The organism is uncultured Litoreibacter sp., from assembly GCF_947487515.1.
Taxonomy (GTDB): domain Bacteria; phylum Pseudomonadota; class Alphaproteobacteria; order Rhodobacterales; family Rhodobacteraceae; genus Litoreibacter.
Genome location: NZ_CANKWO010000004.1, coordinates 162,757 through 393,442 on the forward strand (window position 1 = coordinate 162,757; position 230,686 = coordinate 393,442).

Annotated in this window: 202 protein-coding genes, 2 tRNA genes and 1 pseudogene (2 of these 205 running past the window's edge); 102 read left to right on the forward strand and 103 right to left on the reverse strand. The window is 57.2% G+C overall.

Going from position 1 to position 230,686, the window contains the following annotated elements; translation table 11 throughout:
* The 8 genes from Q0746_RS14780 to Q0746_RS14815 all read left to right on the forward strand — a co-directional run.
* Positions 1 to 930, forward strand: partial view of a deoxyguanosinetriphosphate triphosphohydrolase gene (locus tag Q0746_RS14780; RefSeq protein ID WP_298261624.1) — the 3' portion only. Its footprint begins 243 nt before the window's first position; 930 of the gene's 1,173 nt are visible here — the last part of the coding sequence; the start codon falls outside the window, past its left edge; its stop codon occupies positions 928 to 930.
* Positions 931 to 1,054: 124 nt separating this feature from the next.
* Positions 1,055 to 2,797 (forward strand): arginine--tRNA ligase, encoded by a 1,743-nt coding sequence (gene argS, locus Q0746_RS14785; RefSeq protein WP_298261626.1) that lies wholly within the window; start codon positions 1,055 to 1,057, stop codon positions 2,795 to 2,797.
* 87 nt (positions 2,798 to 2,884) lie between these two features.
* On the forward strand, positions 2,885 to 3,832 hold the full coding sequence (locus tag Q0746_RS14790; protein WP_298261628.1) for an SPOR domain-containing protein: 948 nt from the start codon (positions 2,885 to 2,887) through the stop codon (positions 3,830 to 3,832).
* Positions 3,833 to 3,893: 61 nt separating this feature from the next.
* Complete coding sequence (gene nagZ, locus Q0746_RS14795; RefSeq protein WP_298261630.1) at positions 3,894 to 4,886, forward strand: beta-N-acetylhexosaminidase; 993 nt, start codon at positions 3,894 to 3,896, stop codon at positions 4,884 to 4,886.
* Positions 4,887 to 4,889: 3 nt separating this feature from the next.
* A complete protein-coding gene (locus Q0746_RS14800) occupies positions 4,890 to 5,684 on the forward strand; it encodes a ScpA family protein (RefSeq protein WP_298261633.1) in 795 nt (264 codons plus the stop codon).
* Positions 5,685 to 6,326, forward strand: a complete 642-nt coding sequence (gene scpB / locus Q0746_RS14805; RefSeq protein ID WP_298261635.1) for an SMC-Scp complex subunit ScpB — start codon at positions 5,685 to 5,687, stop codon at positions 6,324 to 6,326.
* Positions 6,327 to 6,361: 35 nt separating this feature from the next.
* Positions 6,362 to 6,562 (forward strand): hypothetical protein, encoded by a 201-nt coding sequence (locus tag Q0746_RS14810; RefSeq protein ID WP_298261637.1) that lies wholly within the window; start codon positions 6,362 to 6,364, stop codon positions 6,560 to 6,562.
* A gap of 192 nt (positions 6,563 to 6,754) precedes the next feature.
* Positions 6,755 to 7,525, forward strand: a complete 771-nt coding sequence (locus tag Q0746_RS14815) for a hypothetical protein (RefSeq protein ID WP_298261638.1) — start codon at positions 6,755 to 6,757, stop codon at positions 7,523 to 7,525.
* 82 nt (positions 7,526 to 7,607) lie between these two features.
* On the opposite strand, the gene Q0746_RS14820 is transcribed toward Q0746_RS14815, so the two are convergent.
* The 8 genes from Q0746_RS14820 to Q0746_RS14855 form a co-directional block, all read right to left on the reverse strand.
* Positions 7,608 to 8,699 (reverse strand): 2'-deoxycytidine 5'-triphosphate deaminase, encoded by a 1,092-nt coding sequence (locus tag Q0746_RS14820; RefSeq protein ID WP_298261640.1) that lies wholly within the window; start codon positions 8,697 to 8,699, stop codon positions 7,608 to 7,610.
* 58 nt (positions 8,700 to 8,757) lie between these two features.
* A tRNA-Pro gene (locus Q0746_RS14825) sits at positions 8,758 to 8,834 on the reverse strand.
* Between the two features lie 95 nt (positions 8,835 to 8,929).
* Positions 8,930 to 10,186, reverse strand: coding sequence for a MerR family transcriptional regulator (locus tag Q0746_RS14830; RefSeq protein WP_298261642.1), 1,257 nt, complete (start codon positions 10,184 to 10,186; stop codon positions 8,930 to 8,932).
* A gap of 28 nt (positions 10,187 to 10,214) precedes the next feature.
* Positions 10,215 to 10,517, reverse strand: coding sequence for an integration host factor subunit alpha (gene ihfA, locus Q0746_RS14835; protein ID WP_090215710.1), 303 nt, complete (start codon positions 10,515 to 10,517; stop codon positions 10,215 to 10,217).
* Positions 10,518 to 10,630: 113 nt separating this feature from the next.
* Entirely contained in the window at positions 10,631 to 11,608 is a 978-nt protein-coding gene (locus Q0746_RS14840) for a beta-ketoacyl-ACP synthase III (protein ID WP_298261647.1), read from the reverse strand.
* Positions 11,605 to 12,696 carry a phosphate acyltransferase PlsX gene (gene plsX, locus Q0746_RS14845; protein WP_298261649.1) on the reverse strand — a complete coding sequence of 364 codons (1,092 nt, stop codon included), beginning with the start codon at positions 12,694 to 12,696 and terminating at the stop codon, positions 11,605 to 11,607. Before plsX ends, Q0746_RS14840 begins: the two co-directional genes overlap by 4 nt.
* A gap of 50 nt (positions 12,697 to 12,746) precedes the next feature.
* Entirely contained in the window at positions 12,747 to 12,953 is a 207-nt protein-coding gene (gene rpmF / locus Q0746_RS14850) for a 50S ribosomal protein L32 (RefSeq protein WP_298261651.1), read from the reverse strand.
* A 191-nt stretch (positions 12,954 to 13,144) separates the two neighbouring features.
* On the reverse strand, positions 13,145 to 13,687 hold the full coding sequence (locus Q0746_RS14855) for a DUF177 domain-containing protein (protein ID WP_298261653.1): 543 nt from the start codon (positions 13,685 to 13,687) through the stop codon (positions 13,145 to 13,147).
* A gap of 104 nt (positions 13,688 to 13,791) precedes the next feature.
* Here Q0746_RS14855 and bamE point away from each other — a divergent pair, with 104 nt between their 5' ends.
* The 4 genes from bamE (at position 13,792) to Q0746_RS14875 (ending at position 17,946) form a co-directional block, all read left to right on the forward strand.
* Positions 13,792 to 14,265, forward strand: coding sequence for an outer membrane protein assembly factor BamE (bamE, locus tag Q0746_RS14860; RefSeq protein ID WP_298261655.1), 474 nt, complete (start codon positions 13,792 to 13,794; stop codon positions 14,263 to 14,265).
* Positions 14,266 to 14,372: 107 nt separating this feature from the next.
* On the forward strand, positions 14,373 to 15,110 hold the full coding sequence (locus tag Q0746_RS14865; RefSeq protein ID WP_298261657.1) for a GNAT family N-acyltransferase: 738 nt from the start codon (positions 14,373 to 14,375) through the stop codon (positions 15,108 to 15,110).
* 40 nt (positions 15,111 to 15,150) lie between these two features.
* Positions 15,151 to 16,968, forward strand: a complete 1,818-nt coding sequence (locus Q0746_RS14870; RefSeq protein WP_298261658.1) for an ATP-binding cassette domain-containing protein — start codon at positions 15,151 to 15,153, stop codon at positions 16,966 to 16,968.
* A gap of 3 nt (positions 16,969 to 16,971) precedes the next feature.
* The gene (locus Q0746_RS14875) at positions 16,972 to 17,946 is read left to right on the forward strand and encodes an Ldh family oxidoreductase (protein WP_298261660.1); all 975 of its coding nucleotides are present in this window, start codon (positions 16,972 to 16,974) and stop codon (positions 17,944 to 17,946) included.
* Here the strand turns inward: Q0746_RS14875 and Q0746_RS14880 are convergent.
* Positions 17,943 to 18,392 (reverse strand): DMT family transporter, encoded by a 450-nt coding sequence (locus Q0746_RS14880; protein ID WP_298261662.1) that lies wholly within the window; start codon positions 18,390 to 18,392, stop codon positions 17,943 to 17,945. The genes Q0746_RS14875 and Q0746_RS14880 overlap by 4 nt on opposite strands.
* Before the next feature lie 107 nt (positions 18,393 to 18,499).
* Between Q0746_RS14880 and Q0746_RS14885 the strand changes: the two genes are divergently transcribed.
* A complete protein-coding gene (locus tag Q0746_RS14885; RefSeq protein WP_298261665.1) occupies positions 18,500 to 19,105 on the forward strand; it encodes a pyridoxamine 5'-phosphate oxidase family protein in 606 nt (201 codons plus the stop codon).
* A gap of 408 nt (positions 19,106 to 19,513) precedes the next feature.
* On the opposite strand, the gene Q0746_RS14890 is transcribed toward Q0746_RS14885, so the two are convergent.
* Positions 19,514 to 20,233 carry an SDR family NAD(P)-dependent oxidoreductase gene (locus Q0746_RS14890; protein ID WP_298261667.1) on the reverse strand — a complete coding sequence of 240 codons (720 nt, stop codon included), beginning with the start codon at positions 20,231 to 20,233 and terminating at the stop codon, positions 19,514 to 19,516.
* A gap of 18 nt (positions 20,234 to 20,251) precedes the next feature.
* A complete protein-coding gene (locus Q0746_RS14895) occupies positions 20,252 to 20,935 on the reverse strand; it encodes a hypothetical protein (RefSeq protein WP_298261669.1) in 684 nt (227 codons plus the stop codon).
* 107 nt (positions 20,936 to 21,042) lie between these two features.
* Between Q0746_RS14895 and Q0746_RS14900 the strand changes: the two genes are divergently transcribed.
* Positions 21,043 to 21,432: a c-type cytochrome gene (locus Q0746_RS14900; protein WP_298261671.1), complete on the forward strand. Its 390-nt coding sequence runs from the start codon at positions 21,043 to 21,045 to the stop codon at positions 21,430 to 21,432.
* Between the two features lie 324 nt (positions 21,433 to 21,756).
* Here the strand turns inward: Q0746_RS14900 and Q0746_RS14905 are convergent, their stop codons facing one another.
* The 3 genes from Q0746_RS14905 to Q0746_RS14915 all read right to left on the reverse strand — a co-directional run bounded on the left by Q0746_RS14905 (position 21,757) and on the right by Q0746_RS14915 (position 25,305).
* Positions 21,757 to 22,710 carry a DUF3578 domain-containing protein gene (locus tag Q0746_RS14905; protein WP_298261673.1) on the reverse strand — a complete coding sequence of 318 codons (954 nt, stop codon included), beginning with the start codon at positions 22,708 to 22,710 and terminating at the stop codon, positions 21,757 to 21,759.
* Between the two features lie 29 nt (positions 22,711 to 22,739).
* Positions 22,740 to 24,692, reverse strand: a complete 1,953-nt coding sequence (parE, locus tag Q0746_RS14910) for a DNA topoisomerase IV subunit B (protein WP_298261675.1) — start codon at positions 24,690 to 24,692, stop codon at positions 22,740 to 22,742.
* 337 nt (positions 24,693 to 25,029) lie between these two features.
* Positions 25,030 to 25,305, reverse strand: coding sequence for a hypothetical protein (locus Q0746_RS14915; RefSeq protein WP_298261677.1), 276 nt, complete (start codon positions 25,303 to 25,305; stop codon positions 25,030 to 25,032).
* A gap of 173 nt (positions 25,306 to 25,478) precedes the next feature.
* Between Q0746_RS14915 and Q0746_RS14920 the strand changes: the two genes are divergently transcribed.
* Positions 25,479 to 26,828, forward strand: coding sequence for an MATE family efflux transporter (locus Q0746_RS14920; RefSeq protein ID WP_298261679.1), 1,350 nt, complete (start codon positions 25,479 to 25,481; stop codon positions 26,826 to 26,828).
* Here Q0746_RS14920 and Q0746_RS14925 read toward each other — a convergent pair.
* From Q0746_RS14925 to Q0746_RS14940, 4 genes are all read right to left on the reverse strand, one after another.
* Positions 26,825 to 27,817 carry a hypothetical protein gene (locus tag Q0746_RS14925; protein WP_298261681.1) on the reverse strand — a complete coding sequence of 331 codons (993 nt, stop codon included), beginning with the start codon at positions 27,815 to 27,817 and terminating at the stop codon, positions 26,825 to 26,827. The two genes, Q0746_RS14920 and Q0746_RS14925, sit on opposite strands and share 4 nt — an antisense overlap.
* Complete coding sequence (locus Q0746_RS14930) at positions 27,814 to 28,221, reverse strand: hypothetical protein (RefSeq protein ID WP_298261683.1); 408 nt, start codon at positions 28,219 to 28,221, stop codon at positions 27,814 to 27,816. The genes Q0746_RS14925 and Q0746_RS14930 overlap by 4 nt, the downstream gene beginning before the upstream one ends.
* A gap of 132 nt (positions 28,222 to 28,353) precedes the next feature.
* Entirely contained in the window at positions 28,354 to 29,766 is a 1,413-nt protein-coding gene (locus Q0746_RS14935; RefSeq protein ID WP_298261685.1) for a tetratricopeptide repeat-containing sulfotransferase family protein, read from the reverse strand.
* Between the two features lie 313 nt (positions 29,767 to 30,079).
* Positions 30,080 to 31,282 carry a pyridoxal phosphate-dependent aminotransferase gene (locus Q0746_RS14940; RefSeq protein WP_298261687.1) on the reverse strand — a complete coding sequence of 401 codons (1,203 nt, stop codon included), beginning with the start codon at positions 31,280 to 31,282 and terminating at the stop codon, positions 30,080 to 30,082.
* 94 nt (positions 31,283 to 31,376) lie between these two features.
* Here Q0746_RS14940 and Q0746_RS14945 point away from each other — a divergent pair, with 94 nt between their 5' ends.
* From Q0746_RS14945 to Q0746_RS14955, 3 genes are all read left to right on the forward strand, one after another.
* Complete coding sequence (locus Q0746_RS14945) at positions 31,377 to 31,769, forward strand: helix-turn-helix domain-containing protein (protein WP_298261689.1); 393 nt, start codon at positions 31,377 to 31,379, stop codon at positions 31,767 to 31,769.
* Entirely contained in the window at positions 31,766 to 32,044 is a 279-nt protein-coding gene (locus Q0746_RS14950; protein ID WP_298261691.1) for a succinate dehydrogenase assembly factor 2, read from the forward strand. The genes Q0746_RS14945 and Q0746_RS14950 overlap by 4 nt, the downstream gene beginning before the upstream one ends.
* Before the next feature lie 94 nt (positions 32,045 to 32,138).
* Positions 32,139 to 32,636 (forward strand): winged helix DNA-binding protein, encoded by a 498-nt coding sequence (locus Q0746_RS14955; RefSeq protein ID WP_298261693.1) that lies wholly within the window; start codon positions 32,139 to 32,141, stop codon positions 32,634 to 32,636.
* 6 nt (positions 32,637 to 32,642) lie between these two features.
* Here the strand turns inward: Q0746_RS14955 and ccmD are convergent, their stop codons facing one another.
* The 4 genes from ccmD to ccmA form a co-directional block, all read right to left on the reverse strand.
* Positions 32,643 to 32,807: a heme exporter protein CcmD gene (gene ccmD / locus Q0746_RS14960; protein ID WP_298261695.1), complete on the reverse strand. Its 165-nt coding sequence runs from the start codon at positions 32,805 to 32,807 to the stop codon at positions 32,643 to 32,645.
* A 28-nt stretch (positions 32,808 to 32,835) separates the two neighbouring features.
* A complete protein-coding gene (locus Q0746_RS14965) occupies positions 32,836 to 33,564 on the reverse strand; it encodes a heme ABC transporter permease (protein ID WP_298261697.1) in 729 nt (242 codons plus the stop codon).
* Positions 33,565 to 33,644: 80 nt separating this feature from the next.
* Complete coding sequence (gene ccmB / locus Q0746_RS14970; RefSeq protein WP_298261699.1) at positions 33,645 to 34,301, reverse strand: heme exporter protein CcmB; 657 nt, start codon at positions 34,299 to 34,301, stop codon at positions 33,645 to 33,647.
* Positions 34,298 to 34,927: a heme ABC exporter ATP-binding protein CcmA gene (ccmA, locus tag Q0746_RS14975; RefSeq protein ID WP_298261701.1), complete on the reverse strand. Its 630-nt coding sequence runs from the start codon at positions 34,925 to 34,927 to the stop codon at positions 34,298 to 34,300. Before ccmA ends, ccmB begins: the two co-directional genes overlap by 4 nt.
* Positions 34,928 to 35,092: 165 nt before the next feature.
* Between ccmA and acnA the strand changes: the two genes are divergently transcribed.
* Both acnA and Q0746_RS14985 read left to right on the forward strand, forming a co-directional pair.
* Positions 35,093 to 37,780: an aconitate hydratase AcnA gene (gene acnA, locus Q0746_RS14980; protein WP_298261703.1), complete on the forward strand. Its 2,688-nt coding sequence runs from the start codon at positions 35,093 to 35,095 to the stop codon at positions 37,778 to 37,780.
* Positions 37,781 to 37,936: 156 nt separating this feature from the next.
* A complete protein-coding gene (locus Q0746_RS14985; RefSeq protein WP_298261705.1) occupies positions 37,937 to 38,641 on the forward strand; it encodes a DUF1223 domain-containing protein in 705 nt (234 codons plus the stop codon).
* On the opposite strand, the gene Q0746_RS14990 is transcribed toward Q0746_RS14985, so the two are convergent.
* Genes Q0746_RS14990 through Q0746_RS15025 form a run of 8 tightly spaced genes read right to left on the reverse strand, consistent with a single transcriptional unit; the run spans position 38,593 to position 44,020 of the window.
* Positions 38,593 to 39,483, reverse strand: a complete 891-nt coding sequence (locus Q0746_RS14990) for a lysophospholipid acyltransferase family protein (protein ID WP_298262150.1) — start codon at positions 39,481 to 39,483, stop codon at positions 38,593 to 38,595. The two genes, Q0746_RS14985 and Q0746_RS14990, sit on opposite strands and share 49 nt — an antisense overlap.
* A gap of 60 nt (positions 39,484 to 39,543) precedes the next feature.
* Positions 39,544 to 40,407: a DMT family transporter gene (locus tag Q0746_RS14995; RefSeq protein ID WP_298261707.1), complete on the reverse strand. Its 864-nt coding sequence runs from the start codon at positions 40,405 to 40,407 to the stop codon at positions 39,544 to 39,546.
* A complete protein-coding gene (gene nthA / locus Q0746_RS15000) occupies positions 40,407 to 41,048 on the reverse strand; it encodes a nitrile hydratase subunit alpha (protein ID WP_298261709.1) in 642 nt (213 codons plus the stop codon). The genes Q0746_RS14995 and nthA overlap by 1 nt, the downstream gene beginning before the upstream one ends.
* Positions 41,038 to 41,316 carry an SH3-like domain-containing protein gene (locus Q0746_RS15005; protein ID WP_298261711.1) on the reverse strand — a complete coding sequence of 93 codons (279 nt, stop codon included), beginning with the start codon at positions 41,314 to 41,316 and terminating at the stop codon, positions 41,038 to 41,040. The genes nthA and Q0746_RS15005 overlap by 11 nt, the downstream gene beginning before the upstream one ends.
* Complete coding sequence (locus Q0746_RS15010; protein WP_298261713.1) at positions 41,313 to 41,645, reverse strand: SH3-like domain-containing protein; 333 nt, start codon at positions 41,643 to 41,645, stop codon at positions 41,313 to 41,315. The genes Q0746_RS15005 and Q0746_RS15010 overlap by 4 nt, the downstream gene beginning before the upstream one ends.
* 3 nt (positions 41,646 to 41,648) lie before the next feature.
* A complete protein-coding gene (locus Q0746_RS15015; protein WP_298261715.1) occupies positions 41,649 to 42,059 on the reverse strand; it encodes a TIGR01244 family sulfur transferase in 411 nt (136 codons plus the stop codon).
* Positions 42,060 to 42,091: 32 nt separating this feature from the next.
* Positions 42,092 to 42,799, reverse strand: coding sequence for a dienelactone hydrolase family protein (locus Q0746_RS15020; RefSeq protein WP_298261717.1), 708 nt, complete (start codon positions 42,797 to 42,799; stop codon positions 42,092 to 42,094).
* Entirely contained in the window at positions 42,800 to 44,020 is a 1,221-nt protein-coding gene (locus Q0746_RS15025) for an acyl-CoA dehydrogenase family protein (RefSeq protein ID WP_298261719.1), read from the reverse strand.
* Positions 44,021 to 44,122: 102 nt separating this feature from the next.
* Here Q0746_RS15025 and Q0746_RS15030 point away from each other — a divergent pair, with 102 nt between their 5' ends.
* A complete protein-coding gene (locus Q0746_RS15030; protein ID WP_298261721.1) occupies positions 44,123 to 45,151 on the forward strand; it encodes a phosphotransferase in 1,029 nt (342 codons plus the stop codon).
* Positions 45,148 to 47,256: a 3-hydroxyacyl-CoA dehydrogenase NAD-binding domain-containing protein gene (locus Q0746_RS15035; protein ID WP_298261723.1), complete on the forward strand. Its 2,109-nt coding sequence runs from the start codon at positions 45,148 to 45,150 to the stop codon at positions 47,254 to 47,256. Before Q0746_RS15030 ends, Q0746_RS15035 begins: the two co-directional genes overlap by 4 nt.
* Positions 47,257 to 47,274: 18 nt before the next feature.
* On the opposite strand, the gene Q0746_RS15040 is transcribed toward Q0746_RS15035, so the two are convergent.
* A complete protein-coding gene (locus Q0746_RS15040) occupies positions 47,275 to 47,490 on the reverse strand; it encodes a hypothetical protein (RefSeq protein WP_298261725.1) in 216 nt (71 codons plus the stop codon).
* 136 nt (positions 47,491 to 47,626) lie between these two features.
* On the opposite strand from Q0746_RS15040, the gene Q0746_RS15045 reads away from it, so the two are divergent.
* Entirely contained in the window at positions 47,627 to 47,887 is a 261-nt protein-coding gene (locus Q0746_RS15045; RefSeq protein WP_298261727.1) for a DUF2312 domain-containing protein, read from the forward strand.
* Positions 47,888 to 47,892: 5 nt separating this feature from the next.
* Here Q0746_RS15045 and Q0746_RS15050 read toward each other — a convergent pair whose 3' ends face one another.
* Positions 47,893 to 48,765 carry a hypothetical protein gene (locus tag Q0746_RS15050; RefSeq protein ID WP_298261729.1) on the reverse strand — a complete coding sequence of 291 codons (873 nt, stop codon included), beginning with the start codon at positions 48,763 to 48,765 and terminating at the stop codon, positions 47,893 to 47,895.
* Positions 48,766 to 48,913: 148 nt separating this feature from the next.
* Between Q0746_RS15050 and Q0746_RS15055 the strand changes: the two genes are divergently transcribed.
* A tRNA-Thr gene (locus Q0746_RS15055) sits at positions 48,914 to 48,989 on the forward strand.
* 347 nt (positions 48,990 to 49,336) lie between these two features.
* Here the strand turns inward: Q0746_RS15055 and Q0746_RS15060 are convergent.
* Entirely contained in the window at positions 49,337 to 50,209 is an 873-nt protein-coding gene (locus Q0746_RS15060) for an MBL fold metallo-hydrolase (protein WP_298261731.1), read from the reverse strand.
* Positions 50,210 to 50,212: 3 nt separating this feature from the next.
* On the reverse strand, positions 50,213 to 51,325 hold the full coding sequence (locus Q0746_RS15065) for an S-(hydroxymethyl)glutathione dehydrogenase/class III alcohol dehydrogenase (RefSeq protein WP_298261733.1): 1,113 nt from the start codon (positions 51,323 to 51,325) through the stop codon (positions 50,213 to 50,215).
* Positions 51,326 to 51,602: 277 nt separating this feature from the next.
* On the opposite strand from Q0746_RS15065, the gene Q0746_RS15070 reads away from it, so the two are divergent.
* Positions 51,603 to 52,367, forward strand: a complete 765-nt coding sequence (locus Q0746_RS15070; protein WP_298261735.1) for an SDR family oxidoreductase — start codon at positions 51,603 to 51,605, stop codon at positions 52,365 to 52,367.
* Positions 52,368 to 52,427: 60 nt separating this feature from the next.
* Here the strand turns inward: Q0746_RS15070 and Q0746_RS15075 are convergent, their stop codons facing one another.
* The 4 genes from Q0746_RS15075 to Q0746_RS15090 all read right to left on the reverse strand — a co-directional run bounded on the left by Q0746_RS15075 (position 52,428) and on the right by Q0746_RS15090 (position 59,723).
* A complete protein-coding gene (locus Q0746_RS15075) occupies positions 52,428 to 53,768 on the reverse strand; it encodes an HlyD family type I secretion periplasmic adaptor subunit (RefSeq protein WP_298261737.1) in 1,341 nt (446 codons plus the stop codon).
* Positions 53,761 to 55,815 (reverse strand): type I secretion system permease/ATPase, encoded by a 2,055-nt coding sequence (locus tag Q0746_RS15080; protein ID WP_298261739.1) that lies wholly within the window; start codon positions 55,813 to 55,815, stop codon positions 53,761 to 53,763. Before Q0746_RS15080 ends, Q0746_RS15075 begins: the two co-directional genes overlap by 8 nt.
* Before the next feature lie 14 nt (positions 55,816 to 55,829).
* Entirely contained in the window at positions 55,830 to 57,824 is a 1,995-nt protein-coding gene (locus Q0746_RS15085) for a type I secretion protein ATPase (RefSeq protein ID WP_298261741.1), read from the reverse strand.
* 174 nt (positions 57,825 to 57,998) lie between these two features.
* Positions 57,999 to 59,723: a hypothetical protein gene (locus Q0746_RS15090; protein ID WP_298261743.1), complete on the reverse strand. Its 1,725-nt coding sequence runs from the start codon at positions 59,721 to 59,723 to the stop codon at positions 57,999 to 58,001.
* A gap of 812 nt (positions 59,724 to 60,535) precedes the next feature.
* Between Q0746_RS15090 and Q0746_RS15095 the strand changes: the two genes are divergently transcribed.
* The 6 genes from Q0746_RS15095 to Q0746_RS15120 all read left to right on the forward strand — a co-directional run bounded on the left by Q0746_RS15095 (position 60,536) and on the right by Q0746_RS15120 (position 66,685).
* Positions 60,536 to 61,258: a response regulator transcription factor gene (locus tag Q0746_RS15095; protein WP_298261744.1), complete on the forward strand. Its 723-nt coding sequence runs from the start codon at positions 60,536 to 60,538 to the stop codon at positions 61,256 to 61,258.
* 10 nt (positions 61,259 to 61,268) lie between these two features.
* Positions 61,269 to 61,769 (forward strand): hypothetical protein, encoded by a 501-nt coding sequence (locus Q0746_RS15100; protein WP_298261746.1) that lies wholly within the window; start codon positions 61,269 to 61,271, stop codon positions 61,767 to 61,769.
* Positions 61,770 to 61,971: 202 nt separating this feature from the next.
* A complete protein-coding gene (locus Q0746_RS15105) occupies positions 61,972 to 62,964 on the forward strand; it encodes a UDP-glucuronic acid decarboxylase family protein (protein WP_298261748.1) in 993 nt (330 codons plus the stop codon).
* Positions 62,961 to 63,962, forward strand: coding sequence for a UDP-glucose 4-epimerase GalE (galE, locus tag Q0746_RS15110; protein ID WP_298261750.1), 1,002 nt, complete (start codon positions 62,961 to 62,963; stop codon positions 63,960 to 63,962). The genes Q0746_RS15105 and galE overlap by 4 nt, the downstream gene beginning before the upstream one ends.
* Positions 63,946 to 65,799 (forward strand): glycosyltransferase, encoded by a 1,854-nt coding sequence (locus tag Q0746_RS15115; protein ID WP_298261752.1) that lies wholly within the window; start codon positions 63,946 to 63,948, stop codon positions 65,797 to 65,799. Before galE ends, Q0746_RS15115 begins: the two co-directional genes overlap by 17 nt.
* A complete protein-coding gene (locus Q0746_RS15120; protein WP_298262151.1) occupies positions 65,795 to 66,685 on the forward strand; it encodes a glycosyl hydrolase in 891 nt (296 codons plus the stop codon). Before Q0746_RS15115 ends, Q0746_RS15120 begins: the two co-directional genes overlap by 5 nt.
* Before the next feature lie 52 nt (positions 66,686 to 66,737).
* Here Q0746_RS15120 and Q0746_RS15125 read toward each other — a convergent pair whose 3' ends face one another.
* Together Q0746_RS15125 and Q0746_RS15130 are read right to left on the reverse strand one after the other, a co-directional pair.
* On the reverse strand, positions 66,738 to 67,040 hold the full coding sequence (locus Q0746_RS15125) for a hypothetical protein (RefSeq protein ID WP_298261754.1): 303 nt from the start codon (positions 67,038 to 67,040) through the stop codon (positions 66,738 to 66,740).
* Between the two features lie 141 nt (positions 67,041 to 67,181).
* Positions 67,182 to 68,594, reverse strand: coding sequence for an efflux transporter outer membrane subunit (locus Q0746_RS15130; RefSeq protein WP_298261756.1), 1,413 nt, complete (start codon positions 68,592 to 68,594; stop codon positions 67,182 to 67,184).
* A gap of 133 nt (positions 68,595 to 68,727) precedes the next feature.
* Here Q0746_RS15130 and Q0746_RS15135 point away from each other — a divergent pair, with 133 nt between their 5' ends.
* Positions 68,728 to 68,898, forward strand: coding sequence for a hypothetical protein (locus Q0746_RS15135; protein WP_298261757.1), 171 nt, complete (start codon positions 68,728 to 68,730; stop codon positions 68,896 to 68,898).
* On the opposite strand, the gene Q0746_RS15140 is transcribed toward Q0746_RS15135, so the two are convergent.
* Genes Q0746_RS15140 through Q0746_RS15150 form a run of 3 tightly spaced genes read right to left on the reverse strand, consistent with a single transcriptional unit; the run spans position 68,877 to position 73,001 of the window.
* Positions 68,877 to 71,069: a PAS-domain containing protein gene (locus Q0746_RS15140; protein ID WP_298261759.1), complete on the reverse strand. Its 2,193-nt coding sequence runs from the start codon at positions 71,067 to 71,069 to the stop codon at positions 68,877 to 68,879. The two genes, Q0746_RS15135 and Q0746_RS15140, sit on opposite strands and share 22 nt — an antisense overlap.
* A 6-nt stretch (positions 71,070 to 71,075) precedes the next feature.
* Complete coding sequence (locus Q0746_RS15145) at positions 71,076 to 72,263, reverse strand: FIST N-terminal domain-containing protein (protein ID WP_298261760.1); 1,188 nt, start codon at positions 72,261 to 72,263, stop codon at positions 71,076 to 71,078.
* A gap of 36 nt (positions 72,264 to 72,299) precedes the next feature.
* The gene (locus Q0746_RS15150) at positions 72,300 to 73,001 is read right to left on the reverse strand and encodes a response regulator transcription factor (RefSeq protein WP_298261762.1); all 702 of its coding nucleotides are present in this window, start codon (positions 72,999 to 73,001) and stop codon (positions 72,300 to 72,302) included.
* 248 nt (positions 73,002 to 73,249) lie between these two features.
* Here Q0746_RS15150 and Q0746_RS15155 point away from each other — a divergent pair, with 248 nt between their 5' ends.
* Genes Q0746_RS15155 through Q0746_RS15170 form a run of 4 tightly spaced genes read left to right on the forward strand, consistent with a single transcriptional unit; the run spans position 73,250 to position 77,488 of the window.
* Positions 73,250 to 73,771, forward strand: coding sequence for a carbon monoxide dehydrogenase subunit G (locus Q0746_RS15155; RefSeq protein WP_298261764.1), 522 nt, complete (start codon positions 73,250 to 73,252; stop codon positions 73,769 to 73,771).
* A gap of 43 nt (positions 73,772 to 73,814) precedes the next feature.
* The gene (locus tag Q0746_RS15160; protein ID WP_298261766.1) at positions 73,815 to 74,300 is read left to right on the forward strand and encodes a (2Fe-2S)-binding protein; all 486 of its coding nucleotides are present in this window, start codon (positions 73,815 to 73,817) and stop codon (positions 74,298 to 74,300) included.
* A 22-nt stretch (positions 74,301 to 74,322) separates the two neighbouring features.
* Complete coding sequence (locus tag Q0746_RS15165; protein ID WP_298261768.1) at positions 74,323 to 76,692, forward strand: xanthine dehydrogenase family protein molybdopterin-binding subunit; 2,370 nt, start codon at positions 74,323 to 74,325, stop codon at positions 76,690 to 76,692.
* A gap of 13 nt (positions 76,693 to 76,705) precedes the next feature.
* Entirely contained in the window at positions 76,706 to 77,488 is a 783-nt protein-coding gene (locus tag Q0746_RS15170) for a xanthine dehydrogenase family protein subunit M (RefSeq protein WP_298261769.1), read from the forward strand.
* A 94-nt stretch (positions 77,489 to 77,582) separates the two neighbouring features.
* Here Q0746_RS15170 and Q0746_RS15175 read toward each other — a convergent pair whose 3' ends face one another.
* From Q0746_RS15175 to Q0746_RS15185, 3 genes are read right to left on the reverse strand one after another with little or no spacing between them, the layout of a single operon-like run.
* Positions 77,583 to 78,242 carry a GntR family transcriptional regulator gene (locus Q0746_RS15175; protein WP_298261771.1) on the reverse strand — a complete coding sequence of 220 codons (660 nt, stop codon included), beginning with the start codon at positions 78,240 to 78,242 and terminating at the stop codon, positions 77,583 to 77,585.
* Between the two features lie 3 nt (positions 78,243 to 78,245).
* Complete coding sequence (locus tag Q0746_RS15180) at positions 78,246 to 79,250, reverse strand: Gfo/Idh/MocA family oxidoreductase (RefSeq protein WP_298261773.1); 1,005 nt, start codon at positions 79,248 to 79,250, stop codon at positions 78,246 to 78,248.
* Entirely contained in the window at positions 79,247 to 80,335 is a 1,089-nt protein-coding gene (locus Q0746_RS15185; RefSeq protein ID WP_298261775.1) for an isocitrate/isopropylmalate family dehydrogenase, read from the reverse strand. The genes Q0746_RS15180 and Q0746_RS15185 overlap by 4 nt, the downstream gene beginning before the upstream one ends.
* A gap of 85 nt (positions 80,336 to 80,420) precedes the next feature.
* On the opposite strand from Q0746_RS15185, the gene Q0746_RS15190 reads away from it, so the two are divergent.
* The 4 genes from Q0746_RS15190 to preA all read left to right on the forward strand — a co-directional run bounded on the left by Q0746_RS15190 (position 80,421) and on the right by preA (position 84,241).
* Positions 80,421 to 80,711: a putative quinol monooxygenase gene (locus Q0746_RS15190; RefSeq protein ID WP_298261777.1), complete on the forward strand. Its 291-nt coding sequence runs from the start codon at positions 80,421 to 80,423 to the stop codon at positions 80,709 to 80,711.
* Positions 80,708 to 81,505, forward strand: coding sequence for an N-acyl homoserine lactonase family protein (locus Q0746_RS15195; protein ID WP_298261779.1), 798 nt, complete (start codon positions 80,708 to 80,710; stop codon positions 81,503 to 81,505). Before Q0746_RS15190 ends, Q0746_RS15195 begins: the two co-directional genes overlap by 4 nt.
* 86 nt (positions 81,506 to 81,591) lie before the next feature.
* Positions 81,592 to 82,935 carry an NAD(P)-dependent oxidoreductase gene (locus Q0746_RS15200; RefSeq protein ID WP_298261781.1) on the forward strand — a complete coding sequence of 448 codons (1,344 nt, stop codon included), beginning with the start codon at positions 81,592 to 81,594 and terminating at the stop codon, positions 82,933 to 82,935.
* A gap of 1 nt (position 82,936) precedes the next feature.
* Positions 82,937 to 84,241: an NAD-dependent dihydropyrimidine dehydrogenase subunit PreA gene (gene preA, locus Q0746_RS15205; protein ID WP_298261783.1), complete on the forward strand. Its 1,305-nt coding sequence runs from the start codon at positions 82,937 to 82,939 to the stop codon at positions 84,239 to 84,241.
* A gap of 3 nt (positions 84,242 to 84,244) precedes the next feature.
* Here the strand turns inward: preA and Q0746_RS15210 are convergent, their stop codons facing one another.
* A complete protein-coding gene (locus Q0746_RS15210) occupies positions 84,245 to 84,865 on the reverse strand; it encodes a TetR family transcriptional regulator C-terminal domain-containing protein (RefSeq protein ID WP_298261785.1) in 621 nt (206 codons plus the stop codon).
* Positions 84,866 to 84,991: 126 nt separating this feature from the next.
* Here Q0746_RS15210 and Q0746_RS15215 point away from each other — a divergent pair, with 126 nt between their 5' ends.
* The 8 genes from Q0746_RS15215 (at position 84,992) to Q0746_RS15250 (ending at position 92,850) form a co-directional block, all read left to right on the forward strand.
* The gene (locus tag Q0746_RS15215) at positions 84,992 to 86,242 is read left to right on the forward strand and encodes a Zn-dependent hydrolase (RefSeq protein WP_298261787.1); all 1,251 of its coding nucleotides are present in this window, start codon (positions 84,992 to 84,994) and stop codon (positions 86,240 to 86,242) included.
* The gene (locus tag Q0746_RS15220; protein ID WP_298261789.1) at positions 86,239 to 86,931 is read left to right on the forward strand and encodes a hypothetical protein; all 693 of its coding nucleotides are present in this window, start codon (positions 86,239 to 86,241) and stop codon (positions 86,929 to 86,931) included. The genes Q0746_RS15215 and Q0746_RS15220 overlap by 4 nt, the downstream gene beginning before the upstream one ends.
* A gap of 287 nt (positions 86,932 to 87,218) precedes the next feature.
* The gene (hydA, locus tag Q0746_RS15225) at positions 87,219 to 88,682 is read left to right on the forward strand and encodes a dihydropyrimidinase (protein ID WP_298261791.1); all 1,464 of its coding nucleotides are present in this window, start codon (positions 87,219 to 87,221) and stop codon (positions 88,680 to 88,682) included.
* Between the two features lie 111 nt (positions 88,683 to 88,793).
* Positions 88,794 to 89,000 (forward strand): hypothetical protein, encoded by a 207-nt coding sequence (locus Q0746_RS15230; protein WP_298261793.1) that lies wholly within the window; start codon positions 88,794 to 88,796, stop codon positions 88,998 to 89,000.
* A gap of 23 nt (positions 89,001 to 89,023) precedes the next feature.
* Positions 89,024 to 89,815, forward strand: coding sequence for an ABC transporter ATP-binding protein (locus tag Q0746_RS15235; protein ID WP_298261795.1), 792 nt, complete (start codon positions 89,024 to 89,026; stop codon positions 89,813 to 89,815).
* Between the two features lie 257 nt (positions 89,816 to 90,072).
* Positions 90,073 to 90,987, forward strand: a complete 915-nt coding sequence (locus Q0746_RS15240) for an ABC transporter permease subunit (RefSeq protein ID WP_298261796.1) — start codon at positions 90,073 to 90,075, stop codon at positions 90,985 to 90,987.
* Positions 90,984 to 91,829, forward strand: coding sequence for an ABC transporter permease (locus Q0746_RS15245; protein WP_298261798.1), 846 nt, complete (start codon positions 90,984 to 90,986; stop codon positions 91,827 to 91,829). The genes Q0746_RS15240 and Q0746_RS15245 overlap by 4 nt, the downstream gene beginning before the upstream one ends.
* A gap of 40 nt (positions 91,830 to 91,869) precedes the next feature.
* The gene (locus tag Q0746_RS15250) at positions 91,870 to 92,850 is read left to right on the forward strand and encodes an ABC transporter substrate-binding protein (RefSeq protein ID WP_298261800.1); all 981 of its coding nucleotides are present in this window, start codon (positions 91,870 to 91,872) and stop codon (positions 92,848 to 92,850) included.
* 44 nt (positions 92,851 to 92,894) lie between these two features.
* Here Q0746_RS15250 and ppk2 read toward each other — a convergent pair whose 3' ends face one another.
* Entirely contained in the window at positions 92,895 to 93,779 is an 885-nt protein-coding gene (ppk2, locus tag Q0746_RS15255) for a polyphosphate kinase 2 (RefSeq protein ID WP_298261802.1), read from the reverse strand.
* A gap of 174 nt (positions 93,780 to 93,953) precedes the next feature.
* Here ppk2 and Q0746_RS15260 point away from each other — a divergent pair, with 174 nt between their 5' ends.
* From Q0746_RS15260 to ccmI, 5 genes are all read left to right on the forward strand, one after another.
* Positions 93,954 to 94,799, forward strand: a complete 846-nt coding sequence (locus Q0746_RS15260) for a DMT family transporter (protein WP_298261804.1) — start codon at positions 93,954 to 93,956, stop codon at positions 94,797 to 94,799.
* A 116-nt stretch (positions 94,800 to 94,915) separates the two neighbouring features.
* Positions 94,916 to 96,901: a heme lyase CcmF/NrfE family subunit gene (locus Q0746_RS15265; RefSeq protein ID WP_298261806.1), complete on the forward strand. Its 1,986-nt coding sequence runs from the start codon at positions 94,916 to 94,918 to the stop codon at positions 96,899 to 96,901.
* A 5-nt stretch (positions 96,902 to 96,906) separates the two neighbouring features.
* The gene (locus Q0746_RS15270; protein WP_298261808.1) at positions 96,907 to 97,449 is read left to right on the forward strand and encodes a DsbE family thiol:disulfide interchange protein; all 543 of its coding nucleotides are present in this window, start codon (positions 96,907 to 96,909) and stop codon (positions 97,447 to 97,449) included.
* Positions 97,450 to 97,463: 14 nt separating this feature from the next.
* Positions 97,464 to 97,913, forward strand: coding sequence for a cytochrome c-type biogenesis protein (locus Q0746_RS15275; RefSeq protein ID WP_298262152.1), 450 nt, complete (start codon positions 97,464 to 97,466; stop codon positions 97,911 to 97,913).
* Positions 97,910 to 99,061 (forward strand): c-type cytochrome biogenesis protein CcmI, encoded by a 1,152-nt coding sequence (ccmI, locus tag Q0746_RS15280; protein WP_298261810.1) that lies wholly within the window; start codon positions 97,910 to 97,912, stop codon positions 99,059 to 99,061. The genes Q0746_RS15275 and ccmI overlap by 4 nt, the downstream gene beginning before the upstream one ends.
* Positions 99,062 to 99,071: 10 nt before the next feature.
* Here the strand turns inward: ccmI and Q0746_RS15285 are convergent, their stop codons facing one another.
* Positions 99,072 to 101,129: a protein-disulfide reductase DsbD domain-containing protein gene (locus tag Q0746_RS15285; protein WP_298261812.1), complete on the reverse strand. Its 2,058-nt coding sequence runs from the start codon at positions 101,127 to 101,129 to the stop codon at positions 99,072 to 99,074.
* A gap of 142 nt (positions 101,130 to 101,271) precedes the next feature.
* On the opposite strand from Q0746_RS15285, the gene Q0746_RS15290 reads away from it, so the two are divergent.
* From Q0746_RS15290 to Q0746_RS15300, 3 genes are all read left to right on the forward strand, one after another.
* Positions 101,272 to 101,997 carry a DsbA family protein gene (locus Q0746_RS15290; RefSeq protein WP_298261814.1) on the forward strand — a complete coding sequence of 242 codons (726 nt, stop codon included), beginning with the start codon at positions 101,272 to 101,274 and terminating at the stop codon, positions 101,995 to 101,997.
* A gap of 38 nt (positions 101,998 to 102,035) precedes the next feature.
* Positions 102,036 to 103,022, forward strand: a complete 987-nt coding sequence (locus tag Q0746_RS15295) for a glyceraldehyde 3-phosphate dehydrogenase NAD-binding domain-containing protein (protein WP_298261816.1) — start codon at positions 102,036 to 102,038, stop codon at positions 103,020 to 103,022.
* 69 nt (positions 103,023 to 103,091) lie between these two features.
* The gene (locus Q0746_RS15300; RefSeq protein WP_298261818.1) at positions 103,092 to 103,685 is read left to right on the forward strand and encodes a L,D-transpeptidase; all 594 of its coding nucleotides are present in this window, start codon (positions 103,092 to 103,094) and stop codon (positions 103,683 to 103,685) included.
* A gap of 57 nt (positions 103,686 to 103,742) precedes the next feature.
* Here the strand turns inward: Q0746_RS15300 and Q0746_RS15305 are convergent, their stop codons facing one another.
* Positions 103,743 to 105,101: a phosphomannomutase gene (locus Q0746_RS15305; RefSeq protein WP_298261821.1), complete on the reverse strand. Its 1,359-nt coding sequence runs from the start codon at positions 105,099 to 105,101 to the stop codon at positions 103,743 to 103,745.
* A gap of 407 nt (positions 105,102 to 105,508) precedes the next feature.
* Here Q0746_RS15305 and Q0746_RS15310 point away from each other — a divergent pair, with 407 nt between their 5' ends.
* The 6 genes from Q0746_RS15310 to Q0746_RS15335 are packed head-to-tail and all read left to right on the forward strand — an operon-like array spanning position 105,509 to position 109,158.
* Entirely contained in the window at positions 105,509 to 106,207 is a 699-nt protein-coding gene (locus tag Q0746_RS15310; protein WP_298261823.1) for a contractile injection system protein, VgrG/Pvc8 family, read from the forward strand.
* Positions 106,162 to 106,455 (forward strand): contractile injection system protein, VgrG/Pvc8 family, encoded by a 294-nt coding sequence (locus Q0746_RS15315; RefSeq protein WP_298262153.1) that lies wholly within the window; start codon positions 106,162 to 106,164, stop codon positions 106,453 to 106,455. Before Q0746_RS15310 ends, Q0746_RS15315 begins: the two co-directional genes overlap by 46 nt.
* The gene (tssI, locus tag Q0746_RS15320) at positions 106,370 to 107,647 is read left to right on the forward strand and encodes a type VI secretion system tip protein TssI/VgrG (protein WP_298262154.1); all 1,278 of its coding nucleotides are present in this window, start codon (positions 106,370 to 106,372) and stop codon (positions 107,645 to 107,647) included. The genes Q0746_RS15315 and tssI overlap by 86 nt, the downstream gene beginning before the upstream one ends.
* Before the next feature lie 8 nt (positions 107,648 to 107,655).
* Positions 107,656 to 108,579 (forward strand): hypothetical protein, encoded by a 924-nt coding sequence (locus Q0746_RS15325; protein ID WP_298261824.1) that lies wholly within the window; start codon positions 107,656 to 107,658, stop codon positions 108,577 to 108,579.
* Entirely contained in the window at positions 108,579 to 108,815 is a 237-nt protein-coding gene (locus Q0746_RS15330) for a hypothetical protein (protein ID WP_298261826.1), read from the forward strand. The genes Q0746_RS15325 and Q0746_RS15330 overlap by 1 nt, the downstream gene beginning before the upstream one ends.
* A 43-nt stretch (positions 108,816 to 108,858) precedes the next feature.
* Positions 108,859 to 109,158 (forward strand): PAAR domain-containing protein, encoded by a 300-nt coding sequence (locus Q0746_RS15335; protein WP_298261828.1) that lies wholly within the window; start codon positions 108,859 to 108,861, stop codon positions 109,156 to 109,158.
* Positions 109,159 to 109,404: 246 nt separating this feature from the next.
* On the opposite strand, the gene Q0746_RS15340 is transcribed toward Q0746_RS15335, so the two are convergent.
* The 4 genes from Q0746_RS15340 to puuE form a co-directional block, all read right to left on the reverse strand.
* Positions 109,405 to 110,724, reverse strand: coding sequence for a nucleobase:cation symporter-2 family protein (locus tag Q0746_RS15340; protein WP_298261831.1), 1,320 nt, complete (start codon positions 110,722 to 110,724; stop codon positions 109,405 to 109,407).
* Positions 110,725 to 110,790: 66 nt separating this feature from the next.
* Entirely contained in the window at positions 110,791 to 111,273 is a 483-nt protein-coding gene (locus tag Q0746_RS15345; protein ID WP_298261833.1) for an ureidoglycolate lyase, read from the reverse strand.
* Entirely contained in the window at positions 111,267 to 112,082 is an 816-nt protein-coding gene (locus Q0746_RS15350) for a bifunctional allantoicase/(S)-ureidoglycine aminohydrolase (RefSeq protein WP_298261835.1), read from the reverse strand. Before Q0746_RS15350 ends, Q0746_RS15345 begins: the two co-directional genes overlap by 7 nt.
* On the reverse strand, positions 112,079 to 113,488 hold the full coding sequence (gene puuE / locus Q0746_RS15355) for an allantoinase PuuE (protein WP_298261837.1): 1,410 nt from the start codon (positions 113,486 to 113,488) through the stop codon (positions 112,079 to 112,081). The genes Q0746_RS15350 and puuE overlap by 4 nt, the downstream gene beginning before the upstream one ends.
* A 169-nt stretch (positions 113,489 to 113,657) precedes the next feature.
* Between puuE and Q0746_RS15360 the strand changes: the two genes are divergently transcribed.
* Complete coding sequence (locus Q0746_RS15360) at positions 113,658 to 114,437, forward strand: DUF2189 domain-containing protein (protein ID WP_298261839.1); 780 nt, start codon at positions 113,658 to 113,660, stop codon at positions 114,435 to 114,437.
* Here the strand turns inward: Q0746_RS15360 and Q0746_RS15365 are convergent.
* The 7 genes from Q0746_RS15365 to Q0746_RS15395 form a co-directional block, all read right to left on the reverse strand.
* Positions 114,424 to 115,035, reverse strand: coding sequence for a TetR/AcrR family transcriptional regulator (locus Q0746_RS15365; RefSeq protein WP_298261841.1), 612 nt, complete (start codon positions 115,033 to 115,035; stop codon positions 114,424 to 114,426). The two genes, Q0746_RS15360 and Q0746_RS15365, sit on opposite strands and share 14 nt — an antisense overlap.
* An 88-nt stretch (positions 115,036 to 115,123) precedes the next feature.
* Complete coding sequence (locus Q0746_RS15370; protein WP_298261842.1) at positions 115,124 to 115,978, reverse strand: metal ABC transporter permease; 855 nt, start codon at positions 115,976 to 115,978, stop codon at positions 115,124 to 115,126.
* Complete coding sequence (locus Q0746_RS15375; RefSeq protein ID WP_298261844.1) at positions 115,978 to 116,826, reverse strand: metal ABC transporter permease; 849 nt, start codon at positions 116,824 to 116,826, stop codon at positions 115,978 to 115,980. The genes Q0746_RS15370 and Q0746_RS15375 overlap by 1 nt, the downstream gene beginning before the upstream one ends.
* Positions 116,823 to 117,707, reverse strand: coding sequence for a manganese/iron ABC transporter ATP-binding protein (locus Q0746_RS15380; protein ID WP_298261846.1), 885 nt, complete (start codon positions 117,705 to 117,707; stop codon positions 116,823 to 116,825). The genes Q0746_RS15375 and Q0746_RS15380 overlap by 4 nt, the downstream gene beginning before the upstream one ends.
* The gene (locus tag Q0746_RS15385; protein WP_298261848.1) at positions 117,704 to 118,585 is read right to left on the reverse strand and encodes a metal ABC transporter substrate-binding protein; all 882 of its coding nucleotides are present in this window, start codon (positions 118,583 to 118,585) and stop codon (positions 117,704 to 117,706) included. Before Q0746_RS15385 ends, Q0746_RS15380 begins: the two co-directional genes overlap by 4 nt.
* A 125-nt stretch (positions 118,586 to 118,710) precedes the next feature.
* A complete protein-coding gene (locus Q0746_RS15390) occupies positions 118,711 to 119,043 on the reverse strand; it encodes a hypothetical protein (protein WP_298261850.1) in 333 nt (110 codons plus the stop codon).
* A 19-nt stretch (positions 119,044 to 119,062) separates the two neighbouring features.
* The gene (locus Q0746_RS15395) at positions 119,063 to 119,611 is read right to left on the reverse strand and encodes a DUF4329 domain-containing protein (RefSeq protein WP_298261851.1); all 549 of its coding nucleotides are present in this window, start codon (positions 119,609 to 119,611) and stop codon (positions 119,063 to 119,065) included.
* A 95-nt stretch (positions 119,612 to 119,706) separates the two neighbouring features.
* Between Q0746_RS15395 and Q0746_RS15400 the strand changes: the two genes are divergently transcribed.
* On the forward strand, positions 119,707 to 120,393 hold the full coding sequence (locus tag Q0746_RS15400; RefSeq protein WP_298261853.1) for a fumarylacetoacetate hydrolase family protein: 687 nt from the start codon (positions 119,707 to 119,709) through the stop codon (positions 120,391 to 120,393).
* A 94-nt stretch (positions 120,394 to 120,487) separates the two neighbouring features.
* On the opposite strand, the gene Q0746_RS15405 is transcribed toward Q0746_RS15400, so the two are convergent.
* Positions 120,488 to 121,135 carry a ZinT/AdcA family metal-binding protein gene (locus tag Q0746_RS15405; protein ID WP_298261855.1) on the reverse strand — a complete coding sequence of 216 codons (648 nt, stop codon included), beginning with the start codon at positions 121,133 to 121,135 and terminating at the stop codon, positions 120,488 to 120,490.
* Between the two features lie 216 nt (positions 121,136 to 121,351).
* Between Q0746_RS15405 and Q0746_RS15410 the strand changes: the two genes are divergently transcribed.
* Positions 121,352 to 122,269, forward strand: coding sequence for an MYG1 family protein (locus Q0746_RS15410; protein ID WP_298261857.1), 918 nt, complete (start codon positions 121,352 to 121,354; stop codon positions 122,267 to 122,269).
* Between the two features lie 113 nt (positions 122,270 to 122,382).
* Positions 122,383 to 123,402 carry a tRNA dihydrouridine(20/20a) synthase DusA gene (gene dusA / locus Q0746_RS15415; RefSeq protein ID WP_298261859.1) on the forward strand — a complete coding sequence of 340 codons (1,020 nt, stop codon included), beginning with the start codon at positions 122,383 to 122,385 and terminating at the stop codon, positions 123,400 to 123,402.
* A 96-nt stretch (positions 123,403 to 123,498) separates the two neighbouring features.
* Here the strand turns inward: dusA and Q0746_RS15420 are convergent, their stop codons facing one another.
* The 3 genes from Q0746_RS15420 to ruvX are packed head-to-tail and all read right to left on the reverse strand — an operon-like array spanning position 123,499 to position 125,345.
* On the reverse strand, positions 123,499 to 124,605 hold the full coding sequence (locus tag Q0746_RS15420) for a class I SAM-dependent RNA methyltransferase (protein WP_298261861.1): 1,107 nt from the start codon (positions 124,603 to 124,605) through the stop codon (positions 123,499 to 123,501).
* A gap of 33 nt (positions 124,606 to 124,638) precedes the next feature.
* The gene (locus Q0746_RS15425) at positions 124,639 to 124,866 is read right to left on the reverse strand and encodes a DUF1289 domain-containing protein (protein ID WP_298261863.1); all 228 of its coding nucleotides are present in this window, start codon (positions 124,864 to 124,866) and stop codon (positions 124,639 to 124,641) included.
* Entirely contained in the window at positions 124,863 to 125,345 is a 483-nt protein-coding gene (ruvX, locus tag Q0746_RS15430; RefSeq protein WP_298261865.1) for a Holliday junction resolvase RuvX, read from the reverse strand. Before ruvX ends, Q0746_RS15425 begins: the two co-directional genes overlap by 4 nt.
* A gap of 191 nt (positions 125,346 to 125,536) precedes the next feature.
* On the opposite strand from ruvX, the gene Q0746_RS15435 reads away from it, so the two are divergent.
* From Q0746_RS15435 to mdoH, 13 genes are all read left to right on the forward strand, one after another.
* The gene (locus tag Q0746_RS15435) at positions 125,537 to 126,781 is read left to right on the forward strand and encodes a sarcosine oxidase subunit beta family protein (RefSeq protein ID WP_298261867.1); all 1,245 of its coding nucleotides are present in this window, start codon (positions 125,537 to 125,539) and stop codon (positions 126,779 to 126,781) included.
* 42 nt (positions 126,782 to 126,823) lie between these two features.
* Complete coding sequence (locus Q0746_RS15440; RefSeq protein WP_298261868.1) at positions 126,824 to 127,162, forward strand: sarcosine oxidase subunit delta; 339 nt, start codon at positions 126,824 to 126,826, stop codon at positions 127,160 to 127,162.
* Between the two features lie 33 nt (positions 127,163 to 127,195).
* Positions 127,196 to 130,222: a sarcosine oxidase subunit alpha family protein gene (locus Q0746_RS15445; RefSeq protein WP_298261870.1), complete on the forward strand. Its 3,027-nt coding sequence runs from the start codon at positions 127,196 to 127,198 to the stop codon at positions 130,220 to 130,222.
* Complete coding sequence (locus Q0746_RS15450) at positions 130,215 to 130,787, forward strand: sarcosine oxidase subunit gamma family protein (protein WP_298261872.1); 573 nt, start codon at positions 130,215 to 130,217, stop codon at positions 130,785 to 130,787. The genes Q0746_RS15445 and Q0746_RS15450 overlap by 8 nt, the downstream gene beginning before the upstream one ends.
* An 89-nt stretch (positions 130,788 to 130,876) precedes the next feature.
* Complete coding sequence (locus tag Q0746_RS15455) at positions 130,877 to 131,749, forward strand: hypothetical protein (protein WP_298261874.1); 873 nt, start codon at positions 130,877 to 130,879, stop codon at positions 131,747 to 131,749.
* Between the two features lie 107 nt (positions 131,750 to 131,856).
* Entirely contained in the window at positions 131,857 to 132,456 is a 600-nt protein-coding gene (locus Q0746_RS15460) for a superoxide dismutase (protein ID WP_298261876.1), read from the forward strand.
* 182 nt (positions 132,457 to 132,638) lie between these two features.
* Positions 132,639 to 133,100 carry a DUF302 domain-containing protein gene (locus Q0746_RS15465; RefSeq protein ID WP_298261878.1) on the forward strand — a complete coding sequence of 154 codons (462 nt, stop codon included), beginning with the start codon at positions 132,639 to 132,641 and terminating at the stop codon, positions 133,098 to 133,100.
* Between the two features lie 32 nt (positions 133,101 to 133,132).
* The gene (locus tag Q0746_RS15470; RefSeq protein ID WP_298261880.1) at positions 133,133 to 134,746 is read left to right on the forward strand and encodes a thiamine pyrophosphate-binding protein; all 1,614 of its coding nucleotides are present in this window, start codon (positions 133,133 to 133,135) and stop codon (positions 134,744 to 134,746) included.
* 67 nt (positions 134,747 to 134,813) lie between these two features.
* On the forward strand, positions 134,814 to 136,007 hold the full coding sequence (locus Q0746_RS15475; RefSeq protein WP_298261884.1) for a CoA transferase: 1,194 nt from the start codon (positions 134,814 to 134,816) through the stop codon (positions 136,005 to 136,007).
* Positions 136,008 to 136,431: 424 nt separating this feature from the next.
* Complete coding sequence (locus Q0746_RS15480; RefSeq protein WP_298261886.1) at positions 136,432 to 137,805, forward strand: tetratricopeptide repeat protein; 1,374 nt, start codon at positions 136,432 to 136,434, stop codon at positions 137,803 to 137,805.
* Between the two features lie 27 nt (positions 137,806 to 137,832).
* Complete coding sequence (locus Q0746_RS15485; RefSeq protein WP_298261887.1) at positions 137,833 to 139,149, forward strand: OpgC domain-containing protein; 1,317 nt, start codon at positions 137,833 to 137,835, stop codon at positions 139,147 to 139,149.
* Positions 139,146 to 140,681: a glucan biosynthesis protein G gene (locus Q0746_RS15490; protein ID WP_298261889.1), complete on the forward strand. Its 1,536-nt coding sequence runs from the start codon at positions 139,146 to 139,148 to the stop codon at positions 140,679 to 140,681. The genes Q0746_RS15485 and Q0746_RS15490 overlap by 4 nt, the downstream gene beginning before the upstream one ends.
* Positions 140,669 to 142,567: a glucans biosynthesis glucosyltransferase MdoH gene (gene mdoH, locus Q0746_RS15495; protein WP_298261890.1), complete on the forward strand. Its 1,899-nt coding sequence runs from the start codon at positions 140,669 to 140,671 to the stop codon at positions 142,565 to 142,567. The genes Q0746_RS15490 and mdoH overlap by 13 nt, the downstream gene beginning before the upstream one ends.
* Here mdoH and Q0746_RS15500 read toward each other — a convergent pair whose 3' ends face one another.
* The 6 genes from Q0746_RS15500 to Q0746_RS15525 form a co-directional block, all read right to left on the reverse strand.
* On the reverse strand, positions 142,568 to 143,377 hold the full coding sequence (locus Q0746_RS15500) for an alpha/beta fold hydrolase (RefSeq protein WP_298261892.1): 810 nt from the start codon (positions 143,375 to 143,377) through the stop codon (positions 142,568 to 142,570).
* Positions 143,374 to 143,838 carry a rhodanese-like domain-containing protein gene (locus Q0746_RS15505; RefSeq protein WP_298261894.1) on the reverse strand — a complete coding sequence of 155 codons (465 nt, stop codon included), beginning with the start codon at positions 143,836 to 143,838 and terminating at the stop codon, positions 143,374 to 143,376. Before Q0746_RS15505 ends, Q0746_RS15500 begins: the two co-directional genes overlap by 4 nt.
* Positions 143,838 to 144,410: an SCO family protein gene (locus Q0746_RS15510; RefSeq protein WP_298262155.1), complete on the reverse strand. Its 573-nt coding sequence runs from the start codon at positions 144,408 to 144,410 to the stop codon at positions 143,838 to 143,840. The genes Q0746_RS15505 and Q0746_RS15510 overlap by 1 nt, the downstream gene beginning before the upstream one ends.
* Positions 144,410 to 144,979 carry a hypothetical protein gene (locus Q0746_RS15515; RefSeq protein WP_298261897.1) on the reverse strand — a complete coding sequence of 190 codons (570 nt, stop codon included), beginning with the start codon at positions 144,977 to 144,979 and terminating at the stop codon, positions 144,410 to 144,412. Before Q0746_RS15515 ends, Q0746_RS15510 begins: the two co-directional genes overlap by 1 nt.
* Before the next feature lie 11 nt (positions 144,980 to 144,990).
* Positions 144,991 to 145,449 (reverse strand): hypothetical protein, encoded by a 459-nt coding sequence (locus tag Q0746_RS15520; RefSeq protein ID WP_298261899.1) that lies wholly within the window; start codon positions 145,447 to 145,449, stop codon positions 144,991 to 144,993.
* 133 nt (positions 145,450 to 145,582) lie between these two features.
* The gene (locus Q0746_RS15525) at positions 145,583 to 146,137 is read right to left on the reverse strand and encodes a TIGR00730 family Rossman fold protein (protein ID WP_298261901.1); all 555 of its coding nucleotides are present in this window, start codon (positions 146,135 to 146,137) and stop codon (positions 145,583 to 145,585) included.
* A gap of 108 nt (positions 146,138 to 146,245) precedes the next feature.
* Here Q0746_RS15525 and Q0746_RS15530 point away from each other — a divergent pair, with 108 nt between their 5' ends.
* Positions 146,246 to 147,400 (forward strand): LysM peptidoglycan-binding domain-containing protein, encoded by a 1,155-nt coding sequence (locus Q0746_RS15530; RefSeq protein ID WP_298261903.1) that lies wholly within the window; start codon positions 146,246 to 146,248, stop codon positions 147,398 to 147,400.
* A 194-nt stretch (positions 147,401 to 147,594) separates the two neighbouring features.
* On the forward strand, positions 147,595 to 149,421 hold the full coding sequence (locus tag Q0746_RS15535; RefSeq protein ID WP_298261905.1) for an ABC transporter ATP-binding protein/permease: 1,827 nt from the start codon (positions 147,595 to 147,597) through the stop codon (positions 149,419 to 149,421).
* 31 nt (positions 149,422 to 149,452) lie between these two features.
* Here Q0746_RS15535 and Q0746_RS15540 read toward each other — a convergent pair whose 3' ends face one another.
* From Q0746_RS15540 to purF, 6 genes are all read right to left on the reverse strand, one after another.
* Positions 149,453 to 149,743: a PAAR domain-containing protein gene (locus tag Q0746_RS15540; protein ID WP_298261907.1), complete on the reverse strand. Its 291-nt coding sequence runs from the start codon at positions 149,741 to 149,743 to the stop codon at positions 149,453 to 149,455.
* Between the two features lie 12 nt (positions 149,744 to 149,755).
* Positions 149,756 to 150,196: a hypothetical protein gene (locus Q0746_RS15545; RefSeq protein WP_298261909.1), complete on the reverse strand. Its 441-nt coding sequence runs from the start codon at positions 150,194 to 150,196 to the stop codon at positions 149,756 to 149,758.
* Positions 150,197 to 150,308: 112 nt separating this feature from the next.
* Entirely contained in the window at positions 150,309 to 151,031 is a 723-nt protein-coding gene (locus Q0746_RS15550) for an amino acid racemase (RefSeq protein WP_298261911.1), read from the reverse strand.
* 166 nt (positions 151,032 to 151,197) lie between these two features.
* Positions 151,198 to 152,016, reverse strand: a complete 819-nt coding sequence (locus tag Q0746_RS15555) for a trypsin-like serine protease (RefSeq protein ID WP_298261913.1) — start codon at positions 152,014 to 152,016, stop codon at positions 151,198 to 151,200.
* Positions 152,017 to 152,058: 42 nt separating this feature from the next.
* Entirely contained in the window at positions 152,059 to 152,721 is a 663-nt protein-coding gene (locus tag Q0746_RS15560; protein WP_298261916.1) for an SDR family oxidoreductase, read from the reverse strand.
* A gap of 206 nt (positions 152,722 to 152,927) precedes the next feature.
* Positions 152,928 to 154,415, reverse strand: a complete 1,488-nt coding sequence (gene purF / locus Q0746_RS15565; RefSeq protein WP_298261918.1) for an amidophosphoribosyltransferase — start codon at positions 154,413 to 154,415, stop codon at positions 152,928 to 152,930.
* 116 nt (positions 154,416 to 154,531) lie between these two features.
* On the opposite strand from purF, the gene Q0746_RS15570 reads away from it, so the two are divergent.
* The gene (locus Q0746_RS15570; protein ID WP_298261920.1) at positions 154,532 to 155,068 is read left to right on the forward strand and encodes an rRNA large subunit pseudouridine synthase E; all 537 of its coding nucleotides are present in this window, start codon (positions 154,532 to 154,534) and stop codon (positions 155,066 to 155,068) included.
* A gap of 44 nt (positions 155,069 to 155,112) precedes the next feature.
* Here Q0746_RS15570 and Q0746_RS15575 read toward each other — a convergent pair whose 3' ends face one another.
* The 13 genes from Q0746_RS15575 to Q0746_RS15635 all read right to left on the reverse strand — a co-directional run bounded on the left by Q0746_RS15575 (position 155,113) and on the right by Q0746_RS15635 (position 168,534).
* Positions 155,113 to 156,165 carry a fatty acid desaturase gene (locus Q0746_RS15575; RefSeq protein ID WP_298261922.1) on the reverse strand — a complete coding sequence of 351 codons (1,053 nt, stop codon included), beginning with the start codon at positions 156,163 to 156,165 and terminating at the stop codon, positions 155,113 to 155,115.
* Between the two features lie 88 nt (positions 156,166 to 156,253).
* A complete protein-coding gene (locus Q0746_RS15580; protein WP_298261924.1) occupies positions 156,254 to 156,826 on the reverse strand; it encodes a CvpA family protein in 573 nt (190 codons plus the stop codon).
* Positions 156,827 to 156,838: 12 nt separating this feature from the next.
* On the reverse strand, positions 156,839 to 158,212 hold the full coding sequence (gene radA / locus Q0746_RS15585) for a DNA repair protein RadA (protein WP_298261926.1): 1,374 nt from the start codon (positions 158,210 to 158,212) through the stop codon (positions 156,839 to 156,841).
* A gap of 15 nt (positions 158,213 to 158,227) precedes the next feature.
* A complete protein-coding gene (locus Q0746_RS15590) occupies positions 158,228 to 158,557 on the reverse strand; it encodes a hypothetical protein (protein WP_298261928.1) in 330 nt (109 codons plus the stop codon).
* A complete protein-coding gene (locus Q0746_RS15595; RefSeq protein WP_298261930.1) occupies positions 158,554 to 158,982 on the reverse strand; it encodes a paraquat-inducible protein A in 429 nt (142 codons plus the stop codon). The genes Q0746_RS15590 and Q0746_RS15595 overlap by 4 nt, the downstream gene beginning before the upstream one ends.
* A 48-nt stretch (positions 158,983 to 159,030) precedes the next feature.
* Positions 159,031 to 159,810, reverse strand: coding sequence for a DNA repair protein (locus Q0746_RS15600; RefSeq protein WP_298261932.1), 780 nt, complete (start codon positions 159,808 to 159,810; stop codon positions 159,031 to 159,033).
* 202 nt (positions 159,811 to 160,012) lie between these two features.
* Complete coding sequence (locus tag Q0746_RS15605; RefSeq protein ID WP_298261934.1) at positions 160,013 to 160,492, reverse strand: hypothetical protein; 480 nt, start codon at positions 160,490 to 160,492, stop codon at positions 160,013 to 160,015.
* Complete coding sequence (locus Q0746_RS15610) at positions 160,471 to 160,839, reverse strand: T6SS effector amidase Tae4 family protein (protein ID WP_298261936.1); 369 nt, start codon at positions 160,837 to 160,839, stop codon at positions 160,471 to 160,473. The genes Q0746_RS15605 and Q0746_RS15610 overlap by 22 nt, the downstream gene beginning before the upstream one ends.
* 177 nt (positions 160,840 to 161,016) lie before the next feature.
* On the reverse strand, positions 161,017 to 161,763 hold the full coding sequence (locus Q0746_RS15615; RefSeq protein ID WP_298261938.1) for an ATP-binding cassette domain-containing protein: 747 nt from the start codon (positions 161,761 to 161,763) through the stop codon (positions 161,017 to 161,019).
* On the reverse strand, positions 161,760 to 162,545 hold the full coding sequence (locus Q0746_RS15620) for an ABC transporter permease (protein ID WP_298261940.1): 786 nt from the start codon (positions 162,543 to 162,545) through the stop codon (positions 161,760 to 161,762). The genes Q0746_RS15615 and Q0746_RS15620 overlap by 4 nt, the downstream gene beginning before the upstream one ends.
* Complete coding sequence (alr, locus tag Q0746_RS15625; RefSeq protein ID WP_298261943.1) at positions 162,542 to 163,561, reverse strand: alanine racemase; 1,020 nt, start codon at positions 163,559 to 163,561, stop codon at positions 162,542 to 162,544. The genes Q0746_RS15620 and alr overlap by 4 nt, the downstream gene beginning before the upstream one ends.
* 66 nt (positions 163,562 to 163,627) lie before the next feature.
* Positions 163,628 to 167,290 (reverse strand): efflux RND transporter permease subunit, encoded by a 3,663-nt coding sequence (locus tag Q0746_RS15630; RefSeq protein ID WP_298261945.1) that lies wholly within the window; start codon positions 167,288 to 167,290, stop codon positions 163,628 to 163,630.
* A complete protein-coding gene (locus tag Q0746_RS15635; protein WP_298261947.1) occupies positions 167,287 to 168,534 on the reverse strand; it encodes an efflux RND transporter periplasmic adaptor subunit in 1,248 nt (415 codons plus the stop codon). The genes Q0746_RS15630 and Q0746_RS15635 overlap by 4 nt, the downstream gene beginning before the upstream one ends.
* Before the next feature lie 260 nt (positions 168,535 to 168,794).
* Between Q0746_RS15635 and Q0746_RS15640 the strand changes: the two genes are divergently transcribed.
* The 7 genes from Q0746_RS15640 (at position 168,795) to Q0746_RS15670 (ending at position 202,317) form a co-directional block, all read left to right on the forward strand.
* Positions 168,795 to 169,445: a hypothetical protein gene (locus Q0746_RS15640; RefSeq protein ID WP_298261949.1), complete on the forward strand. Its 651-nt coding sequence runs from the start codon at positions 168,795 to 168,797 to the stop codon at positions 169,443 to 169,445.
* 102 nt (positions 169,446 to 169,547) lie between these two features.
* A complete protein-coding gene (locus Q0746_RS15645) occupies positions 169,548 to 170,885 on the forward strand; it encodes a PQQ-like beta-propeller repeat protein (protein WP_298261951.1) in 1,338 nt (445 codons plus the stop codon).
* 50 nt (positions 170,886 to 170,935) lie between these two features.
* Complete coding sequence (gene der, locus Q0746_RS15650) at positions 170,936 to 172,408, forward strand: ribosome biogenesis GTPase Der (protein ID WP_298261953.1); 1,473 nt, start codon at positions 170,936 to 170,938, stop codon at positions 172,406 to 172,408.
* A gap of 653 nt (positions 172,409 to 173,061) precedes the next feature.
* The gene (locus Q0746_RS15655; protein ID WP_298261955.1) at positions 173,062 to 174,972 is read left to right on the forward strand and encodes an HlyD family efflux transporter periplasmic adaptor subunit; all 1,911 of its coding nucleotides are present in this window, start codon (positions 173,062 to 173,064) and stop codon (positions 174,970 to 174,972) included.
* Positions 174,969 to 177,122, forward strand: coding sequence for an HlyD family efflux transporter periplasmic adaptor subunit (locus Q0746_RS15660; RefSeq protein ID WP_298261957.1), 2,154 nt, complete (start codon positions 174,969 to 174,971; stop codon positions 177,120 to 177,122). The genes Q0746_RS15655 and Q0746_RS15660 overlap by 4 nt, the downstream gene beginning before the upstream one ends.
* A gap of 2 nt (positions 177,123 to 177,124) precedes the next feature.
* Complete coding sequence (locus Q0746_RS15665) at positions 177,125 to 178,714, forward strand: hypothetical protein (RefSeq protein ID WP_298261959.1); 1,590 nt, start codon at positions 177,125 to 177,127, stop codon at positions 178,712 to 178,714.
* 98 nt (positions 178,715 to 178,812) lie between these two features.
* Positions 178,813 to 202,317 carry an LEPR-XLL domain-containing protein gene (locus Q0746_RS15670; RefSeq protein ID WP_298261961.1) on the forward strand — a complete coding sequence of 7,835 codons (23,505 nt, stop codon included), beginning with the start codon at positions 178,813 to 178,815 and terminating at the stop codon, positions 202,315 to 202,317.
* 74 nt (positions 202,318 to 202,391) lie between these two features.
* Here Q0746_RS15670 and Q0746_RS15675 read toward each other — a convergent pair whose 3' ends face one another.
* Positions 202,392 to 203,222 (reverse strand): efflux RND transporter periplasmic adaptor subunit, encoded by an 831-nt coding sequence (locus tag Q0746_RS15675; protein WP_298261963.1) that lies wholly within the window; start codon positions 203,220 to 203,222, stop codon positions 202,392 to 202,394.
* A gap of 105 nt (positions 203,223 to 203,327) precedes the next feature.
* Between Q0746_RS15675 and Q0746_RS15680 the strand changes: the two genes are divergently transcribed.
* Positions 203,328 to 204,119, forward strand: coding sequence for a SapC family protein (locus Q0746_RS15680; RefSeq protein WP_298261965.1), 792 nt, complete (start codon positions 203,328 to 203,330; stop codon positions 204,117 to 204,119).
* A gap of 618 nt (positions 204,120 to 204,737) precedes the next feature.
* Here the strand turns inward: Q0746_RS15680 and Q0746_RS15685 are convergent.
* Positions 204,738 to 205,046, reverse strand: a pseudogene (locus Q0746_RS15685) (DnaB-like helicase C-terminal domain-containing protein); the annotation flags it as partial.
* 39 nt (positions 205,047 to 205,085) lie between these two features.
* Here Q0746_RS15685 and Q0746_RS15690 point away from each other — a divergent pair.
* The gene (locus tag Q0746_RS15690) at positions 205,086 to 205,388 is read left to right on the forward strand and encodes a hypothetical protein (protein WP_298261967.1); all 303 of its coding nucleotides are present in this window, start codon (positions 205,086 to 205,088) and stop codon (positions 205,386 to 205,388) included.
* A gap of 672 nt (positions 205,389 to 206,060) precedes the next feature.
* On the opposite strand, the gene Q0746_RS15695 is transcribed toward Q0746_RS15690, so the two are convergent.
* On the reverse strand, positions 206,061 to 206,420 hold the full coding sequence (locus tag Q0746_RS15695; RefSeq protein WP_298261969.1) for a VOC family protein: 360 nt from the start codon (positions 206,418 to 206,420) through the stop codon (positions 206,061 to 206,063).
* Between the two features lie 99 nt (positions 206,421 to 206,519).
* Here Q0746_RS15695 and Q0746_RS15700 point away from each other — a divergent pair, with 99 nt between their 5' ends.
* Complete coding sequence (locus Q0746_RS15700; protein ID WP_298261971.1) at positions 206,520 to 207,407, forward strand: LysR family transcriptional regulator; 888 nt, start codon at positions 206,520 to 206,522, stop codon at positions 207,405 to 207,407.
* Between the two features lie 91 nt (positions 207,408 to 207,498).
* Positions 207,499 to 208,155 carry a class I SAM-dependent methyltransferase gene (locus tag Q0746_RS15705; RefSeq protein WP_298261973.1) on the forward strand — a complete coding sequence of 219 codons (657 nt, stop codon included), beginning with the start codon at positions 207,499 to 207,501 and terminating at the stop codon, positions 208,153 to 208,155.
* A 302-nt stretch (positions 208,156 to 208,457) separates the two neighbouring features.
* On the opposite strand, the gene Q0746_RS15710 is transcribed toward Q0746_RS15705, so the two are convergent.
* Entirely contained in the window at positions 208,458 to 209,462 is a 1,005-nt protein-coding gene (locus Q0746_RS15710; protein ID WP_298261975.1) for an NAD(P)-dependent alcohol dehydrogenase, read from the reverse strand.
* 109 nt (positions 209,463 to 209,571) lie between these two features.
* On the opposite strand from Q0746_RS15710, the gene Q0746_RS15715 reads away from it, so the two are divergent.
* From Q0746_RS15715 to Q0746_RS15725, 3 genes are all read left to right on the forward strand, one after another.
* Positions 209,572 to 210,225, forward strand: coding sequence for a TetR/AcrR family transcriptional regulator (locus Q0746_RS15715; RefSeq protein WP_298261977.1), 654 nt, complete (start codon positions 209,572 to 209,574; stop codon positions 210,223 to 210,225).
* A 405-nt stretch (positions 210,226 to 210,630) separates the two neighbouring features.
* Positions 210,631 to 210,888 (forward strand): hypothetical protein, encoded by a 258-nt coding sequence (locus Q0746_RS16755; RefSeq protein WP_363322778.1) that lies wholly within the window; start codon positions 210,631 to 210,633, stop codon positions 210,886 to 210,888.
* Between the two features lie 52 nt (positions 210,889 to 210,940).
* Positions 210,941 to 212,734, forward strand: a complete 1,794-nt coding sequence (locus tag Q0746_RS15725; RefSeq protein WP_298261979.1) for an ankyrin repeat domain-containing protein — start codon at positions 210,941 to 210,943, stop codon at positions 212,732 to 212,734.
* A 148-nt stretch (positions 212,735 to 212,882) separates the two neighbouring features.
* Here the strand turns inward: Q0746_RS15725 and Q0746_RS15730 are convergent, their stop codons facing one another.
* From Q0746_RS15730 to pyrC, 3 genes are all read right to left on the reverse strand, one after another.
* Positions 212,883 to 214,421 carry a replicative DNA helicase gene (locus Q0746_RS15730; protein WP_298261981.1) on the reverse strand — a complete coding sequence of 513 codons (1,539 nt, stop codon included), beginning with the start codon at positions 214,419 to 214,421 and terminating at the stop codon, positions 212,883 to 212,885.
* A gap of 256 nt (positions 214,422 to 214,677) precedes the next feature.
* Complete coding sequence (locus Q0746_RS15735; RefSeq protein WP_298261983.1) at positions 214,678 to 215,352, reverse strand: orotate phosphoribosyltransferase; 675 nt, start codon at positions 215,350 to 215,352, stop codon at positions 214,678 to 214,680.
* 38 nt (positions 215,353 to 215,390) lie between these two features.
* Positions 215,391 to 216,425 (reverse strand): dihydroorotase, encoded by a 1,035-nt coding sequence (gene pyrC / locus Q0746_RS15740; RefSeq protein WP_298261984.1) that lies wholly within the window; start codon positions 216,423 to 216,425, stop codon positions 215,391 to 215,393.
* Between the two features lie 208 nt (positions 216,426 to 216,633).
* Between pyrC and Q0746_RS15745 the strand changes: the two genes are divergently transcribed.
* Together Q0746_RS15745 and Q0746_RS15750 are read left to right on the forward strand one after the other, a co-directional pair.
* Positions 216,634 to 216,924 carry a hypothetical protein gene (locus Q0746_RS15745; RefSeq protein WP_298261985.1) on the forward strand — a complete coding sequence of 97 codons (291 nt, stop codon included), beginning with the start codon at positions 216,634 to 216,636 and terminating at the stop codon, positions 216,922 to 216,924.
* A 138-nt stretch (positions 216,925 to 217,062) separates the two neighbouring features.
* Positions 217,063 to 217,281 (forward strand): DUF1127 domain-containing protein, encoded by a 219-nt coding sequence (locus tag Q0746_RS15750; protein WP_298261987.1) that lies wholly within the window; start codon positions 217,063 to 217,065, stop codon positions 217,279 to 217,281.
* A 93-nt stretch (positions 217,282 to 217,374) separates the two neighbouring features.
* Here Q0746_RS15750 and Q0746_RS15755 read toward each other — a convergent pair whose 3' ends face one another.
* Genes Q0746_RS15755 through Q0746_RS15770 form a run of 4 tightly spaced genes read right to left on the reverse strand, consistent with a single transcriptional unit; the run spans position 217,375 to position 222,796 of the window.
* On the reverse strand, positions 217,375 to 219,267 hold the full coding sequence (locus tag Q0746_RS15755; RefSeq protein ID WP_298261989.1) for a hypothetical protein: 1,893 nt from the start codon (positions 219,265 to 219,267) through the stop codon (positions 217,375 to 217,377).
* A gap of 27 nt (positions 219,268 to 219,294) precedes the next feature.
* Entirely contained in the window at positions 219,295 to 220,257 is a 963-nt protein-coding gene (locus Q0746_RS15760; protein ID WP_298261991.1) for a phosphoadenosine phosphosulfate reductase, read from the reverse strand.
* Complete coding sequence (locus Q0746_RS15765) at positions 220,254 to 221,264, reverse strand: glycosyltransferase family 2 protein (RefSeq protein WP_298261993.1); 1,011 nt, start codon at positions 221,262 to 221,264, stop codon at positions 220,254 to 220,256. Before Q0746_RS15765 ends, Q0746_RS15760 begins: the two co-directional genes overlap by 4 nt.
* The gene (locus Q0746_RS15770; RefSeq protein WP_298261996.1) at positions 221,261 to 222,796 is read right to left on the reverse strand and encodes a hypothetical protein; all 1,536 of its coding nucleotides are present in this window, start codon (positions 222,794 to 222,796) and stop codon (positions 221,261 to 221,263) included. The genes Q0746_RS15765 and Q0746_RS15770 overlap by 4 nt, the downstream gene beginning before the upstream one ends.
* Before the next feature lie 138 nt (positions 222,797 to 222,934).
* On the opposite strand from Q0746_RS15770, the gene Q0746_RS15775 reads away from it, so the two are divergent.
* The 4 genes from Q0746_RS15775 to Q0746_RS15790 all read left to right on the forward strand — a co-directional run bounded on the left by Q0746_RS15775 (position 222,935) and on the right by Q0746_RS15790 (position 229,213).
* Positions 222,935 to 223,966 carry a glycosyltransferase family 2 protein gene (locus tag Q0746_RS15775; RefSeq protein WP_298261997.1) on the forward strand — a complete coding sequence of 344 codons (1,032 nt, stop codon included), beginning with the start codon at positions 222,935 to 222,937 and terminating at the stop codon, positions 223,964 to 223,966.
* On the forward strand, positions 223,953 to 226,226 hold the full coding sequence (locus tag Q0746_RS15780; protein WP_298261999.1) for a glycosyltransferase family 2 protein: 2,274 nt from the start codon (positions 223,953 to 223,955) through the stop codon (positions 226,224 to 226,226). The genes Q0746_RS15775 and Q0746_RS15780 overlap by 14 nt, the downstream gene beginning before the upstream one ends.
* 63 nt (positions 226,227 to 226,289) lie before the next feature.
* Positions 226,290 to 227,936 carry an iron ABC transporter permease gene (locus Q0746_RS15785; protein ID WP_298262001.1) on the forward strand — a complete coding sequence of 549 codons (1,647 nt, stop codon included), beginning with the start codon at positions 226,290 to 226,292 and terminating at the stop codon, positions 227,934 to 227,936.
* 149 nt (positions 227,937 to 228,085) lie between these two features.
* The gene (locus Q0746_RS15790; RefSeq protein WP_298262003.1) at positions 228,086 to 229,213 is read left to right on the forward strand and encodes a Hint domain-containing protein; all 1,128 of its coding nucleotides are present in this window, start codon (positions 228,086 to 228,088) and stop codon (positions 229,211 to 229,213) included.
* A gap of 80 nt (positions 229,214 to 229,293) precedes the next feature.
* On the opposite strand, the gene Q0746_RS15795 is transcribed toward Q0746_RS15790, so the two are convergent.
* Together Q0746_RS15795 and Q0746_RS15800 are read right to left on the reverse strand one after the other, a co-directional pair.
* Positions 229,294 to 230,316, reverse strand: a complete 1,023-nt coding sequence (locus Q0746_RS15795) for a Fe(3+) ABC transporter substrate-binding protein (protein WP_298262005.1) — start codon at positions 230,314 to 230,316, stop codon at positions 229,294 to 229,296.
* 168 nt (positions 230,317 to 230,484) lie between these two features.
* Positions 230,485 to 230,686, reverse strand: partial view of an acyl-CoA dehydrogenase gene (locus tag Q0746_RS15800; RefSeq protein WP_298262007.1) — the 3' portion only. It continues 1,019 nt past the right edge of the window; only the last 202 of its 1,221 coding nucleotides appear in the window; the start codon falls outside the window, past its right edge; the stop codon is at positions 230,485 to 230,487.

Genomic DNA, 230,686 nt, shown 5'->3' on the forward strand with positions numbered 1-230,686 from the left:
TTGAATGAAGAGCTGACGGAAGCTGTCGCCTTGGCGCATGACCTTGGGCACACCCCCTTTGGGCACACCGGCGAAGAGGCGTTGGATGCGTTGATGGCCCCCTATGGCGGCTTTGATCACAACGCGCAGGCGTTGAAAATTGTCACGTCGCTGGAACGCCACTATGCGGAATGGGACGGGCTGAACCTGACTTGGGAAACCCTTGAAGGGATCGCCAAGCACAACGGGCCGGTGACCGGACGGCTTCCGTTTGCGTTGACAGAGTATTCTGCGCGCCATGATCTGGAATTGGAAACCTACGCCAGCGCAGAGGCCCAAGTGGCGGCCTTGGCCGACGATATTGCCTATAACAACCACGACTTGCATGACGGCTTGCGGGCGGAGTTGTTCTCTACCGATGAGCTGGCGGAGCTGCCGCTTGTGGGCCCGTGTTTCGCGCGTGTGGATACACTATATCCGGGCCTGAACTATTATCGCCGCCGACATGAGGCCTTGCGCCGGTTCTTTGGTGTCTTGGTTGAAGATGTGATTGAAGTTGCCCAGGCGCGGTTGAGGGAGTTGAACCCGCAATCGGTTGCCGACATTCGCGGGGCGGGGCGGCCCATGGTGCAATTCTCGCCAGAGGTTTGGGCGCAACTCAAGGTGATCCGAAAGTTCCTCTTTACGCGGATGTACCGCGCCCCCGCCGTGGTGGAGATGCGGGTGCAGGTGACCCAAGTCGTGGACGAGCTGTTTCCATTGTTCATGTCGCAAACGGATCTGTTGCCCAAGCAGTGGCGCAAGGATGTCGAGGAAGTTGAGGATGAGACCGGACTGGCGCGGATTGTGTCCGATTATATTGCGGGCATGACCGACCGCTTTGCGCTGCAAGAGCATGAGCGGCTGATTGGCGGGGTCGCCGCGGACAGCTATGTGGTTGAACGCGGATAGGTTTGGGGATGCTTTCGCGCTATGGGGGCGCTGCCCCCAAACCCCCGAGGTATTTTTGAAGCAATGATGGGGTGGACCGCGCATCTGGGCGTGGTAAACCGCGCGCAACTTATGAGGTAAGACGATGAACCTGTTTTCTGACATTCGCGCAGTTGTAATCACTTCGCTTGAAGCAATGGTATCCGATGGCACCCTGCCTGCGGGCTTGGATTTTGCCAATGTGGCCGTTGAGCCGCCGCGGGACACCGCGCATGGCGACATGGCGACCAACGCTGCGATGGTTCTGGCGAAACCCGCCAAGATGAAGCCCCGCGACATTGCGGATGCTTTGGCGGGCAAGTTGATGGCAGATGACCGTGTGGCCTTAGCCGAAGTGGCGGGGCCGGGCTTTTTGAATCTGCGCTTGGAGACCGGCGTTTGGTCGGGGGTGGTTCACGCGGCATTGGTGAGTGGCACGGCGTTCGGGCGTTCCGACATGGGGGCGGGCCGGAAGGTGAATGTCGAATATGTCTCTGCCAACCCGACGGGACCTTTGCATGTGGGCCACACGCGCGGCGCCGTGTTTGGCGACGCTTTGGCGTCCTTGCTGGATTACGCGGGCTACAATGTGACCCGCGAATATTACATTAACGACGGTGGTGCGCAGGTCGATGTTTTGGCGCGCTCTGTCTATTTGCGCTACCTTGAGGCGCATGGCCAAGAGGTTGCGTTTGAGGATGGCACCTATCCGGGCGACTATCTGGTTGCGGTTGGTGAGGCATTGAAAGCCAAGGTTGGCGACGCCTATGTGGGGAAGGGCGAGGATGTCTGGTTGGCGGATATTCGTCTGTTCTCTACCGATGCGATGATGGAGCTGATCCGAGAGGATTTGGCAGCCTTGGGTGTTGAAATGGATGTGTTTTATTCCGAGAAGTCCTTGTATGGCACCGGCCAGATTGAGGCGGCGATTGAAGACTTGAAGGGCAAGGACCTGATTTACCGCGGCACATTGGAGCCCCCCAAAGGCAAAGTGCCTGAGGATTGGGAGCCGCGCGAGCAATTGCTGTTTCGCTCCACCAGACATGGCGATGACGTGGACCGCCCGATCCAGAAATCCGACGGGGCGTGGACCTATTTTGCCCCTGACATTGCCTATCATTTTGACAAGGTTCAACGCGGCTTTGACGAATTGATCGACGTCTTCGGTGCGGACCATGGCGGCTATGTCAAACGGATGAAGGCTGCCGTATCGGCGCTGTCGGACGAGCAAGTGTCGCTGGACGTCAAATTGACCCAGCTGGTGCGTCTGTTCAAAAACGGCGAGCCGTTCAAGATGTCCAAGCGCGCGGGGACATTTGTCACTTTGCGCGACGTGGTCGACCTTGTTGGGGCCGATGTCACACGCTTTGTGATGTTGACGCGAAAGCAGGATGCACCTTTGGACTTTGACTTCGCCAAAGTGCTGGAGCAATCCAAGGACAACCCCGTCTTCTATGTGCAATATGCCCATGCGCGGGTGTGCTCGGTGCTGCGCAAGGCGCAGGCGGAAGGGTGGGATGTGTCCGACCCTGCCTTGGCCAAAGCGGATTTGTCCGGCAACACCCATGAGGCGGAATTGGCGCTGGCCAGCAAGCTGGCGGAGTGGCCGCGTTTGGTCGAAATTGCGGGGCGCACCAACGAGCCGCACCGCATTGCGTTCTACCTTTATGAGCTTGCAGGAGAGCTACATGCGCTGTGGAACCGCGGCAATGACGTGACGGATTTGCGCTTTATGCAGGACGAGGAAGGCGCAAGTTTGCCAAAAATTGCCCTCGCACGTGCTACAGCGATTGTTATTTCCGCAGGTCTTGGTATTCTAGGAGTAGCTCCTGCCGAAGAGATGCGCTGACGTTTAATGATCTGCGCCCGGTCTGGGAGCTGCGAGCAGGCTTAAAGACAGACCACCCGAAACCAATTCGGGGGCAGAGAGGCGAGTATGGCAGATCTGGAATTCGGCGCATTTGAAGCGCCTGCGGCCCCGCAGCAGGGCCGCTTTTCGCGTATGATGAACTTTGTCGGCGCCGGCAGCTCCGTAGTGTTGGTGCTGGGTTTGGCCGTCTGGGGGTATCAGTTGACCGTGCGCGATGTGACCGACGTCCCAGTGATCCGCGCGCTTGAAGGCCCCGCACGTGTTCAGCCCGCTGACCCGGGTGGTCAATTGGCGCAACACACTGGTTTGGCAGTGAATTCCGTGCAATCCGAAGGCGAGGCCGAGGGGCCGGCAGGGCAGGTGATCTTAGCGCCCGCCCCGATTGACTTGACCCGAGAGGACGCCATCGCATCCCCGCCAAGCGAAGTTGAGGTCGACGCGGAAGGCGTGGTGGCAGAAGCCGTCGGAACTTTGGTGTCGCTGGATAGTGACGTAAACTCTGCCGACGAAACGGCGCAAGAATTGGCGAACCGGCTGGCGGCGGGCGTGGCTCCTTTGGACACGGTGGCCCCCGCACAAGACATCACCGCGCGCCCGATCCTCGACCCCAAAGTGCCCGGGGTGAACCGTTCTCCGGTTCCAGGGCGCAAGCCGCAAGTTGATTTGGCCGCTTTGCAGGCGCAAGCCGCAGTGGCCTCCGCTGTCAGCGCCGTGGGCGGCGGCACACTCGCCACGCCAGAAATTGATGCGGCCAGTATCGCGTCAGGCACGCGACTGGTGCAACTCGGTGCCTTTGATGACGCAGAAGCCGCGCGTCAGGAGTGGGACAAAATCGCGGCACGTTTCGAGGATTACATCGACGGCAAGACGCGGGTTATCCAAGAAGCAACGTCCGGTGGCCGCAAGTTCTACCGTCTGCGGGCAGTTGGTTTTGCTGACTTGAACGCCTCGCGCCGGTTTTGTGCTGTCCTTGTGGCAGGAAAAGCAGCCTGTATTCCGGTTTTGGCCCGCTAAAGCGGCAAATGTTGGCTTTGTGCAAGGCATGAAGCAGGTTCTAGTTTAAGAGGTCGGCCCAATGCCCTCAGGCGCATATATTTTTGGCTGCGAGGGAGTGAAGCTCTCTGAGGCCGAACGTCGCTTTTTCACAAGTGCTAACCCTTGGGGTTTCATCCTTTTTGCCCGAAATATTGAGGATCGTGCTCAATTATCGGCGCTGACGGCTGAATTGCGCGCCAGCGTCGGCTGGAACGCCCCGATCCTGATTGATCAAGAAGGTGGCCGCGTTCAACGGATGCGGGCGCCCGAGTGGCGCGAGTATCCGCCCGCCTTGGATCAGATGGCTATGGCCGGTGACACTGCCGCGCGCGCCATGTATTTGCGCAACCGGCTGATCGCGGCGGAGCTGCATGAGGTTGGCATCGACGTAAACTGCGCCCCCTTGGCTGATGTGATCTGGCCCGAAAGCCACCCCGTTCTGCGCAACCGCTGCTATGGCGCGGATGTGGAGACCGTCGTTGCGATGTGCCTTGCCGCAGAGCAGGGGTTGCAAGATGGCGGCGTTCTACCGGTCCTAAAGCATATTCCAGGATATGGCCGCGCAGTGGTGGATGGTCACAAGGATCTGCCGACCGTTGACGTGCCCCGCGCTGAATTGGACGCATTGGACTTTGCCCCCTTCAAACAGCTGACACATATGGCGATGGGAATGACCGCGCATATTGTCTTCCCCTGCATTGACGCCCTTCCTGCCACAACATCGCCCAAGGCGATGAAGATGATCCGTCGCGACATCGGCTTCGACAATCTGATCATGACGGACGACATTTCTATGGAGGCTTTGTCGGGCACAGTGCCTGAACGGGCGCGCGCGTCACTGGATGCGGGCTGCGATATCGCGCTGCATTGCAACGGCGATATGACCGAGATGGAAGGCGTGGCACAGGTTTGTGGCACGATGACCGACAGCATGATTGCACGGGCGGATCGGGCGCTAAGTCACCGTAAAACCCCAACAGATGTTGACATTTCTGCGCTTGAGGCTGAGTTTCGCACCCTAGTTGCAGGGTAGCGCATGAGCGAGAACGAACAGACGGAAATCAACTGGGACGAGGGCACCGTCGAGGCGCGCTTGGCCGCAGAAGCATTGATTGTCGATGTGGACGGCTTTGAAGGCCCGCTTGATTTGTTGCTCACGCTGTCGCGCACCCAAAAGGTGGATTTGCGCAAAGTCTCGATCCTGCAACTGGCCGAACAATATCTGATCTTCATTGAGCGCGCCAAAGAGCTGCGTTTGGAACTGGCGGCAGACTATCTGGTGATGGCGGCGTGGTTGGCCTTCTTGAAATCCCGCCTGCTATTGCCCCCTGATCCGACCGAAGAAGGCCCCAGTGGTGAAGAACTCGCCGCCCATTTGGCCTTCCAGCTGGAGCGCCTGAGCGCGATGCGCGAAGCCTCGGCCAAGCTGATGGCACGTGACCAATTGGGGCGCGACTTCTTTGCCCGTGGCTTGCCAGAGGACGTCACCCGCGTGCGCAAGGTGACCTATACCGCAACCTTGCTGGACCTGATGCAAGGCTATGCACGGATCAAAACCAAGGATGAATTCCGCCCCTTCGTCATGGACCGCGAAAAGGTCTACACGATGGAGCAGGCCTTGGACCGGATGCGCAGCCTCATCGGCTTTGCAGGCGACTGGTCGGACCTGACGACATGGCTACCAGAGGGCTGGGAAATGGACCCTGTAAAGCGCCGCTCTGCCACAGCCGCGACCTTCGCGGCATCCTTGGAAATGGTGAAGCAGGGGCAAATTGAGCTGCGCCAAGGCGACGTCTTCGCCCCAATACAAATTCGCAAAAAGGACAGCTAAATGTCTGAAGAACAAGAAGAGTCTCTGTTTGAAGCCCCTCCGATTGCGGAGCAGGAGCGCATGGTAGAAGCGATCCTATTTGCCTCCGTTGAGGCCGTGACGGTCAAGGAGCTTGCAGCCCGCATGCCGCACGGATCGGACCCCGCAGAAGCCTTGGTCTACCTCAAGAAACGCTACGAAGGACGGGGCGTTCATTTGGTCAAAGTAGGGGACGCTTGGGCGATGCGCACAGCAGGCGACCTTGGGTTTTTGATGCAAAAAGAGACGGTTGAGACCCGCAAACTGTCACGCGCGGCGATCGAGACCTTGGCAATTGTGGCCTACCATCAACCGGTAACCCGCGCCGAGATCGAAGAAATTCGCGGAGTATCGGTCTCGCGCGGCACAATTGATCAGTTGATCGAGATGGAATGGATCCGCTTTGGCCGGCGCCGCATGACACCCGGGCGGCCTGTGACCTTCGTGGTAACACAAGAGTTTCTTGATCATTTCGGGTTAGAGAACGCACGCGACCTACCCGGATTGAAAGAGCTGCGCTCTGCCGGATTGCTCGACAATCGTCCCCCGCCAGGTGGGGAAGTCGCCAACGACGATGACGAAGACGAAAGCCCAGAAGGCCAGAACGAGCTTTTTGAGGATTAATCCACTATATTGAGCGCAGGCTTAGGAGAGATGACATGAACCAGATTATTAACATGGTGATCCGTATGGTTATGCGCCGCGTGATCAATATGGGGATCAACAAAGGCATCGACGTCGCCGCCAAACGCGGCCAACGCGGCGAGGATTTGACACCTGAGCAACGCCAAAAGGCGGGGGAGCATTCGAAACGAGCCAAGCAAGCGGTGCGGATGAGCAGGCGGATCGGGCGGTTTTAGGGGAAGGAACGTCTGCTTTGAGCCCAGAGTTACGGATGCTGCGGCTTGAACGAATGTCGGCTATCTCTGTAGCTGTTTTGGTCCAATATCACTTTTGGTACATGGCAACACTTCAACCGCCTAACATTTGCTGTATTTGCCCGCTACTGTCTGCTTATGAATGAGAGAACTCGGCTAGCTATTGAAAGGTTGTTGAGAGGCATTTCGACGGATCATGTTGAAACCGTTCGGGATGCATGGAGAGAGATTTTGCAAGGCGGCGAAAGTTCAATCCGCGAAGTCCAAAGCAAGCTAGAATCATCCGCATGGTCTGAGAACCCACGAGGACCCTTAGCAAAATACCTTGGTGTTTTGCTTTCTATACTCGACGAGTTAGACAAACCTACATTTGAGAAGGAGGTCGAGAGGCTTCGAAAAAGCAATTTGCACCCCCTTCATTCTCGGACCTTGGATATTCTTTCGCGGCGCATTCTCGAAGATCCTGCAACACATGTGGCCGACAAAATACCTGTATTTGTTGCTTCTGATATCTACGATCGCTCGGCGGTTGCCAGAAATATTGAAACCTGGAGCAAAACAAAGGGCCTGTCACTCGACAATGTGACCCGTATAGATGTCATCGCAAGTCGCCCTGAACTCGATTACCTAGGACGGTACAATCTGTTCTTCTCAGGAATTATTTTGACATGGCCTACGGAAACTTCCCGAGGTGTAAAGCTATGGTGGCAGCATCTGAACGCGGAGTTCACGTTCTATCATGAAGTTGGGCATCACGTATCCGGTCACATCGAGGGTGGACAAGTGGCTGAACAGGAAAAAGAAGCAGATGAGTACGCCCGTTCAATGATGCGTAATTCGAGGCCGGTTCTCACGATGATTGGCAGAATGCTTCTATGGCCGCTCCGGCCTCTGCTGAAGCGCGCAATCGCATCATCACGTGGCTACAGAGACGATGCTACCTAGCTAAGCCCCGGTAGCAGCCATTGGCGCAACCGCAGCGAATTGGCGCTTTGTCCCGCGATGCAGACCATGATCGCGCGAAAATTTAGCTAGCCGCCTTGAAATGTTTCGACAGTTTCAACCCTTGCCCTTGGTAGTTGGACTTGATGTCCACACCGTAGAGCTGCGTCGGGATTTCGGACATGTGCTCATAGACCAAGCGGCCGACGGTTTGGCCGTGTTCCAACACAAACGGGGCCTCGTGGCAGCGGACTTCCAAAACCCCGCGCGAGCCGGTGCCGCCAGCGCCGGAATATCCGAAACCTGGGTCAAAGAAGCCCGCGTAATGGACGCGGAATTCACCGACCATGGCCAGATAGGGGGCCATCTCGGCGGCGCAATGGGGCGGGATAACAATGCTTTGTTGGCTCACAAGGATATAGAACGCGCCGGGATCAAGGATCAGACGACCTTCGGTTGTGCGCAATTCCTCCCAATATTCGGACGGGTCGTAATGGGCGAGTTTACCCAAATCGATAACGCCCGTATGAGGTTTAGCGCGGTAACCAACCAGATCGCCGCTCTCGGGCTTCAGATCGACCGAGAAGCCAAGACCGTCAGAGATCACAGGATCACCCGACACAATAGGGCTGTCCGCATGCAACGCGCGCAAAGCGTCGTCGTCCATCACGGTTTTCCCACTGCGGAAGATGATCTGGTTCAACATTTGCCCCGTGCGCGCGAGAACTGAGAAGGACCGCGGACATATCTCGGCATAGAGCGGCCCGACGTAGCCCGCAGGCACGCGGTCGAACTCGACGCCGTAATCCGTGATTACCCGTGTCAGCAAATCCAGCCGCCCGATAGATGATTTAGCGGAAGCCGCGGCACTCATGTCATCGGGCAGGGCGAGGTGTTCAAGCAAGGGGACCACATAAACGCAGCCCTTCTCCAGCACGGCGCCCTTGGTCAGGTCGACTTTATGCATGGTGAAATCTTGCAAACGGCGCTCTACCGGATGGTCTCGACCCGTCAGAAAAGAGGCCCGTACGCGGTAGGCATGCGTGCCAAGGCGCAGGTCAAGGGAAGCGGGTTGGATTTGGCCCTCTGCGATGGGCTCTTCGGCGGTAATCGCCCCACTGTCGAGCATTGCCTGCATTTGGTGATCGGCCAGAACGCCGGATTTGAAATCAGCCATCATCTTCCCCCTAGATACACGAAACGCCCGGCGCGAAAGCACACGGGCGTTTTGTTATTGGTCGGGCTAGCAGGACTCGAACCTGCGACCTTCCGTCCCCCAGACGGACGCGCTACCAGGCTGCGCCATAGCCCGACTAATGGCGTCAGTTCATAGCCAAATTCCAAGCGGTGGCAAGGGGGTTGACCAGAATATTGCGCGGCCAAAGAAATCATCTAGCCACAAACGCCTTATTGCTCGTGATTGCCAGCCAAGCGGTCACGCAACGCCTGAAGGCGGGCAACAATCGGGGCGATCTCATCCGCAGGCAACGCAGCGGCATCGCTACCGCGCAGCCTTCGCTTCACGTTTTGAGAGACAACTTGTGCATCCGACAATTGCCATGTTTGCGCGGTTGGCTCGACAGTTGCAGGCACCTCCACTGGGGCAGCTTGCGCTTCGGCTTCGGGCTCCGGCTCGGCTTGCGCTTCGGGCTCCGGCTCGGCTTGCGCTTCGGGCTCCGGCGCGGCTTGCGCTTCGGGCTCCGGCTCGGCTTGTGCTTCGGGCTCCGGCGCGGCTTGCGCTTCGGGCTCCGGCTCGGCTTGCGCTTCGGGCTCCGGCTCGGCTTGCGCTTCGGGCTCCGGCTCGGCTGGTGCTTCGGGCTCCGGCGCGGCTTGGGCTTCGGGCTCCGGCTCGGCTGGTGTTTCGGGCTCCGGTGCGGCTTGCGCTTCGGGCTCCGGCTCGGCTTGTGGCTCGGGCTCCGGTGCGGCTTGCGCTTCGGGCTCCGGTGCGATTTCAGGCTCAGGCGCGGCTTCAGGCTCTGAACTGGAAGCGGGTTCTTGACGTCTGTTCAGCTCGACGACGTTGTCGCCCCCCAGTTGCGGTTCTTCTTCCTCGACATCGATGAAAGGGGCCTCGGGGACGTCTTCTTGTTCTTGTTGGGGCGCGTCTTCGGCGGTGTCCTCTTCAACCGGCGCAGCAGCGGGCGCATCTTCAGCATGGCTGAACAAATCCGGTGAGGCTGTGATATCCAAAGACGTGTGTTTGGGGGCCGCTGGGGTGCCCTTGCTTTCGGTCTTGGCGTCGGCGTTCCACGCGTCTACGGCTTCTTGCTCATCATGTTGAACTGGGTCGCTGCCTGTATCGTCTTCGATGGAATCATCAACGGCGGCTTCAAGAACCTCATTTTTGCGACGCAGGGTGCGTGGGGATGAAGCCTCCTCAACGCCATCCAAAGGCGGAGACATTGCGCTGACGGCCTTCACGCCGTCTTCTTTCAACATCTTCTGCACACCGCGGATGGTCATGCCGTCGTCATGCAGCAGCTTCTTGATGCCGCCGATCAATTCCATATCAATTGGACGATAATAGCGGCGGCCACCGGCGCGCTTCACGGGCTTGATCTGGGTGAACTTGCTTTCCCAAAAGCGCAGCACATGTGCGGGCACATCTAGCCAGTCGGCCACTTCGGAAATGGTGCGGAACGCATCACGCGCTTTGGTTGCCATATATCAGACCTCCCTTAAGTCAGGCGGGTCAGGATTTATTGCCGGACGCGACGCGGTCCTTCATTAGATGAGAGGGACGGAAGGTCAACACGCGGCGCGGATGAATTGGGACTTCTTCGCCGGTTTTCGGGTTGCGGCCGACACGCGCAGATTTTTCACGCACGGAAAATGTACCGAAGGACGAAATCTTGACTTGCTGGCCGGAGACCAATGCGTCCGACATGTGCTTGAGGACGCTTTCAACCAAGTCTGCGCTTTCATTTCGCGACAGGCCGACCTCTCGGAATACGGCTTCGCTTAAATCCATGCGGGTCAATGTTTTGGCAGTCATGTGGTCCCCCTTATTTAAATATTTTTACGACGATAGGCTTGGGGGAATTTCCGAGTCAATATCAAGGGCTTGGATTGCGCACTTTATGCGCGGATTGAGGTGGTTTTCCCCGCTCAAAGCCGCAAAACGACCGAGCCCCATGCCAATCCGCCGCCAATTGCCTCCATCACAAGCAGCTGACCGGGGGCAAATTTGCCCTCGGACTTGGCCACCGACAGGGCAAGGGGAATCGATGCGGCAGAGGTATTCCCGTGATCTTGCACCGTCACAACCACCCGATCCATCGAGATATTCATCTTTGTGGCCGTCGCTTTGATGATCCGCAAATTGGCCTGATGCGGCACCACCCAATCGACGTCGTCATCGCCCAATCCGGCCTTCTCGAGGGCGGCCTCGGCGGTCTTGGCCAGCTTCTCGACCGCGTGGCGAAACACCTCTTTGCCCTGCATGACCAACACACCGGTTGTCTGGGTCTTAGAGACGCCACCGTCGACATAGAGCAGGTCGCGATAGCTGCCGTCGGAGTTCAAATCAGTCGCCAGAATACCGGCATCCTGAGGGGTGCCAGCACCTTCGGCGGCCTCAAGGACCACGGCACCCGCGCCATCACCGAACAACACGCAAGTGGTGCGATCTTCCCAGTTCATGATCCGCGAAAATGTCTCCGCGCCGATCACCAGAACGCGTTTGGCCTGACCGGATTTGATCAACGCATCTGCGTTGGACATGGCAAAGACAAAGCCCGCGCAGACGGCCTGCACGTCAAATGCAAAACTGTTCTTCATGCCAAGATTGCCTTGGACCATGGTGGCGACCGAGGGGAAGGTTGTATCGGGTGTCGACGTGGCCACAACGATTGCGTCAATGTCCGAGGCATCCATCTTGGCATCTGCCAATGCGGCCCGCGCCGCGTCTGTGGCTAGATCAGAGGTGGTTTGCCCGTCGGCCGCGAAGTGGCGGCGCTCAATTCCAGAGCGGGATTTGATCCAAGCATCTGTGGTGTCCACAATTGTTTCAAGCTCGGCGTTTTCTACCACACGCTCGGGCAGGGCGTGGCCCATACCACGTAGAACGGAACGGATCATTGTCATGTGCTGGATTTGTCCTTTGGCGCATCTGGCGTCTTTGAGGCAGGTTCACCAATTTGGCCCGCTTCGTTAACGGATGCAACCCGCGCGGCGAGTTTCTCACCGAAACCTGATTGATCCAACTGAACGGCCAGCTTGATTGCGGCGGATACACCGGTGGCATCCGCAGAGCCGTGGGACTTTACGACCGTCCCGTTCAACCCCAAGAAGACCCCGCCATTCACTTGGCGCGGATCGATACGTTTCTTTAGGCGACGCAGTGACGGGTAGGCCAACAAGGCAGCGACCCGCGAGAGGGGGGTGTATTTGAAAGCTTCGCGCAGTCGCTCCGAGATGAAGCTGGCGGTGCCCTCGGCAGTCTTCAGCGCGACATTTCCGGTGAACCCATCCGTGACAATGACGTCAACGCGGTCGGAGGGAATGTCTCCGCCCTCCACAAAGCCCACAAAGTCGAAGTCATTGTCGGCAGCGGCGGCTTCGATCATCTCATGGGCGACCTTCAGCTCGGCGCGCCCTTTGTGTTCCTCAGTGCCGACATTCAGCAACCCGATGCGCGGCCGTTTCAACCCGAAGCCGTTGCGCGCATAGCTGAGGCCCATCAGGGCGTATTGCAGCAAATCATCTTGGTCCGCACGGATATCCGCGCCGACATCCAGCATGACATTGAAGCCGGACGGGTTGCGCGAAGGCCATAGGCAGGCGATGGCAGGGCGGTTGACGCCCGGCACCTTGCGCAGACGGATCATCGACACCGCCATAAGGGCGCCGGTGTTCCCACAGCTAACGCAGACAGAGGCATCGCCATTGCGCACCGCCTCGATGGCGGACCACATGGAGGTGCCTTTGCCGTGTCGCATCACATGCGAGGGCTTTTCGTGCATTGTGACCACATCATCGGTGTGGCGTACTTCGCAGCGGTCCGCGATGCGGCGCTTGGCGATATGCTTATCTAGCTCGGCTTTGTCGCCGTGCACGATAAAACGCAGCTCGGGATTTATAGCTGCGGATTTTGCCATACCCGCAACGACAGCGGCGGGGCCCAAGTCCCCGCCCATAGCGTCAATTGATATGACTGTGTCAGTTGAACTCACCTGAAAGCCTGCCTGTGTTTTCGCATTATTGATTGCGAGGCAGCCTATGCTTATGCGGCGTCTTCGTCCAGATCGACTTCATTTGCCTGAGCAACAACTTCGCGCTCTGCGTAGTGGCCGCAAGATGGGCAAACGTGGTGTGGGCGTTTCAATTCGCCACAGTTGCTGCATTCGTCAGGATTCGCAGCCACCAGCGCGTCGTGAGCACGGCGATTGTTGCGGCGTGACTTGGAAACTTTATTCTGCTGGACGGCCATGTCTCAACCTTTGGTGTTTAAGGGGCCTGTAAAGAAAGGCCCGTGTGTCAGTGTAAGCGTCTGAATGACGGTGTTCTGTGCGCGTCTAACGCCTCGCTCACCGCCCGTCCAGAGCCATAATCTCAAGAAGCGCGGAAAATAGCTATTCCGCGGCGTTTGGCAAGACGATTCGCACCATTCACCGCCCGCGGCTAGGTGTCTTCGGGGTTTTCCAACTTGGCTTTCAGCGCGGCAAGCCCAGCAAATGGCTTCACATCCTCGTCAGTCATGGCCTCTTGCCCGGGTTCGGTGACGTTGATTTCCCCCAGTTTCGCACCTTCCGCGCGCGGGTAGCGGGGCACCGACAGAGCCAAGGCTTCGGCAACCACCTCGGTCAGATCAATCGCCTCGGGCAGGGGCTCGGAGATATCGTCGCCATCCATTTCGGCCTCGGCGTCGCTGGGGGTTTCCCAATTGGCGATGTAGCGGCGCTCGACACTCTCTTCAATGCGTGTGGACACGGGGTCCAGCGTCACGACGCAAGGCTGCACCACTGTTGCGCCAAAGCGGGCATCCAATTGCCAGTCTCGGTTTCCCAGAGGCTTTAGCGTCCCCTCGAGCCGCAGCTTGCGCAAGGCGGAGAGGTCCATCTCCGAGGCGAGTTGTTTGAGGACCTCTGCATCAGGTGTGTAGTTAATGTGGGTGGGTTTGCGGTTGGGCAGGTCTGCCAGTCGCAGCACGGTTGTCTTAGCCATAGGGGAGCTATCTTTCTTGATCACTTGCGCGTCCTTCTGTAAGTCCTTCTGTAAGCCTTTGGGCCCGAGTAGAGCAAGACACGAACAATAAACGGGGGTCGCGCATGCGGCACGGTAAGAACAAACAGGCGTCGCGGTTGGTCCGGTTGGGTGCAGCGGTTGCGTTGATGGTCGTGGCTGGCTGTGCGGAAATTATCCGAAATCACGGTTATATCCCCGTCGAGGAAGACCTGCAGTCGTTGACCGTGGGCGTGGATACCCGCGGGTCTGTAGAAGATCTGGTCGGCAAGCCGTCGTCTTCGGGGGTCTTGCGCGGGGGGGATTGGTACTACGTGGGCAGCAAAATACGCCACTTCGCCTACAAGAAGCCCAAAGAGATTGACCGCGAGGTGCTGGTTTTGCGCTTCAGCGAAGACGAAGTGTTGCAAAATGTGGAGCGCTTCGGGTTGCAAGACGGGCGCGTCATCACCTTGTCGCGCCGTGTGACCGAGAGCACCGTTCGCGACGTCACATTTATCCGCCAGATCATTCGCAACTTCGGCCGGATCGACCTAGGCGAAGCGGTTGGCGACAGCTAATACGACGATTGCACCTCGACATGCTTGCAGAATGCCTAGGATGACACTTAGGTAATCTACACGATGTGGCCCCATGGTCGGGGGGTCGCACATTGGAGGACGCACGCATGCCGCTGTTGAGCAAAGGCCGATATGACGTTCGTTTGGCGACGAGCAGATGCGATGTAGAGGCCGCGCAACGGCTGCGGGCCCTTGCCTTTCGGGGGCAGGGGGCGACCGTTGACACGGATGAGTTCGACGCGCGCTGCGAACATATGTTGGTAGAAGACGCGGCCAGTGGCGAATTGGTTTGCTGTTTTCGGTTAATGTTGTTCAAGAACGGCCAAGACATCGACCAAAGCTACTCGGCGCAGCACTACGGGCTATCCCCTTTGATTGAATACCAAGGGCCGATGGTCGAGTTGGGGCGGTTTTGCGTCCACCCCGATCACGCCGACCCAGATATCCTGCGCGTCGCTTGGGGCGCGCTTACGGCTTATATCGATGACACCGGTGTGAAGATGCTGTTTGGGTGCTCCTCCTTCAAGGGCACCTCCGAAGAGACCTATCTGGACAGTTTTTCCTTGCTGAAAGATCGCCATTTGGCGCCCAAACGCTGGCTGCCTCGGGTGAAGGCACCGGCGATCTTCCCCTTTGCGCGCAAGCTGCGGTTGCGCCGACCCGACCTGCAAGTCGCGATGAAAAACATGCCCCCTTTGCTGCGCAGCTACCTGCTGATGGGGGGCTGGGTGAGTGACCATGCGGTGATTGACGCAGAGCTCAACACGCTCCATGTCTTCACCGGACTGGAAATCGGGACGATTCCGCCCAAACGAAAGCAGCTTTTGCGCGCTGTCGCCGGCTGATGAGTTGACGCCGTAGCGCGGACCCCGTAGCGGGTGGTTCATGGCACGTACACCGCATTTACAACTGACCGACATCTCGCTGAACTTTGGCGGCGATCCCTTGTTTTCCGATCTTGGACTTGTGGTCCAACCCGGCGACCGCGTGGCCCTTGTGGGGCGCAACGGATCGGGCAAATCGACCTTGATGAAAGTCATGGGCGGCTTGATTGAGCCAGACACCGGCCAACGCTTCTTGGCCCCCGGTGTGACCACCGGCTACATGCACCAAGAGCCCGATTTGACGGGGTTCGACACGCTTGGGGAATTCGCGCTGAGCGATATGGACCCCAGCGAGGAATACAAGCTGTTGAGTGCGGCCGAGGGGCTGAAGTTGAACCTTGAGGCCAAGGTTGACGCGGCCTCCGGCGGGGAGCGGCGCCGCGCGGCTTTGGCAAAACTGTTGGCCGAAGCACCTGAATTGATGCTTCTGGACGAGCCAACCAACCACTTGGACATTGAGGCCATCGCATGGCTGGAGGGGCATTTGTCCTCGACCCGCGCAGCCTACATTCTGATTTCACACGACAGGGCGTTCTTGCGTGCATTGACCCGCGCCACTCTTTGGGTCGACCGCGGCCAAGTGCGGCGGCAAGAGCAGGGCTTCGACCGCTTTGAAGAATGGCGTGACAAGATGTGGGAAGAAGAAGACCAGCAACGCCACAAATTGAACCGCAAGATCAAGGCCGAAGCCCGTTGGGCGGTAGAGGGCATCTCCGCGCGCCGCAAACGCAACCAAGGGCGCGTGCGTGCCTTGCAGGATCTGCGGGCGGAAAAAGCCAGCCAAATCAAACGCCAAGGGGCCGCCGCGATGGCGCTGGATGCGGGGCCGAAGTCGGGCAAGCAGGTGTTTGTGATGGACGATGTGTCACTGGCGTTCGGTGACAAGACCATTGTTAAGAACTTCTCATTGAAGGTGAACCGCGGCGACCGCATCGCCCTTGTCGGACCCAATGGCGCGGGGAAAACCACGCTGTTGAAATTAATGACCGCAGAGGTCGCCCCCGACAGTGGCACCGTGAAAATTGGCACCAATCTGGAGATGGCGGTTTTTGATCAGAACCGCGCTGCGCTGAACCCCGAAGACACCTTGTGGTCTGCAATGACCGAAGACCCCGCCACCCGCGTACGCGGGCAAGGTGACCATGTTATGGTGCGGGGGAACCCCAAACATGTGGTCGGATACCTTAAGGAGTTCTTGTTTGACGAAGGGCAGGCGCGCGCGCCGGTTAAGTCCTTGTCGGGCGGTGAGAAGGCGCGGCTATTGCTGGCGCGGATCATGGCGCGAAGCAGCAACCTGCTGATCCTTGATGAACCGACAAACGACTTGGACATCGAAACGCTGGACCTGATGCAGGAACTCATCTCGGACTATGACGGCACGGTGATCCTTGTCAGCCACGACCGTGATTTTCTGGACCGTGTGGCTTCGACCACAGTGGCGCTGAAGGACGGCAATGCGACGGTCTATGCCGGCGGTTGGTCCGACTATAAAACGCAGGCCGCCGAAGCCGGAGACGCGACGGTTCTGTCCGAGAAACCGGTGAAGTCGCGCCGTGAAAAAGGGCGCGAAGCGGCGGAGGAAAAGAACACGGACGGCGGATTGTCCTTCACCGAGAAGCACCGCCTAGAAGCACTGCCCGCTGAAATGGAGCGCTTGGAAGCAGAGATTGCCAAATTGGTTGAGTTCCTGTCTGATCCAAATCTATTCACCGATCATCCGGCCAAATTCCAAAAGGCCACAGATGCGCTGGTGGAGCGGCAAGCCGTCTTGGACGCTGCCGAGGAAGAATGGATGCATCTCGAGGAAAAGGCGGGCTAACGCATGGCGACAGTGACACTTGAAGAGATTGAAACCTTAAGTGTCGCGGCCTTGACCCGCCATGGCGCAGCCCCTTGGGTGACTGCCGAAGTCGCCCGCGCAATTCGCCGCGCAGAGGAAACGGGCAACGTTATTTGCGGTTTGTATTACCTTGAAAGCTATTGTTTGCAGCTGACATCTGGGCGGGTAAACGGCGTTGTGGAGCCAGAGGTGACACGCCCGCGCCCTGGGGCGGTGAAGGCGGATGCGAAATTCGGCTTTGCCCAAGCAGCCTTTGCGCGCGCCTTGCCCGAAGCCGTCGCAGCGGCCACAGAAAACGGCACCGCATCCTTGGCCGTGGCACATGCGCATACCTGCACCTCGCTTGGGTTCTTCACCGAGCAGATCGCAGCTGCTGGGTTGATCGGCATCGGGTTTACCAATGCCTCTCCGGTGGTGGCCCCGCCAAATGGGAACGCAGCGGTGATCGGCACCAACCCGATTGCCATGACCGTGCCAGGACAAGACGCGCCAGCGATGCATTTCGACTTCTCAACCTCTGCCGTGGCTTTGGGCAAAATCACCATGGCCAAATCCGCAGGCGAGAAAATCCCCCTTGGCTGGGCCGTGGATGCGCAGGGGCAACCAACCACCGACCCCGAAGCTGCCCTGCAAGGGGCATTGGTTTCTGCCGGAGGCTACAAAGGTTGGGGCTTCGGGCTGATGGGGGAGGTCTTGGCCGCAGGGATGACGGGATCGGTCAACTCGCTTGACGTCGGGGGGCTGAAGTTGGCTGATGGGCCTCCGCACGGGCTGGGCCAGTTCTATATGCTGATGGACCCGGGCACCTACACAGATGCCTTTGACGCACGAATTGCCCGCGTTGTGGACGCCGTCGCACAACAGCCGGATGCGCGCATCCCCGGAGCAGCACGTGACCTTAAGGCACAGGTGCAAGTTGCTGATAGTTTATGGGAAAAGCTGCTGGGTTTGACCTAAGGCTTGCCGGTGATCTGGGTCAGGAATACGCCGCCTGCCATCACCGCGATCCCCGCTGCGCGCAGCGCCGTAATGGAGGTCTGCGTGGCCCCGAACAGCCCGAAGTGATCGATCATCGCCGCAGAGATCAACTGCCCCAAAAGCACGAAGAACACGGCATTCCCGACGCCAAAATGTGGGGCGATATAGGTGATGGTCAGCACATAGAAGGCGATCAACACCCCTGCGAACAACAAGTGCTTCGGCGCATCCGCAACTTTGGCGATGGCTGCTGGTCCTGTGACAAGTGCCACCAGCAACGCACTTAGGAAGGCCACGGCAAACAACACCACCGAGGCCGCCGCGGGCGCGCCAATCGTGCGCCCCAGACTGGCGTTCAACGCTGCAAGGACGGGTATTCCAATTCCAGCTGCAAGCATGATGAGGGCATATGTCGTGTTGCTCATGGCGGGGTATCGCTTGATTTTGGGGCGTTCGCTCGGAAGTGATGCATAGAGTGGTGGCAAAGCGCAAGCAGGCAGTTAAGCTGCACGGACGATATTGGAGCAAGCCCATGCCAAATGCCTATCACGAGATCGCCTTCACGCCCGCCGTCAAAGCCCTGCAAGAGGCTGAAGGCAGCCGCAAGCTATATGAGAAATACGAAGCCTCCCCCAAACGCATGAAGACGCAACTCACGCCGCCCGAGCTTACCTATATCGCGGCCCGTGATAGCTTTTACATGTCGTCTGTCGGGGAGACGGGCTGGCCCTATATGCAGCACCGCGGCGGTCCTGCGGGGTTCATCAAACCCCTCAATGCACAGGAATTCGGCTGGGCAGAATATGTCGGCAACCGTCAATACATCAGCACCGGAAACATCGCACAGAATGACCGCGTGGCTTTGTTTTTTATCGATTACGCCAGTAAAACGCGGCTCAAGCTCTTTGGGCACGCCCGCGTCATCGCAAAGGACGACCCGTTGATGGTGCAGCTTGGCGCTGGGGCCGACGACCGGCAGGTGGAGCGCGGTATGGTCGTGCGCGTGGCCAGCTATGAGTGGAACTGCCCCAAATACATAACCGAGCGCTACACGCGCGACGAGATTCAACACGCGATGACGCAAATGGGCGCGCGGATTGCCGAACTTGAAGCGCTGCTGGCGGCAAAGGATAGCTAGGCCGCAGGCAACTCTACCGCCGGACCCAAATACCAGTCATCAAATCGAGACACGCTTTCAAAGACACGACGGTAGCCCTGCGCGGTCAAAAGCGAGCGGATTTGTTCCCGTTGGAGCGCGTAATTATGCTCTACCGTGATGACATTGAAGCTGTGTTTGGAAAAATCGAAAGCCTGCAGAATTTCAAACTCCGCGCGGGGCTTGAGTGAGCTCCAGTGTATCGCCAGTCGCTTTCCAAACGCAGTCTGTTTCGATCGCGCAATTGGGCAGGGCAGGACTCTAAGGCGTCCAAGCAGCTCAGACGCAAACCACGCGGCATCGCTTTCACAAATGTCCCCCGCATTTTTTGCTTTAGCGGGGGGGATATTATCCCGTCGCGCAAGGGTTTTGGCGCGGCAGGCCTTTGGGTCAGTAGGTGGCCCGCCCACCGGATAGGTCGAAGACGGCGCCGGTGGTAAAGGAATTTTCTGCGGATACGATCCATGCGACCATATTGGCCACCTCTTCGACCTCCAAGAAGCGGTCTCGCGGGATTTTGGACAGCATGTAGCCGATGTGCTCCTCGCTCATCTGATCAAAGATCGGCGTGCGGGCAGCGGCGGGGGTGATGCAGTTCACGGCGATATTCTGCCCCGCGTTCTCTTTGCCGGCGGATTTGGTGAAGCCGATGACGCCCGCCTTTGAGGCGGAATAGGCGCAGGCGTTCGGGTTGCCCTCTTTGCCCGCAATGGAGGCAATGTTCAGGATGCGGCCATAATTGCGCGCCTGCATGCTGGGTAGAACGGCCTTAATGGTGTTATAGGTCCCTGTCAGGTTGATCGCGATGATCTGCGCCCAAGCGTCATCGTCATATTCAGTAACCGGGGCGTTTGGCCCCGCAACCCCCGCAGAGTTCACCAAAATATCCACCGGACCAAGGGCCGCGACCGATGCGGCGAGCGCCTCTGTGACCGACGCCATATCCGCGATGTCGCATTTGGTGTTGAAATCACCTGATGTGGCGTCCTGCATATCCCACACCGCGACCTTTGCGCCGGAGGCTTGCAAGCGCTGGGTCACGGCCAGCCCAATGCCCTGTGCGCCCCCCGTCACCACCGCCACACGGCCAGTCATATCGTACGTATTCATTCTGGGTCCTCCCGATGCTCAGTCACAAATTCCTTTCAACTCGACGTCGCGCCAAGGCAGCACCATCTTGGTGCGGTCAAGGCGGCCGGTCATGGCGGCGAGGTCGAAATACGGGCTCAGCAGGGCCTCAAGGCGCGAGGTGCGCGGGGCTTTCGGGGCAAGGGTCGCGCAGCAGACATATTCCTCAACGATGGCGCCTTGTTGCTCGTAGCCGAACTCCAGATAATCGGGGTTGGTGGTCAACTCGAACAGATATGGATCGGGCTGGGTCTGATGCTCTTTTGCGGCCTTGAGCGGGTGGTACCCCGTCAGCTCGTGGTTTTGCCATTGCCACACATGAACAAACTCATGCGCCAAAAACATCGCGGCCAAAATATGCGCGGCATCTGGATAGGCGGGCATGTAGTCACGGGCGATAAAATCTGGGTTCACGTTGATTGTATTGAACAAAACCGTGGCCCCCGGGGATCCGGTGATCGTTGGTTCGGTGTTCGGGGGGAATAGCTTTTGGGCGCAGGTGGTGCGTGGCGGCGTGGGATAGGTGGCACGATAGAGCTTAAGCGCCGGCGCGCGGCGAATGCGTATTTTGCGGGCGTCTAACGTGGGCCCGTGGAACTCGGTCGCGAAGCGCAATTCGGCCTCGGACAAGGGGCGCCCGCAGGCGGTCAGGGCAACGAAAGCAAGGAAAATCAGCAGGCGCATGGCGGCACAGTGGCAAGAGTTCGCGGGCAGGGCAAGGGGTTTGACATGGCGCAAAGCGGGGAGGGTGCAGAGTGCTAAGATTGCGTTAACTGATCGTGGAGGCACATATGAAACTCATCTATTTACTGGCGCTCGGAGCAGTGGCGGCCTGCGCCAGCCCAGAGCCCCCAACCGGCGCGCAGCTATATGCGGAAAACTGCACCGCCTGTCACGGCGCGGATGGCACGGGATCAGGCTGGGTCGGGGCCGGATTGCAACGCAAACCCGCGAACCTGACAACGCTAAGCGCCCGTAACGGCGGCGTTTTTCCGATGGTGCGGGTGCTGAGCACAATCGACGGCTTCCACCGCAACCCGTCATTCGAGACGGCCATGCCGGAGTTTGGCAGCTGGTTTGGCGGGCCTATGGACCAGATCGAATTGGACGGGGTGATGACGCCCGTGCCGCAGCCGTTATTGGCGGTGGCGGAGTATTTGGAAAGTATTCAGGTGGAGTGATTTTGGCGGTCTGCAAACTGTCGGACTTATGTCGGGCAGAACATCCAGCGTGGAATCAAGGCCGCAGGCCGCCACCTCTCGTCGTTTTCTTGGAAACGACTGCCGGCAACACATTGCAAGCAATGTGTGAGAGGCATCGCCGTCCATTGCCGGCAACACATCGAAGATGTGTGAGAGGGCGCCCCGTTTTGCCGAAGGCAAACCTGCGGTATGACGGGGCGGCGATTTGGCTGGTGTTGCGACAGGTCAGTTTGGGGGGGAGGAGTTTGGCTATGGTGTCGTGGAAGTCCCAGCGTAGTCATTCAAGGTATGCATTTCCCGAATTCATTTGTGCAAAAACTGGAGCGTTTCCTTTAGAGCTTGAAGATCTGCGGTGTTGTTTTGCTTATGAATCATGCGATGGCAAGTTGGGCACAATACCATAAAGTCGTCGGGTACCTGGTATCTTCTTGTTTCACCTTCGGATAGGCCACTGATCGGTTTCGAGTGGTGAACGTCTAAGGGGGTGTTTTGAAGCTTTCCACTGTAATTGTAATGAATCGCTGGGTCGAGATTACATCCTTGGCAGATTGGCGGGAGCGCCTTCAGGACTTCCTTTCGAACGCTTTCTGAACGCTCTATCCTTCTTGACAGAATATACCGTCTAGTCTCTTCAATATCTTTGGAACCAGCTTCCTCTTGCATGACATCAGATGGTGTCGAGCCACCTCGATCAATTAGAGTTTCATATGCATAGATCATTTGTTGCAGATCTTCATAAAAAGAACCCTCATCAATTGAGGCGGCATTGTATTTTCTGCCAAACGAGTGACCAGCCACGTACCCGGTAGGCAACGATGCCGTGGAGCCTAAGTTTATTTCGCTCGTGTTAAAGTGCTTGGAAAACTCTGGAACTCGCAGTGCCATATCTTGGGCTCTTCTTTTGAGAACTTCGCGGCCCTTGCTTTCTCCAAACTCTTGATAAACTTGCGTTGTCCCTTGGTTCAGTGAAAGAAAAATGTCCTGAGTATGAGGGTTGATTAGGTAGACAACGTAGAAACCTGTTGTGGCGCTCTTAGTAATTAACGGATCAAAGAACCCTAACCACGGCACCGAGGCCCATACTCCTGCGCCAACGCTTGCCTTAACATTCAACGCGAAAGGTAGGAAGATCAGCTGCTTTTTCGCTTCAATTGCAATGTCGTGGCGTACAAAGTTTCCGAACTCACTTTCTGCAAATGGTTTAACTCTTGCGTGGGCATATTCTCGGGCAAGGCGCGCAAGCATTTGGTGAAGCATATGCTAGTTCCTCTTCAATCCGTCATCATTCATACATCCACATCCTCAACAAACTTCGCGTTCTGCTGGATATACTCATACCGCATTTCCGGCTTTTTCCCCATCAGGCGTTCGACCAGATCACCGGTCTCGCCCGGCTCGTCCTCTTGCACGGTGACACGGATGAGGACGCGCGACGTTGGGTCCATCGTGGTCTCTTTGAGGTCCTTCGCGTCCATCTCGCCCAGACCCTTGAAGCGCTGCACGTCGATTTTTCCTTTGCCGCCCAAGCCTTTCTCCAGCGCGGCGTCTTTGGCCGCATCGTCCGGCACATAGAGGCGCTTGGGGCCTTGGGTCAGGCGATAGAGCGGCGGGCAGGCCAGATAGAGGTGGCCTTGGTCAATCAGCGGGCGCATCTGCACGAAGAAGAACGTCATCAGCAGCGACGCGATATGCGCGCCGTCGACATCCGCATCGGTCATGATGATGATCTTGTCGTAGCGCAGGTCCTCGACGTTGAATTTCGTCCCCATGCCTACGCCCAAAGCCTCGCAAAGATCGTTGATCTCGGAGTTAGAATGCAGCTTGCTTGACGCCGCGCCCAATACGTTGAGGATTTTCCCCTTCAAGGGCAAAAGCGCTTGGTTCACGCGGTTGCGCGCGCCCTTGGCGGAGCCACCGGCCGAGTCGCCCTCCACGATGAACAGCTCGGTTCCTTCGCGATTTTTGGAGGTGCAATCCGTCAGTTTTCCAGGCAAGCGCAACTTTTTGGTCGCGGATTTGCGGGAGGTCTCTTTTTCTTGCTTGCGGCGCAGACGTTCCTCGGCGCGCAACACAAGGAAATCGAGGATGGCGCCTGCGGATTTCGTATCCGCCGCCAGCCAGTTATCGAAGTGGTCGCGCACAGCGCCTTCGGTCATTTTTGCGGCCGCTTCGGTAGAGAGGCGGTCCTTGGTTTGCCCGACGAAAGCGGGCTCGGCGATAAAGCAAGAGACCAGCGCACAGCCGCCCGACATCAGGTCGTCACGGGTGATTTGGCCCGCCTTTTTGTTGTTGGTCAGCTCGCCATACGCCTTGATACCCTTCAGGATCGCGGCCCAGAAGCCGGTGACATGGGTGCCGCCCTCAGGCGTGGGGACGGTGTTACAATAGCTTTGGATGAAGCCGTCGCGCGCGGGCGTCCAGTTGATGGCCCATTCGACCTTGCCGGGTGCGCCGAATTTCTCATTGAAATCCACGGTTCCTGCGAAGGCTGCATCGGCGTAGGTGGTTGATTTGCCCAAGGTTTCGGACAGGTAATCGGCCAAGCCACCCGGAAAGTGGAAAGTCGCGGTGGCGGGGGTTTCGCCGTCGTCTATTTCGGTTTTCCAGCGAATTTCCACGCCCGAGAACAGATAGGCCTTGGAGCGGATGGATTTGAACAGGCGGGCGGGCTTGAAGCGGTGCTTGCCGAAGATTTCATCGTCAGCGTGGAAGGTGACCGTGGTGCCGCGACGGTTTTGAGTTTGTCCGACCTTTTCCACGGGGCCCAAGGGGATGCCGCGCGAAAAACGTTGCTCGAACAGCTCTTTGTTGCGGGCGACTTGCACGACCATGCTGTCGCTGAGCGCGTTGACCACCGAGGCCCCAACCCCGTGCAGACCGCCGGACGTCTGGTAGGCCTTACCAGAGAATTTACCACCCGCGTGCAAGGTACATAGAATGACCTCCAGCGCAGATTTGTCAGGGAACTTGGGGTGCGGATCAATCGGAATACCGCGCCCGTTGTCAGAGATGGTGATGGAGTAATCGGCGTTCAGCGTCACCTCGATGCGATTGGCGTGACCGGCGACGGCCTCGTCCATAGAGTTATCCAGAACCTCGGCCACCAAATGGTGCAGCGCGCGCTCGTCCGTGCCGCCGATATACATGCCGGGGCGTTTGCGTACGGGCTCCAGCCCTTCGAGAACCTCAATGGAGGAGGCGTTGTAGTCGTCTTGGCCCTGACTAAGAAGGTCGCTCATACCGCTGCTCATTTTTGTTGCTTGAAGGCGATTATGGCAGACGGCGCGAGGAGGGGGAAGGGGCGACGGCGCATCAGGTGAAGAGAGATACCCCCGCTTGACGCAACCGGCATCATCACCCCGCGGGACGCCTGATCAGATAGGGAGGGACACATTTGAAAATAGGACCCAAAGAGCAAGCGAAAGCCACGCGTTGCTTGTGCGATCCTTGTTGTGACAAAGGGGCAGGGCGCTGGCAAGCGCCTCACCCCGCGGTAACGAGACCGAACACCCCACCGCCGCAAGCGATGCCGTTTCGGCCGCAGGTCAAGGTTACGGGAAAACGCGCTTTAAGGGCCTAGATGGCCGCGCATTGGGCCTTCATGGTTTCCAAACGTTGAGAGTGAGACCCACCACCACTATCGGACCAAGCCGCGCTTTGGATGTCCAAGCAAGCGTCGATGTCCTCGGACGCATTCCCGACACCAGGTCTGACGGCTGCGGTGACTGCAATGCCGATACCGGCGATAGCGGCTGTCAGGACCACCCAGTCAACCGTGACGGCACCTGATGTGTCGCGAAGAAAGCGGGCAAAGGTGGCGCGCGCTGTGATGCGGAGTTTAGCGTTGCTCATTTCTACATGTCTCTCGTTACTTACATTGGTTCGGGGGATTGTAGCGCTACAATTGAAGCCGTGGCTGGGCGCAATAGGGGCAGGGTTGTGACATTTCATCCATCGCTATTTGTTTTGTTCACCCCCACGCAAAATGGTTTGCCCAAGCTGGGGCTTCCTCCTAAGGCTGGAGGATGAACTTTGCCCAACATATTCGCGCCGTGCTTGTCCTAGGCCTGCCCTTGGTTGGGTCGCATTTGGCGCAGTTTTCTGTGCATGTGATCGATACGGTCATGTTGGGGTGGTATGACGTCACCGCCCTTGCCGCGAGTGTGTTGGCGACGTCGTTCTTCTTCGTCGTTTTCATCATGGGGGCGGGGTTTTCCTTTGCTGTGATGCCGATGGTGGCGGAGGCGGCGGCCTCTGACGACGGCACCCGTATTCGCAGGGTGACCCGCATGGGGTTATGGCTGTCGGTGCTGTATTCCTTGGTGTTTTTGCCGCTTTTGGTTTGGTCTGCACCGGTTTTGCGGGCCTTGGGGCAAGATCCGGCCCTTGCGTTGATGGCGCAGGACTATTTGGCGATCGTGGGGGTGGGGTTGGTCCCGTCCTTGTTGGTGATGGTGATCAAAAGCTACTTGGCGGCGTTGGAGCGCACGGCAGTGGTTCTTTGGGTGACACTTTTGGCGCTGGTGGTGAATTCTGGACTGAACTACGCGCTTATCTTTGGGAACTTTGGCGCACCTGAAATGGGGCTGCGCGGGGCCGCCATTGCATCAGTGGTCGCGCAAACCCTGACGCTTTTGGTTTTGGCTCTCTATGTCGCGAAAAGCGCCGAGACACGTCAGCATGCCCTTTTTACCCGCATTTGGCGCCCCGACCCCGAAGCCTTTCGCGAGGTCTTCCGATTGGGGTGGCCAATCGGGCTGACCAATCTGGCGGAAAGCGGCATGTTTTCGGCCTCGGCATTGATTATCGGGCTGATCGGCACCTTGCCACTGGCCGCGCATGGCATTGCGCTGCAGATCACCGCCGCGACCTTTATGATCCATGTCGGCCTGAGCCAAGCTGCAACCGTGCGCGCGGGGCGGGCATTAGGGCGGCGCGACTGGGCAGGGCTGGCGCTTGGCGCAAAGGCGATCATGGTGCTGTCCATGGGAGTGGTCCTTGTGACAACGGCAATGTTCCTCTCTATCCCAGAGGTGTTGATGACAGGCTTCTTGGGGCCAGATGACCCCGATCGCGGCGCGATTTTGGCAATTGGGGCCAGTTTGCTGGCAGTTGCGGCCTTGTTCCAGCTGGTGGATGCGGGGCAGGTAATGGCCTTGGGCCTGTTGCGCGGGATGCAAGACACCCGTTGGCCGATGGTTGCGACCGCGCTCAGCTACTGGGGGCTTGGCATCCCCGCGAGCTATGTATTGGGCGTGACCTTGGGCTTTGGTGGCGTTGGGGTCTGGGTCGGGCTGGTGATTGGCTTGGTCTTTGCAAGTGCTGCGTTGTGGTGGCGCTACATGCGGGTGCTGAACAGCTTGCGCGCGGCCTAGTCGTTTGGCTGGGTGGTTGTTTTCAACGGAACCCCCAGCTTCGAAGCCAGATCGGCCGCACAACGATCCAGCCCATCTATCGCGCCATCGATTGACGCAATCACCTGAGGATGATCCACGATGCCGTCACGGCAGGTCTTCGCGGTGTTGGCCGCCAGCTGCGCCTGCGCCCCGCCCCGTGCGGGGGTAAGCCGATCAAGCGTCAGAGACGTGATCTGACCCGCCAAAAAGACGTCAACAACGCCACTTGCGCGAACCATCAGCACATCGTTTTGTGGCGTAACTGCAATTCCTTGCGACAGGGGAGGCCGCGCCAAAGGCCAGTCGCGACTGTGTTTGGTTAGGGCTACGGCGGCGGGCGGCCTTTGGGATGCGTCGGGCAATGCCCAGAGGTTCACGGCCTGCGCGCAGATATCGGCCTCCCTTTGGCTCAATGAGGGGCGCCAGCCGGTCTCGATAGTGATAGAGGCCTCTTCCACCGTGTTTGGGAAACGCTCGTGGCGTTCATTGGGGCCAATGTTGAGCCCTTTGTCCGGTGGAAAGACCGTGCAGCGAAGCCGCGCCAACCCGAAGCGCCACTCGCGCGCGACAGTATTGGAAACGCTGACTTCTGCGCCCTTGCCAAAAAGTCGGGATAACTCGGAGATGGATCGGGCGTAGTTCAGGCGATGATCGCCCAGTTTTTGCACGGCGCCACATAGGTAGAGAGGCGGGGCCTCCATATCGGATTGCGCTAAAACCTGTGCATGAAGCGCCACATCAAGGCTTGGGATGAAGGGACGGGTGGCGTTGGGGACGCATTGGTCCAACCCGTCGCACCAGCCGGACGCAGTGAGGTGCAGATTGGATACCCAGTCGCCAAGTGGATCGCGAAAGGGGATGCCACAGGCGTCAAGCTGGCTCCAAAGCGGGGCCTCTGGGGGCGCTGTGACTTCGGCAGGCTGGGGGGCGGCAGGCTGGGGGGCAGCAGACCTGAATGGCCAGATCACCCTCGGCCTTTCATCAACCTATCCGCCTTCTTGCGCACCAATACGGAGCGCAGGTCGTGCATCGCAAGCAGCAGTGCGTCAGTGACCTCGTCCAGCTGGTCCTCCTCGGCGCGGGTTTGGGCCCAATGGGTGGTCAGGTTCAGGTAATCAATCGCGCGGTAGATGTCGTCAATGTCGCGGGTGGCCATTACGGCGACGCGCTCTTCCATCCAGTCCTGAATGACCTCAAGCTCTTCGGCGCTAAGCTCATGATCCCCATGCGGCTTGATTTGCCCATTGCGGATGTTGGCCATCGCGATTTCGTTCATCTCGATGCGGCGCTGGCGATTTTCTGTATCCACCCGAAACACGGTGGCCCCGTTTTCACGGACTCTGAAGTAAAACTCTGGAAGCTCGGCTGACATTTGCTCGGTTTAACCCGTTATTATTTGTATGTCATGGGACGCTATCACAGCAAACTCGGGTTCGGAATAATGTTTTTTCCTACCCTCTGGAAGGCCTCTGCTCGCTAGAATGGAGTGATTAAGCCGGAAATCCTATGAGGCCAATTGCGCCGCATAGCGTTGCCACTTATGCGCAGCCGTCGAGGAGACGGGTTTGCGCACGGCAACGGCACTTAACGTTTGAACCGAGCGGGTGTTCTTTTCGGGATGCAAGCAAGCCGCATCCCAAGTTAACCCTGCTTTGTCTAAAAGGGCACGTGTGTTTGGCTCTGGTGCCTCGGTGAGTTGGTCAAAGTCCACGACATGAACCCGATCGGCGAGGCGTTCTTGCCAGAAGGACACGATATCGTCGAAACCCTGCTGATAATGGCGAATATCATCCAGATTGTAGCTAAAGCTCTGCACTCCGGGTTGAAACACCTGACGCAACAAAGACAAAGCGTTCCCGTTTGGATTGCGGCGCACAACGATGAACTGCGCATTTGGAAGAGCCGCCGCCACCGCCCCCATATAGGACGCAGTTTGGATAGACTTATCCGTGACGCGCAGAGACTTTGGGTGTTTGGCGCTTACGGATGTGCAATAGGCGTGGCCCAGCTTTGACATCTGTTTGGCGGATGCCGTCAGCCCGGCAGATCCCGCCGGATCGCCCATGATCTTGCGCATCAACGGGCCAAAGAGCGCCATTTCGCCGCCGCCTGTGACGTCGGGGTGGGTGGAAAGGATCTGCTCCACCAATGTGGTCCCCGAACGGGGCAGGCCGGTGACGAAGATCGGCGCGGCACGCTGTGCGGTGGTGATCGGCGCGGCGGGAAGATCGCCGAGGGTTTGCTTGTAGCGCTCAAGCTGCTGCGTTCGTGCCTCTGGGTCATAGGGGGTCATCGCACGCATGGCGGCGTTGGCCCTGAGCAGGACCTCAAAGGAAGCAATAACGTCCCCGATGTCATCGAGTGCCTTAGAGATCGCGAAATCCATATGTGCCGCGGGAAAGCTTCCCTCTGGCATCGTTTGGCGCAAGTGCTGCATTTGATCCAACAAAGGATCACCATCCGAGAACCGGTGGAGCCCGCTGAGCAATCGATACAGCTCCCCGTCTGCCGGCGTAAGGCTGATTGCCTCTTGCAGGTCACGCGTGGCGCCTTTGAAGTCGCCTAACGACTGAAGCATAACCGCACGTCGGGCGCGCAAAGGCGCAGGTGTTTCGCTTTTGGGGATGGCGTAAGACAGCGCGTCAACGGCCACGGCGCACTCCCCCGCAGCTTCGGCCACATCCGCATGAAACAGAGCCAGCTGCAGTGTGCCGGGGCTGTTCTTCAGCGCGGCCAAATCTGACATCGCCTCGTGATGACGACCCAAGGCGTGAAACAGCCGCGCGCGAAACAACCTGAGGTTTTCATCGCGAGGATTTCCGACCATTGCATGGGTGGTTGATTTGACGGCTCCGGCAAGATTTCCAGCGGCAGCCTGTTTGCGTGCCTGAAGGATATGTTGGTCAATGCGCCCCATGTGGTCAGTCCAATACCTTACAGATGACCTGCGCCGAACAGCACAGGACGTTCACGCAACTCATTGAAGTTGCGTAGCTTTTAAAAATTATGTTTGGGCCCGCGCCAATAAAAGGGCGGGTCAAGCTGAACAAATTGTACTAATCTGTTCAGTTCAACATTGACGAGAAATATGGAGAATGTCTTGCTCGTTTTTTGCACATCTGGTGTGCAGAAAATGCATAGCTACCCCATCCCCTTAAAAATAAGGAAGGTTGGGGTAATGTCCGAAATCCGTGAGGTTTTGGTGGGCGAATTACCGCCCACCAAAAGGGTTAGCTCAACGCCGCACAGAAGGTTTGGATGCGGCGGCAGGCCTCTTTGAGGTTTTCATCAGAGGTCGCGTAGCTGACGCGGAAATTCGGGCTTAGCCCAAAGGCTGCCCCGAAAACCACCGCTACACCCGTTTCCTCCAACAGCGCCGTGGCAAAGGTTTCGTCATCGGAAATCGTCGTGCCTGCTTGAGTGGTCTTGCCAATGCAGCCCGCGATGGACGGATAGACATAGAACGCACCTTCTGGGGTCGGGCAGGAGATCCCTTCGGCGGCATTCAACATCTCGACCACCATGTTGCGGCGGCGCACGAATGTCTCATTGTTCGTCGCAAGGAAGTCTTGCGTCCCGTTCAAGGCCTCGACTGCCGCCCATTGGCTGATCGTGCAGGGGTTGGACGTGGATTGCGATTGAATCTTGCGCATGGCTGCGATCAGGTTTTCCGGCCCAGCCGCGTATCCAATCCGCCAACCCGTCATCGAATAGGCTTTGGATACGCCATTACAGGTCAGGGTGCGCTCGTATAATGCGGGTTCAACCTCGGCGGGGGTGCAAAATTCGAAATCATCATAGGCGAGGTGTTCGTACATATCATCCGTCATCACCCAAACATGCGGGTGACGCAGCAAGACGTCGGTCAGCTCTTTGAGCTCTTCGCGTGTGTAGCCCGCGCCCGTGGGGTTGGAGGGGGAGTTGAATATAAACCACTTGGTTTTCGGGGTGATCGCGGCCTCTAGCTGGTCGGCGGTCAACTTGAAGTTGGTTTGCAAGGAGGCCTCTGCAATGACCGGAGTCCCCCCCGCCAGCAGCACCATATCAGGGTAGGACACCCAGTAGGGGGCAGGGATCACCACCTCATCACCTTCGTTCATAGTCGCCATCAACGCATTATAGAGGATCTGCTTGCCCCCTGTGCCAACGGACACTTGGCTTGGCGTGTACTCCAGCCCGTTTTCGCGTTTCAGTTTCGCGCAGATTGCTTCCTTCAGCTCGGGAATACCATCTGGGGCGGTGTATTTGGTTTTGCCCGCAGCGATAGCAGCCACGGCGGCGTCCTTGATGTTCTGCGGCGTGTCAAAATCCGGCTCACCGGCGCCAAGGCCAATGACATCCTTACCTGCGCGTTTCAACTCCGTCGCCTTTTGGGTGACGGCAATGGTCGGAGAAGGTTTTACGCGGGAGAGAGTCTTGGAGAGGAAGGACATGTGACGCCTCGTCAGGTTGAATAATGGACATGAGGGTCTTACGGATAGGCTGGCACGCAATCAAGCGATAACGCCCCCGAGGCAGGAGTTCACAATGAACGACGAAGATAGCTACTTTAGCAACGACAACGCAACTTTCGGAGACCGCGTCGCAGCGGCGCGCGATGCACAGGGGTTAAAACAAGAAGAACTGGCCAAAAAGCTGGGTGTGAAACTGAAAACTATCCGCGGTTGGGAAGACGATGTTGACGAACCACGCGCCAACAAATTGTCGATGATATCAGGGATATTGAACGTCTCCATGCGTTGGTTGCTGACGGGCGAGGGCGAAGGCCTTGGGGCTCCGGAAGGGGAGCTGGAGCTGACAGGCGACGTGAAAGACATTTTGCTGGAATTGCGCCGCACAAAGGCTGAATTTGGCCGGATGACCGACCATTTGGGGCGGCTGGAAAAGCGGCTTGGAAAATTGCTAAGGACACCGGAATGAATGAGGTTGGCCCACAGAACGAGCCTCGTGAAACCAAGCTACGGCGGCTGAAAATGCGTTCAATGCGACGCGGAATCAAGGAAATGGATATTATCCTTGGCGGTTTTGCCAAACATAAGCTGGACGAGCTGTCAGATGAGGATCTGGCGCTCTATGACGAGATGCTAAGCGAAAGCGATCATGACATGTATCAATGGGCGTCCGGCCAGTCGGAAGCGCCTGCAAAATTCTCGGGCTTGATGGCGCGCGCTGTCGCAGGGGCCAAAACCGTTTGAAACTGGTTTGTTGAAAACTTCGCCTCATTTAACCGTTTCTTGGTGATTCTCTCGTTATTTCCATTCTGCGAGCATTTGCAGACGGAGAAAATGAATGAGCATGCACAACCCAGTCGCCAGCCCTCAGGCGCGTGTTTTTATGGCGGGTTATCTTGAAAGCCTCGCGTTGGTCGAACGGCTTCACCGGCTGTTATTGGATGTGATCAAGGACGAATTCGAACGCTTGGGCATTTTGGATATCAACTCTGTGCAGGCTTTGCTGCTCTTCAATATCGGGGAGCATGAAGTGACGGCGGGAGAGTTGAAATCACGCGGTTACTATCAAGGGTCGAATGTCTCGTACAATCTTAAGAAACTGGTTGAGATGGGGTATATGCACCACCAGCGTTGCGAGATTGATCGCCGTTCCGTGCGCGTTCGATTGACAGAACGCGGCCGCGAAGTCCGTAACCACGTATCGGTGCTATTTGAACGCCACGCTGTCGGCTTGGAAGAAAAAGGTATTTTGGGCAATGAAGGGATTGATACGATCAACCATTCCTTGCACCGAATGGAGCGATACTGGTCCGATCAAATCCGGTACATCTACTAGATGGCGTCATCCAGCTTTCGCAGCATTGCGGCGTGCCTCAACCTCGGCGAGGCGGGCGCGGGCTTTGCGCGATTGCCAGACGGACAGCACCACAAGCCCGATAAGGAGTGTGATGGAGGCCACATAGGCGGACAAGACTGTGTCGGCGTATTTTCCAAGATCAGGCATCAAAAATCCTTTGGTCGCGACGGGGAGCAGGTCAACTTAACCGCTCACGAGAAATGAGAGCATTGGTTCGGCGGCTGCGAATTTCGGTACTGGTGCGCAGCAACACAAGTGCCACAAACAACAAAACGAAACCGGCGATACAGACAAGAAGCGGTAGATAGAACACATCCGCGACATTTTCTTCCTTATCCAGCGACAGCGAAGCGCCCTGATGAAGGCCTTGGTTCCAGAAGTTCACCGCATAGCGTGAGAGAAGAGCAAAGACGGATCCAACGAGGCATAAAACCGACGTGAGATCGGCAGCCGTATCTGGATTCTCGATCGCAGCCCAAAGTGCCATATAACCAAGGTAGAAGAGGAACAGGATCAAAAACGATGTCAGGCGCGGGTCCCACGCCCAATAGGTGCCCCACATGGGTTGCCCCCAAATAGCACCGGTGATCAGTGCGATAAGTGTCATCGTGATCCCAATCGGTGCGGCGGCCTTAGCGGCAAGGGCCGACACATGGTGACGGCGCACGAGCCAGATCAGGGAGGTCACCAGCATCATCAGCCATGCATTGATGGCCATAAGCGCGCTGGGCACATGAAGATAGATGATCTTCACCGTGGAGCCTTGGCGATAATCGTCAGGCGTAAAGAAAAACCCCCAAACCAGCCCGATCAACAGGCAGGCAAGGGACAAAACAGACACCACCGGCAACACCTTGCCGGACGTCTGCATAAAGCGGGTTGGATTTGCGTATTCCCAGAGTGACATGCGCTACTGTTATTGTATGGCCCAGCATGGGGCAATGGGATTTGCGGCGGGTCACGCCTCACGTCTGCGTGCGAAGCCTGTTAGCGCAGGTTCATGCGTAGGGCTGCCGCTGATGCGAAGGGCAGCAGGGCTGTGCATCCCGCGGTGATTGCCGCCAGGAATAGCAAGGCGGATGACGTAGGTAGCCCCTCCGCACCGCGCCGCACAGCTTCGGCTCCGAAAATCAATGTGGGCATATAAAGGGGAAGGACCAACAAAGAGACCAATAAGCCGCCACGTTTTAACCCGACAGTCAAAGCGGCCCCAAATGTGCCAAGCATCGAAAGCGCAGGGGTTCCCAAAGCAAGGGAAATCACAAGCCAAAGGGTGGCTTCGCTCGGCATGCTGAGCAGGACCCCCAAAAAGGGGGCGGCGACGGTCAGCGGCAAACCCGTGGTCAGCCAATGGGACAGAGCTTTCAGAGAGGCCGCGGCTTCTAGGGGAAGTGGCGCGGTCGCCAAAAGGTCAAGGGTTCCGTCCTCATAGTCGAGTTGGAAAATGCGGTCCAAAGACAGCAGGCAAGACAGCAATGCGCCGACCCATAAGATGCCAGGAGCGATCCGCGCCAAGATATCAGAGTTGGGGCCGACACCAAATGGCACAAGGACAACAAGGATTAGGAAGAAGGCAAGGCCAAGCCCAAAACCACCCCCCGCGCGGATCGCCAGCTTTATGTCACGGCGCAACAGGGCGATCATTGCAACGCCTCGTCCAAGAAAGGGTCATCGGAGGGTGTGTCTTGCAAAATGGCGCGAAACGGAGAAATGTCGAGCGTGCGCGCGGACGGCAACCCAAGATCAATATGAGTAGCCATGATCGCAGATCCACCCTGTGCCAAATGCCCGATCACCGCCGCAGAGAACCGGGCAACGTTCTCGGCGTCGAGGGACACGGTCGGCTCGTCCAAAGCCCAGATCATCCGACCGGTGAGCATCAGGCGCGACAAGGACAGACGCCGTTTTTGCCCCGCGGAAAGATCTTGCGCGCGGCGGGTCAACAAATCGGCCAGCTCAAAGGCAACAACGGCGGGCATGATGTCGCGCGTGCCAAAAATATCCGCCCAAAACTGGAGGTTCTCTTCAACGCTGAGTTGGGATTTCAGCCCATCGGCATGTGCCGCATAGGCGACGTCATCGGTCGAGAATTTCACCCTTCCCGATACCGGCGGCGTCAGACCGGCCAAGCAGCGCAGCAATGTGGTCTTGCCAGCCCCGTTTGGGGCGCGAAGGATCAAGGCCTCTCCAGCCGCGACGTCGAAGGACACGCCAGTGAGTACCGTCACATCGCCCCGTCGGCACGAAAGATTTTCAACACCAAATTTCATCAATTTACGCCTATCGCATCACTTCCACCGCGAAAACAGGTAAAAATGTATGCAATAGTATACAAAAGTCGTGAGAAGGGTGTTTTGCCCCCTTGATCGCCCGTAAAACTTGGGGCATGACCGCCCCAGATACCACTTTCCATGATAACCTCGGGAGTCCCAGCTATGCCTATCGTCGTCGGACAAGACACCGCCAAGACCCGCCGCACCCTAAGTGCCGGTGGCAAAACCTTCGCCTATTACTCGATCAAGGCAGCTGAAGAAGCCGGTTTGGGCGATTTCTCCAAACTGCCAGCCGCATTGAAAGTGGTCTTGGAAAACATGTTGCGCTTTGAAGACGGCAAAACTGTCCACGTCGAAGACATCAAAGCCTTCTCCGAGTGGGCCACAAAAGGCGGCAAGAACCCGAAAGAAATCGCATACCGTCCTGCGCGTATCCTGCTGCAAGACTTCACCGGCGTTCCAGCCGTGGTTGACTTGGCCGCGATGCGGGACGGGTTGAAGAACCTTGGGGGCGATCCTGAAAAGATTAACCCGCTGAACCCAGTTGATCTGGTCATTGACCACTCTGTTATGATCGACGAATTCGGCAACCCGCGCGCGTTCCAGATGAACGTCGACCGCGAATACGAGCGCAACCTAGAGCGCTACACCTTCCTGAAGTGGGGCCAATCGGCGTTTAACAACTTCCGCGTAGTTCCACCCGGCACTGGTATCTGCCACCAAGTGAACCTTGAGTATCTGTCCAAGACCGTATGGTCTGACACAGACCAAGGCGGCGAAATGGTAGCCTATCCTGACACGCTTGTTGGGACGGACAGCCACACCACCATGGTGAACGGCGCGGCCGTTTTGGGTTGGGGTGTTGGCGGCATCGAGGCCGAAGCTGCGATGCTGGGCCAGCCGATTTCCATGCTGATCCCTGAGGTTATCGGCTTTGAGCTGACCGGCTCCATGGTGGAAGGCACCACGGGGACCGACCTTGTGTTGAAAGTGGTCGAGATGCTGCGCGCCAAAGGCGTTGTTGGCAAGTTCGTAGAGTTCTACGGCGAAGGTTTGGACCGTTTGCCGCTGGCTGACCGTGCAACAATCGCGAACATGGCACCTGAGTATGGTGCGACCTGCGGGTTCTTCCCGATCGACAATGAAACACTGCGCTACCTCAACAACACGGGCCGCGAAGAAGAGACCATCGCACTGGTGGAAGCCTACGCCAAAGAGAACGGCTTCTGGCGCGACGCAGACTATGCACCGATCTACACCGACACGCTGGCGCTTGATATGGGCACCATCGTTCCTGCGATCTCCGGCCCGAAACGCCCACAAGACTACGTGGCGCTGACAGACGGCCAAACGGCTTTCCGCAAAGAGATGGAAGAGACCTTCAAGCGCCCAATGGGCAAAGAAGTGGCCGTTGCAGGCGAAGACTACACGATGGAATCGGGCAAGGTTGTGATCGCGTCGATCACGTCGTGCACCAACACATCTAACCCTTACGTGATGATCGGCGCGGGCCTTGTGGCGCGCAAAGCACGCGAATTGGGCCTGAACCGCAAGCCATGGGTTAAGACATCTTTGGCCCCTGGTTCCCAAGTGGTTTCGGCCTATCTGGAAGCCGCCGAGCTGCAAGACGATCTGGACGCCATCGGCTTCAACTTGGTCGGCTACGGTTGCACAACCTGTATCGGCAACTCCGGCCCGATCCAAAAAGAGCTGTCCGAAGCGATTGCCGAGGGTGACTTGGTTGCGACTTCTGTTCTATCGGGGAACCGCAACTTCGAAGGGCGCATCAGCCCCGACGTGCGTGCGAACTACCTCGCGTCGCCTCCACTGGTTGTGGCATATGCCTTGGCTGGCACGTTGGACATCAACCTTGCAACTGACGTCATCGGTCAGGACAAAGACGGCAATGACGTCTACCTGAAAGACATCTGGCCAACGACGCAAGAAGTTGCAGACATGGTCGAGAAAACCGTGACACGCGCCGCGTTCCAAGAGAAATACGCAGATGTGTTCAAAGGCGACGACAAATGGCAGGGCGTTGAGACAACCGACAGCTTGACATATGACTGGCCTGCGACCTCCACCTATGTGCAAAACCCACCTTACTTCCAAGGTATGGGGGCTGAGCCGGGCGTTATCTCTGATGTTAAGGATGCCAAAGTTCTGGCGGTTCTGGGCGACATGATCACAACAGACCACATCTCTCCGGCGGGCACCTTTGCGGAAACAAGCCCAGCGGGTAAGTATTTGACCGACCGTCAAGTGGCCCCGCGCGAGTTCAACTCTTACGGCTCGCGTCGTGGTAACCACGAGATCATGATGCGCGGCACATTCGCCAATATCCGCATCAAGAACGAGATGCTGGACGGCGTTGAAGGCGGCTACACCAAAGGTCCAAACGGTGAGCAGGCGGCGATCTTTGACGCGGCGATGGCCTACCAAGAAGCTGGCACTCCGCTGGTGATCTTTGGGGGCGAGCAATACGGCGCGGGCTCTTCGCGTGACTGGGCCGCCAAAGGCACCGCACTTCTAGGGGTGAAAGCCGTGATCGCAGAAAGCTTTGAGCGTATCCACCGTTCAAACCTTGTTGGAATGGGCGTTATCCCGTTCGAATTTACCGCAGGCGACAGCCGTAAGTCACTTGGCCTGACCGGTGACGAGACTGTGAACATCATGGGCCTTGAGGGCGACCTTCAGCCGTTGTCCGATGTTCCATGCGAGATCACAATGGCCGATGGCACAGTGAAAAACATCTCTCTGAAATGCCGCATCGATACCGCAATCGAGAAAGAATACATCGAACACGGTGGCGTTCTGCACTACGTTTTGCGCGACTTGGCTGCGTCCTAAATCTGACGCATAAACGCTTTGGCCCACCGCGACAGGATCGCGGTGGGCTTTTTATTTGGAAGATGAGTTAACGGAATGCTCGCGAAGGGGTGATTGGCGCATTGCGTCGCAACCGCTTAGGAGTAGACTAACGCATCAGCAAATTCCGAGTGACACATGATTAAACGCCTGACCACTGCCGCTATCACCGCCTTTTCAATGGCTTCGGCGCTTCCAGTCTTTGCCGGCGGTCCTGTGGTGGTAGAGTTGTTTACCTCTCAAGGGTGTTCATCTTGTCCGCCCGCAGATGCCCTGCTGGGAGAGCTGGCAAACCGCGACGATGTGATCGCCCTTAGCCTGCATGTGGATTATTGGGATTATCTTGGTTGGGTTGACGAATTTGGAAGCCCTGAACACACTCAACGTCAACGCGGTTATGCGCGACGTTCGCAAAGCACCATGATCTATACCCCGCAAATGATGGTGGGCGGGACGGACGGCATTGTCGGGACCAAGGCAATGCAATTGGCCAAACAAATTGATGTGCATAAACACAAGCCCGACGTCGTGTCCTTGCAGCTCAAGAGAACGGCATCCGGCCAGCTTCAAATCGCCGCGAAACGCACTGGGGATGTGCCGCCAAAGATGTTGGTGCAAGTGATCCGATATGCGCCGGAGCGGGTGGTAAACATCCGCGCTGGTGAAAATGCAGGGCGCTCGATTACATACCACAATGTCGTGGAAAGCCTTGTTTCCATTGGGGATTGGACCGGAGACTCAGATCTGAGCATTCGTGCGGATGCCCCTGGGGATCATCCTGCGGTTGTCATTATTCAGGACGGATCAACCGGCCCCATCTTGGCGGCTGCACGGGTCGACTGACGAAGCTCCGCCTGCTCGGGCTTCCAGCGGCGGTGAATCCAGAACCATTGATCCATATGCCTGCGGGCCAAAGCCTCAAGTGAGTTGTTGAGCGCCTGCGTCATGTCTTTGGCGTTTGAGTGCGGGATAGGAGCCTCGCAAACCACTTCAAAATCCAACCCGTTTGGCTGTCGTATGCCGTAGGTTGGTACAACCAAGGCGTTGTACTTTAATGCCAATTCTGCCGCCGATAGGGCCGTGGGTGCGGGTTTTCCGAAGAATGTCAAATCCTCCCCATCCCACATATATTGATCCACCAAGAAGCCCGCCATGCCGCCGCCACGCAAGAATTTGATCAATCCCGCCAAACCTTGCCGACCGCGTGGAAACACCGGCGTGCCGACCTTGCTGATCGCGGCCACGTAATGCGGGTTAAAGAACCCATTGTTCATTTCGCGGTAGAGGGCGCCGACGTTGAAACCGGCCGCAATCAAGGCCGCGCGTGGCGCATCGTAATTTCCAAAGTGACCTGTAACCAAAACAACGGGGCGACCTTCGGCGTGAGCTTGATGAAGTGCGTCGACACCCTCGCCTGTAAGGGGAGCGTGTTTAAAGCGATCAGTAAAACCCTTGCCGGAATAGATTTCGATCAATGTGCGGCCCGCATTGTCAGGCACGGCGCGGGTCAGTCGATCAATTTCAGCCTGTGGCAGATCGGGGCAGACATAGGCAAGATTGTCGCGCACACGTTTGGTATATCCGGCCAAAGGGGCGATCACCCTCGACACAACCCAGCCCGCCAAAGGCACGCGCCACTTGTAAGGAATGGCCAACGCCACCCCGATAATGCCACGAATGGCCATGTAGGACGCGAATTCCGCGATCCCGCGTCGCCCCTGAGCTGTACTGCCTAATGCCATGTGTTAACTGGTTTTGACCTGTGTTTCCCTGTGCCAGACATAAAGCCCAGCCCCCACGATAACAAGCGCCCCTATGTAGACGGGGCCGTCGGGGAAGTTGTTGAAGAACACCACCCCCCACACGCTGGAAAATATGAGGGCCACATAGGTAAACGGGGCCAGCACCGACGCGGGCGCCAGTGACAACGCGCGGATCAGCAGCAATTGTCCGGCTGTGCCCATCAATCCCACACCCAACATATAAGGAAGGTCGCCCAACTCCAGCGGTTGCCAGAAGAAAGGAACCATCGCGCATAGCAACAAGGTTGCGACAGTGCCGGTGTAGAATAGGGAGGTCCAAATGTCCTCGCCACGGCCCGCATATCTGGTTGCCAAGGCATAGACCGAGTAGCAAATCGTGCCACCAAGCGTGAACAACGCATAAGGATTGAAACCAGCCGTCCCAGGGCGCAGAATGATCATCGCACCGACCAGCGCCACGCCCGCAGCGACCGCACGTCTGAGGCCAAAGGTCTCGCCCAAGAAGATCGCGGCACCGATCATGATAAAGATCGGGCTGATCTGCATCAGGGACGTGGTCTCGATCAGCGACATCTTGGTGAAGCCCACAAAGAAAAACCCAGTCGTGGCCAGCAGGGCAAAGGCGCGAAAGATTTGCAACCCAAGGCGTTGGGTCTTCACCGTCGACCGCAGGCGTGGCGAGATGATCAAAGTCACCACCACCATTTGAACCGTGTAGCGCGCCCAGAGGGTTTGCACCGTGTCCACGCGGGTGGAAAGTGCCTTGGCGCAGACATCCATCAGCGTGAACATCAAAGTGGCCGCGATCATCAACGCAATCCCGCGCGCGACATTATTTTGTGGCATCAGGCGCCCTTAGGCAGCCCCGTGCCGATCATGCTGTCGCGGGTCACCAGTTTGGCCAAAGCAGTTGCATCCAGATTTTCTGTACCCGCCGGACGGGCAGGCAGAACGATGTAGCGCATATCGGCGGTGCTATCGTGAACGCGCAGGGTCACATCCGCGGGCAGATCGACACCAAACTCGCGCAACACCGCACGCGGTTCGCGCACGGCGCGTGACCGGTATTCACGGGTTTTGTACCAATCTGGCGGCAGCCCCAACAGGTTGCGCGGATAGCAAGAACACAGCGTGCAGACGATCAGATTATGCGTGTCTTCGGTGTTCTCGACCGCCACAAGATGCATCGGGCCAATGTCAAAGCCCATTTCGCGCGCTGCGTCAGAGCCATTTGCCAAGAGCCGCGCCTTAAATTCCGGATCAGTCCACGCGCGCGCCACAACTGCGGCCCCATTCGCAGGGGAGCGTGCATCCATCGCGTCAATTTGCGCTTGGATTTGGGCAGGGGTGAGTTCGCCTTTCTCGACCATCAGCTCGCGAATGGCGACTTCCATTGTTTGCCAATAGCTGAGCGCCCCGTCGTTATCCTTGCGGTAGGGGTGACCAGACGGGGACAGGTGGTCATGGTCGTGATGATCATGGGGCATCTTGGTCAATCCAATGCTCGTAAATTTCGGCGTCTAGCGTATCTTGGGGGGCTTCGGCATCGGGCCAGATGTGCCCCATTTCAAAACGCACACGGTAAAGCGTGCGCGGAGTGGCGGGAACCATATAGGCCAGCTGCTCTGGGTTGTTGAAAGGGCCCAACACGCGTTCCACCACGCCGGTTTTGCCCCGAAGATATTTTGGTGTGCGGATGTGGCCCAGCGGGGACATCGTCTTGATGCGAACGGAGGCGCCGACCGGCAGGGTCATGATTGCACCGCGCCGTAGGTGTCACCGCGCGCCTTGACCTCTTCCATCTTGGCGCCGAGTTCTTCTAGGGAGTAAACCCCTGCCTCGATCAGGTTTTGGTTTAGCGAGGCGACCCAACGCTCATAATATGTCATCTCGTTGAAGGCCGCTTCGCCCATGTCTTCCAAAGCGCGGCGCAGCCCGTCAACGGTGAAATGCCCGCGTTGCTGTCCAAGGATCACCAGCGCATCGACGCGCTTTTCCCAGATTGCGAAGTCATGACCATCCATAGGGACGGGGCCTGCGGCGTCGCCGCCCATATCGTGCCAACGGTGTTCTGGGTCATCCATGCGTTATCCTTTCGCGAGTGCGTCGACCTGTGGCCCTAGCTGCGGCATCGGGAAGCCAGCGGCGTCCAGAGTGGCCAGAATGTCTTTGGTGGGCTGCGTGCCTGCAACCGCCAAGGCCCAGACAATGGCCGAGCGCGTGCCGGATGCGCAATAGGCCAGAATTTTGCCTTCGACCCTTTGGGCGGTGACATTGTCCATGCTGAGTTGCCCCATGACGACGGGGTTGTTGGAGAAGCCCAAGCCTGCTGCCTTGGCTGCGGCCTCGATGTCGGCGGGCTTATCACCAGGCATGCTTTCTGCTTCTGGCCGGTTGCACAGAATATGGGTGAAACCCTCGGCCTTGATGGCCTCCATGTCGGATGCGTGAATCTGTGGTGTTACGGCGAAGTCGGGGGAGAGTGTGCGAATATCCATATCTACCAAATACTGCGTGGAAGGAGGGGCGTCTAGCTTTGTGCGAAACGCTCCTTGAGAAAGGCGCGCATGGCGGCAAATGCGCGGTCATTGGCGCGTTTACTATAGGCGTTGCCCGCCTCAGGGTCTTGGGCCGCAGGGTTGGTGAAGGAATGGGCGGTGTTGCCGAAAGCCAAAATCTGCCAATCATCGCAATGGGCCGTAAGCTCGGCCGCGATGTCGACAGTTTGGGCGGGTGTGGCAAGCGGGTCATCCCAGCCATGCAACACCAAGACAGAGGTGTTCATTTTCTCGCAACCTTCGGGCGGCGCGTCGAACACGGCATGAAAGCCGACAACTCCCGACAATGTGGCGCCTGAGCGCGCGAGGTCTAGAACCGCCTTGCCGCCCATGCAAAACCCGATTGCCGCGATGCGTGTTGTATCTGCGTTGGGCAAAGTGCGAGCAGCCTCAAGTGCTGCGACCATGCGGGTGCGCAGGGTGGGGCGGTCGGCGTTCAGCACCTGCATCATCGCCATGGCCTCGTCGGAATTGCGCCCAAGGCGACCGTTGCCATAGTAATCCACCGCAAAGCCGATGTAGCCAAGGGTCGCCAGCCAATCGGCTTTTCCTTTCACAAAGTCACCCAAGCCCGCATAGGCGGGGGCAATCATAACAACAGGGTGCGGGCCGTCGCCTTTAGGGTGGGCCACATAGCCGATACATTCGGTGTCACCAGCGGTATAACGGTGCTCTGTCATTTAGACTTTCTCCTGCGTGTATTTGCGAAGCTCTGCGCGAGCGACTTGGCGGCGGTGCACCGCATCGGGCCCATCGGCCAGTCGCAATGTGCGCAGATGTGCCCATTGGCGGGCGAGGGGGGTGTCTTGGGATATTCCTTGTGCGCCAAACATTTGCACGGCCTGATCGGTGATCTCTAATGCGATGCGCGGGGCCTCGACCTTGATCTGGCTGATCCACGGGGCCGCAGCGCGGGCATCGCCTTGATCCATCATCCACGCGGCCTTGAGGCACAACAAACGGGCTTGCTCAATCTGCATGCGGGCGTTGGCGATATAGTCGAAGTTGCCCCCCAATTGCGCCAGCGGTTTGCCGAAGGCCTCGCGGGACAAGGCGCGGCGGGTCATCAGCTCCAGCGCTTTCTCAGCCATGCCTATCGCGCGCATGCAGTGGTGAATACGGCCCGGTCCCAAGCGGCCTTGGGAAATCTCGAACCCGCGCCCGACGCCAAGTAGCATGTTTTCGGCGGGCACACGTACGTCGGTAAAGCGGATATGCATATGGCCGTGCGGAGCCTCGTCATCGCCGTAAACTTCCATCGCGCGCAGCTTTTCAATACCGATGGTGTTTGAGGGCACCACAATCATGGAATGCTGCTGGTGCTTCGGCCCGTCGTTTGGGGTGTGAACCATCACGATATAGACCGCACAGCGCGGGTCACCTGCACCCGTGGCCCACCATTTTTCACCGTTCAGCACATAGTCGCCGCCGTCGCGTACACAAGACAACGCGATGTTTGTGGCGTCGGATGAGGCGACCTCCGGCTCTGTCATCAGATAGGCTGATCGGATTTCTCCGGCGAGCAGGGGGGCAAGCCACTGCTCTTTCATGGCGTCCGTGCCGTATGTCTTGAACACGTCCATGTTGCCCGTATCGGGGGCGTTGCAGTTGAAGGTTTCAGGGGCGAGATGCGCCTTGCCCATTTCCTCGGCCAAATAGGCGTATTCAACCGTCGATAACTGGTGACCGGTCGCAGAGGACCACAGGTTCCAAAGACCGGCAGCTTTGGCCTTTGCCTTTAGGCCTTCGACAATTTCGTGTTGTGTGGGGGTGAAACTCCAGCGGTCGCCTTTCTCTACCTGTTCAAAATACTCGGCATCCAGCGGAGCGATGTCATCGCGGACCATTGTAGCGACGGCCTCTAGGATGGGCTGTAATCTTGGGCTGATCCCTAAGTCCATGAAGAGCCTCCTTTTGCTTGAGCGGCAGGGTTGACCTAGTCGCGGCGCTTGTCAATCGCGCAGGGCTGGGTAAGTTGGGATATGGGCGGGACCGCAGATTTAATGATTGCCAGCTTAACCCCCTACCTCGCAGAGCATGTGCCGCAGGTGGGCCTGATCCGGCGTCTTGAAAAATTTGGGGCGGGGCAGTCGAACCCGACCTACAAAATGATCACTGACACCGGCGTTTTCGTGCTGCGGACCAAACCAGTCGGGGTTTTGCTGAGGTCCGCGCATTTGGTGGAGCGGGAATTCGAAGTGATGTCGCGCTTGTCCAACACGGCTGTGCCCGTCCCTAAAATGGTTCATCTCGCGTCGGACAAGGTTTCACCCTTGGGGCGCGCCTTCTTTGTGATGGAATATCTGGACGGGCGCATATTTTGGGACCCAAGCCTGCCGGATTTGGCGGCGCGTGAAGACCGCCGCGCGATCTATGACGCCATGGCGGATAGGCTTGCTGATTTGCATGACGTCAACATTGAGGCTGCGGGGCTCGCTGAATTTGGCAAGGCCGGGAATTACTTTGCCCGTCAGACAGATCGCTGGTCACGGCAATATCTGGCCTCGGTGGATGAGCCAGACCGCGCCATGACAGGGCTGATGGATTGGTTGGGCCTGCATATGCCCGATGACGATGGGCAAATGGGGCTGGTACATGGGGACTACCGACTTGATAACATGGTTTTCGCACCCGACCGCCCCGAGGTGATCGGCTTGCTGGATTGGGAGCTTGCCACATTGGGACACCCCTTGGCGGATCTGGCCTATCAATCGATGCAGTTGCGATTGCCCAGCAATGGCGCAATGCGCGGACTTGGGGGGGCAGATCGCGCCGCCTTGGGACTGCCCAGCGAGCGCGACTACATCGCCCGCTATTGCGCTAGGCGAAACATCCCGCTTCCGGACAATTGGGCATTCTACCTTGTGTTCAGCACCTTCCGGCTTGCGGCAATTTTGCAAGGGGTTGTCGCTAGGGCACGCGAGGGGAATGCTTCGAACCCCGAGGTGGCTCAAAAATACGCGGCAACGATTCCGCTGTTGATTAAACAGGCGGTAGACATCGCCCATGATCCAAGCGAAAAAGTCATATGACACAGGCCCCCAAACACCCCGTCCGACTGGAACGTCAAGGAAACATAGCACTGATCGTGGTCGAAAACCCGCCGGTGAACGCCTTGGGTGTGGCTGTTCGGCGCGGGATTGCCGCCGCCCTGAGTGCCGCGATGGCGCAGGAGAAAACACAAGCGATTGTCATTGTCGCCAATGGGCGTGGTTTTCTTGCGGGTGCCGACATCCGCGAGTTGGATCAACCTGCGCAAGAGCCCTCATTATCGCAGCTATCTACTTGGATCGAATCCGCTGCAAAGCCGGTGGTCGCAGCCTTGCACGGGCCTGTTTTGGGCGGTGGGCTAGAGCTTGCTACGGCCGCGCATTACCGGATTGCGACGGGCGACGCACGCATGGGCTTGCCGGACATCCAGCTTGGCCTACTGCCCGCAGCAGGGGGCACACAACGCTTGCCGCGCCTGATCGGGGCCGAGCTGTCATTGGATATTATCCTCAGCGGCAACCAAATAGGATCGGAAATCGCCCTTGAGATCGGGTTGCTGGACGAGATCGCAGATGGCGATCTGCGAACGGCAGCCGTGACCTATGCGCGATCCTTGACTGAGCCGCGTCCAACCGCGCAGATACGCAAACATTTGACCGATGGCGCAGCCTATATGGCCTCGGTGGCCACACGCCGAGCAGCCGTGGCCCAAGAGTATGGCGCAAACGCAGGGGCGCGGCAGAAGTCTGTGGACTGCGTGGAAGCGGCGCTATTGTTGCCGATGGATGCGGGTTTGGAGATGGAGCGCTCGGCGTTTGAGGATTGCTTTGCTTCGCGCGAAAGCGAAGGTTTGCGTCACGCCTTTCTTGCTGAACACATGGCTGCCAGATTTCCGGAACTGGCAGAGGCCAAACCTGCCAAAATTGACCGTATCGCCATTGTCGGAGGCGGGTCGTTAGGCTCGGGCATCGCCATTGCGGCGTTGCAAGGCGGGTTTGCGGTGACTTTGGTGGAGCAGGGAGAAAGCGGCGTGAATTCGGCGCTTGAGCAGATCGGGGCTTACTACGAGCGCTCGATCGCCAAGGGGCGCTTGTCGGAGGCGCAGGGTGCCGCCGCGTTGACCCATCTGCAACTTACCAACAAGCTGGACAGCTTGGGCGAGGCCGATCTGATCGTTGAGGCCCTCGGCGATGATATAGCGGTGAAGTCCACATTGCTGGCAGAAATCGGCGCGATGGCCAAGCCGGATGCCGTGATTGCGACGAATACATCTTGCTTGGACCTCACCGTCTTGGCGCAAGCCACGGGGCGCCCTTCGGATACCATCGGATTGAATTTTGGCGCGCCCGCGCAGGGCAACAAATTGGTAGAGATCGGGGTGCATGACGCAGCCTCCGCCCAAACTGTTGTGACAGGGTTAGGCTTTGCGAAACGAATGGGGAAAACGCCGGTGCGTGCCCATGTCCAAAACGGCATGGGTCACGGGTATATCAGCGGCGCAATTCTAGACGCCTATCATCTGGCGGCAGATATCATGCTGGAAGACGGCGCCACCCCTGCGCAAATCGACGGGGCCATGCGGTCATTCGGTTTTCCGCTGGGGCCGTATCAAGCGGCAGATATGGCAGGGTTGGACATCGGCTACGCCCGCCGCCAGTCAACACCGCGAGACGCCGATGCCCGATACGTCGAAATTGCGGACAAGATGGTCGAGCAGAACTGGCTTGGGCAAAAAAACGGTCGCGGATATTACATCTACATCGAAGGGGAATCGCAGGGCGTGCCAAACGGCGACGTGCTGAAGCTGATTGCCGAACACCGAGCAGACAAAGGCATCACCGCGCGAAAATTCTCTGACAGGGACATTCGGGATCGTATCTTGTTGGCCATTGTGAACGCGGGCGCGCGGCTGCTGGGGCAGGGGGTTGCGGCGCGCCCCAGCGATATCGACTTGGTTATGGTGCAGGGGTTTGGATATCCGCGCAGCAGGGGAGGCCCGATGATGGATGCGGATATAACGACGCCGTCGATTATCGCGTCACGTCTATCGATCTTGTCCCCAGAGGAGCCTTCGCTTTGGCAGGCCGCGCCGGTTTTGGTCATGCTCGCGCAAGAGCGTCAAAGGTTCGCCAGCCTGAACGCCTAAACGCTTTGATTGGCGACTTTACCCGAGGATGATCCCGATCACGACCATCATCAACCCGATGGCAGACAGCAGCAACGCACCGAGGTTCAAGCCAACGGTGGTCTGCATAACAGCGCGCAGGTCCTCGTCACTCAGACCCTGCTTTCGCGCCCGCGTTACTTTGACAATGCACCAAACAAGACCCAAAAGTCCCATCACGGTAATCACGGCCCCAAGAGGGATAAGATTGGACATGTCGTGCTCTCCTAATACGTCTTTGGCGGTGGCCTAGCCCAGTCCGAGGTCTGTCGCAACCGTTTGGACCTTGTAGGTCGCGGCGGGGCTTAGTATCTCGGGGGCTCTGATCTACATAAGCGCAAGGAACCATGCCATGTCTGACACCTCCGTCGTTGATAGCACTTACCGTGTCACTGCAGATGAACTGCGCCAATTTGTAGAGCGTCTGGAACGCCTTGATCAGGAAAAAAAGGACATCGCGGAAGCCGCCAAGGAAGTCATGTCAGAGGCCAAAGGCCGCGGGTATGACACCAAAGTTCTGCGCAAGGTCATGGCGTTGCGCAAACGCGATCCACAAGACATCTCCGAAGAAGAAGCCGTACTTGAAATGTACAAAGAAGCCTTGGGAATGTAATCCTGCTACGGCGTCATGAAGGTGACGCCGGGCATTGCATCCAGCAACTCTAGGTCGCGTTCGTACAATTCTGTCAGCTGGTTGACGTAAGCGTCGGTCCAGCCCGGAAGGTCGATTTCCTGCTCCATGGCCTCTGCGCCAAATTTGTCCAAGAAGGCGGCCACAATGCGTTGCCGCTGATCTTCGGACTGCGGCGGGTGTGCTTCCAGATAGCTTTGCAGGCGGTTCAGCCCGCCGCGCCCCATGATGGTGCCCAAAAACTCGTTCACCGTTTCAAATTTGAAATCGTCAGCTGTGTTGGCGATGGCTTGGAGGATATGCGGCCAAAGCAGGGGCGTGTCTTCGTTGCACCAGACGGTAATTGGCGCATCTGGCACATTGGTGCGCATGCGTGAAATAAGTTCAGACCAGCGCATCGCCATGGGATCGGCACCGTCAAGGAAGGCCTCAAAATTGGGATTCTGCGCCCGCGCAAACACAGCAGGCAAGAACGTCGCAGGATTCCTAAGCCCGATACAAAACCGAACCTCCTCACGCGAAAACAAGTTGCGCAGCCGTGCAGCCTTGAGATTCACGGTAGGGTAGAGCTGCCCTTGCTGGACACTGCGCCCAGGGACGCAGAAGAAGCTTTCATGACCCAGAATCAAACGCTCGGCGTGATCCTCATCCATAATGCTATCCAGCAAGGCTTCTTGCGTCTCAATCGGAGCGACATCGCCAACCAAAGCTTGCATGGTTTCGCGAATAGCGGGGCGGTAGCGAGAGGGAGTCGGCACAACAATGCCGCGCTTGGACAGCGCCTCTTTGTTTTTGTATAGGCATTTCAGAAGGTTGTCTTCATCTGTGCTATGTGCGCCCACGTGCAAAACGATTTCCATCAGGGTGAAGCCTTGCGTCTATCTAAGGAATTCCACCTATGTATCGGGGCCGGATGCCGCAATCAAACGTGAAAAATAACGGATGTGAAAAATGTTGCATTTACGGTCTTGCGAAGCCGCTCAATCTCGCATTATAAGCCCGCCTAGTGCCCCTATAGCTCAGCTGGTAGAGCAACTGATTTGTAATCAGTAGGTCCGCGGTTCGAGTCCGTGTGGGGGCACCATTTTACATTGTATTATATGGCACTTACAGGCGTTGATGCTTGTGGCTTCTTTGGGCGCATCGCTTAGATCGCGCCCTAAGCATTGGTGGCGAATGGGGCATCTCAGAGGCGTAGAGGCATGTTGTTAGGTCTTGATCGGGGCGTTTTGGTCTAGGGTTGGCTGCCGCCATGTGGATGGCGATTGCGCAGGCTGACTGAAAAGGCCACTGTTTGTTTTCAGCGCGATTTCTTACCAGAAAGAGAACGGATAGTTCCCTTATGCACAGATGTCTGGCGGGTTGGAACCAAGCCTGCCGGAGTTTGCGAATGAGTCGATGTTGAGAGCACAAGAGCCTGCGCGCGACATCTCAAAGCTTGTTGATAGGCACCTTCAAATAGACATCGCCATCGTCATCCGCAGGGGGCATTTTTCCGGCATTCATGTTGACTTGTATGGACGGGATGATCAGTTTCGGCATGGCCAATTGCGCATCGCGCTCCGTCCTGAATGCAACGTATTCTTCTTCTGATTTGCCGCCCCCGACATGGATATTGGCAGCTTTTTGCTCGGCAACAGTGGTTTGCCAGCAAAATGTGTCGCGGTCCTTGGTTTTATAGTCGTGGCAAAGAAACAGCCGCGTGTGGTCGGGCAATGCAAGAATGCGTTGAATAGAAGTGTATAACTCAGTCGCCGAGCCACCTGGGAAATCGGCACGGGCGGTGCCGAAATCGGGCATAAACAATGTATCCCCGATAAAGGCCGCATCCCCGATGACATAGGTGACGCAAGCAGGGGTGTGACCCGGGGTATGCATCACCTCGACGTCGAGACCGCCGATCGAAAAGACATCCCCTTCGTTGAAAAGCTGGTCGAATTGACTGCCATCCATTTCGAATTCGGTGCCCGCGTTGAAAATTTTGCCGAACACCTGTTGTACTGCCGCGATATTGGCCCCGATCGCGATTTTGCCGCCCAGTTTCTCGGCAAGATATGGCGCGGCCGACAAGTGGTCCGCGTGAACATGCGTCTCCAAGATCCACGCGACTTGCCAGCCGTTGCGGTTGATTTCATGGATAAGCATGTCGGCATGATTGGTGTGGGTCCGTCCGGCCGCTGCGTCAAAGTCCAAAATGGAATCGATAATCGCCACGGCATTAGAGGCCGGATCCTTTACGATATGGCAGGCAGCATTGGTGGTCTCGTCAAAGTAGGTGTGAACTTCTGGGACGGACGGCTCCATGGCTTAGAACTCCACGACTGCGCGGATCGACTTGCCTTCGTGCATCAGGTCAAAGCCGTGGTTGATATCTTCCAGCTTCAGCTTATGCGTGATCATCGGGTCGATCTCGATTTTGCCGTCCATATACCAGTCAACGATCTTTGGGACATCCGTGCGGCCGGAGGCACCCCCAAATGCGGTGCCACGCCATGATCGACCGGTGACCAATTGGAAGGGGCGGGTGGAAATCTCTGCGCCGGCAGGGGCCACGCCGATGATGATGCTTTCGCCCCAACCCTTATGCGCCGCCTCTAGGGCTGTTCTCATCACCTCAACATTGCCGGTCGCATCGAAGGTGTAATCTGCGCCTCCGCCCGTCAGCTCTACCAAATGCGCGACAAGATCGCCTGACACATTCGACGGGTTCACAAAGTCGGTCATGCCAAATTTTTTGCCCATGTCGACCTTGCTGTCATTCAGGTCAACGCCGACGATCTGGTCAGCGCCAGCAAGGCGAAGCCCTTGGATAACGTTCAGGCCGATGCCCCCCAAGCCGAAGACAATGGCGGTGGAGCCGATCTCGACCTTGGCGGTATTGATCACGGCCCCGATGCCGGTGGTGACCCCGCAGCCGATGTAGCAAATTTTGTCGAATGGCGCGTCTTGGCGCACCTTTGCAAGCGCGATTTCCGGCACCACTGTGTGGTTGGCGAAGGTTGAGCACCCCATATAGTGATGAATTGGCGTGCCATCGAGCATGGAAAAACGGGTCGAGCCGTCGGGAAGCAATCCTGCCCCCTGTGTCGCGCGGATGGACTGGCACAGGTTGGTTTTCGGGTTCAGGCAGTATTCGCACTCGCGACATTCCGGAGTGTAAAGCGGGATAACGTGATCCCCCACTTCCAGACTGGTGACCCCTTCACCCACTTCGATAACCACGCCCGCACCTTCATGCCCTAGAATGGCTGGAAAAATGCCCTCGGGATCATCGCCGGAGCGGGTGAATTCATCGGTATGACACAGACCAGTGGCCTTGATTTCTACCAGAACTTCACCAGCCCGTGGGCCTTCCAAGTTCACTTCCATAACCTCTAGTGGTTTCCCAGCCTCAAGGGCAACGGCCGCGCGTGTTCGCATTTCATACTCTCCAAAATACGTCTTGATCTTTTAATTGATTGCCATTCACTGTGTGAGTTCACGTGTCGGATTACAAGAGTGTAGTTTCAATATGGCTCTCAAATTGCTTCACATTTTGTACGAAGTGAACGCCTCGGTAGGGCGCGCCGCCGCTGGATGCGGAAGGTGCACAAACTGGGAAGGCCTGAAGACCCATCTTCCGACATTTGTCCCGTCGCGGCAGCGCATATGAACAGATGTGCCGCCTAGGGGCATGACAGCAAAAGGATGCAGTAAAATGACCCTTCCATCGACCCCCAGCTTCAAGCTCTCGGGCAAACGCGCCCTTGTCACAGGCGCGTCCTCTGGCATCGGGCTGGCCTGCGCCGTGGCCCTCGCCGAAGCGGGGGCGGAGGTCACCTTGGCAGCAAGATCCGCGGATAAACTGAAGGCGATCGCCCAAACGCTTGGCGACACGGGGTTCAAAGCAGACGTGCTGCCACTGGACGTGTCGGACATCCCCGCCATGCAAGCCGCCGTGGCGCAGGCTGGCCCCTTCGATGTTTTGGTGAACTCGGCGGGTTTGGCCATCCATTCACCTGCGGTGGACACCTTGGAGGGTGATTTTGACCGCGTGTCGGACCTGAATTTTAAAGGTGCGTATTTCCTGACCACCGCCGTCGCCCAAGGCTTGATCAAGGTCGGGAAGTCGGGATCGCTTATCAACATCACCAGCCAAATGGCCCATGTCGGCGGGATAGATCGCGCCGTCTATTGTGGCACCAAACATGCGGTCGAAGGGTTCACCAAGGCCATGGCCATCGAATGGGGCCCACATGGTATTCGGGTCAACACGATCTGCCCGACCTTCATCCGCACCGCCTTGACTGAGGTAACTTTTGACAATCCCGAGCGGGTCAAATGGATCGAAGAGAAGATCAAGCTGGGGCGCGTGGGCGAAGTCACCGATATCATGGGGCCGGTGGTCTATCTGGCCTCTGAGGCATCGGCGTTGATGACTGGCACGCATCTGTTGATCGACGGCGGTTGGACCGCTGACTGACGCCTCAGCAATGCTGACCCCCATGGTGTTGAATTGGCCCGAGGCGCAAGCCGTGACGGCTTACTGCTCGCGAAAGGCGCGGTTCATGCTGTCGGTGATCGGCTTCACCAGATATTGGAAAAATGTGCGGGCTTCCGTGCGGATCATGATTTCAGCGGGCATGCCGGGGGCAGGGGTGAAACCACGCACGCGGTCCAATTGCGCCGGAGAGATCGACACGCGCGCAAGATAAACCTCTTGCGGCATTTCCTGACGGCGATCCAAAATGGCATCCGCAGAGACATAAAAAACCTTGCCTTCCAATATCGGAGTGGTGCGGGCGTTCAAGCCGGTCAGACGGACAGTCGCTATTTGTCCTTGGTGGACCACATCAACCTCGGTCCGTGGGATGCTGACTTCGATAATCAGTGGCTCCCCCGTGGGCAGGATTTCTGCAATGGCTTTGCCGGTTTCCACGACGCCGCCTGCCGTGTGATAATGCAAGCTGACGACCGTGCCAGACACTGGTGCGGTGACTTCCGAGCGTTTGAGGACGTTTTCCGCCCGTCGCACTTGTTCGCGCACACTCTCTAGTTCTGATTGGACCAATTGTAACTCGTCCAAGGCGGCGCTTTGGCGCTCGCTTATGGTTTGGTCAATTTGTGCGCCGTAGCGTTGGGTGACTTCCGTGATCTCGTCGACCTCGGCGCTTAGTCGGCCCATTTGACCTTCGGCCTCCGCTATTGCGCGCCTGAGTGTGTTTACTTCGGTACGCCGGATTAAACCGCGCTCTAGCAATTCGGTCTTGCTGGCCAGATCTTCGCGCAAGATTTCCAGCTGGGTGTGCGTGGCGTCCAATTGATGCCCATACCCAGAGGCACGGACGCTCAGGGCTTCGATACTTTGCTCCAAAAGGGCGATATCGTTGCGCAATTGGCGACGTGCGGCGTCAAAGGTGATGGTCTGGCCATCCAACATTGAGGCCACGCCAAAATCTGCCCGTAGTTTTTCGATGTGATCGGGGAAAATCAGGCGATCCTTGTCCGAGTACTCGGCCAAAATGCGTGTCTCCATGGCCTCTAGGCGAACTTGGCGCAAAAACAATTCGCGTTCGGTGGCGAGGGCCGCTGTTTCATCCAGCAGCAAGATCGGTTGGCCTTTTTCCACGGTGTCACCCTCACCGACGAGTATTTCACTTATGATGCCGCCCTCAAGATGTTGCACGATTTTGTTGCTGCCGGTGGCCACGAAAGTCCCAGGCGCGATGACGGCGGCGGCCAGAGGGGCCTTAAGCGCCCAATAGCCAAAGCCCCCGAAAGTCACGACCAATAAGAACAGGCCAAAGACGATGTGCCGCGACACCGAGCGGGGGACCTCCGCGTACCATTCTAAGGGGGCGGGCTGGGCGACTAGGTTAGGCATTTGGCAGCCCTCCTTGACCGGTTTGATTGGGGGGCAGGGCGCCGCCGGATCTGCTTCGCTCTGCCAATTGGGCAAGGACCTGTTGCCGGTGCCCAAATAGGCCGATATTGCCGTCCGCCATCATCATGATCTTGTCGACGACGCTGAGCAGGGATGGTTTTTGCGTGATCACCACGACGGTGATCCCGTTTTGGCCCGCGTGTCTGATGGCGTTGGCCAAGGCACGGTCGCCTGCCGTATCAAGGTTCGAATTCGGTTCGTCCAGCACCAGCAAACGCGGGTTACCGAAGAAGGCGCGGGCCAAGGCGATGCGTTGCTTTTGCCCGCCAGACAGCGGAGAGCCATCAGCCTGCACCATCGTCTCGTAGCCGTGAGGCAGCATCGCGATCATGTCGTGCACATCGGCCAGCATGGCGGCGCGGTGGACGTCTTCGTCACTGGCGCCCGCCCGCATGCGTGCGATATTGGCCTTAATGGAGCCGGGGAAAAGCTGCACATCCTGAGGCAAATACCCAATGTTTTCCCCCAATTGCCGCGTATCCCAATTGCGCAGGTCCATCAGATCAAGGCGCACGTTGCCCGATGTGGGCAGGATCGAGCCCACCAACATCTTGCCCAATGTGGTTTTTCCAGCGCCAGAGTTGCCGATCACGCCAAGCGACTCCCCGGGGTTCAGGCTGAAGGTCAGGCCGTTTAAGATGACATGCTTGGTGCCGGTGGGGACGAATAGCAGCCGCTCTACATTCAGGCGGCCTTCGGGATTGGGCAAAACCAGCTTTTCGAACTGTTCGACCGAATTGTGCATAAGCGTGCGCACGCGGACATAGGCCGAGCGCGACAGGCTGTACCCGTTCCACCCCTCAATGGAGCCCTCGATCGGGGCCAAAGCACGCCCCGCAATGATCGAAGCCGCAATCACCATGCCGCCCGTTATTTCGCCTTGGATGGCCAAATAGGCCCCCCAACCCAACATGGCAATTTGCGTCAACAAGCGCGCCGCGCGCGAAACCGCCGCCCAAGCGATATTGCGATCTTGGGCTTTGACCTGCGAGCCGAGGCTGTCAGCGGTGTCTTTGCCCCAAAGGGCCACAGCTTCTGGCACCATCGCAAGGGCGTTGATGATTTGGCTGTTGCGGGTCATGGAATCCAAATGCATGTTCGCCTTGCTTTGGGCCATGTTGGCTTGGGCAAAGGGCTTGGCGGTGACCTTTTGGTTTATAATCGCGATCACCATCAAGATCAGCGCGGTGGTAACCACGATCATCCCAAGATGCGGATGAACCAGAAAGATCGCGAAGATAAAGAACGGGGCAAAAGGGACATCCAGAAAAGAGATCAGCGTGCCGGAGGTCAAGAACCCGCGCAGTTGCTGCAAATCCCCCAAGGTTTGATACTGGCGCCCGTTGTCATGAAGCGACGCATGGGCCGCGGCGCTTAACACAGGCGCCCCCAGCCGCACCGCAACTTCGACGGCCGTTCGCATCAAGATAAACCTGCGCACGGCATCAAAGATGGCCTGCAACACCACCGCCCCCACGATAACCGTTGTCAGCATGATAAGCGTATCCATCGACCGGCTGGTCAATACGCGGTCCGAAATTTGAAACAAGTAGATGGGGATCGCCAGCACCAGAAGATTGGTGGCGCAGGTCAGCAGCATAACGAAGGCGAGATTGCGTTTAACGACCCGCGTACCGGCGTTGAGCTGTTGCACGAACTGGTCGGGGGCGGCGCGTTTATGAAAGCTGGACGAACCACCGCCACCACCACCGCCGCCGCCCTTGCCGCCGTTGGGCGGTGTCGGGGGCGTGCCGCCGGCCGTTGGTTTCAAAATCGGGCCAGTGTCGCCCTCTATCACTGTGTCACCTAAAGGGTTGGCCGCTGCGGCCCCTGACTTTTTGCGCTTGCTCAAAAACTCAGGGGCGGCGTCGGGGGTAATACGTTGTTCCACCTTCAAAATCAGGGGAGGAAGGGGGGGCTTCTTAGGTTTTTCGGGGTGCGCCTTACGCAGCGCGTCGTTGAAACTTTTTACTTCGGTCACAGTCATTTATTCTTATCCAATCAAGCCAGCATCGATTGCATTACGTCGGAAGACGCGGTGCTTTCGGATGCGGTTGCAACTATGGCGCCGTCCTCTGGAGCGCTTTCCGGCCCCATCATGTCCTCAGCCAAGAAAGCCACCGCTTCGTTTGCCAAAGCAGGCATATCGACCCCCAATGGATCGGCGTCTGTATCAATAAGTTCGGCTTGGTAGAGCAGCGCGTCGTCATAGACCTCGCCCTGAACGGACACCACAGAGTCGACGCCAAACTCATTGATGGTCGCGAGGTTCAGCGTGGCATTTGACCCCGTCGTCACGGTGGCGGAGAGCCCCGTGGACCCCTCCAAGTTCTCCATCGCGAGGTGCACCTGATCAGAGTCGCCCAAGATATTGGTCTGCTCCACCCAGTTGATGGTGGTCAGGTCACCCTCAATGTAGAGAACGCGCAGAATTTCGATGCCCTCAAAGACACTGTCATGCGCCACAGAGGTGTTGATGGTCTGCGCACCATCGGCGAATTGGTCGCTAGCGGCGGCAAAATTATCTTGCATATCGGTATATGTGTCGACACCGGTTGAGGTGATTTCTGCGTTGTTAAACAACAGGTTGTCACCACCACTTAAGCTGGCGGAGATCGCGCCGCTCATGGTCACCGCATCATTGTCGATCAACACATTGATCTGGCTGACCCAATTGAGCGATATCATATCGCCGCCCACCATGATCAGGTCATAGCCAAAGCCCAACTCCGACAGATCGGTAAGATTGAGGACAGAGTTATCCCCCATCCCGATGTATGTATTGGCGCTGCCAAAGCTGATCTCAGCGCTGTCGTAATCAGTGACAAAGCTGAATTGGGTAATCTGGTTCACGGCGATCAAATCGCCATCAATCCGCGTCACCGCCCAATTGGAAGGCAAGCCACCGGTCACTTCGGCCTCGGCGTCAGGGGCGGGGGTGGTGGAAATGGCCAGAAGGGAGGCGGCATTTATCGCGACAGAGGCCGCATTTTCGCTCGGCATGCCACTGTCGCGGTCCATCAGCATATTCACCTGCGAGATCACGTCCAATGTGATGACATCCCCCATGACGGACATGACGGGGGCGTCCAGCCAAGCGGAGTTTATCACGACCTCATTCACCAGAAGATTGGCACCTGTCACAACTGCGTGGCCGTCCTCAATGTCGATGAGGCTTGTGTCGCTGTATCCGGCGTCCAGCCCCTCAAATGGGTCGATGGGGGCGGGGTCTTGGAGGGTGGTTTCGGCCGGATCGTCATCTTGTGTCTTGAAGGCTGGCAGCAGCTCTTCCAAGACCGGTGCGACTTCGGACAAATCGCCGTTGATATGTAACCCGCTGGCGTCATGGCCGTGGATCATCTCCGAAGTGACACCTGACACTGTGCTGGCTTGGGCGCTGGCGAGCGTGTCATGCAACCCGATCGCGTCGCGACCGGCTGTGTCACCAGGTGTAATCATTGACGAAGCCACAGGCGCTGCAATCGACAAAGCGATGCTTTGGGCGTTCTGAAGCTGTTCAAGGAAGACATTTGGATCTGTGAAAACGGTGTCCCCATTGCCAAGAATGATCAGGTCGTTGTCGGTCAAATAGGCATGCTGGGCGGTGATCACTGCGACACTGGCAGGGGGCTCAAGGGACAGTGTTGCGCGGCCCGGTCCCGAAACAGGGCTCCCATAGGTCGCCTGTCCCACAGGGCCTGCGGCAATGGCGGCAGCGATGCTGCTATCTGGGAAATACCCGTCTGCGAAGAAAGGGTAGCCGACATCGCTTGCGGGCAGAAACGAAGGGCCGTCAGAGTAGCGCAGGCTCGGGGTAAACCCTTCCAGAGCATATTTCGCGGTAAAGGTGATCCCCGCTGTACCCAGAGGATCATTCTCGGGATTGGCTGCGATCAATGCCTTGAACTTGTCATAGGCTTCCCGCATCCGTTCTTCTTCCAAGGTCGTTTGAAAAATGCCGACCATATGCGCGACCATTTCGGTCATTTTGTCCATTAACATAGCAGCCCCTCATTACGTTTAATTGGGTGCCCGCCTTGGATAACCGTCTTTTGTGCTGTGGTATCCGCAGCTGAGTATTGAAAGTCTTGAAATGGAATTACTTTGAAATTGCTTTGAAATTGGGTCTGAGCCCGAAAGGATCGGGCTCAGATAGGTTTGTGTTAAAGTCTAGGTGCCATCGCCATCGTCGCCGATGTAGCTGGAGCTGAACGAGCCGCCAACAACTGTCATATCAACAGTGTTTCCTAGCACGTTTGCACCTTGAACGATGGTCTGGTTGAACGCAGACGTATCGATCTGGGATGCCGCGGAAGCAAAGCTTTCACCGGTGACATATCCGTCATCACCATTGTTCGAGCCCCACATGCCGGCGTTTCCGCCGTTTCCGCCGCCGCCAGCATAGGCATCGCCGCTTGCACCGCCGGTACCACCACCAGCGTTGACGCCGCCAACCTGTGCTTGACCGCCATAGCCGTCACCCGTGGCACCGCCCCAAGCGTGACCGCCGTAGCCGTCACCACCTTGGCCGCCATTGGCCCCATTCGAGCCGCCGTAGCCTGCAGTGCTGTTGAAGGCACCGGATGCAGCTCCTGCGCCGCCGCCTTCACCACCGGTTGCATTGCCTGCATCAGCAAGACCCGCACCAGCACCAAGAGCACCCGACAACGCACCGGCGTCTCCGCCTTCACCGCTTTGTCCTACGCCAGCCCCGAAGCCCGCACCCAATGCATCTGCATCAGAGGCCCCAGTGCTTCCACCGGCTGCGCCACCAAGGCCAAGCCCCAGCAATCCAAGGCCAACACCAAGTGCGCCCGCGTCGCCAGCATCGCTGCTGTCTGCTCCGGCACCCGCAGCACCAAGGCCTACGCCTGCGCCGCCTGCATTGCCGGAATCGCCGCCATCAGCATTTGCGTCTGACACACCTGCGCCGACACCCAGACCGGCCGCGACAGACGTTGCTCCGCCGCCGTTTCCGCCGTCTGCATCAGCATCCGAGGACGCGCCGCCAAGGCCGACACCAAGACCCACAGCCGTACCGGCCGCACCAGCACCGCCGGTTCCGCCAGCTGAGGCCGCGTTGCCGCCGTTGCCACTTGCGCCACCGGTTGCACCCGCAGCACCCCCGATACCAAGCCCGCCAAGCGCAGACCCGCCATCAGAGTAAGCGTGACCTTTGCCGTCGCCGCCCGCTGCACCAGCGTCAATGCCGTCGTCAGCTTTCGCGTGACCACCGGAAGAGTTGTTGGTTTGGCTCAGGCTGCCGCTGTTGGACACGTGATCCAGGCTGTCGTTGTCTGTCAGCTTGTTGGACTGTGTGTTGACTGTGGCGGAATCATTGCCCGCGCCATTCAAGGCATCGTTCAAAATGTCCTCGATGTTCATGTCGTCGCCTGGGCTGTAATTCATATCCCCTTTGGCCATGACGATGTCACCAGTGGCGGAATGGTCCAGATCAATATCCGCGAAATCGTCATCGGTTGGCACCCAGCCTTCCATGTCGATATCCACCAATACGTCTACATTTGACGAATTATGGTTGGCGTTGATGTTGCCATTCAGGTTGCCATTCACGCTGCCGTTCAGGTTGGCGTTGGAGCTGGCGTTCGAGTTCCCGTTCAGGTTGCCGTTTCCATTTCCGTTCAGGTTGCCGTTCCCGTTCAGGTTCCCGTTGCCGTTGAGGTTCCCATTCCCGTTCCCGTTCAGGTTGCCGTTTCCATTGCCGTTGGTATTCCCGTTGTCGTTATCATTGTCGCTGGCGGAATACTGGGCTTGACCTTGCAGCTGGGCCTGAAGTGCGGCCTGAGCTTGCGCTTGCAGCTGATCTTGGTCCTGTTCTTGGTCCTGATTGCCATGACCCCCGATGGGGAAAATAAAGTTGTTCTTATTGGACATTTGGATTTCTCCGTAAAAATCATCTACGGGATCGCCATTCTATGTAAAACGATCAACGTGTAGGTGATGTGTTGTTTTGAATTTTGGTCTGAGAACGCCGGATGATGACTCGATCCGAGGTTCTTTGTGTCGGGTTGGTTCAATATCTCGTTCGCAGCACCCCCATGCAATTTTCGCTAGAGCAGAAACGCCGCAGTGATTCGGGCTAAAGGCCCCGCGCCGTTTCCCGAAAACCAAGGTCAAAAGGGACTTTGGCTGTTACGGATAATTCGCAACCTCCTAAGCTTCTGCGCAAAAGGGGGGCGCTCGTAAGCTAGACATAGGGTTAGGATTGTCAGGGATTTTAGTTGTTTGTTTTTGAACGATAAAACGCCAAGTTACATCAAGGGATGTAGCTGGCGGTTTAGATATTCTTAGCCTGAAAGATGTGCGGATTTAGGCCGGTGAAACGCTCTGCGTGATCCACTGTACAGCGAAATAGGCGGACAATTGCCGTAATTTATGATAGTTAACAATTGGTTTAACAGCCTGTGGATAAGATTTTCAGCACTCTTCCACGGCTGGAAACTGATCTTGGGTCTCTGTGAGTTTTGGCAGGGCACATGAAGCTTCGGTGGGGGGATTTACCCCGAATTGCAGAAACTTCTTTAACCACGCACGCGTGGCAAGTGACGGTTTCAGACCATGATACACGCGTTGGTTCTTCGTACTTTGCCAAAGAACCAGTGAGCCGCGGCCGCTAGGGAAAGCGACAAGTCTTTGAGTATAGAGTTCTATTGTAATGTGTAGGAGGCCCGTTTTAGGGGGGTGACATGGAAGTTAGCGAGTTTAACAAAGTACAAAAGTCAGTTGGATGCGTTTTTGTCGGCAATCCGCTTAATTTTTCTGATACAGCCCTTCGGCTGGTCGAGGCAGAATTGCCGTTCTTTTCATGCATGCGAACGGCTGCAGTGAATGACCTGCTGTTGATGGAAAAAATCCGCGCCGATGATGTGCGCTTGATTGTCGTTGATGAAGCGATGTCCGAGGACTTAATCAAAGTCATTCCTCAGCTGCGCGCAGTATTCCCCTTGGCGGGAATAGTTCTGGGCTACCGAACGCCTCAAATTGCACATGCCGTGATGGGGCAGGCAAATGTCAATCCGGCTTGGGGCGACATTAGCTATTTGCCCATGGATGTGAGCGTAGATTGCTGGTTGTCCGTTGTGCGGCTGCTGTCCTCTGGGGCACATTACATCCCATCACAGCTGTTCCACGCAGAGGGGCACCCGCCCGAGGCTTTACCGCAGACGGCCCCCAAAGAAACCTGCACAGCGCCGTCTTGCACGACCGATACGGATTTCCACCTGACCGTCCGCGAAGAGCAGGTTTTGAAATACGCAGCCGAGGGCAAGCAAAACAAGATAATTGCGGATGAATTGAACCTGTCCCAGCACACGGTGAAATTGCACATGCACCACATTATCGCAAAGCTTGGGGTTCATAACCGCACCGAAGCGGCGAACTGGTATCATGGCCGCGCTCAGCGAAACTAGGGAGCAGGCCATGTCAGCGCAGAGCACGTCAATTGACTTCGATGCGTTCCTGTTGCTGATTGGCAAGCTTAACTATTCTTGGACCAACACCGAGAGCCTGTTGATCCATTTGATCGCGGGCCTTTCGGGGATGGACAAGGAAATCGCGACAGTTGTGTTTTTAACTTTAAATACAACGCGCGCGCGCATCGATATGGTTGAACGCCTGTCAAAACTGCCCCGCGTGGCCGACGCAGAGCGTGCGCATATACTGGCGTTGACCGGACGGATACAGCGGCAGTCAGCTTTGCGAAACAGGTACAACCATTGTATCTATGCATTTGATAGCGAAGGGGAAAATCCAAAGTCTATTTTGATGCGCATCGCGGATCGCAAGGATAAACTGATGATGGGACAGATTAACGACCTTGATGCTGCTGCAGCCGAAGCCGTTGAAACGGCCATCTCGGAGTTGCAGTCGATCAATAAAGACATCTGGGCGGCGGTGCGCATTTATAGCTACCCCGACTAACCCAATTGTTAGCTTACCACCTTCGGCCTAGTCCCCTAGAATTTATGTATATTTTAATTCGACTTGGGGCTGCTTATTAATCTGTTTCCTGCGAGGGGCCTACAACGGGCCTACATGAATTTCACCAACCGGCACACATCCTGCAGGCCACACTTAAAGCAACAGCTGTCTCCCATAGTCGATTGGTTCGGGGGTCACTGTTATGTCTGTATTTGCACCAAGTTTTCAACTGAAACGGCGCCGCATTCTTGTTGCGGGCGGGGCCGGATTTCTGGGCGGGCATCTTTGCGAAAAATTGCTAGGTGACGGGCATCTTGTGACCTGTTTGGACAATTTTCAAACCGGACGACTAGAAAATATCGAACATTTACTCTGCAATCCTAGATTTACTTTGATACGACATGACATCGTCAATCCGCTGCCTGGAATTGGGGATGCGGACCAAGTGTACAACCTTGCCTGTGCGGCCTCTCCTCCCAAATATCAGCAAGACCCAATTCACACATTCAAGACCAATATTTTCGGCGCGATACATCTTTTGGAGTACGCCAAAGAGCAAAATGCGACGATCCTGCAATCCTCCACATCTGAGGTTTATGGCGATCCGAAAATCAGCCCTCAGCCAGAAACCTATCTTGGCAATGTGAACACTGTCGGCCCGCGGTCTTGCTATGATGAAGGGAAGCGTGCGGTTGAAACCTTGTTCTACGAATATCGGACGCAACATGGCCTCAACACGCGCATCGCGCGGATTTTCAACACCTACGGGCCGCGAATGTCCCCAAGTGACGGGCGTGTGGTTTCTAACTTTGTGGTGCAAGCCTTGGCTGGGAAGGACGTCACGGTTTACGGGGATGGCAGCCAAACGCGATCGTTTTGCTATATCAGTGACATGATTGAGGGCTTGATGGCGCTTATGGCGGCCCCCAGCGGTCAGGGCCAGCCGGTCAACTTGGGCAATCCGACCGAGTTTACGATACTGGAGCTGGCCCAAACGGTGATTGCGCAGCTCAACTCAACGTCCAAGTTGAAGTTCGTCGCGCTGCCGGTGGATGATCCGATGCAGCGCAAGCCTGATATCTCGCGGGCGCGCGATTTATTGGAATGGGCGCCTCAGGTTGCTTTGGCAGAGGGCTTGGCAGAAACGATACCCTACTTCGCAGCACATGCAGCGCATAAGTTGGTCGCGGAATGACATCGCAGCGGTCCATATGTTTGACCGGCGGGGCGGGCTATATTGGAAGCCACGCCTGTCTGGCCTTGGCGGCGCGCGGCGTCAGCCCTTTGACCGTCGACGATCTGTCAACCGGATCTGAGGATGCGGTCAACTGGGGGCCTTTGGTGGGGTTGGACATTCGTGAAACCGACAGGCTCGCGACCGTTTTGAAGAAGCACTCCGTTGACACGGTTTTGCATTTCGCGGCGTCGGCCTATGTCGGGGAATCCGTGGAAAACCCGCAAAAATACTATGACAACAACGTGGGCGGCATGTTGTCACTGTTGAACGCTTGCAAGGCCGCAAATGTGAAAACCTTTGTTCTTTCAAGCAGCTGCGCGACATACGGCGTGCCCGAAAGAGTTCCTGTCACCGAAAGCAGCCTGCAAAACCCGATCAACCCCTATGGCAGAACCAAACTGATCTGCGAGCAGATGCTGCACGACTACGCTAGCCAATCCGACATGGCCTACAGCATCTTGCGCTACTTCAACGTGGCAGGGGCAGACCCCAGCGGCGCCTTGACCGAGCGGCATGATCCCGAAACCCATCTTATCCCACTGACCTTGTTTGCAGCTGCAGGCAGGATCCCCAAGCTGACCCTGTTTGGGGGCGATTATGATACCTCTGACGGAAGCTGTGTGCGCGACTATGTGCATGTGTCAGACTTGGTTCACGGCCACATGCTTGCGCTGGAGTATCTGGAAGACTTTGGCGGCTCCTTAATCGCCAATCTGGGCAGCGGACAGGGCGTGTCGAACTTTGAAATTATCGATATGGTCGAGCGCTTAACGGGTCGCCAAGTTCCCGTTGAGATTGCCCCGCGTCGCCTTGGTGACCCTCCGGAGTTAATTGCGGATATATCCCATGCGCGCCAGCGATTGGGGTTTCAGCCGCAAAGGTCTGATCTGGGAACCATCGTTGCTGATGCTGCACATAGTTTTGGGGTGGAGGCTGTGCATGCGATCTCTGCCTAACCCCCATGTTGCCTACCGAGAGGCCATTTTGACGGGCCGCACTCGTGTGAAATACTGGGCCATTGCGGCCGCTTGGGTCGCGGCGGCCGGCTTCTTTTGGATATGGTGGTTGCAGCCGGAACATAACGTCGGTTGGGGGCGGTATGTGATTGTAAGTAGCTGCCTATTTTGGATTTACTTCCTTCAGGGTTACTTTGTTGCGATGTTTCTGCGCGCGCAACGGATCGCGGCGCATGTCGGCGTGCCCAAACCGGCACGCGTCGCCATGGTGGTGACGAAAGCCCCGAATGAACCCTTTGCCATTTTGCGCGAAACTCTGGGGGCAATGCTGGCACAAGATGTCCCGCATGACACTTGGTTGGCGGACGAAGACCCGCAAGCAGAGACCATTGAGTGGTGTGCTGCCCATGGGGTGAAGATTTCAACGCGACAGGGGGTTGCTGAATATCACCAACCGGTTTGGCCCCGACGCACGCGTTGCAAAGAGGGAAATCTGGCCTATTTCTATGACCACTACGGCTACAGTCAGTATGATTTTGTGGCTCAACTTGACGCTGACCACGTGCCTCAATCGGGGTATCTTCGCGAAGTGCTTCGACCGTTTTCCGACCCGTCTATCGGCTATGTCAGCGCCCCGAGCATCTGCGCGCAAAATGCACGCACAAGCTGGGCCGCACGCACTCGGCTCCATGCAGAAGCAATGTTTCATGGTGTGTTGCAAGCAGGGTATTCGAACGGCTGGGCCCCGATGTGCATCGGGTCGCATTACGCAGTCCGCACTGCGGCGTTGCGCCAAATAGGGGGCTTGGGGCCGGAGTTGGCGGAAGATCACTCCACTTCTCTGCTGATGAACGCCGCCGGTTGGCGAGGCATGCATGCAATGGATGCCATTGCGATCGGGCAGGGGCCGGCGAACCTCAGTGATCTGGTCACGCAAGAGTTTCAATGGTCGCGCAGCTTGCTGACCTTGTTGCTGGCGCATACGCCTCGCTACGTCCGGTCATTGCCTGCACGGCAAAAGTTCCAGTTCGTTTTCTCGCAACTTTGGTATCCGTTGTTTGCGGTCTTTATGGCTGTCATGTTTGCCCTGCCGGCGTTTGCGTTGCTGCTCGACACGCGGTTTGTCGATGTGACCTATCCGGCGTTTCTGCTGCATGTGTTTCCAACCATTGTGGTCTTGGTCGGGCTTGCCTTTGTGATCCGAAGGGACGGGTTTTTCCGCCCGCTGAATGCCAAGGTTCTGGGCTGGGAGAAGGCGCTGTTTGCGGCGCTGCAATGGCCGTGGGTTCTTTGGGGCTGCACGATGGCGGTTTGGGATAGGCTCTCGGGGAAATTCGTTGATTTCCGCGTGACGCCCAAAGGAGAGGCCGCGTCTGCCAGCGTGCCTTGGCGGGTTCTGGCACCGTATTTTGCGCTGGCGTCGGCCTCATTGGCGCCAGTGATCTTTGCCACGAATGTTGCCAATGCCGCTGGCTTCTACATTTTTGCACTGGTCAATGCGGCCATATACACCAGCCTGTTTGCCATCATTGTGACCAATCATCTGCGGGAAACCGGACAGCTTCGCCGGTGGATCGGCGCAGATGCCGCCTTGCAGTTTTCCTGTGTTGCGGCCCTTGGGGTGGCAATCTGTTACGGCGCGATGGCGCAGGGCCGAGAGGCTGCAATCGCCTTGGCGACAACGCGCGGTCAGGTGCAACTTTTGCACTCTGGCTTTGTGGTGGCTGGGGCTGGGCAGGGGGCACAGGGTCAACTGCATGTGGCCTACAACCCAAGCTGGGTATCGGATTTGTTAAAGGTTTACTTTTCTGGAGGGGAAGACATTGTTTCGCATTAAATACATCAGTTCAGTCGGGGCAGGCCTAGCGTTGTCGGCTAGCCTTTTCGCCTCATCTGCTTCGGCGCAATCCCTGCCGCCAGGGGAAATCCCCTTCGGCGTGTTTGATCCAGGTGGAGAATTCAGTGACGTCTCCGGAGTGGCCATAGAGCATTTGTTCTTGCCGTGGGAGGATGTGTTTCTTCCCAGTCTGGCAGAAGCCGAAAGCTACACCCGCGCCCGTGATCGTGCCTTGCTTGTTACCATCGAGCCTTGGACATGGTCGCGCGACGAACGCAACTCTCCGTCGGTTTTGCGCAATGGAATTGCCTCGGGCGCCTATGATCAGACGATGGGGACCGTCTGTGGGGCATTGGGGGCGCTGGAGCGTCCTCTTACGATCCGGTGGGCGCAAGAGATGGACGATGAAAGTGGCCAATTCATCTGGGCGGGCTGGAACCCACAAGACTACATTGATGCCTATCAGCGGATGATCGACGTCTGCCGCGTCGCGGCGCCCGAAGCGTCCTTCATGTGGTCGCCGCTTGGGTTTGAGAACATGGGCGATTTCTATCCAGGTGACGACTATGTCGATGTGGTGGGCCTGTCGGTGTTCAGTCTTGGTCCTTGGGAAAAACAAGTGTTGGGACAAGAACAAAGCTTCGATGAGATATTCGCGCCGCGATATGAGCGGGCCATGGCGTTCGGCAAGCCGATCATGGTGGCAGAATTGGGCTTCGTCGGGGATGCGGATCATATCGCGGCTTGGGACGCTGACGTGCGCAGCAAGTCGCAGCAGTATCCGGAACTTCAGGCGGTTGTGTATTTCAACCAGCAAGAGGTCTACCCGTGGCCCAACGACTTTGGCTTGCCAGATTGGCGGCGCACGGAACACCAGCTGAACTGACGCTATTGATGAGCGGTATATCGCCACCAAAACTGGGGCGGATATTGGGGCATTAGGTCGTTGAGATATCTCGATTCTGTGGTGACAAGCTGTCCGCCGCCTGTCTCTTTACAGACTCAGGCGGGGGCATAAAATCTAGGCTGACTTGACCGTTTACTGAAATAAAGGCATTTCCTTCAATACTGATGAGGATCGCGGCCTCAATTGCGATCCCAATATTGAGAGGAATACAGGTGAGCAATTGGATCAGACGGCGACCACGCCGCGCATTGGCCATTGGGTTGGCCTTTCTAACAATCACATCACTCGCAAGCGTGCCGTTTGGAGCATCGGCGCAGGCCGTGAGTTCGGTCACGACCACGGGGACGGGCACCTATGTTTGCACGCCCGCCGGTTTTGGCAGCAAGTCGCGCTGCTACATTCGGTAAGAAAAGGCCTGCCTCAGCGACGGCAGGCCATTCTTATGGCGCGATGGGCCCTCGCTAATGGGCTCACGCTAGTTTGCAGCGAGCACCACATCGTGGAGCCCCAAAGGATCCGCTTCAAGGGCAGGGGGCTGTTGCTCTAGTGGGGATGAGGCGCCATTCGCCATCCAGCCGCGCCCAGTCGCCACCTGCAACCGCATCCAGCTTAACCCGTAGTTGCGCATCGCATCCGCAAGGGCCAACCGGTTATTGGCATTTATGCGCTCTGCATCCAACACATCAGTGAGGGTGGTTTCGCCCAATTGGTAAGACTGACGCGACAAGGTCAGTACAGTCCGCGACGCCGCCGCCGCTTGGCGCAGATGTTGAATCTGCAAATTCCAGTTCCGGCACAGCGTTAAGGCGACCTGCACCTCTTCCACCGCATTCAAAACAGTTTCGCGCCACGCAAGCTCTGCCTCGCGGGCATTGGAGGCGGCAACCTGCATACGGCTGCGCAATATCCCTCGGTTAAACACGGGGACAGTCACGAAGGGGCCAAAGGACCAGAAATCCACGGTGCCCGCCCCCATGGTTCCGGACAATTGGAGCGATGGGTAGAGTTGCGCTTCCGCCACACCTATTTGTGCTGTGGCCGCTGCAAAACTACGTTCGGCGGCCCGTATATCAGGGCGGCTGCGCAGTAAATCGGCTGGCAAGCCGGTCATGGTCACCCCTGAAGGGCGCGGCTGGCGGGCCCCTGATTGCATAGTGGTAAGCAGGGGGGCCGCAGGTTCCGCCAGCAATGTGGCGATGCGGAATACATTGATCTCGAAGTTGGCGACCATGATCGGCAATGGGGCTTGCGCTGACGCCAAAAGTGACATGGCTTGCTGCACTTCCAACTCCGTTGCCTCGTTGACCGCGCGCCTTTGGTTCACAATCGCCAATGTCCGGCGACGGCTGGCGATGGCCTGACGTGTTATCGCGGCCGCTTCTTGATAGTAGCGGGCCTGCATATAGCTGTTGGTTAAATCGGCAAGATAGGCAAGCCGGACCGTCCCCGCGTCAAATTGCGCTGCGTGGTAATTTGCGACAGACCGCTCTTGGCCGCGGGAAAACCCGCCAAATATATCAATAACATAGGCCGCATTGATGCTTGCGCTCTTTGAGCTTTGGGTTTGGACCTCATTGCCTTGCCGTTGCACATTCGACGAAAGCGCCCCTGTTGTTTGCGCGTTGACGCCAGTTTGCCCCAATGCGGCATCGGCCGCCACGATGTGTTCCAATGCGGCGCGCACACTTAAGTTTTGAACCACGCCGCGCAAGACAAATTCATCTAATAGAGGGTCGTTGAGACGCTGCCACCATGGGTCAATCGGGGCCTCCGCCAAGGGGGTTGTCCCCCCAAGCACAAACTCTGGCGCCAGATTGATACTGGGTATTTCAAAGTCTGGACCTACGATTGAGCAACCTGCCAATGTGATGGCGCTACTCAGTGTCATGAACGCTTTTATCATCTGCTCTGCCTGCTAGAAATTGAGATTTCCTTATATTATTGAGGTATTTTGCAAATCGAATTGTGGCGAATTTGGGGCGAGGAAAAACATTGCCTAAGTTCTGATGGGGGCAGTGGGCATGAAAACAGCCGCTCTTGAGGTGAAATTGAGTGCCAAAACAAGCGATGCATCGAAAGCTGCCCTCAAAGAATTTTGGGCAGATTATCCGTCGGTTCTCACCGCATCGCAGTTTGCCCGAAGCCCCAAGCGCACCATTGAGATCAGCGCCTATGAGGCTGTCGGAACCTGAGACAGAAAACTGCGCAGCCGGTCTGGGTTGATCGGCTTTTCCAGCAGACAAAGGGACATTCGTCTGCAGGCGTCTTTCAGGTCCTTGCTGCGGTTGGCCGAGACAATCGCAGTAGGCACCTGTGCGTGCGTCTTTGACATTTCGGCGTAGAATTCGATCCCCGTTTGTCCGGTTCCTAGGTGGTAATCCAGCAGCATCGCATCTGGCACCAACTCGATTTCTGCCAAAAGATCGCGGGCGTCTTCGGCAGTTGCTGCGTGAATGACGGATGCACCAAGACCTTCGATCATTATCGTCATTGCACTGGCCAACTGCGGGTCGTTCTCAACCAGCATCAAGAACAACCCACTGAGATCCGATTGCTCTATCTGCGTCGCGTCAACGCGGGGCTGGGGGGCACTATCTACAAGCGCAACAGTCACGGAAAAACAGCTTCCAACATTGGGCTGCGACCAGAGGTTTAGGTCATGCCCCAGCCCTTTGCAGGCGCGCTCGACAATCGCTAGCCCCAATCCTAAGCCCGCGTCGCTGCCGCTGGCCTCGATGCGGTGGAACTCTTGAAAGATTGCCGGTTGATCCGCCTCGCTGATGCCGCGGCCTGTATCCCACACCTCGATTTTGGCAAAGTCACCGATGCGGCGCACCCCAACCAGCACGCGCCCCGTTGAGGTGTAGCGGATGGCGTTCGAGACGAGGTTCTGGATAATGCGGCGAAGGTAGCCCGGATCGCTGTTAACCATCAAGGAGCTATCAACGATCCTCAACTCCACGCCTTTCGCCAGTGCGTAGGGTGTCAGCTCGTCTCGAAGGGGGGCGAATATCTGGGCCAACCCGATGGGATGCACGTTGAAAACCGCCTTGCCAGCATCAAGTTTGGAGATATCCAACAGGGCCTCGATGATCTGTTCGGCCCCCACGAGGGCGGTTTCGGTTTTGGCAATCACTTGCAAGGCGTCCGCGCTGCCCACCTTGTCGGGCAAAGACGAGACGAACAGCTTCGCCGCCGACAATGGTTGCAACAGATCGTGACTGGCGGCAGCGATGAAGCGGCTTTTGGAGGCATTGGCGCGCTCGGCCTCTTGCAGCGCAACCCCCAGTTCACGGGTGCGGTCCTGAACGCGGCGCTCGAGTTGTTCGTTCATTTCGTATAGGGCGCGCGCGGTTTCGCGCTCTGCAGCGACATCGGTGAAGCTGATCACAAAGCCGCCGTCGGGCATGTCTTGCGCAAATACATTGAAGAACTGGCGGCCCTCGCGGCTGACTTCAAAGGTCAACGGGTGGCGCCGGATTGTGTGATCCGCCCATTTTTTCAAGTGCTCTGCATCAATCCCTTCGTGGAACTGCAGCCCGTCGCGCAGCCGGTCCAACAGCATTGCGAACCCCATGCCAATTGCCGCGCGGTGCCCCCGTGGGGCCAGCATCCCGTCCATCTTTTTGTTCCAGCCGACGAGGATTTGGTTGTGATCGAAGATACAGACACCTTGATTAAGGTGATCCAGTGTTGCTTGCAGCATGGTGGCCTGCTGGTCGCGCATCTTGTCACGTTCTTGGCGCTCCATGCGAATGATTTCGGTGACATCGGTTTGCAGAATGACCGTGCCGCCCTGCGCGGTGCGGTGTTCGCTGACCTGCAACCAGCGGTTCCAGAGCAGCTTAACATTGAAAACCACATGCGCGTCGCCGTGACGCTGCATACGTTGTGCCGCCCAGCCGTCGGGCCGCGTGCCGTCAGGCAGCGCCAGATACTGGCTGCCAGAGATCAGGGTGACGTAATCTTTAAAGTGTAGCCCTGCCACTAGATGCGCGTCGATATCGACCAAGTCACGGCAAAAACGGCTGTTGAACAGGACGAGTAAATCATCCTTGTCAAACAGCGCAAAGCCCTCGTTGATGGTCTCTATCGCCTCCGTCAGATTGGAGCGCGCGGTTTCTGTTTCGACGTTTGCGACCTCGAGGCGGGCGTTGGAATCTTGCAGCAGGTCCAGCGTCCGCTCCAATTCCCGTGTGCGTTCTCGAACCTGTGTTTCCAACAGGGCGGCGCGTTCGAACTGTTGATAGGCGAGGCCGGATTGTTCGCTTTTTTGCTCGACGCGGCGCATCAAGGATTGCGCGATCTGGAGCAGCTTTTCGTTCTGGCGCTCGACTGAATCGGCTGGATTTATCAAGGACATAACGAGTTAATCTTGGGTGTCGGATGACGCATAGAAGGCCACACCGCTCATGGTGTGGTTCACATGCAGCGGGCCGATCTGTTCCCCATAGGTCGAGAAACCTGTTACGCGGTGCTTGGACAAGATGTCGGATACATCGCGGCTCATTTGGGTTTGCTCGGCCTCAATGCGGCGCAGCAGGCAGTCACATCCGATGATATTGGCGGGCGGGCCGTCGCAGGAAAGCTCTTCCAGCTTGCGACTTAGATGGGTGGCCATGTTGTCGGGCTTGGCTACGGTCAGCACCATGCCTTCGTCGATCGCGGAAAAGAACACCAGTTCACCGTCGTCATTGACCTGCTGGATCGCGCGAACATGATGCGAGTTTCCAATGCGGACAACGACAGGATGCGACGCAAAGGTGAAGCGGTCCAGCTGCTCAGGGTCCTTGCCGACAATTCGGGCGTATTCACGGGCTGCGGGCTCCGCGTTGATCGATTTGACCACGCGGCGCATAGGATCAGCGGCGGTGACAACCATCTTTTGGTCCGTTGGGACAAGGTGATCCAAGCTGAACACATGGGCGCGGTGGGTGCTGCGCATTAAGGTCAGCACCGCCGCATTACTGGCAATCACGCCGTTTAGCGCCACAAGCGTGTTGCCAAAATCGACCCCGTCACCTGCCGAGCCGCCAAAAATGGGCATATCGCGCAAAGCAGGGGAGATCGTGGCGGCCAAAGTGTCCTCGCTTAGCGACAGGCCATCGACAATCAGGAAAGCGAACCCGTGCTCCATCGCCTGATTGCGGTCGTGCAAAGTAACACGCTCCAGCGCGATGGTGTCGATTAACGGCTGCGCTTGCAGGTTTTTAATGCCTTCAATCAAGATTGGTTTGGTTGCAAAACCTGCCTTGGGGAAGCCGATGGCAACGATGAGCCCGTCGTCATACCCGCTGGCCCCAATTTCGCCGGCGGTGGTACACGCCACAACATCGGTGTCGGGAAAGCAGACCTGCGCTTGCGCCACAACATCGCTGAAATCAGCTTGAGGGGTCACAAAAAGGGTGACCAGATCAAGGGGGGCGGACCCCAGATCAAGTTTCAACTGCCGCAGGGCTGAGGGCGCTGTCCAAGGGGTCTGTGCCGTGCACAAAATACCCGCTTGGCTGTTCGCGCTAAGCGCGGCCTTTGAATAGGATCCACCTTCAGGCAACATTGATCGCGATACTCCCTAGGCCAAAAGATAGGGCGTTCAACTTGAACTTGGCAAGACACTTGCGAATTTGGCATTCTGCGCCACCAAAACCGCCTGCGTTCTGCTTTGCACCCCGAGTTTGCGCATGATCGCAGTGACATGCGCTTTCACGGTGGTTTCGGCAATCGACAGGTCAAAGGCGATTTGTTTGTTCAGCTTGCCCTCACAGATCAGTTCGAGAATGCGGGCTTGCTGATTGGTGAGCGAAGACAGGCGCGATATGGTTTCTCCGGTTTGCTCCGAGGCGGGGCTGTCCACAAAACCCGCGGGCTTGAACACCTGACCGGCGGCAATCTGCTCGAGCGCATTTTTAAATACCGAACGGCGGCTGTGTTTGGGAACAAACCCCGACGCCCCCGCTTTGATCGCCCCGTTTATGATGGCGTTATCCGTCATTGATGAGACGATGACGATTGGCGATTTCTCCACCTGCCGCTTCAGGCGCATCAACCCGTCAAGGCCACTGACATCCGGCAGATTGAGGTCAAGCAAGATGATAGCGGGCGGGGCTCGCTTCTCCAGTTGGGCCAAGGCCACATCTAGGCATTCAGCGGTCACAACCTCTTCAAAATGTGCCACTGATTTCAACGTCAATTCCAACGCATCGCAAAACAAAGGGTGATCATCGATGACCATCGCCCAGCCGCGGGGCAACTGCGGTGTGGTGGCGTGTGAGGAAGGCGGGAAATGCGATGTCATGGCACCACTCTAGCGTGTCAAACCGGCCTTGGTCACCTGCCAAATAGTCTTAGTCCCATACCGCATTTGACGCTTGTCATATGGGGCCGACAGCGCCAACACTATGGGCCACACCAAACAGAAGCTCGGCTGGGCTCACCCACGCCGCCTGAATGTTTCAATGTTGCAGGTGCATCTACACCCTAAGTCTCATAGGCGGGGGCGAATTGGCTTCGTAGACTAACCACAAACGAGGAATAGAACCGACAATGAATTTGAGTGACAGCCGCGAAATCAACGCTGATGTGGCAACAGTTTGGGCCGCTTTGTTGGACCCGGAGGTGCTGAAGGCCTGTGTGCCAGGCTGCAAGGAAATGGCGGGATCCGCCACTGAAGGGTATGAGGCGACGGTGGTCCAGAAAGTTGGCCCCGTAAAGGCGACCTTCAAGGGGGCCGTCCATATGAGCGACATGATCGAGCCGCTCAGCATGACGATTTCCGGCGAAGGCAAAGGTGGTGCGGCTGGCTTTGCGAAGGGCGGTGCCGACGTGCGGCTAGAGGCCCAAGGCGACATCACCGTATTGCACTATGACGTTGAGGCAAAGGTCGGCGGCAAGCTGGCGCAGCTCGGGTCTCGTATCATTGACGGGTTTGCCAAAAAGATGGCCGATCAGTTTTTCAACAATTTCCAAGACGCCGTCGGCGCACCAGAGGCCGATGATGAAGATACGGTCGCCGGAGGCAATGACGACACAAAGAAAAAGGGCTGGTTCAAACGGCTGGTAAGCTGACGACCCGCACCCAGACGACAAAGATATCCACGGGAGGATAGGAATGACCAAAGTTTCGATGACCATCAACGGGAAGCAGGTATCGGGCGACGTGGAAGGGCGCACATTGCTGGCGTCTTTCTTGCGCGAGGACCAACGTTTGACCGGAACGCACATCGGGTGCGACACCTCACAATGCGGGGCTTGCGTCGTGCATGTGGATGGCAAGGCGGTGAAATCTTGCACAATGTTTGCCATTGAAGCCGACGGCGCACAGGTTGCAACGATTGAAGGCCAAGCCGCCGAAGACGGAACGCTGAACGCTATCCAAGCCGCATTTCAAGAGCACCACGGACTGCAATGCGGGTTCTGTACACCAGGGATGGTGATGTCAGCGGCAGCCTTGCTCAAGGAAAACCCCAAGCCGTCGGCCTCTGAGGTGCGTGAATACCTTGAGGGCAACATTTGCCGCTGCACGGGATACCACAATATCGTCAAGTCAATCATGGCCGCCTCTGGTCAAGACGTCAGCGCCATCGCTGCCGAGTAATCGAATTCTGGGAGGAAATTCTATGCCTAAAGATGGTGGAATTGGTGCGCCAACGCGCCGCCGCGAGGACGTCCGCTTTTTGACCGGTACCGGTCAGTATAGCGACGACATGAATGTATATGGCCAAACGGTCGCGGTCTTTGCCCGCTCGACGGTGGCCAATGGGGTGATCAAAAGCATCGACACGTCCGCCGCCGCGGCCATGCCGGGGGTGTTGGCCGTGTTCACTGGCGAAGATTTCGTCGACGTGGGGGGGAACCCTGCGGGATGGTTGATTAACTCGCGCGATGGCGAACCGATGAAAGAGCCCAAGCGCCCTGTGCTGGCCCACGGCAAGGTGCGCCACGTGGGCGACGCCTATGCGGCCGTTATCGCAGAAACCACAGAACAAGCCAAAGACGCGGTGGAGGCCATCGAGGTTGACATCGAAGAGCTGCCGGCCGTTGTAAACATGAAGGACGCATTGTCGTCGACCAACTATGTGCATGATGAAATCGGCACCAATCAGTGCTTCGACTGGGGGTGGATCGAAGACAACCGCGCCGCCACAGATGCTGCCATCAAGGGCGCGCATCACGTCACAACGCTGGAGCTGGTCAACAACCGTCTGGTGCCAAACGCGATGGAGCCACGCTGCTCCATGGCGCAATACAACCGCGCCAATGACGAATACACACTGCACACAACCTCGCAAAACCCGCATCTCACTCGGTTGCTGATTTCTGCCTTTGTGCTGGGGATTCCTGAAAACAAGCTGACCGTGATTGCGCCTGACGTAGGCGGCGGCTTCGGCTCCAAGATCTATCACTACGGCGAAGAGGCCTTGGTGCTGGCGGCGGCCAAGAAAATCGGGCGGCCCGTGAAATGGACTTCGGATCGCACCGAGGCCTTCCTGACCGATGCGCATGGTCGTGACCATGTGACCACGATTGAGCTGGCCTTGGACGCCGAGGGCAAGTTCCTCGCCTTCCGCACCGAAACCATGGCCAATGTTGGCGCCTATCTGTCGAACTTCTCGACCGCGACGCCGACTTTCCTGCACGGCACATTGATGGCGGGCAACTACACGGTTCCCAATGTCTATGTGAATGTGAAGGCGGTCTTCACCAATACGGCACCTGTTGACGCATATCGTGGCGCTGGGCGTCCGGAGGCGACGTTCTCGTTGGAGCGGGTCATCGACAAAGCGGCCCGCGAAATCGGCATGGACCCGATTGAGCTACGCCGCAAAAACTTCATCAAGCCGGATCAATACCCCTTCGCCAGCGCGGCAGGTCTGGAATACGACAGCGGCAACTACGACGCGCTGATGGACCAGATGGAGAAAGTCGCGGATGTGGCGGGCTTTGAGGCGCGCCGCAAAGCGTCCGAGAAAAACGGCAAGCTGCGCGGCTTTGGTGTCAACGCCTACATCGAGGCTTGCGGCATCGCGCCATCGAACCTTGTGGGGGTCCTTGGCTCCCGCGTGGGGCTGTATGATGCGGCAACCGTTCGGGTGAATGCCACGGGCAATCTGTCGGTCATGGTAGGGGCGCATTCCCACGGCCAAGGCCACGAGACCGCATTCCCGCAAGTCGTGGCTGAAATGCTGGGCATCGATCCGCAAAGCATTGATATCGTGCATGGTGATACGTCCAAAATTCCGTTCGGGATGGGGACATATGGCTCTCGCTCTTTGGCGGTTTGTGGCTCTGCAGTGGTGCGCGCGACCGAGAAGATCATCAACAAGGCCAAGAAAATCGCGGCCCATATGTTGGAAGCCTCCGATGGCGACATCGAGCTGACTGACGGTGTGTTCTCGGTGGCGGGTACGGATAAATCCGTCACCTTTGGCGAGGTGGCTTTGAAGGCCTACATCCCGCATGAGTTCCCCCTTGAGGACATCGAGCCGGGCTTGGAGGAAACCGCATTCTACGATCCGGCCAACTTCACATACCCATCGGGCGCCTATTGCTGCGAGGTCGAAGTTGACCCTGATACTGGCAAAGTATCCGTCGAGCGGATGACCGCCGTGGATGATTTCGGCAATGTTATCAACCCGATGATCGTGACAGGGCAGGTGCATGGGGGCTTGGGGCAAGGCATCGGTCAGGCGTTGTTGGAAAACACCACCTACGACGAGAACGGCCAATTGCTAAGCGCGTCCTACATGGATTACGTGATGCCGCGGGCGGATGATCTGCCATTCTACACCGTTGATCATTCTCAAGGGAATGCCTGTACGCATAATCCATTGGGCGTGAAAGGCTGCGGCGAGGCGGGGGCGATTGGCTCCCCTCCAACAGTCGTCAACGCTGTGATCGACGCATTGCAATCGGGCGGCAAAAACGTCACCCATATCGACATGCCAATGACCCCACACCGCGTGTGGTCGGCCATGCAGAACGCTTGAAGGAGGAAAGCACATGTATGCATTTGACATAGAGCGCCCTGCAACTGTGGCCGAAGCGGCAGCAGCCCTCGGCAACGAAGATGCGCAAGCACTGGGGGGCGGGCAAACCCTGATCCCCACGCTGAAGCAACGTCTGGCCAGCCCAGAAAAACTGGTCTCGCTTACCGGCGTGGCCGAGATGCAAGGCATCACCTCAAACGGCGGCACATTGACCATCGGGGGGGCAGTCACCCACGCTGACGTCGCAGGCGACGGTAGCTACAAGGCTTTGTCGGAACTGGCGTCGAACATTGGTGACCCTGCGGTGCGCAACCGTGGCACCATTGGCGGGTCTTTGGCCAACAATGACCCCTCGGCTTGCTATCCGGCGGCGGCGTTGGCTTCGGGTGCGACCATCGTCACCAACACGCGCGAGATCGCAGCGGACGACTACTTTGTCGGCCTGTTCGAAACCGCGTTGGACGAGGGCGAGATCATCACCGCCGTGAAGTTCCCGATCCCCCAGAAAGCGAACTACCAAAAGTTCCTGCAGCCAGCATCGCGCTTTGCGCTGGTGGGTGTGTTTGTCGCGGTAACTGCAGACGGGGTGCGCGTGGCCGTTACGGGGGCGTCGAACGAAGGGGTGCACCGCTGGACGGCGGCCGAAGACGCGCTGAGTGCCAACTTCTCTGCGGATGCATTGGATGGCCTTAGCGTAAGTGCAGATGATCTGATCGCAGATTTGCACGGCTCTGCCGAGTACCGCGCGCATCTGGTCGCGGTGATGACCAAACGGGCGGTTGCAGCGGCGTCCTGAGCGGCGATTACACTAAACAGAGGGCCTCGCCAATTTGGCGGGGCCTTTTCAGTGTTAGGGCCGGCAGGATTGGGGCAGGGCGCAAAAACCTCCCCTAAAGACGCCGAAGCCCGAACTCCCGAATGAGATTGGTCAACAGGGTGCGGGCCTCCACACGGTGCGCGCGGTGGACGTCTTTGGCCTGCTGGGCATCCCCGCGCTCTATCGCGCAAAGCACCGCGCGGTGGTCTTCATTGGATTTAACCGGCAAGGGGCGCAAGGGCAGCGTCATCATACGGGCGCGACGCACTTGATCGCTGTAGCGGGCCACCACTTCCACCACGCGCTTGTTCCCCCCCAAGCGCACCAATTCGGTATGAAACCGGTCGTCGGCTTTGGCCCATAGGTTGCGGTCCTGTTTCGACAAAGCTGCGTCCATCTCGTCTATGCAGTCTTGGGCGACTTGGAGGTCCTCTTTGGCGTATCCGATCTCTGCGGCCCGTTGCGCCGCGAGGCTTTCAAGCTCGCATAAGACGTCATAGATATCCGCCATGTCTTCTGACGAAATCGGCAAGATACGCACCCCGCGACGGGGTTGAACTTCGACCAAACCCTGCGCCTGCATGGTCAAGGCCGCCTCGCGAACTGGGGTGCGGGACATGCCCAGTTGATCAGCCAAATCGGCTTCGTAGTGGTTCGAGTCCGGTGGAAGATCGCCGCTAAATACCATTTCTCGCAGGCGTTCTAGGGCCTGTCCGGTTTGCGATTTTCCCACGTTCTAGACCTCCACGCGCATTCTGCTTTGTGAGGAACGGTAAATTGCGTCCTCTACCTCCCGAACGAACAAATAGTCAGACGCTTCATTTTCGAAGGGTCTTCCGTCCATCAAACCTTCAAAAACGTGTAGTTGCAACGAAAAGACGCAGTCTCCGGCAAAACCTAGCCAAGCCATTTCGGGCAGCACGACCTTGCTGTCGGTCTCGCCAAAGCGGCGTAGATGCAAGGCCCCGTTACCCGTCAAAGTCAGGGTTCCCTCGGTCCCTTCAAAGAGGCCTTCGCCCAAGGTGAGGCGGTGGTTTTTTGCTGCGTGATCCAAGTGACGGTTGCCATCAAACAAGGCGCGCTTCCCGTCCGCATATTCAAAAAGCACATGGCCCGCATCTTCGCCGGCAATGGCGGGGTTCAGGCGACGAAGATCCGCATAGACTGCTGTGGGGCGCCCGAACAGGTAGCGAAACGTATCAATCCAATGGACCGCTGTTTCATGGATCAATAGACGCGGCATTGTTTGGAAGTAGGGTTGGCGGTCCAGATAAGCGTCGGGGCCTTGGCCGTCGCCCGTGCGCAGCCGGAAACTTAGCTGCATTGGGGTGCCGATTTCCCCTTGGTCGATCATCATTTTTGCTGCCCGATACCAAGGTTGGAAGCGAAAGTTTTCGTGAATGATCAAAGGGATATCTGCGGATTTTGCCAGCTCGGTGACCTCTTTGGCTTCCTCCAGTGATGTGCAAAAGGGCTTTTGGCAAATGATGGCTTTTACGCCCGCAGCGATACCGGCTTTGATGGCCGTTGCATGGGTTGGCGGCGGGGTGATGATGTCCAAGATATCCGGCTGCGTTGCAGACAACATATGATCTAGATCGGCAAACGCCGTGGCTCCTGTAGCCTCGGCTTTGTCTAGGTCTTGATCACAGGCCCCAACCAGATCGACCTCCTTCATACGGCGCCACGCCCCGTAGTGAAAGCGCGCGAAGTAACCTGCGCCGAGGCAGGCGACCTTCATGTCAAACGCGCAGCAATCGCAGCTGCGGCCTCCGTGGTGCTGGCAGTGCCGCCCAAATCGCGTGTTACACCGTCCCGATCGGCAATGGCGGCCTCGACGGCCTCTCTCAGGCGGACGCCGTCCGCAGCCATCTCGGGGTTCGAATGGGTGGCCCCCAGCCAGTCGAGCATCATGGCCGCGGATAAGATCATCGCAAACGGGTTGGCGATACTTTGTCCTGCAATGTCGGGCGCGGAGCCGTGGCAGGGTTGGAACACGGCGTGATCGTCCCCAATATCGGCCGATGGGGCAAGGCCCAATCCCCCCATAAGCCCTGCGCCGAGGTCGGACAGGATGTCGCCAAACATATTTTCGGTCACCATGACGTCGAATATCCACGGCTTCTCGACCATCCACAATGCGGTTGCGTCGACATAGGCGTAATCGGCGGCGATCTCGGGGTGGGTTGCGGCTTCTTCGTCGAACATTTTGCGAAAGAAGGCGAAGGCGGCAAAAACATTGGCCTTGTCAACGCATGTTACCCGCCCGCTGCCGCGGCCGGCGTCTTTGCGTGATTGCGCCAAGTTGAAGGCGAATTTGAACAGTTTTTCCGAGGTGTCTCGCGTGATTTTGAGGGTCTCATAGGCTTCTTTGTCGTCGCGAACATCATGCGTCCCTTGAGAGTGGAACAACCCCTCGGTGCTCTCGCGGATGAGCACAAAATCCACGGGTTGGCCGCCGCTTAGCGCCAAAGGCGTGGGCTGGCCCGGTACAATTCGCACGGGGCGCACGCCGGCATAGAGCTTCAGTTCCTTGCGGATTTCGATCTGAGGCGAAATCTCAGTGCCATCAGGGTAGCGAACCGAAGGGAGACCCATGGCCGACAACAAGATCGCATCAGAGGCACGCGCTGCGGCCAAGGACGGCGAAGGCAGGCTTTCACCGTGTTTTGCATAATGGGCGGCTCCGGCGGGGACATTGTCGAATGCGAAGTCATAGCTGCCCGATTTGGCAGCCATTGACCTTAGCAATTCCACGGTCGGCTGCATGATTTCGGGGCCAATGCCGTCACCGTCGAACACGGCAATATTGAAAGTCTTTGTCATGGTAGAAAATTTCCGTCTTTATGAGTGGACGCCTAGCTTAACAATAACGTATACATTAACGTATGCAATAGAAAAGGACCGCAATATGTTTGCCGTCACCGTGACATTCCAAGTTGACCCTTCCCAAATCACCCCTTTCAAGGCGGCGATGCGGATAAACGCCCAGTCTACATTGACGCAAGAAGAGGGCTGCAGACAGTTTGATGTATGCACCACCCCAGAGCGCCCGAGCGAAGTGTTCTTATATGAAATTTATGACAACGAAGCGGCGTTCAAATCGCATATGACCACTTCACATTTCGAGGCCTTTGGGCAGGCCACCAAAGGCATGGTGATTTCCAAGGATGTGAAACTGTTCAGCGAGGTGCAGCGATGAACAATTGGCACGTTCACGCCTTAAAATACGCTGAACGCAATAGCCGAACACGCGCCGACAGTTTCATTTTCGACGACAACCATGATGCCCCTCATGCGATGGACTACTTTATCTGGGTCTTGCGCCGCGAGGGGGAGGTGATCCTTGTGGATACCGGTTATGACACAGAGGAAGCCAGCGCACGCGATCGTCCAATTCTGCGTGACCCGCGCGCGGCGCTGGCGCAAATCGGGGTGCAGGCCGAGGATATAACGCAGCTGATTGTTACGCATTTGCACTACGATCACGCCGGCGGGATTCACCTGTTTCCCAACGCAACGATTCACCTTCAAACGGCGGAAATGGCCTTCGCAACGGGGCCTTGCATGTGCCACGGCACCCTAAATGCGCCGTATAGCGCTGATCATATCTGCGAGGCGGTGAAGCGTGTGTATCAGGGGCGATGCGTTTTCTATGACGGTGATGGCGAGGTGTCGGACGGCGTCACGGTGCATTGTTTGGGGGGGCATTCCCGCGGCTTGCAAGCGGTGCGTGTGCGCACCGATGCGGGGTGGCTCTGTCTGGCCTCAGACGCCACGCATTACTACGAAAATGTGTTTGAAAATAAGCCGTTCCCCATCGTTGTTGATCTTCAAAACATGCTGGATGGCTTTGCCCGTCTACATCAGTTGGCCTCAAATCGCTCTTTGATTGTTCCGGGTCATGATCCGATGGTGACAAAGCTGTTTCCCCAAGATGGGCCGGAGTATTGTTGGCGCTTGGATCAAGGGGTGGCGAAGGCGTTTCCATATTAGAAGTTTGGCTTCTCAATATTTTACCAGTTGATAAAATTTTTAAATATGGCAATCTTTCACCGAAAGCTACGCAGCCCGGAGAGACCATGCCCGACGCCACGCCCCTTACATCCGGTATCGCACCGGGCCGATTGAGTGCTGAAACTCTGTCAGACAATTTTGATGATTTACATGCGGCCTATGCCCCCCATGAAGCGGCGGTTGCGGCGGATCGCTGTTACTTTTGCCATGACGCACCTTGCATGACGGCCTGTCCCACGGACATCGACATACCGCTTTTCATCCGGCAAATTCAGACAGGCACCCCAGAGGCGGCGGCGAAAACCATCCTCGGTCAGAACATTCTGGGCGGTATGTGCGCTCGGGTCTGTCCAACCGAAACTCTTTGCGAAGAAGTCTGCGTGCGCGAGGTCGCGGAAGGGAAGCCGGTGGAGATTGGCCGCCTGCAGCGCTTTGCCACTGACGCGTTGATGGCTGCAAAGAAACACCCGTTCTCCCGCGCGCCATCTACTGGCAAACATGTGGCTGTCGTGGGGGCAGGGCCTGCGGGGCTGTCTTGCGCACACCGATTGGCCATGCATGGCCATGACGTAACACTGCTTGATGCGCGGCCAAAGGCCGGAGGGCTCAATGAATTCGGGATCGCGGCCTATAAATCGACAGATGATTTCGCCGCGCAAGAAATCGACTGGCTGCTGAAAATAGGCGGTATCACCGTGGAAACGGGGCAGCGCCTCGGCGCGGAGCGAAATCTAGCCGATCTGCAAAATGAATTTGACGCCGTGTTTCTTGGCATCGGGTTGGCAGGGGTGAATGCCCTGCGCGCCGAGGGCGAAGATCAGGACGGCGTAAGCGACGCGGTCTCCTTCATCGCGGATCTACGTCAGGCAAGCGACCTGACGAAGCTACCGGTTGGGCGAAATGTCGTGGTGATCGGCGGGGGCATGACGGCGGTTGATGCTGCGGTTCAATCCAAACTGCTGGGCGCGCAGAATGTGAGCATCGTTTACCGGCGCGGTTTGGATCAAATGGGGGCCTCGACGTTTGAGCAGGACCTCGCAACCTCCAAAGGGGTTCGGATTATTCCAAATGCCCAGCCTGTGGCCCTTCATGGGAACGGGGCTGTGTCAGAGGCCGAGTTCGAATATACCACCAGCGACGGCGGCACGCTGAAAGGCACCGGCGAAACCTTCCGCTTAGAGGCCGACCAAGTATTCAAAGCCATAGGTCAATCCCTGGGAGGCGCCCCGGATACGCTGGATTTTGAGGGTAGCAAGATTGCAGTATCTGACACTGGCGCAACCTCGCTGAAAGGGGTTTGGGCCGGAGGCGACTGCGCCTCGGGCGGCGATGACCTAACGGTAACCGCCGTGGCCGAAGGCCGCGACGCCGCAGAAGACATTCACGCCACATTGACGGGAGGCAAGTAACATGGCCGATCTGACAACAGACTTCCTAGGTATCAAATCCCCAAACCCGTTCTGGCTGGCCTCTGCGCCGCCTACAGATAAGGAATACAACGTGCGCCGCGCCTTTGAGGCCGGGTGGGGCGGTGTGGTCTGGAAAACTCTGGGGGCGGAAGGGCCGCCCGTGGTAAACGTCAATGGCCCGCGATATGGCGCAATCTACGGGGCGGACCGCCGCCTCTTGGGGTTGAACAACATCGAGCTGATCACTGACCGGCCGCTGCAAACCAACCTAGACGAAATCACCCGTGTCAAAGCCGACTATCCCGACCGCGCAATCATCGTGTCCTTGATGGTGCCTTGCGAGGAGCAGGCGTGGAAAGACATTTTACCACTGGTCGAGGCCACAGGGGCAGACGGAATTGAGCTGAACTTTGGCTGCCCGCACGGCATGTCGGAGCGCGGCATGGGGGCGGCCGTGGGCCAAGTTCCCGAATACATCGAGATGGTGACACGCTGGTGTAAGCAATATTACTCCAAGCCGGTCATCGTGAAGCTTACCCCAAACATCACCGATGTGCGCAAACCGGCAGAAGCCGCGATGCGGGGCGGGGCGGATGCTGTGTCCTTGATCAATACGATCAACTCCATCACTTCGGTCAATCTCGATAGCATGAGTCCTGAGCCGTCGATTGACGGAAAGGGCTCTCATGGTGGCTATTGTGGTCCGGCGGTCAAGCCGATTGCCATGTCGATGGTGTCTGAAATTGCCCGCAACCCCGAAACCAATGGCTTGCCGATCTCTGGCATCGGTGGCGTGACAACATGGCGTGACGCGGCAGAATTCATGGCCCTTGGCTGTGGGAATGTGCAGGTCTGCACCGCCGCGATGACATATGGCTTCAAGGTTGTTGAGGAAATGATTTCTGGGCTGTCCGAATGGATGGACGAGAAGGGGTACTCCTCCACCAGCGATTTTGTTGGCATGGCTGTTCCCAATGTTACCGACTGGCAGTTCTTGAACCTGAATTACGTCGCGAAAGCCGAAATCGACCAAGATGCCTGCATCAAATGTGGTCGTTGCTTCGCGGCATGTGAGGACACTTCGCATCAAGCGATTTCAATGTCCGAGGAGCGCGTATTTGAGGTGATCGACGCGGAATGCGTGGCCTGCAACCTTTGCGTAGATGTCTGCCCGATTGAGGATTGTATCACGATGGTGCAAATGGAACCGGGCGAGATTGATCCACGCACCGGAAAGGTGGTTGAGGAAGAATACGCCAATTGGACCACGCACCCCAACAACCCCGGAGCCTGCGCGGCCGAGTGAAATCTAAGGCGTTAGTATCTTCAGGAAAATACCTTTCAGATAGGCTGGGGCTTCTTGAAACGGCTCCTCTTGCCCCAGCACCGCACGGACTTGCACGTCGAAATCGGCGTAGTGCTGGGTCAGTGACCAGATCGAAAACAACAGATGATAGGGGTGGACATGGGCGATTTGGCCTGTGTCCATCCATCCGCGAATGACGACGACCTTTTCGTCAACCAAATGCTTCAAATCCCCTTGCAGCGCGCTCAATATACGTGGCGCACCTTGCACAATTTCATTGGCAAACAACCGGCTTTCACGCGGATAGAGGCGGCTCATTTCCAGCTTGCGCTCGACATAGGCCAGAAGTTCGGGGATCGGATCGCCATGCGCGTCAAGGTCACGCAATGGGTCCAGCCACGTGTCCATCAAGCCGGATAGAAGCTCTGTGTGGATGGCGTCTTTGGAGGGGAAATAATACAGCAAATTTGGCTTGGAGAGCCCTGCCTGAGTGGCGATTTCATCAAGGGTCGATCCGCGAAACCCGTTGAGAGAAAACACGTCCAAAGCAGCGCCAAGTATCAAATCCCGATTGCGTTGTTGTATGCGGGTGCGCGGACGTCCGGTGTTTGTTCCGTCTGGCATGAAAAATGCCTCTTTCTTTAGCAATTACCGCGAGATGCGATAGATTTTACTCGGGAAATCCTTGACAGGTCTCTAACCAATGTTAGCCTTCCTTTGACCGGCTGGTCAAATACTGGGGATTACATAATGACAGCACCTGGCGAAAACTTGAAGATCGATGGGGCTCGCCTGTGGGACAGCCTGATGGAAATGGCCAAGGTGGGCCCCGGAATTGCGGGGGGCAACAATCGCCAGACACTGACCGACGAGGATGGCGAGGGGCGCGCATTGTTTCAAAGCTGGTGTGAGGCCGCAGGCTGCACCATGGGGTTGGACCAAATGGGCAATATGTTTGCCCGTCGCGAAGGCACGGACCCAGAGGCATTGCCGGTCTACATCGGCTCCCATCTTGATACACAACCCACCGGTGGCAAATACGATGGCGTGCTGGGCGTTTTGAGTGGTTTGGAAGTTGTTCGCACGCTTAATGATTTGAACATAAAGACAAAACACCCGATTGTCGTGACGAACTTCACCAATGAAGAGGGCACGCGCTATGCGCCAGCCATGCTGTCCTCAGGGGTTTTTGCAGGCATTCACACCCAAGACTGGGCCTATGCGCGTGAGGATGCGGACGGGAAGCTATTTGGCGACGAACTAAAGCGCATTGGCTGGCGCGGAGACGAAGAAGTCGGCGCGCGAAAAATGCACGCTTTCTTCGAGCTGCATATCGAGCAAGGCCCGATACTGGAGGCTGAAGGCAAGGAAATCGGGGTCGTGACCCATGGCCAAGGCCTCAGTTGGACGCAATTGACCATCACCGGCAAGGACAGCCACACCGGATCAACGCCGATGCCGATGCGCAAGAACGCGGGTCTTGGGATGGCGAAGGTTCTGGAGTTGGTGGATGAAATCGCGTGGTCCCATGCGCCTCATGCTGTGGGGGCGGCGGGGCATATCGATGTCTATCCGAATTCGCGCAATGTGATCCCTGGTAAAGTGGTCTTCACCGTCGATCTGCGATCCCCAGATATCGCGGTGATAGAGGACATGGAGCAGCGTCTCGCTGCTGGCGCGAAGGCGATTTGTGACGAGATGGGCTTGGGCTTGGAGTTGGAAAAAACCGGTGGCTTTGACCCCGTGACCTTTGATGAAGGCTGCGTCACTGCGGTGCGTGCAGCGGCGGATAGGTTGGGGTATTCCCACATCAATCTGATCTCGGGCGCGGGGCATGACGCCTGCTGGATCAACCGTGTGGCCCCGACGGCAATGATCATGTGCCCTTGTGTTGACGGTCTTAGCCACAATGAGGCCGAAGAGATTAGCCCCGAATGGGCCGAGGCAGGGACCAATGTGCTGTTCCATGCAGTCGTCGAGACTGCGGAGATCATTGGGTGATAAATCTCAAAACCATAGCTCTGCTGTGCATGGCGACATTGGCAGGATGCGCGACCCCATACGACCCCGTTCAAGTTCGATCGGGGATTGGCGCCGATGTGGATCTGGACGCGCTGCGACCGCCGTCCGGCGTGACGTATAACTACGTTTTGGAAAGCGAAGGTGTGCCTGTCCCCGTGACAATGTCCCTAAAATCACGCCGGTTGGGCAGGACAAATTACACCTATGATGGTCAAATGACTATGGTTTTGCCGGAAGCCGAAAATCTTGAAGAAATTGCCAAGGTTCTGTCAGGCGTGTTGGGGCAAACCGATATTCGCGTGCGCGGCAATCGGTTGATGATACCGGTGGGCATAAAGTCTGATAACCGCTTTAGATCGGCCAGCTCCAACATCATCGGAGACGTCACCCGATATACGCCGCATGACTGTTTCGCGGTGCTTGGGGAGTGCCGCTATACCTCCACCGACCGAAACGGGCGCAGCATCAATCTGCTGAGCACAACAACTGAAGACAAGGGCGTTTGGCGGTCAAAGACAATACTTGATCCCAAGGCCAAAAATCCGAAAATCCCCAACGAAACAAGAAGTTCGGTCTATTCAATAGATAAGAACGCTGTGCTGATCGACATGTATATATTCCGCAAGTCAGGGGCCAACCGGACTGTCTTTGCGATAAAGAGGAGATAGCGATGGAGGCTCGCATTGATCGCTGTGTGCAGATGGGGCCCGTCGGGATAAATGCTGACAAATTTGATGCGCAACCGGTGCATTAAATATGGGTTTTGGGAAAGATCCACGCCGTATTGCAGGCCGACATGAATGCCTTGGAGGTCGAATGTACCACTGCCGCCTTGGCGCGGATGGGCATTTGCGCAAAGCCCTTGGGGGCGCGGGGCCATTTGCGGCTCAAAGATACCGGGGGTGTGGCGCGCAGCTAGACCTGCACGGATTGACAGATTTGAAGGGAAACGCACATGAGTAAAGTCATCAAAGGTGGAACAATCGTCACCGCGGACCGTAGCTGGAGCGCAGACGTTCTGATTGAAGGTGAGAAGATTGTCGAGATCGGTGAGAACCTGAAAGGTGACGAGGTTATCGACGCCGAAGGGGCCTATGTGATCCCCGGCGGTATCGACCCGCACACCCATCTGGAGATGCCTTTCATGGGCACCACCGCCACAGAAACCTTCGAGAGCGGCACCTTCGCGGCCGCCGCAGGTGGTACAACCATGCTGGTGGATTTCTGCCTTCCAGGGGAGGACGGATCGCTTCTGAATGCGATTGATGATTGGGACCGCAAGTCGCGTGACCAAATCTGCACAGATATTTCCTATCACATGGCCATCACAGGCTGGAATGAGAATATTTTCAACGAGATGGAAGCCGTCGTTAAAGAACGCGGCATCAACACCTTCAAGCATTTCATGGCCTATAAGGGGGCGTTGATGGTTGAGGACGACGAGATGTTTGCCTCGTTCAAGCGCTGTGGCGAGTTGGGGGCCTTGCCATTGGTACACGCAGAGAACGGCGACATTGTTCAGGAGCTGCAGCAAAAATATTTGGCCGAGGGCATCACAGGTCCAGAAGGCCACGCCTATTCGCGCCCACCAGAGGTGGAAGGTGAGGCGGCAAACCGCGCGATTATGATCGCTGACGCCGCAGGCACACCGCTCTATATTGTTCATGTGTCGTGTGAACAGGCCCATGAAGCCATTCGCCGCGCCCGCCAAAAGGGGATGCGGGTATTTGGAGAGCCGCTGATCCAGCACCTCACCTTGGATGAGACCGAATATTTCAACAAAGACTGGCAATATGCGGCCCGCCGTGTGATGTCGCCGCCGTTCCGCTCCAAAGATCATCAGGATTCCCTTTGGGCGGGCCTCTCTGCAGGATCATTGCAGGTTGTCGCCACCGATCACGCGGCGTTTTCGGACAAGCAAAAGCAGATGGGCCTCGAAAACTTCACCATGATCCCCAACGGAACGGGCGGCCTTGAAGAACGTATGGCCATGCTTTGGACCACCGGTGTTGAAACAGGCCGATTGACGCCCGAAGAGTTCGTGGCTGCGACCTCTACCAACATTGCGAAAATACTGAACATCTACCCAATGAAGGGGGGGCTCGCCGTTGGGGGGGATGCTGACATCGTTGTGTGGGATCCCAAGATCAGCCGGAAAATTGCCGTCAGCACCCAAAAGTCTATCATTGATTACAATGTGTTCGAGGGTATGACAGTCACGGCTCAGGCGCGCTACACATTGTCCCGTGGGGATGTGGTCTGGGCGTATGGCCAAAACTCGCAACCACAACCCGGGCGCGGGAAATTCATTCGCCGTCCGGCCTTCGCCAGTGCGTCACGTGCCTTGAGCAAGTGGAAGTCTCTCAACACCCCGCGCAAGATCGAGCGCAACCCGCTCAACATTCCGTCGGGGGTGTGAGGAGTTAATAAATGGTTAATCAAGATGGAAGTGCCCAGTTTGTGTCACACAATAGCCGGATTGGGCTGAAAAACCTCTGCCTAGAAACGGGACAGGCAAAGGGGTTTTTTTATGCAAGTTCTCTTAACAAAGGTACTTTTGGTGGTGGCACTTGGGCTGCTGGCCATTGGGACTTGGGTCAACGACATAGCCATCGCCGACGCGATGTTCATCTTTGCAGCATTTGCAATCGGTGGAGTTTGGGCCAAATACAGCGCCGCGGCCGAAGCGAAAAAAGACAGCGAAGAGGCACAGAACATCGAGATGTCAGCGGCGTAACACGCCTGGCGGGGCTGCTCTAAATGGCCCCGACTGCAACAAAGACGGTCATCAGCGCTGAGGCGCTGGATTTGACCTTTCAGACGCCAGATGCGCCGGTTCATGCGTTGAAGGACGTCTCGCTGAATATTCAGCAAGGCGACTTTGTCAGCTTTATCGGGCCCTCTGGCTGCGGCAAAACCACGTTTTTGCGGTGTATTGCAGGGCTGGAGACGCCCACAGGCGGCAAGTTGACCGTCAACGGCATGACCGCCGATGAAGCGCGCCGCGCGCGCGCATATGGGTATGTTTTCCAAGCCGCGGGGCTTTACCCTTGGCGCACAATCTCTGGCAATATCAAGCTTCCACTCGAAATTATGGGCTATTCGAAGTCGGATCAAAACGAACGCGTTGCGCGGGTTTTGGACTTGGTCGAGCTGTCCGATTTTGGCGCAAAATTTCCGTGGCAACTGTCAGGCGGCATGCAGCAACGGGCCTCGATCGCGCGGGCTTTGGCCTTTGATGCCGACATCTTGCTGATGGATGAACCCTTCGGGGCCTTGGATGAAATCGTGCGCGACCACCTCAATGAGCAACTTTTGGCTCTCTGGGCACGGACGAATAAAACAATCGGCTTCGTGACCCATTCGATCCCCGAGGCGGTATACCTCTCAACCAAGATCGTCGTCATGAGTCCGCGTCCGGGCCGAATAACCGATGTGATCGAAAGCCCGCTGCCGAAAGAGCGCCCGCTTGATATTCGTGACTCGCCTGAGTTCATCGACATCGCCCACCGCGTTCGTGAAGGGCTAAGGGCAGGGCATTCGAATGATTGATGCGGCGAAATATACGCCCCGACCAGTGAGGTCGAGGCGCTGGAGAGACGATACTGCTGTATCTCATCACCGCTTACGGCCATCGGCTCCTCAGCCTGTTCCGCATCACGACATTACGGTGAAAATTGTAAACAAATCTTTAGCATCACTGCTTCATAAATACCTAAATCCCATCCCCTCACCCTTCGGTAAGGTTGATCCTTCTGGACGCTCCGCGGGAGGTATTTTTGAAGCAATGATGAGAGGGGGGGCACTTTATGTCTAGGTTTGCCCCTGTTTTGACGATCGTCGTCGCGATTTTTGCCTTTTGGTATGCCGCTGTTCCTTTCATGAATGTGAAGGAAACTTTGACCAGCTTGGAGCGGGCAGGAGCAGTGGTTACCCCGAGCAATGCAGTTGAGCGGCGAGACGCCTCCCATATCGCCTTGGTGATGAAGAACAGTTTCGCCATTTCCGCGACCTATGCCCAAGACCGCCCGCGCTTGCCTGCTCCGCATCAAGTGGCGCAAGATCTTTGGAAGACGGTGGTGATGAAGAAAGTCACCTCCAAGCGATCATTGGTCTATCACGGCTGGATTACCTTGAGCGCCACTTTGCTGGGCTTTGCCATCGGGACCGGAGCAGGGATATTGCTTGCAGTTGGCATTGTGCACAGCCGCGCCATGGACATGAGCGTCATGCCATGGGCGATCGCGTCACAAACCATCCCGATCCTCGCGATTGCGCCGATGATTATCGTGGTCTTGAATTCCATCGGTGTTCAAGGGTTGATCCCAAAGGCGATTATTTCCGCCTACCTAAGCTTTTTCCCTGTGGTTGTTGGTATGGTCAAAGGGCTTCGTGCGCCGGATGCCATGCAGATGGATCTTTTGAGAACATACAGCGCCTCGCAAGGTCAGGGCTTTTGGAAGCTTCGTCTTCCGGCCTCAATGCCGTATTTGTTTGCGTCCTTGAAAATTGGTGTGGCGGCTGCACTTGTCGGAGCCATTGTCGCCGAGCTTCCTGCGGGTGGTGCGCGCGGGTTAGGGGGGCGGATGCTCACCGGCAGCTACTACGGCCAGATGGTGCAAATATGGTCCGCACTGGTGTTTGCCGCGGTTTTGGCCGCTGCGTTGGTTCTCTTGATCGGGTTGGTTCAAAGACGCACGCTTAAACGAATGGGGCTGGCATGAGCATGGTGATAGCGGCCTTGGGTTTCTGGATCGCCATGTGGGCGTTGAATCGGCGTTTGGCCAACGGGGCAGGGGCAAACACGCGCTTCATCCAGCTACTGGTGCCTGCCATTTTCGGCCTTACGATCCTTGTGGTTTGGGAATTGCTGGTGCGCGGGCTTGAGGTGCCTTTGGTTATTCTTCCCGCCCCTAGTCAGGTCATGGCCAAATTCTTTAGCGAGATTCCGACCCTGTGGCTGGACTTTCAGCAGACCTTTTTGAAGGGCGCGCTAAGCGGATATGTCATGGGCTGCGGCGCGGCGTTTTTGATGGCCGTATTGGTGGACCGCTACGACTTTTTAAAGCGGGGCCTTTTGCCGGTGGGCAACTTTGTCGCCGCCCTGCCGATCGTAGGCACGGCGCCGATCCTAGTGATGTGGTTCGGGTTTGATTGGCAATCCAAGGCGGCCGTCGTGGTTGTGATGGTCTTCTTTCCCATGTTGGTGAACACGGTCGCAGGGTTGCAAGAAACCACGTCAATGCAACGGGACCTCATGCGCACCTATGGCGCGGGCTACTGGCCCAGCTTGACCAAACTGCGCCTGCCTGCGGCCATGCCCTTTATTTTCAATGGGCTTAAAATTTCAACAACGCTCGCCCTGATTGGCGCTATTGTGGCCGAGTTCTTTGGCTCTCCGACAATGGGGATGGGGTTTCGCATTTCCACCTCGGTCGGGCAACTGGCGCTCGATATGGTCTGGGCGGAAATCGTGGTCGCGGCCCTTGCGGGCTCCGCCTTTTACGGGGTGGTGGCCATGGCCGAAAAACGACTGACGTTCTGGCACCCGTCGCAACGAAAATAACAACAACACCCAATTCAAATTCAACCTGGAGGACGACAAAATGAAAAAGCTACTTTTAAGCGCCGCAGCACTTGCGATGGCCACGGCAGCCAACGCCGCTGACGAGGTGAAGCTGCAGCTGCAATGGGTCACGCAAGCGCAATTCGCTGGCTACTATGTGGCCAAGGACAAAGGGTTCTACGCCGAGGAAGACCTTGACGTGACGGTCCTGTCCGGCGGCCCAGACATTGCCCCGCCGCAGGTGTTGGCAGGGGGCGGCGCTGACGTCATGTTGAACTGGATGCCATCGGCCTTGGCGGCACGCGAAAAGGGTCTGCCGGTGGTGAATATCGCCCAGCCCTTCAAAACATCCGGTCTGATGCTGACCTGCTGGAAAGACACTGGCATCACCAGCCCGCAAGACTTCAAAGGCAAGACCATCGGGGTTTGGTTCTTCGGCAATGAATACCCGTTCCTCAGCTGGATGTCCCAAGAGGGTATCTCCACCGACGGCGGGGAAGATGGTGTGACCGTTTTGAAGCAAGGCTTCAACGTGGATCCGCTGTTGCAGCGCCAAGCCGACTGTATCTCCACCATGACATATAACGAATACGGCCAAGTGCTGGATGCGGGCGTGTCTGAAGATGAATTGGTGACCTTCAAATACGAAGACCAAGGTGTCGCGACACTGGAAGATGGCATCTACGCGCTGGAAGACAATCTAAAGGACCCCGCTTTCAAAGACAAAATGGTGCGCTTCGTGCGTGCGTCGATGAAAGGGTGGAAATACGCAGAGGAGCACCCTGATGAGGCGGCTGAAATCGTGCTGGAGAACGACGAATCCGGTGCGCAGACCGAAGCACATCAAAAACGCATGATGGGCGAGATTGCAAAACTCACAGCCGGTTCCAACGGCGCCCTTGAAGAGGCTGACTTCAAGCGCACTGTCGCGACACTGCTGGCAGGCGGCTCCGATCCGGTGATCTCCAAAGAGCCGGTAGGCGCTTGGACGTCCGAGATCACTGACGCGGCTTTGAAGTAGATCTTTTGACGACAGGATGGGCGCATTGGTGCCCATCCTATACCCTATACCCCCTTGCGGTTGGCCGGATGCAACGAAGAGGCCAAAATATGGTCCGACCCATGCACCACAGCCTCGGCTTGGTGAAAGATTTTCGGGTCGGGGGGCGTGGCAACGCTTTCGTCTTTGTCGGGATAGTCCAGCTGCCACAAGAAATGCTTGATGCAAGCCAATCGCGCGCGCTTCTTGTCGTTAGATCGTATCACTGTCCAAGGGGCATCGGCGGTGTCCGTATAGAAGAACATCGCTTCTTTCGCCTCTGTGTAGTCATCCCATTTGTCCAAACTTGCGCGATCGATTGGCGACAGTTTCCAGCGCTTCAAAGGATCAGTTTCGCGGGCTGCAAACCGTTTCTTTTGCTCGTCTTGGGTGACGGAAAACCAGTATTTGAACAGCTTTATTCCGCTGCGGGTCAACATGCGTTCGAATTCTGGCGTTTGGCGCATGAACTCCAGATATTCAGTGGGTTTGCAGAACTCCATGACCCGTTCCACTCCGGCGCGATTATACCAAGACCGATCATATAGAACCATTTCACCGGCCGTTGGCAGGTGTTTGATATAGCGCTGGAAAAACCATTGCCCGCGCTCTTCGTCGGTGGGTTTGTTCAGCGCCACGACGCGGGCCTCACGAGGGTTCAGATGCTCGGTGAACCGCTTGATCGTCCCACCTTTACCTGCCGCATCGCGTCCTTCGAACAGCAAAACGAACTTTTGCCCCGTTTGCGTGACCCAATGCTGCACCTTCAAAAGCTCAACCTGCAGGGCCGCCTTTTCCGCCTCATAGTCTGCCCGATTGATTTTCTCGGCATAGGGGTAGTCGCCTTGCTCAAAGCCGGTGATGGAGGCTGGTGGGGCAGGGGCATCGGTTTTGGCGGGGCGTGCAGACATATGGCAGTCCTATGGTTAACTTGGTGTCATAGCGTGAGTATCGACGAGATATTAACGAAAGCTGACGCATCGGCATTGACTTGGATCAACACGGCACCGCTGAACGGGGTGGCACGGAGCTGCGCGGAGGCAAAGGCGCTTGCTGAACCCACAGCAGGGGCTTAGCGTGCTGTGATGTCTCTTCTCGTCTTTTTTGCCGTCATTTCCGCCGCCGTGCTGCATGCGATCTGGAACGCCTTGGTCAGGGGTGGCGCGGATAAGCGGTTGAATATGGCGGGTGTGGTGATCGGTCATTTGCCTTTGGGGATCGTTGCGCTGCTTTTGGCACCGTCCCCAGAGCCGGCATCCTATCCCTATTTATTCGCCGGAATTGCCCTGCATTTCGGCTATCAGTGGTTTTTGCTTGGCTCCTACAAAATCGGAGAGCTGACACAGGTCTACCCCATCGCGCGTGGGATAGCGCCGCTGTTGGTGGCCGCCGTGTCCCTTCTTTTCCTTGGGGTAGACCTGAGCGGGCTGGAGATGCTGGCCATCGCCACAATTGCCGCGGGAATTCTAAGCATATCCTTGGTGCGCGGGACAGATGGGTTGCGACACGGCAAGGCCACGGGAATGGCGCTGGTCACCGGCTGTTTCATCGCCAGCTATTCCTTGGTGGATGGGATGGGGGCACGGCTGTCGGGCTCCCCGATTGGTTACTACGCTTGGCTGGGGATCGCCAATGCGGTGATCTTTGCAGGGTTCATGGCGGCCACAACTCCGCAGGTGCTACGTGATCTGCCCACCAAAGGGATGAAGGTGTTCTTGGTTGGGGGGAGCGCTTCATTTGTCGCCTATAGTCTTGTGATCTGGGCGTTCACCCAATCCTCAATCGCCTTGGTGACGGCCCTGCGCGAAACATCGATCATATTTGCCTTGTTGATTGGGGTGATGTGGATGGGCGAGCGCCTGAGCCTTGGTAAGGTTCTTTCCACGATGATCACAGTGGTCGGGGTGATTTTGCTGCGGGCCTCACGGTAACAGCGGGTTTTCTCGCCGGATCGTGAACGGGCGGGGCAACGGGTCGCGGGGGGATGCCTTGACCTTCGTGCACGCTTGGCCCCATCTAAGCGGATATATCTCAACAGGTTGCCGCCATGATCCCTGAACTCGGACAATTCGCACTTTCCCTCGCCTTGATTGCGGCCTTGGTGCAAAGCGTATTGCCTATGTGGGGCGCCGCGCGCGGCAATGTGTTGTGGATGCGGTCGTCGCAGGCCAGCGCCTTGGCGCAGTTCCTGCTTATCGCATTCGCATTTGCGGCCCTGATGCGCAGCTACATCGTGTCAGATTTCACCGTTGAAAATGTCATCAATAATTCTCATTCCTTGCAGCCGATGATCTACAAAATCGCGGGCACATGGGGCAACCATGAGGGGTCGTTGCTTTTGTGGGTGTTTATCCTTGCAGGCTTTGGCGCGGCGGTGGCGTTCTTCGGGCGCAACATCCCGCAGGCCCTGAAGGCGCGCACCCTGTCTGTTCAGGCGTGGATATCCGTGGGCTTCATCAGCTTTATGCTGTTCACCTCGAACCCGTTTACCCGCGTGTTCCCCCCGCCATTGGATGGCACGGACTTGAACCCCTTGCTGCAAGACTTGGGGTTGGCGATCCATCCCCCCCTTTTATACGTGGGCTATGTGGGGTTCTCTATTGTGTTTTCCTTTGCCGTGGCTGCGCTGATTGAGGGGCGCGTTGACCCTGCTTGGGCCCGTTGGGTGCGCCCTTGGACTTTGGCGGCTTGGACGTCGCTATCGGCGGGCTTGGGGCTGGGGTCATGGTGGGCCTATTACGAGCTGGGCTGGGGCGGCTGGTGGTTCTGGGATCCGGTGGAAAACGTGGCCTTCATGCCTTGGCTTTTGGGGACTGCATTGCTGCATTCGGCCATTGTCACCGAAAAGCGGGATACCTTCAAAAGCTGGACGATCTTGCTGTCGATCCTGACGTTTTCACTTTCGTTGTTGGGCACATTCATCGTGCGCTCGGGGTTGCTGACTTCGGTACATGCCTTTGCCGTCGACCCAGAGCGCGGCGTCTACATCTTGGGGCTGTTGTTTGTGTCGATTGGCGGGTCACTGGCGCTTTTTGCGTGGCGGGCCCCAGCGATGGAGGGGGGCGGGTTGTTCGCCCCGATTTCGCGCGAGGCGGGCTTGTTGATTAACAACCTCTTGCTGGCCACGGCCACTGCGACCGTTCTGTTTGGCACGCTCTATCCATTGTTCTTGGAAGCCGTTACCGGCGACAAAATCTCGGTCGGGCCACCCTTCTTCAATGCAAGTTTCGTCCCGATCATGATGCCGCTGTTGTTGGTCATGGGCGTGGGGCCGTTTTTGTCATGGAAGCGCGCAGATCTGGCGGGTGTTTTATCCCGCTTGAAGCTTGCCTTCGCCTTGGCTGCCCTTGTGTCTTTGGGGGTCTGGTATGCGACCACAGGCGGGCCGGTCTTGGCAATCATCGCCATGGGGGTCGGGGTTTGGTTGTTGATCGCAACTGCGCAAGAATGGGCAACCCGAGTGAAGCTGTTCAAGCCCGACGCATGGGCGCGCATTCGCCGTCAGCCGCGGGCATCTCATGGCATGACATTGGCCCATTTGGGAGTGGCCTTCTTGGTGCTGGGGGCCACAGGCTCATCGGCTTGGAAGGAAGATATCGTAGCCTTCGCCGACCCAGGAACGGTGATCAAGATCGCAGGCTTTGAGCTGACCTTTGAGAGCGTAGAGCGCCAGCAGGGCCCCAATTACATTGCCGATGTGGCCACCTTAAGCGTCACCCGCGAAGGCGAATTCGTCACCAATTTATACCCTGAGCGCCGCTTTTACCCTGCGGCAGGGTCGACGACGACGGAAAGCTCCATCCGGCAAACGCTGGCGGGGGACCTCTATGCCTCCCTCGCGGAACCGGCGGCAGAAGGGGCCAAAAACAACTGGGTTTTACGTGTGCTCTATGAGCCATTGGTGAACTTCTTGTGGATCGGGACGGCCTTCCTTGTGTTAGGCGGTGGCTTGTCACTGTCGGACCGCAGATTGCGCATTGGCGCGCCGCGAAAATCCAAACCCGCGCCCCTAAGCGCCACCCCAGCGGAGTAACCGGTATGAAACGTCTGCTTTTTGCGCTGCCCTTGGTTGTCGCCATCATAATTGGAGGGTTTGCCATTTGGGGGCTGTCGGGGGGGCGTGATCCTTCTGCGCTGCCTTCTGTGTTCATCTCACAGCCGGTTCCGCAGCTCAGTCTGGGCCCCATCGAGGGCGTGAACAGCCCGGGCCTGACGACCGATGACATCAAGGCCATGCAGGGGATCAAGCTGCTCAATATATTTGCGTCTTGGTGCGGGCCATGCCGCGCGGAGCATCCCAACTTGGAACGCTTGGCACGCGAAGAAGGCGTGACACTGGTTGGGGTGAACTACAAAGACAAGCCGGAGGCCGCTGCCAAATGGCTGGCTGAACTGGGCAATCCCTATGCGGCCATCGGTTCGGATTACAGCGGGCGCGCGGGCATTGATTTGGGCATATCCGGCGTTCCAGAGACCTTTATCATCGACGCGGACGGCATAATCAGGCACCGCTTTGCGGGCCCGTTGGTGGGTGACGGTTTGCGTCGGTTCATGGAGACATTGAACGAGGTGCGCAAGTGATCCGCATATGGATCATGACGCTGGTGCTGCTCGCCTCTCCGGCGGCGGCGGTGGAGCCGGACGAAGTGCTGTCCGACCCAATCCTCGAAGAGCGCGCCCGCGCCATTTCCAGCAAAGTGCGATGCGTGGTTTGCCAGAATGAACCGATCGACAATTCAAACGCTGGTGTGGCGCGCGATCTGCGTTTGCTGATCCGCGAGCGGTTGGTCGCGGGGGATAGTGATCAAGAAATCTTTGACTTCTTGGTGCTTCGATATGGGGATTTTGTGCTGTTCAAGCCGCCCTTCAAACCGTCGACTTACGCTTTGTGGCTTGGCCCCTTTGTGATCCTGCTGATCGGGGGAGGGGCGGTCGTGGTCTCTTTGGCGCGGCGTCCCAAAGGACCTGCGGCATCGGCGGCGGATCTGAGCGTTGAAGAAGAGACAGAGCTGGCCAAGCTCATGCAAAAGGACACGCCCCAATGACGTTCTGGCTTTCGGCTTCCGGCCTTGCTTTGCTAACAACCGCTGCTTTTTTGTGGCCGTTGATGCGGCGGAATGCCGATACCTTGGGGCGCGCGGACGGGGCAATCGAGATATTCCGCGACCAGTTGGGCGAAGTAGACCGTGATGCGGAACGCGGCATCATCTCCGGTGCTGAGGCCGATTCAGCGCGTATTGAAATCAAGCGCCGCATGATCGCCGCGGATAAGTCTCGCGAGACCTTCGGGGGCAAATCCCACGATGGGCGGAACCTGTTGGTGGCTTTGGCCTTGGCGACACCACTTGCAGGGGCCGCGCTCTATGCCCAATTGGGCGCGCCGACTATTCCCTCCGTTCCCTTTGCCGAGCGCAAATCAGAACAGACCGAAGCCCAAAACCTGCAAAAACTGACGGCCCAGCTGCGCAGCAGGCTCGAGAGTGAACCAAATGGCGGCGAGACCCGCGGCTGGGAATTGCTGGCGACGACCTACACCAATATGGGGCGCTACAAAGATGCCGCCGCGGCCTATGAACGCATCGTGGAGCGCGAGGGGGCGACCTCTGCCACTTGGTCGCAATATGCCGAGGTCTTGATTTCCGCCGAGAACGGCATCGTCACGAAACCCGCTGAAGACGCGATCAACCGCGCGGTGGAATTGGATCCGCTGAACCCCGCTGGAGCCTATTACAAAGCCGCCGCATTGTCGCAATCAGGAAAGGTGAAGGAGGCGCGCCAATCGCTTCTGGATCGCGTGGCTCAGGAGCAGGGACCGGCTCCTTGGATGCCGTTCTTTCTACAAGAGGTGAACCGTCTGGGCGCAGAGCTGGGGCTTGAACCTGTCGGCTTGCCGGACTTTCCCGATGCCCCTCGCGGGCCTTCGCAAACCGATGTTCAGGCGGCGGCCGAGATGACAGAGCAAGAGCGTCGGGAGTTCGTGCGCTCGATGGTTGATACTTTGGCCGAGCGGATGAAGGATGAGCCGGAAAACCTGCAAGGATGGCTGCAACTTGCCCGCGCCTATAGCGTGCTGGGGGAAGGTGACAATGCCCGCGCAGCATATCTCAGCGCAAAGGAATTGACCGACGCGCTGCCCGAAGATGACCCGCGGCGTCTCGCGGTGGATCAGGGGCTGGAGGCGCTGGAAAACTAAGGTTCAGGCGCTAAGACTTGGCCGCGTCCAAAGCCGTGAGAACCAGCTCCTTAGTCAAGAACTCGGGCAAGGCAATGCCATCTGGGGCGTTGGGGCCATAGACGATATTGAACGGAATGCCGAAGCGCCCATTGCTTTTGAGGAAGCTTAGGATTGCAGGGTCAGGCTGGGTCCAATCTGCGCGCATGGCGGTAACACCATCTGCGCGCAGGCGATCGCTGACGGGCGCGCGATCCAACACCCGAGCCTTATTGGCCTTACATGTCAGGCACCAAGAGGCGGTGACATCCACGAATACCACATCTCCTTGAGCGACGGCCTCACGAATGGCGGTCTCTTGGAACACAGCCCAATCTGCACTGGCCACCACAGCTTGGGGGGATGGACGCAACACGGCTGGCATCAAAAGCGCCACCGCAACCAAAGCCGCAGGAGCGGCCCAACGCAGGCTGGACCCGACTGGCAGCTTTAGCGCTACAAGTGCGGCCAGAAGAAACGCCCAAAAGGCCAAGATCACCTGCCAGCCCGCCACGGTCAACAAAACCGACGAAAGCCACAGCGCGGTCAAGGCTAGCAGCCCTGCCATCACCCATTTCACCCAGACCATCCAGGGCCCAGGCTTGGGGAGGGCCTGCACCCATGAGGGGCGCAAGGCGATCAACAGGTAAGGCGCCGCAAGACCCACCCCAAGGGCTGTGAAGGTCGCGACTGCCTCCATCGCGCTGCCAGCCAGCGCAAAGGTCACAGCTGTGCCCAAAAACGGAGCAGAGCAGGGCGTGGCCAACACGGCGGCCAATGCCCCCGTGCAGAAGTCACCCCACAGGCCCGTGCCCCCTTCAATCCGGCTCATCGAGGTGTTCAGGCGTTGCGGAAGGCGAAATTCGAACAGCCCCGCCAGATTGGCCGCAAACAGCATGATCAAGGCCACCATTACCCCAAGGAACACCGGGTTTTGGAATTGCACCCCCCATCCAATTTGCCCGCCACCTGCGCGAATGCTCAACAACACGGCGACTAAGGCCCACATGAAGGTCAAAACTCCAAGTGCAGAGACCAAAAATCCCGTGCGAATACGTGCGGGGCTTTGATCGCTGGATTTCAGCGCAGAGGCGAATTTGATGGTCAGCACCGGTAGGACGCAGGGCATAATGTTCAAGATCAACCCGCCAAGAAGGGCGATGAGCACAATTCCCCAAAGGCTGGATTCTGCGGCTTGGGACGTGAGCGGGGTCGCAGCCGGATCGCCCGCGGTGAACAGTGCGGCGCGCGAACCATCGCGAAAGACCACATCGAATGATGTGATGCTCTGCGGCGCTGACAGGACCGGCAGGGTTGCTACAACGGATGTGCGGTCGGCGGAATAGGTGAATGCGGGGGCTCCGAAGGTGGCGTCAGGCCCCATGTCTGGAAACACCTGCAGCGCATCTGAAAAACCGGCGTCGCTGACCAAAGATATCTGCAATTCGGTTTTATCTGCCGACATCCAGTGTTTTGGATCCCGCATTCCGGCCTCACCGACAGGTGTGGGCACCTGTGCTGCAGCCTCGGCGATTGCGCTGGCGGAGGTGACATCTACCCCGGCCTCTCCGGCCAGTAGGGTGACATTGAGGTCGAATAATTCGGGGATGCATAATTCGTGACAGACAAGCAGATTGGCCGACAGGTTCAAGACCGTTGTCTCACCGACCTTGTCCAATGTCAGCTGGATCGGGAATGTCACCTCATCGGCATAGCCGTAGTTTTCAATCTCGAAGGCTTCGAAACGGGTCGGCGCGGGGTATAGGATGGTGCTATTGGCAACATTCGACGATGCCCCCCAGTCAAGGTCTGGGGCGTAGCCTACCGACCCCGGGGCTTTCCAATAGGTTTTCCACCCCTTTGCCAAAGTGACCTGAAGGGCCGCAGATAAGGTGCCCGCATTAGGGGTTACCGCATTTTCAGCGGTAATCAGGCGCGCCGTCATGCGGTCGCTTTGATAGGCCAGTGACGAGGCCGCATAAGCGGGGGGCAGGGCAAAAAACAAGGCTGCGCACAGCAATGTCGCGATCAGGGGCGTCAAAACTCTCATGAGACCCTTGGTCCACTGCACGCCCTACAAAGGCAAGAGATTTTGCACCTGTGTCACCGCCTCGTGAACGCCAAGTGTTTGACAATCTGATCGCACAAGATCACGGTCCCGTTAACACCTCTGTCCCAAGGAACCTTACGTTATGATCCGTCTTGCTATGACCACTGCAATTGCCCTTGCCTTAACGTCTGGGGCGGTGACCGCCGAAGACCTGAGCAAGAAACAGATGCAAGAGCTGGTGCTGCAAACCATTCGCGACAACCCAGAAATCATCATGGAAGCCATCCAAACGCTGCAAGAGCGCGAAGAATTGGCCAAAGCCGATCAAGCGCAGGCAGTGCTGAGCGCCAACCGTCAGGCTTTGGAGCAAGATCCAAACGCGCCGGTTATCGGCAATCCAGACGGTGATGTTACCGTGGTCGAGTTCTTTGACTACAATTGCGGCTATTGCCGGCGCACTTTTGACGATGTGCATGAATTGATCGGGGATGACAGCAATCTGCGCGTGGTGATGCGGGAATGGCCGATCCTTGGCGAAGAAAGCGTCTATGCGGCGCGGGCGGCTTTGGCCTCTCGGGCGCAGGGCAAATATGAAGAGTTTCACAACGCGTTGATGAGTTTCGAAGGCCGCGCCAACGAGACCAGCGTCGGTATCATCGCGGTGGAGCTTGGCATTGATATCGATCAGCTGAAGCGAGACATGAACGCCCCAGAAGTCGCGGCGCATATTCAAACCAGCATGCAATTGACACAGGCCTTGAACCTGAACGGCACTCCGGCCTTCATCTTCGGGGATCAACTGGTTCCCGGCGCGATCGAGTTGGAGCAAATGCAGGCCCTTGTAGCGCAAATTCGCGACGCGGGCTGACGTCAGCGGGCAGGTTAGGCAAAAGGCGGGCTCTATCCATGGCAAAAATAGCCATCAATGGTTTGGGACGCATCGGGCGTTCCATTTTGCGGCTGTTAACCACCACACCTTTGGGGAACGGCTTCGAAATCGTGGCGTTGAATGACATCGCCCGCCCAGAGCTTTGCGCCTATTTGCTCAAACATGATAGCGTCTTTGGGCCATTCAATGGCGAGGTCAGCTATGACGATCACGCCTTGTATATCAATGGCATAGGCTACCCTCTGACGGATAAGGCCGATTTGTCGACCTTGGATTTGAGCGGCATTGATCTTGTTCTCGAATGCACCGGTAAAGCCACCACGCGGGATTTTGCAGAGCGCGGTTTACAGGCCGGCGCTGCGCGAATTTTGATTTCTGGTCCTTGTCCCTCGGCGGATGAGACTGTTGTGTTGGGGGCAAATGATGCGGCGTTGGCGGGGCAGGCCATTGTGTCTTGTGCCTCTTGTACCACCAATGCGCTGGCTCCTCTTGCGCGGGTAATTGATGACGCTTTCGGCTTGGTTACGGCCCATATGACGACCATTCACTGCTATACGGGGTCCCAACCCACGGTGGACGCGCCGCGTGGAGATCTGGTGCGTTCACGGGCGGCGGCATTGTCGATGGTGCCCACTACGACATCTGCGGGGCGTCTTACGGATCTTGTGCTTCCGGATCTGGCAGGGCGCATTTTCGCGACTTCGGTGCGCGTGCCGACGGCATCGGTGTCGGCCATCGACATGAGCTTTCAGGCGCAAAGCCCGTTTACCGAACAGAAAATTAACGACGTTCTTATGCTGGCCAAAGGCTCCATTATCGGGACCACAAACGAGCCGCTGGTATCGTCCGACCTGCGCGCGCGCCCTGAAAGCATCGTCATGGCGCTGCCAGAAACCCATGTCACCCAGTCGGGCGGCATGGCGCGGGTGTTTGGCTGGTATGACAACGAATGGGGCTTTTCCAATCGGATGATTGATTTGGCTGGGCGAATGACACAGACGTGAGTTTGCGCAAGCGCGTCAAAATGCTAAATGAAGCAAAACCTTCTTCAAAACGCCAAAGGCCCTGACCCTATGAGCACCAAATCGACCCGACGTTTGTTTTTGACCTCCGCATCTGCGGCATTGGTCACCCCCGCCATTCTTCGTGCGCAGAGCATCGCTACCCCCATTGAAGAAGTGGGCGTGCCCGCTGCGTCCCGAGGTGTTGACCGCAACGCCTCCAGCTTTCAACAGCAGCTGTGGCAAGATCACTTTGATACTTTGGGCGTGGCAACCGTTGTTGCGGATACGACGTCGCGCGCGCTGCATTACTGGAATGCTGACGGCACGGATTACCGCGTGTTTGCAACCTCGGTGCCGCGCCGCGAAGACCTGACGAAGCGCGGCTACACCAAGATCGTGCGCAAACGTGTCGGGCCCGATTGGACCCCGACCGCTTCGATGATCAAGGAAGACCCGACACTGGCTTATATGCCTCCTGGTCCGGGAAATCCGCTGGGCACCCACGCGATGTATCTGTCGTGGCCTGCCTATTTGATCCACGGCACCCATGATACGCGCAAGATCGGGCGCCGGTCCTCTTCAGGCTGCATTGGTCTGTATAACGAGCAAATCGCGGTGCTCTTCGATCTTTGCCCCGTTGGCACACAGGTTCGCGTAATCTAGCAAAAAAGGGCGGTGCCGCATCTGCGCACCGCCCTTTTTGTATCTTGAAATCGTGGGTTAGGCGTTGATGATCAGCTTGCTGATCTCGGCGACTTTCTCCGCCAGAAGCGCGCGGTCACCACGTGCCTCTACGTTCAAGCGCAACACAGGCTCGGTGTTGGACTGGCGCAGATTTACCCGCCAGTCGCCGTAATCCAGCGACAAGCCGTCCAAACGGTCCACCGCCTGTGCGCCGTCCAGATAGGCGGCCTCAAACGCGTCAATCGCGGGTTGCTTGTCGTCCAACTTGAAGTTGATCTCGCCGGAAGATGGGAAGCGGGCCTGCATGTCTGCCACCAGCTCCGATAGCTTCTTGCCGGTTGTGCTCATGTGTTCGATCAGCAGCAACCAAGGGATCATGCCACTGTCGCAATACATGAAGTCGCGGAAGTAGTGATGCGCCGACATTTCGCCGCCGTAAACCGCATCAACTTCGCGCATCTTGGCTTTGATGTGGCTGTGACCGGATTGAGAGGCCACGGCCTCGCCGTCGCTGGTTTCAACCAGATCAAGCAGCGCCCAGATCACGCGCGGGTCATGGATGATCTTTGCACCGGCGTTTTTGCCAAGGAATGCCCCTGCCAGCAGGGCCACAACATATTCGCCGTCAATGAACGCCCCTGTTTCGTCGAAGAAGAAGCAGCGATCAAAGTCGCCGTCCCACGCCACGCCCAAATCAGCGCCTTCGGCCAGAACCATGTCGGCGGTCTGCGCGCGGTTTTCTTCCAACAGCGGGTTGGGGATGCCGTTCGGGAAGGTCTCATCCGGTGTCAGATGTTGGCGCACGAACTCGATGGGGGCGTCCAGCTTGTCGGCGATCACCTCAAAGGCCGGACCGGCCACGCCGTTGCCCGCGTTGACCACAACCTTCATGGGGCGCCATGTGGATGTGTCGGCAAAGCTAAGAACGCGGTCTGCAAAGGCGCCGCGCGGGTTCTCTTGTTTCAGGGCGCCGCGGGCTTTGGCGGGACCGAAGTCGTTGGCCTCTGCCAAGGCTTGGATTTCACCCAAACCGTCAGCCGAGGAAATGGGCCGCGATCCGGCCTTCACCATTTTGATGCCGTTGTAATCTATTGGGTTGTGGGAGGCCGTGACCATCAAGCCGCCGTCGCTGACAAAGCGGGTGGTGGCGAAATAGACTTCCTCGGTGCCGCAGAGACCAAGGTCGATCACATCCACGCCCTCGTCGCGCAGGCCTTCGGTCAATTGATGCGCCAAGGCCTTTGACGTGGGGCGGATATCATAGCCGATCACGACCGAAATTGGGTCAAGAGAGCGCGCAAATCCACGCCCGATGCGGTAGCAAATGTCTTCGTTCAATTCGTCGCCCAAACGGCCGCGCACGTCGTAGCTTTTGAAACAGGTTAGGTTACTCATAATCTCGCCTCATGTTGTTATGGCCACCTCTACAGCGAACTGCGCGGGCGTCCAAGGGGGCGTTATGCGGGAGGCCTGTGTGGCAATGACATGGGCGATGGTTCGCCGGTAGGGGGCTATGCGGAAAGGAGGGGTTGGTCGTCGACTGGTCAAATGTCTGGTTTGCGGGACAAAGTTGCCGTTGGATGACGGTGTGTTAATGTCCGTTTTAGGAAGCCGTTCCACAAACAGTCAACTATAATTTCCATGATTATGAGCCTCTGTCGTCCGCTCCTTTCAAAGCCGACTCTGCGAGTGCAAACCCATGCGCCCTGCGCAGTTGTTAGAGGTCTCACACAGCTTTTAGCTTTGCTTTCCAAGACGATATGGTAAAGCTCCCTTATAAATTTTTTTAGCGGATTTTTAGTATGAACAGTCACTTTAACCAGCAAGATCGTCAGGGCCGCCTGACGACGACGCTGGGGCCTGACACGCTGGTCCTGTTGCGCATGGATGGCACAGAGGAACTGTCGGGCGATTTTGAGTGGCGGGTTGAAGCGCTGGCGGGGGATGGCGGGCTTGATCTTGAAGCCCTGCTTGGCACACATGCGACAGTCGAGATTGACCACGCCACCGGCACGCGCAGCTTTGACGGGATCGTGTGTGAGGCCGAAGCGCGCGGCGGCTTCGAGAATGGCTGGCGGTATGATCTGGTTCTGCGCCCATGGCTTCATGTGGCCGGGCTGCGTCGCAACATGCGGATATTTCACAATAAGACTGTCATTCAGATCGTCGAAGAAGTTCTGAGCGGGTATTCAAATATGGGGGATCCGCACCTCGATGTGAAGGTGTCCGAAGACTACCCTGTTTTGGAATTCACGGTGCAATACGGCGAAAATGACGCGGACTTCGTACGCCGCCAGTTGGAACGCCATGGCATCACTTGGTCGTGGCGGCATGCGGCTGGATCTCACACGCTGCTGCTCACGGATGCCGAGGTCGCTCTGCCCTCCGTGCCTGGAGAAAGCCGCCCGTACTATGCGTTGACGGCTATCACCGGGCCGAGGAAGAGCACTTCAAGCTGTGGACCTCGGCCAAGCGGATCACGACGGGTGCTGTGCGGTTAACGGAGTACAACTTTAAGACTCCTACCGCCGGGCAAGAAGTTGACCGGACGGACGAAGTGGCGCACCCAAGCGGCGATGTAGAGAGCTACGATTGGCCCGGTGATTATCTGGATCACGGCGAAGGGCGCGGTGTGGTGTGGTGTGGTGGGCCGTCGCTTGGAAGTGGAACGCGGTCAAGCCCCGCGCCACCAAGCGGACGGCGATGTCGTCTCGCTCGGTGCAGGTTACCTTGTGACATTGGCGGGTGATGATGTGCCGGATGCCACGGGCAAGAGGTTTGTGTGCCTCAAGGCGCAGCACCAGTTCCGATCGCAAGCCTATGGATCGGGCGATGCGGGCAACGACGAGACGCCCTACGAAGGCAGCTATATCCTGATGCCCGACGACACACCGTTCCGACCTGAACGCCGAACACAGGGTCCGCGCGTGCAAGGGCCGGAAACCGCTGTGGTTGTCGGCGAGGGCGAGATTGATTGCGACGAACACGGACGCATCCTCGTGCGGTTCCACTGGGACCTCGATGAATCAAACTCGATGCGCGTGCGCGTGTCGCAAAACTGGGCGTCCAAAGGCTGGGGCGGCATGGTCATCCCGCGCATCGGCATGGAAGTCATCGTGGAACATCTGCGCGGCGATCCGGACAAGCCGATTGTGACAGGCTGCGTGTATAACGGGGCCAACAAGCCGCCGTATGAATTGCCAGCCCATAAGACGCACAGCACGTTTAAGACAGACACGCATCATGGGACGGGATTTAACGAGCTTAGATTTGAAGATGCGAAGAGGCGGGAAGAGATTTTAATCCACGCGCAAAAAGACCGGAATGAAAAAACGCTTCATAATCACACGAACCGAACCGACAATAACTACGCGCTGAGCGTGGGGCACAACTTTTCAGAAGATATTGAATACAATCGCGAAGCGAATGTTGGTGGAAATGTTTCATTTTTCGTTGGTCATAAAACATCTTCGGGGCCTGTTTCTGCCTCGATGCGCCAAAACTGGGAAGGTATCGGTCCCTATGGATACCAACTCGGTGAGCGGGGTGCGTCTGCAAAACCTCAAGGTAACTTTACGCTGGTGACGAATGGATCACAACGGTTTCTGTCTGATGGATCCACACTCATCGAAACAGACTTATCGATGTCATTGCGTGCAGATCAGAACTTTCAGCTCAACGCCGCGCAAACCTACGAGGCCTCGGTTGGCAGTGACTTGTCCGAGGCCATCGGAGCATCGCGAATGTGCACCGCCGGCGATCGGATCGTGTTTGCAACCGGGTCAAGCAAGCTCATTCTTCGTTCAAACGGGCAAATAATTCTGTCTGGTAACGAAATCATACTGCGCGGCAAAAGCAAGGTGTCGATCTTTACCGAATCGCTCAAAGGTGTCGGGAGCTCTCTTGTCGAATTTATCTCCAAGCGCATCAACTTAAATTAGGAGAAGTCATGCCTCAAGACGGTCCAGGCCTCACAATTGACGGTGAGTATACTGATAACGGAGGGGTCGCAGAAGACGGTTCCGACACGCTAATATGCGGCCTTTTGGTGGATGGCGGCATCATTGAATGTTCAGAAGCCCAGCCTGAAGAGTTTATTGAACAAAACTGGATGGAGACATTTGATTTTGATCGACGTTTGTTTGCAAATTACGGCAAGGATTGGTGGTTGGGTGTGCTCTACGCACCGGCTAGGTCGGGTGCGATGGGGTTTGTAGCCGGCCGAAATATGACCGAGGCTGGAACTTACCTCGGTGAGGTCATTAACTCGATTTGGCCACATCGACGTGCGATTTTCAAGATGCTTAAGTTGATGGTCCGTATGGGTGTTGGATCCGAGGATTTCGAGCGGCGGATGGAAGCCTGCGTTGCCGAGGACTACCCCGATTATCTAGATGATTTCCAACGACTTGATCAGCAGGCCGAGCAACGTCTTCGGGATGCAGCAGGAGGTATGGCCCGCCGCATGGCCGGTGGCGTTTTTGTGAACTACGTTACAACTGGAGGGCGCTACGGACGTCGTATGGTAGCGGGTAGTCCGGCACGGGTCCGAAACGTCTACCCGCTTCGCATTCCAGCGAATCTCGTCCTCGCAACATGGGGTGGCCTTTTGCGCACATATATGGAATATCGCTATCCAGACACCGTACGGACGACATATGCAGTAAGTGGTGCAATGCCACGCGAACCAAATATCTTGAACCTTTTTGGTGCTATTCTTCTAGGGGACGGTGCGCCGCTTGATTTCGTCAATCGAGAAGATTTCAACCAACTTATCGCCGTTGCCGCCGAGTGCGTTGCAGATGACGAAGAGGATCAGGCCGCATTTGATGCGCTTCTAGACGCCCTAATTTCATTCCATGAGGATCGATAATGATCAGGCGCGCGATTGGAGCACTCATTGCCGCCTCTTTCGAGGCGGTGTTCATCATCTTACCCGGCTTGATCTTTGCCATCGTTCTTTTGATTTCTTTCGCAGGACCATGGTATGGATGGGTCGGGATCGGCTTACTGTTCGGTGGTTATGCCATCATAATGGAGAGCCTCAAGGATAAGATCTTGCACTATTTTGATCCGTTGGATGAGGACCCACACGATCCAAACCGCTGATATTCGTTGATGTCATAACATCACGAAAAAAAGGAATATAGATTTGCCCAAGACCACTCGTTTAGGTGATATCGGCTCTGGCCATGCTTGTCATTTCCCGCCGACCGCCTCTATTGCTGCGTCTCCAGATGTAAGCGCTGATGGCATTCCGGTTTTGCGCCAAGGTGACGCTTACGCGCCACATGGATGTCCTACCTGTCCCGCACCATCCCACTCGCGGAACCTGTCTGGAGGATCGGGCAGCGTTTACATTAACGGAAAGCCAGCGGGTCGTGTGGGAGATGCAATCTCTTGCGGTGGTGCTGCAGAGGCAGGATCAGGCACCGTTTACATCGGAGATTGACGAGGGTGAGTTTCCACAAACGATCTCTTGTGTCATCCACCTCTTTTCCACCAATTTAGTTGAAAAGTCCAGTGTCACAAACATTTGATAATACTGATATTAGTTTTGTCATGTTTTTGTCCGCCTGTTGAATAGCAGACATTCATACAACGCGCAGCATTGGTCAAAATGGGCTCAAAGCAGTCATCTCTAAAAACCAAAACAGGCCCCATGTCACACACGGGACCTGCCATATTCCAAAACCTTCTAGTCCTCTTCAGGCAGGACCAAGTTCAGCACGATCGCGATGATCGCGGTTGGGGCCACGGCGGAGGTCATCAGCGTCTTCATAACGCCCGGCACGTATTGCACGGCTTCTGGTACCAAGTTCAGCCCAAGGCCTGCAGCCAGCGACACCGCGATGATGATCATGTTGCGGCGGTTCATGTTTACCTCGGTCAACATGTTCAAACCGGCTGATGCCACCATGCCGAACATCACGATCACGCCGCCACCCAGCACGGGCAGGGGCATGGAGGCGATGACCGCGCCCACCTTGGGGATAAGCCCACACAGGACCATGATGATACCCGCGACTGTCACCACATGGCGGCTCATCACGCCGGTCATGCCGACGATGCCCACGTTTTGGCTGAAGGATGTGTTTGGCAAGCCACCAAAGACCCCCGCCACGGCGGTGCCCAAACCGTCGGCATAAGTCGCGCCGGCGATCTCGCGGTCGGTGGCTTCGCGCCCTGCGCCCGCCTTGGTGGTGGCCGAGGCATCGCCCACGGTTTCAATCGCAGATACGATAGACACCAAGGTCACGGCGATGACGGCCCCCAGCGAGAACTCGAACCCGTAAGGCAGCGGCTTGATCGCGGTGATCCAAGAGGCTTTGCCCACGGCGCCGAAGTTGACCATGCCAAGGGCGAAGGCCACTGCGTAGCCCGCCAGCAGGCCGATCAGAATTGCCGCGTTGGACAGGAAGCCCTTGGTGAAAAACTTCACCAACAACGACACGATCACAACCGTCAAAGCCACGGACCAGTGCATCAGAGAGCCAAAGCTTTCCGCCTCCATTTGGAATTTCGCGGCACCACCAGCGGCATATTTTATCGCCACAGGAATAAGGTACAGGCCGATGGCGAGGATCACCAAACCGGTGACCAGCGGCGGGAACAACCAACGTAGCTTCTGAATCACCGACCCGAGTAGGAAGTGGATAGAGCCGCCGATGATGCAAGCCGTTAACGCGACCCCCAAACCTTGGGTCGCGGCAATGCCAGCCAGCACACCGACGAAGGCAAAGGATGTCCCTTGCATGATCGGCAGCCGAGCGCCCACCGGTCCCATGCCGACTGTCTGAAACAGGGTTGCGATCCCCGCAAACAGCATGGCCATCTGGATCAGATAGATTTGCTCGCCGGAGCCAAAAGCAAGACCGGCGGCCCCCGCCACAATGATCGAAGGTGTGACGTTCGAGGCAAACATTGCCAGCACATGTTGCAGCCCCAGCGGGACCGTTTGCCCCATCGGAGGTGTGGAATTCGGGTCCGAGTAGGCCCCTAGATTTGTATCAGTCATTCAGTGTCTCCCCGTTTAGAGTGTTGAATCCCGACCCATTTTTATGGTGCCGAGCGCAATGGCGCGTTAGCCGCGCTCTATCATGACTGGATGCTCCAGCCTGAATTCCTCTAGGTTGTTTCCGTCGCCTATGCGGTCAATGACAGTGAACAGGCCCGGCGCGCTGAGTGGCGTCAACACTCCATGCCATGTGCCTTTGTGAAAGTTTATAGCTTGCCCTGCGGCGCTTAAGAATGCGGTGATCTTCCCGGGCTTGCTGCCTAAATCCTGAGCAACGATGACCAGAAATGGATCGAAACTCATCGGGATGAAAGCCTGCGCCCCCAGCGGGTGCCGCTCCAGCAAGGTCAGCATGTAGGGAAGGGATCGGGGCGTCGCGTGAAACAAACTCAGACCTGCGCGGCCATCGCCGAAGTCCAACTGTGCGCGATCATGAAAACGACCGCATAGCCCTTCGTTGATCAGCATGTCCGGATCGCCACGACTTTCAATGACATCCCCGTAGGGGGCGAAGGCCTGCGCCGTTAAGGGCTGCGTGCGGATTACCATGGCAGCTTTGCGTGGCGGTTCACGTCCTTGTACAAAAGGTAGCGAAATGGGCCGTCCCCGGTTGCGCGGCAGGCCTGCGGGCAGAAAGCACGCAACCACATGAAGTCACCTGGGCCGACGCTGACCCAGTCTCGGTTCAATAAGTATTCAGCCGTACCTTCAATCACATATAGCCCATGCTCCATCACATGGGTTTCTTCAAAGGGGATTAAGCCACCGGGTTGGAAGGTCACTATGTTGACATGCATGTCATGGCGCAGGTCGGTGGGCTCGACAAATCGCGTGGTGGCCCATTTGCCATCTGTATCCGGCATGGAGATCGGGGCGTGGTCTTTGTCATTGGTGACGAAGGCTTCGGGACGGGGGATGCCATCCACCGGCTCGTAGCGTTTGCGCACCCAGTGAAATGTCGCTTTTGCAGCGCTGGTGTTGTGCAGCGTCCAACCTTCGCCCGCGGGCAAATAGGCGTATCCACCTTCGGTCAGCGTATGGGTGCCCATGCTGTTGCGGAGCACCAATGTGCCCTCGACCACAAAAAGCACGGCCTCGGCGTTTGTGTTATCCTCGGGGCGATCAGACCCGCCACCGGCAGAGACCTCCATGATATACTGCGAAAACGTCTCAGCGAACCCCGACAAGGGGCGCGCGATGATCCACGCCCTTGAGTTGGTCCAATGCGGAAGCGCGCTGGTCACGATATCGCGCATCACGCCGGCGGGCATGAATGCATAAGCCTCGGTGAAGATCGACGTGCCGGTCAATGTGTCGGACTGCGATGGAAGGCCAGCAGGAGGGAGGGCGTAGGTCATGGAAGCAAGTCCTTTAGGCGAAGTTGTGCGATGCGCTCTACTTGGCGGCAGGCCTCGTTGAACTCGACTTCGCTGTCGTTGAGAATGCGGCGTTGGAACGCCTCTAGGATGCTGGGTTTCGTATGGTCGCGAACAGCAATAATGAAAGGAAATCCGTGCTTTGTGGTGTATTCTTCATTCAAGTTGGTGAACGACTGGCGTTCCGCATCCGTCAGGGCATCAAGGCCCGCGCTTGATTGTTCACCGGTGCTTTCCGCGGTCAGGCGTTTGGCTGTCGCAAGCTTGCCTGCAAGATCTGGGTGCGCATCCAGCACTTCCAATCGTTCCGCAGTCGTCGCCGCTCGAAACACCCGTGCCATGGCATTCCAAAGCCCTTCGGCGCTGTTATGTGCGGGGCCCAACTCCAGCTCCCATGCGCGTTCGGCAACCCAAGGGGAATGCTCGAAAACACCACCATATGTTTCGGTGAAGATGCGCTTCTCCATCGATGCGGGGCGGGGATGCGGCGTGGCGGGGTGCTGCGCGATCCAGTGCTGCGCGATTTGCTGCCTATGCGCGAACCACACGTCGTCGTGGCTTTGCGCATAGGCGAGGAAGCGTTTCAACGCCTGTATGCGCCCAGGCCGTCCGGCCAAGCGACAGTGCAACCCGATGGACAACATCTTCGGAGCCCCATCACAGCCTTCCTCATAGAGCGCGTCAAAACTGTCACGCAAATAGGTTTCAAACTGGTCGCCTGAATTGAAACCCTGCGGCGTGGCAAAGCGCATATCATTGCAATCCAACGTGTAGGGCACCACCAGTTGGTCCCGATCTTCAAAGCGCAAATAATAGGGCAAGTCATCCGCGTAGCTGTCAGCCACATAGTCGAACCCCCCGTGCTCGGACGCCAAGCGTAGGGTATTCTCGGAGCTGCGCCCTGTGTACCACCCCTTTGGGGCCTCTCCCACGACTTCCCGATGCAATTTGATCGCGGCCTCCATATCGGCCCGCTCGTCCTCCGCAGAGAAGTCTTTGTAGTCAATCCATTTCAACCCGTGAGATGCGATTTCCCATCCCGCGTCTTTCATCGCCGCGACTTGCTCTGGTGCGCGCGCCAGCGCGGTGGCCACTCCGTAGACCGTGACAGGCAGATCTTTCAGCAACCGGTGCAACCGCCAGAAACCTGCACGAGCGCCATATTCATAGATGGATTCCATATTCGCATGGCGCTGCCCAGACCAAGGGCTGGCCCCGACGATTTCAGACAGGAAGGCCTCGGAGGCCGTGTCCCCATGCAAAATGCAGTTTTCACCACCTTCCTCATAGTTAACGACGATTTGCACAGCAATTTTGGCCCCATTTGGCCAATTGGCGTTCGGCGGGGTGGCCCCATGACCGCGCATATCGCGTGCATAACGTTTCATCGCTATCTCCCTGAATTCACTGCTACATCATTTAGTGGGTCGTGTGTTTCAAATTTAATTTGAAAGACTGTTCGTACGAAACCCCAATTTACCGTGTCACAGGGCCTGCCACCAGTAGGGGCAGAGCAGATTACCTTGCCCGACGTCGCAACCTATGGTGTCATTGGATATGTCAAACAGCACAGCCCCCACCGCATCACCTCGCCCTGAAATTGGAACCGTCACCCTGTGGGAGCTGTTCCGCGCCTTGCGCGAAGGGTGGCGGGATTTTCTTCGCGCACCGGTCTACGGGGTCTTCTTTTCGGCGTTCTATGTGCTGTGCGGGGCAGGGCTGACCTTTTGGGGGGCCGGAACATTCACGTGGACACTGGTGCTGGCCTTGGGGTTCCCGATCTTTGCACCGTTTGCTGCGGTTGGTCTCTATGAGGTGAGCCGTCGCTTGGAGGCGGAAGAGCCGCTGGGCTGGGGCTCCGTTCTGTCTGTCGTATGGGCCGAGCGGGGACGGCAATTGCCGTGGATCGGGGCGTTGTTGGTGATCATCGTGCTGTTCTGGAGCTTCTTTGCTCATATGTCGCTGGCCCTGTTTTTGGGCAATATGCAGCTGATCAACGTCACAACGTCATGGGAGGTCTTTCTATCGCCAAACGGCATGGCGCTCATCGCGTTTGAGGTTGCGGTCGGTGGGGCTGTGGCCCTTTTGACCTTTGCGATCACCGTGGTGTCGATGCCCCTGCTGTTGGACCGCGAGATCGACTTCATGACGGCCATGGCCATCTCCGTTCGCACAGTCCTGCGCAATCGCGCGGTTATGTTGCTGTGGGCAGGGATGATCGCGTTGTTGCTGCTGTTGGCTATGGTGCCGATGTTTCTAGGCCTGTTCTTGGCCTTGCCGGTTTTGGGCCACGCGACATGGCATATCTACCGTCGCGCGCTGTTTACTCCGATGTAGGGGGCGCGCAGACTTTGTAGAAGGCTTCGAGGGCACTATCCACATGCTCGTTAATCTGCTTGCGCGTGGGCTGGGGTAGAATTCCGGTGATCCGACGGGTTTGTAAGTCGCCAATCAACAGGTAGGAAAACCACACGGCGGCCTGCTCGTCGCTCGGAGGAGCGATCAGCCCGCCTTCACGCAGCGCAGTCATAAGGTTCACCAGCCTTGGGAAGACCTTCTCGCGCCCCCCGCGCGAAATGGCAGCTCCAAGCTTGCCGCTGGAATCTGCGGCTGCCGCACGGTTGATCGTCACAGATGTGTCGCCCAATACAACGGTCAGCAATGTGCGCCCAACGTCTCGCAAGGCCTCTTTTGGGGGAAGGTCGTCTGTGGCAACCTTATCCATACGCTTTTCAGTTTCGGCGGCAACGGATTTGACGACCTCCAGAAACAACCTTTGTTTGTCTCCATACCAGCGATACAGGGTCTCATTGGAGGCCTTGGCAGCCTTGGCGATGTTGAGCATCGAGGCGGCCTCATAGCCGCGTTTGCGTAGGAGTTCGAGAGCCGTGGCCTCGATTTCGGCGCGGCGCTGATCTTTTAACTTTTCGCGCATGGCTTTCCCCCCTTACGCCTTGTTGGCGTTATCGAGCATATCCTGAGCGTTAAGTAAAGGTTTCCAAGGGGTTGAGGGGGAGTGGACCTTACGTCAACTTCGACGTGGCCCTCCGCTGCAGAACCGTCGCGCGGATGAAAGCCGCGATGAAAGTTGCTGTCATGAGCAACACAATGGTCGGGGCAGGAGCGCTATCAAGGAAGAAGCTGGCATAGACGCCCAAAAAGGAGCATGCCGTCGCGATCCCCATCGACAGCCACAACATGACACCGAACCGCTTGGTCAAAAGGAACGCGATAGCACCGGGGGCCACAAGGAACGCAATGGCAAGGATGATACCCACCGCCTGAAGCGCTGCGACGACCGTAAGGGAAATAGCCGCCAATGTGCCGAAATGCAGCAAGCGCACGGGTAGCCCTTGGGCGCGGGCCTGTTGCTCATCGAAGGCCTGCAGCAGCAAGTCGCGCCAGAACACCGCTATCGCCCCCGTGACCAAGACCGCAATCCCCCCAGTGGCCCACATATCCGCAGGCCCGATCCCCAACATATTGCCAAACAAGATGTGATCGAGATGCACCTCACTCTCGATTTTGGTGTACATGACGACACCCAAGCCAAACATGCCAGAGAAGACCACCCCCATCACCGTGTCGCGTTTGACCCGTGAGTTCTCGTCTATCCAGCCGGTCAGGGCCGCACAGGCCATTCCCGCCCCGAATGCGCCAATGCCCAGCGGTATGCCAAGCACATAGGCCAGCACCACGCCGGGAAGCACAGCATGCGAAATCGCATCGCCCATCAGTGACCAGCCCTTAAGGACCAAGAAGCACGACAGCACCCCCGCAGGCACCGCAAGCAGCACAGAGATAATCATAGCGTTGGTCATGAAGGGAAGGACGAAGGGCAGACACCACTCTGCGTCACATTGGGTCAGCCACACCATTACGCGGCCTCCCGCGCGCGGGCACGGGCCGCCAACAACCCATGCTTCGGCGCAAATATGAACGCCACCAGAAACAACAGCGTTTGCAAGCAGACGATCACCCCACCCGTCGCGCCATCGAGAAAGTAGCTGACATAGGCCCCGACAAAGGACGTCAGGGTGCCGATGGCAACCGAGATCATCAAAAGGCTGGGGAAGCGGTCGGTCAAAAGATAGGCGGTCGCCCCGGGGGTGACGACCATCGCAATGACCAAGAAGGCGCCGACAGTCTGCATAGCGGCCACAGTGGAGGCCGACAGCAGGGTAAAGAAGATGATCTTCAAAATGTCGGGGCGCAACCCGATAGAGCGCGCGTGGCTTTCGTCAAAGAAGGTCACCATCAGGTCGCGCCACTTGGCCAGCAACACGATCAGCGAGACGCCTCCGATCAACGCGAGTTGCAAGATGTCAGCGGGGGAAATGGCCAACACATTGCCCATAATGATGGTCTGGATGTTCACCGGAACAGGAGAGAGCGATATCATGAACAACCCCAACCCGAAAAAGGAAGTGAAGATAAGCCCGATAATGGCGTCTTCCTTCAATCCGGTGCGTTGGTTCAAAAACAGCATCGACGCGCCCGCCAATCCGCCGGAAAAGAAGGCCCCCAATGCGAAAGGCAGCCCCAACATATAGGCCGCGGCTACCCCCGGTACGATACTATGACTAAGCGCGTCGCCAATCAGCGACCAGCCCTTGAGCATCAGATAGGACGACAAGAAGGCGCAAACAGCCCCGACCAAGGCCGACACCCACATGGCGTTCAACATATAGGTGTAGGTGAAGGGCTCCCAAAGGGTATCGATCATGAGGCATCTGCCTCTTCGTCTTCATCGTCATGGTGGTCGTAAATAACGAAGGGGCGCTCATCATCGGAAATAACCGTGAGGCGGCGTTTGTCTTCCTCGTCGTCATGTAGGTCGGCACCTTGCATCACGAAGTGGCGCAATACACCACCAAAGGCCAATTCAAGGTTCTTGCGGGTGAAGATGTCTTCTGTCGGCCCATGGGCCAGCACGGTGCCTTTGATCAAAATGGTGCGGTCGCAGAACTCAGGTACCGAGCCAAGATTATGGGTGGAGACCAGCATAACGCGCCCTTCGTCGCGCATCTCGCGCAACAAGGCGATGATTGCATCCTCGGTTTGGACGTCTACGCCGGTGAACGGCTCATCTAGCAAAACCACGCGGCTGTCTTGTGCCAATGCGCGTGCAAGAAACACCCGCTTCTTCTGGCCGCCGGATAGCTCGCCGATTTGGCGGTGGCGAAAGTCGAGCATATTCACCCGAGCCAGCGCCTTTTCAACCATCTTGTGATCTTCCGCGCGGGGGATGCGAAAGAAGCCCATATGGCCGTAGCGGCCCATCATCACCACATCTTCAACCAATACGGGAAAGGTCCAGTCGACTTCCTCGGCTTGGGGGACATAGGCGACGGTGTTGGCGCGCAGCGCATCCCCCACGGTGCCCCCCAAAATAGAGATGGCGCCAGAGGAGGTGGGCACAAACCCCATGATTGCCTTGAATAGCGTAGATTTGCCCGACCCGTTCACCCCCACAAGTGCGGCGATGGTGCCCTTTGGCAGGGCGAAACTTGCATCGCGCAGTGCCGTGTGCCCGTTGCGGTAGGTAACGGTGATGCCTTCGGCGCAAAGGCCTGCGGCGGCGTCAGGCTGGCTGCCAAAACTCACTTCTCAAGCCCGTTCGCGACAGTTTCCACAGTGACCCGCAAAAGGTCCAGATAGGTAGGGACCGGCCCGTCCGCTGTGCTGAGGCTATCGACGTAAAGCACACCTCCGTAAGCCGCCCCTGTTTCGCGCGAAATCTGCTCTGCCGGCGCTGCGGATACTGTGCTTTCGGAGAAGACCACCTTGATGTTGTTGTCGCGCACGGCATCGATCAGATCGCGAACTTGCTTCGGGGTGCCTTGGGCATCGGCATTGATGGGCCATAGGTAGAGTTCCTTAAGCCCCAGATCGCGGGCAAGGTAGGAGAACGCGCCCTCAGATGTCACCAACCAGCGCTTGTCCTCGGGTAAAGCGTTGATGCGGTCTTTCAATGGACCGAGTGCGGCAAGGATCTCGCCCTTATAGGCCTCTGCGTTGGCGCGGTAGGCTTCGGCATTTTCGCTGTCATGCTCGATGAAGGCGGCGGCAATGTTGTCGACATATATTAAAGCCGCATCGACGGACATCCACGCGTGGGGGTTGGGCTTTCCGGAGTAGGGGCCTTTGGCGATGCCCATGGGCTCTACCCCTGCTGAGACCACGGCAGAGGGCACATCAGATAGGTTGCGAAAGAACTGCTCGAACCACAGTTCCAGGTTCAACCCGTTCCAAAGAACCAGATCGGCGTTCCGAGCGCGCAGGATGTCACGCGGGGTGGGCTCGTAATTGTGGATCTCGGCACCGGGTTTGGTGATGCTTTCTACGATTGCGGTGTCCCCAGCAACCCGAGAGGCCATATCCGCGATCACGGTAAATGTTGTGACAGCTTTAAACTTATCTGCGGCGCTGGCGGGAAGCACGCTGAGGGCGATCGCGAACAAGGAGGGGATAATCTGGCGCATTGGTAATGGCTCCGGCCTTACTGGGAGGGGGTCCATTGCTATATGCGAGTCGTTTGCAAGAGAGTCAAGTTAGTTGCGAATTGTTCGCAATAGAGTGATCGCGGCAAAACGAGCCCGAAGAGGGGTCAAACCATAGCTTTTCCCGAGAAATCCTCGAAACGTTCGGTGGTCTCCGTCAACTTTGCCTCAAAGTGCTCTATCATGGGCATGGCGAACGGCTCTATGCCCTTGCTCCAAACCGGCCCATCGTAAAACAAATCCTTAATCCGGTCGCGCTCTGCCAAGGAAGAGAACGCCCGCATCCAATGAACCTTGTCGGGGTTTTCAAGGTCTCTCAAGGGGCCGAAGACCAGCATTCCGGCGTCTCGCAGCGCTGGGCGGTTGGTTTGCTCGAAGAACTGAATGAATTCCTCACGCAGGCCGCTCTTTAGGGTGTAGTGGCGTATTTCCAAGATCATGATGGCGCTTCATCACAACTCAATAGAGCTGCCGACGTTCCTTAAGTTGTCTCAGCGTATAGCTTTTCCGGATCAAGCCCCAATCCCCTTGCTGGAAATGCCGATCTTGCGGCAGGCATCTAACCCCGCAAATTTGATGGCTTTCGGCTTTATCGGGCAGATTTACCCAAAATCGACCACCCGGCGTGGCAATGTAGCCAATCAGGCCTTCGTCAATATCTGCAGCTAAGTCGGAGAAAGACGGAACCTCGCTATCGGCCTCATGATCATAGGCCCCATGGGTGTGATAGGACGCCAACGCCACGATATCTTGCCCGCGAAACTCATGTGGCAGGCAGCTATCAGCGCGGCCTTTGCGCGGGCGGGTCGCAACAATCGCCCCGTCTTTGTTGCGTCCCAAAAGCCCGCAGAACTCACGGCCAGTGCTAAAGCTACGACTTTGCAGTCCCGTAAGAACCTGTTGAGCCGCGGCCCGAAGACGCTTGTCTTCGCCAAGGCGCAAAGTGTCTGCGGCGGCTATGCCGTGCAATGTGAATAGCAAACTTGTGCAGAACAGAAGATGTTTCATGAAGAGAGGCTAGACCAGAGCATCGCCCGCTGTCCAATTAAACTGTGGGGCGCTAGGATGGCGACAAAGATTCCCCCAAGAGGCACAGACTTTCCATGAGCTATGTTATCCCTCCCGCAGCGCAAGCATCAGTCGCAGTCGACGGAACGTCCGACCGTTTTCCGGTCCGTCGTATCTTCTGTGTGGGGCGCAACTACGCAGAACACATCCGCGAAATGGGCAATGACGAACGGGACCCGCCATTCTACTTCACCAAACCGGCGGATGCGGTCGTCGAGACGGGCACTCAGATACCCTATCCTGTGGCGACCACGGACCTACATCATGAAGTGGAACTAGTGTTGGCAATTGGTGCCGGTGGGGCAAACATAGCCCCCGAGGCGGCGCTGGGCCACATTTGGGGCGCAGCGGTGGGCATCGACTTTACGCGAAGAGACTTGCAGGCGCAGGCCAAGGCCGCAGGCCGGCCATGGGACATGGCAAAAGGGTTTGACCGCTCCGCGCCTATCGGGGCGATTTTGCCATTGGAACAGGCCGGGCCTTTGAAAAACGGCGCAATCAGCATGTTGGTGAATGGCGAGACCCGACAGACCGGTGATTTGTCGCAAATGATCTGGCCGGTCGCAGAGTGTGTGGCGCATCTCTCGACATTGGTCACGCTGGCCCCGGGGGATTTGATCATGACCGGAACACCCGCCGGAGTGTCGGCCGTGGGGCGCGGTGACCTGTTGGAGGCGCGCATCGACGGACTGCCGGTGCTGACACTGCAAATCGCGGCATAAAGCGGCAACGACTGCATGAGGCGCCCAAAGTGATGCGGCCCCGTCATCCGCCGATCAAGGAACGCCCCCTTCGGGCAAGATGACGTCCCCTGTTTTAGTGCGCCTGCATTTGCGCCGAGATTTCCGCAGGGGTAAGCGAGGCGGGGAAATACGTGGGCCAATTGGTCAACTCCTTCAACAAAGCCGCGCGGTCATCGCCCCAATATAGGTGATAGTGGTCAGAAGGTTCTGGCGCGATCTTATGGTCACTAAACTGGAAGAAATCTGGTGCATCGGGATCTCCACCGACCTTTTGGAATACGAAGCGGACACCTCGCCGACCAGAATCGTAGGTCAAAACCTCAAAGCCGTCGTCTTCGTATTGGCCCTGAACCGATCCGCCTTTGCGGAAGAAGGTCGCCGTATCGCCTTGGAACAAGATGCGGTCCACATCGGTTGCATATCCTGTAGAGTAATAAGCTTTGTATTCGTCAAAGGTCTTCTGGCCGTGCTCTGCCTTGTGACGCATCACGTCATCCAAATTTCCATTTTGCAACAAAGGGTAGACAGACTGCCAGTCACCGGCCCAGTCGGACAAGGGGCGTGGCTGTATCTGGGCGTCGTCGAAGATGCCTTTGTAGATGTCGTCAGCGGTATGGCTATGGGTGTGGGTTGGCTTTTTGGTTTCTGCGGCAAGTGTCGAGGTCGTAGCTACTATACCCAAAAGGGCGAGGATGCTGATGAAGTTGGAGGGTGTAGACATTATAGAAGGGTCCAATCTTGGTGGGGGTAAAGGGAGTGATTCGATATGTTATACTATAACAAGTGAGGTGCTACCGCATCGCCCAACCACCAGCAACTTGAAATTCTACGATCTTGCCTTGAACTGGATTAGAACCTTTGACACAGGATGTATGAAATTCTGGAAGGGCGTCTGAACCGGCAGCCTTTTCCTACGCTGACCGCTTGGAGCGCCACTATGACCATCACCCATCTTGTTACCCATTCCGGCGGCTTTCACGCCGATGAGTTGCTGTCATCCGTCGTGCTGACCCGTTTGTTCCCACAGGCTGAACTGCTGCGCAGTCGGGACAAGCAGGTGATTGCGCCTGCTCCGAACAAGATTATCTATGACGTGGGCGGTGCCTATGACGCCGAAGCACAAATCTTCGATCACCATCAGCGCCCCGGTCCTTTGCGCGAAGAGGGGGAGCCCTATAGCTCTTTCGGGTTGATTTGGGCGCATTACGGACGGGATTACCTGACAGCACTGGACGTACCTGCGGAAGATCAAGAGGTAATTCACGCCAAGTTTGATGCCAAATTCGTGCTGCCAATCGACTTGTTGGACAATGGCGCGATGGAGCCATCGGTGGCAGGCCCGCTTTCCATTTTGACGCTGCCTTCGCTTTTGGGAAGCCTGAAGCCTGTGTTCGATGACGCCTCACCAACCGCGGATGACGATGCATTCATGAACGCCCTGCCGATTGCACGCAGCTTTATCGAGGCGCAAATCCGGAATTTTGCTGCCAAAGCACGCGCGGCAGGGCTTGTGAGGGAAGCGATCGCGGCGGCGGGCGCCTCTGCGATTTTGGAGTTGCCGATGGGAATGCCTTACCGCTCCGAGTTGGATAAAGCCGAAGCCGACCATATCTTGTTTGTCGTGACACCACGAGGCGATGACTGGACCTTGGGGGGGATCAAATTGTCAAACGACACCTTTGAGCAGCGCGCGGATTTGCCTGAGGCTTGGGCGGGCCTCACGGATGCTGACCTCGAAGCTGCCAGCGGTGTGAAAGGCGCGAAATTTTGCCACACTGCCCGCTTTATCGCGGTCGCCAACTCTCGCGAGGCGATTTTGGAAATGGCCAATTTAGCGGTGCAAGAAGCGCAGTGACGTCTTGTTAACCCAACTCGAAATGCTTCAGCAGTAAAAGCCGCTTTGCAGCAGATGGTTGCGCTCAACTGTCAAAACAGGGCATTTGAGGCGCATAAGTTGGAAAGTGTCGAATGGCGGAACAGAAATTCATATCGAAGCAAGTGGCTAGCACTGTGACCACAGCCGCACGCTTTAGCGTGGCCCCGATGATGGACTGGACGGACCGTCATTGCCGGTATTTTCATCGCCTGATATCGAAGAACGCGTTGCTGTATACCGAAATGGTAACTGCTCCGGCATTGGTTCGCGGTGGGGCGGTGCATCTGCTTGATTTCTCGCCGCAGGAGCACCCCGTGGCAGTGCAGCTCGGTGGCTCTGATCCTGCGGAGTTGGCGCAAGCGTCATTGCTCTGTGCGCAGCGGGGTTATGACGAGATAAACTTGAATGTAGGTTGCCCATCTGATCGCGTGCAGTCCGGCTTTTTCGGGGCTGTTTTGATGGAGCGCGCCCCATTGGTCGCCGAATGCGTTTCCGCAATGATCAAAGCGCAACCCGTTGAAGTTACAGTGAAATGCCGCATTGGAGTGGATGACCAAGACCCGGAAGTTGTGCTGCCGGATTTCCTAAGCCGTGTCCGTGATGCAGGTGTCAGCCGCGTGACAATCCATGCCCGCAAAGCATGGTTGCAAGGGCTAAGCCCCAAGGAAAACCGTGATATTCCGCCGTTGGACTATGACATCGTGCACCGGATGAAAAAGGCCTTTCCTGATATGCATATCTCGCTCAACGGCGGGTTGGATGGGCTCGAAGCTGGGCTGCCGCATCTGGAAACTCTCGATGGGCTGATGTACGGGCGCGCGGCTTATCATCAGCCTTGGGATATTTTGCGCGATGTGGACGAATTGGTCTTTGGCGCGCCCCGTCAAAGTAAAACCCGCGTTGATGTGGTGCATGAAATGCTCCCCTATATTGATCAACATGTGGAAGCGGGCGGAAAGCTGGGGCAGGTTGCGCGCCATATGTTGGGGCTTTTCGCTGGGCAACCTGGGGCGCGGGGATGGCGGCGCACGCTTTCAGATGGGGCCCACCGCGCGGGTGCGGGCAGCGCCTTGGTGCTCGAAGCGTTGGAATCGGTGCAAGAAGCCGCCTAGCCAAATGCTGGGCGCGTCGGGGCCATATCTTTCAGCGGCGACTGCCGCTGAAGGTGGTGTTGTTCGAAATTTCCAAACCTGCTTTGGTCAGTTTTTCTACTTCAAAGGGGGCGTCTGGAACAGCCAGACCTTCATGCCGCCATGCGGTACGGCTTCGCTTTGAGAGAGGGGCAAACCAGTGGCCTTGGCCAAACCGGGTTCTGAGGTGACAAGCGCCACCCGCCAACCTTTGAAATGCGCTTTCATCACTTTTCCAAAGGTGCCGTATAGCGCGAACAATTGCTTCTTGTCCCCGATCCGCCCACCGTAAGGCGGGTTCACGATGACCAACCCCGCATCGCCTTCGGGGCGGGTCAACTCTGCCAAAGGGAGGCACTGGAAGTCGCAAAGTGCCGAGACCCCTGCGCGGTTCGCATTGCCACTTGCCCCCTTGATAGTGCCCGCATCGCGGTCCGAGCCAAACAATCGCGCAGGGCCTTTGACGAGATTGACCGAGCGCCGCAATGCCGCGTAATCCACGTCGTCAAAACTCGCCAAGGCCTCAAAGGCAAAGCTGCGCGAGCGGCCTGCTTGCAAGTTTTCGGCAATTTCTGCCGCCTCAATGATGAAGGTGCCAGAGCCGCACATCGGGTCCAAAACCGGCTCAACCCCGTCGTATCCGGCTTGACGCAGAAACAATGCGGCCATGTTTTCGCGCATGGGCGCTTTGCCCACGGCCTCCTTATGGCCGCGTTTGTGCAGGCTTTCGCCTGAGGTGTCGACGCTGAGGGTGACGATGTTTTGCTCAATGCGAATTTTAAGGGTGACGTCGCCGTCTGGGGACGGTGTCATGCCATGCTTCTTCAGCGCCCGTTCAACCCGTTCGGTGGCCGCGCCCGCGTGGTAAATTTTGGACCGTTTGCATGTGGCCTCCACCCGAACCGTGGTTCCGGAGTAAAACGTCTCGTCCCACGGGAATTCATCCGCGCGGTGATCCAGCCCCGCAAGGCTCATGGCGCGAAACGACCCGATGCGCGCCAACACTTTCGTGGCGCCGCGTAGTTCCAGATTAAGCCGCCAGACATCCGCCCAATTGCCCATCATGGTCACGCCACCTGGGCCATAACGCGCGTCCTTGTAGCCCAAGGCGCGGAACTCCGGCAGCAAAGCAGGTTCCAACCCCGGAGGGGCCACGGCGAAGATTTCAATCAGATCATCAGTCATGGCCCCGTCCATAGGGCCATGGGCCGCAAGACGCTAGCCAATACGCGATTTTCGCCCGCCGCGACGCTTCTTCAAACGCCCCACACGGCTGGGTAGCTCTTTCATCAGCTCGGCGCGGTCTTCATTGGACATGCGTCCCCAAGCGGCAATTTCGTCAATGCTGCGCAAACATCCGGTGCAAATGCGCTCTGCCGGATGAACGACGCAGATGTTGATGCATGGGCTTTGCACCTCGTCGCGTTTCCAAATGTCGTCGCTCATGGGTTGGCCTTTATGTGGCGGATGCGGTCTAGCGCTCCTTGCAAGATAAACCCTGCGGCGACGTGATCAATGACCTCGGCGCGACGTTTTCGGGATGTATCCGCCTCCAACAAGGCCCGTTCGGCCGCAACGGTGGAAAGGCGCTCGTCCCAAAAGGTGATCGGCAGCTCTGTCAGGCGCGATAGATTGCGTGCGAAGGCGCGGGTGGATTGAACACGTGGCCCTTCGGATCCATCCATGTTCAATGGCAGCCCCAGCACGATCCCCGCGATGTCGCGTTTGTCCATGATGGTGATCAATGCGGCGGCATCTACGCCAAATTTCTTTCGCTTGATGGTTTCCAACGGGGTGGCCACCGACATGAAACTATCCGAGACCGCCACCCCTAAGGTCACCGTTCCCAAATCCAGCCCGACGATCGGGCGCATGTTAGGCAAGGCGTCTGAAAACGCAGTTATGTCGTCGTAGATTTCGCCCATTTCATCCCCGTATTTGCCTCCCCCCAGATAGGGGCAGTCCGTGCCAAAAGTCCATCGTTGCCTGTCGCTTTTGCGCCCCCCACAAGCCTGCGTGTCGCAACTAGGTCGTGATATGCCGAAACCGACGGGACGTGCGCCCCGTCGATACGTCAAAACGGGCACAACTTTGCCGCCCCAGGGGACCTTTTGTCATGAAACGCTATTCAGCCTTTGCCATCGCCCGTGAAGCCTTTCGGTTTCACTCAGGCTGGGAGCGCGCGTGGCGCTCGCCTGCGCCCAAGAAGAAGTACAAAGTCATTGTCATCGGGGCAGGCGGGCACGGGTTGGCGACCGCCTATTACTTGGGCAAAAACCACGGCATCACCGATGTCGCAGTTATCGAGAAAGGCTGGCTTGGCGGCGGCAACACAGGGCGCAACACGACGATTATTCGTTCCAACTACCTGCAAGACCCGTCGGCGGCGATCTACGAGAAAGCCCGCTCCCTCTATGAGACCATGTCGCAGGACCTCAACTACAACGTGATGTTCTCGCCGCGTGGGGTCCTCATGCTGGCCCAAACCCACCACGAGGTGCGGGGCTACCAGCGGACGGCCTATGCCAACGCGCTGCAAGGAGTGAAGACGGAATTCATCGACGCGCAGACGGTTAAAGAAATCTGCCCGATCATGAACATTGACGGCCCGCGCTATCCGGTGCTGGGCGGGTTGTTCCAAGCGCGCGGCGGCACCGCGCGCCATGATGCGGTGGCTTGGGGGTACGCACGCGCCTGCTCCGACATGGGCATGGACATCATCCAGCAGTGCGAAGTCACCGGAGTGACCCGCGAAGGGGGCGAGGTCAAAGGTGTGACCACAACCAAAGGCGACATTGCCTGCGAAAAGCTGAGCATCGTTGTCGCGGGAAATTCCAGCCATGTGGCTGAAATGGCGGGGTTCCGGTTGCCGATTGAATCCGTGGCCTTGCAGGCGCTGGTCTCCGAGCCGATCAAGCCCTGCATGGACATCGTCGTGATGGCCAATACGGTTCACGGCTACCTGTCACAATCCGACAAAGGCGAAATGGTGATCGGCGGTGGCACTGACGGGTACAACAATTACACGCAACGCGGCTCGTTCCAACATGTCGAGGAGACGGTGCGCGCGCTGATCGAGACCTTCCCAATGCTGTCACGCTTGAAGATGTTGCGCCAATGGGGCGGCATCGTCGACGTCACAGGGGACCGATCGCCAATCCTGTCCAAAACCCCGCTTGGCAACTGTTTCATCAACGCGGGCTGGGGAACGGGCGGCTTCAAGGCGATCCCGGGGTCCGGTTGGGCGATGGCAGAGCTGGTCGCCACCGGCCACTCGCCGTTGACTGCCGAATTCGGCTTGGACCGCTTCAAAGAAGGTCGCTTCATCGACGAATCCGTCGCAGCAGGGGTGGCGCATTAAGATGCAGGGACAAACAGATATCCACTCACGCGGGAGCACCTCATGCTGATCCTTGAATGCCCATACTGCGGCGTAGAAGCCGAAGAAACAGAGCTGCATGCAGGCGGTCAGGCGCATATCAAGCGTGAAACCGTTGGCTCGGATGATGACGCGTTTGAGCATTACCTGTTCTCGCGGGCCAACCCACGTGGCGTGCATCTGGAACGTTGGCGTCACGCGAATGGCTGCGGCAAGTGGTTTCACGCCGCCCGCAGCACGACCACGCTTGAGGTGTTTGGCACATATTCTGCACAAACCTTTGAGCCGCCAAAGGCCATCGTCGATGCGATCACCGCCAAGCATCCGAATTGGTCGTTCGATCAGTGGAAAGACCTGTCATGATCCGTCACCGCACTTCCAAGAAGGCCCAATGATATGAGCACCAGATTACCGACCGGTGGCCGACTGCTAAACACATCCAAGCAGATCTCGTTCAAGTTCAACGGCAAGCAATTGCGCGGGGTAGAGGGCGACACGCTGGCCTCGGCGCTATTGGCGAACAATCAAATGCTGATGGGGCGCTCGTTTAAATATCACCGCCCGCGCGGTGTTGTGGCGTCCGGCGCGGAAGAACCCAATGGTCTGGTGAACCTTGGTCAGGGCGGGCAGTTCGAGCCCAACGCCCGCGTCACCACAACCGAGCTGTTTGAAGGGCTGATTGCGGAAAGCCAAAACCACTGGCCCTCATTGGAATTCGACGTGGGCGTGGTCAACAATTACGCGTCACGGATGATGCCTGCGGGGTTCTACTACAAAACCTTCATGACGCCGGCCCCTGCGTGGAAGCATGTTTTTGAACCCTTCATTCGTCGCGCCGCCGGATTGGGCAAAGCACCGAAAGACCGCGACGCTGATCGCTATGAGCATTTTTATGCTTTCGTGGATGTTCTGGTCATTGGCGGGGGGATCGCAGGCCTGCAAGCTGCCAAAGCCGCAGGCGAGGCTGGCGCTAAAGTTTTGCTGGTTGAGCAGACAGCCCATTGGGGTGGTCGCGCCCCAGTTGATGGGGCCGAGATCGACGGTATACCGGCCAGCGAATGGGTGAATAACACCCTGCAATATCTTGATAGAATGGACAATGTATCGGTTCGCGCCCGCGTGATGGGGGCAGGGGTATATGATCACGGCTATGTCACGCTTTACGAGCGACTGAGCGACCATGCCCCAACCCAAGACGCCCCACGGCATCGCCTGTGGCGGGTGCGCGCGGGTCAAACCATCACCGCAACCGGCGCGATTGAACGTCCCTTGGCATTTGCTGGCAACGACATTCCTGGGGTGATGTTGGCCTCGGCTGTGCGTGACTATGCCACCAATTTTGGCGTCAGCATTGGGGACCGCACTGTGGTTGTGACCAATAACGACGATGCCTACCGGACAGCGATCACCTTGAAGAACGCGGGCTTGGACATCCCCGTTATCCTAGATGCTCGTGCAACGGGGGGCGGGGCGTTGGCTGATGACGCCCGCGCATTAGGTATCCGTGTAGAAAACGGCAAAGCCATCGCCAAGGTGAAGGGCGCCAAGCGGGTCACTGCGGTGGACATATGCGCCTATGCGGGGGAAGGCAGCTCTCTTGAGACGATCGAATGTGACGCGGTTGCCATGTCCGGCGGTTGGTCTCCGGTTGTGCATCTGTGGTCTCATTGCGGTGGCAAACTGATTTGGGACGAAGAGCAGGCTCATTTCCGCCCCAACGCAGAGGCGGCACCGGCTGGGGCAAACGGAGAGGCGTTCGTTCTTACGGCGGGGATCGCCAATGGGGCGATGGACAGTGCCGCGGTGCTGCGTGACGCTGACACGGCGGGAAAACGGGCAGCGGAACTCTTGGGCTTCAAGCCAACAAAGAACGCCCCGCCAAAGGCGCGCGCCGAAGAGATGGCGCCGCTTATGCCCGTTTGGAAAATGCCACAGGGCGCAGGCTATAAGCTACGCTCCAAAATGTGGCTGGATTATCAGAACGATGTGAAGGTCTCTGATGTGCAACTTGCTGCCCAAGAGGGCTACGAGAGCGTCGAGCACACGAAACGATACACCACAATCGGCATGGCGACAGATCAAGGTAAGTTGAGTAACATCAACGGCTTGGCTATTCTTGCGGACAGCTTGAATGCCCCGATCCCTGCCGTGGGGACGACGACTTTCCGCCCCCCCTATACGCCAATTTCTATGGGGTCGATCGCTGGTGAAGCCTCAAACGAGTTGTTCCAGCCGATCAACAAAACACCGCTTCATGCTTGGGGTGAAGACAATGGTGCCGATTGGGAACCCGTAGGTCACTGGCGGCGCGCCTATTGCTATCAACGTGATGGCGAAACGGTAGAGCAGGCGGTTCACCGTGAGGTGTTGGCGACCAGAAACAGCCTTGGGCTGCTGGATGCCTCGACCCTTGGTAAGATCATCGTCAAAGGGCCGGATGCGGGCAAGTTCCTCGACATGCTTTACACCAATATGATGTCCAACCTGAAACCTGGAAAGTGCCGCTACGGGTTGATGTGCACGGAAAACGGGTTCTTGACGGATGACGGGGTTGTCGCGCGCATAGATGACGACACTTGGTTGTGCCACACGACGACCGGTGGTGCGGCGCGTATCCACGGGCATATGGAAGAATGGTTGCAAACCGAATGGTGGGACTGGAAGGTCTATACGGCCAATGTCACCGAACAATATGGCCAGATCGCGGTGGTGGGGCCGAATGCACGCAAGGTGCTAGAGAAGCTCAATGCGCAAGCCGGTGGTGGCATGGATGTGTCCAAAGAGGCGCTTGGCTTCATGGAATGGGCTGAAGGCAAGATCGGAGACTTCGACGCCCGCGTTTTCCGGATTTCATTCTCTGGAGAGTTATCCTTCGAGATCGCAGTGCCCGCCAGCCAAACCCGCGCCTTTTGGGATGCGTTGCATGAGGCAGGGGCCGAATTTGACGCAACGGCCTATGGGACGGAGGCGTTGCATATTTTGCGCGCCGAAAAAGGCTTCATCATGATCGGGGATGAAACCGATGGCACGATCATCCCGCAAGACCTTGGGTTGAACTGGGCCTTGTCCAAGAAGAAAGACGACTATCTTGGCAAGCGCGCTCAGCAACGCATCCATATGACGGATCCGAGCCGTTGGCAGCTTGTGGGGTTGGAAACGCTTGACGGGTCGACCTTGCCTGATGGGGCCTATGCGGTCGCGGATGGCAAAAACGTCAATGGTCAACGCAATACGCAAGGGCGGGTAACCTCGACCTATCACTCGCCAACCTTGGGCAAAGGAATTGCCATGGGGCTGGTGCTCAATGGGCCGGACCGGATGGGAGAGGTGATCAATTTCCCCGCCTTGGACGGAACCGCTGTAGAGGCGAAAATCGTCAGCGCAGTATTTTACGACCCTGAAGGGGAAAAGCAAAATGTCTAATGCAGTCAGCGCCTTGCAAGGAGCCCGCTTCGAAGGTTTCGCGACAATCACCGAAAGCGGGTTGCGGGGAATGATCACGTTGCGCGGCGATCTTGCGTCCTCAGCGGTGAAATCGGCAGTGAAGGCAGCCACGGGATTGGCCGTGCCGACCCAAAGGCAATTCGCAACAGCCGATGAGCACGGCGTTGGCTGGATGTCCCCAGACGAATTGCTGCTCATGGTTCCCTATGAGAAAGCGCCGGAGATCACGGCCCGACTGGCCGCGGCGTTGGAAGGGGAACACGCATTGGTCGTCAATGTCTCTGATGCAAGGGCCGTCTTTTCCATTGAAGGGCAATCTGCACGCGAGGTACTGGCAAAGCTGTCGCCGGTTGATGTCTCGCAAGAGAGCTTTCCCGAAGGCACGCTCCGTCGGACAAGATTGGCGCAAACCGCCGTCGCCTTTTGGGCGAAAGGCAAAAATGCGTTTGAATTGATTTGTTTTAGGTCAGAGGCTGGATATGTTTTTGATGTATTGAGCATGTCTGCGCGAAAGGGATCAGAAGTTAATTTTTATTCCACCTAAAGTCCCCGAAAAAGGGCATTAACTTCCTTGCGTTTTGGATCACAGAGCAGCTATTTGTCGAGCCGTGTACTTTATAAACGGATTTTCTCGTGACCTTTAAAAAATTTTTGACGATCGCTGGATCGGCATTTTTGCTGCTTACTGAAATCGCGGCTGCGGATCAGCAAACACTGGTGAATTGCACCAAAGTTTCTGGAACATCTGGTTGGGATCCCCAAAATTTTACCTATTCGCGGGAAGGGACATCAAAAAATGTCACGGTGTCCGATCCGCTGATCTTGACCTACTTAAAAGCGCCGGTGAATGGCAAAATTCTGCGTGAAACCAACAAAAAACTGGTTTTGAGTTGGAAGGTTAAAGGAGTGCGAGATAGTCGCGGCGCCACTACGGCTGCCATGACGTTCAAAGCGACGATTGACCGATCCAATATGACTTACAAGGTTACGGTGAACCCGCTTGGATATCCTGATGTTTTCACGGGGCGTGGGAAATGCGCGGTGGTCCCTGCTTCGGAGGTGAAGGCTCTGACCTCGAAGATCAAATCTGCTGGACGGCGGGTGAAACAAAACGGCGGCATGCTCCATAGCCTTTGGAAGTCCGGAGGAAACCGGAATTTCACATGCAAAATTGGCCAACCCCGAAAGGCCTACAGCTGGTCTGCGACACAGGTTGCGGTGCAGCATAAAGCCAAATCCAAGTCTGCCACGATTGAGCTTTCCATGCGGGGACACAAATCTAAGGTGAAAGCTGCTGCAAATGTGAAGCAAAACAAAGAGTTAGTGGTCTATAGCTGGCAACAGGCCGTTGAAGACCCTCAAGGCAAAGGCTTTACAGAACCCGCAAAGGCGGTGGTAAATTACAACCTGTTTGTTGAACTTAAGTCGGGCAGGGCCTCTTTGCAGTCGTCAGCAAATCCGACGCGAAGGAAGTCGTCGTCTCGTGTTCCGGCGGATTGTCGGTAGAGTGACGTTTGATCCGTCAATGCACACGATGGAGACTTGACCAAGCTCGCCTGTGCGCTCAGGAATGGCGCATAGAAATTTTCACGACCTAACAGGGGGCCCAGACAATGGCTTTTACACTTCCCGACCTTCCGTATGCTCATGACGCATTGGCCGACAATGGCATGTCAAAAGAGACCTTGGAGTATCACCACGACCTGCACCACAACGCCTATGTGACCAATGGCAATGCTGCTATTGCTGGAACTGAGTGGGATGGCAAAACGCTGGAAGAGATCATCGTCGGCACCTATGACGCCTCTGCTGTCGCGCAAAACGGCATTTTCAACAACATCTCGCAGCTTTGGAACCACAACCAGTTCTGGGAAATGATGAGCCCGGGCAAATCCTCCATGCCATCCGAGCTGGAAGCCGCTTTGAAGGACAGCTTTGGCTCTGTCGAAGAATTCAACAAGCAGTTTTCGGCGGCGGGCGCTGGCCAATTTGGCTCTGGCTGGTGTTGGTTGGTGAAAGACACCGACGGTGGACTGAAGGTGACTAAAACAGAGAACGGCGTGAACCCGCTGTGCTTTGGGCAAACAGCCTTGCTGGGTTGTGACGTTTGGGAGCATTCCTACTACATCGACTTCCGCAACAAGCGCCCAGTGTATCTGACTAACTTCCTCGACAACCTTGTGAACTGGGAAAATGTCGCCTCGCGTATGTAAAAGACTGTGATCTCATTGTGCGCAGGCGAGGCCTGCGCGCGTGATGATTTAAAAGGGCCTTCAAGCTGTCGCTTGGGGGCCCTTTGGCGTTTTGTTGCAACTGTTGGCGCAGACGTGATTGGAGCTGTCGTCTGGTCTCTGGCATGTGTTCTTGAGTATTTTTGACCAAATGGAGACCAGCCATGCGCCTGCTTTTAAGCGTTGTTTTGTGTATCTGGGCCAGCGTGGCTCATGCGGATGTCGTGGCGCGCGAAGGTTGGGTGGTCGTCGAGACGACGAAATCCTACAGCGATTTGGTCGCGGAGGTGAAAGCCGCGGTGAAGGCCAATAAAATGGGGGTCGTGACACAAGCGGGCCCCACGGGGGCCGCAAAGGCGCGCGGCATCACCATACCGGGAAATCGCGTGATTGGCGTGTTTAACAACATTTTTGCTGTTCGCATTTTGAAGTTGTCTACGGCGGCGATGATTGAAGCCCCGATCCGCATCTATGTGACCGAGACGAATGCGGGGGCGACCTTGAGCTACAAAACCCCGTCGCATGTATTCGCCCCCTATGTACAAGAGTCCGGACCCGAGCTTGAGGCCGCCGCGTCCGAATTGGATGTGATCTTCAAGGCCATTGCTGATGATGCAACGGGTTGATAGCAGACGTTTACCTCTTGAAGGAGACCTTGATGACACAGCCGAAACGCGCCGCTGATTTTCTTGCTGAACGCCTATATGAGGCGGGGTGCCGTCATGCGTTTGGCATGCCGGGTGGGGAGGTTTTGACCCTTGTTGACGCATTGCAAAAGGCGGGAATTGAATTCGTTTTATGCAAACACGAGAACGCAGCAGGCTTCATGGCGGAAGGCGCGCACCATATGAACGGTGCTCCTGCCATTTTGGTCGCAACTGTGGGGCCGGGGGCAATGAACGGCGTGAATGCTGTGGCCAATGCGCATCAAGAGCGTGTTCCGATGATTGTGCTCACCGGCTGCGTCGATCCGGATGAAGCCCTAACTTACACGCATCAAGTGCTGGACCACCGGCGCGTATTCGACGAAATCACCAAGGCCACATTTACCCTTACGGTGGACGGGGCGGATACTGTGGCTGACAAGGCAGTGGGTATTGCAACTGAGGGGCGGGGCGGGCCGGTTCATATTGATGTGCCCATTTCGGTTGCAGATGCAACGGCGACGCCAAAGCGCCGTCGCAGGGCAACGGCCGCGCTGACTGCCCCCGCGGGGCGCGATCTGGAGCAGGCATTGTCTTGGCTGAAGGAGGCCCAACGCCCCGTGATCATTGCGGGGCTGGATGTGTTATATGACGAAAGCCATGCGGAGCTGTTACAATTCGCCGAGACTTATGGCGCCCCTGTTATCACCACCTATAAAGCCAAAGGGGTCATTCCGGAAACGCATGCGCTTGCATTGGGGGGGGCGGGCTTGTCCCCTTTGGCGGATAGCCATCTACTACCATTTGTGCGTGCGGCGGATCTGGTGATTTGCGTGGGCTATGACCCCATCGAGATGCGCCCTGGGTGGCGAGAGGTCTGGAGCCCAGATGACACCCGCGTAATCGACATTACAGCCGACCCAAACCACCACTACATGCACCAAGCGGGCTTGAGTTTTATCTGTGACACCGGCTCGGCCTTGCGTGCGTTGATGGGAGCTGGCGGCGCGAATATGTCTTGGCCGAATGGTGAAATCGAAACGGTAAAGGATGCATTGGCGCAGGCATTTCCCACCAGCGAAGACTGGGGACCTGCGGCCGTGATCGCAGAGTGTCGCGATGTTTTACCCAGTGACACTATCGCGACCGTCGACAGCGGGGCGCATCGGATTTTGCTGTCGCAAATGTGGACGTGCTTGAGCCCCAGAAGCCTACTGCAGTCTTCGGCGCTCTGTACCATGGGGTGCGCTATGCCGCTGGCAATGGGGGCAAAATATGCCGCTCCAGAGCGCACGGTCGTCAGTTTTAGCGGCGACGCGGGAGCCTTGATGGTGGCCGGAGAATGGTCGACCGCCAAGGAGCATGGGCTAAACACAATCTTTGTGGTCTTCGTGGATCGCTCCTTGGCGCTGATCGAGTTGAAACAGCGCCAACGTCAGATGGAAAATGCGGGCGTGGACTTCATGGACCATGACTTCGCAGCGATTGGACGCGGCTTTGGGGGGCAGGGGTATACTGTGACCTCGCGCGCCGAACTGCGCGATGCCTTGACGGCAGCACAGGATGCAGACACCTTCACCGTGATTGCCGCCGTTATCGATCGAAAAGCTTATGACGGGCGGATCTAGTCGCAAAAGATACCGGATTTTGACTCCCCCAAAGAGAGGTCTTTAGGACGCAATGATAGGCAGCGATATGACAGGCGCTTTGGACGGGTTAAAGGTTCTGGACTTGAGCCGAATTCTGGCGGGGCCAACATGTACTCAGTTGCTGGGGGACTTGGGGGCCGAGGTTTGGAAAATTGAAAACCCCCGCTCGGACGGGGATGACACGCGCAAATGGGGCCCGCCGTTTGTGGATGATGCGCAGGGTACGCGAACGGATTTATCCGCGTATTTTATGTGCGCCAACCGCAACAAGCAGTCGGTTTCGGTAGATATTGCCACATCAGAGGGGCAAGACATTATCCACCAGCTGGCCGCGCAGGCGGATGTGGTCATAGAGAACTTTAAACCCGACGGTTTGAAAAAATACGGTCTGGATCACGCCAGCCTGTTGGAGGCGCATCCGAGGTTGGTCTATTGCTCGATCTCTGGCTACGGGCAAACGGGGCCGAACCGTGACAAGCCGGGCTATGATCTGATGGCTCAGGGGTTTGGCGGGGTGATGTCCTTGACCGGCGAGCCGGAGGGGCGCCCGATGAAGGTCGGCGTCGGCATCGCGGATGTGATGTGCGGCATGTATGCGACTGTGGGGATATTGGCCGCCTTGCGCCACCGCGACGCCACCGGCGAGGGCCAGCATGTGGATTTGGCGCTTGTTGACAGTCAGATTGCTTGGCTGATCAACGAAGGTGTGGCGCATTTGACCACCGGTCAGGAACGTGCCCGGCGTGGCAATGAGCACGCCACGATTGTCCCGTACCAAACCTTTGAAGCCGCTGATGGTCATGTTTTGGTCGCCGTCGGGAATGATAGTCAGTACGTACGCTTCTGTGACTTTCTGGGGCGGCCCGATTTGGCAGAGAACCCCGAGTTTTCAACCAACCCTGCGCGCATTGTGAACCGCAGCAAGTTGCTCAAGATTATCGAAGGGTTGCTGGTCGAGCGCAGCATGCAGGAGATTATTGACGGGCTGGAGGCCCGCAAAGTGCCCGTCGGGCCGGTCAACAGTTTGGGGCAGGTTTTTTCGTCCGAGCAAGTGGCCGCGCGCGAGATGAAAATAGACATGGCGCGTGACGATGTAGCCGGCGACAAAGTCACGTTGATTGGCAACCCGTTGAAATTGTCAAAAACGCCGGTAACCTACCGCCGCCCGCCTCCACATTTTGGCGAGGATACCGAAGACCTTTTGGCGTGGTTAAGAGAGCAAACTTCTAAAGGCGCGTGATCGTGGCGAGGATTTCTAAAATTGCGATGGATGCGGCTGCCAAGCCCAGCCCCCCGGGTTGCCCTTGTCTTTGATGAAGACACTCCATCCGTACCACATAAGATATCCGATGCAGATCAAGGTGAACGCCCAAGAGTTTAGCAATTTGATCTCCGTAACGCGTTCGTTTCGAGACGACAATTTTTGGCAAATGAAATAGATTCTGAAGTTACAATACGAGTGCTCAACGTCTATTAACCATCCGAAAAATAGCAAAAATTCGCCGATTTTCCCCTTGAACAGCGGCTTTCCGATCACCGATGCCCCACGGGTCCTCACGTATGCGTTATTGGAGTGGGGCAGCCGTTTACCGGTGCCGACTAATCGCTATCACTATAAAGCGTGGGGGCTCCTCCTGCGGTAGAATCAACAGTAAGGCAAAAGCATGTATCAAGACGTATTCGGGCAAGACACCACCATCAATTCCCGCGACGCGCTTGAAGCGTGGAACAAAACCCTTCTGGCCTTCATGGCGCATGGGGCCGCAACGCCCACCCATTTGGGAGAGGCGCTCACACTGGATCCAAACTTTGCACTGGGTCACGCGGTGAAAGGAATGTTCTACCTTTTGCTGGGGCGGCGCGAGCTGAACGACACGGCCCGCGAGGCCTTGGGCTTGGCAGAAGCCTCGGCAATGGCAATCAGCATTAGCGCACGCGAGAAATCATTCGTTGAGGCGTTGAAATCCTTTTACGCGGGCGACATGTCTCAGGCTGTAGCGCATTTGGAAGACGTGCTGGCAGTACACCCCGATGACACGTTGGCCATGAAGTTAAGCCACGGCATTCGATTTGTTTTGGGCGATGGCAAAGGCATGCGCCAGTCGATCGAGGCGGTGATGGGGGCCTACGGGCCCGATCACGCCGGTCGCGGGTACCTGATGGGCTGCCATGCGTTCACCTTGGAGGAAACCGGTGAATACGCCCGCGCGGAAACAGTTGGTCGCATGGGCTTAACGGTAAGCCCAGATGATGCGTGGGGCTTGCACGCGGTTGCCCATGTTTATGATATGACATGTGACGCGCAAGGCGGGTTGAAATGGCTTGAGGGGCGCGAAGCTGCTTGGGCGCATTGTAACAACTTTCGCTATCACGTCTGGTGGCATAAGGCATTGATGCACCTTGATTTGGGCCAAAACGACGTCGTTCTGGCGCTGTATGATACAGAAATTCGCGCGGATAAAACCGACGACTACCGTGATATTTCCAACGCCACTTCGCTTCTGTCACGTTTGGAGTTGAACGGCGTCAATGTTGGCGACCGTTGGGAAGAGCTTGCGGATATATCGGCAAATCGCACCGAAGACGGCTGCCTGATTTTCGCCGATCTGCACTACCTTTTGGCCTTGATCGGCGGCTCGCGGCAACACGCGATCACCAAGCTGATGGGGCGGATGCACCGCGACGCAAAGATGGGGCGTGTTGAAATGCACCGGTTGATGGCAACTCCGGGCCTGAGCGCCGCCGCAGGGCTAGAGGCCTTCGGCGAGTCGGATTTCAAAACGGCCTTCCTGAACTTGGCCCGCGCACGTCAGACAATACAAAATGCGGGCGGATCCCACGCGCAACGTGACGTGTTTGAGCGTTTGACGATCGATGCAGGCATCCGCGCCGGCTTTCTAGACGAAGCCGAGACCATCCTGAAAGACCGTATGCGCAAACGTGCAGGTGGTGAGGATGGCTACGCGGCTGCGCGTTTTTCGCTTATTTCTCAGGGACGTGACGCAAGCTCTTGCGCGACAAGCTTACCTGCTGAATAAGCGCGCAAAAGAATTGGCGCACAGAATATGACATTGGTTTCCACCACCTCTCCTTCGCAAGCCGCAGCAAGCTTTGCGGCAAGCCCTTCGGCCTCAGGCACCTCGGGTGTGACAACCCGCGACCCACGTTTGGACTTCTACCGTGGCATCGCGATGTTTATCATTTTGTTCGCTCACACGCCGGGAAATTTCTTTACCAGCTGGATTCCGGCGCGGTGGGGCTTCTCTGATGCGACCGAAATTTTTGTGTTCTGCTCCGGCATGGCGTCTGCCATCGCCTTCGGGCGCACATTTGATCGGGCAGGGTGGGTGCTGGGCACCGCCCGCGTGGCGCATCGTGTGTGGCAAGTGTATTGGGCGCATATCTGCATGTTCTTCACGATCGCAATGATGATCGCGTGGTGGGACAGTTTTGGCATATTCGACAAAAATTACATAAACTCTTTGAACCTTGTGCCAATCTTTGAGGGGCGCACCGGAAACTCAACAGGGATTGTGACCACCACGGCAGACAATCTCATCGGGATATTCACATTGAGCTATGTGCCGAATTATTTCGACATTTTGCCGATGTATATGGTGATCTTGGTGATGATGCCCATGGTTATGGCGCTGAGCAGAGTGAACCTGTGGCTTATGGCAGCGGTGATCGCCACCGTTTGGCTGTTTGCGCAGCGCGGAGTGTTGGCTTGGTTGGGTGCAGAGCACCTTTGGTTAAGCCTTCCGGCAGAGCCATGGTCGAATCGTCATTGGTTCTTCAACCCCTTCGGCTGGCAGTTGATCTTCTTCACCGGTTTTGCCTTCATGCGTGGCTGGATTCCTGCGCCTCCGGTCAAGATGTGGCTCGTGGTGTTGGCCGCCGTGGTTGTGGTTGCGAATATTCCGCTCTCAAACATCGGGGTCAGAGCGGTGAGCCGCGAATGGTTCGGTGCATTTGAAGGCAACCCCGTCATTGAATGGCGTGTCGCCAATAAGCCGTTCATTGATAAATCCAGCTTTGGTTTGCTGCGCTATGTGCACTTCTTGGCACTGGCTTATCTGGCATGGGTTGCGGCTGGGGTCGGGGGGCATCGATTGATCGCCTCTGGCGCAACCTCTGCGTCAAAAGCGTGGGGGGCACTGGTCAAAATCGTCATGAAGGTTGGGCAGCAAAGCCTTGCTGTATTTGTATTTTCTATGGTTTTCGCGCGAATTTCCGGTTTCACCATGGATCAGGTCGGTCGCGAGACGGCAACGGTGGTTTTGGTAAACTTCGTAGGTGTTGGGGCGTTGATCGCGGTGGCCTATTTTGTGGGGTGGATCAAATCCACGCCGTGGAAACCAAAGAAGGGAGCCATCGCATGAGCCTGTCGCGCCGTTCCTTTTTGACGATGTTGGGGGCCGCAGCCTTGGCCAACCCCGCATCGGCGATGCCCGTGTTCAAAGGCGAGGCGACGCCTTTCTCGATTGAGTGGCTGAAGGCCGAAGCAAAGCGCCTGTCGGGACAAAGCTACGCCCCGATGGAGGAAGTCCCGCAAGCGTGGAAAGACCTGACCTACGATCAATACAAGGCGTTGGCGTTCGATACCAATAAGGCGCTTTGGTCGGGGACAGATCGGGCGTTTCAGATGGATTTCTTTCATCCTGGTCTCTATTTTCCGCGCCCCATCGAGATCAATATCGTCGAAGATGACACCGCCCGAACGTTGGGTTTTGATCTCTCTTTATTCAATCGCCACGACAAGTTCCCCGAAGACTTGGTGGACGGTGCAGGTGATCCGTCCTTAGGGTATTCGGGGCTGCGGTTGCGCCATGAGTTGGTCAAACCGGGCAGATTTGAAGAATTCATGGTCTTTCAAGGGGCCAGCTATTTTCGTGCCATTGGCACAGGGCAAAACTACGGTCTATCCGCCCGTGGGCTGGCGCTGAATACCGGCGAAGCCGAGGGCGAAGAATTCCCCGAGTTCACCCGCTTTTGGGTCGAGGCGCCTAGCGAGGACGCGACCACTATCATCGTTCATGCACTTCTGGATAGCCCATCCGTAACAGGGGCTTACAGCTTTATCATCACACCAGGAAAGCCCGCGCAGGTCTCGGTGAAGGCCACGCTTTATCCGCGTGTGGAATTGACGCATGTGGGCATTGCACCTTTGACGTCGATGTTCTTGTTTGACCAGACAAACCGGTCAGATTTTGACGACTTCCGCGATGCAGTTCATGACAGCGAAGGTCTGCTCATTTGGAATGGTGCTGGCGAAATGCTGTGGCGTCCGTTGGCGAATTCCACGGGGCTGCAAGTTTCCAGTTTTGTCGACAATAACCCTCGGGGGTTTGGGCTGATGCAGCGTGCACGTGATCCGGAGGATTTCGCGGATCTGGAGGCTTACTACCACAACCGTCCCTCACTTTGGATCACGCCGGAAATGGACTGGGGCAAGGGGGCGGTGACCTTGGTTGAGATCCCGTCCGACAAAGAGATCTACGACAACATTGTTGCCTATTGGCGCCCTCGTGCCGCGTTGGAAGCGGGATCCGAGTATAATTTTGCCTACCGTATGGATTGGGGCGAAGAACCAAAGGAAACACGCCCCGTGTCCCGTGTGCTCAACAGCCGGATCGGCAAGGGCTACGACAAAGACACCTCCTATGTGATCATGGCCCTTGATTTTGCCGACCATGAATTGTTCGCAGGTGATCTGGACGACATCACGCGCTTCATCAGCGCCAACAACGGGTCAGTCAGCGAAGGCGTTTTGCAGCGCAATCCGGGCACCGGTGGTGTGCGTTTGGCATTCAAATTTGAACCCGGCGATGCCAAGGCAGCCGAGTTGCGGGTGCAATTGCTCAAGGACGCGAAATCTTTGACCGAAGTCTGGCTGTACCGGTGGTCCGTTTGAACGTTCGATCCACCATATCGCCTGCATCAATGATGCCGCCTGAACAGCCCTTGGCCTTTCCGGTGCAAGATCTTTCAACGGGGTACCGCGATGGCGCCGCCCCAGAGCTGTCCGGCAACCCCTCCACACCATTGTGGCGTTTGGCAACGTTCTTACCCGCGGTGGCCACCACCGGCGGGCTGATCGCGGCCTTCACCGACTGGTTTGCAATGGGGGGGCTGTCCATATTCGAGGCGATGCTGATCGCCCTGATCGCTTGCACGTTTTTCTGGATTTCGCTTTCGGTCTCGACAGTTACCGTGGGGTTATTCACGATGATGCGCCCCCGCAGGTCCAACACCCACACGGCGACATCCCCCCAAAATGTGGCCCTGTTGGTTCCCGCCTATAACGAGGTCCCATGGGACGTATTCGGCAACGCCTGTGCAATGTTGGAGCAATTGGATCGGGGCACGCACCGGCATAAATACACTTTGTTCATCCTGTCAGACACCCGTGACGAAACCATTGCAGAGCAAGAGCTGCGCGCCTTCGCGTCACTGCGAAGTCGTTTGCCAGATCACATTGCTTTGCACTACCGCAGGCGGTCCGAGAACACCGACCGCAAGGTCGGCAATTTGGCCGATTGGGTCGCGCGTTGGGGCGGCGGATATGACGCCATGTTGGTGCTCGATGCGGATAGCCTGATGTCGGGGCCCGCGATTGTGGCCCTCACGGATGAAATGGCGCGTGATCCTTCTGCGGGGTTGATCCAAAGCTTCCCGCAGCTGTTTGGCGCCGAGACCCTGTTTGGCCGCGTTCAGCAGTTTTCCAACACGATTTACGGCGCTGCCTTGGCTGAAGGGCTGGCCCGTTGGGTTGACCATGACGGCAACTATTGGGGGCATAATGCGATCATTCGCACTGCGGCCTTTGCATCTTGTGCCGGATTGCCCCGTTTGGACACATTTCGCTCCAAGGGGGCGTTGATCCTCAGCCATGATTTCGTCGAGGCAGGCTTGCTGCGTCGTGCGGGGTGGGGGGTGCGTTTCGTACCGCAGGTCAAGGGCAGCTACGAGGAAGTACCGGCGACCTTGATCGACTATGTTTTACGCGACCGTCGGTGGTGTCAGGGGAACCTGCAACATCTTAACATTCTGGGGTCAAAAGGGTTCCACCCTGTGACGCGCTTTCATCTGTTTCATGGGGCAATGGGCTATTTGTTGTCGCCTGCTTGGTTCGCGCTGCTGACGGTGTGGGCCTTGATCGGCAAGGGCGAAGAAGCAAATGTCATTCGCTACTTCACCGGAGAAAACCCACAAGTTGCCTGGCCAGAGATGAGCCATGTCAGCAACTTGGCAATTCTCGTGTTTATGTATGGGATGTTGCTGGCCCCTAAATTTTTGGGGGCAGTGGCCTTGCTGCGGTCGGGGCCAAGTTTGCGCGATTTGGGCGGGGCGGGGCAGTTCATCTTGTCCTTTACGACTGAGATCGTTGTGTCCGTCCTCTATGCTCCGATTTTGATGGTGCAGCAGACCATCGCGGTGGCACGCACTTGGATCGGCTATACCGAGACTTGGTCCCCACAAGCCCGCCAAGGTGGACAGTATTCAATGGCGACGGTGCTGAAGTTCCATGCGATCGAAACGGCGGTCGGGTTGTTGCTGATGGCCGGTATCTTCGAAGGCATCATTACGCTGTGGTTGCTTCCTATCGCGGTCTCGCTGGCCTTTGCGGTCCCTCTCTCGATGCTTAGCGGACTGAAGTTGACGCGGTTCAAATGGACCGCGCGCCAGCTAGGCACAGCCGAGGTTTTCAATGCGCCGGACATCATTTTGCACGCCAAACGTGAACGTTCGCGGATCAGGGCGGCTATCGAAGATGCAGACGGGGTTGCGGCGGAATAGCTACTCCAGCGATTCGAACCAATCTAGCGCCATGGTCGACCAGCCTTTTGGAATCCCATGGGCCCCTTGATGCAGGGCAAACTCCAGCGCACCGGCCTCGCATCTGTCCCACGTCCGACGCCAGAAGTCTCCGGAAGTATCAAAGCTGTCGGCACGCAGTCCCGTGCAGCGGTTGGTTTCGCGCCAGATTTGCATGGCTTGAAACACGTCACCTTGAAAAATCGCCCCATTGCGCAGCGGCCGCCCTTCCAGCGGAACGGTGGTGTCCCGCCAGCCATGGGTGTGCAGCAATTTGACAGGCCCCGAACAGGCATCCAGCGCAGGGTGCGGGCGCCAAAAACTACCGGCGACGGGAGCGAAGGCACGGGCAAGATCAGGGGCCTCACAAGCCAGATATGAGGCCATCGACCCGCCAATGGAGAACCCGCCAAGCAAGATGTTGTCGCGATCTACCCCGTGCTGCGCGACCGCATCGTCAATCACCGCGCGTATGAACTCCAGCTCATCGCGCTGCTGGGTGAAATCGGGGTGAAAGGACCAACCGCTGCCGAACCTTGAGTTTGGACGCTTCAATCCGTTGGGGCCGATGACTGCATAGCCACGCTCTAGAATTGGTCCGCCCATGCGCAGGATGCCTGTGCCTTTTCCGCCCGCACCATGCAAGAAAATCACGGCTGGAACTGGGGTGGACCCCTTATCAGGGGTTTGAATGTGGTAGGTGCCTTGCGAGATTTCACAAGGCGTATCGGCGTCTCCGCAGGCAATCGCAGGAGAGGCCACAGCGCATAAAAGCGCAGCTAGATATTTCATTTTGTCACCGGTAATCCACGTTTAAGCCACCCCGGGCCAGAGGCCGATCCCAGCATGCCCTCGGGCACATCAATGATGGTGGTGAAACCGGCTTGTTCCAGCAAATTGCTCATTCGCGCGGAGCGGACACCGCGCGCGCAAATCAAAGCTACAGGGCTGTCAGTGTTGCCGTTTACAATTGTCGTCAGCGCCTCGATGAAATCCTTGCGACGCATATCCAACTGCTGCGCCCCGACACCGGATCCGGTTCGTGCCCATTCATCGGGGCGGCGTATGTCGATCAAGGTAATCTCACCTGCCACGGCCTGCTTATGCGCGGTCATGGGGTCAATCTGCGTCGCGGCAGAGGCCTCGGTGATCGCCGCGTAGAACAGGTTGCGACCGCCTGCGGCATAGATACCGGTTGCAGCCACAGCAAACACGCCAACTGTTAGCAGTATTCGACGAGAGAGACGCGCCATTAGCTTTGTCCTACCGTATATTTCGCCACGATGTCTGCCGCCACTTCCGGCGCGACAACGGGGGGCACTAATGTGAGCAATTTTCCGTCGGCATCAAGCAGATACAAGAAGCTGCCATGGGCATAGACTGGGCCATACTCGGGGTCAAAAAAGACCTCTTCGGTTTCAACCTGATAGGCATCATAGGCGACCTGCAGCTGTTCTTCAGATCCGGTGAGCCCGATGAAGTCGGCGTGGTGTTGCGTCAATGCGGGGCCCAATGTCTCGACCGTATCGCGGGCAGGGTCGACGGTAATCATCACGGGCGTCACAGTGATCCCTTTAGCCGCAACCGCATCCGCCACTTGCGCCATAAGTGGCAGGGCGGCGGAGCAAACCTCAAGACAATTGGCATATCCGAAGAACAGCAACTGAGGATGCCCATTTGGGTCAGCCTGCGTGCGCAGCGCGCCAGTTTGATCGGTCAGTACGTAATCGCCTCCCAGATTGAACGGCAAACCGGGCAGTTTCGGGGCCTCTGCAAAGGCGGGCAGGGTGACGGCGACGAAGGCCGCTGCGGCGGCTAAACGCATCACTCGAACAGCTCCTTGATGGCGATGGCATCAGCCTCCAAGCCCAGACCGAAATATCCGGTTTTGGCAATATGCGCGTTCACCCGCGGATCACGTCGGAACCACGGGCCCTTGCCTTTGGCCTCAGGGTGCTTGGCGGCCCAATTTTTGCTCCAGGTGTTGGCTTTGATCCAATCGTCTGACCCGACTTCGCGAATTTTTTGCACAAGATAGATGTTCTTGGCCCCTTGAATGTCTTCGTCTTCGATCATCAACCCGTCGACCTCGACCGATTTTCCGCAAAACGGCAACAGATCAACCGTTGCCCCTTGGAAGCCGCTTTGGGCGTTTTTGTTGGGGAAAATCAGCTGATTGTCTTCGCTGCGTAGCAACCCGATCTGACGTGAGCCGTCTCCGCAATTGTCGCTGCAATCGCCGGTGATCTCGCAGGTGATGTCGACAACCTTTGCCTCAAACAGAGCAGGGGTTTCCGCGTAGAGATTCCAGCTTTTGGCGGTGGAGCCCTCTTCGAAATCCGCGGCAAAGGCGGGGGTCACGGCCATCAGAGCCAATGCGATAATGCGTTTCATATATGCGCCCCTCACTTTTTGGGTTTCGGTACAGCGAAGCCTGGCACCACGCCGTAGTCTTCGTGATTGAGATTTGTGATCCCGTGATCGGTCACCACATTTTCGACAACCAGATAATTCAACCCGTCCCGCTTATAGAGCATTCCATCTGCGGTGATCTCATGCGAGGCGAGGTTAAGATTGGTGTCACCGGATGCATTTTGGTCGTCGCCGTTGATCTTGAGGATCATATAGACCTCGCCGTCTTCCCCCAGCAGGCCAACCGGAATACCCCCAGCAGAGCACCAAAGGGCGCAGGTATGATGCGCCGAGCCGGTGACCGCGTCAGGCCCGCCCATCACGCCGGAAAAATAGCACCATGTGTCAATTATCTCGCCCGTGATCTGGATGCGCTCACCCTCGGTCGCGCTGGCGGGGGCGGCCAAGCCCAAGGCCAGCAAGGGCGTCGCCAAAAGTGGTGTTAACTTCATCGGGTCGTCCTTTGCTGATTCCAATAGTTGGAGCCTAGCAAGAATGGGCGCGAGGGCGGTATCACATCTTGTTTAGATTTCGATCAAAACGACCAAACGGCAGCTTTGGCGCCCATGAAGCGGACGATTGCGCCTATTTGAACGCGTCGGTTAGCTGTTGGGACAGTTCCGGCACCGTATTTGTCACGGTCACAAAATCCAAAACGGACTGATCGGCAAAACCTTCTGCGACGACATGCGCATTCAGCGCCACCAACGGGTCCCAGTATCCATTGGTGTTCAACAGATAAATCGGTTTGTCGTGCAGCCCCAATTGTCGCCATGTCAGCACTTCATAGAATTCATCCAGTGACCCCGCCCCCCCAGGCAGCACCACGATGGCGTCCGAGTTCATATACATGACCTTTTTACGCTCATGCATGGTCTCGGTGATGATGAAGCTATCGAGGTCTTGCTTGCCTACTTCACGGTCGAACAAATGCGTGGGGATGACGCCGAAGGTCTCTCCGCCTGCGGCTTGCGTGGCTTGCGCGACGGCGCCCATTAGCCCCACATCACCGGCACCATATACCAGTCGCCACGCATTATCTGCGATGGTTTTCCCGACATCGAGGGCGGCTTGTTTGTAGGCGGGGTCCTTGCCAAAACGTGACCCGCAATAGACGCAAACAGACTTAGGGATAGGCATAGCACTCGTGTCCTGACGCAGATGTGGCTTTGCCTTGTTCTATGGGGGCTGCTACGCTGTCGCAACGCCTTTTCAGGGGAAAGGCGGGGGGAAGAGGAAAACGACGATATGGCCAAGGGGAATAACATCGGGCTTAGCAGCCCAGCCGTCATCGCCGGAGTATGTGCGGTAATCGGTGTATTGGGAGTAGGCGGGTATTTTGCCCTGCAAGGTGAAGACGCCACGGAGCCTCCGACTATCTCGGAAAAGGCGGTGCCAAAGGCGCATGTTGACGCCCCTGAGGCCCCGCCCGCACAGGTTGCGGTTGAGGATAAGGTCGAGGATGTGTCGCCTACGCCTACGCCTACGCCTACGCCTACGCCTACGCCTACACCTACATTTGATATTGTGCAGGTCGCCCCAGATGGTGGCGGTGTCGTTGCGGGCACTGCCCAGCCAGGAGAGGAAGTCTTGCTCTTGCTTGATGGCGAAGAGATCGCGCGAAGTGAGGCAAACACCTCGGGTAAGTTCGGAGTGGCATTGGACTTTCCAGCGTCTGACGCGCCTCGAACCTTGTCGATTGTAACAGAACGCGACGATGGCACCACGGGTGCATCGCAAGGCACAGTTCTGATTTCGCCTGTGCGTGCGCCCGAACCCAAATCAGAACCGGAACCGGAAGCACCTTCGGTGCAGACCGCCCAAGCGGAGCCAACACCGGAACCCGCGCCGCAAGCCCCCGCAGTTGTCTTGGCCGACAATACCGGTGTCACTGTGCTGCAACCTGCGCCTCAACCCGCAGCCCCGAGCACTGACGAAGATGCGCCCGTGGTGGCCAATGTGGTGATCGACACAATCAGCTATGATGCCGAGGGCGAGGTTGCCCTATCGGGGCGCGGTGCCTCGCAGGGATTTGTGCGGGTATATCTGAACGACCAGCCGGTGAAGACGACCCGCATTACCCAAAGCGGCGCATGGGAAACCCCCCTGCCGGATGTGGATGCGGGGGTCTACCGGTTGCGCGTAGATGAGGTCGACGAGGACGGGGCAGTGACCAGTCGGGTAGAGACCCCGTTTCAGCGCGAAGCTCTTGAGGTGGTGACCTCTGCACCGCAGGTCGCAACGGCGGTCACCGTTCAGCCCGGCTTTACGCTTTGGGCGATTGCGCGCGACAGGTTTGGGACCGGAGACCAATATGTCCGCGTCTACGAGGCCAACCGCGACCTGATCCGTGATCCGGATTTGATCTACCCCGGGCAGGTTTTCACCTTACCACAAGAGTAGCGGCTGCGTGCGCGGGGGGATCCGGCTTCTGAAGGGGCATTTGGCCGCCCAAGCGGTTGTTTGCGGCCCAATGGTCAAGAAATTTGCACAGATAGAGCCCAACGCGCCGCGATTCCGTGATGACGGGTCTGGCCCTTCTTCTGCGCGCTCCGTAAGCTGCTGATCTTGAGCACCTGCGCAGAAAGCCCGCCCCTATGGTTACCGAAGTCTCCGACGCCCGTTTGAAGCAAGATTTGCGCAAAGACGGCTTTCACGTGTTGCGCAAAGTGTTGCCCTACCTTTGGCCTGAGGGAAAAGCTTGGGTAAAGCGGCGGGTGGTCTTCGCCTTGGGGTTCTTGGTCCTGTCCAAGATTATCGCGATGGTTTCGGCGCCCTTGATGGGCATGGCGGTCGATGCTTTGGGCAACGGGGCCGCGGGTCCGGCTTGGCTGCTGGGTGTCGGGGCGGTGGGGATCACCTTGGCCTATGGGATTGCGCGGTTGCTCAATGTGGGTTTCCAACAATTGCGCGACGTGGTGTTTGCAGTGGTGGGGCAGCGGGCGCTGCGGATGTTGGCGCTCGAGACTTTCACCCATATTCACCGTCTGTCGATGCGCTACCACATCACGCGAAAGACTGGCGGCCTGTCTCGGATCATCGAGCGCGGGGTCAAAGGTGTTGAATTCCTGTTGCGGTTTTTGCTGTTCTCTATCGGGCCGCTCATTTTGGAATTGCTGTTTATTTCCGGCTATTTGGCCATCGTCTTTAGTGTTTGGTATCTCGTCGTCGTGCTGGTTACGATTGCCCTCTACACTTGGTTCACCTTTGCGGTGACCGAATGGCGTGTGCGCATGCGCAAGGAAATGAACGACCAAGACACTGACGCCAACCAAAAGGCCATCGATTCACTGTTGAACTTCGAGACGGTGAAATACTTCGGAGCCGAGCAACGCGAGGCCTCCCGCTATGACAGCGCCATGGAGAAATATGTCGCCGCCGCGCTGAAGACATCCTACTCGCTGGCCTTTTTGAACTTCGGTCAATCGCTGTTGATCACTGCGGGCTTGGTGACCGTTATGGTTATGGCGGCGTTCGGTGTGCAAAACGGGACGATGACCGTTGGCGGGTTTGTGGTGGTCAATGCCTATATGATCCAGATCACCATGCCGTTGAATTTCTTGGGGACGGTTTACCGCGAAATTCGCCAGTCATTGGTGGATATGGGAGAGATGTTCACCCTGTTGGAGCAACCCGCAGAGGTGACTGACAAGCCGGATGCTCCGGCCTTGGTGGTGACGGAAGGGGCGGTGCGTCTGGAGGATGTGCATTTTGGCTATGACGCCGAGCGCCCGATCCTGAAAGGGGTATCCCTTGAGGTGCACGCAGGGCAAACGGTGGCTATCGTGGGCCCTTCGGGGTCTGGTAAATCCACCATTGGCCGCCTGTTGTTCCGCTTCTATGACGCGAGTGCTGGGGGATTGTCGATTGACGGCCAAGATGTGCGCGATGTTACGCAAACCAGCTTGCATGACGCCATCGGCGTGGTGCCTCAGGACACCGTTTTGTTCAATGATACGGTCCTCTACAACATCGCCTACGGCAAAGCCGGCGCCACTCGCGCCGAGATCGAAGAGGCCGCCAAGGCCGCTAAAATCCACGACTTTATCATGGACCTGCCCGACGGCTATGAGACCACAGTGGGGGAGCGCGGTTTGAAACTATCTGGCGGCGAGAAGCAGCGGGTGGGCATCGCGCGCACCTTGCTGAAAAACCCGCCGATCCTGTTGCTGGACGAGGCAACCTCCGCGCTGGATACCGAAACCGAGGCCGACATTCAGCATTCGCTGCGCGACATGGCGCATGGGCGCACAACAATCACTATCGCCCACCGATTGTCGACGATTTCGGATGCGGATCTGATTGTGGTGTTGGAAAACGGGGTTGTGGCAGAACAAGGCACGCATGACGCCTTGCTGGCACGAGACGGCCGGTATGCGTCGCTGTGGCATCGTCAACTTGCAGAAGACGAAGAGGCGGCGTAGCTGAAATATAACTACACCGCCCAAGCTGTGTTCAGTCGATAATTACAGTTGGAAACCCAACCACGATCTTGCCGCCATGCGCGGTCCCGTCGCCGAGACGTGCGGCGGGTTTGTTGTTGATCATCACCTTGCTGGAGCCCTGCGTGATCGTGTCGGGCGGGCCGACACAGACGCACATGTCGCCAACCACGGCAGCGGGCGAGCCGCCGATCAGCACATTCGGCGCACAGGGGCCGGAAATCGGACCACCGACATGCGGTTTCGGGCCAGGATCGACCATAGGGCAGACGTGATTGTCGCCTAGACGGGCTGCGGGGGGCATATCCGTGCCTCCTTAGTTGATGCGGATCATCGCGCCACGCACGATGGTCTCGCCGTCGGAAATCAAAGTTGATTCCTCGCTGCCGGAGCCGGTGAAGGCCTTGGTGGCGTCCGCGGAAATGTCGGTCGCATTCAATGTCAGGGTTTCCGCCGCTGCCGCCGTCACGTTGTTATCTGCAACCAACGTGAGATCGCCGCCGCTGTTGATGGTCACTCCGTCTTGGCCGGATAGATTTAGATGGCCCATAGAGTTCACCGATAAGGACTGCGTGGCGTTTATCCGCAGGCTGTCTTGGTCGGGGGTAATCACCAGATCAGGGGTGTCGGAGGGCGCTTTGGCCTCTCTTGGATCTTCGATATGAACAACCAGACCGCCGGGTGTCGTGATGACAAGGCGTCCTTCTGTCTGGTCGTAGCTGATATCAAGCGGGGATTTGGTGCTTAAATCGGTCATAATGTGTCTCCTACAATGCCGCTATCAAAGCAGAATTTGACTGAGGTATAAAGGGGAAAGCTCATTCGGAGGCGAGACAGGCATCTTTGAAATGCACAGCCCCTCCAAAGGGTCACGCCGTCAAGGCAAACTCCACCGCTGCATTGCAGTGCAGTTCAGCCGTGTTGAACATCGGAAAATCGGGGAGGTCGCTTTGCTCTATCAACAGGAATATTTCGGTGCAGCCAAGGATCAACCCCTCAGCACCGTCTTCCCGACGCAACCTTTGCGCGATCTCAAGGTAGCGTTGCCTTGAGCTATCGCGAAGTTTCCCCTTCACCAACTCTTCAAAGATGATCCGGTCAATATCTTCTTGTTCTTGATCCGTGGGGGCAATCGCGGTGATGCCGAATTTTTGCTCAAACCGCGTTTTGAGATAGTCCATCTGCATGACCGGACGCGTCCCGAACAGTGCGACCTTGGAGAGGCCCTTGGCCTGCATGGCGGCGCCGGTAGGATCTGCAATATGGATCATCGGAATAGGAGTATTTGCGATCAAACCCTCCAGCGGTTTATGAAGCGTGTTGGAAACACATAAGACAACGTCCGCTCCGCCCGCGACCAGCGCATCAATCTTCAACTGCATATACCCCTCAAGGCCGTCCCAATCATTATTGCGAACAAAGGCTTCGATGTTCCCGAAATTCATTCCTGCAATAAGCGTTTCCGCGATATCCCAACCGCCAAGCCGCGCGTTTACGGCATCGTTCAGAAACCGGTAATATTCCGCTGTCGCCACGTTGGAACAGCCGCCTAGCAAGCCAATTGTCTTTTGTTTTAAAGGTCTGGTGGTCATCAGTTGCAGTTTCCCAAATGAACGAACGGAAACCAAACTTTGGCTGCACCACATTGCATTTGCAAGGCCGTCTCGGGGCAACTTTTGCACGGCGACGCGCGCAGTCGGAGGCGGGCAGAGAGGGCAGAGAAAGGGATGCGCATAGCATCCCCGCAAATCCCCCGAATTAGTTGGTGATCTGGGGCAAGCGGGAGGTGACAACGCCGGTGGCGCGTCGGCTGCTCCCAACCTTGAGAAACTTCGACTTGGCATTTCTGGTGTTAAGATCGCGCACCAACCTGTCCACATCCGGCCCCATTGCCACACCAAGGGCAACCTCGCGTTTGCCTCGGGTTCCCACAGAGGACATGACAGAAGCAATTTGCGGGCCCTGATGGGTCATTACAAACACCGGAGATCCGGAAGAGCCGTAGTCAATATCGCAGGTGTAGTGCAGCACATTGGCCCGTGCGTGGGTCATGTTGCAGCCGTCTTCCAATGCTGGAACCTCCGACCGCCCCCGCGCATAAGACACCACCATGACACGGTCGTTGCTGTTCGGTTTGCGATGCGTGCGAAACGGCGTCACAGCGGCGTTATTGATCGGGCGCTCCAGTTCGATGACCGCGACATCAGTCGCAATCTCGGAGTAGCTGTTCGTGCCGCCGCCATAGGTGTAATCTGGGTGCACGGCAAAGCGTTTGCCGCTTCGTGTAGCAGCTGAGCGGCCGTGCCGGTATCCAGCGCGAAAGGTGATTTTCTTTGCGTCTACCGTCTTCCCCGTGCGCTTGTCGTAGACGCAATGGGCCGCAGTGAGAACCAGTTTGGGGGAGATCAACGCGCCCGTGCAAAACCCAAACCGGCCAAGATCAAGTCGCCCCACCGCTTGCCACGGCATCACCTCAGACGGGCTATCCAATGGCTTATGCGGCGCGGTATCGTCAGCCCGCAGGGGGGACTGCATGCTAAGGCAGATTACAAATATAGACAGCAGTAGGCGTTTCATAGATGCGGTATCTACGCACCCATTTTGGCAATATTACGACGCTCAAAGGGGCAATTGATCCAACAATCGCGCCGCCTCTGTATGGCAATCGGCCAGTTTTTCGCGATCTTCGCCTGGGTAGAACCGCCCGCGCGTAGCCGTTGGCATTGGGGCCGGTGTAAGCATGTGCACCCGAAGACCCGATTTTGCCGTCTCGTCGCGCCAGCTTGATGCCATGCGCATTTGCGCCGCTTTGCTTAGGCCGTAGGCTCCGTGAAACTTGTCGCTTTGCTCAGGATCATCAAAGAGAACCGCTTGTCCTGCCTTCGCGGCCTTCAGAAGCGGGGTGGTGTTCAGGATCAACCGCGCGGTGGCGCGCACATTGGTCGCCAGTGTTTTGTCCAGATCCTTGGCGTCTACATGCTCCATCGGGGACAAAGGCGGGGCGTGCACGGCGGCGTGAATAAGCAGATCGACGTATCCCCAACGCTCATGGATCGAGTGGCAAATCTGCGCCATGGCCTCGTCGTCATTTATGTCGACCGGCACCAAAGTGGCGCTGCCGCCCTTCGCCTTTATCCGGTCGTCAAGTTCCTCCAAGCCGCCGACGGTGCGGGCCAAGGCAATCACGTGATACCCACATGCGCCTAGGTTTTCAGCCATTGCAGCGCCAAGGCCACGCGAGGCGCCGGTGACCAGCGCAATTTTTGGAGATGAATCTGTCATGGGGTCTTTCGTGTCATTCCGGCGCTTGAGGATCAAGTGCGGATTGCCCGTCTGTGTCACGCAGCCGCGCCACATCAGGTGAATTCGGGCCGATACAGCTGCGCACGCGGGGAGGTGTCATGGATCACAAAAGAAAAAACGCCGCTCCCAAGACATTGGGGCGGCGTTTCAACTGTATAAGATGTCGAAGGCCTGTCCGAGTAGGGTTACTCGGCTGCTTTCAGCTCGAACCCTTTAGTGATCTGGTCGCTGGGAGCCACGGGATATTCCCCCGAGAAACAGGCGTCGCAATATTGCGGTGACTTAGCGTCGCGACCTTTGCTTTCGCCAACGGCTCGGTACAGCCCGTCAAGTGAGATGAACTTCAAGCTGTCCACACCCAAGTGATCACGCATCTCATCCTCGGTCATGGTTGCCGCCAAAAGTTTTTCACGTTGCGGGGTGTCCACGCCATAAAAACAAGGCCAAGCGGTGGGCGGAGAGGCAATGCGGAAGTGAACTTCTGCTGCCCCAGCGTCAAGGATCATTTCCTTGATCTTGCGAGAGGTCGTGCCACGCACGACGGAATCATCCACCAAAATCACCCGCTTACCTTTGATCAGCGCTCGGTTGACGTTCAACTTCAGGCGGACGCCCATGTTGCGGATCTGTTCGGTGGGCTCGATGAACGTCCGGCCCATATATTGGTTGCGGATGATGCCCATGGCGTAGGGAATGCCAGATTCCAAACTGTAGCCAATGGCCGCCGGAGTGCCCGAATCCGGCACGGGGCAGATTAAATCGGCCTCCACAGGGTTTTCCTTGGCTAACTCGCGGCCGATGTTTTCACGCGTTTCATAGACCGAGCGCCCGCCCAGAATTGAATCCGGACGTGAGAAATAGACGTGCTCGAAGATGCAAAACCGTGACTTGGCAGGCCGGAACGGGTAGTGGCTGGCCACCCCTTTGTCGGTGATAACCACCATTTCACCAGGCTCGATCTCGCGCACAAATTCGGCCCCAATGATATCAAGGGCACAGGTTTCGGATGACAAGGCGTAGCCGCCGCCGATTTTGCCCAGCACCAGCGGACGTACTCCAAGAGGGTCACGCACGCCGATCAATTTGGTGCGGGTCATGGCCACAACTGAGAACGCGCCTTCAACCTTGCGCAGGGCTTCTTCCATGCGGTCTGGGATCGTGCGCCCCATAGAGCGGGCCATCAGGTGAATGATGCATTCTGAATCGCTGGAACTTTGAAAGATGGAGCCGCGCTCCACCAGTTCTTTGCGCAAAGCTTCGGCATTGGTGATATTGCCGTTATGCGCAATCGCAGCCCCGCCAAGAGAGAAGTCGCCGTAAAATGGCTGGACGTCGCGGATGGCGGTTTGTCCTTTGTTTCCGGCGGTGGAATAGCGCACATGCCCGATAGACAGGCTGCCCGGTAAGGTTTCCATCACCTTGTGAGAGGTGAAGTTATCACGCACATAACCGAAACGACGCGCCTGCTGGAAGCCGGCAGTTTCGTCATAGGTTACAATGCCACCGGCCTCTTGGCCGCGGTGTTGCAATGCGTGAAGTCCGAGGGCGACAAAATTTGCGGCATCGGATGTCCCGATGACGCCAAAGACGCCGCATTCTTCTTTGAGTTTGTCGTCATCGAAAGGGTTTTCGAGCCATGGCTCAGGACTTTGTTTAAGGTCCGCTTGCGACATTTGGGCAGCTCCGAATCCGCGTGACAGGTATGTGACACTGGATAGGGGGTTTAAGCTGGGAAGTCACGAAGATTGGCCCGTTGCGGGCAGAAGTCTTGCGTGGCATGTCTGGGCCCATGTCTCGCGTTATTCTTTTCAACAAGCCGCATGGGGTTTTGTCCCAGTTTACCGATGGCCAAGCCCGTGCGACGCTGTCAGATTATATAGATGTCCCAAAGGTTTATGCGGCGGGGCGGTTGGATCGCGACAGCGAAGGCCTTTTGGTTTTAACCGATAACGGCAAACTGCAAGCCAAGATAGCGCACCCAAAATACAAGGCTGCCAAAACCTATATGGTGCAGGTCGAAGGCGTGCCCGAGGCAAATGCGATCGCCCAATTGCGCGCAGGGGTAATCTTGAAAGACGGCAAAACACGCCCCGCAAAGGCTGAGGCGGTGTCAGAGCCGGATTGGCTATGGCCGCGCGATCCGCCGGTGCGTGTCCGCAAAACGGTACCTGACAGCTGGCTGCGCATAACGATTAGCGAGGGGAAGAACCGCCAAGTGCGCCGAATGTGTGCCGCAGTTGGGCACCCATGTTTGCGCTTGATTCGTGTGCAAGTGGGGGAGTGGTCGCTGGAAGGAATTGCCCTTGGAGCGTGGCGGGACGCCTAGGGAAGAAACTGCGGTGACCCCATGAGCCACCGCAGATCCCGTAGTTATGTCTCGGATGTGAACTTCTTGTGGACATCGCGGAAGGACATCAAGCGGCGGCTTTTCTCGTCCCAAAGCTGAAGTCCAACGGTTTTGATGCTTTCACGGATCGACATGCGATTGGCTTCAGCCAGCTGCTGATGGTCACGCAACACTTCAGGCAAGCGGTAGAAAGGAATTCGCGAGTAAAGGTGGTGGACGTGATGGATGCCAATATTGGCGGAGAACCACGCCAAAACAGGAGGCAATACATAGTGCGACGAGCCGTGCAGCGCTGCTTCGTGGACCTGCCAGTCTTCTTGATGATCCCAATGGGTTTCTTCGAACTGGTGCTGAACATAGAACAGCCAAACGCCCAGAACCGCGGCCATCAAGGTTGACGGAATGAACACCAACAACAATGGCATTATCCCCCCAAACCAAACGATTAGGCCCAATGCGACGGCAATTCCAATATTGGTCCCCATCGCGGATATCCAATATTTTGCGCCTTGCGTCATATAGCCGATGGGCAGGCGTTGCTCGAAGAAGAACACATATGCGGGGCCCACAATGAACAAGGTCACTGGGTTGCGGTAAAGGCGGTATTTGAACCGTCCCCAAGCCGACCGCGCCTCGTATTCGGCGACGGTCAGCGTGTCGATGTCGCCAAAGCCACGCGCATCCAGATTGCCCGCAGCGCCGTGGTGAATGGCATGGCTGCGACGCCAGACGTCATATGGGGTGATGGTCAAAATGCCCAAGGCACGGCCGACCCAGTCCCCAAGGGTTGAATTGGAGAAGAAGGACCCATGCCCGCAATCATGCTGGATGCAAAAGAGGCGCACCAAAAACAGCCCGTTGACCAAAGCCAATGCGACAGCCAGCCAGTAGCTGACCGACAGCATCGCCCATGCGGCTGCCCAAATCCCGATAAAGGGCAATAGCGTTACCGCCAACTCGAATCCGGATCGCCCGATATTGGGGTCACGATATTTTGCCAAATGGCGAATCCACTGCTTCGCGGGTGCGTCTGCAGAAAGGGTTAACGCCTCAGGCGCTACTCGGTCTTGGAACATGCTGCTCTGTCCGTCTCTCGTAAGGGCGGTTCCCAGTAGCGATATAGCACTCAGGGGTTAACGCAAGTTTATTGAAGTAAAACCGACGTTATGCGTCAGAAGGGGTGGTGGTTGCGGTGCAATGGCCGATCAAATCTTCGTAAGTACCGACGATCCAACCAGGTGCGTCTGTTGGGATGACCTCATCCACAGACCCGGACATTTGCGCAACAACTTTGGCTGTTCGCGAATCGTCCACCATTGGTATGGCCTGTTCTGCGACCACACGGTCGTAGATCACAAAGGCAACCACAACGAGCAGCGCACCGCGTGCAACGCCGAACAGGAAGCCAAGGCCTTGGTCCAAACCGCCCAAAATAGAGCGCTGAACCGCCCCCGACAGGATCGGGGTAAATATCGACACGACCACCAAGGCGACAGCGAAAACCAGCGCGAAGGCGGTGATCGTCGCAGGCTCGCAGCCCTCGATCAACGTGTTGAGATATGGGATTTCTTTAGCAAGAGGAACGGCTTGCGGGGCAAAGATGAAAGCCACAATGGCTGCAGCGACCCAGCCAACAATGGACAGTGTTTCACGAACCAGCCCGCGCGAATAGGCGAGGATCGCCGAGATAACGATGACCCCAGCGGCTACGCCGTCAACAATCGTGAAACCTTCCATACTCAACTCTCCCTAGGGCGCCGGATCGGTGCCAAATAGTTCCTGCACGAATGTTGCCAAGTCAGGCATCGTGCGCAGTGTCATTCCGTCTACCCGCGGCAGCTTTTTCTGCACCGGACCAATGGCGGAGGTAAACCCCAGTTTGGAGGCCTCTTTCAACCGGTTTTCCGCTTGTGTGACCTGCCTTAACGCACCTGACAGACTAATTTCACCAAAAACTACTGATTCAGGGGGTAAAGAGATGTCCTCACGGGCAGAAAGTAGCGCGGCGGCAACAGCCAGATCCGCTGCGGGTTCATTCACCCGCATGCCGCCCGCGACGTTCAAGTAGACGTCGAGTCCTGCAAAAGGCACTCCGCACCGTGATTCCAACACCGCCAGAATGGTCGCCAAACGTTGGCTATCCAGCCCGACCACCGTGCGTCGCGCTTGCGGGTTGGGCGAGGGGGACACCAAAGCTTGGATTTCCGTCAGCACCGGCCGCGAGCCCTCGATGCCAGAGAACACCACGGACCCCGACGCGGGCTTGTCACGGTCACTTAGGAACAGGGCGGATGGGTTGGTCACTTCGGCCAAGCCGCGCCCCGTCATCTCGAACACCCCGATCTCATCTGCGGGTCCAAATCGGTTCTTCACCGCACGCAACACGCGGAACTGGTGACCACGATCGCCCTCAAAGTAGAGGACGGTGTCGACCATATGTTCAACCACGCGCGGACCGGCCAATGCGCCTTCCTTGGTAACATGGCCCACAAGAATGATGGCGGTGCCGGTGCGTTTGGCAAAGTTAACCAACTCATGAGACGCCGCGCGCACCTGAGACACAGACCCAGGGGCACTGTCGACCTGATCGGACCACATGGTTTGGATGGAATCGATGATCACGAGCTTGGGGCGCTCTTTGTCCAAAGTTGTGAGGATGTCGCGCAGGTTTGTCTCGGCGGCCAGACGCACGGGCGATTCCGACAGTTTCAGACGGCCCGCACGCATACGGATTTGTTCTGCCGATTCCTCGCCCGACACGTAAATTACATGCATGCCGTTGCGCGCGAACCGCGCCGCGGCTTGCAGTAACAATGTTGACTTCCCGATGCCCGGATCGCCGCCCACAAGGATCGCTGAGGCCTCGACCAAGCCGCCGCCCAACACGCGGTCCAACTCGGCCACACCGGAGGCGGTGCGGGCAGGAGGATCATCTTTGGCGTTGAGGTCGGAGAGCTCCAGCGTTTTGCCACGCATAGCCCCCAAGGACTTTTTGCCAGGGCCGGTGCTAAGCGGGGCCTCCTCTACGATAGAGTTCCACGCCTTGCAGGATTCACATTGGCCCGACCACTTGAAAGAGGTCGCGCCGCATTCGGTGCATTTATGGGTCGGTTGCTTTGCCATGACAGGTGTTGTGGCTTAGGTGATCCCAGCGGGCAAGTTGGAATTGAAAAATAGCAGATAGATCACGAACAGCCCCATGGCCAATTGCACCATCGGCAATAGTTTGGACCAGCGCGGCGTGGTCCAAATGGCGTAAGGCGAAAGAAGCAGGCACGCCCCAGCACCAAGCAGCAACAATACATCACTTTTAGCTGGAATTGATGCCATCAGCGCAAGTGTGGCCAAACTCAGCCCCACCGCATTCCAACGGGCGAAGCCGGTGCTCGTCGCGGCACAGTAAAGCTGCCACAAGAACGCAGAAAAAATCAGGGCGGCAACTACAATTCCTACAAGAAGTTCAATCATTTACGAGCACTCACGAAGGAAACCCCCAAGGAGGCGATTACGCAGGCCGTGAACATGTATAGCCCCCATCCAGTTTCCAATCGCCCGATGCCAACACCTTTGGCCAACACGATGTATAGGGCAATTAAAAAGATGTCCGCCATCGCCAGCTTGCCCATCAAAGTGATTGCCGGCAACAGGCGTGGAGAGGCGAGCCGGAAGTGGATCAACGCCAACCCCACGGTTTTCAAGTAGGGGGCCACCAGCGCGAAAAACGTTACCACAAGGGCCAAGACCACATCCTTGGACCACAAGGACTGCACGCCGGTCAGCACGGAAATTTCCGACAAGGCAAAGAAGGGCAGCAGCCCCGCCTTTAGCAACGGGGCGGCCCATGCGATGGGGAACAGCACCAACAACGACAGATTTGCGATCTTTAGATACATCCGTGCAGAAAACTCCGCTTGGGGGGAAACCTCAAGCTGAAAGTGTCATCAGCCGGTGTTGCTATCGGGGGTTCTGGGCTTTGGCAGCGCGACGACATTCTCCGGCTCGGGCGCATCTGCCATCTCATAGCCGATCAGCGGCAGGATTTCGGCCAAGTCGGCTTCGAGGCGCTGCATTTGTGCGTTTACCACACTGTCCTCGACGTTGACTTGCTGTGACCAGCGTTTGAGATCGGCGCAGGTTTGCTGGGCAAGGGCGATTTGTTCGCGGTAGGTTTCGATCTCATGTTGGCGTTCACGCAGAAAGGTGCGGGCGCGGTCGACTTTTTCTTGCGAATAAATCGATGCCAAATCACGCGACTCGCGGCTCATCTGTGCTGCGACCTCAAGTACCGAAGGCTCCAGAGTGTGCAGGTCGGGATGATCGCGCAAATGCATGATCCGTTCGCGTACGGAGTCGAATTCCGAAGAAAGGGTGAACAGCTCATCCTTGTCGGCTTTATGGGCAGTCAAATAGGCGCGCGTGACATCTTCCATCGAAATGTGGAAGCTGCGGTGGGATTTCTCAAGCTCCATGATGCGGCGGTTTGAGGGCAGATAGAAACACAGCGAAATGGCCAAGGCTGCAAGGAACAATTGGGTGATCATACCGGCATAGGGCAGAACTGTTTCGCCGTAGCTGGCCGTGAAGCTCAACCATGGAGCAAGACCCAAGGCGGCGGCCAAAGTTGCGCCAATGACGACGCAAGAGAACAAAATTACAGCCACCAAGGCGACACGCTGAAAAAACTGCTGCATTTGCAGCCAGGTCTGGTTTGCACCGGTCATTTGGAAACCCCCCAGAGGTACCATTAATTACTTGTTTACTTATCTTAGCGGAAATCCGCCGACTGGCCACGGGGAAATTTGTTAAATAATGCGCGTTGTTTCGAAGGCAATTGAACGATTAGGCGTGAATAGGCGGGATTGTCTTTGATTTGGAAACAAAGCCATTCCCGCCCGATAGGCTTTGCCAATCACCGCATCTGGGCTACTTTTGCGACGTCATTAGGTCTTGGAAATAAAGGTCATCCATCCCAAGATTGTGGCAAAACATATAGGGCTCAATGGAGGCCTCTCCCAAGCTGAGGCGTTGCCCGTCAAACATCACAGGTTGACCTGCATGAGAGCAATTTTGCTCGGCTGTGAAGCCACTGTCGGCAGAGATCTGGTCGGCAGGTACCGGCGGTCCTGCAACCATGGCTATGTGCACTACCTTTCCAGTGTCATAGATTTGCGCCTCAACCCCGTCTTGGCTGACAAAGCCACAGGGGGCAGCCAGTGACAGAACAAGGGAAGGCGTCGTCCCATCAAGGGAGACTGCGCATTGCCCGTTATGATCCATGAGGTGATATTGGCTTCCATATGCCTCTGCTTTGGAGATCATTGCATCCGCAACGGCCACCCCAGTGCTGCACATTTGAAAGGCTGCAATCGCCGTCAGGATTTTCAAGTCATTTCCCAGAACCATACTTGCTCTCCTTTGCTGCGATAGCTTGCTGAGCCACCTTTTAGAACCAAAGACGTTCCGTTGAAGACGTCAATGTGATCGGTTGTCTCCCAACCGTTACGAATGAAGACGACGCCGTTTTTCTTCTGCATGTCTTTGATGTTGTCATTGATGGTGCCGGTCATAACTTTGCAAGTTACATGAGCGCCCAAAAGAGTGGGCTTCTTTTTCAAAAGATCAGCTAATTGTTGGGCGGCGCGGATATGCCCGGGGGCATGGTCGGCAAAACGGCGGCGATTGTACCCCACGCAGGTGCGAAGCCCGTCCATCGGAATTTTGACACCACTTAATGTCAGGGCTTGGCCCATTCGCATGGCGCATTGGTTCCTGAAGACTGTGGCATCACAAACATTCGCGCGACTTGGGTGGTTGTCCCATAGGGTTTGAAAGGTCGGCATTATAAAATCCTCTAAAAAATATAGGTTCAATAGAGAAAATTTAGGGAGGGCAAGGAAGGCGGTCAAGTGGCGTATCGCCGACCCTATCTACCTGACGGATTCGATGGGCCCGTCCGCACTGCCGGATATAAATTGAGCCACATAGGGATCGCCAGAGGCATCAAGATCTGCCACAGGCCCACTCCATTGGATGACCCCGTCGTGCAGCATCGCCACCTTATCCGCGATCGCGCGCACGCTCGACATATCATGGGTGATGGTCATGGCCGTGGCGCCCATCTCGACGACAATCTCACGGATTAGATCATTGATAACACCTGACATTATTGGATCAAGGCCAGTGGTGGGTTCGTCGAAAAAGATGATCTCGGGTTCGGCTGCGATGGCACGGGCAAGACCGACGCGCTTTTGCATGCCGCCGGACAACTCAGCCGGAAGGCGGTCAGCCACATCTTCTTTCAGCCCCACGCGGCGCAATTTTTCAACGGCAATAGCGCGGGCTTCCTCGGCGGGGCGCTTGAGAGAGCCACGGAGCAACCGGAAGGCCACATTTTGCCACACAGGCAGGCTGTCAAATAGCGCGGCCCCCTGAAACAGCATTCCAAATCGCGCCAGAAATGCGTCCTGATCTCCGGTGCTCGCATCTTTGCCATCAACAAGGATCGTGCCGCCGTCCGGCTTCACCAGCCCCAAGACGGACTTCAATGCGACGGATTTTCCGGTGCCAGACCCCCCGATGATCACCAAGCTTTCACCCTTTGGGATATGCAGGTTCACCCCCCGCAAAACATGGTTGGGGCCGAAGGATTTGGTGACGTTTTCAAAGCGGATCATGAGGCGAAAAAGATCCCTGTAAGGATGAAGTTTGCGGCCAGTATCAAGACCGCGGCGGCCTCGACCGAGCCTTTGGTGGCTTTGCCGACACCCATGGCGCCGCGTCCGGAATTCATCCCGTAATAACAGCCCATCAACGTCGCTATGCCGCCGTTCACAGCCCCTTTGGCCAAAGAGGACATCACATCTGAAGTCTCAAGGAAATTGGCAGTGTTTTGCAGATAGGTGGCGGAGTTGAAATCCAACGTGCCCACGGCCACGACATAGCCGCCCATGATGCCAATGATGTTCCCGACCGCCACCAATACAGGCACAACGATGATGCCAGCCAGAACGCGCGGCACGGTCAAATATTTCATGGGATGCGTGGATAATGTCACCAAGGCATCGATCTGCTCGGTTACCTTCATCGTGGCAATTTCGGCCGCAATGGACGAGGTCACACGCGCCGCGATCATCAGGCCGACCATGACAGGCCCCAACTCGCGCACGATGCCGATGGCGACGATCTGCGGAACCACGGCCTCAGCGCTAAATCGCGCGCCACCTGCATAGATCTGCAAGGCCAATGCACCGCCGGTAAACAAAGTTGTCAGCCCTATAACGGGCAAGGAGAAATACCCGACATTCATCAAAGCTGCGCCGAATTCTTTAAAGTAGAACGGCGGGCGCAGCATATGGGCAAAGGTTTGGCCCGTGAAGATGGCCAGACGCCCCAAGGCCGCCAAAGCAGACAGGGTGACCGCGCCCAGCAAGGCCAATGGGGTCAGAAGATTGCTCATGAATAAGACCGTTTGTAGCGGTGACCGAGCGACGTGAGAATTTCATAACCGATGGTGCCAGCGGCATCAGCCAATTGATCAACGCTTTGGTGTGGGCCGAGGATGGACAGATGTTCTGGGACGGTATCCAGATGCGTCACATCTACGGTGATCAAATCCATCGACACGCGACCAACCAGCGGGCAGGGGATATCGCCTGCATATAACTGTGCGGTGCTGGACATCGCACGGATTAGCCCGTCGGCATATCCGCCTGATACTGTGGCGATCTGACGAGGGCTGTCGGCGATGAACGCATGCGCGTATCCGACCGCCTCGCCCTTTTGAACGGTGCGGGTTTGGATAACGGGCAAGTCAAGGGTGACAACGGATTGCGCATCCTCAAAGGGCAGGCCGCCATAGAGGCCAACGCCAGGGCGGGTCAAATCAAAGTGATACTCTGGGCCAAGCAGAATACCACCCGTCGCGGCCAAAGACCGAGGTGCCAGTATTCCGGCGGTCATCTCCAAGAACGTCTTGAGCTGTGCTTTGTTGGCGGCATGATCCGGCTCATCTGCGCAGGCAAGATGCGACATCACCAAAGAGGCCTCTTGGCTCATCTCGGGAGACCAGTCGCTGGCCTCAATGCCCAAGCGGTTCATGCCCGTGTCAAGTTGCAGACCGAATGGGTGCTCGGGCAAGCGGGCTTCATGGCGTGCAATTTGTTCGGGTGAGTTCAGCAGCGGCACCGCCCCAAGGTCGAACAGGACTTGCGTGTCGCCTTCCATATGGCCCGAAAAGACGTAGATCACAGGATCGGGGCCTAACGTGGCGCGCAGGGCAGTGGCCTCTTCGGCGGTCGCCACAAAGAAGCTGCGCACGCCAGCCTGCGCCAAGGCCTTGGACACGCGACCAGCCCCCAGACCGTAGCCGTCTGCCTTAACCACCGCGCCAGTGTGTGTGGCCGATTGTCGATCCAGCGTTTGCCAGTTTTCAACCAGCGCGTTCAGATCAATGTGAAGTGTACCTGTTCCCATGACTTCTGGGTGAAACATGGGGGCGGAGAGGTCAAGGGGTTTTGCAGCCCCTTGACCGTTTGCCCGCTATTCCGCCGCCCGCAGGCGATCCGGCTTGGGCCCGTCGTCGGGGGCCGTGTCTTCCTCTGAGGTGTCGTCAACCAAGCTCTCGAGGTCTTCTGCAGCTTGCTCCAGTTTTGCTTTGGCGGCCTTTACTGTCTTCCGCGCATCTTTGAGCACGTCCTCGGCTTCGCGCTCTGCCATGTCAGAGGGATCGGACCACAGAAGGATTGGGTCGTGAATCCGGCGTGCGTTCTTGTTCAGTGCAAGATCACGGGCAGTCCGCGAACCGCGACCACCAAGGGCGCGGAGCTGACGCAGTGACGCATAGGCCCCAGTGGTGATCCACACCCGCAGGGCCAGCATGGCAGGGGTCAGAACCAAGGTTAAAACCGTCGCGACGCCTAGGCCGAAGACCACCGCAGTGGCCAATTGCTTCCACCACAGCGCAGTTGGGCTGTCGATGGAGTAGCCCCCACCGAAAAAGTCGAGGCTGAGGCCGAACATCATCGGCGCCAAACCCGCCATGGTGGTGATGGTGGTCAGCAGAACGGGACGGATGCGGGCCTCGGCGGTGCGGGTGATAGCCTCAAGACGTGGCATATATCGGGAATATTCCTGATAGGTGTCGATCAGAACAATGTTGTTGTTCACCACAATCCCCGCAAGGGCCACAACCCCAGTACCCGTCATAATAATCGAGAACGCCTGATCCATAACCAGCATTCCGATCAGCACGCCGGTGGTCGACAAAATCACCGCTAACAAGACCAGAACCGAATTGTAGAAGGAATTGAACTGCGCCAGCAGGATCACGAACATCAACCCCAATGCCGCAAGAAACGCGTTGCCAAGGAAGGCTTGGCTTTCGGCCTCTTCTTCGGTGTCACCGGCCCATTCAAAGCTAACGGAGGCGGGCAACGGCTTCTCGGTTTCCAACCAATTCGTAATATAGGCAATGCGCTCGTTGGCGTTCATCACTGCGCCGTCTTCTGTGCGTAAGTCGGGGGCCACATCTGCCTTGACGTCAAAGAAACGCTGCTGGTCTATGCGGTCGATCTGGCTCAGCTTTGCGACGGGCTTGCGTGAGATGAAGTTCGACAGCGGGATCAACCCATCAGGCGTGCGCACCTTGAGGTTGTCCAATGTCGACAAGACACGGCTTTCTTCTGGCAAGCGGACGCGAATTTCGATTTCTTCGTCTGAGCTGTCAACGCGCATCGTGTCCAAAAGCAGGCCCCGCGTGACCAGTTGAACCATTGCGCCCACAGTTGCGACATCGGCCTTATACCGGCCAGCGGCTTCCACATCGACGTCAATTTGCCAATCAATGCCGGGCAGGGGCAGGGTGTCTTCAACCGTGATCAGGCCTTCGGTTTCGTCAAATTTGGCGCGTGCGATACGGGTGGCTGCTTGCAAGTCATCCCAATTATCGCCCTTGAGACGCAGGTTCACCGGTTTGCCCCCAGCAGGGCCACGGTCTTGGCTTAGGATTTCGGTGTAGATGCCGGGGATGGCGTCCATCTTGGCCTGCATCTCTTCCAGTATTTCGGTGTCATCGCGCCGGTGACCCCATTCGGCCAACTCAATCTGGATTTGGCCAATGGTGTCCAATGGCCCAGTGGCGCCACCGGTGTTTGTGTCCAACCCGCCTTCGCCCGCAAAGGCAAAGATGGAATCGATGCCCTCAACCGTGGCCACTTGATCCTCCACAAGCCGGACCAGTTTGTCCTTTTCGGTCAAACTTAGGTTCCCGCGGGCGCGGACATAGATGATGGCCTGCTCGGTTTCGGATTCCACGAAGAACTCAACGCCGTTGTTGTTGGCCGAGAAGGTTGCGAAGGTCACCGCGACGAAAGCCCCAACAGCTCCGATAGCAACCAGCGGCATGATCGGGTTGCCTGCGATAAATTTGATGAAATGACCGAACGCGGTGCGGCGGTGGCCGGCGTTGATCCGGCGCGCACGACGTGACCCCGAGACGGAGCCCATGGCCGCAGAAGCGAACATTGCCATTGCCGCAAACAAAATACCGCTAAACAGAAGGGCTCCAAAGCCTGCTTGGCTGCGCTCGATCGGGAGCAGGTAGCTGGGATTCAGCAGCTGCATCGCAGAGACAAACAGCCCGAACATCGCCACGGCAACCAGTGCCAAACGAATGAATATGCTGAAGCCGCGCAGCGCCGCGGATGCCCGCGTAATCAAGCGAGAGATACGGCCAGATACGCCCCCCATAACAGGCAGGTAGATGAGCGCCACGATCAATGACGCGGATAAAACGAAGATCAATGTGACGGGCAACATCCCCATGAATTGCCCCGGAACCCCGGGCCAAAATAACATAGGAAGGAAGGCGCAAAGCGTCGTCGCTGTGGAGGAGATGATCGGCCAAAACATGCGCTTCGCAGCGTCTGTATAGGCCTCCATCGGGCCTGCGCCCTCATCGATGCGCTTGTCGGCATATTCCACCACCACGATGGCACCATCCACCAACATGCCCACAGCCAGAATGAGACCAAACATCACGATGTTGGAGATAGAGATGCCCATGACACCCAAAAGGATGAAGCACAGCAAAAAGGATGTCGGAATCGCAAAACCTACAAGCAAGGCGGATCGCGTGCCCAAGGCGGCCAAGACCACGATCATCACCAATGCAATCGCCGTCAGCACCGAGCCTTCCAGCTGCTGCACCATGTTGTTCACGGTTTTGGACTGATCCAACGTGACGTCAACGCGGATCGCCTCTTGCAGCTCTTGTGGCCAGCTTTCTTGCACTTCGGCCACCGTGTCACGCACCAGCTGTGCGGTGTCGATGATGTTGAACCCTTTGCGTTTGACCACTTGCAAGGCCACGGTTTCATTGCCGTTATAGCGGGCCGTGCCGGTGCGGTCCTCAAAGGTCAGGCGAATATCTGCCAGCTGCCCTAAGGTGACGACACTGTCGCCGTTGACCTTGATGGGCAGCTCGTAGACGTCCAAAGGTTCATCAAAGGACGCTGGGATTTTGACCGAAAATGCGCCCTGTTCGGTGTCAACTTCACCTGCCGCGATCAACAGGTTGTTGTTGTTAACAACGTTGATCAGCTCACCGGCGGAGACATTGTAGGCCTCTAGCGCAAGTGGGTCGATGGTGACTTCCAGCATCTCGTCGCGGTGCCCTGCAAGGCCTGCCTCTAAGATGGGGGGCATCGCTTCGATGACGTCTTGCAGATCCTTTGCAACCTTGGTCAGCGTGCGTTCGGGCAAGTCGCCAGACAGCGACACAATAATGATCGGGAATTCGGAGAAGTTGATCTCGATAAGGTTGTACTGCTCTGCGCCGTCAGGAAATTCTGCCTGTGCCTGACCCATTTTGTCACGCACGTCCGCTAAGATTTTTGTTTTGTCCCAGCCGAATTCAAACTCAAGGGCCACGCCTGCATAGTTCTCGGCTGCGGTGCCGGACAGAGTCTTTAACCCGTCCAGATCTTGCAACTTCGACTCCATCACCTTGACCAACAGCTTCTCGCTGTCCTCGGCGGAGATTCCGGGGAAGGGGACGGACACAAACAATGCCGGAATCTCGATGTCAGGCTCACCCTCTTTGGGGAGGCCCGTGTAGGCAAAAGCCCCGATCACCACCGACATCACAATGAAGGCGATGATCATGCGGGCCCGTTCACCCGCCCAATCAACGAGACCAGTCATGATTTTGGCTCCGCTAAGGTGACTTTGATCGCGACGCCGTCCGTCACATATTCCTGCCCGACGGTGATGATCTTCGCTTCATCCGGCAAGCCCGACACCCACATGCCTGCTGTGGTATCGCGCAAAATGGTGATCGGCATGAAGGACGCGGTGTTTTCATCTGTGGCCAGCTGAACCCCCAAGGTGCCTTCGTTGTTCAATGTCAGCGAAGAGGCAGGAATGAGATGGGCCTTTTCACCTTCGGCGCCGATCAGGATTTCTGCAGTTTGGCCGTCGCGCAGCTGTAGATCGTCATTGTTTACGGTGATTTCCACGCGGAATGTGCGGGTTTCAGGGTCAGAAGATCGCGACAGGAAGGTTACACGCCCTTCGACCGTTTGGTTTGAGGTCGTGCGGCCACCGGCGCGCGCCCCGACCTCGACCTTTGCGACTTCGGTCTCTGGTACAAAGGCCACCAGCTTGATCGGATCAAGTTGAATGACCGTTGCGCAAAGCCCGCCCGGTTGCATGAGGGCGCCCAACTCTGCGGTGTCAGTCTCTAGAAGGCCAGCGAAGGGGGCGCTAATCTTGAGACGATCAATTTCATTGATGGCGCTGGCGATGGCAGCCTCGGCCCCCAAAATACCAGCGCGCGCGCTTTCTACTCCTGCACGAGCGGTCTCAACCGCAGCCAATGCGGATTGAACCGCCGCTTGCGTCCCTGCAACTCGCACTTCCGATGCAAACCCATCAGCGGACAATTGCTTGGCGGCGTTGTCGTTGATCTGCGCCTCTTTCAGGCGGGCTTCTGCTTCCAAAACCCGACCTTGGGCTTCGGGCAGGCGGGCCTTGGCTTCCGGCAGGCGGGCTTGCGCTTCGGCGAGGGCTGTTTGACGCGTACCTGGTTCGATTTCGCACAGCAGTTGCCCAGCTTCGACATAGGAGCCTTTGCGCAAAGGCTCGGATCTGACAAGTCCGGACGTTTCCGCCCGTACATCAATTTGCCGTGCCGCTTCGGTGCGACCGCGCAGCAAAACGGCATTGTCGATGGATTGCGCTGTGGAGGCGGTGGCAACGATAGAAACCACACGCATCCCGTCCTCTGGCGCGGGAGTTGGTTCTTTTGCGACGTCTGGTTCGGGTTCAGCGACCGCAGATGTTTCGGGCTCGTTGGAGGCAAAGGACAGAAGCTTTTCGCGCTCGAACACGATGAGATAGAGCGCAAGCGTCACAACGACCGCAGTAATTATTGAGAATATCCGCATTCTTGTATTCCTTGTGCCGCATATCGGCGAATGAATTCGTTTTGGTATAGCAATAGCTGAACCGACCGGTTCACTTTATCGCCAGAACATCATGCCCGCAAGAGGCTGAAAATCAGTAAATTGCACATCAATTGTGCACTATTATGTAGTACAAGTCGTGTCGCAGTGAATTTGCGGCTATTTGTGCAATGTGCCTTTGCTCTTGGCAAGGTTTAACCCTTCGGGGTATGCCTCTGGCAACTGATAGACGGAGAGCCCTTGTGAGCCAAACTGACAGCTTCATCGAAGAAGTTACCGAAGAGGTCCAGCGCGACCGCCTGTTCGCACTCATCAAGAAATGGGGGTGGGTGGCGATTGCCGCGGTTCTGTTGATCGTTGGCGGCGCGACTTACAATGAATACCGCAAGGCGGCTTTGAAGTCCGAAGCTGAAAGCTTCGGGGATGTGCTGCTGGCAGGTATTGACGTGAATGACGCTGGGGCCACATTGGCCGAGGTGCCAACCGCGAACCCGCTTCAAGCCGCGATCGTAGGCCATCTTGCCGCCGCAGATGCGCTGGCAGGTGACAATGTGGAACTTGGCGTGGCGGAGTTGGGCAAGGTTATCGAAACTCAGGGCGCTCCGGCCGTCTACACAGAACTGGCCGAGTTGAAGCGGGCGTTGGCTTTGTCGCCAGACACCCCACTGGCTGAGCGCCGGACAGCCTTCGAGGCGCTGGCCACCCCCGGGTCGACATTTCAGTCCTTGGCGGAAGAACAACTTGCCCTAATTGCAGCGCAAGAGGGCGACACCGCGCAAGCGATCACCATTTTGCAAGGGGTGCTGGACGGCGCAAATATCACACCGGGCTTGCAACGCCGCGCGTCAGAGTTGATTGTGGCCTTGGGCGGAGAGCTTGAGGACGCGCAATAAGGCGCACCTTGGCAGTCACATGACACGAGTTCGAACAAATGACCGCGCGACGAAAACAGCGCGGCACAGCAAGACAAAAGAGGGTCAGCAGGGGCTATGGGCATGACATTTTCCAAGACTTCACTGACGAGCGTTGCGGTCTGCGCCTTGCTCGCACTTGGCGCATGTGGCGAAGAGGAGCTTGTGCTGGACGGTGAGCGCTTTGATGTGCGCGCTGGATTGCCAGGCAGCGAGGGGGCCGTCGGCGTCAATGGGGCAGTGGAAAACCTGACCCGAGAATTTCGTGCTCCGGCGCAAAAGAGTTATTCAAGCTGGACACATCGCGGCGGCAGCACTGCCCATAAGGTGACGCACCCCGCATTGAATGCAACGCTTACCCCTGTCTGGACGGCCAATATCGGCAAAGGCAACTCTCGCAAGGCGCGGATCACGGCTGATCCGGTTGTCTCTGGCGGGCGAATATTCACCATGGACAGCGTCTCCACAGTGGTCGCTACGGGCTCCGACGGTGCAACTCTCTGGAGCCAAACCCTGATCCCCGGCACTGATAAAGACGGCGATGCCAGTGGCGGCGGGTTGGCTTTTGCTGACGGGACCATTTTCGCAACCACCGGTTTTGGCGAGCTGTTTGCACTGGAAGCAACATCTGGAGCTGTGAAATGGCGCCAAAAACTTGACGCGCCTTTGACCTCTGCCCCGACGGTGGACGGTGGGCTTGTCTATGTGGTGAGCCGCGACAGTCAGGCTTGGGCGCTTGATACCAAGCAAGGCCGCATCAAGTGGCAACTTCCCGGAACGCCCTCCAATGCGGTGGTCAACGGCGGATCTGGCCCTGCCATAGGATCGCGTTTGGTCGTGGTGCCTTATAGTTCCGGTGAGCTGGTCGGGGCTTTGAAAAAGTCGGGTATCCGGCTTTGGGGCGCTTCTGTCGCAGGCAAGCGCAAAGGCGTGGCCTACGCAGGAATTTCCGACGTGACGGGGGATCCTGTCATTGACGCAGGGGTGGTCTTTGCGGGCAATCAGTCGGGGCGCGTTGTGGCGATGAAGGAATCGTCGGGCGAGCGTATCTGGACCGCCAATGAAGGCACCTATTCCCCAGTTTGGCCATCGGGCGACAGTGTGTTTTTGGTGTCCGACCAGAATGAGTTGATCCGGCTGGATCGCGAAACCGGCGCGCGCATTTGGGGCGTCGAACTGCCGTATTACACGTCCAAGAAACTTCGCAAGCGCGATGGAATTTACGCCCACTTCGGTCCGCTTTTGGCGGGTGGACGCTTGCTTGTGGCATCTGGCGACGGGCAAATCCGCAGTTATGATCCGGCCTCTGGGGCGTTTATCGGCACGACCGATTTGAAGGGTGGGGCGGCGTCAGCGCCCGCAATTGTCAACGGCACGCTTTATGTGGTGACCGCCAAGGGGCAACTCGCCGCTTTCCGTTGACGACGTTTGCCTGTATGACCCGCGTCTGACCGACCTTCGGAGCTAATGTCATGTCTTTCACCCTCGCCATTGTGGGCCGTCCTAATGTGGGCAAATCAACGCTGTTCAACCGTCTGGTGGGCAAGCGTCTTGCGTTGGTCGATGACCAACCAGGTGTAACGCGTGACTTGCGCGAAGGGGCGGCGCGTCTGGGGGACTTAAAGTTCACCATCATCGACACCGCCGGTCTGGAAATGGCCACCGACGAGTCGTTGCAAGGGCGCATGCGTATGCTGACCGAGCGCGCGGTGGAGATGGCCGACGCCTGCCTGTTCGTCGTGGACGCGCGATCCGGTGTTTTGCCCGCCGACGAGATTTTCGCCGACATTCTGCGCAAGAAGAATGCCCATGTGATCCTTGCCGCCAATAAGGCCGAAGGGAAGGCCGGTGAAGCCGGATTGATGGAGGCTTATTCCTTGGGATTAGGTGAGCCGCTTGGCTTGTCGGCCGAGCACGGCGAAGGCATGGCCGATCTGGCGTATGTCCTGCGTCCGCTGATAGATCTGGCCGAGAAAGAAAGTGTCGATCACACGCCCGAAGTCGACGTTGACCTAACCGATGAAGACGAGGAATTGGGTGACGATGAGGTGGTTGAATATATCCCGCCAAGTGCTTCTAAACCTTTGCAAATTGCCGTTGTTGGGCGCCCGAATGCAGGCAAGTCCACGCTGATCAATAAGATCCTTGGCGAGGAGCGTTTGCTCACGGGGCCAGAGGCTGGCATCACCCGCGATGCGATCTCGGTGATGACCGAATGGTCCGGCACACATATGCGAATTTTCGACACGGCCGGCATGCGCAAGAAGGCCAAAGTGCAAGAAAAGCTGGAGAAGCTTTCGGTGTCAGACGGGCTGCGTGCGGTGAAATTTGCCGAGGTTGTCGTGGTGCTTCTGGACGTGGATATTCCCTTCGAGCAGCAAGATTTGCGTATCGCCGACTTGGCCGAACGCGAAGGCCGTGCGGTGGTTTTGGCGGTGAACAAATGGGACATGGAAGGCGACAAGCAAGACAAGCTGAAGTCGCTGAAAGAGCAATTCACCCGCCTGTTGCCGCAACTCAAAGGCGCGCCGCTGATCACTGTATCCGCGCTGACGGGCAGGGGGCTGGAACGTCTGCATGACGCCATTCTAGAGGCGCATCAGGTGTGGAACACCCGTGTCACCACCTCGGCCCTGAACCGCTGGTTGGTTGGCATGTTGGAGCAGCACCCGCCACCCGCACCCCAAGGAAAGCGCATCAAACTGCGCTACATGACGCAAGTGAAGGCTCGCCCACCGGGATTCGTTGTAATGGCGTCGCACCCTGATTTGCTGCCCGCGAGCTACTCGCGCTATCTGGTGAACGGCTTGCGCGAGGACTTCGACATGCCCGGCACGCCGATCCGCCTGTTCATGCGATCGCAAAGCGAGGCGAACCCGTTCAAGGGCCGCAAGAAGCCGGGAAGATCCAAGCTGCGCAAGCATATTGAGGGTCGCAAAGACTAGGTTTGATATAGCAGAACCGCCGCTGGGTTGCGGCGGTTCATGGAAACCTCACACCTGCTGTATGTTAAGAGGGTTTTCCTGGAATTAGAGCAGGACGGACCGGTCTCTGAGAGCATCATAGCACATTTTTACAAGATTCGCGCCCCTCTATTGTGGGGCCATCTGGGGGCTGCTTGGGTCTGGGGTAGGGCTGCTCGTTCCGAGATGATGTGTTGGGACGGACTAGCCGGCGCGAGTTCTCAGCCCATAGTGGCATGCTCACTCTACACATTGGCAAATAAAGCGGACCTTCGTTGCCGATGCACTAGAGTCTGCTATGGGCGGACAAAGCGGGCTTTCGCCGCGATTAAGCGAAAGTCTGGTTTTAGGCCTTGGGGATACGTTTCGAGCTCTAGTTTCGCAGATGGTGACTCAATGCAGCCGCAAGGCAGTGTTTCAGCTTGGGGCTAGGTGAGCCAATTCACGATCAAGAAGAACAGCGCGGTTATTTGAGTAAAAAGTATATTTACACCTTGCGATTCAACCTAGCAGCTGTTGACAGTCTCCGCCTCGGCCGCACGATCACGTCACGTTAGCGGGTTCCCAAAGCGACTTTCGGCTGCGTATAGTTGGGCACCGCCAATAATCGCGGCAGCTCCTTGGACCGTTGATCTATGACTTTCTCCCAACAAGAAGACCTTCGCCCCCAGACACCGGTCTCGCAAGCGACAGGTGATGATGACACGTCCGTGATGGTCGATCGTGCGCTGTGGCAGATGCTTCGGCCCTCATCCCAAACGGATGCTTTTGCAAATGCGTGGCTTGCGCTGCAATCACAGTTCATCGGAACTGTCAGCAAAGCGGCAATGATTTTGCCATCGTCGGACAAAGACAACCACATGATCCCGCGCGCGATATGGCCGAAGGACGCGACCATCGATTCCGATATGAGTGCGACCGCAGAGCGGGCAATTGCCGACAAACGCGCTGTGTTGCGTGACATGGGCAAGGGCGCAATCTGCATCTGCTATCCCTATCTTGACGAGGACCGTTTGCTAGGCGCAGCATTGCTACGCTTAGAGGGGTCCACCCAGCAAGAGGCCCGACAGGCGATGCGCCGATTGCAATGGGGCGGCGGCTGGGTCGAGTTGCGTGACGCACGGACTCGCGAACACGCCATCGAAGCCGAGCGCGATCGTGGGCAGGCGGCCATCGACGTTCTAGTGGAACTGCTTGAGGCCCGCGGCCACCGCGCGGCGGCCATGGCGGCGGCCACGGCGACAGCGACAGGTTTGGATTGCGACCGCGTATCGGTAGGCTTGCTAAGTGGCAAAAAGTTGAAAGTCGCGGCGGTGTCGCACACGGCGGACATGGGCATGCAGCTGTCGCTGGCGCAACTGATCCGCCGTGCTATGCTGGAATGCCTTGACCAAGGCGGTCCGATCTTGCGCCGTGCCACCTCCGAGGCTGATGCGCAAGAAGACACGCGCGTGTCTCGCGCACACGGTGAATTGCTTCGTCAGCAGGGCGCAATGTCCGTGCTGACACTGCCGTTGAGTGACGCCGATGGCGAGGTGATCGGCACAATGACGCTGGAACACCGCGACGTGGCCGGACTGACCTCTGAACGCCGCGACCTTGCACTCGGGATCGGAGCACTGATAGGACCGATTCTGCGTCAAAAAATGCTCGCGGATCGCGGTTGGCCGATGCGCTTGATGATCTCAATTGGACGCGTTCTGGCGGCGATATTCGGGCCTGCGCGGCTCGGCACGAAGCTGGCGTTTCTGCTGCTCGCGGCGGCGGTCTTTTGGGCGGCGACGGCGCGCACTGCGTACGAGGTCGTGGCGGATGCGCGGCTGGAAGGCACTGAGCAGCGGATCGTGTCCGCCCCGTTTGATGGCTATCTTGTGGGCCAGACCGTGCGACCGGGGGATCGCGTGATTGCAGGTCAGGTGCTGGCCCAATTGGACGACCGCGATCTGCGCTTGCGTCTGATGGCAGCTGAGGCCGAACTCAACGAAAGCGAGATCGAGCGCAACGAGGCTACGGCCCTGGGACGCCGCACAGACGAGGCGCTTCTAGGCGCGCAAATCGCGCAGGCCAATGCGCAGATCGATCTGTTGCGGGAGCAAATTTCGCGCACGGAACTGGTGGCACCGTTTGACGGGGTCGTGGTTTCGGGGGATCGCACTCAAGAACTCGGCACAGCAATTTCGCGTGGGGAAGAATTGTTCGTGATTGCGCCGCTAGACGACTACCGCTTGCGGCTGTCGGTCGAAGAAGGTGACATCGCAGTGCTGATTGCGGGGCAAGTGGGCCGCGTTCGCTTTGCCGCGCGGCCGGACGAAACGTTCCCTTTTGCGGTCGAGCGCATCCTGTCCGTCGCCACACCCGAAGATGGCGGCAATCGCTTCGCGCTTGAGGCGCATCTTGACGCTCCACCATCCACCGGTACGGAGGTCTTACTGCCTGGTATGGAAGGTGTGGCGCGCGTGTCAATTGAGGATCGTCTGACGATACAGGTCTGGACGCAGGACTTCGTGAACTGGCTGCGCCTTGCCACTTGGCGCTGGCTGCCGTGAGCATTGCGCCGACCCCATATTCGGCTATCTGGGCGCAAGTTGCGTCACTTCGCCCCGTATTGCGACCGCATGCCATTTTGCACCGGCAATACTTTCGCGGCTCGCTTTGGTATGTGATGGAAGATCCGACTGGCGGAAAGTTTTTTCGGTTCTCGCCGGAAGCCTATGCTCTGATCGGAATGATGGACGGGCGTCGCTCGCTGGGGGAGGTGGCACGCGCTGCGGAAGAGCGCCTTGGCGTCAATGCACCCACGCAGGACGAAATTGTACAACTGCTGTCACAGCTTCATGTGGCAGGGGTTCTAACGACCGACCGCATCCCCGACCTTGAGGAAATCGCAGAACGTGACAGCACCATGCGCCGCAAGCGGATGATGCAATCCATGCGCAACCCGTTGGGCGTTAAGGTCCCGCTTTTCGCGATCGACGGTTTCGTCAGCGCGACGATGCCGCTGGTGCGCCCCTTATTTACATGGGTGGGATTCATTGCGTGGTTGGGGCTGATTGTATGGGGCACGGTGATGGCCGCGATTCATTGGGACGAACTGACCGGAAATATTGTGGACCGCGTGCTGTCGGGTAACGGGATCGCGTTGCTGTTGATCTCTTATCCGCTGGTTAAGCTGCTGCACGAGTTGGGGCATGGATATGCTGTGAAACACTGGGGCGGGCAGGTGCGTGAGGTAGGGGTGATGTTCCTTGTGTTCATGCCAGTACCATACGTCGATGCATCTGCAGCGATTGGGTTTCCGTCCAAGCGGCACCGTATGGTGGTTGGGGCGGCAGGGATTATGGTAGAGTTGGCTGTCGCAGCTACAGCGATGATCGTGTGGACCGAGATGGAGCCAGGCATTGCGAGGGCGTTGATGTTTAACATCATGTTGATCGGCGGCGTTTCGACGCTGTTATTCAACGGCAATCCGTTGCTGCGCTTTGACGGCTATTATGTCTTAACTGACCTGATCGAAGTGCCTAATCTGGGCCAGCGGTCCAACAAATACCTATCATACCTGGTGCGCCACTATCTGTTCGGTCTGGACAACGCGCGATCCCCTGTCACAGCACGTGGCGAACGAAAGTGGCTGTTCTGGTACGCGGTCCTCGCCTTTATCTACCGTATGATCATAATGCTCGGGATTTCACTATTCGTGGCCGGAAAGTTCTTTTTTGTCGGGATTGCACTGGCGCTGTGGTCTGTAGTGTTGATGATCGTTCTGCCGATCTCCAAGGCGGTGATATATTTGTTGAGTGCACCGGAACTAGAAACTCGCCGCCGTCGTGCCTTTATTGCGACGGCGGGTCTTGTGGCGGTGATCTGCGGGCCATTGGTAGTTATCCCCGTGCCGGATGCAACAATCGCGTGGGGCGTGGTCGTCGCCCCCGGTGAGACGCGGGTGATGACGCGAACGGGAGGCTGGCTGAGTGATGTGGCAAGCGCGGGTCGCATGGTCGATGATGCGCAGTTACAGGTGGCGCAACTCGAAGATCCGTTGGCAGCGCCACGCGCCCGTCTCGTCGCTGCGCAATTGCATGAGGCCGAGATACAACTCGCCGCCAGCGACGCCCGTGACCCACTGCAGGCGCGGATCGACGTGTCACGGCGTGACCTTGCTTTGCGCGATCTGGAACGATTAAGCGAACAGCAAGGCGCGCTGCAAGTGCTGGCCCCGCAGACCGGACAATTCCAACCGCTGATCGGCGCTGACAGGTTGGGGCGGTTCGTACCGCAGGGAACCGTGCTGGGCTATGTCACCGATGACAGCGACGGCTGGGTCGTGCGGGCTGTGGTGCCGCAAGAGGAAGTCGACCGGATCGCAGTAGGGCAGGGGCCGATCTCCTTGCGGTTCTCTACCGAGCCCTCAGTGACATACATGGCGCACATCGTCGCGCGGACACCGCGTGCCACTCGTGATTTGCCGAGCGCGGCGCTGACGACGACTTTCGGGGGGCCGATCCCTGCCGACTTTGGACCCAACCAAGCCCGTGCACTTGAAAGTGTATTCATACTTGATCTGGCTGTTGACGGACGCCCTGATGCATTGTTTTTCAACCAGCGGGTCTGGGTGCGTTTCGATCAGGGCCGCAGCCCGATTGCCGTGCAATGGGGCCGCTGGATGCGGCAGGTCTTTCTTGACCGGTTTGGGGTCTAGTCATGGCGCAACGCGCAGGGCCTGCTGCAGGCGCACTGGACAAGCAGGGTCGCAAGTTGTGGGTCAGGGTCTGGCCGGTCGCTCGACCGTTGGCGATTGTCGGGCTTGCGTTGCGGGGGCGGCAGACGCGGAAGGCCCGCGCTGCGATGATCCGGAAACTGCCCTACATTGACCGTCTGCGTGCACTGGCCGTGTCGCGCGGTTGGATAGTCGAACTCCCCGATCCAGCACGCCGCGAAGCGGTGCTGGAACTGGCGGCCCTAATCCTGTCGCAACACCGGCGCGGAGTTACGATTGCAACCAGCCATCCTGGTGACGCAGAGCGATTGGCGGTAGCGATGGAAGCCCCATTTTCGCGAATGGGCAGGACGCTTGAACCGTTGGATGATGCAGCTGCTTTCCCGGACGGTCGGACCACGGTCGGACAATTGCGTCGGATCGCCCATGACCGGCTGCGCGACCGGATCTTGATCGATGAACCTGCAACGCCCTTGCGGCTGGCAACGCGCCAGTTGCGCGGCAAACCGATGACTGTGCCGACCCAGCGGCGCGACCCTGCTGTCCTCCTTGTCGATGCGGATCGTGCGTTGTTGGATGACGCCCGCAGCGCCATCGCGGGGGGCGCGGCATTGGATCATATTTTTGCCCCGGCCGAAGGACGGCGTGCTCTGGCACTCGCAAATAAACTGGAGCAAGGCATCGACTGGACGGTTGAAAAACAACCCAGCCTCAGCGCGATCGGGCGCGTGCGCGTTTCAGAGGTGGACGACACTGAATTGCCCGTAGAAATCGCGCGGCGCGTATTCTTGGTGACACTTGCGCTGACAGCGTTGCACCAGCTACGCAAGGGCCATGATTACGTGATCGAGGACGGCGCCCTGACCATCATCGACCCACGGACTGGCGAACCCGATCCGGGACAGACTTGGACCAGCGGCGTGCAGCAGATGGTGGAATTGCGCAACGGTCTGCGCCCCACTCCCGTGCGCCGTTCACGCGCGCAAATCGGGCTGGGTGAAGTGCTGGACAAGGTGCCTCTTCTAGGAGGCGTCGCAGCGGATCTGGACGGGGCAGGACGGGAGTTGCATCTGCTTTATGGCACGCCCGTCTGGACGTCACAGCGCCCCCGCAAGAGCTGCCGGATATTCGTGCGCACTAACGCCGCACTCGTTAAGTTTCTGGAGCGTCAAGCAAAGGATGGCGCGACCATCGTTACCGACCGCCCCGAGCTTGCAAGCGGGTTGGGTCCCGTGCGCCGTGAAGCCGCTGAACAAGGGCTGTCGAACCCGACCGAACTGATCGTTTTGGCGGACGCCACTGAAAGCCGCCGCACCGCAATTACTTTGTCCCAACGCAACGCCAGAGTGCAGGTTCTGGAGTGTCTGTCGCTAGACGATCCGGCGTTTTCGGGATGGCGCTGGCGCGTGCTGCGATGGCTTTGGCCGGTGCTGCCGTGGCGCAATTTTCGGGCGTCGCGATTGCTGGAACATCAGCGCCGAAAAATCGGCAAAGCTGCGGCGCGTCAGAGAGCGAGTCAGAAGGACGCTGCGACACGTCGGCGGCGCCTTTTGGCCTTCGCCTCCCGAGTCTAGAAAAGATTTTCAGTGAATTAGGATAATTTACCTCACGTAAACGTCCGCATGGTGCTAACGTAAAAATTCACTCACCCTTTCTGCGGGGACTAATTTTTATGGCCTTTCCATTTGGCAAGTCTGATTTTGAAATTTCCACACCTGTAAATGCCCGCCCCGCGCGACGCAGCTACGGCACGGCAATTCGCGAGATGTTCGCCCGACGACGCGAACGGAAACAGACATCGCAACGCCGCCACGCGGTCACTGTGGAGGCGATGGAACCACGGATCCTGCTTTCGGCTGATCCGATCTTCGCACATGTACTAGCAGACGGCGGTGATTACACCCTCGGGCTCATGTATGACGATACAGCTGACCTTTACCGTATTCAATTAACGAATGATATTGACGGGTTAGTTGTCGCGAGCTCTGATTTGGACGGCGTGAACGAAGTGCAAATTACCGGCACATCGGACGCTGACAAGCTAACGGTTGATCTGTTGTTCCGCCCCGATCCGGCGTTCAAAGTTACATTTGACGGTGGCGACGGTGCAGACGAATTGATCATCGACGGACCTAAGCACACTAGCGTGACATACGACCTTGGCGCGAACGGAACGGGCACCATTACACAGAGCGAAGGCGGCACCGATCACGTGCGCGATTTCCTCAACGTTGAACTGGTGACGGATCAGTCCGCGGCAGAATCACGCACCATCAATGACGTCGTTTCCGGCCGTGGTGGATCAATTGTAATTGGCGACAATGATGTCAAAAACGACGGATTGTCCCGAATCACGATGGGACCAGACGCATCTAAGACCGTTTTGGACTTTGCCAAGCCCGCGCTTGGTGGGGCCTATGGCAGTGGTGCGTTGGACATCAATATCATGGACGGCAATGACGACATCCGATTTGAAGGGCTCGACCAGCAGCTCACTGATGCCGCGACCGAATTGGACGCTGCGGGCAACCCTGATGTGGTCGCGCGACTGATCGCGGGCGGCAATGCGGAATTGACCGGACCGCAGGCAGATGTGACGTGGTATATCATTGGTCAGGATCGCGCCTATGTGGACGGGCTGTTCGTCAGCGGTGTCGACACGCTGACCGGAGCAGACAACAACGACGACACCTTCTATTTTGAACTGAACCTCGGCAATACATTTGCCGACGGTGGCGTTAACGATCCGTGGGAAACCATCGATCTCCCCGGGCGCTGGTCCGGCGAAATCAACGGCGGTGCTGGCGGCACCGACATAATCGTGCAGCAAGGCGCGGTTTTCTCGGGCCCGATGGCGGGGAGTACCGGCAGCGCGACGATCAATTTCGAAACGTTCAACTATATCGGTATGGAACCGACAATCACCGTCGGCGGCACTGTTGGTGATGATGACTTTACCTTGCGAGCCACAGGCACCGGTGCGTTCGAAATCATCGACGGATCCGGCGCGCGCTTTGGCGGTTTCACTTTTAATGCGGGTGCACCGCTTGTCGTGAACCTCGGCTTTGGCGACGATACTTTCAGTCTTGGTGCGGGTCTGACAGGGTGGTCCGGCAGCCTGACTGTGCGCGGCGACTTTGGCGGTGACGTCATCTATATGGAAAACGATCTCAATACTCGCGGCGGCGATATTGAGATGGACGCAGAGCTGATCGTCGTGGATGGCGCTGTGGTCGATACGCGCCTGCTGGCCGGCTCAGTCGGATCACACGGTGACATTCTGCTTGAAGGCGGCGGCAGCGGTGTTTCGTCTTCGCGCTTTGCCGGAATTTTTTCTGGCGACAATCCGTTTGAAAATGGCGGTGCTGAAGTCGAAGGCGCGGGCATTGTCATCGGTGGCGGTGCGCAGCTTCTGGCGGCGGACGTCAAGGGCAATACCGAGGCAGCCACAGCCGGGAATGTAACCATCACCGTGGATGCAGGCTTTGCACTGGATGCGCTGGCGTTCACGCCGGGCTTGAACGAGAAAATCGCGGCAGCCGCGATCCAGATCGGCAATGCTGTCATCCGCGCTGGCGAATTGAAGATTTCTGCAACTGCTGACAGCTCCAAAGCGGTTGAAATCGAAATCGATGTTGATGCGCTGTTGGGTCTGCCTGACGACGGATCAGCAGAAGGCGACGTCGAGGACGGCGATGTGCCGCTTCTGGTCGGTGGTATCCAGCTCGCGGCGAACGAGCTGGAGTCTGCCATCCAGCAGCAGTTCGATAACCTTCCGGTGCTGGGCGCGCTGACCAAGAAAATTCCAGTCCACTTTATGCGGGCCGAAGCGATTGCAAAGGTTGATTTGCTGGATGGCCTCGACGTCTGGGCAGAGACCTCGATTGATGTCGACGCCAACGCAACGTCCGAACTGACATTTACCAATCCGGGGATGAACTTTGGTTTCACGTTCGGGGAATCCGATGCGACAGCCATGACGACCGTCGAAGGCACGGTGACGCTGGATTCCGGTGGGCTGGTTTCCATTGCGGCAGCGGCCGAAAACACGCTTGACGTGGCGACCAACATCCAGTCCGGCCTTGTGTTCAAAGCCAAGAAAAGCACAACCACAGGGGCCAAGCAGAAACGGATCAAAGGGCCAGCCATTGCTGTGACACTGGGCGATGCGACGACCGCGGCGACAACCGATATTGGTGCTGACGCGATCATCAGCGCTGATGACATCACAATTTCTGCCGACACCTCAACGAAGCAGTCCGTCGGCACGTCTTCCAAGATCGTGCAGCCACAGTCCAATCAGGGCACAGCGATCGGGATCACGGTTGCATTCCTCGACAATCAGGCCACGGCACAGGTCGCAGGCGATTTGAATGCGACGGACACAGTCACAGTCAAAGCCAACGCCGTGAACGAGGAAACGCTGCTGTCGACAAAGGCGTCCACCAAGGCCAAACCTTCCGCCGCTGATCAGGGTGCCGCGGGCGCTGCCAAACAGCAGATCACCGGACAGGCCAGCGGTCTGGCTGGCAAATGGGGCGGCCCGGGACAGTTCGGTCTGTCTGCCGGTGTTATCGTCTCCGAGAATGTTCTGGGCGCGCATGCGCTCGTGCTGGACGGGGCCGTGATCGAAGCTGAAACGCTGGATATGACCGCACGTGTCGAGGACAATTTCCGAACCACCGCCATCGGTGGATCCAAGGCGGGCGCGGCCGTTAGTCTCGCGGGCGCTGTGAATGTGTCCCAATTCGACAACGATGCCACTGTCCGCATTGACGCGGCGACCGTAACAGTTGGCGCCCTTGTCATGAGTGCAGAGGCGATCATCCCCAATCAGGTTGACCTGCTCGACGAAATCCCCGCCCTTGGCGCGGCATTCTCGGACCTTGGCGCGTCATTGGGCGCCATGCCGTCGCTGTCTAATGCTTTTGGAACCGTGTGGGGCAGTATTGACGTTGAGGACCCCGCCGCGACGCGCGGGGCATTGGCGGACGTGCAGACCGCATTTACCTCTTACTATGACGAGAGCCTTGGGCCAGCCCTGACAGGCGTCACCGATTCAATCACGCCGTTCCTTGGGTATCTGACGCCGACTGGCGGCCTGCCCAACAAGGTCGCGACCAGCTATGTCGCAGCCAGCGCTGCTGCAGGCGGTGGCGGTCCAAACGGGCCGGAAGGCAAATTTGCGCTCAATGGGTCGGTCAACATCATGTTGATCGAAAACAAGGCCACTGCAGGGATCGGGGCAGGGGCCTTGGTCACGGTCACCGGTGACGCAGGCGCGACGATTGAATCAAACGCGACCGTTGAGACGGTCGATATTGTCGGCATCCCGAACATCAAAGCCTTGTTCAAAGGCTCCACCAAAAGCGATGGCTCCGCCATGGGCGGCGCGTTCAGCTATGTGGCCAAACACAACGAGGCGGATTCCTACATCGCAGACGGCGCGACTGTAGATGTCACCAAAGACCTGATGGTCGATGCGGTCACGCGTCAGTTCGTTTTCAACGTCACCGATGCGGGTGGCAGCGGCGACGACCTGAACTTCCAGGGCAGCATTTCGATCAATGATCACACCAATAATGCGCGCGCCTGGATCGAAGACGGTGCAAAGGTTTCAGCAGACAATATCACCGTAAATGCAGATCACTCGGCCACGATGCTCAGCTTTGGCTTGTCGCTGGCCAAAGGCGGATCGACGGGCATCGGGATCAGTTCGGCTGTGAACATTGCCAATAACGTCACGCTCGCCACGATCGGTGACGTGGTGTCTGACACCATCCCGACCGGTTTTGATGCTGGCGTGACAGCGGCGGGCGACGTGAACGTGACCGCCGACAGTACCAATCTGGGCCTGACCGTGGCCTTTGCCGGCGCCAAGCCCGACAGCGGTGGCCCCGCCCCCGATCCGGCTGACAACGCGCCTGCCGCCGCCCCCACACAGGGCGATGTGACCGTCACTGAAAGCGCTGTCGATGTTGCTGGCAAGGCCGGTCTGGGCATTTCCGGTGCCATCGGAATCAACATCATCAACCAGCACACCGAAGCTACGATTGCAGACACCGATGTCGCAGTCGGTGGCGATTTGCTAGTGCACGCAATGACGCAGGCCCCTGTGGTGTCTGTGTCGATGCCTGTCACGCTGATCACTGGATCGTCGGGTAGCGGCAGCAACACCGGGATTGCTGGCGGTCTCAGCGTAACCAAGTTCGACCGCGACACGATTGCGCAGATTGTCTCCGGCACGGTGACGATGACCGGCAATGGCGACGTTACCGTCGAGGCCGAGACACGCTCGGAAACCGTGGCAGTCGTCGTCGGTGGATCTGGCGGATCGCAGTCTGACACGGCCATCGCGGGATCAGTCAACGTTACCATCGCGGACGATAATACATTTGCCGCAATCGGGGCAGGCGCTACGGTTCTGAATGCCAAGGACGTGGCTGTCACGGCGCATGACAACGCTATTTCGGTGACAGTTGCTGGTGCCGCAGCAGACGGAAACAAAACAGGCGTCGGCGCGGCGTTTGATATTGGTATTTACAACGACACGGTTGAATCTCGTATCGACGGCACTGTGACCTCCACGAGTGATGTGACGGTAGCAGCCTCAAACTTCTCGGTTCTGGTGTCGGTCGCGGCGAGCTTAGGCTCAGCGGATACGGGACTTGGCCTCGCAGGGTCGGTCGGCGTGAACTATGTAGACAGTGATGTCACCGCAGAAATTGGCGGTACGGTCACGGCAAATGGCTCTGTCGGGGTCTTTGCAACAGATCAACTGATCGCCGTTTCGATTGTGGGTGCCGTGGGCAAAGGGACAACGGGCATCGGCATCGCGCCGGGCGTCTTGGTTGTCGACCATGACACGCGCGCCGCGCTGACAAGCACGGCGAATGTCACCGCGCGCGGCTTTGGCGCAGGTCTGAATTACTTTGGTGGAACCGGCTACGGTTTGACCGTGGCAGCCGACACCGACGACAAATTATTCATGGTCGCTGCAGCGGGCGCGAAGGGCGACACCACAGCCCTTGCAGGTTCGGTCGGGTCGATCAACGTACTTGGCACTACAGAAGCCACGATCGAGGACAACGCGCGCGTCAATGATGACGGTAACGCTTCCACGATAGCCACGGGCGGGTCTTCCGTTCAGGATGTCACCGTCGCAGCACAAGCTCAGTCGCTGCAAATCACGGCAACTGGCGGCGCGGCCAAAGGCGGCAGTACAGCAATCGGTGCAGCCTTTGGTATCACTACGATGGACCGCGATGTCATCGCTTCTGTCGGCACAGGTGCCTTCATTGAAGCGCGACGCGACCTGCTGGTCCACGCAGATTCCCGCGATACGATCATTACGTTCGCCGTCGGCGGATCGCAGTCTGACAGTTTCGCCGGCGCAGGCTCTTTGTCACTAGGCGTATTGGATCGCACCACTACCGCCTTTATCGACGGAACAGTGCGTGTTGGCGGTAATGTGTCGGTCTCTGCGGATGCACGGCTGAATGCGGCTATGATTGCGGGTTCTATCGCCATTTCCAGCAGCGCTGGTGCTGTCGGAATCTCGGCCGCCCCGCTGATCACAATCAACAACACCTCTGCCGAAATTCGCGGCAACGCAGATATCAATGCAAATGCGGATAACACCACCGTTGTGTCGACCTTGGAAGGCAACCGTTCAATCCGCGGAGTAGATGTCGCGGCCAACGATCGTATTGTGTCCGTTGCGGCAGCGATTTCCGGTTCCACGTCTTCGGGTGGTTTCCAGGGCGCAGGCGCGTTCTCGGGTGCGTTCCTGTTCGGCACCGAGCAGGTTATCGATGGGTCCAACCCCGTTCCGTCGCTTGAGTATGAAAACCCGTCAGCGACGGGGAATGCATCTGTAACGCAAGCCCTCGTTATGGACGGCGCACGCGTGACGACCAGTGGCAACCTGTCGCTGTCCGCAAACACCGCCGCTACTGTCGTAGCGATCACTGGCGCGGTTGCGGCCGGTGGTGGGTCATCCGGCATCGGTTTGTCGGGTACTGTTGTCGCCCGCAAGAGCATCACTCAAGCGGTTATCGGCGCGGCAGAAATCCACGCCGACGCCCTGCGTCCGGCCAGTGCGCTGGCGGATGACGGTGACACCCGTTCTGTCACCGGTGTCGATGTCTCCGCAGACAGCGATCTGGTGATTGTGGCCCTGACTGTCGGTGGTGCGGGCTCGTCCGGATTCTCCGGTGCGGGTGCGATCACTGTCATCGTGACCGATGATGTGACACGCGCCAGCCTTCTTGCCGGAGCTGATGTAACCACCGGCGGCAACCTGACCATCGGGTCCGACAGCGACCTGATCCTGACATTCGGTTCGGGTGCAGTGGCGATTGGCAGCTCCGGTGGCATCGGTGCCTCCGTTGCGGTGGCCGTCACCTTGTCCAAAACCGTGGCCGAAATCGCCGAAGGCGCGACTGTGCTGGCGATGGCCAACGGCGCGGCGAGCAACATTCCAGACGACGAGGGCACCCGCGCGGTGCGCGGTGTTGATCTGTATGCAGACAGCTTCTTTGTCGTTGCCGGGTTGACGGTTGCGGGATCTGGCGGAAACGGTATTGCCGGTTCCGGCACTATCAACGTCGTCGTGCAAACAGACGAAACGCGCGCCTCAATAGGTGCGCTTGAGGCGCTCGGCAGTGGTGATCCGGCGTTCGCGGTAACGTCTGTGACCACTGGTGACGGGAACGTCACGTTAGAAGCGGACAGCGATGCGATCATTGTGCCCTTGTCGGGTGCGATCGCTGGAGGTAGCGGTCCGGCATTCGGGGCGACCATCGTCACACTTTCACGCATTGCCGAAACCACCGCCCTGATCGGCGGCGGCGCGATGATCACAGCTGGCACGACAAACGCAACGGTGATCACCGATTCCGGCTCATCGCGGACCATTCGCGGTGTCGACCTTGTTGCGACCTCGTCTCCGGTTCTGGTGGCGACGGGTATCGCGGGTGCAATCGGCGGTGGCGGTGCTGCGGCGGGCGTGATCGCTGTTGTGACATCCGACGAAGACGTCACGGCCATGGTTCGCGATGCGACCCTGAACACGGACGGCAACGTGACGCTGTTTGCCGACACGGCACGCGGGCGTGATGGCATCTCCGATCAAGACCTGAAGGGCGCGATCATCGAGCCTGTCACCTCGGCTGTGATTGTTGCGGGTGGCGGTGCCATCGGCGGCGGCTCCGGTGTTGGCGTCGGTGCGACCATCGGTACGGTCATCGTGACCCATGATGTGTCTGCTAAGATTACAAATTCCACCGTCACAGCGAATGCTCAGCGTGGCGCGACAGACCGCGGAATCACCGCGCTGGCGACACGAACCGCTACGGGCGTCGATGTTGTAGCGCAGTCGGATATGTTTGCAGCGGCTTTGACCGTCGCAGGCGGAGCCAGCGATAGTGTCGGCGTGGCAGGGGCGTTTTCGAATGTCACCGCGATCCGCACCACCGAGGCGCAGATCAACGCCAGCACGGTCACAACCAATGGTAACGCCACGATTCTGGCGGACAGCGACGCGACACTCGAAACCCTTGCGGGTGGTGTCGCCGGTGGTGGCGCTGTTGGTGTCGGTGTCGGCGCTGCTGTCACTTACCACAGCGACACGACCGAAGCTTCGGTTCAGGGCAACGGTACATTGATAGCACGTGGCATTGCGGGCGGCACGTATATGCCGACCGGGTCCGAATTGGGCGGCGCAAAGGTTCTCAACAGCGCAAGCGGTCTGGCCGTTTCTGCGGTGTCGGATCAGACGATCATCACAGGCGCAGTTGGCGCGGGTGCAAGCGGCAACATCGGCGTAGCCGGGACGGCGGCCGTTTCGGTTCAAGAGGAATACACACGTGCTTGGATCGGCGCAGGCGCGGTCGTTTCTGACGACGGTGCCGGCAGTGCCCAAGATGCGACAGTCCTTGCGCGTGACAACGGAACGATCATCACCACGGGTGGTGCGGTTGGTATCGGTGCAACAGGCGGCGGCGCAGCAGGAGTCGGCGTGCAGGTCACGACCAAAGAAACACAGGCCTGGATTGCAGGCCAAGTCACCGTCAAAGACGACATCGCCATCCGCGCTTTGTCCTCTGACGAAGGCGTGGTCGTGTCCGCATCTGGTGCGGGCGGTGCGTACGGCGGTCTGGCCGGTTCAGCCAGCGTTGTGACGATCAACAACACAACCCAGGCCACGGTGCGCTCGACTGCCTCTTTGACGGCTGGGGACTCCATTGCCATAAACGCGCTGGATGAGACCAGCCTCGACGTGGTTGCAGGTGCGATTGCAGGTGCGCTTGGCGCGGGCGCAGGGTCGGGTGGCGTGACCGTCATCGACAAATCCACAAAGACCGAAGTCGAGGGTGGGGCGACCTTGCTGTCGCTCGGCGCTGGCAGCGGTGTAAAGACCCTGACAGGCGGCGTCGGCATTACGTTTGGCGCCGACGACACGGACGCCAATGACGTTAACGTGAGCGGGGTCGGACAGGTCGATCTGTCCAAAGCAAACTCCGAAGGCTTCGCAGATGGCGGCGCAACTGGTGAGCGTATCGCAAACCTCTCGACTGGCACACATGGTGGTATCCACGTTCAGGCAGTGTCGACCGATCGGGTCGAGACGATTTCGTTTAACCTCGCCGGTGGCGCGGGCGCTGTGGCGCTTGGCGGCACTGCAAATGTATTCCTCAATGAAACCAAGACGTTGATTGGTGTTGGCGCGTCGCTGACAACGACGGAAAACGGCGATGACATCAGCGTCGGTGCGGCGTCTGACGCTTATGCATTGAACGTGATGGCCGCCGTTGCCGTCGGCGGATCTGCTGGTGCGCCCGGAGCGTCAGCTGCTGTGTTTGGCAACTCGACCGAGGTACGCATGACGGGCGCGACGGTGCGCAGCGCAGGTGATTTTACCCTCACCGCGTCTGGCACGGATGACGCGCTTGCGATCACTATCGCCGTCGGCGGTGGTGCAGGTGTCGGCGTTGGTGCGTCTGCCAACGCGATTGTCGTTACATCCGATGTGACTGCGGCCATTGATGGCGGGTCTGATATTACGGCTGATTACAACGTCGCCGTCGCGGCGAACCACACCACTGACATCGACGCCATCGGTGGCGCTGTCGGTGTCGGTGGAACGGGCGCAGGTGGTGCAGCCGTCAACGTCATCGTAATCGAGAAAACAACAGACGCCTACATCGGCGGCAGCTCTATCGTGACCGCGAACGCGGCGGTTGGAAGCGCGAACATGACCGTGGCTGACGGCGGTTTGACGGGCACTAATGACACATATGACGATGGCGATCGCGCCAGCACAGTGGCGGTCAAAGGCGCGGCGATCACCGCGACCAGCACTGAGGACGTTTTTGTGATCGGGGCCGCAGGCGCGGCCTCAGGGTTTGTAGGTGCGGCAGGTGCTGTTGGCGTCATCGTCGTGGACAGCGATACTTCGGCCTATCTGGGCAACTCCGCCCGTTTGACCAGCGGTGGGTCTGCGGTCATTTCCGCGACCAACAAGCTTGATCTCTTTAGCGGCAACGGCGGCGTGTCGCTTGCCCTGGCGGGTGGCGCTGCGGGCGCCGTTAGCGTTGTTGTCGTCCGGTCGGACACGTCTGCCTACACCACGTCTGGCACAGTGCTGACGACCACAGGCACAGGCGCCGTTATCGTCGGCGCAGCCGAGATAATGGACATTGATGTCATCGCCGTCTCAGGCGCAGCGACAGCCGGAATCGGTCTTGCGGCTTCGGTCTCCGTTGTCTCGCTCGGCAATGATCTGACGTCTGAACAAAGCGGCGAATTATCGGGCGGTGGCGGCAACAGCCTTTCGCTCGCAGACGACGCGTCCTCGACCAGCTGGACGAATAGCGTTCTTGGCGGATTCTCCTCCACAGGCGATGCAGATGGCGTTGACGGCACGGGGACTCCGTCCGCTGCGTCGCGTCTGGCGTCCGCGACTGATGGCGCGAAAGACACCGTAAATTCCAAGGCGGGGGCGACCTCCGCGACAGCTGGGCTAAGCACGCCTCCCGTGACGACAAAAGGCACAGATGCCTTTATCGCAGGCACCGTGAACGCAGGTGGCAACGTCGATGTGCGTGCCAACGAGCGGATTGATCTGGGCACGATCGCCGGTGCAGTTGCCGTCGGCCTTGGTGGTGCAGGGGCGGGCGTTTCTGTCGCGAACATCAACCGCGTTGCCACCGCGAGCATCGATGCAACCGGTCGTGTCAAAGCTGGTCTGTCTGGCCCCGGAACCGTCGATGTGATGGCTGATATGCGCGTGAACGCTGACGCCACAAGTGCGGTTGGCGCAGGCGGTCTGATCGGCGCACTTGGTGCATCCGTAACAATCCACGACGATTCCGCAGGTGCCAAGGCCGAGATTGACGGCCATGTCACAGACGCGGATTCCGTTAACGTCAAAGCCTTTAGCGAACGCGATGTCGATTTATCCTCGACCGAAGCAACTATCGGCGCAATTGCGGGCGGTGCCTCTGTCACCGAGGCCTCGATCGGCGGCACGACCGAGGCCCGCACCGGAAACACCGCCGTCATCGGCACTGGCACATCGGGCGGCGTCGGCACCTTCCTTCTGGAAGCCGACAGCGAGATCAACGCCAAGGTCGAAGGGACATCCATTTCCGCCGGTATCGGATCGGGCGGCGTCAATTCCATGAAAGTCGTGGTGACGGGCACGGTTCGCGCTGATGTGAACGGATCCACCATTTCGACATCCGGAAGCGCCACTGTGCGGGCCGACAGCGATGTATATTCCGAAGTTGTCGTCGGATCGATCAAGGCTGCGGGCATCGCCCTTGGCAAATCTATCGCCAGATCCAGCGTCACAACCGATGTGACGGCGCAAGTCCGCGGGTCGGCTGATCTTGATGTAGGCGCGCTCAACGTGACGGCGGATGCCGTGCACGAAGCAGACGCCACGGCCACCAGCTCTGCGGGAGCGGCCATTTCTGTAACTGGCGTGGAATCCTATGCCACAGTCGGCGGCACGATCACAGCTAGCCTTGGCGGGTCTGGTCTTACGGTTGACGCAACGTCTGTGACTGTCGAAGCGATTGCCAATATGGATGCAGACGCAGACGCGCGCGGCATCACAGGTGGTGCTCTGTCTGTAGGCGGCGCTCTCGCACAGGCCAGTGTTTCGACCGCATTGAATGCATTGATTGGGTCCGGTCGTGTGACTAGTACGGGCAATGTAGATGTCTATGCGCGCCACAATGCAGAACGTTCTGGCGCGGCGCGCGCGGATGCAGCGGGCGATCTTGGCCTTGGGGCCAGCGCGAAATCTCAGGCGTCTTCTGGCGGCCTGATTGCTGGTGGCGAAACAAAAGCGGTCGCCTTTGACAGCAGCAACGTGTCGGCAAAAATCAACGGCGGAGCCGTCAGCGGAAACAATGTAACGGTCGCCAGCGTTTCGGTTGGGCGTGCAGACGCGGACGCAAGTTCCGTCGTGGGCGGTCTTGCGGCCAAAGGCACGTCAACGGCAGGTGCCACGATGGGCGGCTCGAACCTTGCGGCTGTCCAGTCCGCCGACATCACGTCAACAGGCACGCTGAGCGTCCGCTCTATCGATTCTGTCAAATCTGAAGCCACTGCTAGAGCGGGCGGCGGCGGCCTTTTGGCTGGTGTCGGGGCAGAGGCAGTTGCGATCACAACCCGTTCCGTGCAGGCGCTGATCACCGGCAATTCAAACGACATCATCAGCGCAGACAGTGTTCGGGTTCTGGCGCAATCCAAGATGCAATCCAATGCGGTGACGTCCGGTACTGTTATCGGCGCTGTCGCCCTCGGCGACTCGAAATCCACTGCGACGACCACTGCGACCGTTAACGCGACGATTTCGGGTGCGACCGTAACAGCAACCGTCGGTGACGTCGACGTTGACGCGCTGTTTAACACCAACGACACAGGATCGGCCAAGACAGTCGACGCAGCGCGTGCGCATGCCACCACATCGGCCGGTGGCCTCGGGGCGGCCTCGAATTCCAAGGTGAATGCCACATCCACGGTCAACATCACCGCTGGTTTCGGCGATTATGCCTCCGTCATGGCGGCAGATGATATCGACGCGCTGGCACGTGCCTTTAACGAAGCGGATTCCAAATCCAACAACAATTCCACTGGCCTGATTTCGGGTGGCAAGGCAGAAGCGACGTCAAGTGCGACGACAAATGCGCGTGGCACGCTTGGCACGGGTGCTTCACTGACGGCGAACGACATCGCACAGATCAAAGCGCTTGCGATTGGTGAATTGCGCATGGCGGGCGTTGGTGGTTCTGCGGGTCTGGTCGCTGGCGCCTTTGCCCAGACATCCGGGGCGCTTAATACCTCGGCGAATACCGTGACCGGTACCAATTCCAACATTTCCGCCCGTGACGCGCGCCTGCTGGCCGAAACGATGGCCAAGGCCGTGGCCGATGTGACTGGCAACTCCGGTCAGAAGCTCACCGATACATTGATTGCCCTGTTCACCGGTGATTTCGCGAACCTGTCGATTCCGTCGATCACTGCGAACGGCGGCTCTGTGTCCAACGTTACCGGCGGATCGGATTCAAATGTCATCCTTGGTAATAATTCGCGAATTGACGCCAGCAACGACGTGAAACTGAACGCGCAGAATACTCTGATTCTGGATATCGATGTCGCTATGACCGTCGGCGGGACTGCGATCTCTGCGGGTGCCGCGTTTGCTTATACTCACTTTACGACATTCGATGCGGACGTGATCCTTCAGGACGGGGCCACTGTTCTGGCGGGGCGCTACGTCGACATTGACGCGACCAATATCATCGCGGGTCATCAGAAGGCCACAGGCACAAGCAGCGTCGATCTGGTTGCGTCCAGCGCAACCGGTCTGTCCGAAGTGGCAATCGGGACGGTCGGCAACAAGGCCGAAGCCCGCATGCTGATGCAGGGTTCGTCTCGGATCGAAGCTGCGACAGAAATCGACATCGACGTCAACGGCTATGCCACTGACTTCAATGGCGCAACAGGCGGCGACGCCCTGGTCGTTACCGGTAAGGCTGTCGCGGATGCGGCCTTCGGGGCAACCGCAGATGCCATCGGTATCGGCAAAGCCTACGGTAAATCCGTCGTCGATATGCATGATGATGCCGTGATGGTCACACGGTCTGTCGATATTGACGGTTCTTCCGATCTGACGGTCGATGAGGTGGCGAATGCTGATGCCTCCAGCCCGATCGTCGAATTCGTCGAAACTCTTGTCGAAGTGGTGAAGAAAGTTACGAAATGGCTGCCATGGCCACTCGACAAGATTGTTGAATGGGTTACCGAAACAGTTCTGAAAATTGTGCGCGTTGTCACCTTCCTTGAAGAAAACGCGTCTGTAGTCACCATAGGTGACACGGCCGATGACGTCGTCGACCTGCGTGGCTCCATCTATCTGGGTGATGGTCAGGACAAGCTGCTGCACGTCCTTGCGGACGGCTCGATTTCAGCTGAGTCCAATGTTGGCGCCACGATCACAGGCAACACCATTCTGGTGGATGACATCATCAACGACGCAGGTGGCAAGCTTGATATCCGTCTGGTGCGCGGTGTTGTTAGCGGCGATGCAGACATATACCTGCCGAAATTGCTGAACAGCGTGCGTCTGATCAATGACACGGCGCGTGATTTGCATGTCCAGCGGGTCGATATGATCTCTGATAACGGCGGTGAGCCTGACATTAATATCATCGACAGCCGCCCGGCGCCTGCCGATATTGTCCCCGGCTTCAACATCAAGAACGCTGGCGGCGATTACACCGAATTCACCATTCGCAACAACGTGGCCAACACCGCTTCGGATGTTCTGTTCCTGAACGACATCAGCAATGTCGCCGCGATCTATGATTTTTACGTCGCAGGCGGCAATATCGATCAAGCCAGTGGCGTTGATCTGATTGCGGGTGACGCTGGTGAAATGTTTGCGACGATGAAGTTGGGCGTTCTTGTTCCTGCGGTCACGATCATAACCGATCTGGGCAATATCGGGAGCGTGAGTAAAAACTTCGAGGTTGAGCTTGTTCGCGGTCGTGACTTCGCGAACGGTGATATTTCGCACACCCCGATCACAATGGTTGCCCATGCTGGCAATGACGTGAACCTGACTGTTCAGGGCACAAACATTACCCTCCTTTCGTCTACGGCGACAACGCAGGTCGCGGATGACATCCGTCTTGATTTATCGGCAGGCAACGACGTCAACTTTACCGGTAACGCGGGCAAGCTGACGACCATTTTGACTACGGATGTCGGCGGTGGAAACTTCAGCACGGTTGCGACGAATTACACTGTTGAAGCAGCTTACCAAATTCTAAACGCTTCCTCGACCAATGGTGATGTGCGTCTGCTGGCCAACGGGCTGTCTTCCATGGCCGTCGCCTCGGTTACTGCTCAAAACGGGCTGGCGCGCATCGAAGCGGGCGGCAGCCTGAGCGATCTGACAGGCACGACCGTCAAGAATATCACTGCCAAAGACGTAACCCTGATCTCGCGTTTGGGCAGCATCGGGTCCGTTGGCAATGCCCTCGACATCGACAGCTCCAACGCGTCGGCGGGTCTGGTCAACGCGACCGCGCTGAATGGCGCGATCACGCTGAACGAAACCTCCGGTGATATGCGCATCGGCACGATCCGCGCTGGTGGTGCCGTCACGTTGAGCGGTGCAGGATCTCTGGTCGATGGCGCAAGCGATGCAGCCGCCGACGTTATCGGTTCGGCCGTCACGTTGCGCGCGTCATCCGGCACGATCGGCACTGCGCTTGATCGTCTGGAACTGGACACGGCGCGACTTGACGTCGCGACGGCCCGTGCGGTCTATCTCACTGAAGTGTCAGGCGATTTTGTCGCCGGCGATGTGGACGCAACCGCGGGCGACGCAGTGCTTCGTGCGGCGGCGGGCAACCTTCGGGTGGATTCCGTCTACGCAAGTGGCGATGCTACCCTCCTGTCTGACACAGGTGCGGTTCTGGATGATACCGCCTCTACAGTGGCAGCGATCCGGGCTGACAGCATCACTATCAACGCCGCGGCAACTATCGGCACCAGCACCAACGCGCTTGAGATTGACAGCGCATTCAGCGGTGCAGGCCAAGTGAACGCGACCGCGGGGCAGGGCATCTGGCTCACTGAGACTGCCAACGCCATGACCATCGCATCCATTGTCAGTGGCAATGGACCAGTCGTTCTGAACGGTCCAGGCGACCTTGTACTTCTGGCAAACGGTCTGATCCAAGCAACAGCCGGAACAGTCGCCATGACTGCAACGGGCGCAATCCGCTCCGGAAACGACAGCGAAATCCGCGCCTCGGGTGAGATGTCCTTCTCAGCAGCAAACCTTACTACGGGCGCTGGCTCTCTGATTCAAGGCGGGCAGATAACGGCGGATGTCGGCGGCGACGTTTCCACCGGTGTGAACAGCACAATGACCTCGACCAGTTCCGTCGGAATCAGTGCGGGCGGTGCAGTCACCACGGGTGCGGGGTCTTCTATGACAGCCGTCACCGCAGCGACAATTTCCGGCGCGAGTTTGATCACGGGCGCTGACTCCTCAATCCAAGGGCAGAGCATTTCGATCACCACCATTGGTGCCATGACGACCGGTACCGACAGCGTGATCGCAGCAACTAACGGCGCGTCTATCAATGTCGGCGCGACTCTGAGCACGGGCGCATCCTCCAGCATTTCGGCGGGCGGCGCACTGAACGTTCAGGCCGCGACCCTGATCCATGGTGTCGGCGCACTGATGTCGGCGGCGTCTGTTACCGCGAACGTCTCCGGATCGGTAACGATGCTGCACAACGCGCAAATCCGCGCGACCGGCAATGCGACGATCAACGCAGGAGGAGACATGACGCTGGAAGACGGCGCTATTGTCGAAGCTTTGAGTGTTGATCTGAGCGTGGGCGACGTGGCGACCTTCAAGGCAGGGTCCACAGTCCGCGCGGGCGAAGCTCTGACAATTTCGTCTGATGATGTTCTGTTGCAGAATGCCGATGCCCTGTTCGAGGCTGGCACGTCAATGATCATCGCAATTGATCTAACCGACCGCGACGCGACTGGTGGCACGATGGTGCTGCAAGGCGCGCTTTCGGCACCGTCGATCCTGATGATCGGTGGGCAAGAAAACGATAGCTTTACGGTGAACGTGCAGACCATTGACGGAAACACGCTGCTTCTTGGCGGTGCAGGTGACGACACGATCTTCCTTGATCGTCTGCCATCGATGACCACCGTCCGCGATGGTCTGCGCGATTCCTTCACGGTTGACGGGCAGGCAGGTTCGGATGATGTGCGCATCGATCTGACCGGCACAAGCGATGTTCTGATCAGCGTTTCCGACAGCGGCAATCCGGGTGACGGCATCGACACAATGTCGATCAATACGACCACCGACAATGACACGGTTCTGGTGCGCTCCAACTTCATCGCGCTGTTGCAAGACGACGGCGCGGGCGGCTACAACGCAGCACTTGAGCGGATCAACTATGACCAGACTATCAACGCACGTGTGCGCATTGATACAGGACTTGGTGATGACCTGATCGTTCTGGACGACAACTCTGCGATGATGACCATTGACGCGGGCGAAGGTAACGACACCTTCCAAGTCGGCCAGATATTCGGGACCAGCCGCACCGATCCCAACGTTGCACCAGGCGACGAGATCGACACCGTTCTGACGACACTCGGCCTTCTGAGCCGAGGAATTTCTCAGGCAACCGTTCTGTATGGCGGCGTCGGGAACGACACCTTCCGCGTCTACTCCAACCATGCCGAACTTCGTATGGAAGGCGAAGCTGGCAACGATGCCTTCCTGATGCGGGCGTTCTTGCTGCAAGACAACACCGGAATTTCGCTCGTCGGACAAACGCAGTTGAATGCGGGCGCAGGCGACGACGAAGTACGCTACAACATCAACGCCCCAGTCGACATAGATGGTGGCGCAGGCTTTGACCGCGTGATTGCCGTTGGCTCAGAGGGCGACGACGTGTTCCTTGTCACCAAAGACGGTGTGTTTGGCGCCGGTCTGTCGATCAGCCTGTCGGGTGTCGAAGAATCGCTCGAAGTCGATGGCCTTGAGGGCGACGACACCTTCTACATCCAGTCCACGAATCCCGATGCCATTACCACCATCATCGGTGGTCTGGGCAGCGACACGTTCAATGTGGGCGGTTCTGTCCTCAAGCCGATCATCTCTGCCTCCTCGGGCGGTCAGACCGGCATCATCAACCACATCGCCAACGCCGACCCAATCACCGATGGCGGCTTCGCCAGCTTGTTGGCACAGGGCGTGAACATCCTCGTTAAACCTGTCGACCCGGCGACACCTGTGGTCATCACCACTTCGGGGTCCGACACTTCCGTACGCGAGGGTGACGGGCTGTTTGACACCTACACGCTGCGCATGCCTGCGCTTCCAGCTGATGCGATGAGCCGCGCCTGGATCACCGTTTCGGGCGCTCTGCCGTCCTCCTCGCAACCTGCTGGAGCGCGCGGCGTTCTCGTCTCGCTAGACGGGGTCACGTGGTCTGAACAGCTGGTCGTCGCCTTCGAGTCCGCCGATTGGAATGCGGAACGCACGATCTACGTGAAAGCTGCAGACGATACCGCCGAGGAAGGCAATACGACTGCGATCATCAGCCATTCTATTATCTCAACCGACGCAGACCTGAACGGCGCGCGTATCGGCAATGTCAGTGTTGAAGTTGGCGATGATGATGCCGCCGAGATTGTCATCACTCAAACCAACGGTGGCACTCGTGCCATCGAAGGTGGAACAGATGACACCATCGGCGTCACTCTTTCGCGAGCTCTTGAAGTGGGCGAAGTGGTTACCGTGACACTGGATGCCGGCGCTGGTGCAGGGCTCAGCGCCAATACGCTGACTTTCACCGAAACCAATTGGAACATCGCCCAGATCGTCACCGTCTCTGCGCTGGACGACACCGCCCAGACCGGAAACCAGTCGGTCACCATCGGCGCGACGTCCACCAGTACTGGCAGCTTTGATGCCAGGCTGGCCGAAATCACTGCCGAACTGGTGGATGATGAAACAGCCAGCGTGATCATCACCGAAACCAATGGCTCCACGGTCGTGGGCGAAGGCCAGACTGACAGCTACACGCTGCAACTGTCCAGTCAGCCAATCGGCACGGTGACTGTCACGTTGCAGAACGATGGTCAGACGACCCTGACAAGTGCTGATGCGCGCTTTGCTGGCAACACGGTTACATTCGATGCGACGAACTGGGATCAGCCAATCACCATTGATGTTGCCATGGCGGCCGGTCTGGCGCCTGTCGACCCAGCCAACCCGATCATGACAGTTTCGGCCAGCCCGCATCGCGTCGATGCGGTCCAAGGTCCGTTGTTGCTGACCGGCGGTGTCGGCCCTGAGAACCGTTCCATCGTCGCAGCAGTCATCCTGCCGACCGAGTTTGACATTCCACCTACACAACCCACACCGTCTACCGACGACACGGGCGATGTGGACCGCGTCAATGTCTTCTCGGACGGAACGAGCGAACAAACTATTGGAACGCTGACGTCCAACAATATCTCCGGCCTCGGAATGGGCGGCAGTCTGACCATCGACCAAGGCGAAGACGGTATCGAAAACCTGGTCACTTACGCGGGTGGAATTACCTATCAAGGTATGGACATCGTTGAGGTCATGTTGGGCCGCGGCAACGACATCTTCACCGTTGAAAGCACGGCCGAAGGCACTATCACCGCGATTCACGGTGGCGGTGGCGACGATCACCTGACAGCGCTGGATCACACCGGACCGCTGGTCATCTACGGTGACACCTCCGCGACGGGGCAACGTTATTCCAGTAGCATCGCTGGCGTGAGCGAGAATGCTTTTGCCTTCCCAGCGGATGGCAATGACCTCATCGACATCTCCGCGACCACCACGACGGTTGTAGTGGATGCGGGCGGCGGCAACGACATGATCCTCGGCGGGGCAGGTGGCGATCACATCGCTGCTGGTGGTGGCGATGATACAGTGGTTGCGGGTCTTGGCGTCGATCACATATACGGCGATGGCCGCTTCGAGGTTGATCTCGTGACGCGCGTCACCACTACCTATGAGGGCGTGGTCGGAAACGACGACCTGCTCGGTGGCGACGGCGATGATGTGATTTTCGGCGACAATGGCCGCATCATACAACCTGGTCTGTTCAAGGTGCTCGGCACTGCTGGCGCGACCTTCATCACCTCGGCCGTCCCGGGAGTTGGAGGGTCTGACACGATCGACGGTGAAAACGGTGCCGACATCATTCTTGGTGGTGCTGCGGACGACACGATCCACTCCGGTACGGGCGTTGATGTGGTCTTTGGCGACTTCGGTGAGGTTATCGTCTCTGCAGGCGTTTTGGTTCAGGCGCGTTCGATTGATACCGACAAGACGACAGGCGGCAGCGACACGATCACAGGCGGCACCGAAGGTGATTTCGTCATCGGCGGCGCGGCAAATGACGTGATCGACGGCGAACAGGGTGCGGATGTGATCTTTGGCGACCACGGTGCGTTGACATGGACCGACGGTCTGCTGACGCTGGCGATTTCAACGGGTGCTGACGAAACGACTGGCGGCGCGGACGCGATCATAGGTGGATCCGAAGGCGATATCATTGTCGGCGGCTCTGCAGGTGATTTGATTTCCGGAATTGACGGCGCAGACCTGATCTTTGGCGATCATGCTGAAGTCATCCTCGCGGGTGGTCTGCTGGTCAGTGCGCATACTCGAGCCATGGATCTCGGCGATGGCGGCGCAGACACAATTCTTGGTGGCGACGGCGACGATGTGATCATGGGTGGCGAAGCCGGTGACACAATCTTCGGCGGCGACGGCAATGACGCGATCATCGGCGACGGTGGTGAAGTCGAATACGAATCTGGCGGTCAGGTTATTAAGCTGTTCCGCACCACGACGGAAGGTCTGGGCGACGACGATACGATCCGGTCCGGCAACGGCGACGATTTTGTTCTCGCGGGCTTTGGCGCTGACGATGTGAACGCAGGCGAAGGCGGCGACCTAATCTTGGGTGACAACGGCCTCATCGTGCTGAGCGGCGGCAATCTGCTGACCGTAGAAACCACTGCCACGACGCTTGGCGGAATCGACCAGATCGTTGCAGGCAACGGCAATGACGCCGTTCTTGGCGGCACTGAAGGCGACAACATTGACGCGGGCGACGGCGACGATCTGGTGTTCGGTGATTTCGGCAAACTTCTGTTTGCTGGCGGCGCCTTGGCCCGTGCAACTTCAACCGACACGGTCGAGGGCGGCGCGGATACCATCACGCTTGGCGCTGGCAACGATATCGCCCTTGGCGGCGCAGACGGTGACATGATCTCTGGCGGAATCGGAATGGACATCATTCTGGGTGACGCAGGCATTATTATTCGCGACGCAGACGGCGACGTGACCAGCCTAGATGCTGTCCACACGATTGCACCAGTAAACGGTGGTGATGATGAAATCGACTCCGGTGATGGCAACGATGTTGTCTTCGGTGGCACAGGCGCGGATCAAATCCTAACGGGTATGGGTAACGATCTTGCCTTTGGCGATCATGGCGGGATTGAGCGTTTGGTAGACGGCGCTATTGATTTGTCACAACTGCCACTGACAACCGCAGCGGCGCTGCCGTTCTCGTTCACATCGCGCGATATCGGTGTAAATGATGGTGGCGCTGGCGACCGTATCATTATGGGTCTCGGCGATGATATTGCCGTCGGTGGTCAAGGCGGCGACTGGATTTCCGGTGGCGACGGTCAGGACGATCTGATCGGTGGTCACACGATCTGCGAAGGCGCTGATGGCGACGACGCGATTGATGCGGGCGCAGGCGACGACGTGGTTGCAGGCGACAACGCAGAAATCCTGCGTCGCGACGATACACTTGATCAACGCACACGCGCACTGCTGGGTGACACACTCTACACCATCGATCCGCAAACTGGCTATTTCACCGCTGGGTATGTGGCCAACGTCGATACGGTCTGGCAGACAAACCTGAATGGCAGCCAGGGGCGTGACATCCGTCTGCTTGATCACTCCGAGAACGCCGATCCATCTACATGGGGCGACGATCTTATAGCCGGTGGCGCCGATGCGGACCGCCTGTTCGGTCAGCGCGGCAACGACACCATCCTCGGCGATGGCGCAATCGACTTTGACGCACTCGGCGGGCCGATCATGGTCGAAGCTGGTGCACTGACTGACAGCAACGATTATGTCGAAGGCGGCGGTGGATCCGACACCCTCATCGGTGGTCTGGGTCAAGACGATCTGATCGGTGGTTCTTCGATGCTGTTCCTCGGCGAAAGCTGTGGCGATCCGACTGGTGAACGTCTGATTGACGATGCAGATACGATCTTTGGTGGCACATCGCTCGACATTTCTCGCAACAGCTTTGGCGTCGACGGCGACGGGCAATATGCGCGCGACGCAGATGTGATCCTTGGCGACAATGGCACCATCTACCGCATCGTCGCGGACGGTGCGTCCCTGAACTACGAATGGGACATCACCGGCACCGAAACGACCGAACGTGTCGACGTCCGCGCAGTTGAATACCTCGCCTATACACCAGGCGGCGCGACTTCTGATATCGGCGGCGGCGATACCATCCACGGCGAAGCCGGCAACGACATCATCCACGGACAAAGCGGCGACGACTTCATTTATGGCGGCGCACAGGACGACGACATCATCGGTGGCGCAGGTAACGACTGGATTTCAGGTGGCACGGGCAATGACGGCATCCTTGGCGATGACGGTAAAATCCTGACCAGCCGGAATGGCTGGACAGAAAGCCTGATCGGTCTGACGGTCGCGCGGGTCGAACAGGTCGTCACGACCAACGCAAGCGCGTTCCATGCCATCCTGAACCCGCTTGGCGATCTCAACAAAACCGTTGATCTTGAACCTTGGGATCTGGGCGGTGACGACCTCATCTATGGCGGTCTGGGCGATGACTTCCTGCATGGTGGCGCGGGCAATGATGGCATCTCCGGTGCCGAAGCCCTCGCTCAATTCTACACCCAGCCAAGCGATTGGCGTCCAACGATCGATCCGGCAACGGGTCGTCTGGTTGTACCGGACGGGTACTACGACAAGACCAACGCCCTGACGCGGATCGACGGCTTCGTCCTCGATTTCGACCCAACCGAAGGTGAACTGGCGCCCATGTCGCGCGAGTGGGCCAAAGGCGACGGCGACGACAAGATCTTTGGCGACATCGGCCATGACTGGTTGATGGGCGGCACAGGTCGCGACCACATGTGGGGCGGTTTGGGCGGAGACATCCTCAACCTTGATGACGATCTAAGCACCAGCGGCGCAGATGCGAAAACCACGCCGATCTCTGGCTACGGCGATCTGGCCTATGGCGGCGGCGGGCGTGATCTGTTGATCGCCAACACCTCGCATGATCGCATGGTCGATTGGGCTGGCGAATATAACGAATTCGTCGTTCCATTCGCACCTAACGGAGCATGGACCATCGTGCGCGCGCCTGCACCTTGGATCGTCGATCATCTGCTGGCCGTAGCCGAAAGCGACGGCGCAGACCCAACCCGCAGCGCGTTTGGCGACTCCGATCAGATGGGTGAACCCTACGGCGAAATCGGCCTCGCAGATCAGGACAGCGGCCTGTGGCAGGACAACACCGGCTCACCATTCGGCCAGCAAAGCGGCAATATCGGTGGCGGCAAGCGTGATGGACGCGGGATCGAACCTGCTCCACAGGCGACCGACCCAACATCGCGGAACTTCATCTCGGAACCATCTTCAAACGTCGAGACTATGTCCTTCGATGCAATGACACTGGCGTCCGAACCCGAAGGCGGCGAAGGCTGGATCACTGAAGAAACGGCGAGCCTGTCAATGCCCGAGGGCGAGGGTGATATGCCAGCGCCTGATGCCGTTATCGTGGTCTCCGCTCCGGCCAACGACGACACTGCACCCGATGCCCTTGATCTTGAGGCCAACGGAACCACGGGTCACAACGTTGATTGGGATTGGGCACCTGCCACGACTCCGGCGACCGAGGATGACGCAGGCACGTCCAATTCCAAGGCGCCGGCCTGGGCTGGTCGGTCGGGCAAGGCCAAAGGCAAAAAGTAAAATCGGAGCGGGCCACGACTGGCCCGCTTTTGGATCATTCATTTTTTTTGGAAACTGTCCGGAAGCGGCTGACGTCAGATATCGACGCGGCAGCGAACACCTGCGGGCAATGTCAGATCAGGATTGGGTAATGTCAAACGCACCCCGAATGTGCTGGACGCCGCATCCGACACTCTGTCGATCACATCCACTGTCGCCGTCAGTTCCATGTCGCCATCGTTGCCTCCCGCATCCGACATGACAATAATTTCATCCCCCACCGTAATCCGGTCTCTCAAGGTCAAGGGCAAATACAATTCAACATGCAGCGGATCAAGCGCCGCGACCGTTAGCACAGGCCGCTGTTCGGACGCATATTCGCCGGGCTCAACTTCCCGCGCGGTGACGATCCCATCGGTTGGAGAATACAAAACCCGCTGCGCCAATTGCGCTTGCACTCGTTGCAAATCAAGCGCCGCAAGGTCTTTTGCCGCTATCAGCCTGTCACGTTCCTGATAAAGTGAGAGCAGCTGATCCTCGAGCCGGTCAAGATCATTTTGGCGGGCGAGCGCGCGTTCGGTCAGTGACTTCATCCGCTCCAACTGCGCCTCGAGCACCTCAACACGCTGCGCTATGCCACCCAGCTGTGTTTCATCGGTAGCACGGCGCTCGGCCACGGCTATTTCGACGGAAATCGCACTGTCGTCCAACTCGATCAAAACGTCCCCCGCAACCACCGAATCACCTCGCCCTACGTGCACCGTTCGCACGACACCGGGTTGTGAAACCGACAGATCGACGATCGCGCTAGGGACAATTACACAACTGCGGATTTCCTCTGATAGGACGGGACCGGCCGCACCAAGTGTCAGAATGGCCGCGCAAGTGCAAAATAAGGCCGAGCGCGTGGAATGGATGTTGGACAATTGACACGTTCCTTGACAGGCTAAGCTACATTCGCGGACAGAGCCCGCAGCAAAATCTTGGCGTCCATTAGGGCCCATCAAGAGAATATTATCAAGGAGTTCTCCGTGCAGACACAATTGCTATTCTACAAAAACGCAGTCCCTGTATCCGCCTCGAAACATAAGGATACATCGCTGCGTAGCGACGGCAAATATGCTTATGCTGCAGAAGTAAATTCAGTCCCACTCGTCGCCGCAGAATTCCGTGCCGCAGCATCTGATTGCTGTATCGTTTTTGCCGGCGAAGGCAATGATATTATTCCGGTCGTTATCCTCGGATTCCGTGACCGGGAAAACCTTTATGTGGACGAAGACGGTGGTTGGACGGGGCGCTATGTACCTGCCTTCATGCGCCGCTATCCATTCGTCTTCGGACAAGCGGAAGACGTCGACAACTTCACCCTTTACGTGGATGAGGATTTCGACGGTCTGAACATCAACGGTGAGGGCGAGCGTTTGTTCGACAGCCGAGGAGAACGGACCGCCTATCTGAACCAGATTCTCGATTTCATGCGCGAGTATCAAGCACAGTTCGTGCGTACGCGCGCTTTCTGTAAGACGATTGCAGATCTTGACCTGCTCGAACCGATGCAAGCGCAATACACGATGCCGGATGGCTCACCCGGTCGTTTGTCCGGCTTTAGCGCGATCAACCGCGAAAAACTCAAGGCGTTGACCGGCGAGCCGCTCGAGAGGATGTTGCGCAACGACGAGTTGGAACTCCTCTACATCCACCTGCAATCGTTGAACAACCTTCAGCCGCTTCTAGCAAAGGCCGCAGGCGATGTTGCACCCGGTCCGGAAGCCGACACGCCAGTGGAAGACGCCGCTGACACCAAGAAGAAGAAAAAGAAATAAGGCATCACGGGTTGTCCGGTTTCGCCGGACAGCCCCACTCCGTTTTTTTCGAAAAATATGATTGATTATCCGTAAGTCGAAAACGTCAACCAAGATGCCAAGGCGCGCCGAAGCCACCGAGCCACGGCCCTAAAGGGCAATGCCGGATTACCAAAACTACCCGCGGTTGGCGAACAACAATTCGATCTAATCATGACAGGTTTCTTTAGATTATCTGAAATCAGCACCTTTGCTACATTTGTGGTGACGGAAATGCACGAAACTCGTTTGCGGTACCCCACGTCCCTACATCAGCTCCGCGCAGACAATTGATCTAATAAATTTGCTATTAGCGTTTGGGTTGCAGCCAATTGGCCACCACCTTGAACACATCAATGCAAATAGAGCCCAACGCCCTCGAGACTTCCTTTATAGAATGCCATGTTGTGGAAATGGGATTATCCCAAAAAAGAGCCATTCATGCAGTGTGCAGCTTTGGTCGTTTTGGGCTCAATGGAGACATTCGCTGCATAGCGACCTGAAGGTTCGGTTTGGGGCAAAACCGCCAAAGTTAACAAACTCCGCTCCCCCCGCGCTAGCCTGCCGTTTGCCCCCAACATAGCCTCCAGCGTTTTGGGCCTAGAATTCGCCCCCGCCTTCGCCTGCACCTTCTTGCCATGGCTTCACGAGGTCGCCAAAGCGGGTGAAGCGGCCCTCGAACGCCAGATCAACCGAGCCGATTGGCCCGTGGCGCGCTTTGCCGATGATAACTTCGGCCTTGCCGTGGCAGTGGGACATCTCGTTTTGCCAGTTCGCCATTTTCTCTAGCTCGTGGTCGGCGGGCTTTTCGTGCTCCTTGTAGTATTCCTCACGGTACACGAACATCACGACGTCCGCATCTTGCTCGATCGAGCTGGATTCGCGCAGGTCAGACTGTTGCGGGCGCTTAGGGCGCCGCCCCATGATGCATTCCGCGACAATTTAGAAATGGAAGGCCTTGTTCATTTCAACACGATGCAAAACGTCAACGCAGATGGTGGCCGCTGCAACCAACTCGCCAAATGCGCCAGTCGGGAAATGGGGAACACCGCGCTGGCAAGTTATGGGGTTTGGCCCGTCTACCAACAGATCGTGCGAAACGAGGCTACACCACTTGTTTCGGTCTCCAAGATGCGCGCCACCGCGCGCTCCGGTGGATCCGACGCATATGCTCTGCGCGAGGTGATTTTGGAGACGCGTAACACGTGTCTGCGCAAAACCGGGCTACGAGATGAGCTCAAAGACATTTAGTGGTGGTCATAGGATGTGAACAGAGGTGGTCGCGGAACTTCGGATCAGTCGTTAAATTGGATCGAATGACGAGAGAAGTGATCCATAATGAAGAAGCGAAAGTACCATTCGCCGGAGTTTAAGGCCAAGGTTGCGCTTGAAGCGATCCGCGAGGAGATGACGCTAGCGGAACTGTCTTAGAAGTACGGTGTGCATCCAACACAGATCGGCACTTGGAAACGGGCGGCGATAGAGAACATGGCGACGGTCTTTACGCGCCGGGGTTCAGTTCCAGAACAAGTGAGCGCGAAGGGCAGGTGAAGTAGGTGTTTCCATAACTGGCCCCCCGAATCCGCCATGCCCTCCCACCACGGCAAGCCGACGCATATGCAGTGCCACAATTGCGACCCGGCGTGGCCATTCAATCTCACCTGCTCGCGCCTTAGATCACCGTGATCGCGTCATCTGGAGACATGGGTGGGCTTTCGACGAGCATCCCTCTTAACTCGCTCAGAACTGAAGCAATCTTGAGTTCGGTGCGTCCATAAGCGCGTGTTTGTTGGTTGGCCCGTTCGGGCCTGCCTTGATCGCTGTGATACGCACGATACCCTGCGTTCCGGCTGTTTTAGCCGCACTGATCACATTTGACGCCTGCTGTTTCGGTTGTGCCTGTGCCGCCTGTGACAAGAATGTTCATTCAGCCACCTCTGCCCAAATCGCCAACTCATTGCCGTTGGGATCGGCAAAATGAAACCGCCGTCCGCCGGGGAAGGAGTAAATATCCCGAAGGATTGTGGCGCCAGCATCTTTGACCTCAGCCAGAGTCGTTTCGAGATCATCAGAGAAAAGAATGACCAATACACCTGGCATCTGAACAGGCGTGTTGTCCTCACCGTTAAAGCCCCCCTCAATGCCAGCACCGCTGAAGCTTAGGTAATTGGGGCCCCATTCCTGAAATTCCCAGCCAAAGACCGACGTAAAGAACTGCTTGGTTGCCGTCGAGTCCGTGAGCGGAAATTCAATGTAGTTGATTGTCTTGTGTCTATGCGCCATGGGCCAGCTTTCTTTTTGGTTTGCTGACACAACATTATCATTTCTATATAAGGGAGAAATAAGAATTACAGGAACACATGTTCCATATATGGAAACATTATGCCAAGCTTTGACGCCATAGCTATCTTTGCCAAAGTGGCACAATCGCAAAGCTTTACCGATGCGGCCCGTGCGCTGGACATGCCGTTGTCATCGGTGAGCCGAAAGGTAGCCGAGTTGGAAGCGGATCTGAATGCGCGTCTCATCGACCGGAGCAAGCGACAAATTAGATTAACGAAGGCCGGCACAACCTATCTAGAACTTTGCCGAAAAGGGCTTGAATCGATCAACTACGCCAATCGTGTGATGACGGACAGGCATAGCGACACAACCGGAACGGTCACGATCACGGTTCCGCCAAATTTGATGGAAGTGCTGTTTTTGGAGGCCATTGAAAGTTTCCAACTGCGCCACCCGAACGCGCGTTTGCGCGTTTTGGTGTCAGAACGGATGCTGGATTTTGTCGATGATGGGGTGGACCTCTCGTTTCGCGTCGCTCGGCCTGAGATACCTGACCTTGTTGTCAAAACACTACTCATCTACCGGCATCGGTTGATCGCTTCTCCAGGCTATCTGGCCGCCAATACCGCGCTGCGCACGGTCGGAGATTTAAAAGATCACAAAACAATTGGTTTCGGATTTCACACATCTCGCTATTTGAACTGGTCACTGTCACGGCAGGGGCAAACAGACGACATTCGTTTCGAACCCGATTTGGCCATCAATGACTACGCGGCGGTTCAAGCGGCGGTTCTCTCGGGGCAGGGGATCGGTGAGTTGCCGGAACCGTTGTGCCGTGATGCGGTGCAAGCGGGACAACTCGTAGAAGTACTTCCCGAGTGGCACTTTCCAGAGATCACGCTCTATGCTGTCCACGCAGGCAACGCCTCGTTGTCAAAGTTGGCACGGCTGTTTTTGGATACGGTCTTTTCGAAATTTAATGTGTAAGCTTAAGATACCTTTCTACGACGCTTCAATGCTATCCTCGGTGTGGCGGTCGGGGCTTTGCAATACATTTTAAAAAGCAGGAAATTTCAGAATGAACAAATCGGAAAAATTTTGGGATCAATCCGCTGGAAACTACGACAACACAGAAGAAAAATTTGAATTCATCCATCGTTGGAGTCGTGAGAATACGAAGAAGTATCTGAAGGAAACCGACGTCGTGCTGGATTACGGATGTGGCACAGGCACGACGGCCTGCGAAATCTCAAGCTTGGTTAAGAGCATTCGTGCCATCGATATCTCAACAGCCATGATAGACATCGCAAAAGGCAAAGCTGCCGCTGGCGGTGTGGTCAATATTGATTTTGAACAAGCAGATATCTTCGATGAGCAATTCGCAGAGGCCTCTTTCGATGTGGTTTTGGCATTCAACATGTTGCACACGGTGCCTGATGCGGAAAAAGTCGTGTACAGGACGTTTGAACTGCTGAAACCCGGTGGCACGTTCATCTCTGTGACGCCATGTTTGGGGGGTAAAAAATCTGTCTTTGTGACATTGCAAATTTGGTTGGTGAGATTGTTGCTAAAGGTTGGAGTGATCCCCGTTCCGATAAGACAATTGAAAAGTGCAGATTTGGACGCTCTGGTGTCAGATGATCGGTTTGATGTCATTGATACAGAAGAGATATTCAAAGGCGCATCCAGCTATTTCATGGTGGCTAAGAAAGGTGTTTTGCCAAGCGGGTCGTAGACCTTTCCTTAGCTTTGGGCGGCGTCCCAAGTCTGATGGTGGTGTGCATCCAGATTCGGAGTTTTCAGTTTCGGGTGTATGATCGCGCATTACAGTCATTGGGACCGGTGCGGCGAAAGCCTGCGTTGACCCACCCCAAGCCGCCATTTCGCGATCACGCATTGGCTCAAATCCCGGCAGAAATCCTGACATGTCCGGCAAGAGGCCAAAACCATCTATGCAGCATGTTCACAAATGTCTGTTTATAAATCCTTTTCTAACGATTTAGGGGCGTGTTCCCAGATCGCGGCCTCGCCAAGGTTTCACTCAGCAACTGTTACAATAATCTTGCCACGCGCTCGCCCTGTTTCCAGATGATCAATTGCTTCCCTGATTTCGCTAAATGAATAGACGCGATCAATGACCGGTTTGATGGCACCCGAGGCGAGCATTTCAGTGAATGTTTCAATATCTTTCAGAGTTCGCGTGGCCATGAAAACTTTGGCTTGCTGTTTGGAAAACTTGAACGACAGAAGGGCCTTCAGCATGTGGGCCACGGGTCCAAGGAAAAATCCCTTCTGACCTCCAACAACAACATAACGCCCCTCTGGCGTGAGGCATCTCTTGTACTGGGACATTCGTTTGTTTCCGACATTGTCGAGAATAACGTCATAGGTGCCTTGGGTGCGGGTGAAATCTGCGTTGCTGTAATCAATGACATGATCGGCCCCAAGATCTTTGACCATATCGACATTTGTTGGCCCGCAGACGCCGGTTACCTCAGCACCAAGGGCCTTTGCGATCTGCACCGCGAAGGTTCCCACACCACCTGATGCACCGTTTATCAAGACGTGTTCATTCGCTTGAACTTCGGCATTGTTCACGAGACCCTGAAGCGCCGTTAGGGCTGCGACAGGAACCGCAGCTGCCTGATCAAAAGACAAGGTGTCCGGCATTTTCATCATCTCGCTTTGTTTGGCGCAAACGTATTCGGCGAAACAACCGTCGGCAAATCCGTAAACCTTGTCGCCTGACTTAAAGCGGCTGACGTTTTCACCAACACTCTCGACCACGCCCGAAACATCGACACCCAAACGACTTGCCTTGGGGCGTCTCAATCCACCCGACAGCCGGACAGGTAGCGGTGTTCCCGTCATGTTGTGCCAGTCAAAAGGGTTCACAGACACCGACCGTACGGCCACCAGCACCTCATCGGGATCACAGGTTGGGCGACCAACCTCCTTAAATTTAAGCTTTCGTGCTGGACCATAGCGTTCATGCGAGACAGTTCGCATCAAAGGTAGGTGGCCATTGTGGTTCGTATGCATTTCTATTCCTCCGACCGTTCATTCCGCTACGTACGCTGTACGTTGACGTCAAAATAATTAGGCGTACACTGTACGTTCGTCAACGCAGAATTGCCGGGTGAGAGATAGAATGAACGCAAGGTCACCTAACAAAAGGCAATTTCTGGATCGGCCACGTATCCTTGACGTTGCGATCAGTTTCGCTGACGCGCATGGGGTTGAAGACATGACAATGCGCAAAATTGCGGGTGAGCTGAATTGTGGGGCGATGTCTCTTTATAATCATGTTGCCAATAAGGAAGAACTCCTGACTGACATGCTCGATGCGGTTGTCGGAAAGATTGACACACCTGACATAGAAGGGGACTGGAAGATTGCGATGCGGGCATCGGCGCAATCTGCAAACCGAGTGCTGCTCAACCATCACTGGGCCGTAGGTGAATGGAATCTGCGTATGCCGGGCCCCAACCGAACGCGATACATGGAGTCCATTTTGGCTGCATTGACACAGGCCAAATTGAACGATGCGATCATCTATCGGGGGTATCACGCGATCACCATGCATATCGTTGGCTTCTCTCAGCAGCAAATCGGATATCAGAAGATGCTGGGCCCGAACTTCCACGAGATTGCTGAGGGCTTTTTGAGTGAGTTGGGAGGGAATTACCCTTATTTGGCCTACCACGTGCGCGCCCATCTCGACGAGCCGGAAGAGTGCGATGAGTTCCTGTTTGTGCTCGACCTCATACTCGACGGATTGGAAAGAGCAGCCCAATGCTCATAGGGCGAGGCATAACAACCAGTTCGGTTTCAACCAAGTTTGGTGTTGGAACTCCTACAGCGCGGTGTTGACCTAACATGCGCAAGCATCCCTGCATTCGAATGCCGATGCAACTTTACGACCGCGTGACGGGGCCGGACGGGAATGCCGATAACATCATGATGTCCCACTCCCTACGGTCGCATTCGACGGAGGGGCATATGGTCCTTCGTAAAACTGAATCCTCCATGCGCAGAACACCGTGCCAAGTTGGTCCTTGATAAGATAAGCATTGATGTCAGCCTATTGAACGGCTGTGGCTACTGCGAGGAGCATCATTTCGCAGGGCTGCGTCGATTGCTGACGGATGACCTGCACGCCAACGAAACCCGCGCCGCATTAGAAGCGCGGACACCGTAGGATACGCCTTTGGAAGCTTTGTATCGCGACGGCCTGTTCTATGCGCAAAAGCTGACGGTTTCCCCCGCAACCATGATAGAAGTCGATGTCGCCGCACTGCGGGAGGAGGGCTGGGATGACGGGCAAATACTGGAGATCAACCACGTCACCGCCTGTTTCACCTACGCCAACCGTACGGTTTTGGGATTGGGCTGCTCTCTCAAAGGCGATGTTTTGGGCTTGTCGCCGAACAATTCAGATGACCCCGACGATTGGGGGCATAAGTAAGCTGAGGTATGGGCGTTTGTAGGGGCGGTTACGTAAATGGGAAATGTCTGCAATGCGGGACTTTGCGGTCATCGGCCACCTTAAGTCGAATGCCCGCTTTCTTTCGCTTTTCTCACTGCACTCTAGTCACAAAACGGCCAAATTGATGGAGCAAGACACGCAATGCCGAAACATTAAAAGGCCACCAAAAATGGAACCATATTTTGACCTTTCTGACCCGATTGGAATGATCAAACGGGGCTTGGAAGACCTTAAGGAGGCCAAACGAAGCGCCTACGAAGAGAAACTAGAGTTTCTAGCGCGCTTCGAGAAGGTCGCTGCCTGGGAATCTGATGCATGGACCTATTGGGATTTTGAAAGAGCGCCCGAGGAGCTGGAAAAACTAAAGGCCGCAAACCTCTCTTACAGTGAGGTCTGCAAGCAATGTGATGCATGGCTCGAAAAAAACGAGAAGTCGAAACCCCAACTTATCCGTTTGATTGAAAAAGGTGATAAGAAAACCGTTCTACAGGAGGTTAAGGGGCTGGTAGAGACGGGTGCGAACCCCAACGATGTTTCCATTCTCAAGGACACCGCTTTGGAAGCCGCCCGATACCATGGCCACGAAGATGTCTTTGACTACCTAATTCATAATGGTGCGGACGGCGAAAGAGACGGCTTCAGCAAATTGCATCATGCCGTGCGATATGGTGATCTCTCAGCTGTAGAACCGCTCATCGGGTCATTCGATATATTGTGGCAGGGTTTTGCGAAGACATCCGTCTTACATGAAGCAGTGAATTCCGGAAAAGTAGATGTACTGGCAGTCTTGCTGGAAGTGATCTCCTCGGAAGGCAGGCTTGAAGACGAAGAGGTTTCGCACTGTTGCAGTTTGGCAGTTTCAACGGGCAATACAGAGGTGCTGTTGCCGTTCTTGAATCGTGGTGTGAAAGCTGACGTTGGTATGGATGCAACCTTAGAAAAATACGACACAAGGCTGCTCAAGGCACTTGTTGCCCATGGCGCCAACGTGCACGAAATCTCGGATATTAACCTCTACCACAATGACCCGTTGCGGGTACGCGATGCCAACGGCGAACCAGCAATCACTGAATACGTGAGAGCACTTTTGGATGCAGGCTGGGTTGTCGACGATCTTGATGAGTTCGAAAGGGACCAAATCAGGTTTGTGACCGAGGCCCATTGCATTCAGAAGCAAGACGTCCATGCGCCAGGATTTTTAGAAGGTTCCACACAGTGTTCGGGGACGAAAAATCCGGAGGAACAAACCTCGTCGTACCATCTTGAAATGTTGCGCACCGGCGAAAGCAGTTTCACGGCGCGACGCCGCATGGAAGGACTTCCGAAAGGTGCTTGGACTGCGGAGCGCTTTGGCCAAACGACGACAAGACTTCCTGATTGTCGCTGGGTCCAAATCGGCGGCGAGCACGAAGATCATTATGACCCAGACTTCGTGATTTTTAGCGATGTCGTCGTGCATGACCAGGACGTGGAACCGCGTGTTTTCTTTTATCCCAGCGACGTCTTTCCACCGACGGATTTTCATTCAGCGTCATTGGATGGCCAAACTATCTGGATTATTGGTGGCCTCGGATATCAGGGGAGCCGCAAAGAAGGCGTTACGCCCGTTTACAAACTCAACTTGCAAGATTTCAGTATCTCGAAAGTCGAGACAACGGGACAAGTACCCGGCTGGATAAACCGACATCGCGCAACACTCACTGAAAACGGTATTGTTGTATCGGGCGGGAAGCTTGAACCTGGCCATAGAGACAACAAAAGGACATTCCTCCTCAATACCAAGACCCTTCGCTGGAGCGAAATTCCCAATAGCAGCCATTCGTAGATCGCGCAGCATGGCGAAGTTTGGGCTCGTTGCAGACCTTCGCAGCACGTAAACTCAATGTCCGATTAAGAGTTTGACCAACTAATCAAGTAAGACAAAGCAAAGGATGCAGCCCGACCTGACTTTGAAAGCAATCCAGCCTTGGACACTAGAACTCGCCGCCGCCTTCGCCTGCACCTTCTTGCCACGGCTTCACGAGGTCGCCAAAGCGGGTGAAGCGGCCCTCGAACGCCAGATCAACCGAACCGATCGGCCCGTGGCGCGCTTTGCCGATGATGACTTCTGCCTTGCCGTGGCAGTGCGACATTTCGTTTTGCCAGTTTGCCATTTTCTCTAGCTCATGGTCGGCGGGCTTTTCGCGTTCTTTGTAGTATTCCTCGCGGTACACAAACATCACGACGTCCGCATCTTGCTCGATCGAGCCGGATTCACGCAGGTCCGACAGTTGCGGGCGTTTATCTTCGCGGCTTTCCACGTTCCGCGACAACTGGGACAGGGCGATCACCGGAATGTTCAACTCCTTGGCAATGGCTTTCAGACCTTGGGTGATCTCGGACACCTCGTTCACGCGGCTGTCTTTGGCGGTGGCGGGGCGCACGAGCTGCAAATAGTCGATGATCAACACATCCAAGCCATGGCTACGCTTCAGGCGACGCGCACGGGCCGCCAGTTGCGAGATGGGCAGGGCAGGGGTGTCGTCGATGAACAGCGGGCAGGATTCCAGCGCCTTTGCGGCTTCCACAAAGCGGCGGAACTCGGTTTCGTTCATATCACCTTTGCGGATCTGCTCGGACGGGACCTCGGCGGCCTCGGACAAAACACGCGCGGCGAGTTGCTCGGCGCTCATCTCGAGCGAGAAGAACCCAACGGCGCCGCCCTCAACGGCCCCTTCAGTGCCGTCATGCGTCGTGCCCTTTTTATAGGCCTTGGCGACGTTGAACGCGATATTGGTCGCAAGCGAGGTTTTCCCCATCGAGGGGCGACCAGCCAAGATCAAAAGGTCGGAGCGGTGCAACCCGCCAAGCTTCTTATCCATGTCGATCAGGCCGGTGGAAATCCCCGCAAGGCCGCCGTCACGCTGGTAGGCGGCATTGGCGACTTCCACGGCCTCGGTCACAGCTTTCAGGAAGCTTTGGAAGCCGCTTTCGGACTGCCCAGCCTCGGCCAGCGCATAGAGGCGCTGTTCTGCATCGACGATCTGACTGACAGGGTCGCTTTCGGTATCAACCTTGCCGGCTTTAAGCGCAATTTCTTGACCAAGTTCGATCAACTCACGGCGGATCGCCAGATCATAGATCATTTGTGCATAGTCACGCGCCGCGAATGCGGAAATCGACGCGCCTTGCAGACGCACGAGATAGGCGGGGCCGCCCAATTCTTGCAGGCCTTCGTCATCTTCAAAATAGGGTTTCAAAGTGACAGGGGACACAAGCAGGTTCTTGTGAATGCGAGAGGCCGCAGTTTCGTAGATGCGGCGGTGGACCGGATCATAGAAGTGATCGGAATTGATCACAGAAGCCACGCGATCAAAGATGTCATTATTGGTGAGGATAGCGCCAAGAAGTTGCTGCTCGGCTTCGATGTTATGGGGCAGCGCGCTTGCGGCATCTACATGTACGGACGCGCCCGGTCCAGAGTTCGGCCCAGTATTCGGTGGCGTGTCCGGCGCCATGCTCAAATCATTCATCATTATCCCCTTGTCCCTGAATAAAACCAATGACGGATACCGCTTTACGGATCAATCTGGATATCCTGTGGGTAACTTTTCTGCGGCAAAAGATGCCGCTATATTGCGTGTTCGATAGGCAATCGGTCAACATGTAGAAAAATAATCTGGAGAACGGGCTAATCTTGACGCTACGTAAGCGCCCTCATGCCGCCTTTAGTTCCGGATCAGCTGTTCTGGCACATGTGGCGGAGTCCATCCCCCCGACTTCGATTCGTCAGCTGTGAGCGGCTTGCCATTTTGCAGGGTCGCGCAGGAAGCTTTCGACTTCGGTTAGCGTCTCTTCGTCAAAGGTTTTTTGCTCTTTGGCCACGGCCAAAACATCCCACCATGTGCAAAGCGAATGCAGCTGAATGCCATGTCCGCCCAGTACGTCTCGGGTGTCGGGGAAGATGTCGTAGAAGAAGATCACCGCCGTATGGGCACAGGTTGCGCCGGTTTCGCGGATGGCCTCGACGAAGCTGATTTTGGAGCCGCCATCGGTGGTCATATCCTCCACCAACAACACACGTTGCCCTTCGGTCATGACCCCTTCGATACGTGCGTTGCGGCCATAGCCCTTGGGCTTCTTGCGCACATAGGTCATCGGCAGTTCCAACCGCTCGGCCACCAATGCCCCAAAAGGGATGCCCGCAGTCTCGCCACCGGCGACATTGTCAAAGGCTTCAAAACCGGCGTCGCGCATGACGGTGCAGGCGAGGAAATCCATCAATGTCGTGCGAATTCGTGGAAAGGAGATCAACTTGCGGCAGTCCACATAGGTCGGGGCTTTCTTGCCGGATGCATGGGTGAACGGCTCACGGGCGTTGAAATGGATCGCGCCGACTTCGAGCAACATCGAGGCAGACAGTCGCGCAATTTCTTCGCGGCTGGGGTAGGTCGTTGGGATCATGATGGCCTCCGGCAGAAAAACGGTTGTGAAATACGGCGTTACTCGACGCGCCAATGCAGCGGCATCTGCGGGTCGAATACGGTGACGTCGCCTTGCGGCGTTGAGATGTGATCGGGGTAGCTGACTGGGTCGCCCTTGGTCAGGGTGATGGTATCGGCATTCGGGGGCATGCGGTAGAACGCAGGGCCATTCAAGGAAGCGAAGCTTTCAAGCTTCTCCAGCGCATTTTGCTGTTCAAACACTTCGGCGAGGATCGACATCGTATTGGTGGCGGTAAAGCAACCGGCACAGCCGCAGGGCAGCAGCTTGTTGGCGTCCGTATGCGGGGCAGAATCCGTGCCTAGGAAAAAGCTTGGCAGCCCAGAGGTCGCGGCCTCGACCAGAGCAAGGCGGTGTTCTTCGCGCTTGGCGACCGGCAGGCAGTAGTAATGCGGCTTGATGCCACCCGCGAGGATGTGGTTGCGATTGATGACGAGGTGATGCGTGGTGATTGTGGCGGCCAGATTGTCGCCGCCTTCGCGGGCATAATCGACACCTTGCTTGGTGGTTATATGCTCCATCACAACACGCAATTTGGGCACCGCGCGGCGAATTGGATCCAACACGGTGTCAATAAAGACGGCCTCACGGTCGAATATATCGATTTCGGGGTTCGTGACCTCGCCGTGGACACAAAGGGGCAGGCCGATCTGAGCCATGTTTTCCAAAACGCGCTGCACCTTGGAAAAATCCGCGACACCAGAGGCCGAATTCGTGGTTGCGCCCGCGGGGTAGAGTTTCACGGCGTGGATCAACCCGATCTCGGCGGCGGCCCGCAGGTCTTTGACCTCGGTGTCCTCCGTTAGATAGAGGGTCATAAGCGGTTGAAATTTGGAATTATCCGGCTTGGCGGACATTATCCTGTCGCGGTATTCGGCGGCATCTTTCGCGGTGATAACCGGCGGCACGAGGTTGGGCATGATGATAGCGCGGCCGAAGTGGCGGGCGGTTTCAGGCAGCACGGCGGCCAACATATCACCATCGCGTAGATGCAAGTGCCAGTCGTCGGGTCTGGTGATGGTCAAGCTTGTCATTATGCGCCCCCTATGTGCCTGCGGCGGTGATTAGCGCTTTGACGCGCGCAAGGCTAGAGGGGGCGGGGCGTTGGAGGCAGAAAATACCGGTTGCATGGGCAGGAATTGGCGCGCGCTGGCCCGTCTTGAAGTTTCTTCGCACCTAACTGACTGACGCATGCTACAGCCAGTGACGCAAGATACCCTATTGAGTGAAAAGAGACTGGCAATGAAACTCGCCCCCCTTTTGATCGCGGGCCTCACGGCATGCACCCCCACTGTTTTTGACGTGCCCGAAGTGGCCGAGCGCAGTGCAAATGACATCTCGAATTGTGAAGACTTGGGGCGGGTGCGGGGTATTCCGGCTGTGTTCGGGGCCCTGAAGGAGATCGGCTTGAAAGATGTGAGGCGCGCCGCCAAGGAGAAGGCGCGGGATGTCGGGGGCAACACTATCGTGTTCGAACCCACGCCTGAAGGGGAGGTCGTGCTGGAGGTCGCAGCGCAGGTTTACTCTTGTTAAGCAGCAAGATTGGCGCGGGGCAGCCCTGCGTTCGCTGCAATGCGGCATTGCGTAATTAGGCTCTGCTCCCAAGGGCAGGGACGTCCTATCTTTATCTCAACCCGAGCAAGTAGGCTCGCACTCTGATGGAGATACTCGATGGCATATGTAAGTCAAACACAACCAAATTCCTTTTTTGATCGTATCGGCGACTTCCTTGTCTCGTTGTTCAACTCGATTGATCTGGCCGCAAGCGCCAATACACGCATCGCAGAGATGGAAAAACTGAACGCCAAAACAGATGAGCAGTTGAGCGAGATGGGGCTGCGTCGCCAAGACATCGCGCGTCACGTGTTTCGCGACATCTACCACATTTGAGGACGATCCCCGATCAACGGGGTTGTCATAATCGAACAAAAAGGGGCGTGATTACGCCCCTTTTTCCGTTGTTCTTTACGATTTTGCACTTAATCAAGCGGATTGAAGCCTGCGACGTTTTTTGAAGGCATTGCCAAAACGCTCGGCGCGATCAGCCTTGCCGCGGTCGTTCAGGTACCCTTCCATGGCTTGACGATAAAGATAGATATCTTTGCGCGCGCGGATGGCGCGGTAGAAATCGAGCTCGGTCAATTCGCCGGTGACCGCCGACTCCATCACGTCTTTCAAGACATTCATCCGACTGAGCACCAGCGCAGACTTATGCCCCAAACCCGCGCCCTTCAGGCGAATAATATTCCGGCCTTTCAGGCGGTCAACATGCTTGCGATCCCCTTTGTGGAATTGGTCGTAGATGACAAACACCTTTGATGCCGACTTTGTTTGCGATGCAGCATCAGAGTAGGGCAAAGACCAATCCGCAGCACGGCCCTTGGCAAACCGGCCTTCCCATCGAACCTTGCTTTTGTCCAAAGTCGTTTGCGGTGAAAAGGCGACCACAACAGCCCCGGGGGCCAGTGAGGAAAATGTCAGCGCGCCGAAGGCCCCCATCGAGGTCCCGACAAAGGCCACTTTCTTAAAGCCCTTGAAGAACCCGTCATCGCGCAAGCGTTCCAAATGCGCGATCAAATCTGCATCCCGGAACCATGTTGGCTCTTGTGCGTAAATGCCAAGGTGCGAATAGCCGCGATCCGCACAGAATTTTTGCGCCCATGGCTCTCGGGCGTAGGCGTCATTGCCGGCTTGCGAAAGATTGTCAAAGGAGACGACCAACTGGTCGGTGTCCCGTTCCACAAACGAAGACGCATAGGCTCCATGCGAATGGAACCAACCACGCTTGTCGCCACCGGGATAGATTTCACGGTACCATGTGGGCGGGGCCAAGGCCTCCTCCAAGGCGTCGTTGGCAGGATCAAGAACCGGACGCTCCCTGGCCTCTGCAATCAATTCTGCCTCTTGCTTGCGGCGGGCTTGCAAGGTCCCCATGGCGGTCATCAGAGCGTCTGTGGCGGCAGAGCGATCGGCAAGCTGCCCTCGCAACTGGTCTTCGATGCTTTGAGCGTTGTCGTCCCCTTCCAAATCCTGAGTTTCGAAAAACTCTTTGCAATCAGGCATGAAGCGTTTCACTAGGCGGCGGTTCTCACGAGACACTTGCGTCATTAGCCCCATACGCTCGGACCGCGAGAAGACGTCGCGCGACTTAATGGTTCCAGGGTGGTTCAACGCGATTAACTCGCGGATGACCTCTCGGGTGTTGAAATCGGTGCGCTCGCCCATCAAGGAAAGAAGCTCTGACATCTCGGCGGAAAATGTCTTGTTGGAGAACCCTTCAACCACGCGCAAATCACGGGTGATGGGCATTTCAAGGTAATGCGCGAAATCGCGAACCACGTCGCCATCCACCAGATACTTCGGCCCGAAAGGGCGCACGACGATGTTCTCTTCCCCGAACATCTCGGCATAGGTGTTGAAGGTGTTGAGGTAGTGCAACCGGCGCTTGGCGTCATCCAAGAAAGCCTGCCGGTCCGGCGGGATGCGGCTGTTCTTCAACAGCTGCTTATACAGCGCTTCGAGGTAGCTGTCTTGGCGGCGAATGTAGCAAATGACCTTGGTGCGCTGCTTGAACTCTTCTGGGGCGGCACCCGAAAGTTTCCGCGCCGTATGCAGGTTGAACAGCATCTCGGAGGAGGCAACTTGCGTAACATCTGGCGTGGCATCGGCTTCGCGAAGCATCTCTTCCATCAAAATGGTCGCGTTGCCCGTGCGGGCCGCGGCTGCCAGCTGGTTATGTGCGATATGCGCACGACCAGTTGTCATGAAATTTAAGCGCCCCGTTTCGCGCAACGTGGTGGCGTTGTCGTTTAGGAAGTTCTGGAGCGATGTTGTTCCAGTTTTAGGTGATCCGATATGAAGCCAAATCTGTCCCATGTGTCTTGCCCGCCTTGCCTTGAAGTATCATTTGCGGCCCCCTCGTTTGCCGGGGGGCGTTATGCCACGCTTTTCCAAAAGCGCATTTGCCGCGTTTAACTTGCGGCGGAACACTGGACCATTGCCGGTGCTTAGAACCCGCTCCGCCAAATAGGCGATGAGCAGGGGGTGTTTCTTTTCAGGAATGCGCAAGATCAACTCGCGCAGATACCGGCGGAACTCGCGCCGCGCCCGAAGCATTTTGTAAAAGCTGGTGCGCGTCAACGTGCCATCAACGCATGCTCCGACCACTGGTTTCAGCAATCCCATCTGGATCAGACCCGATGCGATGCGGTGACCTTGGAACCGGCATTTCAACTTGGTTATGTTTTTGCCGCGGAACAGGGCCGCATGCATTGCGTCAGCAGGTTCCAACGGGTCGTAGAAAATGAACACATCACTGGCTTTGGCCACCATGTCAGGCGCATAGCCGTAGTCATTGTTGAAGTTGCGCTTCCACGCTTTTTGATACCGCGTTTCCCAAGAGGTGACATCACGGTCCAGCGTGGCTTGGGGCGAAATTGCAACCACTGTGGCCTTGGGGCAGGCGGCGGAAAATGCGCATGCTGCATAAGCCCCCATAGAGGCCCCATAAAACACGACAGTGTCGAATTGCGCGAAAAACTTCTGTTTTTTCAGCCGGTTGAAGAAGGCGATCACGTCTTCATCGCGGTACCACGTCCAGTCATGCGCCATCATGCCCAGAATGGACCAACCCTGCTTTTGAACGAAATCAAAGCCCCACGGCAGGCGGTTTCCATGCTCAAACACATGGTCGAGGTTCTCGAAGGTGACAATCAGCGTTTTGCCGGATTTGACGAAAAGGGCCGTGTGGTCTTCTCCCAATTCCTCGAAAAAACCGTGCTCATCCCCTAAGGCGCGCAGCTCGGCGTTCCATGCCGCGCGATCCATTTCTTCGGTGGGGGCTTTGAGGTCGATAGCGCTACTCATGCCGCGACCCTCTTGGCTAGGCCAGGAAACATATCCAACGTTGGGGAAATGGCCTTGAACAATGCGCGACCAGTGTCGCTGTCTTGAAGGATTTGGATTTGATCGCGGTGCCATTGCACCGAGCGGTCATGAAGGCGGCCCAGCTTGGGATCACATATAAGGTCTTCGTATATGTCCTTCATCGCACTCAGCTTTGGTTGAATAGAGGCGTCAAATTCCTCATTGCGGTTCATATCCGCCCAATAGTCCGCCCCGCGCAAACCTTCGCCAAAGGCGCGGCCTCGGGCGGATTTCAGCAAGAAGCTTTCGCGGGTGCGTACGGCGTAATGATTGATCTGGCCCAATTCATAGCTGATGGTGTCGCGGTTTAGACGCCAACTGCTTTTGTGGTAGCTTTCGGGCAGGGGAGTTCCTGCAGGGCCCGCCCAGTTCAGCGCATCCCAATCGTCGTTGGGAACTGATTTCGGGCGGTGGCACCCAATCAATTCCACCGCGTCGGTGCGGTGAATGGATTTGATACCCCAAGCCTGCGCAGGGCTTGGGCAATGCTGAGGCGCGGCACGGCGCAGGGTTTCCGTCAAGAAGCCATCGTGGAAGGACGTCACATCCGCGCTGCCAAACAAACGCCAAGCCAGCGAAATGCACTTCGCATCCGGAGCGGCGGCGGTGAGGTCGGTGATCCGGCCATTCCCTGCGTGAATATTTATGAATTCATCCGCGTCGATCACCGCCACCCAGTCGTGGTCTTGATAGACCTGCTCTTTGGGGGCTTTGCGAAAGGCGCGTACTTGATGCGAGGCACGGCCACCTTCACGCGCGGGATTATGGCGCAGGGTTACGATCCCCATATTCGCCAACCGGCGCAGGATCTTGTCAGTGCCGTCTTCGCAGTCATTGATATAGATAAGGAAGTGATCAAACCCGATAGACATGTGATAGGCCACCCACTCAAGGATGTAGGGGCCTTCGTTCTTCATACATGTTAAGATCAGGTGCTTTTGGGTCATCGTTTTTGAACCACCAGCACTTGGTCGCGTTTATCTTTGTGCCACTTCGCTTGGAAAATGAAACAGCCCGAAAAGTCGGCGCGCATTTCGTTCAGGCGGTTTTGAATTTGGGCGTCTGGATGGGCAAAGCCGCCCTCCCGCAGGTAATTTTGAAACAGCACGGCTGTGCGCGGGTAGCCGGATTTCTCCAAGTCCTTTGGCTGGAAACGAAGGTCCTCAATGATGTAGAGGCCGCCGGATTTCACCTTTGAGAACAGTGCGGTAAAGGCATGTTGCTGGTGGTGGGATGCATGTGTTGCATCATCCAGCACAACATCGAACGCATCCGCCTTGGCTGTGGCACGTTCCAGTGTTTCAATGCTATCGGAGGTCGCGCGCACAGTCTTGAGGCGCGTGTTTTTCTCACCGCTATAGGCCATCGCATCAATGCCCATTAGTTTGGCCTTGGGCAGGAATTCCAGCCACATATCTACCGCTGCGGGCTCACTAAGCCCCAGCAACGCCATGTTCACCGCCCGCGTGCGCATCGGGTTGAACAGCATTTGGTAAAGTTCCGTGAACCGGTGTTTGCCGGTGCCTTGATCCAAGCCCCGTTCATCTGCCAAATCGGTCAAATTCACGATGCCGCGCCCTTTGCGGTCGGCATTTGTCACCTCTGGAATAGATGTTCCAGGGATCATTTTGGGCTCTTTTGGCCTATGCGGGTTCGATTTCGGCAAAGGGGCATCAGAGGGCACAATCTTGTGCTTCTTCAGCAGCTTGCCGATGAGGCTGTCTGGGTGCGGCTCGCCGTTCTCGCGCTCGATAATGCGCATCCGCATACGACGCCCCCAAAAGTGGATCGAGAGCGTGTTGTCGGTGATGTAGTGGCTCAGGTCCATGTTCGGCTTTAGCATCATACGACGCTTTTTGAAGCTGACAGGGAACAGGGCCTCAATCGGCATGGCGTATTTATGCTCGCCCGTTTTATGCAGGAAATGGGTCAGGGCCTGCGGCCCCCAAACACCCCAAGACTGCTCGCCCACGTGCACAGGGTCGCCCGCGGCTTTCTTTTCGCGCATCTCGGCTTTCAGCTCTTCGGAGAACCAGTCAGGGATCGCATATTCATCAGACGTGAAGTCGATCAGCCCCGCCAGCGTGTCGCTATCTGCAGGCAAGCCCACGACGCCGTTGTTGATGTGGCGATCACTTTCCCAGCCGTGAAAGTGGCCGTTGGGGGAGGTGAAGCGTTTGACGCAATACGCATCTGTATCGGCCCAAATCTGGTCGTCGGTCTTGGCCAGCATGTTGTAGCGCCACTTATCCGCCTGCGGAGCAGGGGAGCCAGTGCGCTTATGCGCGATCACATTGCCAAGGGGCATGATCTCATTGGCGTCACAAATCTCGATCCCGTCGGGAATATTTCCGACGTCACCGTAAGTGTACATTTTGACATGGTGGCCCGCATCGCGGAATGACACGGCGCAAAGTTGCTCCATGTAGGATAGATTGCCGCCGATCCACAGCTGGGCAATGGCATAGTCTTTGGACACGTTTTTTGCCTCTCATGAGCGAGTTCAATCTCCGCTCGTTTTTATCATTGTTTCGATTCTTACAAAGGAGGGGTTAAAACGCAAGGAAAACCGATTCGTTTCACGGGGAAACCGAGCTGTAAGGGCAACAGGCGTCATATGAAGATCACACTTGTAACCACAATGCGCAACGAAGGTCTGCATCTGTTGGAATGGATCGCGCATCACCGTGCCGCGGGTGTCACCGACTTTTTGGTCTACACCAATGACTGCGAGGACGGCACAGAGGCGCTATTGAACCTGCTTCCCGACGTCACCCATGTAGCCTTGGAGGACGGGAAAAAGCCACCTCAATGGCGGGCGCTGAAGGCGGCTTGGGATCATCCTCTGGTGACACATGCGGATTGGGTGATGTGTACTGACTGTGATGAATTTGTGAATTTAGGCAAAGGCTTATCGACCTTAGTTGAATTGATAGATCATGTGGACGCAGATATGATTTTGATGCCGTGGCGCTTGTTCGGCCACAATGCCCATGCGCAGATGTCCGACGCATTAACCACCGAACGCTTCACCCGCGCCGCGCCAGAGGCGCTGCTTTATCCGGCGATCGGAAGCTACTTCAAGTCGCTGTTCCGCAAAAGCGGCCCGTTCCGCCAATTTGGCGTTCATCGTCCAAAACAGAAAAACCCAGAACGCCATGACCCACCACGAGTGGTTGATGGCTCCGGCGTGCCGGTGCCAAGCAATGTGGCCTCAAGGGACGGGCAGATCATGTTGTGGGGCAAGCCGATCGCGCGCGAATTGGTGCAGCTGAACCATTATTCCGTCCGCTCCGCCGCAGAGTTTATGCTGAAGCGGGGACGAGGATTGCCCAATCACCAGCAAAAAGAAATCGATCTGACCTATTGGGTCGAGCGGAATTTCAACGTCGTGGAAGATCGCTCGATTGCACATATGGCGACGGCGACCAAAGCCACCTTAACGGACTTTTTGGCAGTCGAGGGCGTCGCGCAGGCACAAGCCGAAAGCCGCGCATGGCACCGTGCCAGATTTGAGGCCTTGATGCAGCAGCCTGATGCATTGAAGCTATACGGCCGGTTATTGTTGGCCGAAGGGGCGTCGCATTTGCCTGATGCGGTAGCATTGGATCTGATCAAGCGCTATGGACAGGTCCATGGCTCAAACTGATATCTACCTAAAGCGCGAATTGAATGTTGTTGAAGATCAAGGCCTTGTGGCGCTTGACTGTATAGGCTGGGCAGATCCGGTCGGGGGCATGGGGCTGCGGGTGTTTTTCAAGACCGGCACGTCCTACGATCCGTTCGATCCCAAGGGGCGGAAAGGCTGTGCGGCATTTTCGGAAGCCCGCATGATCAACGGCGGGCCGATGTTCGTCGGCACGGCGCCTGCACCTTCCGGCCATATCAAGATGGCGCTGAAGCAAGGCGAGCTGAAACTCCCAGTCCAAGAGCCGGAAACCGGTTTGTTCGAAGACATGAATGTTTGCATCGTCGAGCGAAACGGTGAAAGCATATCCGTCATCGAGGACTGGCTGCGCTACCATGTGACGGGGCATGACTTGCAAGCCGTGCTTATGATTGATCGTGAAAAACCTAACAGTGAGAAGGGGTTCGAGCGCAAACTGAAAGCTCTTGCTGAAAGTGTAGGGTTGCAACGCCTTGTGCATGTAAAGTCGAAAGTGCCCTTGGGGGATGTGAACCTGCCCCCTGCGCACCACCCGTTCAACGCTCCTGATGCGCCTGGCAAAGATCGCATGGATGATTTGCCCAAGGACCCTGAAACGTCGCCCTTGGCCGAGCTGTCGCTATATGAATGGGCGAAATGGCGGTTCCTGAGCCGCGCGCGCGCTGTGATGAACATCGACCTGACCGACTTGCTCGCGTTGGAGGCGAAACCATTCGATCAGGTCCATGAAACCTCGGTCGGGGTCATCCAGCTTATCGGCCAACGCATCTACCCTTGGCGGGTGCGTCCCAAGAAAAAGCCGACGTTTGGTGACCATATTTGCCGCCAATTCGAAAACCCCCGCGCCAATCGCCGTTGGTGTGTGGCCCCCTCGCGTGTGGGAAGTGACAAAGTCTGGCGCTTTGTGCGGATCATCGATGCAGACCCGCAGCCGGACGAGGTAATGCCCTTTTTGCGGGCGATGGCGATCAAGCATCCCAAGAATTCCGCGGCTGAACTGGTGCCAAAAACGTCGTTGATTGAGGATGAACATTTACTCGTGATGGCCCGCGAAATTTGGGATCACAAACCGGTTCGTCCGCCTGAAAGCAAGATGGCAGAGCCCTCGGGAAAAGCCATCAACGGCGGGCGCACCGCAATTGTCACCTGCATGAAAAACGAAGGGCCCTTCATTCTTGAATGGATCGCCTACCACCGCGCCATCGGTGTGGATGACTTTCTTGTCTACACCAATGATTGCAACGACGGCACGGATGAGCTGCTGGACCTGCTGCAAGAGCGCGGCATCTTGCAAAGGCGGGACAATAAATTCGCTGGAACCGACCTGAAGCCGCAGCACTGGGCTTTGGATGCCGCAGGGCGCGAGGATGTGTTCAAGAATGCCGGTTGGGCGATTTCGATGGATGTGGATGAGTTTATCAACATTCACGTGGGCGAGGGCAAGCTAGAGGATTTGTACAAGGCAGTAGGGGACGCCAACATGATTTCGCTGACGTGGCGGCTTTATGGCAATGGGGATGTGCATGAATACAAAGACGAATTGCTGATCAACCAATTCACCCAATGCGCGCCAGAGCTGTGCCGAAAGCCACATCAGGCTTGGGGCTTCAAGACGCTGTTTCGCAACATTGGCATTTACAAAAAGATGGGAGTCCACCGGCCCAAAGGCCTAAAGCCGGACCTGTGGGACAAGATCAAATGGGTCAATGGTTCCGGCAAGCCGATGCCGAAAAAGCTGATCCGCAATGGCTGGCGCTCCACCACCGACAGCTACGGCTATGACTTGGTGTCGCTGAACCATTATGCGGTTCGATCTGCGGAAAGCTTCCTTGTGAAACGGGATCGTGGGCGGGTGAACCACGTGGATCGCGATCAGGGCTTAAGTTACTGGTTTCGAATGAATAACAACTGGGAGTTCAACAACTCCGCTCAAACGAAGCTTCCGCTGGTGCAGGCAGAGTTCGACCGTTTGATGTCCGATCCGGAGCTGCGTGCGGCCCATGATTATTCCGTCGGCAAGCACCGCGAGAAAATCGAAGAACTGAAGGCGACCGAAAACTACTCCAACTTCTATCGCGACCTGACAGGGCCGCGAATGGAGCGTTTGGCACGGATGCACAATTACTTCGGGGCCAATGTGTTTTTGGCGGGCCCCGATGTTGTGCCCGATGAGGTGGCCTTGATGGAGGAAATCCCCGAGGATTTCTTCTTTACCGTCGAGAAAGTCAAAACGACGCATTAAAGTCCGAGTGTTTTCCTAGGCAATGACTTCCCATCTCTCTCAGGCGCTTGTAGAGACAAGGCGATGTTAAACCTAAAGCGCCCCTCGACCGTCAAAGGTCCCAAGAGCCTGCGCCGCGCAGCGGTTGTCTTGGCAGCCATCTGTGTGTTGCCGATGGTTGCTGTTGCCTTGGCCGCGGTGACGGGGGGCAGTGACACCTTGGTCCATTTGGCCGAAACGGTTTTGGGGCGCTATATCACGACCACGGCCTTGCTGGTTGTTTTGGTGTCCATCGGAACTTTTATGATCGGGACAGGCGCCGCTTGGCTGGTGACGATGACAGAGTTTCCCGCGCGCCGCATATTGGAGATCGCGTTGGTGATCCCATTGGCCTTTCCCGCATATGTTTTGGCTTATGCCTACACGCATCTATTGGACCATCCGGGTATTGTGCAATCCACCTTGCGAGACGTAACCGGATGGGGCCCGCGCGACTATGACTTCCCCGAGATCAGATCCATAGGCGGCGCGGCACTTATGCTGATACTGGTGCTTTACCCCTACGTCTATTTGTTGGCCCGCGCCGCATTTTTGCAGCAAAGTGCGACCTCATTCCTCGCCGCACGCTCGTTGGGGAAAACCCCGTGGCAGGCATTCTTGGGCGTCTCTATCCCGATGGCCCGTCCAGCGATTGCCTCAGGGGTGTTGCTGGCGGTGATGGAAACAATCGCAGATTTCGGCACCGTGGCCTATTTCGGTGTGCAAACCTTCGCCACGGGGATTTACACTAGCTGGTTTTCCATCGGGGATCGGGCAGGGGCGGCGCAACTGGCCTCTGGTATTTTGATGGTCGCCTTGGTGTTGGCCGTTTTGGAGCGTTCCAGTCGTGGCCGCGCCAAGTACCACGATAGCTCCAAGCGCCAAGAACCGATGGAGCCTATCCAACTGCGCGGTTGGGCCAAATGGGGAGCCATGGGGCTTTGCATTGTGCCTGTGATGTTTGGCTGGGTGGTGCCGGGGGTGGCATTGATGATCATGGGCTTTGGAAGTGAGCAGGACCTGTTCTCGCCGCGGTATGTCGCCTTTGCGGTGAACTCTGTCACCTTGGCGTCAATCGCCGCAGTGGTAACCTTGGTCGCGGCTGTGATCCTTGGGTATATGCAGCGTCTTGATGACGGGCTTTTGTCGCGCTTGTCGACCTCCATTGCGCGACTTGGTTATGCGGTGCCAGGGGGGGTGATTGCCGTGGGGCTGATGGTGCCCTTCGCCAGTTTCGACAATGCGCTGGATGCGTGGATGCGGGCGACATTTGATATCTCAACGGGGCTACTGATTACCGGCTCGATCTGGCTGTTGGTTGCGGCCTATATGATCCGCTTTCTGGCTGCGGCTTTAGGTGCTTACGAAGGGGGGCAAGTCGCGGTGAATGCCAATATGGACATGGCGTCTCGCGCCCTTGGGAAGACCGCTCTTGGCACCTTGCGGCATGTGCATTTCCCGATCCTGCGCCCCAGCCTTCTCACGGCTTTGCTGATCGTCTTTGTGGATGTGATGAAGGAGTTGCCAGCGACCTTGATCTTGCGCCCGTTCAACTTTGATACTTTGGCGGTACAGGCATACCGTTTGGCCTCGGATGAGCGGCTGGAGGGCGCGGCGGTCCCGTCTTTGGTGATTGTTGCCATTGGGTTGCTACCGGTGATCCTGATCTGTCGCCAAGTGGGGCGCAGGTAGTCGGAACTGAATTTGGCCTCTGGGGCGGGTAATATTTGCCTAAAATTGCCCAAAAAATGTGACCGCTCTATTGGTCTAATCTTCTGAACGGAAACCGGTAATTTAACTATTTAGCCTATTCCTGCAGTGATTGTAGTGCAGGAGTTGGCATGCCGGAATTCACATTCAGTGTTATCCATCTTGGCAATATTGCTGATCTGGATCCGACCGACGGGAACACCGTTGCGGAAAACCAATCGGCCCTTTTGGGCAGCTATTATAGCGCCGGAGACCCTGCATCTGACCATATCGTCACCCTCACGGCGCAAGATACAAACTCGGACAACCTGATCAACACCAACGATACAGCATCCCCAGAAGCCATTTCCTTCGATCTGGGGGATGGGCCGGTGGCAACACAATATGATAGTCTCTTCAATCTGGACGTCACAGTGACCTTCGATTCCGCCAGTGGGGAGCCCCCCTACAACGGGTTGGGAGGGGTCATTCAGACAGAAACCGGTGACTTGTTCTTTGTGATGATCGATGATGATGCGGGATTGGGGGCGAATTCCTTTGATGATGTTGCAATTGATTCAATCACCATCAACAGCATCTCAGCCTATGGGAGCCAGCAAAGCGCCACTGTATCTGATGGCCAGTCCTTTGTTCCCTGTTTTGCAGCAGGCACCCAAATCGAAACCCCAGATGGGTTGATTCCAGTCGAGAACATAGCCGTAGGCGACCGCGTCATTACTCTGGATTGCGGAGTTCAACGGGTGAAATGGGTCGGCCGCCGGTTCCTAAGTGCGCGCCAGCTGGCAGAGCATCCGAAGTTGCGTGCAATTCACATTAGTGCAGGGGCTTTGGGGGATGGATACCCCTCCCGCGATCTTTTAGTTTCGCCGCAGCATCGGATTTTGTTGAAATCCAAGATTACCAAACGCATGACGGGGCAGTCGGAAATTCTCGTTGCGGCTAAGAAGCTCGCGGGGTTTCCGGGAATTCGTCAGGTGGATTGTGGATTGGGCGTTCAATACCACCATTTCGCTTGCGAGTCGCATCAGTTGGTTTGGGCCAATGGTGCGGTCGCAGAGACGCTGCTTCTGGGGTCACAACTGGGGAAATGGCTCAGCCCGAAAGCCCGCGAAGAGTTGGCAATGATCTTACCCTGCGCCTTTGGAATTGAAGCGCCGCTCGGGATAGAGCCCGCAAGACCCATCGTTCAACGTCGCGCTGTATTACAAAACATGCTTGCAAGACATATCAAGAATGACATGAAACTGGTGACGCTCTGACGGTGGTTGCGAAGGGCGTAGCAAAAGGCGCGCAGGTTTCCCGACGCGCCTGATGCATGTGGCTCGGATCACAGGGACGTTTATTCCCAGCCAACTTTATTGAAAGTCTCAAGGGCCATTGGCAGCTTCTTTGCAACCGCCGATAGGCTCACATCGTCTGCTTTGAACTCACCAAGGCTTTGAACTGCGGATGTGGTTTCTACGCTGGCGACGACGGGGAATTCGTTGTTCCCGGCGGCGAAGTATTTCTGCGCGGATTCGGAGGCAAGATACTCAAGGAATTTCACGGCGTTTTCTTTGTTGGGGGCATGCGCTGCAATACCACCACCCGAAAGGTTCACATGTGCGCCGGTTCCGTCTTGATCAGGGAAGACCCAGCCGACTTTGGCGATGTCAGCGGACAGGCCATCCACGTCTTTTGCCATGGCGCGCGCGAAGTAATAGGTGTTTGCAACAGCGATGCCGCATTCGCCGGAGACAATGCCGCGCAGTTGGTCGGTGTCACCGCCTTGCGGCGCACGGGCCATATTGTCGACCACACCTTGTGCCCATTTCGTCGCGGCTTCTGCACCATTGTTCTCAATGATCGAGGCCAAAAGAGTTTGGTTGTAAGTGTTGGTCGAGGAGCGGATGCACACCATGCCCTTATAGGCAGGGTCAGCCAAATCAGCGTAGGTTTTGGGCGGGTTTTTCACCGTTTCCTTGTCAAAGAAAATGATCCGTGCACGTTGTGAGAAACCAAACCACTGGTTGTCGCTGTCTTGCAGGTTGGCAGGAATTTTGTCTTCCAAAACAGCGCTTTGCGCCGCTTGCAGGATGCCGGCATCCTTTGCCCGCTCCAATCGGGAAGTGTCCACGGTAATCAACACATCCGCAGGGGAGTTCGCCCCCTCTGCGTGAATGCGTGTGATCAGCTCATCCGCCTTGCCCTCGATGCGGTTGATCGTGATGCCTGTTGCATTGGTGAAGTCGGAATACAGTTTCTCGTCCGTGTCATAGTGGCGCGAGGAATAGAGGTTCAATTCGCCCTCAGCCAAGGCAGGCAAGGCGGCCCCGAAGGTCGCAGCAAGGATCAAAGAGAGCGTAGCGGGAGATTTGGTCATGGAAGCAATCCAGTTGTTTACATTTCTTACTGTTTTTATTGGTTACTACATTGTGCGGGGGATGCAAGAGTTTCTGACTAAAAGGATCAGAAAAGAACTTTTGGACAGGCTTTCAACGAAAAGGGCGACCAATTGGCCGCCCCGAACGCATAAAACCTTAGAGTAATTCTAGAAAAAGGCCTGTAATCCGGTCACCGCACGCCCAAGAATCAAAGCGTGGACATCGTGGGTGCCTTCATAGGTGTTCACCGTCTCTAAGTTCACCATGTGGCGCATGATCTGGTAATCCTCTTGGATGCCGTTGCCACCATGCATATCGCGTGACACCCGCGCCATATCCAGCGCCTTGCCACAGTTGTTGCGCTTAACG

Bases quoted from the DNA above. Each gene is read 5' to 3' on its own strand.
- Q0746_RS15440 (WP_298261868.1), top strand. From the start codon at position 126,824: ATGCTGATCCTTGAATGCCCATACTGCGGCGTAGAAGCCGAAGAAACA.
- Q0746_RS15230 (WP_298261793.1), top strand. From the start codon at position 88,794: ATGCAAGTTCTCTTAACAAAGGTACTTTTGGTGGTGGCACTTGGGCTG.
- Q0746_RS15345 (WP_298261833.1), bottom strand. From the start codon at position 111,273: ATGGTAATCCGCACGCAGCCCTTAACGGCGCAGGCCTTCGCCCCCTAC.
- Q0746_RS15165 (WP_298261768.1), top strand. From the start codon at position 74,323: ATGCCTAAAGATGGTGGAATTGGTGCGCCAACGCGCCGCCGCGAGGAC.
- Q0746_RS14890 (WP_298261667.1), bottom strand. From the start codon at position 20,233: ATGAATACGTACGATATGACTGGCCGTGTGGCGGTGGTGACGGGGGGC.
- Q0746_RS15150 (WP_298261762.1), bottom strand. From the start codon at position 73,001: ATGACATCGCATTTCCCGCCTTCCTCACACGCCACCACACCGCAGTTG.
- Q0746_RS15690 (WP_298261967.1), top strand. From the start codon at position 205,086: ATGGAAGGCCTTGTTCATTTCAACACGATGCAAAACGTCAACGCAGAT.
- Q0746_RS15360 (WP_298261839.1), top strand. From the start codon at position 113,658: ATGTCAAACAGCACAGCCCCCACCGCATCACCTCGCCCTGAAATTGGA.
- Q0746_RS15470 (WP_298261880.1), top strand. From the start codon at position 133,133: ATGACACAGCCGAAACGCGCCGCTGATTTTCTTGCTGAACGCCTATAT.
- Q0746_RS15235 (WP_298261795.1), top strand. From the start codon at position 89,024: ATGGCCCCGACTGCAACAAAGACGGTCATCAGCGCTGAGGCGCTGGAT.
- Q0746_RS15305 (WP_298261821.1), bottom strand. From the start codon at position 105,101: ATGAGTAACCTAACCTGTTTCAAAAGCTACGACGTGCGCGGCCGTTTG.
- nagZ (WP_298261630.1), top strand. From the start codon at position 3,894: ATGCCCTCAGGCGCATATATTTTTGGCTGCGAGGGAGTGAAGCTCTCT.
- Q0746_RS15170 (WP_298261769.1), top strand. From the start codon at position 76,706: ATGTATGCATTTGACATAGAGCGCCCTGCAACTGTGGCCGAAGCGGCA.
- Q0746_RS15045 (WP_298261727.1), top strand. From the start codon at position 47,627: ATGTCTGACACCTCCGTCGTTGATAGCACTTACCGTGTCACTGCAGAT.
- Q0746_RS14855 (WP_298261653.1), bottom strand. From the start codon at position 13,687: ATGGCTAAGACAACCGTGCTGCGACTGGCAGACCTGCCCAACCGCAAA.
- Q0746_RS14930 (WP_298261683.1), bottom strand. From the start codon at position 28,221: ATGTCAGCCGAGCTTCCAGAGTTTTACTTCAGAGTCCGTGAAAACGGG.
- Q0746_RS14985 (WP_298261705.1), top strand. From the start codon at position 37,937: ATGATTAAACGCCTGACCACTGCCGCTATCACCGCCTTTTCAATGGCT.
- Q0746_RS14895 (WP_298261669.1), bottom strand. From the start codon at position 20,935: ATGCGCCTGCTGATTTTCCTTGCTTTCGTTGCCCTGACCGCCTGCGGG.
- Q0746_RS14995 (WP_298261707.1), bottom strand. From the start codon at position 40,407: ATGCCACAAAATAATGTCGCGCGCGGGATTGCGTTGATGATCGCGGCC.
- Q0746_RS15555 (WP_298261913.1), bottom strand. From the start codon at position 152,016: ATGAAACGCCTACTGCTGTCTATATTTGTAATCTGCCTTAGCATGCAG.
- Q0746_RS15785 (WP_298262001.1), top strand. From the start codon at position 226,290: ATGTTAAACCTAAAGCGCCCCTCGACCGTCAAAGGTCCCAAGAGCCTG.
- Q0746_RS15385 (WP_298261848.1), bottom strand. From the start codon at position 118,585: ATGCGCCAGATTATCCCCTCCTTGTTCGCGATCGCCCTCAGCGTGCTT.
- Q0746_RS14915 (WP_298261677.1), bottom strand. From the start codon at position 25,305: ATGAGCAACGCTAAACTCCGCATCACAGCGCGCGCCACCTTTGCCCGC.
- Q0746_RS15695 (WP_298261969.1), bottom strand. From the start codon at position 206,420: ATGGCGCATAGACACAAGACAATCAACTACATTGAATTTCCGCTCACG.
- Q0746_RS15050 (WP_298261729.1), bottom strand. From the start codon at position 48,765: ATGGAAATCGTTTTGCACGTGGGCGCACATAGCACAGATGAAGACAAC.
- Q0746_RS15075 (WP_298261737.1), bottom strand. From the start codon at position 53,768: ATGCCTAACCTAGTCGCCCAGCCCGCCCCCTTAGAATGGTACGCGGAG.
- Q0746_RS15460 (WP_298261876.1), top strand. From the start codon at position 131,857: ATGGCTTTTACACTTCCCGACCTTCCGTATGCTCATGACGCATTGGCC.
- Q0746_RS15540 (WP_298261907.1), bottom strand. From the start codon at position 149,743: ATGCCCCCCGCAGCCCGTCTAGGCGACAATCACGTCTGCCCTATGGTC.
- Q0746_RS15760 (WP_298261991.1), bottom strand. From the start codon at position 220,257: ATGAGTAGCGCTATCGACCTCAAAGCCCCCACCGAAGAAATGGATCGC.
- Q0746_RS15215 (WP_298261787.1), top strand. From the start codon at position 84,992: ATGACAGCACCTGGCGAAAACTTGAAGATCGATGGGGCTCGCCTGTGG.
- Q0746_RS15600 (WP_298261932.1), bottom strand. From the start codon at position 159,810: ATGACCGGTGCAAACCAGACCTGGCTGCAAATGCAGCAGTTTTTTCAG.
- Q0746_RS15240 (WP_298261796.1), top strand. From the start codon at position 90,073: ATGTCTAGGTTTGCCCCTGTTTTGACGATCGTCGTCGCGATTTTTGCC.
- radA (WP_298261926.1), bottom strand. From the start codon at position 158,212: ATGGCAAAGCAACCGACCCATAAATGCACCGAATGCGGCGCGACCTCT.
- Q0746_RS14965 (WP_298261697.1), bottom strand. From the start codon at position 33,564: ATGTCACTCTGGGAATACGCAAATCCAACCCGCTTTATGCAGACGTCC.
- Q0746_RS15275 (WP_298262152.1), top strand. From the start codon at position 97,464: ATGACGCTGGTGCTGCTCGCCTCTCCGGCGGCGGCGGTGGAGCCGGAC.
- Q0746_RS14945 (WP_298261689.1), top strand. From the start codon at position 31,377: ATGAACGACGAAGATAGCTACTTTAGCAACGACAACGCAACTTTCGGA.
- Q0746_RS15340 (WP_298261831.1), bottom strand. From the start codon at position 110,724: ATGACTGATACAAATCTAGGGGCCTACTCGGACCCGAATTCCACACCT.
- Q0746_RS14940 (WP_298261687.1), bottom strand. From the start codon at position 31,282: ATGTCCTTCCTCTCCAAGACTCTCTCCCGCGTAAAACCTTCTCCGACC.
- nthA (WP_298261709.1), bottom strand. From the start codon at position 41,048: ATGCCCCATGATCATCACGACCATGACCACCTGTCCCCGTCTGGTCAC.
- Q0746_RS15265 (WP_298261806.1), top strand. From the start codon at position 94,916: ATGATCCCTGAACTCGGACAATTCGCACTTTCCCTCGCCTTGATTGCG.
- Q0746_RS15200 (WP_298261781.1), top strand. From the start codon at position 81,592: ATGCCCGACGCCACGCCCCTTACATCCGGTATCGCACCGGGCCGATTG.
- Q0746_RS15100 (WP_298261746.1), top strand. From the start codon at position 61,269: ATGTCAGCGCAGAGCACGTCAATTGACTTCGATGCGTTCCTGTTGCTG.
- Q0746_RS15285 (WP_298261812.1), bottom strand. From the start codon at position 101,129: ATGAGAGTTTTGACGCCCCTGATCGCGACATTGCTGTGCGCAGCCTTG.
- Q0746_RS15790 (WP_298262003.1), top strand. From the start codon at position 228,086: ATGCCGGAATTCACATTCAGTGTTATCCATCTTGGCAATATTGCTGAT.
- puuE (WP_298261837.1), bottom strand. From the start codon at position 113,488: ATGAAACGTTATGCACGCGATATGCGCGGTCATGGGGCCACCCCGCCG.
- Q0746_RS15615 (WP_298261938.1), bottom strand. From the start codon at position 161,763: ATGATCCGCTTTGAAAACGTCACCAAATCCTTCGGCCCCAACCATGTT.
- Q0746_RS15290 (WP_298261814.1), top strand. From the start codon at position 101,272: ATGATCCGTCTTGCTATGACCACTGCAATTGCCCTTGCCTTAACGTCT.
- Q0746_RS15210 (WP_298261785.1), bottom strand. From the start codon at position 84,865: ATGCCAGACGGAACAAACACCGGACGTCCGCGCACCCGCATACAACAA.
- Q0746_RS14865 (WP_298261657.1), top strand. From the start codon at position 14,373: ATGCCGCTGTTGAGCAAAGGCCGATATGACGTTCGTTTGGCGACGAGC.
- Q0746_RS15700 (WP_298261971.1), top strand. From the start codon at position 206,520: ATGCCAAGCTTTGACGCCATAGCTATCTTTGCCAAAGTGGCACAATCG.
- Q0746_RS15595 (WP_298261930.1), bottom strand. From the start codon at position 158,982: ATGTATCTAAAGATCGCAAATCTGTCGTTGTTGGTGCTGTTCCCCATC.
- Q0746_RS15135 (WP_298261757.1), top strand. From the start codon at position 68,728: ATGAAAACAGCCGCTCTTGAGGTGAAATTGAGTGCCAAAACAAGCGAT.
- argS (WP_298261626.1), top strand. From the start codon at position 1,055: ATGAACCTGTTTTCTGACATTCGCGCAGTTGTAATCACTTCGCTTGAA.
- Q0746_RS15605 (WP_298261934.1), bottom strand. From the start codon at position 160,492: ATGGTTCTGGGAAATGACTTGAAAATCCTGACGGCGATTGCAGCCTTT.
- Q0746_RS14935 (WP_298261685.1), bottom strand. From the start codon at position 29,766: ATGGGGCGCATTGACCAACATATCCTTCAGGCACGCAAACAGGCTGCC.
- Q0746_RS15245 (WP_298261798.1), top strand. From the start codon at position 90,984: ATGAGCATGGTGATAGCGGCCTTGGGTTTCTGGATCGCCATGTGGGCG.
- Q0746_RS15115 (WP_298261752.1), top strand. From the start codon at position 63,946: ATGCGATCTCTGCCTAACCCCCATGTTGCCTACCGAGAGGCCATTTTG.
- Q0746_RS14820 (WP_298261640.1), bottom strand. From the start codon at position 8,699: ATGGCTGATTTCAAATCCGGCGTTCTGGCCGATCACCAAATGCAGGCA.
- Q0746_RS15765 (WP_298261993.1), bottom strand. From the start codon at position 221,264: ATGACCCAAAAGCACCTGATCTTAACATGTATGAAGAACGAAGGCCCC.
- Q0746_RS14840 (WP_298261647.1), bottom strand. From the start codon at position 11,608: ATGACAATGATCCGTTCCGTTCTACGTGGTATGGGCCACGCCCTGCCC.
- purF (WP_298261918.1), bottom strand. From the start codon at position 154,415: ATGTCGCAAGCGGACCTTAAACAAAGTCCTGAGCCATGGCTCGAAAAC.
- Q0746_RS15160 (WP_298261766.1), top strand. From the start codon at position 73,815: ATGACCAAAGTTTCGATGACCATCAACGGGAAGCAGGTATCGGGCGAC.
- Q0746_RS15310 (WP_298261823.1), top strand. From the start codon at position 105,509: ATGAACAGTCACTTTAACCAGCAAGATCGTCAGGGCCGCCTGACGACG.
- Q0746_RS15035 (WP_298261723.1), top strand. From the start codon at position 45,148: ATGACACAGGCCCCCAAACACCCCGTCCGACTGGAACGTCAAGGAAAC.
- rpmF (WP_298261651.1), bottom strand. From the start codon at position 12,953: ATGGCCGTCCAGCAGAATAAAGTTTCCAAGTCACGCCGCAACAATCGC.
- Q0746_RS15550 (WP_298261911.1), bottom strand. From the start codon at position 151,031: ATGACCACCAGACCTTTAAAACAAAAGACAATTGGCTTGCTAGGCGGC.
- ccmB (WP_298261699.1), bottom strand. From the start codon at position 34,301: ATGATCGCCCTGTTGCGCCGTGACATAAAGCTGGCGATCCGCGCGGGG.
- Q0746_RS14955 (WP_298261693.1), top strand. From the start codon at position 32,139: ATGAGCATGCACAACCCAGTCGCCAGCCCTCAGGCGCGTGTTTTTATG.
- Q0746_RS15485 (WP_298261887.1), top strand. From the start codon at position 137,833: ATGACATTGGTTTCCACCACCTCTCCTTCGCAAGCCGCAGCAAGCTTT.
- ccmA (WP_298261701.1), bottom strand. From the start codon at position 34,927: ATGAAATTTGGTGTTGAAAATCTTTCGTGCCGACGGGGCGATGTGACG.
- acnA (WP_298261703.1), top strand. From the start codon at position 35,093: ATGCCTATCGTCGTCGGACAAGACACCGCCAAGACCCGCCGCACCCTA.
- Q0746_RS15270 (WP_298261808.1), top strand. From the start codon at position 96,907: ATGAAACGTCTGCTTTTTGCGCTGCCCTTGGTTGTCGCCATCATAATT.
- Q0746_RS15040 (WP_298261725.1), bottom strand. From the start codon at position 47,490: ATGTCCAATCTTATCCCTCTTGGGGCCGTGATTACCGTGATGGGACTT.
- Q0746_RS15750 (WP_298261987.1), top strand. From the start codon at position 217,063: ATGGCATATGTAAGTCAAACACAACCAAATTCCTTTTTTGATCGTATC.
- ppk2 (WP_298261802.1), bottom strand. From the start codon at position 93,779: ATGTCTGCACGCCCCGCCAAAACCGATGCCCCTGCCCCACCAGCCTCC.
- Q0746_RS15525 (WP_298261901.1), bottom strand. From the start codon at position 146,137: ATGCCTATCCCTAAGTCTGTTTGCGTCTATTGCGGGTCACGTTTTGGC.
- Q0746_RS15400 (WP_298261853.1), top strand. From the start codon at position 119,707: ATGAGCTATGTTATCCCTCCCGCAGCGCAAGCATCAGTCGCAGTCGAC.
- Q0746_RS15515 (WP_298261897.1), bottom strand. From the start codon at position 144,979: ATGAAACGCATTATCGCATTGGCTCTGATGGCCGTGACCCCCGCCTTT.
- Q0746_RS15480 (WP_298261886.1), top strand. From the start codon at position 136,432: ATGTATCAAGACGTATTCGGGCAAGACACCACCATCAATTCCCGCGAC.
- Q0746_RS15020 (WP_298261717.1), bottom strand. From the start codon at position 42,799: ATGACAGAGCACCGTTATACCGCTGGTGACACCGAATGTATCGGCTAT.
- Q0746_RS15070 (WP_298261735.1), top strand. From the start codon at position 51,603: ATGACCCTTCCATCGACCCCCAGCTTCAAGCTCTCGGGCAAACGCGCC.
- Q0746_RS15195 (WP_298261779.1), top strand. From the start codon at position 80,708: ATGAACAATTGGCACGTTCACGCCTTAAAATACGCTGAACGCAATAGC.
- bamE (WP_298261655.1), top strand. From the start codon at position 13,792: ATGCGGCACGGTAAGAACAAACAGGCGTCGCGGTTGGTCCGGTTGGGT.
- Q0746_RS14870 (WP_298261658.1), top strand. From the start codon at position 15,151: ATGGCACGTACACCGCATTTACAACTGACCGACATCTCGCTGAACTTT.
- Q0746_RS15655 (WP_298261955.1), top strand. From the start codon at position 173,062: ATGACTTTCTCCCAACAAGAAGACCTTCGCCCCCAGACACCGGTCTCG.
- Q0746_RS15370 (WP_298261842.1), bottom strand. From the start codon at position 115,978: ATGGTGTGGCTGACCCAATGTGACGCAGAGTGGTGTCTGCCCTTCGTC.
- Q0746_RS15250 (WP_298261800.1), top strand. From the start codon at position 91,870: ATGAAAAAGCTACTTTTAAGCGCCGCAGCACTTGCGATGGCCACGGCA.
- Q0746_RS15395 (WP_298261851.1), bottom strand. From the start codon at position 119,611: ATGAAACATCTTCTGTTCTGCACAAGTTTGCTATTCACATTGCACGGC.
- Q0746_RS15745 (WP_298261985.1), top strand. From the start codon at position 216,634: ATGAAACTCGCCCCCCTTTTGATCGCGGGCCTCACGGCATGCACCCCC.
- Q0746_RS15025 (WP_298261719.1), bottom strand. From the start codon at position 44,020: ATGGACTTAGGGATCAGCCCAAGATTACAGCCCATCCTAGAGGCCGTC.
- Q0746_RS15665 (WP_298261959.1), top strand. From the start codon at position 177,125: ATGGCGCAACGCGCAGGGCCTGCTGCAGGCGCACTGGACAAGCAGGGT.
- Q0746_RS14900 (WP_298261671.1), top strand. From the start codon at position 21,043: ATGAAACTCATCTATTTACTGGCGCTCGGAGCAGTGGCGGCCTGCGCC.
- Q0746_RS15570 (WP_298261920.1), top strand. From the start codon at position 154,532: ATGTCTCGCGTTATTCTTTTCAACAAGCCGCATGGGGTTTTGTCCCAG.
- Q0746_RS14790 (WP_298261628.1), top strand. From the start codon at position 2,885: ATGGCAGATCTGGAATTCGGCGCATTTGAAGCGCCTGCGGCCCCGCAG.
- Q0746_RS15475 (WP_298261884.1), top strand. From the start codon at position 134,814: ATGACAGGCGCTTTGGACGGGTTAAAGGTTCTGGACTTGAGCCGAATT.
- Q0746_RS15060 (WP_298261731.1), bottom strand. From the start codon at position 50,209: ATGGAGCCGTCCGTCCCAGAAGTTCACACCTACTTTGACGAGACCACC.
- Q0746_RS14810 (WP_298261637.1), top strand. From the start codon at position 6,362: ATGAACCAGATTATTAACATGGTGATCCGTATGGTTATGCGCCGCGTG.
- Q0746_RS15425 (WP_298261863.1), bottom strand. From the start codon at position 124,866: ATGAGCGACGACATTTGGAAACGCGACGAGGTGCAAAGCCCATGCATC.
- Q0746_RS15635 (WP_298261947.1), bottom strand. From the start codon at position 168,534: ATGCGGATATTCTCAATAATTACTGCGGTCGTTGTGACGCTTGCGCTC.
- Q0746_RS15645 (WP_298261951.1), top strand. From the start codon at position 169,548: ATGACATTTTCCAAGACTTCACTGACGAGCGTTGCGGTCTGCGCCTTG.
- Q0746_RS15670 (WP_298261961.1), top strand. From the start codon at position 178,813: ATGGCCTTTCCATTTGGCAAGTCTGATTTTGAAATTTCCACACCTGTA.
- Q0746_RS15610 (WP_298261936.1), bottom strand. From the start codon at position 160,839: ATGGGCCAAGCCCTGACATTAAGTGGTGTCAAAATTCCGATGGACGGG.
- Q0746_RS15390 (WP_298261850.1), bottom strand. From the start codon at position 119,043: ATGATCTTGGAAATACGCCACTACACCCTAAAGAGCGGCCTGCGTGAG.
- Q0746_RS14885 (WP_298261665.1), top strand. From the start codon at position 18,500: ATGCCAAATGCCTATCACGAGATCGCCTTCACGCCCGCCGTCAAAGCC.
- Q0746_RS15735 (WP_298261983.1), bottom strand. From the start codon at position 215,352: ATGATCCCAACGACCTACCCCAGCCGCGAAGAAATTGCGCGACTGTCT.
- Q0746_RS15710 (WP_298261975.1), bottom strand. From the start codon at position 209,462: ATGCATACGAACCACAATGGCCACCTACCTTTGATGCGAACTGTCTCG.
- Q0746_RS14875 (WP_298261660.1), top strand. From the start codon at position 16,972: ATGGCGACAGTGACACTTGAAGAGATTGAAACCTTAAGTGTCGCGGCC.
- Q0746_RS15410 (WP_298261857.1), top strand. From the start codon at position 121,352: ATGACCATCACCCATCTTGTTACCCATTCCGGCGGCTTTCACGCCGAT.
- Q0746_RS15145 (WP_298261760.1), bottom strand. From the start codon at position 72,263: ATGTTGCCTGAAGGTGGATCCTATTCAAAGGCCGCGCTTAGCGCGAAC.
- Q0746_RS15490 (WP_298261889.1), top strand. From the start codon at position 139,146: ATGAGCCTGTCGCGCCGTTCCTTTTTGACGATGTTGGGGGCCGCAGCC.
- Q0746_RS15185 (WP_298261775.1), bottom strand. From the start codon at position 80,335: ATGACAAAGACTTTCAATATTGCCGTGTTCGACGGTGACGGCATTGGC.
- Q0746_RS15705 (WP_298261973.1), top strand. From the start codon at position 207,499: ATGAACAAATCGGAAAAATTTTGGGATCAATCCGCTGGAAACTACGAC.
- Q0746_RS15155 (WP_298261764.1), top strand. From the start codon at position 73,250: ATGAATTTGAGTGACAGCCGCGAAATCAACGCTGATGTGGCAACAGTT.
- Q0746_RS15420 (WP_298261861.1), bottom strand. From the start codon at position 124,605: ATGACTGATGATCTGATTGAAATCTTCGCCGTGGCCCCTCCGGGGTTG.
- Q0746_RS15545 (WP_298261909.1), bottom strand. From the start codon at position 150,196: ATGACCGATTTAAGCACCAAATCCCCGCTTGATATCAGCTACGACCAG.
- parE (WP_298261675.1), bottom strand. From the start codon at position 24,692: ATGAGCGACCTTCTTAGTCAGGGCCAAGACGACTACAACGCCTCCTCC.
- Q0746_RS15510 (WP_298262155.1), bottom strand. From the start codon at position 144,410: ATGCGTTTAGCCGCCGCAGCGGCCTTCGTCGCCGTCACCCTGCCCGCC.
- Q0746_RS15520 (WP_298261899.1), bottom strand. From the start codon at position 145,449: ATGAAGTTAACACCACTTTTGGCGACGCCCTTGCTGGCCTTGGGCTTG.
- Q0746_RS15030 (WP_298261721.1), top strand. From the start codon at position 44,123: ATGATTGCCAGCTTAACCCCCTACCTCGCAGAGCATGTGCCGCAGGTG.
- preA (WP_298261783.1), top strand. From the start codon at position 82,937: ATGGCCGATCTGACAACAGACTTCCTAGGTATCAAATCCCCAAACCCG.
- ccmI (WP_298261810.1), top strand. From the start codon at position 97,910: ATGACGTTCTGGCTTTCGGCTTCCGGCCTTGCTTTGCTAACAACCGCT.
- Q0746_RS14830 (WP_298261642.1), bottom strand. From the start codon at position 10,186: ATGGCAACCAAAGCGCGTGATGCGTTCCGCACCATTTCCGAAGTGGCC.
- Q0746_RS14950 (WP_298261691.1), top strand. From the start codon at position 31,766: ATGAATGAGGTTGGCCCACAGAACGAGCCTCGTGAAACCAAGCTACGG.
- Q0746_RS15065 (WP_298261733.1), bottom strand. From the start codon at position 51,325: ATGCGAACACGCGCGGCCGTTGCCCTTGAGGCTGGGAAACCACTAGAG.
- Q0746_RS15375 (WP_298261844.1), bottom strand. From the start codon at position 116,826: ATGATCGATACCCTTTGGGAGCCCTTCACCTACACCTATATGTTGAAC.
- Q0746_RS15405 (WP_298261855.1), bottom strand. From the start codon at position 121,135: ATGTCTACACCCTCCAACTTCATCAGCATCCTCGCCCTTTTGGGTATA.
- Q0746_RS15365 (WP_298261841.1), bottom strand. From the start codon at position 115,035: ATGCGCGAAAAGTTAAAAGATCAGCGCCGCGCCGAAATCGAGGCCACG.
- Q0746_RS14905 (WP_298261673.1), bottom strand. From the start codon at position 22,710: ATGCTTCACCAAATGCTTGCGCGCCTTGCCCGAGAATATGCCCACGCA.
- Q0746_RS15090 (WP_298261743.1), bottom strand. From the start codon at position 59,723: ATGTCCAATAAGAACAACTTTATTTTCCCCATCGGGGGTCATGGCAAT.
- Q0746_RS15105 (WP_298261748.1), top strand. From the start codon at position 61,972: ATGTCTGTATTTGCACCAAGTTTTCAACTGAAACGGCGCCGCATTCTT.
- Q0746_RS15535 (WP_298261905.1), top strand. From the start codon at position 147,595: ATGGTTACCGAAGTCTCCGACGCCCGTTTGAAGCAAGATTTGCGCAAA.
- Q0746_RS15755 (WP_298261989.1), bottom strand. From the start codon at position 219,267: ATGGGACAGATTTGGCTTCATATCGGATCACCTAAAACTGGAACAACA.
- Q0746_RS15575 (WP_298261922.1), bottom strand. From the start codon at position 156,165: ATGTTCCAAGACCGAGTAGCGCCTGAGGCGTTAACCCTTTCTGCAGAC.
- Q0746_RS15500 (WP_298261892.1), bottom strand. From the start codon at position 143,377: ATGAAATATCTAGCTGCGCTTTTATGCGCTGTGGCCTCTCCTGCGATT.
- Q0746_RS15730 (WP_298261981.1), bottom strand. From the start codon at position 214,421: ATGAATGATTTGAGCATGGCGCCGGACACGCCACCGAATACTGGGCCG.
- dusA (WP_298261859.1), top strand. From the start codon at position 122,383: ATGGCGGAACAGAAATTCATATCGAAGCAAGTGGCTAGCACTGTGACC.
- Q0746_RS15630 (WP_298261945.1), bottom strand. From the start codon at position 167,290: ATGACTGGTCTCGTTGATTGGGCGGGTGAACGGGCCCGCATGATCATC.
- scpB (WP_298261635.1), top strand. From the start codon at position 5,685: ATGTCTGAAGAACAAGAAGAGTCTCTGTTTGAAGCCCCTCCGATTGCG.
- Q0746_RS14920 (WP_298261679.1), top strand. From the start codon at position 25,479: ATGAACTTTGCCCAACATATTCGCGCCGTGCTTGTCCTAGGCCTGCCC.
- Q0746_RS15085 (WP_298261741.1), bottom strand. From the start codon at position 57,824: ATGGACAAAATGACCGAAATGGTCGCGCATATGGTCGGCATTTTTCAA.
- Q0746_RS15580 (WP_298261924.1), bottom strand. From the start codon at position 156,826: ATGGAAGGTTTCACGATTGTTGACGGCGTAGCCGCTGGGGTCATCGTT.
- ihfA (WP_090215710.1), bottom strand. From the start codon at position 10,517: ATGACTGCCAAAACATTGACCCGCATGGATTTAAGCGAAGCCGTATTC.
- Q0746_RS15505 (WP_298261894.1), bottom strand. From the start codon at position 143,838: ATGGCGCGTCTCTCTCGTCGAATACTGCTAACAGTTGGCGTGTTTGCT.
- Q0746_RS15590 (WP_298261928.1), bottom strand. From the start codon at position 158,557: ATGATTGAACTTCTTGTAGGAATTGTAGTTGCCGCCCTGATTTTTTCT.
- Q0746_RS15350 (WP_298261835.1), bottom strand. From the start codon at position 112,082: ATGACCTACGCCCTCCCTCCTGCTGGCCTTCCATCGCAGTCCGACACA.
- Q0746_RS15775 (WP_298261997.1), top strand. From the start codon at position 222,935: ATGAAGATCACACTTGTAACCACAATGCGCAACGAAGGTCTGCATCTG.
- Q0746_RS15130 (WP_298261756.1), bottom strand. From the start codon at position 68,594: ATGACACTGAGTAGCGCCATCACATTGGCAGGTTGCTCAATCGTAGGT.
- der (WP_298261953.1), top strand. From the start codon at position 170,936: ATGTCTTTCACCCTCGCCATTGTGGGCCGTCCTAATGTGGGCAAATCA.
- Q0746_RS15325 (WP_298261824.1), top strand. From the start codon at position 107,656: ATGCCTCAAGACGGTCCAGGCCTCACAATTGACGGTGAGTATACTGAT.
- Q0746_RS15465 (WP_298261878.1), top strand. From the start codon at position 132,639: ATGCGCCTGCTTTTAAGCGTTGTTTTGTGTATCTGGGCCAGCGTGGCT.
- pyrC (WP_298261984.1), bottom strand. From the start codon at position 216,425: ATGACAAGCTTGACCATCACCAGACCCGACGACTGGCACTTGCATCTA.
- Q0746_RS14800 (WP_298261633.1), top strand. From the start codon at position 4,890: ATGAGCGAGAACGAACAGACGGAAATCAACTGGGACGAGGGCACCGTC.
- Q0746_RS15435 (WP_298261867.1), top strand. From the start codon at position 125,537: ATGAAACGCTATTCAGCCTTTGCCATCGCCCGTGAAGCCTTTCGGTTT.
- Q0746_RS15010 (WP_298261713.1), bottom strand. From the start codon at position 41,645: ATGGATGACCCAGAACACCGTTGGCACGATATGGGCGGCGACGCCGCA.
- Q0746_RS15300 (WP_298261818.1), top strand. From the start codon at position 103,092: ATGAGCACCAAATCGACCCGACGTTTGTTTTTGACCTCCGCATCTGCG.
- Q0746_RS15190 (WP_298261777.1), top strand. From the start codon at position 80,421: ATGTTTGCCGTCACCGTGACATTCCAAGTTGACCCTTCCCAAATCACC.
- Q0746_RS15005 (WP_298261711.1), bottom strand. From the start codon at position 41,316: ATGACCCTGCCGGTCGGCGCCTCCGTTCGCATCAAGACGATGTCCCCG.
- Q0746_RS14990 (WP_298262150.1), bottom strand. From the start codon at position 39,483: ATGGCCATTCGTGGCATTATCGGGGTGGCGTTGGCCATTCCTTACAAG.
- Q0746_RS15450 (WP_298261872.1), top strand. From the start codon at position 130,215: ATGTCTAATGCAGTCAGCGCCTTGCAAGGAGCCCGCTTCGAAGGTTTC.
- Q0746_RS15560 (WP_298261916.1), bottom strand. From the start codon at position 152,721: ATGACAGATTCATCTCCAAAAATTGCGCTGGTCACCGGCGCCTCGCGT.
- Q0746_RS15725 (WP_298261979.1), top strand. From the start codon at position 210,941: ATGCGGGACTTTGCGGTCATCGGCCACCTTAAGTCGAATGCCCGCTTT.
- Q0746_RS15140 (WP_298261759.1), bottom strand. From the start codon at position 71,069: ATGTCCTTGATAAATCCAGCCGATTCAGTCGAGCGCCAGAACGAAAAG.
- Q0746_RS15330 (WP_298261826.1), top strand. From the start codon at position 108,579: ATGATCAGGCGCGCGATTGGAGCACTCATTGCCGCCTCTTTCGAGGCG.
- Q0746_RS15795 (WP_298262005.1), bottom strand. From the start codon at position 230,316: ATGACCAAATCTCCCGCTACGCTCTCTTTGATCCTTGCTGCGACCTTC.
- Q0746_RS15080 (WP_298261739.1), bottom strand. From the start codon at position 55,815: ATGACTGTGACCGAAGTAAAAAGTTTCAACGACGCGCTGCGTAAGGCG.
- Q0746_RS14880 (WP_298261662.1), bottom strand. From the start codon at position 18,392: ATGAGCAACACGACATATGCCCTCATCATGCTTGCAGCTGGAATTGGA.
- Q0746_RS15095 (WP_298261744.1), top strand. From the start codon at position 60,536: ATGGAAGTTAGCGAGTTTAACAAAGTACAAAAGTCAGTTGGATGCGTT.
- Q0746_RS15295 (WP_298261816.1), top strand. From the start codon at position 102,036: ATGGCAAAAATAGCCATCAATGGTTTGGGACGCATCGGGCGTTCCATT.
- alr (WP_298261943.1), bottom strand. From the start codon at position 163,561: ATGGGAACAGGTACACTTCACATTGATCTGAACGCGCTGGTTGAAAAC.
- galE (WP_298261750.1), top strand. From the start codon at position 62,961: ATGACATCGCAGCGGTCCATATGTTTGACCGGCGGGGCGGGCTATATT.
- Q0746_RS15445 (WP_298261870.1), top strand. From the start codon at position 127,196: ATGAGCACCAGATTACCGACCGGTGGCCGACTGCTAAACACATCCAAG.
- Q0746_RS15015 (WP_298261715.1), bottom strand. From the start codon at position 42,059: ATGGATATTCGCACACTCTCCCCCGACTTCGCCGTAACACCACAGATT.
- hydA (WP_298261791.1), top strand. From the start codon at position 87,219: ATGAGTAAAGTCATCAAAGGTGGAACAATCGTCACCGCGGACCGTAGC.
- Q0746_RS15260 (WP_298261804.1), top strand. From the start codon at position 93,954: ATGTCTCTTCTCGTCTTTTTTGCCGTCATTTCCGCCGCCGTGCTGCAT.
- Q0746_RS15530 (WP_298261903.1), top strand. From the start codon at position 146,246: ATGGCCAAGGGGAATAACATCGGGCTTAGCAGCCCAGCCGTCATCGCC.
- Q0746_RS15780 (WP_298261999.1), top strand. From the start codon at position 223,953: ATGGCTCAAACTGATATCTACCTAAAGCGCGAATTGAATGTTGTTGAA.
- ruvX (WP_298261865.1), bottom strand. From the start codon at position 125,345: ATGGGCGAAATCTACGACGACATAACTGCGTTTTCAGACGCCTTGCCT.
- Q0746_RS15715 (WP_298261977.1), top strand. From the start codon at position 209,572: ATGAACGCAAGGTCACCTAACAAAAGGCAATTTCTGGATCGGCCACGT.
- Q0746_RS15180 (WP_298261773.1), bottom strand. From the start codon at position 79,250: ATGAAGGTCGCCTGCCTCGGCGCAGGTTACTTCGCGCGCTTTCACTAC.
- Q0746_RS15620 (WP_298261940.1), bottom strand. From the start codon at position 162,545: ATGAGCAATCTTCTGACCCCATTGGCCTTGCTGGGCGCGGTCACCCTG.